This is a genomic window from Burkholderia arboris, from assembly GCF_038723655.1.
Lineage (GTDB): Bacteria > Pseudomonadota > Gammaproteobacteria > Burkholderiales > Burkholderiaceae > Burkholderia > Burkholderia arboris.
The window spans coordinates 2,898,086-3,123,378 of the sequence record NZ_CP109822.1 but is presented as its reverse complement, the minus strand read 5'-3'; the positions used below and the strand labels follow the sequence as shown (position 1 = coordinate 3,123,378).

The 225,293-nt window shown below is 68.2% G+C and carries 201 protein-coding genes, 1 tRNA gene and 2 pseudogenes (2 of these 204 running past the window's edge); 108 read left to right on the top strand and 96 right to left on the bottom strand.

Annotated elements, in window-relative coordinates; all coding sequences use genetic code 11:
• Positions 1 to 507 carry the 5' portion of an oxidoreductase gene (locus OHZ10_RS31470; RefSeq protein WP_342705315.1) on the bottom strand. 480 nt of this gene lie to the left of the window's left edge, so only the first 507 of its 987 coding nucleotides appear in the window; its start codon is at positions 505 to 507; the stop codon falls past the left edge of the window.
• A 166-nt stretch (positions 508 to 673) separates the two neighbouring features.
• The gene (locus OHZ10_RS31465) at positions 674 to 964 is read right to left on the bottom strand and encodes a DUF3331 domain-containing protein (protein WP_006484717.1); all 291 of its coding nucleotides are present in this window, start codon (positions 962 to 964) and stop codon (positions 674 to 676) included.
• Positions 965 to 1,629: 665 nt separating this feature from the next.
• Here OHZ10_RS31465 and OHZ10_RS31460 point away from each other — a divergent pair.
• From OHZ10_RS31460 to OHZ10_RS31415, 10 genes are all read left to right on the top strand, one after another.
• On the top strand, positions 1,630 to 2,394 hold the full coding sequence (locus OHZ10_RS31460; protein ID WP_059239314.1) for an SDR family oxidoreductase: 765 nt from the start codon (positions 1,630 to 1,632) through the stop codon (positions 2,392 to 2,394).
• A 43-nt stretch (positions 2,395 to 2,437) separates the two neighbouring features.
• A complete protein-coding gene (locus tag OHZ10_RS31455) occupies positions 2,438 to 3,280 on the top strand; it encodes an ureidoglycolate lyase (RefSeq protein WP_174992503.1) in 843 nt (280 codons plus the stop codon).
• A 23-nt stretch (positions 3,281 to 3,303) separates the two neighbouring features.
• Entirely contained in the window at positions 3,304 to 4,581 is a 1,278-nt protein-coding gene (locus OHZ10_RS31450) for an L-fuconate dehydratase (RefSeq protein ID WP_342705314.1), read from the top strand.
• A gap of 43 nt (positions 4,582 to 4,624) precedes the next feature.
• Positions 4,625 to 5,401, top strand: coding sequence for an SDR family oxidoreductase (locus OHZ10_RS31445; RefSeq protein ID WP_059239320.1), 777 nt, complete (start codon positions 4,625 to 4,627; stop codon positions 5,399 to 5,401).
• Positions 5,402 to 5,413: 12 nt separating this feature from the next.
• A complete protein-coding gene (locus OHZ10_RS31440; protein ID WP_059239322.1) occupies positions 5,414 to 6,952 on the top strand; it encodes a sugar ABC transporter ATP-binding protein in 1,539 nt (512 codons plus the stop codon).
• 27 nt (positions 6,953 to 6,979) lie between these two features.
• Positions 6,980 to 8,017: an ABC transporter permease gene (locus OHZ10_RS31435; protein ID WP_059239323.1), complete on the top strand. Its 1,038-nt coding sequence runs from the start codon at positions 6,980 to 6,982 to the stop codon at positions 8,015 to 8,017.
• A 77-nt stretch (positions 8,018 to 8,094) separates the two neighbouring features.
• The gene (locus OHZ10_RS31430) at positions 8,095 to 9,036 is read left to right on the top strand and encodes an ABC transporter substrate-binding protein (RefSeq protein ID WP_059239325.1); all 942 of its coding nucleotides are present in this window, start codon (positions 8,095 to 8,097) and stop codon (positions 9,034 to 9,036) included.
• A gap of 67 nt (positions 9,037 to 9,103) precedes the next feature.
• Positions 9,104 to 9,994 carry an amidohydrolase family protein gene (locus OHZ10_RS31425; protein WP_059239328.1) on the top strand — a complete coding sequence of 297 codons (891 nt, stop codon included), beginning with the start codon at positions 9,104 to 9,106 and terminating at the stop codon, positions 9,992 to 9,994.
• Between the two features lie 68 nt (positions 9,995 to 10,062).
• Positions 10,063 to 10,830 carry a FadR/GntR family transcriptional regulator gene (locus OHZ10_RS31420; protein WP_059239330.1) on the top strand — a complete coding sequence of 256 codons (768 nt, stop codon included), beginning with the start codon at positions 10,063 to 10,065 and terminating at the stop codon, positions 10,828 to 10,830.
• Between the two features lie 179 nt (positions 10,831 to 11,009).
• On the top strand, positions 11,010 to 12,155 hold the full coding sequence (locus OHZ10_RS31415) for an alpha-hydroxy acid oxidase (protein ID WP_059239332.1): 1,146 nt from the start codon (positions 11,010 to 11,012) through the stop codon (positions 12,153 to 12,155).
• A gap of 49 nt (positions 12,156 to 12,204) precedes the next feature.
• On the opposite strand, the gene OHZ10_RS31410 is transcribed toward OHZ10_RS31415, so the two are convergent.
• The 9 genes from OHZ10_RS31410 to OHZ10_RS31370 form a co-directional block, all read right to left on the bottom strand.
• Positions 12,205 to 13,446: an NAD(P)/FAD-dependent oxidoreductase gene (locus OHZ10_RS31410; RefSeq protein ID WP_059239335.1), complete on the bottom strand. Its 1,242-nt coding sequence runs from the start codon at positions 13,444 to 13,446 to the stop codon at positions 12,205 to 12,207.
• Positions 13,447 to 13,552: 106 nt separating this feature from the next.
• Positions 13,553 to 14,278, bottom strand: coding sequence for an Asp/Glu/hydantoin racemase (locus OHZ10_RS31405; protein ID WP_340624655.1), 726 nt, complete (start codon positions 14,276 to 14,278; stop codon positions 13,553 to 13,555).
• A 14-nt stretch (positions 14,279 to 14,292) separates the two neighbouring features.
• Complete coding sequence (locus OHZ10_RS31400) at positions 14,293 to 15,675, bottom strand: amidohydrolase family protein (RefSeq protein WP_342705313.1); 1,383 nt, start codon at positions 15,673 to 15,675, stop codon at positions 14,293 to 14,295.
• Between the two features lie 87 nt (positions 15,676 to 15,762).
• On the bottom strand, positions 15,763 to 17,136 hold the full coding sequence (locus OHZ10_RS31395; RefSeq protein WP_256087233.1) for a nucleobase:cation symporter-2 family protein: 1,374 nt from the start codon (positions 17,134 to 17,136) through the stop codon (positions 15,763 to 15,765).
• A gap of 61 nt (positions 17,137 to 17,197) precedes the next feature.
• Positions 17,198 to 18,319, bottom strand: coding sequence for a GTP-binding protein (locus OHZ10_RS31390; RefSeq protein ID WP_342705312.1), 1,122 nt, complete (start codon positions 18,317 to 18,319; stop codon positions 17,198 to 17,200).
• On the bottom strand, positions 18,316 to 18,930 hold the full coding sequence (locus OHZ10_RS31385) for a UbiX family flavin prenyltransferase (protein WP_174992497.1): 615 nt from the start codon (positions 18,928 to 18,930) through the stop codon (positions 18,316 to 18,318). Before OHZ10_RS31385 ends, OHZ10_RS31390 begins: the two co-directional genes overlap by 4 nt.
• Positions 18,927 to 20,321, bottom strand: coding sequence for a UbiD family decarboxylase (locus OHZ10_RS31380; protein ID WP_342705311.1), 1,395 nt, complete (start codon positions 20,319 to 20,321; stop codon positions 18,927 to 18,929). Before OHZ10_RS31380 ends, OHZ10_RS31385 begins: the two co-directional genes overlap by 4 nt.
• Before the next feature lie 81 nt (positions 20,322 to 20,402).
• On the bottom strand, positions 20,403 to 21,308 hold the full coding sequence (locus OHZ10_RS31375; RefSeq protein ID WP_059239348.1) for an amidohydrolase family protein: 906 nt from the start codon (positions 21,306 to 21,308) through the stop codon (positions 20,403 to 20,405).
• Positions 21,309 to 21,342: 34 nt separating this feature from the next.
• Complete coding sequence (locus OHZ10_RS31370; RefSeq protein WP_011354246.1) at positions 21,343 to 22,245, bottom strand: amidohydrolase family protein; 903 nt, start codon at positions 22,243 to 22,245, stop codon at positions 21,343 to 21,345.
• A 242-nt stretch (positions 22,246 to 22,487) separates the two neighbouring features.
• Here OHZ10_RS31370 and OHZ10_RS31365 point away from each other — a divergent pair, with 242 nt between their 5' ends.
• Complete coding sequence (locus OHZ10_RS31365) at positions 22,488 to 23,378, top strand: LysR substrate-binding domain-containing protein (RefSeq protein ID WP_342705310.1); 891 nt, start codon at positions 22,488 to 22,490, stop codon at positions 23,376 to 23,378.
• Between the two features lie 9 nt (positions 23,379 to 23,387).
• On the opposite strand, the gene OHZ10_RS31360 is transcribed toward OHZ10_RS31365, so the two are convergent.
• The gene (locus OHZ10_RS31360) at positions 23,388 to 24,281 is read right to left on the bottom strand and encodes a LysR substrate-binding domain-containing protein (RefSeq protein ID WP_059239352.1); all 894 of its coding nucleotides are present in this window, start codon (positions 24,279 to 24,281) and stop codon (positions 23,388 to 23,390) included.
• Between the two features lie 129 nt (positions 24,282 to 24,410).
• Between OHZ10_RS31360 and OHZ10_RS31355 the strand changes: the two genes are divergently transcribed.
• The 5 genes from OHZ10_RS31355 (at position 24,411) to OHZ10_RS31335 (ending at position 29,997) form a co-directional block, all read left to right on the top strand.
• Positions 24,411 to 24,905 carry a (2Fe-2S)-binding protein gene (locus OHZ10_RS31355; protein WP_059239354.1) on the top strand — a complete coding sequence of 165 codons (495 nt, stop codon included), beginning with the start codon at positions 24,411 to 24,413 and terminating at the stop codon, positions 24,903 to 24,905.
• A 1-nt stretch (position 24,906) separates the two neighbouring features.
• Positions 24,907 to 27,153 carry a xanthine dehydrogenase family protein molybdopterin-binding subunit gene (locus OHZ10_RS31350; RefSeq protein WP_342705309.1) on the top strand — a complete coding sequence of 749 codons (2,247 nt, stop codon included), beginning with the start codon at positions 24,907 to 24,909 and terminating at the stop codon, positions 27,151 to 27,153.
• 280 nt (positions 27,154 to 27,433) lie between these two features.
• Positions 27,434 to 28,132, top strand: coding sequence for a YfiR family protein (locus OHZ10_RS31345; protein WP_059239358.1), 699 nt, complete (start codon positions 27,434 to 27,436; stop codon positions 28,130 to 28,132).
• Positions 28,129 to 29,397 (top strand): diguanylate cyclase domain-containing protein, encoded by a 1,269-nt coding sequence (locus OHZ10_RS31340; RefSeq protein WP_059239360.1) that lies wholly within the window; start codon positions 28,129 to 28,131, stop codon positions 29,395 to 29,397. Before OHZ10_RS31345 ends, OHZ10_RS31340 begins: the two co-directional genes overlap by 4 nt.
• A gap of 87 nt (positions 29,398 to 29,484) precedes the next feature.
• Positions 29,485 to 29,997 carry an OmpA family protein gene (locus OHZ10_RS31335; RefSeq protein ID WP_256087238.1) on the top strand — a complete coding sequence of 171 codons (513 nt, stop codon included), beginning with the start codon at positions 29,485 to 29,487 and terminating at the stop codon, positions 29,995 to 29,997.
• Positions 29,998 to 30,406: 409 nt separating this feature from the next.
• On the opposite strand, the gene OHZ10_RS31330 is transcribed toward OHZ10_RS31335, so the two are convergent.
• Positions 30,407 to 31,030, bottom strand: a complete 624-nt coding sequence (locus OHZ10_RS31330) for a hypothetical protein (protein ID WP_081051997.1) — start codon at positions 31,028 to 31,030, stop codon at positions 30,407 to 30,409.
• 811 nt (positions 31,031 to 31,841) lie between these two features.
• Between OHZ10_RS31330 and OHZ10_RS31325 the strand changes: the two genes are divergently transcribed.
• From OHZ10_RS31325 to OHZ10_RS31305, 5 genes are all read left to right on the top strand, one after another.
• Positions 31,842 to 32,960, top strand: a complete 1,119-nt coding sequence (locus tag OHZ10_RS31325; protein ID WP_059239366.1) for a branched-chain amino acid ABC transporter substrate-binding protein — start codon at positions 31,842 to 31,844, stop codon at positions 32,958 to 32,960.
• A 183-nt stretch (positions 32,961 to 33,143) separates the two neighbouring features.
• On the top strand, positions 33,144 to 34,070 hold the full coding sequence (gene livH, locus OHZ10_RS31320) for a high-affinity branched-chain amino acid ABC transporter permease LivH (RefSeq protein WP_041493199.1): 927 nt from the start codon (positions 33,144 to 33,146) through the stop codon (positions 34,068 to 34,070).
• Between the two features lie 11 nt (positions 34,071 to 34,081).
• On the top strand, positions 34,082 to 35,353 hold the full coding sequence (locus OHZ10_RS31315; RefSeq protein WP_059239368.1) for a high-affinity branched-chain amino acid ABC transporter permease LivM: 1,272 nt from the start codon (positions 34,082 to 34,084) through the stop codon (positions 35,351 to 35,353).
• On the top strand, positions 35,350 to 36,123 hold the full coding sequence (gene livG / locus OHZ10_RS31310) for a high-affinity branched-chain amino acid ABC transporter ATP-binding protein LivG (protein WP_059239370.1): 774 nt from the start codon (positions 35,350 to 35,352) through the stop codon (positions 36,121 to 36,123). Before OHZ10_RS31315 ends, livG begins: the two co-directional genes overlap by 4 nt.
• Positions 36,123 to 36,824: an ABC transporter ATP-binding protein gene (locus OHZ10_RS31305; protein WP_059239372.1), complete on the top strand. Its 702-nt coding sequence runs from the start codon at positions 36,123 to 36,125 to the stop codon at positions 36,822 to 36,824. The genes livG and OHZ10_RS31305 overlap by 1 nt, the downstream gene beginning before the upstream one ends.
• Before the next feature lie 87 nt (positions 36,825 to 36,911).
• Here OHZ10_RS31305 and OHZ10_RS31300 read toward each other — a convergent pair whose 3' ends face one another.
• Positions 36,912 to 37,763, bottom strand: coding sequence for a LysR substrate-binding domain-containing protein (locus OHZ10_RS31300; RefSeq protein WP_059239374.1), 852 nt, complete (start codon positions 37,761 to 37,763; stop codon positions 36,912 to 36,914).
• Between the two features lie 133 nt (positions 37,764 to 37,896).
• Between OHZ10_RS31300 and OHZ10_RS31295 the strand changes: the two genes are divergently transcribed.
• The 4 genes from OHZ10_RS31295 (at position 37,897) to OHZ10_RS31280 (ending at position 41,249) form a co-directional block, all read left to right on the top strand.
• Positions 37,897 to 38,877, top strand: a complete 981-nt coding sequence (locus OHZ10_RS31295) for a hypothetical protein (protein WP_059239376.1) — start codon at positions 37,897 to 37,899, stop codon at positions 38,875 to 38,877.
• Between the two features lie 29 nt (positions 38,878 to 38,906).
• On the top strand, positions 38,907 to 39,896 hold the full coding sequence (locus tag OHZ10_RS31290) for a 2OG-Fe(II) oxygenase (RefSeq protein ID WP_342705308.1): 990 nt from the start codon (positions 38,907 to 38,909) through the stop codon (positions 39,894 to 39,896).
• 13 nt (positions 39,897 to 39,909) lie between these two features.
• On the top strand, positions 39,910 to 40,833 hold the full coding sequence (locus tag OHZ10_RS31285) for a DMT family transporter (RefSeq protein WP_059239380.1): 924 nt from the start codon (positions 39,910 to 39,912) through the stop codon (positions 40,831 to 40,833).
• Between the two features lie 65 nt (positions 40,834 to 40,898).
• Positions 40,899 to 41,249 carry a VOC family protein gene (locus OHZ10_RS31280; protein ID WP_059239382.1) on the top strand — a complete coding sequence of 117 codons (351 nt, stop codon included), beginning with the start codon at positions 40,899 to 40,901 and terminating at the stop codon, positions 41,247 to 41,249.
• A gap of 35 nt (positions 41,250 to 41,284) precedes the next feature.
• Here OHZ10_RS31280 and OHZ10_RS31275 read toward each other — a convergent pair whose 3' ends face one another.
• From OHZ10_RS31275 to OHZ10_RS31265, 3 genes are all read right to left on the bottom strand, one after another.
• Positions 41,285 to 41,692, bottom strand: coding sequence for a DUF2000 domain-containing protein (locus OHZ10_RS31275; RefSeq protein WP_174992488.1), 408 nt, complete (start codon positions 41,690 to 41,692; stop codon positions 41,285 to 41,287).
• Positions 41,693 to 41,736: 44 nt separating this feature from the next.
• Positions 41,737 to 42,594, bottom strand: a complete 858-nt coding sequence (locus OHZ10_RS31270) for an AraC family transcriptional regulator (protein WP_342705307.1) — start codon at positions 42,592 to 42,594, stop codon at positions 41,737 to 41,739.
• A gap of 73 nt (positions 42,595 to 42,667) precedes the next feature.
• Positions 42,668 to 43,645, bottom strand: coding sequence for an AraC family transcriptional regulator (locus tag OHZ10_RS31265; RefSeq protein ID WP_342705306.1), 978 nt, complete (start codon positions 43,643 to 43,645; stop codon positions 42,668 to 42,670).
• 40 nt (positions 43,646 to 43,685) lie between these two features.
• Between OHZ10_RS31265 and OHZ10_RS31260 the strand changes: the two genes are divergently transcribed.
• Entirely contained in the window at positions 43,686 to 44,435 is a 750-nt protein-coding gene (locus OHZ10_RS31260; RefSeq protein WP_342705305.1) for an SDR family oxidoreductase, read from the top strand.
• Positions 44,436 to 44,504: 69 nt separating this feature from the next.
• On the opposite strand, the gene OHZ10_RS31255 is transcribed toward OHZ10_RS31260, so the two are convergent.
• Positions 44,505 to 45,806 (bottom strand): aspartate aminotransferase family protein, encoded by a 1,302-nt coding sequence (locus OHZ10_RS31255; RefSeq protein ID WP_059239392.1) that lies wholly within the window; start codon positions 45,804 to 45,806, stop codon positions 44,505 to 44,507.
• A 78-nt stretch (positions 45,807 to 45,884) separates the two neighbouring features.
• Here OHZ10_RS31255 and OHZ10_RS31250 point away from each other — a divergent pair, with 78 nt between their 5' ends.
• Complete coding sequence (locus OHZ10_RS31250; protein WP_059239394.1) at positions 45,885 to 46,769, top strand: LysR family transcriptional regulator; 885 nt, start codon at positions 45,885 to 45,887, stop codon at positions 46,767 to 46,769.
• Between the two features lie 13 nt (positions 46,770 to 46,782).
• Here the strand turns inward: OHZ10_RS31250 and OHZ10_RS31245 are convergent, their stop codons facing one another.
• From OHZ10_RS31245 to OHZ10_RS31230, 4 genes are read right to left on the bottom strand one after another with little or no spacing between them, the layout of a single operon-like run.
• Positions 46,783 to 48,216, bottom strand: a complete 1,434-nt coding sequence (locus OHZ10_RS31245; protein WP_174992486.1) for an isochorismate synthase — start codon at positions 48,214 to 48,216, stop codon at positions 46,783 to 46,785.
• Positions 48,213 to 48,518 carry an isochorismate lyase gene (locus OHZ10_RS31240; RefSeq protein WP_342705304.1) on the bottom strand — a complete coding sequence of 102 codons (306 nt, stop codon included), beginning with the start codon at positions 48,516 to 48,518 and terminating at the stop codon, positions 48,213 to 48,215. Before OHZ10_RS31240 ends, OHZ10_RS31245 begins: the two co-directional genes overlap by 4 nt.
• Positions 48,515 to 49,288, bottom strand: coding sequence for a thioesterase II family protein (locus OHZ10_RS31235; RefSeq protein ID WP_059239398.1), 774 nt, complete (start codon positions 49,286 to 49,288; stop codon positions 48,515 to 48,517). Before OHZ10_RS31235 ends, OHZ10_RS31240 begins: the two co-directional genes overlap by 4 nt.
• Entirely contained in the window at positions 49,285 to 50,937 is a 1,653-nt protein-coding gene (locus OHZ10_RS31230) for a (2,3-dihydroxybenzoyl)adenylate synthase (RefSeq protein WP_340624667.1), read from the bottom strand. The genes OHZ10_RS31235 and OHZ10_RS31230 overlap by 4 nt, the downstream gene beginning before the upstream one ends.
• 218 nt (positions 50,938 to 51,155) lie before the next feature.
• Between OHZ10_RS31230 and OHZ10_RS31225 the strand changes: the two genes are divergently transcribed.
• The 11 genes from OHZ10_RS31225 to OHZ10_RS31175 all read left to right on the top strand — a co-directional run bounded on the left by OHZ10_RS31225 (position 51,156) and on the right by OHZ10_RS31175 (position 73,285).
• Positions 51,156 to 52,097, top strand: coding sequence for a helix-turn-helix transcriptional regulator (locus OHZ10_RS31225; RefSeq protein ID WP_059239402.1), 942 nt, complete (start codon positions 51,156 to 51,158; stop codon positions 52,095 to 52,097).
• 123 nt (positions 52,098 to 52,220) lie between these two features.
• Positions 52,221 to 56,591, top strand: coding sequence for an amino acid adenylation domain-containing protein (locus OHZ10_RS31220; protein WP_342705303.1), 4,371 nt, complete (start codon positions 52,221 to 52,223; stop codon positions 56,589 to 56,591).
• Positions 56,588 to 62,065, top strand: a complete 5,478-nt coding sequence (locus OHZ10_RS31215; RefSeq protein WP_342705302.1) for an amino acid adenylation domain-containing protein — start codon at positions 56,588 to 56,590, stop codon at positions 62,063 to 62,065. The genes OHZ10_RS31220 and OHZ10_RS31215 overlap by 4 nt, the downstream gene beginning before the upstream one ends.
• Positions 62,062 to 63,114, top strand: a complete 1,053-nt coding sequence (locus OHZ10_RS31210) for a Gfo/Idh/MocA family oxidoreductase (RefSeq protein WP_059239408.1) — start codon at positions 62,062 to 62,064, stop codon at positions 63,112 to 63,114. The genes OHZ10_RS31215 and OHZ10_RS31210 overlap by 4 nt, the downstream gene beginning before the upstream one ends.
• Positions 63,111 to 64,832 (top strand): ABC transporter ATP-binding protein, encoded by a 1,722-nt coding sequence (locus OHZ10_RS31205; protein WP_342705301.1) that lies wholly within the window; start codon positions 63,111 to 63,113, stop codon positions 64,830 to 64,832. The genes OHZ10_RS31210 and OHZ10_RS31205 overlap by 4 nt, the downstream gene beginning before the upstream one ends.
• The gene (locus OHZ10_RS31200; protein ID WP_342706007.1) at positions 64,832 to 66,601 is read left to right on the top strand and encodes an ABC transporter ATP-binding protein; all 1,770 of its coding nucleotides are present in this window, start codon (positions 64,832 to 64,834) and stop codon (positions 66,599 to 66,601) included. The genes OHZ10_RS31205 and OHZ10_RS31200 overlap by 1 nt, the downstream gene beginning before the upstream one ends.
• 113 nt (positions 66,602 to 66,714) lie before the next feature.
• Positions 66,715 to 68,931, top strand: a complete 2,217-nt coding sequence (locus OHZ10_RS31195) for a TonB-dependent siderophore receptor (protein ID WP_155627263.1) — start codon at positions 66,715 to 66,717, stop codon at positions 68,929 to 68,931.
• Positions 68,931 to 69,194, top strand: a complete 264-nt coding sequence (locus tag OHZ10_RS31190; RefSeq protein WP_059239414.1) for a hypothetical protein — start codon at positions 68,931 to 68,933, stop codon at positions 69,192 to 69,194. The genes OHZ10_RS31195 and OHZ10_RS31190 overlap by 1 nt, the downstream gene beginning before the upstream one ends.
• A 1-nt stretch (position 69,195) precedes the next feature.
• A complete protein-coding gene (locus OHZ10_RS31185; RefSeq protein WP_342705300.1) occupies positions 69,196 to 70,707 on the top strand; it encodes a PepSY-associated TM helix domain-containing protein in 1,512 nt (503 codons plus the stop codon).
• Positions 70,708 to 70,729: 22 nt separating this feature from the next.
• The gene (locus OHZ10_RS31180) at positions 70,730 to 71,977 is read left to right on the top strand and encodes a RhtX/FptX family siderophore transporter (protein ID WP_256087256.1); all 1,248 of its coding nucleotides are present in this window, start codon (positions 70,730 to 70,732) and stop codon (positions 71,975 to 71,977) included.
• Positions 71,978 to 72,211: 234 nt separating this feature from the next.
• Entirely contained in the window at positions 72,212 to 73,285 is a 1,074-nt protein-coding gene (locus tag OHZ10_RS31175) for a helix-turn-helix transcriptional regulator (protein WP_059239419.1), read from the top strand.
• Between the two features lie 17 nt (positions 73,286 to 73,302).
• On the opposite strand, the gene OHZ10_RS31170 is transcribed toward OHZ10_RS31175, so the two are convergent.
• Positions 73,303 to 74,481, bottom strand: a complete 1,179-nt coding sequence (locus OHZ10_RS31170) for an alpha/beta hydrolase (RefSeq protein WP_342705299.1) — start codon at positions 74,479 to 74,481, stop codon at positions 73,303 to 73,305.
• Positions 74,482 to 74,798: 317 nt separating this feature from the next.
• On the opposite strand from OHZ10_RS31170, the gene OHZ10_RS31165 reads away from it, so the two are divergent.
• The 8 genes from OHZ10_RS31165 to OHZ10_RS31130 all read left to right on the top strand — a co-directional run bounded on the left by OHZ10_RS31165 (position 74,799) and on the right by OHZ10_RS31130 (position 84,595).
• Positions 74,799 to 76,244, top strand: a complete 1,446-nt coding sequence (locus OHZ10_RS31165) for a serine hydrolase domain-containing protein (RefSeq protein ID WP_342705298.1) — start codon at positions 74,799 to 74,801, stop codon at positions 76,242 to 76,244.
• Positions 76,245 to 76,433: 189 nt separating this feature from the next.
• A complete protein-coding gene (locus OHZ10_RS31160) occupies positions 76,434 to 77,921 on the top strand; it encodes a M81 family metallopeptidase (RefSeq protein WP_342705297.1) in 1,488 nt (495 codons plus the stop codon).
• A 130-nt stretch (positions 77,922 to 78,051) separates the two neighbouring features.
• Entirely contained in the window at positions 78,052 to 79,368 is a 1,317-nt protein-coding gene (locus tag OHZ10_RS31155; protein WP_155627264.1) for an MFS transporter, read from the top strand.
• Between the two features lie 360 nt (positions 79,369 to 79,728).
• Entirely contained in the window at positions 79,729 to 82,059 is a 2,331-nt protein-coding gene (locus OHZ10_RS31150; protein ID WP_342705296.1) for a TonB-dependent receptor, read from the top strand.
• 25 nt (positions 82,060 to 82,084) lie between these two features.
• Positions 82,085 to 82,762 carry an energy transducer TonB gene (locus OHZ10_RS31145; protein ID WP_342705295.1) on the top strand — a complete coding sequence of 226 codons (678 nt, stop codon included), beginning with the start codon at positions 82,085 to 82,087 and terminating at the stop codon, positions 82,760 to 82,762.
• 69 nt (positions 82,763 to 82,831) lie between these two features.
• Complete coding sequence (locus OHZ10_RS31140) at positions 82,832 to 83,731, top strand: MotA/TolQ/ExbB proton channel family protein (protein WP_342705294.1); 900 nt, start codon at positions 82,832 to 82,834, stop codon at positions 83,729 to 83,731.
• Positions 83,732 to 83,743: 12 nt separating this feature from the next.
• Entirely contained in the window at positions 83,744 to 84,166 is a 423-nt protein-coding gene (locus OHZ10_RS31135) for an ExbD/TolR family protein (protein ID WP_059239434.1), read from the top strand.
• Between the two features lie 9 nt (positions 84,167 to 84,175).
• The gene (locus tag OHZ10_RS31130; protein WP_059239436.1) at positions 84,176 to 84,595 is read left to right on the top strand and encodes an ExbD/TolR family protein; all 420 of its coding nucleotides are present in this window, start codon (positions 84,176 to 84,178) and stop codon (positions 84,593 to 84,595) included.
• 237 nt (positions 84,596 to 84,832) lie between these two features.
• On the opposite strand, the gene OHZ10_RS31125 is transcribed toward OHZ10_RS31130, so the two are convergent.
• Positions 84,833 to 84,917: transfer RNA gene (locus OHZ10_RS31125), tRNA-Leu, on the bottom strand.
• Between the two features lie 142 nt (positions 84,918 to 85,059).
• Between OHZ10_RS31125 and OHZ10_RS31120 the strand changes: the two genes are divergently transcribed.
• A complete protein-coding gene (locus OHZ10_RS31120) occupies positions 85,060 to 86,373 on the top strand; it encodes a leucine-rich repeat-containing protein kinase family protein (protein ID WP_342705293.1) in 1,314 nt (437 codons plus the stop codon).
• Between the two features lie 15 nt (positions 86,374 to 86,388).
• On the opposite strand, the gene OHZ10_RS31115 is transcribed toward OHZ10_RS31120, so the two are convergent.
• The 8 genes from OHZ10_RS31115 to OHZ10_RS31080 all read right to left on the bottom strand — a co-directional run bounded on the left by OHZ10_RS31115 (position 86,389) and on the right by OHZ10_RS31080 (position 91,780).
• Positions 86,389 to 87,018: a LysE family translocator gene (locus tag OHZ10_RS31115; protein WP_174992472.1), complete on the bottom strand. Its 630-nt coding sequence runs from the start codon at positions 87,016 to 87,018 to the stop codon at positions 86,389 to 86,391.
• A 93-nt stretch (positions 87,019 to 87,111) separates the two neighbouring features.
• Entirely contained in the window at positions 87,112 to 87,285 is a 174-nt protein-coding gene (locus OHZ10_RS31110) for a hypothetical protein (RefSeq protein ID WP_006486739.1), read from the bottom strand.
• Between the two features lie 32 nt (positions 87,286 to 87,317).
• On the bottom strand, positions 87,318 to 87,764 hold the full coding sequence (locus tag OHZ10_RS31105; RefSeq protein ID WP_059239439.1) for a copper chaperone PCu(A)C: 447 nt from the start codon (positions 87,762 to 87,764) through the stop codon (positions 87,318 to 87,320).
• Between the two features lie 43 nt (positions 87,765 to 87,807).
• Positions 87,808 to 88,173 (bottom strand): copper homeostasis periplasmic binding protein CopC, encoded by a 366-nt coding sequence (gene copC / locus OHZ10_RS31100; protein ID WP_059239442.1) that lies wholly within the window; start codon positions 88,171 to 88,173, stop codon positions 87,808 to 87,810.
• Between the two features lie 296 nt (positions 88,174 to 88,469).
• A complete protein-coding gene (locus tag OHZ10_RS31095; RefSeq protein ID WP_342705292.1) occupies positions 88,470 to 88,847 on the bottom strand; it encodes a DUF2946 domain-containing protein in 378 nt (125 codons plus the stop codon).
• Between the two features lie 92 nt (positions 88,848 to 88,939).
• A complete protein-coding gene (locus OHZ10_RS31090; protein ID WP_174992470.1) occupies positions 88,940 to 89,434 on the bottom strand; it encodes an SRPBCC family protein in 495 nt (164 codons plus the stop codon).
• Between the two features lie 56 nt (positions 89,435 to 89,490).
• Positions 89,491 to 89,793 (bottom strand): 2Fe-2S iron-sulfur cluster-binding protein, encoded by a 303-nt coding sequence (locus tag OHZ10_RS31085; RefSeq protein WP_059239446.1) that lies wholly within the window; start codon positions 89,791 to 89,793, stop codon positions 89,491 to 89,493.
• Positions 89,794 to 89,875: 82 nt separating this feature from the next.
• Positions 89,876 to 91,780, bottom strand: coding sequence for a sigma-54-dependent Fis family transcriptional regulator (locus OHZ10_RS31080; protein WP_059239448.1), 1,905 nt, complete (start codon positions 91,778 to 91,780; stop codon positions 89,876 to 89,878).
• A 185-nt stretch (positions 91,781 to 91,965) separates the two neighbouring features.
• On the opposite strand from OHZ10_RS31080, the gene OHZ10_RS31075 reads away from it, so the two are divergent.
• Positions 91,966 to 92,241, top strand: a complete 276-nt coding sequence (locus tag OHZ10_RS31075; protein WP_319002356.1) for a DUF2964 family protein — start codon at positions 91,966 to 91,968, stop codon at positions 92,239 to 92,241.
• Positions 92,242 to 92,483: 242 nt separating this feature from the next.
• Positions 92,484 to 92,771 carry a DUF1488 domain-containing protein gene (locus tag OHZ10_RS31070; protein WP_011354308.1) on the top strand — a complete coding sequence of 96 codons (288 nt, stop codon included), beginning with the start codon at positions 92,484 to 92,486 and terminating at the stop codon, positions 92,769 to 92,771.
• 236 nt (positions 92,772 to 93,007) lie between these two features.
• Here the strand turns inward: OHZ10_RS31070 and OHZ10_RS31065 are convergent, their stop codons facing one another.
• Both OHZ10_RS31065 and OHZ10_RS31060 read right to left on the bottom strand, forming a co-directional pair.
• Complete coding sequence (locus tag OHZ10_RS31065; RefSeq protein ID WP_059239450.1) at positions 93,008 to 94,309, bottom strand: NCS2 family permease; 1,302 nt, start codon at positions 94,307 to 94,309, stop codon at positions 93,008 to 93,010.
• Positions 94,310 to 94,398: 89 nt separating this feature from the next.
• Positions 94,399 to 94,767, bottom strand: a complete 369-nt coding sequence (locus tag OHZ10_RS31060; RefSeq protein ID WP_059239452.1) for a hypothetical protein — start codon at positions 94,765 to 94,767, stop codon at positions 94,399 to 94,401.
• 313 nt (positions 94,768 to 95,080) lie between these two features.
• Between OHZ10_RS31060 and OHZ10_RS31055 the strand changes: the two genes are divergently transcribed.
• Positions 95,081 to 95,359 (top strand): hypothetical protein, encoded by a 279-nt coding sequence (locus tag OHZ10_RS31055; protein ID WP_011354312.1) that lies wholly within the window; start codon positions 95,081 to 95,083, stop codon positions 95,357 to 95,359.
• 160 nt (positions 95,360 to 95,519) lie between these two features.
• Here OHZ10_RS31055 and OHZ10_RS31050 read toward each other — a convergent pair whose 3' ends face one another.
• From OHZ10_RS31050 to OHZ10_RS31025, 6 genes are all read right to left on the bottom strand, one after another.
• A complete protein-coding gene (locus OHZ10_RS31050; protein ID WP_256087266.1) occupies positions 95,520 to 95,894 on the bottom strand; it encodes a DUF2917 domain-containing protein in 375 nt (124 codons plus the stop codon).
• 329 nt (positions 95,895 to 96,223) lie between these two features.
• Complete coding sequence (locus OHZ10_RS31045; RefSeq protein ID WP_174992468.1) at positions 96,224 to 96,604, bottom strand: DUF2917 domain-containing protein; 381 nt, start codon at positions 96,602 to 96,604, stop codon at positions 96,224 to 96,226.
• Between the two features lie 251 nt (positions 96,605 to 96,855).
• Positions 96,856 to 97,143 (bottom strand): hypothetical protein, encoded by a 288-nt coding sequence (locus tag OHZ10_RS31040; RefSeq protein ID WP_059239455.1) that lies wholly within the window; start codon positions 97,141 to 97,143, stop codon positions 96,856 to 96,858.
• 79 nt (positions 97,144 to 97,222) lie between these two features.
• Positions 97,223 to 98,128 (bottom strand): metal-dependent hydrolase, encoded by a 906-nt coding sequence (locus tag OHZ10_RS31035; protein ID WP_059239457.1) that lies wholly within the window; start codon positions 98,126 to 98,128, stop codon positions 97,223 to 97,225.
• A 29-nt stretch (positions 98,129 to 98,157) separates the two neighbouring features.
• On the bottom strand, positions 98,158 to 99,945 hold the full coding sequence (locus OHZ10_RS31030; RefSeq protein ID WP_059239459.1) for an SDR family oxidoreductase: 1,788 nt from the start codon (positions 99,943 to 99,945) through the stop codon (positions 98,158 to 98,160).
• Between the two features lie 43 nt (positions 99,946 to 99,988).
• The gene (locus OHZ10_RS31025) at positions 99,989 to 100,888 is read right to left on the bottom strand and encodes a M24 family metallopeptidase (RefSeq protein WP_059239461.1); all 900 of its coding nucleotides are present in this window, start codon (positions 100,886 to 100,888) and stop codon (positions 99,989 to 99,991) included.
• A 430-nt stretch (positions 100,889 to 101,318) separates the two neighbouring features.
• Between OHZ10_RS31025 and OHZ10_RS31020 the strand changes: the two genes are divergently transcribed.
• Positions 101,319 to 102,596 (top strand): haloacid dehalogenase-like hydrolase, encoded by a 1,278-nt coding sequence (locus OHZ10_RS31020; protein ID WP_059239463.1) that lies wholly within the window; start codon positions 101,319 to 101,321, stop codon positions 102,594 to 102,596.
• An 81-nt stretch (positions 102,597 to 102,677) separates the two neighbouring features.
• Here OHZ10_RS31020 and OHZ10_RS31015 read toward each other — a convergent pair.
• Together OHZ10_RS31015 and OHZ10_RS31010 are read right to left on the bottom strand one after the other, a co-directional pair.
• Positions 102,678 to 102,909: pseudogene (locus tag OHZ10_RS31015) on the bottom strand (slipin family protein); the annotation flags it as partial.
• Positions 102,910 to 103,302: 393 nt separating this feature from the next.
• Positions 103,303 to 103,590, bottom strand: coding sequence for a hypothetical protein (locus OHZ10_RS31010; protein WP_174992467.1), 288 nt, complete (start codon positions 103,588 to 103,590; stop codon positions 103,303 to 103,305).
• A gap of 20 nt (positions 103,591 to 103,610) precedes the next feature.
• On the opposite strand from OHZ10_RS31010, the gene OHZ10_RS31005 reads away from it, so the two are divergent.
• Positions 103,611 to 106,055 (top strand): sulfotransferase family 2 domain-containing protein, encoded by a 2,445-nt coding sequence (locus tag OHZ10_RS31005; protein ID WP_342705291.1) that lies wholly within the window; start codon positions 103,611 to 103,613, stop codon positions 106,053 to 106,055.
• A 133-nt stretch (positions 106,056 to 106,188) separates the two neighbouring features.
• Here the strand turns inward: OHZ10_RS31005 and OHZ10_RS31000 are convergent, their stop codons facing one another.
• The 3 genes from OHZ10_RS31000 to OHZ10_RS30990 all read right to left on the bottom strand — a co-directional run bounded on the left by OHZ10_RS31000 (position 106,189) and on the right by OHZ10_RS30990 (position 109,674).
• A complete protein-coding gene (locus tag OHZ10_RS31000) occupies positions 106,189 to 106,962 on the bottom strand; it encodes a slipin family protein (protein ID WP_059239474.1) in 774 nt (257 codons plus the stop codon).
• Positions 106,959 to 108,518 carry an NfeD family protein gene (locus OHZ10_RS30995; RefSeq protein ID WP_256087268.1) on the bottom strand — a complete coding sequence of 520 codons (1,560 nt, stop codon included), beginning with the start codon at positions 108,516 to 108,518 and terminating at the stop codon, positions 106,959 to 106,961. The genes OHZ10_RS31000 and OHZ10_RS30995 overlap by 4 nt, the downstream gene beginning before the upstream one ends.
• Before the next feature lie 121 nt (positions 108,519 to 108,639).
• Positions 108,640 to 109,674 carry an AraC family transcriptional regulator gene (locus OHZ10_RS30990; protein ID WP_342705290.1) on the bottom strand — a complete coding sequence of 345 codons (1,035 nt, stop codon included), beginning with the start codon at positions 109,672 to 109,674 and terminating at the stop codon, positions 108,640 to 108,642.
• 137 nt (positions 109,675 to 109,811) lie between these two features.
• On the opposite strand from OHZ10_RS30990, the gene OHZ10_RS30985 reads away from it, so the two are divergent.
• From OHZ10_RS30985 to OHZ10_RS30960, 6 genes are all read left to right on the top strand, one after another.
• Positions 109,812 to 110,945 carry an acyl-CoA dehydrogenase family protein gene (locus OHZ10_RS30985; RefSeq protein WP_059240929.1) on the top strand — a complete coding sequence of 378 codons (1,134 nt, stop codon included), beginning with the start codon at positions 109,812 to 109,814 and terminating at the stop codon, positions 110,943 to 110,945.
• A gap of 160 nt (positions 110,946 to 111,105) precedes the next feature.
• The gene (locus OHZ10_RS30980; RefSeq protein WP_059239480.1) at positions 111,106 to 112,812 is read left to right on the top strand and encodes an AMP-binding protein; all 1,707 of its coding nucleotides are present in this window, start codon (positions 111,106 to 111,108) and stop codon (positions 112,810 to 112,812) included.
• A gap of 109 nt (positions 112,813 to 112,921) precedes the next feature.
• Positions 112,922 to 114,451: a CoA-acylating methylmalonate-semialdehyde dehydrogenase gene (locus OHZ10_RS30975; protein WP_059239482.1), complete on the top strand. Its 1,530-nt coding sequence runs from the start codon at positions 112,922 to 112,924 to the stop codon at positions 114,449 to 114,451.
• 18 nt (positions 114,452 to 114,469) lie between these two features.
• Complete coding sequence (gene mmsB / locus OHZ10_RS30970) at positions 114,470 to 115,369, top strand: 3-hydroxyisobutyrate dehydrogenase (RefSeq protein ID WP_069252269.1); 900 nt, start codon at positions 114,470 to 114,472, stop codon at positions 115,367 to 115,369.
• A complete protein-coding gene (locus tag OHZ10_RS30965; RefSeq protein ID WP_256087290.1) occupies positions 115,369 to 116,160 on the top strand; it encodes an enoyl-CoA hydratase in 792 nt (263 codons plus the stop codon). Before mmsB ends, OHZ10_RS30965 begins: the two co-directional genes overlap by 1 nt.
• A complete protein-coding gene (locus OHZ10_RS30960) occupies positions 116,157 to 117,296 on the top strand; it encodes an enoyl-CoA hydratase/isomerase family protein (protein WP_059239488.1) in 1,140 nt (379 codons plus the stop codon). Before OHZ10_RS30965 ends, OHZ10_RS30960 begins: the two co-directional genes overlap by 4 nt.
• A gap of 46 nt (positions 117,297 to 117,342) precedes the next feature.
• Here the strand turns inward: OHZ10_RS30960 and OHZ10_RS30955 are convergent, their stop codons facing one another.
• Complete coding sequence (locus OHZ10_RS30955; protein ID WP_342705289.1) at positions 117,343 to 118,260, bottom strand: LysR family transcriptional regulator; 918 nt, start codon at positions 118,258 to 118,260, stop codon at positions 117,343 to 117,345.
• 178 nt (positions 118,261 to 118,438) lie between these two features.
• Between OHZ10_RS30955 and OHZ10_RS30950 the strand changes: the two genes are divergently transcribed.
• Positions 118,439 to 119,977 (top strand): MFS transporter, encoded by a 1,539-nt coding sequence (locus tag OHZ10_RS30950; protein ID WP_059239493.1) that lies wholly within the window; start codon positions 118,439 to 118,441, stop codon positions 119,975 to 119,977.
• 30 nt (positions 119,978 to 120,007) lie between these two features.
• Here OHZ10_RS30950 and OHZ10_RS30945 read toward each other — a convergent pair whose 3' ends face one another.
• The 8 genes from OHZ10_RS30945 to OHZ10_RS30910 form a co-directional block, all read right to left on the bottom strand.
• Positions 120,008 to 121,381, bottom strand: coding sequence for an efflux transporter outer membrane subunit (locus OHZ10_RS30945; protein ID WP_256086063.1), 1,374 nt, complete (start codon positions 121,379 to 121,381; stop codon positions 120,008 to 120,010).
• A 13-nt stretch (positions 121,382 to 121,394) separates the two neighbouring features.
• Complete coding sequence (locus tag OHZ10_RS30940) at positions 121,395 to 123,428, bottom strand: MacB family efflux pump subunit (protein ID WP_059239495.1); 2,034 nt, start codon at positions 123,426 to 123,428, stop codon at positions 121,395 to 121,397.
• Positions 123,429 to 123,430: 2 nt separating this feature from the next.
• A complete protein-coding gene (locus tag OHZ10_RS30935) occupies positions 123,431 to 124,624 on the bottom strand; it encodes an efflux RND transporter periplasmic adaptor subunit (RefSeq protein WP_342705288.1) in 1,194 nt (397 codons plus the stop codon).
• A 264-nt stretch (positions 124,625 to 124,888) separates the two neighbouring features.
• Entirely contained in the window at positions 124,889 to 125,617 is a 729-nt protein-coding gene (locus tag OHZ10_RS30930) for a class I SAM-dependent methyltransferase (protein ID WP_174992459.1), read from the bottom strand.
• A 55-nt stretch (positions 125,618 to 125,672) separates the two neighbouring features.
• Positions 125,673 to 126,254: an HD domain-containing protein gene (locus tag OHZ10_RS30925; protein WP_342705287.1), complete on the bottom strand. Its 582-nt coding sequence runs from the start codon at positions 126,252 to 126,254 to the stop codon at positions 125,673 to 125,675.
• A 122-nt stretch (positions 126,255 to 126,376) separates the two neighbouring features.
• Positions 126,377 to 126,586, bottom strand: coding sequence for a hypothetical protein (locus tag OHZ10_RS30920; protein WP_342705286.1), 210 nt, complete (start codon positions 126,584 to 126,586; stop codon positions 126,377 to 126,379).
• A gap of 94 nt (positions 126,587 to 126,680) precedes the next feature.
• Complete coding sequence (locus OHZ10_RS30915) at positions 126,681 to 127,247, bottom strand: helix-turn-helix domain-containing protein (protein ID WP_174992457.1); 567 nt, start codon at positions 127,245 to 127,247, stop codon at positions 126,681 to 126,683.
• Between the two features lie 52 nt (positions 127,248 to 127,299).
• Positions 127,300 to 127,941: a hypothetical protein gene (locus tag OHZ10_RS30910; protein WP_342705285.1), complete on the bottom strand. Its 642-nt coding sequence runs from the start codon at positions 127,939 to 127,941 to the stop codon at positions 127,300 to 127,302.
• Positions 127,942 to 128,287: 346 nt separating this feature from the next.
• Here OHZ10_RS30910 and OHZ10_RS30905 point away from each other — a divergent pair, with 346 nt between their 5' ends.
• Both OHZ10_RS30905 and OHZ10_RS30900 read left to right on the top strand, forming a co-directional pair.
• Positions 128,288 to 129,691: an HdeD family acid-resistance protein gene (locus OHZ10_RS30905; protein ID WP_256086066.1), complete on the top strand. Its 1,404-nt coding sequence runs from the start codon at positions 128,288 to 128,290 to the stop codon at positions 129,689 to 129,691.
• A 93-nt stretch (positions 129,692 to 129,784) separates the two neighbouring features.
• Positions 129,785 to 130,363, top strand: coding sequence for a hypothetical protein (locus OHZ10_RS30900; RefSeq protein ID WP_342705284.1), 579 nt, complete (start codon positions 129,785 to 129,787; stop codon positions 130,361 to 130,363).
• A gap of 72 nt (positions 130,364 to 130,435) precedes the next feature.
• Here OHZ10_RS30900 and OHZ10_RS30895 read toward each other — a convergent pair whose 3' ends face one another.
• Positions 130,436 to 130,825: an OsmC family protein gene (locus tag OHZ10_RS30895; protein ID WP_174992455.1), complete on the bottom strand. Its 390-nt coding sequence runs from the start codon at positions 130,823 to 130,825 to the stop codon at positions 130,436 to 130,438.
• Positions 130,826 to 131,054: 229 nt separating this feature from the next.
• On the opposite strand from OHZ10_RS30895, the gene OHZ10_RS30890 reads away from it, so the two are divergent.
• The gene (locus OHZ10_RS30890; RefSeq protein WP_059239516.1) at positions 131,055 to 131,786 is read left to right on the top strand and encodes a ribonuclease T2; all 732 of its coding nucleotides are present in this window, start codon (positions 131,055 to 131,057) and stop codon (positions 131,784 to 131,786) included.
• A gap of 45 nt (positions 131,787 to 131,831) precedes the next feature.
• On the opposite strand, the gene OHZ10_RS30885 is transcribed toward OHZ10_RS30890, so the two are convergent.
• The gene (locus OHZ10_RS30885; RefSeq protein WP_342705283.1) at positions 131,832 to 133,292 is read right to left on the bottom strand and encodes a fatty acid desaturase family protein; all 1,461 of its coding nucleotides are present in this window, start codon (positions 133,290 to 133,292) and stop codon (positions 131,832 to 131,834) included.
• Positions 133,293 to 133,353: 61 nt separating this feature from the next.
• Here OHZ10_RS30885 and OHZ10_RS30880 point away from each other — a divergent pair, with 61 nt between their 5' ends.
• Both OHZ10_RS30880 and OHZ10_RS30875 read left to right on the top strand, forming a co-directional pair.
• Entirely contained in the window at positions 133,354 to 134,064 is a 711-nt protein-coding gene (locus OHZ10_RS30880; protein WP_059239519.1) for a hypothetical protein, read from the top strand.
• 9 nt (positions 134,065 to 134,073) lie between these two features.
• Complete coding sequence (locus tag OHZ10_RS30875; protein ID WP_342705282.1) at positions 134,074 to 135,189, top strand: hypothetical protein; 1,116 nt, start codon at positions 134,074 to 134,076, stop codon at positions 135,187 to 135,189.
• Here OHZ10_RS30875 and OHZ10_RS30870 read toward each other — a convergent pair.
• Entirely contained in the window at positions 135,177 to 136,076 is a 900-nt protein-coding gene (locus OHZ10_RS30870) for a hypothetical protein (RefSeq protein WP_256086070.1), read from the bottom strand. The genes OHZ10_RS30875 and OHZ10_RS30870 overlap by 13 nt on opposite strands.
• Positions 136,073 to 136,960, bottom strand: coding sequence for a metal-dependent hydrolase (locus OHZ10_RS30865; RefSeq protein WP_342705281.1), 888 nt, complete (start codon positions 136,958 to 136,960; stop codon positions 136,073 to 136,075). Before OHZ10_RS30865 ends, OHZ10_RS30870 begins: the two co-directional genes overlap by 4 nt.
• Before the next feature lie 104 nt (positions 136,961 to 137,064).
• Between OHZ10_RS30865 and OHZ10_RS30860 the strand changes: the two genes are divergently transcribed.
• The 3 genes from OHZ10_RS30860 to OHZ10_RS30850 are packed head-to-tail and all read left to right on the top strand — an operon-like array spanning position 137,065 to position 140,742.
• Positions 137,065 to 138,003, top strand: coding sequence for a fatty acid desaturase (locus tag OHZ10_RS30860; protein ID WP_340624696.1), 939 nt, complete (start codon positions 137,065 to 137,067; stop codon positions 138,001 to 138,003).
• Positions 138,003 to 139,601 (top strand): GH3 family domain-containing protein, encoded by a 1,599-nt coding sequence (locus tag OHZ10_RS30855; protein ID WP_342705280.1) that lies wholly within the window; start codon positions 138,003 to 138,005, stop codon positions 139,599 to 139,601. The genes OHZ10_RS30860 and OHZ10_RS30855 overlap by 1 nt, the downstream gene beginning before the upstream one ends.
• 4 nt (positions 139,602 to 139,605) lie before the next feature.
• On the top strand, positions 139,606 to 140,742 hold the full coding sequence (locus OHZ10_RS30850; protein ID WP_342705279.1) for an aromatic ring-hydroxylating dioxygenase subunit alpha: 1,137 nt from the start codon (positions 139,606 to 139,608) through the stop codon (positions 140,740 to 140,742).
• A gap of 33 nt (positions 140,743 to 140,775) precedes the next feature.
• On the opposite strand, the gene OHZ10_RS30845 is transcribed toward OHZ10_RS30850, so the two are convergent.
• Positions 140,776 to 141,720, bottom strand: a complete 945-nt coding sequence (locus tag OHZ10_RS30845; RefSeq protein ID WP_059239530.1) for a fatty acid desaturase family protein — start codon at positions 141,718 to 141,720, stop codon at positions 140,776 to 140,778.
• 89 nt (positions 141,721 to 141,809) lie between these two features.
• Positions 141,810 to 143,333 carry an FAD-dependent monooxygenase gene (locus OHZ10_RS30840; RefSeq protein WP_342705278.1) on the bottom strand — a complete coding sequence of 508 codons (1,524 nt, stop codon included), beginning with the start codon at positions 143,331 to 143,333 and terminating at the stop codon, positions 141,810 to 141,812.
• 86 nt (positions 143,334 to 143,419) lie between these two features.
• Between OHZ10_RS30840 and OHZ10_RS30835 the strand changes: the two genes are divergently transcribed.
• Positions 143,420 to 144,157, top strand: coding sequence for a TetR/AcrR family transcriptional regulator (locus OHZ10_RS30835; protein WP_342705277.1), 738 nt, complete (start codon positions 143,420 to 143,422; stop codon positions 144,155 to 144,157).
• Positions 144,158 to 144,181: 24 nt separating this feature from the next.
• On the opposite strand, the gene OHZ10_RS30830 is transcribed toward OHZ10_RS30835, so the two are convergent.
• From OHZ10_RS30830 to OHZ10_RS30815, 4 genes are all read right to left on the bottom strand, one after another.
• Positions 144,182 to 144,817: an isochorismatase family cysteine hydrolase gene (locus OHZ10_RS30830; protein WP_342705276.1), complete on the bottom strand. Its 636-nt coding sequence runs from the start codon at positions 144,815 to 144,817 to the stop codon at positions 144,182 to 144,184.
• 119 nt (positions 144,818 to 144,936) lie between these two features.
• Positions 144,937 to 145,452 carry a hypothetical protein gene (locus tag OHZ10_RS30825; protein ID WP_256086075.1) on the bottom strand — a complete coding sequence of 172 codons (516 nt, stop codon included), beginning with the start codon at positions 145,450 to 145,452 and terminating at the stop codon, positions 144,937 to 144,939.
• 41 nt (positions 145,453 to 145,493) lie between these two features.
• Positions 145,494 to 145,868: a cytochrome c gene (locus tag OHZ10_RS30820; protein ID WP_081052003.1), complete on the bottom strand. Its 375-nt coding sequence runs from the start codon at positions 145,866 to 145,868 to the stop codon at positions 145,494 to 145,496.
• A gap of 134 nt (positions 145,869 to 146,002) precedes the next feature.
• Positions 146,003 to 146,917, bottom strand: coding sequence for a glutaminase (locus OHZ10_RS30815; protein WP_174992536.1), 915 nt, complete (start codon positions 146,915 to 146,917; stop codon positions 146,003 to 146,005).
• Positions 146,918 to 147,136: 219 nt separating this feature from the next.
• Here OHZ10_RS30815 and OHZ10_RS30810 point away from each other — a divergent pair, with 219 nt between their 5' ends.
• The 3 genes from OHZ10_RS30810 (at position 147,137) to OHZ10_RS30800 (ending at position 149,955) form a co-directional block, all read left to right on the top strand.
• Positions 147,137 to 147,847 (top strand): response regulator, encoded by a 711-nt coding sequence (locus OHZ10_RS30810; protein ID WP_059239539.1) that lies wholly within the window; start codon positions 147,137 to 147,139, stop codon positions 147,845 to 147,847.
• Positions 147,848 to 147,911: 64 nt separating this feature from the next.
• Entirely contained in the window at positions 147,912 to 149,042 is a 1,131-nt protein-coding gene (locus tag OHZ10_RS30805) for an ATP-binding protein (RefSeq protein ID WP_059239541.1), read from the top strand.
• 286 nt (positions 149,043 to 149,328) lie between these two features.
• Positions 149,329 to 149,955, top strand: coding sequence for an FMN-dependent NADH-azoreductase (locus OHZ10_RS30800; protein ID WP_059239543.1), 627 nt, complete (start codon positions 149,329 to 149,331; stop codon positions 149,953 to 149,955).
• A gap of 60 nt (positions 149,956 to 150,015) precedes the next feature.
• Here OHZ10_RS30800 and OHZ10_RS30795 read toward each other — a convergent pair whose 3' ends face one another.
• Positions 150,016 to 152,421 (bottom strand): patatin-like phospholipase family protein, encoded by a 2,406-nt coding sequence (locus tag OHZ10_RS30795; RefSeq protein WP_059239545.1) that lies wholly within the window; start codon positions 152,419 to 152,421, stop codon positions 150,016 to 150,018.
• Positions 152,422 to 152,691: 270 nt separating this feature from the next.
• Here OHZ10_RS30795 and OHZ10_RS30790 point away from each other — a divergent pair, with 270 nt between their 5' ends.
• Positions 152,692 to 153,726 carry a rod shape-determining protein gene (locus tag OHZ10_RS30790; protein ID WP_342705275.1) on the top strand — a complete coding sequence of 345 codons (1,035 nt, stop codon included), beginning with the start codon at positions 152,692 to 152,694 and terminating at the stop codon, positions 153,724 to 153,726.
• A gap of 241 nt (positions 153,727 to 153,967) precedes the next feature.
• Positions 153,968 to 154,627, top strand: coding sequence for a YdcF family protein (locus tag OHZ10_RS30785; protein ID WP_226196273.1), 660 nt, complete (start codon positions 153,968 to 153,970; stop codon positions 154,625 to 154,627).
• A 588-nt stretch (positions 154,628 to 155,215) separates the two neighbouring features.
• Here the strand turns inward: OHZ10_RS30785 and OHZ10_RS30780 are convergent.
• Positions 155,216 to 155,401 carry a hypothetical protein gene (locus OHZ10_RS30780; protein ID WP_081052065.1) on the bottom strand — a complete coding sequence of 62 codons (186 nt, stop codon included), beginning with the start codon at positions 155,399 to 155,401 and terminating at the stop codon, positions 155,216 to 155,218.
• On the opposite strand from OHZ10_RS30780, the gene OHZ10_RS30775 reads away from it, so the two are divergent.
• The 3 genes from OHZ10_RS30775 (at position 155,343) to OHZ10_RS30765 (ending at position 166,676) form a co-directional block, all read left to right on the top strand.
• Complete coding sequence (locus OHZ10_RS30775; RefSeq protein WP_342705274.1) at positions 155,343 to 163,943, top strand: autotransporter-associated beta strand repeat-containing protein; 8,601 nt, start codon at positions 155,343 to 155,345, stop codon at positions 163,941 to 163,943. The two genes, OHZ10_RS30780 and OHZ10_RS30775, sit on opposite strands and share 59 nt — an antisense overlap.
• A gap of 156 nt (positions 163,944 to 164,099) precedes the next feature.
• A complete protein-coding gene (locus tag OHZ10_RS30770; RefSeq protein WP_340624705.1) occupies positions 164,100 to 166,328 on the top strand; it encodes an amylo-alpha-1,6-glucosidase in 2,229 nt (742 codons plus the stop codon).
• A gap of 96 nt (positions 166,329 to 166,424) precedes the next feature.
• Positions 166,425 to 166,676, top strand: a complete 252-nt coding sequence (locus tag OHZ10_RS30765) for a hypothetical protein (protein ID WP_034180596.1) — start codon at positions 166,425 to 166,427, stop codon at positions 166,674 to 166,676.
• Between the two features lie 506 nt (positions 166,677 to 167,182).
• Here the strand turns inward: OHZ10_RS30765 and penR are convergent.
• Positions 167,183 to 168,073, bottom strand: coding sequence for a beta-lactamase transcriptional regulator PenR (penR, locus tag OHZ10_RS30760; protein WP_059239554.1), 891 nt, complete (start codon positions 168,071 to 168,073; stop codon positions 167,183 to 167,185).
• 128 nt (positions 168,074 to 168,201) lie between these two features.
• Here penR and blaPEN-bcc point away from each other — a divergent pair, with 128 nt between their 5' ends.
• The gene (gene blaPEN-bcc, locus OHZ10_RS30755; RefSeq protein WP_342705273.1) at positions 168,202 to 169,122 is read left to right on the top strand and encodes a PEN family class A beta-lactamase, Bcc-type; all 921 of its coding nucleotides are present in this window, start codon (positions 168,202 to 168,204) and stop codon (positions 169,120 to 169,122) included.
• 473 nt (positions 169,123 to 169,595) lie between these two features.
• Here blaPEN-bcc and OHZ10_RS30750 read toward each other — a convergent pair whose 3' ends face one another.
• From OHZ10_RS30750 to OHZ10_RS30740, 3 genes are all read right to left on the bottom strand, one after another.
• Entirely contained in the window at positions 169,596 to 169,796 is a 201-nt protein-coding gene (locus OHZ10_RS30750) for a hypothetical protein (RefSeq protein ID WP_059239558.1), read from the bottom strand.
• Between the two features lie 567 nt (positions 169,797 to 170,363).
• On the bottom strand, positions 170,364 to 170,732 hold the full coding sequence (locus tag OHZ10_RS30745) for an antibiotic biosynthesis monooxygenase family protein (RefSeq protein ID WP_059239560.1): 369 nt from the start codon (positions 170,730 to 170,732) through the stop codon (positions 170,364 to 170,366).
• 37 nt (positions 170,733 to 170,769) lie between these two features.
• Positions 170,770 to 171,216 carry a MarR family winged helix-turn-helix transcriptional regulator gene (locus OHZ10_RS30740; protein WP_059239562.1) on the bottom strand — a complete coding sequence of 149 codons (447 nt, stop codon included), beginning with the start codon at positions 171,214 to 171,216 and terminating at the stop codon, positions 170,770 to 170,772.
• Between the two features lie 65 nt (positions 171,217 to 171,281).
• Here OHZ10_RS30740 and OHZ10_RS30735 point away from each other — a divergent pair, with 65 nt between their 5' ends.
• Entirely contained in the window at positions 171,282 to 171,896 is a 615-nt protein-coding gene (locus OHZ10_RS30735; protein WP_342705272.1) for a hypothetical protein, read from the top strand.
• 173 nt (positions 171,897 to 172,069) lie between these two features.
• On the opposite strand, the gene OHZ10_RS30730 is transcribed toward OHZ10_RS30735, so the two are convergent.
• Entirely contained in the window at positions 172,070 to 173,437 is a 1,368-nt protein-coding gene (locus OHZ10_RS30730; protein WP_420874379.1) for a sensor histidine kinase, read from the bottom strand.
• A 5-nt stretch (positions 173,438 to 173,442) separates the two neighbouring features.
• Positions 173,443 to 174,105, bottom strand: a complete 663-nt coding sequence (locus OHZ10_RS30725) for a response regulator (protein WP_059239568.1) — start codon at positions 174,103 to 174,105, stop codon at positions 173,443 to 173,445.
• A 232-nt stretch (positions 174,106 to 174,337) separates the two neighbouring features.
• On the opposite strand from OHZ10_RS30725, the gene OHZ10_RS30720 reads away from it, so the two are divergent.
• From OHZ10_RS30720 to OHZ10_RS30690, 7 genes are all read left to right on the top strand, one after another.
• Positions 174,338 to 174,691, top strand: coding sequence for a YgiW/YdeI family stress tolerance OB fold protein (locus tag OHZ10_RS30720; RefSeq protein ID WP_059239570.1), 354 nt, complete (start codon positions 174,338 to 174,340; stop codon positions 174,689 to 174,691).
• 55 nt (positions 174,692 to 174,746) lie between these two features.
• Positions 174,747 to 175,607, top strand: coding sequence for a MurR/RpiR family transcriptional regulator (locus OHZ10_RS30715; protein ID WP_059239572.1), 861 nt, complete (start codon positions 174,747 to 174,749; stop codon positions 175,605 to 175,607).
• A 47-nt stretch (positions 175,608 to 175,654) separates the two neighbouring features.
• Positions 175,655 to 176,080, top strand: coding sequence for a GNAT family N-acetyltransferase (locus OHZ10_RS30710; protein ID WP_059239573.1), 426 nt, complete (start codon positions 175,655 to 175,657; stop codon positions 176,078 to 176,080).
• Between the two features lie 185 nt (positions 176,081 to 176,265).
• Positions 176,266 to 177,933, top strand: a complete 1,668-nt coding sequence (locus tag OHZ10_RS30705; RefSeq protein ID WP_342705271.1) for a hypothetical protein — start codon at positions 176,266 to 176,268, stop codon at positions 177,931 to 177,933.
• A gap of 156 nt (positions 177,934 to 178,089) precedes the next feature.
• Complete coding sequence (locus OHZ10_RS30700; protein WP_342705270.1) at positions 178,090 to 178,950, top strand: isocitrate lyase/phosphoenolpyruvate mutase family protein; 861 nt, start codon at positions 178,090 to 178,092, stop codon at positions 178,948 to 178,950.
• 336 nt (positions 178,951 to 179,286) lie between these two features.
• Positions 179,287 to 179,553 (top strand): YodC family protein, encoded by a 267-nt coding sequence (locus OHZ10_RS30695; RefSeq protein WP_174992436.1) that lies wholly within the window; start codon positions 179,287 to 179,289, stop codon positions 179,551 to 179,553.
• A 101-nt stretch (positions 179,554 to 179,654) separates the two neighbouring features.
• Positions 179,655 to 180,815 carry a cytochrome P450 gene (locus OHZ10_RS30690; RefSeq protein ID WP_342705269.1) on the top strand — a complete coding sequence of 387 codons (1,161 nt, stop codon included), beginning with the start codon at positions 179,655 to 179,657 and terminating at the stop codon, positions 180,813 to 180,815.
• A 15-nt stretch (positions 180,816 to 180,830) separates the two neighbouring features.
• Here OHZ10_RS30690 and OHZ10_RS30685 read toward each other — a convergent pair whose 3' ends face one another.
• Positions 180,831 to 181,157, bottom strand: coding sequence for a superinfection immunity protein (locus OHZ10_RS30685; protein ID WP_059239584.1), 327 nt, complete (start codon positions 181,155 to 181,157; stop codon positions 180,831 to 180,833).
• 90 nt (positions 181,158 to 181,247) lie between these two features.
• Positions 181,248 to 181,667, bottom strand: coding sequence for a rhodanese-like domain-containing protein (locus OHZ10_RS30680; RefSeq protein WP_059239586.1), 420 nt, complete (start codon positions 181,665 to 181,667; stop codon positions 181,248 to 181,250).
• A 114-nt stretch (positions 181,668 to 181,781) separates the two neighbouring features.
• On the opposite strand from OHZ10_RS30680, the gene ftrA reads away from it, so the two are divergent.
• The 6 genes from ftrA to OHZ10_RS30650 all read left to right on the top strand — a co-directional run bounded on the left by ftrA (position 181,782) and on the right by OHZ10_RS30650 (position 188,175).
• Positions 181,782 to 182,744: a transcriptional regulator FtrA gene (gene ftrA / locus OHZ10_RS30675; protein ID WP_059239588.1), complete on the top strand. Its 963-nt coding sequence runs from the start codon at positions 181,782 to 181,784 to the stop codon at positions 182,742 to 182,744.
• Between the two features lie 85 nt (positions 182,745 to 182,829).
• Positions 182,830 to 183,900: a nitronate monooxygenase gene (locus OHZ10_RS30670; RefSeq protein WP_342705268.1), complete on the top strand. Its 1,071-nt coding sequence runs from the start codon at positions 182,830 to 182,832 to the stop codon at positions 183,898 to 183,900.
• 79 nt (positions 183,901 to 183,979) lie between these two features.
• Positions 183,980 to 185,434: a M20 family metallopeptidase gene (locus OHZ10_RS30665; protein WP_342705267.1), complete on the top strand. Its 1,455-nt coding sequence runs from the start codon at positions 183,980 to 183,982 to the stop codon at positions 185,432 to 185,434.
• Between the two features lie 60 nt (positions 185,435 to 185,494).
• Positions 185,495 to 186,604, top strand: coding sequence for a malate/lactate/ureidoglycolate dehydrogenase (locus tag OHZ10_RS30660; RefSeq protein WP_174992432.1), 1,110 nt, complete (start codon positions 185,495 to 185,497; stop codon positions 186,602 to 186,604).
• Positions 186,601 to 187,296, top strand: coding sequence for a TfoX/Sxy family protein (locus OHZ10_RS30655; RefSeq protein WP_342705266.1), 696 nt, complete (start codon positions 186,601 to 186,603; stop codon positions 187,294 to 187,296). Before OHZ10_RS30660 ends, OHZ10_RS30655 begins: the two co-directional genes overlap by 4 nt.
• A 300-nt stretch (positions 187,297 to 187,596) precedes the next feature.
• On the top strand, positions 187,597 to 188,175 hold the full coding sequence (locus tag OHZ10_RS30650; RefSeq protein ID WP_059239595.1) for an NnrU family protein: 579 nt from the start codon (positions 187,597 to 187,599) through the stop codon (positions 188,173 to 188,175).
• A gap of 28 nt (positions 188,176 to 188,203) precedes the next feature.
• Here the strand turns inward: OHZ10_RS30650 and OHZ10_RS30645 are convergent, their stop codons facing one another.
• Complete coding sequence (locus OHZ10_RS30645) at positions 188,204 to 189,583, bottom strand: amino acid permease (RefSeq protein ID WP_340624714.1); 1,380 nt, start codon at positions 189,581 to 189,583, stop codon at positions 188,204 to 188,206.
• A 411-nt stretch (positions 189,584 to 189,994) separates the two neighbouring features.
• On the opposite strand from OHZ10_RS30645, the gene OHZ10_RS30640 reads away from it, so the two are divergent.
• The 3 genes from OHZ10_RS30640 to OHZ10_RS30630 are packed head-to-tail and all read left to right on the top strand — an operon-like array spanning position 189,995 to position 192,427.
• Positions 189,995 to 191,050 (top strand): aromatic ring-hydroxylating dioxygenase subunit alpha, encoded by a 1,056-nt coding sequence (locus tag OHZ10_RS30640; protein ID WP_342705265.1) that lies wholly within the window; start codon positions 189,995 to 189,997, stop codon positions 191,048 to 191,050.
• Positions 191,051 to 191,069: 19 nt separating this feature from the next.
• Complete coding sequence (locus tag OHZ10_RS30635; protein ID WP_059239601.1) at positions 191,070 to 191,240, top strand: rubredoxin; 171 nt, start codon at positions 191,070 to 191,072, stop codon at positions 191,238 to 191,240.
• Positions 191,237 to 192,427, top strand: a complete 1,191-nt coding sequence (locus OHZ10_RS30630) for an FAD-dependent oxidoreductase (RefSeq protein WP_342705264.1) — start codon at positions 191,237 to 191,239, stop codon at positions 192,425 to 192,427. The genes OHZ10_RS30635 and OHZ10_RS30630 overlap by 4 nt, the downstream gene beginning before the upstream one ends.
• A gap of 159 nt (positions 192,428 to 192,586) precedes the next feature.
• Here the strand turns inward: OHZ10_RS30630 and OHZ10_RS30625 are convergent, their stop codons facing one another.
• Both OHZ10_RS30625 and OHZ10_RS30620 read right to left on the bottom strand, forming a co-directional pair.
• Positions 192,587 to 193,528, bottom strand: coding sequence for a LysR substrate-binding domain-containing protein (locus OHZ10_RS30625; protein ID WP_059239606.1), 942 nt, complete (start codon positions 193,526 to 193,528; stop codon positions 192,587 to 192,589).
• Between the two features lie 191 nt (positions 193,529 to 193,719).
• Positions 193,720 to 194,457: a sulfite exporter TauE/SafE family protein gene (locus OHZ10_RS30620; RefSeq protein WP_059239608.1), complete on the bottom strand. Its 738-nt coding sequence runs from the start codon at positions 194,455 to 194,457 to the stop codon at positions 193,720 to 193,722.
• An 847-nt stretch (positions 194,458 to 195,304) separates the two neighbouring features.
• Here OHZ10_RS30620 and OHZ10_RS30615 point away from each other — a divergent pair.
• Positions 195,305 to 196,219, top strand: a complete 915-nt coding sequence (locus OHZ10_RS30615) for a LysR family transcriptional regulator (protein ID WP_059239610.1) — start codon at positions 195,305 to 195,307, stop codon at positions 196,217 to 196,219.
• Between the two features lie 318 nt (positions 196,220 to 196,537).
• Positions 196,538 to 196,747 (top strand): annotated as a pseudogene (locus OHZ10_RS30610) (LuxR C-terminal-related transcriptional regulator); the annotation flags it as partial.
• Between the two features lie 42 nt (positions 196,748 to 196,789).
• On the opposite strand, the gene OHZ10_RS30605 reads toward OHZ10_RS30610, so the two are convergent.
• A complete protein-coding gene (locus tag OHZ10_RS30605) occupies positions 196,790 to 197,230 on the bottom strand; it encodes an acyl-CoA thioesterase (RefSeq protein ID WP_059239613.1) in 441 nt (146 codons plus the stop codon).
• 206 nt (positions 197,231 to 197,436) lie between these two features.
• Here OHZ10_RS30605 and OHZ10_RS30600 point away from each other — a divergent pair, with 206 nt between their 5' ends.
• From OHZ10_RS30600 to OHZ10_RS30580, 5 genes are read left to right on the top strand one after another with little or no spacing between them, the layout of a single operon-like run.
• Positions 197,437 to 198,543, top strand: coding sequence for a 3-deoxy-7-phosphoheptulonate synthase (locus OHZ10_RS30600; RefSeq protein WP_174992428.1), 1,107 nt, complete (start codon positions 197,437 to 197,439; stop codon positions 198,541 to 198,543).
• Between the two features lie 11 nt (positions 198,544 to 198,554).
• Positions 198,555 to 199,814, top strand: coding sequence for an aromatic ring-hydroxylating oxygenase subunit alpha (locus OHZ10_RS30595; RefSeq protein WP_059239615.1), 1,260 nt, complete (start codon positions 198,555 to 198,557; stop codon positions 199,812 to 199,814).
• Positions 199,815 to 200,333 carry an aromatic-ring-hydroxylating dioxygenase subunit beta gene (locus tag OHZ10_RS30590; RefSeq protein WP_059239617.1) on the top strand — a complete coding sequence of 173 codons (519 nt, stop codon included), beginning with the start codon at positions 199,815 to 199,817 and terminating at the stop codon, positions 200,331 to 200,333.
• A 14-nt stretch (positions 200,334 to 200,347) separates the two neighbouring features.
• Positions 200,348 to 200,698 carry a non-heme iron oxygenase ferredoxin subunit gene (locus tag OHZ10_RS30585; RefSeq protein ID WP_059239619.1) on the top strand — a complete coding sequence of 117 codons (351 nt, stop codon included), beginning with the start codon at positions 200,348 to 200,350 and terminating at the stop codon, positions 200,696 to 200,698.
• Positions 200,695 to 201,006, top strand: coding sequence for a DUF1330 domain-containing protein (locus OHZ10_RS30580; RefSeq protein WP_059239621.1), 312 nt, complete (start codon positions 200,695 to 200,697; stop codon positions 201,004 to 201,006). The genes OHZ10_RS30585 and OHZ10_RS30580 overlap by 4 nt, the downstream gene beginning before the upstream one ends.
• Positions 201,007 to 201,419: 413 nt before the next feature.
• Here OHZ10_RS30580 and OHZ10_RS30575 read toward each other — a convergent pair whose 3' ends face one another.
• From OHZ10_RS30575 to OHZ10_RS30525, 11 genes are all read right to left on the bottom strand, one after another.
• Positions 201,420 to 202,958: a DHA2 family efflux MFS transporter permease subunit gene (locus OHZ10_RS30575; RefSeq protein ID WP_342705263.1), complete on the bottom strand. Its 1,539-nt coding sequence runs from the start codon at positions 202,956 to 202,958 to the stop codon at positions 201,420 to 201,422.
• 2 nt (positions 202,959 to 202,960) lie between these two features.
• Positions 202,961 to 204,160: an efflux RND transporter periplasmic adaptor subunit gene (locus tag OHZ10_RS30570; RefSeq protein ID WP_174992426.1), complete on the bottom strand. Its 1,200-nt coding sequence runs from the start codon at positions 204,158 to 204,160 to the stop codon at positions 202,961 to 202,963.
• Positions 204,157 to 205,602: an efflux transporter outer membrane subunit gene (locus OHZ10_RS30565; RefSeq protein WP_342705262.1), complete on the bottom strand. Its 1,446-nt coding sequence runs from the start codon at positions 205,600 to 205,602 to the stop codon at positions 204,157 to 204,159. The genes OHZ10_RS30570 and OHZ10_RS30565 overlap by 4 nt, the downstream gene beginning before the upstream one ends.
• A gap of 154 nt (positions 205,603 to 205,756) precedes the next feature.
• Positions 205,757 to 206,281 carry a shikimate kinase gene (locus OHZ10_RS30560; protein ID WP_342705261.1) on the bottom strand — a complete coding sequence of 175 codons (525 nt, stop codon included), beginning with the start codon at positions 206,279 to 206,281 and terminating at the stop codon, positions 205,757 to 205,759.
• A complete protein-coding gene (locus tag OHZ10_RS30555; protein ID WP_340624717.1) occupies positions 206,278 to 206,952 on the bottom strand; it encodes a hypothetical protein in 675 nt (224 codons plus the stop codon). Before OHZ10_RS30555 ends, OHZ10_RS30560 begins: the two co-directional genes overlap by 4 nt.
• On the bottom strand, positions 206,949 to 208,088 hold the full coding sequence (gene pheA, locus OHZ10_RS30550; RefSeq protein ID WP_174994445.1) for a prephenate dehydratase: 1,140 nt from the start codon (positions 208,086 to 208,088) through the stop codon (positions 206,949 to 206,951). The genes OHZ10_RS30555 and pheA overlap by 4 nt, the downstream gene beginning before the upstream one ends.
• The gene (locus OHZ10_RS30545; protein WP_342705260.1) at positions 208,085 to 209,104 is read right to left on the bottom strand and encodes a nitronate monooxygenase family protein; all 1,020 of its coding nucleotides are present in this window, start codon (positions 209,102 to 209,104) and stop codon (positions 208,085 to 208,087) included. Before OHZ10_RS30545 ends, pheA begins: the two co-directional genes overlap by 4 nt.
• A 17-nt stretch (positions 209,105 to 209,121) precedes the next feature.
• Positions 209,122 to 209,526, bottom strand: a complete 405-nt coding sequence (locus tag OHZ10_RS30540; RefSeq protein WP_034180561.1) for a thioesterase family protein — start codon at positions 209,524 to 209,526, stop codon at positions 209,122 to 209,124.
• Positions 209,527 to 209,563: 37 nt separating this feature from the next.
• Positions 209,564 to 210,712, bottom strand: a complete 1,149-nt coding sequence (locus tag OHZ10_RS30535; RefSeq protein ID WP_342705259.1) for an acyl-CoA dehydrogenase family protein — start codon at positions 210,710 to 210,712, stop codon at positions 209,564 to 209,566.
• A gap of 67 nt (positions 210,713 to 210,779) precedes the next feature.
• Positions 210,780 to 211,343, bottom strand: coding sequence for a DUF488 domain-containing protein (locus tag OHZ10_RS30530; RefSeq protein ID WP_342705258.1), 564 nt, complete (start codon positions 211,341 to 211,343; stop codon positions 210,780 to 210,782).
• The gene (locus tag OHZ10_RS30525) at positions 211,340 to 211,567 is read right to left on the bottom strand and encodes a DUF2945 domain-containing protein (RefSeq protein WP_340624719.1); all 228 of its coding nucleotides are present in this window, start codon (positions 211,565 to 211,567) and stop codon (positions 211,340 to 211,342) included. The genes OHZ10_RS30530 and OHZ10_RS30525 overlap by 4 nt, the downstream gene beginning before the upstream one ends.
• Before the next feature lie 283 nt (positions 211,568 to 211,850).
• On the opposite strand from OHZ10_RS30525, the gene OHZ10_RS30520 reads away from it, so the two are divergent.
• The 3 genes from OHZ10_RS30520 to OHZ10_RS30510 all read left to right on the top strand — a co-directional run bounded on the left by OHZ10_RS30520 (position 211,851) and on the right by OHZ10_RS30510 (position 215,213).
• Complete coding sequence (locus tag OHZ10_RS30520) at positions 211,851 to 213,140, top strand: FAD-binding oxidoreductase (RefSeq protein WP_342705257.1); 1,290 nt, start codon at positions 211,851 to 211,853, stop codon at positions 213,138 to 213,140.
• 16 nt (positions 213,141 to 213,156) lie between these two features.
• Complete coding sequence (locus tag OHZ10_RS30515; protein WP_059239644.1) at positions 213,157 to 213,714, top strand: helix-turn-helix domain-containing protein; 558 nt, start codon at positions 213,157 to 213,159, stop codon at positions 213,712 to 213,714.
• 152 nt (positions 213,715 to 213,866) lie between these two features.
• Entirely contained in the window at positions 213,867 to 215,213 is a 1,347-nt protein-coding gene (locus OHZ10_RS30510) for a glutamine synthetase family protein (RefSeq protein WP_342705256.1), read from the top strand.
• A 23-nt stretch (positions 215,214 to 215,236) separates the two neighbouring features.
• On the opposite strand, the gene OHZ10_RS30505 is transcribed toward OHZ10_RS30510, so the two are convergent.
• Entirely contained in the window at positions 215,237 to 216,415 is a 1,179-nt protein-coding gene (locus OHZ10_RS30505; RefSeq protein WP_342705255.1) for an FAD-dependent oxidoreductase, read from the bottom strand.
• Positions 216,416 to 216,554: 139 nt separating this feature from the next.
• On the opposite strand from OHZ10_RS30505, the gene OHZ10_RS30500 reads away from it, so the two are divergent.
• Positions 216,555 to 217,490 carry a LysR family transcriptional regulator gene (locus OHZ10_RS30500; RefSeq protein WP_342706006.1) on the top strand — a complete coding sequence of 312 codons (936 nt, stop codon included), beginning with the start codon at positions 216,555 to 216,557 and terminating at the stop codon, positions 217,488 to 217,490.
• On the opposite strand, the gene OHZ10_RS30495 is transcribed toward OHZ10_RS30500, so the two are convergent.
• The 6 genes from OHZ10_RS30495 to OHZ10_RS30470 all read right to left on the bottom strand — a co-directional run bounded on the left by OHZ10_RS30495 (position 217,479) and on the right by OHZ10_RS30470 (position 223,190).
• On the bottom strand, positions 217,479 to 218,009 hold the full coding sequence (locus OHZ10_RS30495; RefSeq protein WP_059239651.1) for a GNAT family N-acetyltransferase: 531 nt from the start codon (positions 218,007 to 218,009) through the stop codon (positions 217,479 to 217,481). The genes OHZ10_RS30500 and OHZ10_RS30495 overlap by 12 nt on opposite strands.
• A 49-nt stretch (positions 218,010 to 218,058) precedes the next feature.
• Positions 218,059 to 218,637, bottom strand: a complete 579-nt coding sequence (locus OHZ10_RS30490) for a hypothetical protein (RefSeq protein WP_059239653.1) — start codon at positions 218,635 to 218,637, stop codon at positions 218,059 to 218,061.
• Positions 218,638 to 218,699: 62 nt separating this feature from the next.
• Positions 218,700 to 219,089, bottom strand: coding sequence for a lysozyme inhibitor LprI family protein (locus OHZ10_RS30485; RefSeq protein WP_342705254.1), 390 nt, complete (start codon positions 219,087 to 219,089; stop codon positions 218,700 to 218,702).
• 54 nt (positions 219,090 to 219,143) lie between these two features.
• On the bottom strand, positions 219,144 to 219,908 hold the full coding sequence (locus OHZ10_RS30480; protein WP_059239657.1) for an N-acetylmuramoyl-L-alanine amidase family protein: 765 nt from the start codon (positions 219,906 to 219,908) through the stop codon (positions 219,144 to 219,146).
• A gap of 148 nt (positions 219,909 to 220,056) precedes the next feature.
• Entirely contained in the window at positions 220,057 to 221,676 is a 1,620-nt protein-coding gene (locus OHZ10_RS30475; RefSeq protein WP_342705253.1) for an NAD(P)-binding protein, read from the bottom strand.
• Positions 221,676 to 223,190 (bottom strand): polyamine aminopropyltransferase, encoded by a 1,515-nt coding sequence (locus tag OHZ10_RS30470; RefSeq protein ID WP_059239661.1) that lies wholly within the window; start codon positions 223,188 to 223,190, stop codon positions 221,676 to 221,678. Before OHZ10_RS30470 ends, OHZ10_RS30475 begins: the two co-directional genes overlap by 1 nt.
• 136 nt (positions 223,191 to 223,326) lie before the next feature.
• Here OHZ10_RS30470 and OHZ10_RS30465 point away from each other — a divergent pair, with 136 nt between their 5' ends.
• The 3 genes in view from OHZ10_RS30465 to OHZ10_RS30455 are tightly spaced (at most 27 nt apart) and all read left to right on the top strand, a layout consistent with a single transcriptional unit that may run on beyond the window.
• Positions 223,327 to 223,713 (top strand): DUF350 domain-containing protein, encoded by a 387-nt coding sequence (locus OHZ10_RS30465; protein ID WP_059239663.1) that lies wholly within the window; start codon positions 223,327 to 223,329, stop codon positions 223,711 to 223,713.
• A gap of 27 nt (positions 223,714 to 223,740) precedes the next feature.
• Positions 223,741 to 224,781: an SPFH domain-containing protein gene (locus OHZ10_RS30460; protein WP_059239665.1), complete on the top strand. Its 1,041-nt coding sequence runs from the start codon at positions 223,741 to 223,743 to the stop codon at positions 224,779 to 224,781.
• A gap of 9 nt (positions 224,782 to 224,790) precedes the next feature.
• Positions 224,791 to 225,293: the beginning of a DUF4178 domain-containing protein gene (locus OHZ10_RS30455; protein ID WP_340624723.1), read on the top strand. It continues 1,015 nt past the right edge of the window; only the first 503 of its 1,518 coding nucleotides appear in the window; its start codon is at positions 224,791 to 224,793; the stop codon falls past the right edge of the window.

The following is a 225,293-nucleotide window of genomic DNA, read 5'->3' as shown; positions in this document are numbered from 1 at the left end:
GTAGCGTCGCCCGGCGCGCAGGTCGTCGACGCGAATCCGGCCGCCGCGGTTGAAGCCGCTCGACATCGTCACGACGCGCGCCCGCCGCGCGGCGCGCAACGCCGGCAGCAACTGGCCGGTCAGCGCGAAATGGCCGAGGTGGTTGGTGCCGAACTGCATTTCGAAGCCGTCGTGCGTATGCCGTAGCGGCAGGAACATCACGCCGGCGTTGTTGCAGAGGATGTCGACGCGGCCGTGGCGTTCGGAGAGGTCGCCCGCGAAGCGGGCGATCGACGCGAGATCCGCGAGGTCGAGCGGATCGACTTCGACGCGTGCGTCGGGATGAAGCTGGCGGATCGCATCGGCCGCATGGGTGGCGCGCGCCGCGTCGCGGCAGCCCATCACGACCGTCGCGCCTTTCGCGGCCAGCGTTTCCGCGAGCTGCCAGCCGAGACCGCTGTTGGCGCCGGTCACGACCGCGACCTTGCCGCCCTGCGCCGGGACGTGGCGCGCACTCCATGCATGCATGTCTGTCTCCATCGGCACGGCCGATCGGCCGCGGCACGTAATCGTTACATTGAGTGGTGTAACGATAGTGCGGGCGGACGTGACAGACAAGCGGGGGAATTAGACCGGCGCTTCTAGGGCGGGCGCAGGGCGTGGCGCGGCGAGCCCGGACGCGGGCCGGCAGGTTTTACCTGCTTCCGGCCAGTGCGAGTACCTCGGCGGCGGAGATCATCGCGGCCGCATTCGCGGGGGCCGGGCGTTCGGCCGGGCGGAATACTTCGTCGCCGCGATGGATGACCTGGCGCGACAGCGCGCAGGTGCCGGTGCGTTGCGCGAAGCGGCGGCGCCAGCGCTGTTCACCGTAGTGACAGCGGCCGGGCTCGACCCAGCGGACGACGAGCAGCGTATCGGAACGTTCGAGAATTTCGACGTGGACGTCGGCGGGATCGAGCGCAGGCAGGGATTTGGAGGCCTTCATTTTGCCGTTTCCTAAAGCTCGTGCGGTTTCGGCCCTGGCAGTGGATGTCACTACCCGATGGCGAATCCGTAGCGGTTTCCATGAGTGGTGCGCTAAATGTAAGCGTCTGTGACCGGAAAAAACATCCTGTCTGGCTCAAATTACCTTTTGCCGATTTAGAAACAATCCACGCTTATTTTCTTGGAAACCACGGACAAAAACGCCCCGGACGAGAAGTCCGGGGCGGAAAATCGGCCCGCGCACCGTGTCTGCTCGCCCAGTCACGGAGTCCATCGCCGGGGGACGGAGGTGCCCGCAGGGATCGAAAGCGGGCGGGGAGGCGATGGTTGAAAAGCGCGGTCCGGCGATGCCATGATGGCGCGCCCATCCCGTTGAGACCCTGACGTGAACATGACTTTTTTGTCAGGTTGGCGGGGCCGCCGCACCGAACAAGTACGACAAACTGGCTGAGAGGCACGCCAGTATTGGGTTTGTACGAATCCCGGATGGGACTTTCAGGATCTGTCCTGCACCAGATTTTTCCCACCCGCCGGATTTCCCCGCTCGGGTAAATACTGAATCGCGATTTCGTGACAAACGCGCGATCTCTTCCTATGATTGGTTGGACCTTTAGTCCTTTGTGCCAATCGGCCAACTGGTGGCCGGCTTTTTCGGGAGACGTGCTCATGAGATTGCAGGGCAAACGCGCGCTGGTGACGGCGGCCGGGCAGGGCATCGGCCGCGCGACCGCGCTGCGGTTCGCGAGCGAGGGCGCCGACGTGCTGGCGACCGACATCAACGAAGCCGCGCTCGTGCGGCTCGAGGCCGACGCCGAACGCGCGGGCGGCCGGCTGACCACGCGGCGGCTCGACGTCACCGATGCGAACGACATCGCGGCGCTCGCCGCGGGCGAACGCGCATTCGACGTGCTGTTCAACTGCGCGGGCTACGTGCACCACGGCTCGATCCTCGATTGCGACGACGACGCATGGGCGTTCTCGCTGAACCTGAACGTCACGTCGATGTACCGGCTGATCCGCGCGCTGCTGCCCGCGATGCTCGAAGCCGGCGGTGCGTCGATCGTCAACATGGCGTCGGCCGCATCGAGCGTGAAGGGCGTGCCGAACCGCTTCGTCTACGGCACGACCAAGGCGGCCGTGATCGGCCTGACCAAGGCCGTGGCCGCCGATTTCGTCGAGCGCGGCATCCGCTGCAACGCGATCTGCCCGGGCACGATCGAGTCGCCGTCGCTGGAGCAGCGGATCGCGGACCAGGCGCGCACGCGCCACCTGTCGGCCGACGAGGTGCGCCAGGCGTTCGTCGCGCGCCAGCCGATCGGCCGCATCGGCAGCGCGGACGAAGTGGCCGCGCTCGCGCTGTACCTGGCGTCCGACGAAGCGTCGTTCACGACCGGCGCGATCCATCTGATCGACGGCGGCTGGTCGAACTGACCGCGCCTTCCCATTCACTTTCCGTTTCCGTTCCGACGACGCTATGAAACTGCTCAGATTTGGCGACAAACACCATGAAAAACCGGGCCTGCTCGATGCGCAGGGCCACCTTCGCGACCTGTCCGGCGTGATCGACGACATCGCCGGCGACGCACTGACTCCCGCGTCGCTCGCGCGTCTGCGCGACATTCCGCCGTCGTCGCTGCCGCTCGTCGACGGCACGCCGCGGCTCGGCGCGTGCGTCGGCCGCGTCGGCAAGTTCATCTGCATCGGGCTCAACTATTCGGATCACGCAGCCGAATCGGGCATGGAGGTGCCGAAGGAGCCCGTCGTGTTCGGCAAATGGACGAGCGCGATCTCGGGCCCGAACGACGACGTCGAGATTCCGCGCGGCTCGGAGAAGACCGACTGGGAAGTCGAGCTCGGCGTGGTGATCGGCCAGGGCGGCCGCTATATCGCGGAAGCCGACGCGCTGTCGCACGTCGCCGGCTATTGCGTCGTGAACGACGTGTCGGAGCGCGAATTCCAGCTCGAACGCGGCGGTACCTGGGACAAGGGCAAGGGCAACGACACATTCGGCCCGCTCGGCCCGTGGCTCGTGACGGCCGACGAAGTGCCCGATCCGCACGCGCTGCGGCTGTGGCTCGACGTCGACGGCCACCGCTACCAGAACGGCACGACCGCGACGATGGTGTTCCGCGTGCCGCACCTGATCAGCTACCTGAGCCGCTTCATGAGCCTGCAGCCGGGCGACGTGATCTCGACCGGCACGCCGCCGGGCGTCGGCCTCGGGCAGAAGCCGCCCGTCTATCTGCGCGCCGGACAGGTGATCACGCTCGGCATCGACGGGCTCGGCGAGCAACGCCAGCGCACCGTGCAAGCCTGATTTCCTTTAACGGACGGTTCGTCATGCCTATCATTCGATCGATGCGCGTCCTCGACGTGCGCTTCCCGACCTCGCGCCAGCTGGACGGCTCCGACGCGATGAATCCGGACCCCGATTATTCGGCGGCCTACGTCGTGCTCGAAACCGACCAGGACGCGCTCGAGGGTCACGGGCTCACGTTCACCATCGGGCGCGGCAACGAAATCTGCTGTGCGGCGATCGACGCGATGCGTCACCTCGTCGTCGGCCTCGACCTCGACTGGATCCGCGAGGACATGGGCCGCTTCTGGCGGCACGTGACGTCGGACAGCCAGTTGCGCTGGATCGGCCCCGACAAGGGCGCGATCCACCTGGCGACCGGCGCCGTCGTCAACGCGGTGTGGGATTTGTGGGCGAAGGCCGTCGGCAAGCCGCTGTGGCGGCTCGTCGCCGACATGAGCCCCGAGGAGCTGGTCCGCGCGATCGACTTCCGCTACCTGACCGACTGCCTGACGCCGGACGAAGCGCTCGAGCTGCTGCGCCGGCAGGCGCCCGGCAAGGCTGCGCGGATCGCGGCGCTCGAGCGCGACGGCTACCCGTGCTACACGACGTCGGCCGGCTGGCTCGGCTACAGCGACGACAAGCTGCGCCGGCTGTGCCGCGAGGCGGTGGACGCCGGTTTCGACTACGTGAAGCTGAAGGTCGGCGCGAACCTCGAGGACGACATCCGCCGCGTGACGATCGCGCGCGAAGTGATCGGCCCCGATCGCAAGCTGATGATCGACGCGAACCAGGTGTGGGAAGTCGACGAAGCGATCGACTGGGTGCGCGAGCTCGCGTTCGCGCGGCCGTGGTTCATCGAGGAGCCGACGAGCCCCGACGACGTCGAAGGGCATCGCAAGATCCGCAAGGCGATCGCGCCCGTGCAGGTCGCGACCGGCGAGATGTGCCAGAACCGCGTGCTGTTCAAGCAGTTCATCGCCCGCGGCGCGATCGACGTCGTGCAGATCGACGCGTGCCGGCTCGGCGGCGTGAACGAGATTCTCGTGGTGATGCTGATGGCCGCGAAGTACGGGTTGCCGGTATGCCCGCATGCGGGCGGCGTCGGGCTGTGCGAGTACGTGCAGCACCTGTCGATGATCGATTACGTGTGCATTTCGGGTACGAAGGAAGGGCGCGTGACCGAATACGTCGATCACCTGCACGAGCATTTCGTCGAACCGTGCGTCGTGCGCGGCGCGGCGTACATGCCGCCGACGGCGCCCGGCTTCTCGATCGAGATGAAGCCCGAATCGCTGGAGCAGTACCGGTTCCGCGGCTGATGCGCGTTGAGCGTGCCGACAACATGAACGACGGAGACGCGAAGTGGATTTGAATCTGCAAGACAAGGTCGTGATCGTGACCGGCGGCGCGTCGGGCATCGGCGCCGCGATCTCGATGCGGCTGGCCGGCGAAGGCGCGATACCGGTGGTGTTCGCGCGCCACGCGCCCGACGGCGCGTTCTGGCGCGAACTCGCGCACAAGCAGCCGCGCGCCGCGTGCATGTCCGTCGAATTGCAGGACGACGCGCAGTGCCGCGACGCGGTTGCGCAGACCCTCGCGCGTTTCGGTCGCATCGACGGCCTCGTCAACAACGCGGGCATCAACGACAGCATCGGGCTCGATGCCGGGCGCGACGCGTTCGTCGCGTCGCTCGAGCGCAATCTGATCCACTACTACGTGATGGCGCATTACTGCGTGCCGCACCTGAAGGCGGCGCGCGGCGCGATCGTCAACATCTCGTCGAAGACGGCCGTGACCGGGCAGGGCAATACGAGCGGCTATTGCGCGTCGAAAGGCGCGCAACTCGCGCTGACGCGTGAATGGGCCGTCGCATTGCGCGACGACGGCGTACGCGTGAACGCGGTGATTCCGGCCGAGGTGATGACGCCGCTGTACCGGAACTGGTTGGCGGGCTTCGACGATCCCGACGCGAAGCTCGCCGGTATCGCGGGCAAGGTGCCGCTCGGCCAACGCTTCACGACCGCCGACGAGATTGCCGATACGACCGTGTTCCTGCTGTCGGACCGGGCATCGCACACGACGGGCCAGTGGTTGTTCGTCGACGGCGGCTATACGCATCTCGACCGTGCGATCAGTTGAGGGCAGCGATCCATGCAACCTGACCTCAACCCCGACACCACGCCGCCGCTGATCGCGCTGACCGGCATCGGCAAGCGTTTTCCGGGTGTGCAGGCGCTCGACGACTGCCGCTTCGACCTGCGCGCCGGCGAAGTGCATGCGCTGATGGGCGAGAACGGCGCCGGCAAGTCGACGCTGATGAAGATCCTGGCGGGCGTGTACCAGCGCGACGACGGCGAGATCCGGATGGACGGCCGCGCGGTGGAGATCGCCGATCCGCGCGCCGCGCAGGCGCTCGGGATCGGCATCATCCATCAGGAGCTGAACCTGATGAACCACCTGAGCGTCGCGCAGAACATCTTCATCGGCCGCGAGCCGCGCGGCCGCTTCGGCGTGTTCGTCGACGAAGACAAGCTGAACCGCGATGCGGCCGTGATTTTCCAGCGGATGCGGCTCGATCTCGATCCGCGCACGCCGGTCGGCCGGCTGACGGTCGCGAAGCAGCAGATGGTCGAGATCGCGAAGGCGCTGTCGTTCGACTCGCGCGTGCTGATCATGGACGAGCCGACCGCCGCGCTGAACAACGCGGAGATCGCCGAGCTGTTCCGCATCATCCGCGATCTGCGCGCGAACGGTGTCGGCATCATCTACATCTCGCACAAGATGGACGAGCTGCGCCAGATCGCCGATCGCGTGACCGTGATGCGCGACGGCAAGTATGTCGCGACGGTGCCGATGGCGGACACGTCGATGGATACGATCATCGCGATGATGGTCGGCCGCCAGCTTGAAACGGAATCCCGCACGCCGCCCGATACGTCGTCGAACGACGTCGCGCTCGAAGTGCGCGGGCTGTCACGCGGCCGTGCGATCCGCGACGTCGGCTTCACGCTGCGGCGCGGCGAGATCCTCGGCTTCGCGGGGTTGATGGGCGCGGGCCGCACCGAGGTCGCGCGCGCGGTGTTCGGCGCGGACCCGGTCGATGCCGGCGAGATCCGCGTGCACGGGAAGACCGTGACGATCCGCACGCCGGCCGATGCCGTGAAGCACGGGATCGGCTACCTGTCCGAGGATCGCAAGCACTTCGGGCTCGCGGTCGGGATGGACGTGCAGAACAACATCGCGCTGTCGAGCATGCGCCGTTTCGTGCGGCGCGGCGTGTTTCTCGATGCGCGCGAGATGCGCGACACCGCGCAGTCATACGTGCGGCAGCTCGCGATCCGCACGCCGTCGGTCACGCAGCCGGCGCGACTCCTGTCGGGCGGCAACCAGCAGAAGATCGTGATCGCGAAATGGCTGCTGCGCGACTGCGACATCCTGTTCTTCGACGAGCCGACGCGCGGCATCGACGTCGGCGCGAAAAGCGAGATCTACAAGCTGCTCGACGCGCTGGCCGCCGACGGCAAGGCGATCGTGATGATCTCGTCGGAGTTGCCCGAGGTGCTGCGCATGAGCCACCGGATTCTCGTGATGTGCGAAGGCCGCGTGACCGGCGAATTGCGCGCGGCCGACGCCACGCAGGAAAAGATCATGCAGCTCGCGACGCAGCGCGAGTCGACCGTATTGTCCTGATGTCCCGATTCAGACGCCTACCCGATCATGTCCAACGATACGCATCCCGTCCCGCCCCTGGCTTCCGGCGACACGCCGGCCGCCGCATCGAGCCTGAAGTCGCGCTTCTTCAACCCGGCCGCGCGGCAGAAGCTGCTCGCATTCGCGAGCCTCGTGTTGCTGATCGTGTTCTTCAGCTTCGCGTCGCCGAACTTCCTCGAAGTCGACAACCTCGTGTCGATCCTGCAGGCCACCGCCGTGAACGGCGTGCTGGCCGTTGCGTGTACGTACGTGATCATCACGTCGGGCATCGACCTGTCGGTCGGCACGCTGATGACGTTCTGCGCGGTGATGGCCGGCGTCGTGCTGACGAAGTGGGGGATGCCGCTGCCGCTCGGGATCCTGGCCGCGCTGCTGTTCGGTGCGCTGTCCGGCTGCGTGTCGGGCTTCGTGATCGCGAAGATGAAGGTGCCGCCGTTCATCGCGACGCTCGGCATGATGATGCTGCTCAAGGGGCTGTCGCTCGTGATCTCGGGCACGCGGCCGATCTACTTCAACGATACGCCGGGCTTCACGTCGATCGCGCAGGATTCGCTGATCGGCAACCTGATCCCCGCGCTGCCGATTCCGAACGCGGTGCTGATCCTGTTCCTCGTCGCGATCGGTGCGTCGATCGTGCTGAACCGGACGATCTTCGGCCGCTACACGTTCGCGCTCGGCAGCAACGAGGAAGCGCTGCGGCTGTCCGGCGTGAACGTCGACGCGTGGAAGATCGCCGTCTACACGTTCAGCGGCGCGGTGTGCGGGATTGCCGGCCTGCTGATCGCGTCGCGGCTGAACTCCGCGCAGCCCGCGCTCGGGCAGGGCTACGAGCTCGATGCGATCGCGGCCGTCGTGATCGGCGGCACGTCGCTGTCGGGCGGCGCGGGCAGCATCGTCGGCACCATCATCGGCGCGTTCATCATGAGCGTGCTGACCAACGGCCTGCGCATCATGTCGGTCGCGCAGGAGTGGCAGACGGTCGTGACGGGCGTGATCATCATCCTCGCCGTGTACGTCGACATCCTGCGCCGGCGCCGCCGCTGACGCCCGCCTGCACGCAGGCATCCGCTTCACCGCCGGCCCGGCCGGCATCCAGAAGAGACCAACCAAGGAGACGCGAAGTGATCAGGAGCAAGGTGTTGAATGCGATCGTCGGGCTGACGTTCGCCGTCGGCGTCACGGCCGGCGCGCAGGCGCAGGAAGCCTATATCCCGCTGATCTCGAAAGGCTTCCAGCATCAGTTCTGGCAGGCCGTGAAATCGGGCGCGATGCAGGCCGCGAAGGACTACAAGGTGAAGGTGACGTTCGAGGGGCCGGAAACCGAGGCGATGGTCGACAAGCAGATCGACATGCTGTCGGCCGCGATCGCGAAGAAGCCGGCCGCGCTCGGCTTCGCGGCGCTCGACAGCAAGGCCGCGCTGCCGCTCCTGAAGAAGGCGCAGGCCGAGAAGATCCCGGTGATCGCGTTCGACTCGGGGGTCGACAGCGACATCCCGGTGACGACGGCCGCGACCAACAACAAGGCGGCTGCGGCGCTCGCCGCCGACAAGCTTGCCGCGCTGATCGGCGACGAAGGCGAGGTGGCCGTGGTCGCGCACGACCAGACGAGCCGCACCGGCATCGACCGCCGCGACGGCTTCCTCGAACGGATGAAGTCGGCGCACCCGAAGGTGCAGGTCGTGACCGTGCAGTACGGCGAAGGCGACCAGCTGAAGTCGACCGAGGTGACGAAGTCGATCCTGCAGGCGTATCCGAAGCTCAAGGGGCTGTTCGGCACCAACGAAGGCTCGGCGATCGGCGTGGTCAACGGCGTGCGCGAGATGAAGCGCAAGGTCGTGATCGTCGGCTACGATTCCGGCAAGCAGCAGAAGGATGCGATCCGCAGCGGGCTGATGGCCGGCGCGATCACGCAGAACCCGATCGGGATCGGCTACAAGACCGTCGAGGCGGCCGTGAAGGCGACCAAGGGCGAGAAGCTGCCGAAGGTCATCGATACCGGTTTCTACTGGTACGACAAGACCAATATCGACGATCCGAAGATCGCGGCGGTGTTGTACGACTGAGCATTGCGGATGAGCGGCGGCGATGGCGCGTGCCGCCGCTGCCGAGGCAATTGAACACGAGGGCACCATGGGCGCAGTGCGTATCGATTCCCATCAGCACTTCTGGCGTTATCGCGCGGCCGACTATCCGTGGATCGGCCCGGGAATGGGCGTGCTCGCGCGCGATTACCTGCCCGATGCGCTGCGGCCGCTGATGCATGCGCAGGCGCTCGGTGCATCGATCGTGGTGCAGGCGCGCGCCGGGCGCGACGAGACGGCGTTCCTGCTCGATCTCGCGCGCGACGACGCACGTATCGCGGCGGTGGTCGGCTGGGAGGATCTCGGCGCGCCGGCGCTTGCCGACCGTGTCGCCGAGTGGGGCAGCCCGAAGCTGCGCGGCTTTCGTCATCAGGTGCAGGACGAAGCCGACGTGGCCGCGTTCGTCGCGGATCCCGGGTTCAATCGGGGCATCGCATGGCTGCAGGCGAACGGCTACGTGTACGACGTGCTCGTGCTCGAACGCCAGTTGCCGGACGTGCGCGCGTTCTGCGCGACGCACGACGCGCACTGGCTCGTGCTCGATCATGCCGGGAAGCCGGCACTTTCGGCATTCGAGCACGACGACACGGCGCTCGCGCGCTGGCGGGCGTCGCTGCGCGAACTGGGCGCGTTGCCGCATGTCGCATGCAAGCTGTCGGGGCTCGTGACCGAAGCCGACTGGCAGCGCGGCCTGCGCGCGCGGGACATCCGGCACATCGAACAGTGTCTCGACGCGGCGCTCGACGCGTTCGGGCCGCAACGGCTGATGTTCGGGTCGGACTGGCCCGTGTGCCTGCTGGCGGCGTCGTATGACGAAGTGACGTCGCTGGTCGAACGCTGGGCCGAGTCGCGGCTGTCGGCGGCCGAGCGCAGCGCGTTGTGGGGCGGCACGGCCGCGCGTTGCTATGCGATACCGGGCGATGTGAAGCGCGGCATATAAAATAGGCGCGAACGGTCTGTTCGATTCGTCAGACCGTCCGGAACGAAACCGATCACCAGCGTCAACGTATGTCCATCCAGCCGATTCAGAACCGCCGTCTCTACCAGCAGATCGCCGACAAGCTCAGTGCGATGATCGAGTCCGGCGATTTTCCGCCGGGCAGCTATCTGCCGCCCGAGCGCGAACTGGCCGAACAGTTCGGCGTGTCGCGTACCTCGGTGCGCGAGGCGCTGATCGCGCTCGAAGTGAGCGGGCTCGTCAGCGTGCGCGTCGGCGACGGCGTGAAGGTGCGCCATCCCGAAGCAGTCGCTGCGCCCGAGCCTGCGCCCGAACCCGATGCGAAAGTCGCCCCGTTCTCGATCGTCGAGATCGACCCGGAACTCGGCATCGCGCTCGACCTCGATACCGAAATCCCGCCGTTCGCGCTGTTGCAGGCGCGCCGGCTGATCGAGCCGGAAGCCGCGTCGCTCGCCGCAAGGCACGGCTCGGACGCGCAGATCGAAGGGATTCACGAAGCGTTCCTGCGCAACCAGGAAGACAACCGCAGCGGCTCGCTCACGCATCCGGGCGACCGGCTGTTCCATATCCGCATCGCGGAAGCGAGCGACAACGCCGCGTATGCGCTGATGATCAAGCAGCTGCTCGCGCACAAGTACGACCTGATGTTCCAGCGGCTGCAGTCGCTGTACATGCCGAACGACATGCCGCACCGGTCGGAGCTTGAACACCGCGCGATCCTCGACGCGATCCGTGCGCGCGACCCGGACGCCGCGCGCCGCGCGATGGCCGAGCATCTCGACGAAGTGATCCGGATTTTCGGCCGCGCGCTCGACTGAGCGGGCGAGTCGATCCCGCGCAGGTTCGGAAACGGTCGGCGCGATGCGGGCCGCGGGTGCCGGTGCGGCTGTCGCGCCGGGTGAGGAGATCGGTCATCGGGACAGGATGAACGCTGCGACGCGAGCGATGCACGCCGGCCGACCGGCATGCCGCTCGTTTGCCGAATGGAGTATGACCCATGCGTGTGAACGATTGCCACAATTTCCACGACTTCCGTGAGCTGGCCAGACGGCGGTTGCCGGGGCCGATCTTCAATTACATCGACGGCGCGGCAGACGACGAAGTCACGTATCGACGCAATACGAGCGCGTTCGAAAGCTGCGACCTGGTGCCGAACGTGTTGCGTGGCGTGCGCGACGTCGACCTGTCGGTGACGGTCATGGGGCAAAAGCTCGGCATGCCGGTTTATTGCTCGCCGACGGCGCTGCAACGCCTGTTTCACCACGACGGCGAGCGCGCCGTCGCAGCCGCGGCCGCAAAATTCGACACGATGTTCGGCGTGTCGTCGCTCGGCACCGTGAGCCTTGAGGAAGCCCGCGCGATCAGCCAGGGCCCGCAGGTGTACCAGTTCTACTTTCACAAGGATCGCGGCCTCAACCGCGAGATGATGAACCGCTCCAGGCAGGCCGGCGTGAACGTGATGATGCTGACGGTGGACAGCATCACCGGCGGCAATCGCGAGCGGGACAAGCGAACCGGCTTCTCGATTCCGTTCAGGTTGAATCTCGCGGGGCTGACCCAGTTCGCGTTGAAGCCGGCCTGGGCGCTCAACTATCTCACCCACGAGCGGTTCCGTTTGCCGCAACTCGACCAGCATGTCGACATGGGGGGCGGCGCGATGTCGATCAGCCGCTACTTCACGGAAATGCTGGATCCGTCGATGACATGGGACGATGTCGCCGCCATGGTGCGGGAATGGAACGGGCAGTTTTGCCTGAAAGGCGTCATTTCGGTCGAGGACGCCCGCAGGGCGGCGGACATCGGCTGTACCGGCATCGTGTTGTCGAACCACGGCGGCCGCCAACTGGACGGCTCGCGCGCCGCGTTCGATCAGCTGGCCGAGGTGGTCGACGCGGTGGGCGACCGGATCGACGTGATGATGGACGGCGGCGTGCAGCGGGGTTCGCACGTGTTGAAGGCGCTGGCGCTGGGCGCGAAGGCAGTCGGGCTGGGGCGCTATTACCTGTTCCCGCTCGCCGCGGCCGGTCAGCCCGGCGTCGAGCGCGCGTTGCAGCTGATGCGCGCGGAAATCGAACGGGACATGCGGCTGATGGGGTGCTCGTCCGTTGCGCAGTTGGGGCGAAATCAGCTCCGCTTTCGCTGACGGCGGGCCCGGCGCCGGTCGTGACGGCGTGCCGGCGGGTATCGCGCGTTCAGAAGCGGTCCGCGCGATACGGCGCCGGATCGGTGAACGGCGCTTCGCCGGTCATCATCTCGGCCAGCAGGCGGCCGGTGACGGGGCCGAGCGTGAGCCCGTGGTGGTTGTGCCCGAACGCGAACCACAGCCCGCGATGGGCGGGCGCGGGGCCGATCACCGGGCGCATGTCCGGCGTGCACGGCCGGAAGCCGAGCCACGGATGCGGGTCGAGCCGCTCGCCGAAGCCGAACACGGGGCGGGCAACGCGTTCCGCGCGCTCGAGCTGCACGCCGGTCGGCGGCACGCGGCGCCGCGCGATCTCGACACCCGTCGTCAATCGCAGCCCGCGCCGCATCGGCGCGATCACGTAGCCGTATTCGCGATCGACGATCGGCGCCGACGGCACGCCGCGCGCGGACGGCGCGTAGTGCATGTGATAGCCGCGCTTCTCGCGCAGCGGGATCTTGTAGCCGAACTTGCCGAACACCGTGTCGGACCACGGGCCGAGCGCGACGACGACGGCCGGTGCGGCGGCCGCGCCATCCTGTGTGTGAACCTGCCAGCCGGGCGACAGCGCGTCGAGGCTAGCGGCGTCGCCGGTGAGCAGCGTGCCGCCGCCTTGTACGAACAGTTGCGCATACGCTTTGACCAGCGCGGAAGGATCGACGACGCTTTTCGGATCGAGCCAGTGCAGCGCGCCGCAGAAGCCGGGCGCGAGGCTCGGTTCGTGCGCGAGCAGCGCGGCCGCGTCGAGCGGCGTGATGCCGAGCCCGTGGCGGCGCGCGGTGAGGCCGGCTTCGGCCACGCCGCGTTCGAATGCGGCCGGCGTGCGGAACGCTTCCAGCCAGCCGTTCGCGCGGATCAGTTCGCCGGCGCCGGCCCGCGCGATCAGCGCGTCGTGTTCGACGATGCAGCGTTCGATCAGCGGCAGCATGTCGCGCGAAGCGGCCGCATGACGCAGCGGCGCCGATTCCCACCAGAACCGCGCGAGCCACGGCGCAAACGCGGGCAGCGACGCGCTGTGCCAGTAAAGATCGGTCGAGCGGTTCAGCGCATAGCGCATCAGCGTGAACGGGCTGCGCGGGAACGGATACGGTTCGACCGACGAGCGCTCGATCAGGCCTGCATTGCCGAAGCTCGTGCCTTCGCCGGGCGCACCGCGATCGACGAGGGCGACCTTGCGCCCGCGATCCTGCAGGTGCAGCGCGGCCGAGACGCCGACAATGCCGGCGCCGAGAACGATGACGTCGAAATCCATCGATGGTGAATGACGGTTGGCGGGGCACCGGTATCGCGTTCGCCGTGCCGCCGCGTGTTGGAGAGCGTTCGAAGCTCAAGCATACTCGCGGCGGCGGCGACGCGCATCAACTCATCTGGAACAGCTTCCCCCACCGCGCCAACCCGCGCGTATCGACCTCCGCGATCCTCAGCGCCTTCCACACCACTGTCGACACCGTGTCGTACGCCGCGATCCCCGTCGCCTGCTCGAACGGACCGGCCAGATGCGCGGCATGCAGGTTCGTGCAGAACGTGACGACCGCATCCGGTCGGGCCTGCGCCGTGTTGCGCATCAATGCCGCGAGCTGCGTATCGGGCACTTCCGCGAAGCTGTAGTTGTCGCGCAGCCCCAGATGCTGTTCGGCTACGCACTCGATGCCGAGTTGCGCGTATTGACGCACGATCCGTTGCTGCACGTCGTCGAGATAGGGCGTGACGAGGCCGAGCCGTCGCACGCCGGTGCGTTCGAGCAGTTCGTTCAGCGCGAGCACCGATGTCGTCGCCGGAATCCCGGTTGCTTTCTCGATACTGCGGCACAGCGCGGCGTCCCGCTCGAAACCGAGCCAGCCGGCCGACGTGCCGCTCCAGCCGATCACGTCGACACGCGCATCGGCAAGCTGTCGCGCCGCGACGAGGATGCGCGCCGCGTCGAACTGGTCGAGCGCGGCCGCATCGAGTGCGATCTCGGTCACCGTGAAGCGCGCGAAATGCACGCTGACGTTCGGCAGGCCGGCGACGATCTCGGTCGTCAGCGGTTCGAGCGCGGTGTTCGACGACGGCGTCAGGATGCCGATGCGGATGCGTGGATTCATCGCGTCGCCTCCCGTCAGTCGAGCAGCTGCCGTACCGCATCGACCGCCTCGCGGCGCAGCGCCGCGAGGTCGAGGCCCCGAATCTCGCCGTTATCCACCACGACGCGGCCGTTCACGATGGTGTACTTCACCGGCGCCGGTTCGCCGGCCGCAACCGGCGCGATCGCATCGTCGTGGAAGCCGTTGAAGCGCGGGCCGCTCACGTCGTATAGCACGAGATCGGCGGCCTGTCCGACGGCGAGCGTGCCGACCGCCTCCAGCCCGAGCACGCGCGCGCCGCCCTGCGTGCCCCAGTGCAGCACGCCCTCGACGGTGGTGGCCGACGCACCATGCGCCGCGCGGTGCACGAGCCACGCGAAATTCGCTTCGTGCGTCATGCTGCCCGATTCGTTCGACGCAACACCGTCGACGCCGAGCGACACCGGCACGCCGGCCGCCGCCATGCGCGGCGCGGGTGCAATGCCGCTGCCGAGTCGCGCGTTGCTGACGGGGCAGTGCGAGCAGCCGGTGCCCGTTTCCGCCAGCATCGCGATCTCGCTTGCTTCGAGATGGACCAGGTGCGCGAACCACACATCCGGGCCGAGCCATTCGTGTTCGGCGACGAATTCGACGGGCAGCTTGCCGAAGCGCTCGCGGCAGAAATCGACGTAGCGCGTCGTCTCCGACAAATGCGAATGCAGCCGCAGGCCCATGCCGCGCGCCGCACGCGCGACTTCGGGCAGCAGGCCGGGCGGCAGCGAGAAGGTCGGCGTCGTCGGTGCGACGACCACGCGGCGCATCGATGCCGCGCCTGCATCGTGATAGCGCGCCTTGAGCCGCTCGATATCCGCGAGCATCTGGTCGAGCGTCTCGGGCTGCAGCGCGGTGCCGGCGAAGCCCGGGTGATCGCCGGCCGCCTGCAGTGCACCGCCGCGGCACAGCACGAAGCGCATTCCGAAGCTGGCCGCTTCGTCGAACAGCAGGTCGCCGGTCTCGGTCGTGCCGTTCGCGTGATACAGATAGTGATGGTCGGCGCAGGTCGTCACGCCGGACAGCAGCAGCTCCGCGAAGCCGAGCCGAGCCGCGATGCGTGCCAGTTCCGGCGTGAAGCGCGCGACGCGCGGATACGGCACGGCCGCGAGCCATTCCTGCAGGTCCGCGTTGATGCCGGCCGGCACGCCCTTCAGCAGGTTCTGGAACAGGTGATGATGCGTGTTGATCCAGCCCGGATAAACGACGCAATGGCTTGCATCGATCACGCGTTCGCCGGGCAGCGGCGCGAGACGGGGCGCGATTGCGTCGATCCTGCCGTCGCGGATGCGCAGGTCGGCCTGGCCGAGCCGCGCGGCGTCGCCGGCGCGGCCGCTCATGACCGCGATCGGGTTGCGGATCAGCAGCGAAGAAGAAGGAACGCTCATGGTCGGGTCTCCTCGGAGTCGGATGGTCGGGTCGTTATGCGTCAGGCGCCGCGCGCAGGCACGATGCCGCGCGCGGCAGGAAGCCGGTCAGTCGCACTCGCGCGCCATCGGGCTGCGGTGCGCGGCGTCGGCATGGGCGTGCGATTCAACGGGCGCCGCCGCCGGCACGCCGTTGAGCAAGGCATTGAGCAGGACCGACACGAGGCACGCGAGCACGACGCCGCTGTGCAGGAACGGCTGCGTCCAGTCGGGCATGTGCGCGAACACCTTCGGCGCCATCACCGGAATCAGCGCGGTGGCGATCGTGAAGCCGACGATCAGCACGTTGTAGCGGTTGTTCTCGAAATCGACTTTCGCGAGCGTCTGCACGCCGGCCGCCACCACCACGCCGAACATCGCGATGCCCGCGCCGCCGAGCGCGGCCGACGGCGTGGACGCGACGATCGCGCCGATCTTCGGTACCAGCGCGACGACGCACATCAGCACGCCGCTGACCGCGACGATCCAGCGGCTGCGCACGCCGGTCAGGATCACGAGCCCGACGTTCTCCATGAACGCGATGAACGGGAACGCGGCGAAGGTGCCGGCGATCGCGCTCGCGACGCCGTTCGCACGCAGCCCGCGCACGACATCCTCCTCGCTCACCTGCTTCTCGACGATGTCGCCGATCGCGACGAACAGGCCCATCGATTCGACCATCTGCACGATCATCACGACGACCATCGTCAGCACCGGCACGATCGCGAACACCGGCGTGCCGAAGTGGAACGGGTAGGGCACGGTGAACCACGGCGCGGCCGCGACGTTGGTGAAGTTGCCCATTCCGAGCGCGATCGCGAGCAGGCTGCCGGCGACGAGCCCGATCAGCACCGACAGGTTGCGCAGGAACGCGTTCGCGAAGCGGTTGACCGCGAGGATCACGACCGCGACGACGAGCGCGACCGCGAGGAACGACAGCTCGCCGAACTGCAGCTTCGCCGCGTCGCCGCCGCCCGCCCATTGATACGCGACCGGAAACAGCTGCAACCCGATCACGGTGACGATGCAGCCCGTCACGACCGGCGGGAACAGGCGGCGCAGCCGGCCGACCAGCGGCGCCGCGAAGGTCGTGATGATGCCCGCGCCGATCACCGCGCCGCACACGCCGGCGAACCCCACGCCCGGCGTCATGCCGATCGCGATCACGGGGCCGACGCTGCTGAACGCGACGCCCTGCAGGATCGGCAGCCGCACGCCGAGCTTCCAGATGCCGACCGTCTGCAGGATCGTCGAGATGCCGGAACAGAACAGCGCGGTGCTGATCAGCACGGTCGTGTCGGCGGGCGACATCTTCAGCGCCGACGCGACGATCAGCGGCACCGCGATCGCGCCGATGTAGGCGACGAGCATGTGCTGCAGGCCGAGCGTCAGCATCTGGCGGCGCGGCAGGACCCGATCGACGGGATGTGAAGCAGAGTTCATGGGCGTGTCTCCTGAGGTTCGTTATCGGGCGGGCGCATGGCGCGCCCGCCTGGCGTGCCCGTCAGGCCGCGACCGGCGCGGCGAGACAGGCATGGAAACGGTCGGTCAGCGCGGCGCGATCGAGATCGCGGCCGATGAAAACGATGCGCGACGAGCGCGGCTCGCACCCCCACGCCTGTGCGGCGCGCAGTTCGATGACGCCGTGCACGCCCTGCAGCACGTAGCGCTGCGCGCGGCCCTGCACGGCGAGGATGCCTTTCATCCGGAACAGGTTTGCGGTGTCGGCACGGCGCAGCTCGCCGAGCCACGCTTCGAGTGCGTCGAGATCGACGTCCGATTCGACTTCGATGCCGACCGACGACACGCTTTCGTCGTGCTCGTGATGGTCGTGGTCTTCGTCGTGTGCGTGCGCGGCGTGACTGTCGTGCGCATGGTCGTCGTGTTCGTCGTGGCCATGCTCGTGCACGTGTTCGTCCGCATGCGGCGCATCGGCGTGCAGCCCGTCGCTCTCGACGAGGATCTGCGCGAATTCGTTCGCGCCGATCCCGAGGATGCGGTCGAGATCGACCTGCGCGTAGCTCGACGTGACGATCTCGGCCGTCGTGTTCAGCTCGCGCAGCCGTGCGGTCAGCGCATCGACGTCCGGTGTGTCGACGAGATCGACCTTGTTGATCACGATCCGGTCTGCGCAAACGATCTGGTCGACGGCCTGGTTGTCGCGGCCGTCGAGCACGAGATCGTCGAGGTGCGCGCGGATATGCTTCGCGTCGACCATCGTGACCACCGCGTCGAGTGCGACCTCCTTCGCGATCGGATCGTCGAGGAAGAAGGTTTGCGCGACCGGGTACGGATCGGCGAGCCCGCTCGTCTCGACGATGATGTGATCGAGCCGGTCGGGCCGTGCGACAAGCATCCGCACGATGCGCACGAGATCCTCGCGCACCGCGCCGACGCAGCACACGCAACCGTTCGTCATCTCGTAGATTTCCTCGGTCGATTCGAGCACGAGGCCGCCGTCGATGCCGATCTCGCCGAACTCGTTCTCGATCACCGCGATCTTGCGGCCGTGCTTCTCGCGCAGGATGTAGTTCAGCAGCGTGGTCTTGCCCGCGCCGAGAAAGCCCGTGAGCACGGTGACCGGAATCTTTTCGACGTCGCTGTGGGTGGTGTGGATGTGGGTCATGATGCGTCTCCGTTGAGTCGGTTGGGCTGCGGATTGGGCAGGGATTCGCTTTCTTTCCAGCGATGGACGGTGCGGGAATCGAGGTCGAACAGGTCGAGCACGCGGCCGAGCGTGTGGTCGATCATCTGGTCGAGCGAAGCAGGGCGCGCGTAGAACGCCGGCACGGGGGGTGCGACGATCGCGCCCATCTCCGTGACGGCGGCCATGTTGCGCAGGTGCGTGAGCGTGTACGGCGTCTCGCGTGCGAGCAGTACGAGCCGGCGGCGCTCCTTCAGCACGACGTCGGCCGCGCGCGAGATCAGGCCGGATGAAAGGCCGCTCGCGATTTCGGCGAGCGTCTTCATCGAGCACGGCGCGACGATCATCCCGAGCGTGCGGAACGAGCCGCTCGAAATCGGCGCGGCGATGTCGTCGCTGCGGTACAGCACACTGGCGAGCGCCGTGATGTCGGACAGCTTGAAGTCGGTCTCGTGCGCCATCGTCAGCGCGGCGGCGCGCGATACGACCACGTGCGTCTCGATGTCGAGATCGCGCAGCAGCGCGAGCAGCCGCATCCCGTACACGAAGCCGGATGCGCCGCTGATGCCGACCACGAGCCGCCGCGCGCTCATCGCGTGGCTCCGCCGAGTTGCGCGATGACTTGCGTGGCACGCTGCACCGCGGCGTCGCCGACGCGTGCGCGTATGCCGTCGAAGCGCGAGCCGCGCGTCGCGTCGATGCCCATCCGCGACGTCGTGCCGTCTGCCGACGACGACGGATCGAGCGGGCTGCCGGGCAGGCCGTCGACGACGAACAGGTCGCGGTGCGGCTGGAAGTGCGTCGCGATCGCCCACAGCACCTGCGCGTCGTCGGCGATGTCGATGTCGCTGTCGACCGCGACGACGTTCTTCAGGTACGGGTCCCAGCCGAGCAGTGCGAGCATGATCTGGCGCGCTTCGCCGTCGCGCGACTGCTTCAGCGCGACGTAACAGTGGAAGTGCGTGCCGGAGTTCGGATAATGGATCGCGGTGACCGACGGAAAGCGCGCTTTCAGCTTCTCGCTCATCTCGGCTTCGCGCGGCAGCCGCGCGAGCGTCAGATGTTCCGCGTACGGGCCGCCGACCACGTCGACGAGCCATGCATCGTTGCGCCGCATCATCGCGTCGATGCGCAGCACGTTGTTGGTCGAACGGTCTGACGAATAGCCGGTGAATTCGCCGAACGGGCCTTCTTCGGCATGCGCGTCGGGATCGATCGTGCCTTCGAGCACGAACTCCGCGGCAGCGGGCACGCCGATACCGTGACGCGGCGTGCGCACGAGTTGCAGCGGCGCGCCGAACAGCCCGCCGGCGATTGCTCGCTCGTCCGCGCCGAACGGCACGCGCGCGGCGGCCGCGAGCATGAACAGCGGATGCGCGCCGATCACCATCGCAACGTTCAGCGTGTCGCCGCGCGCCTTCGCTGTTTGAAGCATCCGCCACAGGTGACCGCGCGAATGCAGGCTCGTCGCCAGCGCGTTGCGAGCATGCGGCATCGAGCGGTGGTAACTGAGGTTCGCGACGCCCGTCGCCGGATCTTCGGCGACGATCACCGCGTTGGTCACGTATGGGCCGCGATCGGTTTCGAAGTGGCGGATCATCGGCAACTGCGCAATGTCGACCGCGTCGCCTTCGACCACTTGATCGAGCACAGGACCGTGCGGCACGACGACCGGCGCGATGGGGGCGTTTGCGCGCTGCTGCCAGGCGTCGAACAACCCGTTCGCATCGACGCCGAACAACCGGCCGATGCGTGTGCGGGAGGCAAATACGTTGGTGACGAGCGGCGTCGACAGCCCGTCGACGCGTTCGCAGACGAGCATGTCATGCCGGCCGCGCGCGGCAAGCGACGCGACGACGGCCGTGACGTCCTGGTCGGCGGACAGCGGCTGCCCGATCGTCAGCACGTCGTCCGGAAAGCGTTCGCGATACGCGTTCGCGAAGTGGTGGAAATCCTGCTGCTCGGTGAAAAGACTGGACGCCATGATGCACTCCGTCGGATGCGGGAGAGGAACGGCCGGACCGCGCGCATGCCGGCGGCGGCACGCGATCCGGCTGCCGGCGCGCTACAGGTAGGTCGACGTCAGGCGCTTCTGCGCTTCGTCGAGATCCTTCGGCGGCTTGGTCGGCTCGATGCCGACGAGGCGGGCGATGTTGTTGCCCATGTAGTCCTCGAGTCCGTCCTCGTCGAGATCCATCCCCTGCGGCGCGGGCCCGCACAGCATCTCCAGTTCGCGCAGCCACATGCCGGGTTCGTTCGGCGGCGAATCGGTGCCGAACACGATCTTGTTGCGCGGCAGCTCGCGCGCGAACTCGACGATGCGCGACTGGTAGCACCAGCCCGATTCGCAGTACACGTTCGGTGTGTCCATCGCCATCCAGAACGCCTCGAACGAGTAGTTGCCGCCCGTCTGGATGCCGAAGTGACCGATGATGAAGTTCACCATCGGAAACTCGCGGATGATCGGGTAGAACTGCGTCGGGATCGTGTACGGCCCGTCGCCGGTGTGGATCAGCACGACGATGTTGTACTTCGCGCAGACCTTCATCGCGGGGCGCAGCCAGTCGAGCGCGCGATCGGGCCGGTAGCCGTGCATGTTCGCGTGCAGCTTCACCATCTTGAAGCCGTATTCCCTGATGTGGAATTCGAGCTCCGCCGCGCCGTTTTCCGGGCCCCAGCGCGGGTTGTACGTGAAGTTGCCGATGAAGCGGTCCGGGTACTTCTGCGTGAGTTCGGCGATATACGCCATGTAGTCGCGGATGCCGTCGCGGCCGCGGCGGTTGCCGTCGCGATAGCCGGTATTGCCCGGCGGCGGCTGGATGAAACCCATGTCGATGCGGCGCGGCTTGCCGTTGATGATGTACGGGCCGTCCATCATCTTCAGCAGGCGTTCGCCGGTGAACGGCTCGCCGGTGTGGCGCCACGCCTCGTCGACGAGGTTGGTCGGGTGCAGGTGCGTATCGATGATCATGCAATGCTCCGGAATCGGGGGAGAGGGGCGCGCGTCACGCGGCGAGCAACGCTTTCGCTTCGTCGACGGTGCGCGGCGCGGGCGTCGGTTCGAGGCCGATCATTCGCGCGGTGTTGTTGCCGAGGTAATCCTCGAGCGTGTCCTCGTCGAGATTCATCCCTTGCGGCGGGTCGAAGCAGAGCACTTCGAGCAGGCGCAGCCACATGCCCGGTTCGTTCGGCGGCGTGTCGGAGCCGAACAGGATCTTGTGTTTCGGCAGCACCTTCGCGAATTCGACGATGCGCGACTGCAGGCACCAGCCCGATTCGCAGTACACGTTCGGCAGATCCATCGCGAGCTGGAACGGCTCGAAGCAGTAGACGCCGCCCGTCTGTACGCCGAAGTGCGCCATGATGAAATTGACGGTCGGGAATTCCTTGATCATCGGCACCCACTCGGTCGGGATGCTGTACGGGCCGTCGCCGGTGTGCAGCTTCACGAGCACGCCGAGTTCCGCGCATTTCTTCAGCGCGGGGCGCAGCCAGTCGAGCGCGCGGTCGGGCCGGTACGCGTGCATGTTGGCCTGGAACTGCACCATCTTGAAGCCGAGCTTGCGCACGTAGTGATCGATCGCGTTGACGCCGTTCTCCACGCCGCAGCGCGGGTTGTACACGAAGCAGCCGATGAAGCGGTCGGGGTGCTTGCGCACCATCTCGACCGTGTACGCCATGTACGCGTCGATCGATTCGGTGCCCGACTTTTCGCCGTCGGTATAGGTATAGATGGTGTTGCCTTGCGGCGGCTGGATGAACGCCTTGTCGACGCGGCGCGGCTTGCCGTTGATGAGGAACGGGCCGTTCATCGTCTCGATCAGGCGTTCGCCGGTGAACGGCGGGCCGTCGTGACGCCACGCGAGGTCGACGAGATTCGTCGGGTAACAGCTGGTGTCGATGATCATCTACTCGATCTCCTTGAGAGGAACCGGAAAAGCCGGTTGCCGGATCGCGGGCAGGCACGTCGATGAAGCGACCCGGTCGGTCGGATTCATGCGGCCCTTTGCAAGGCGCTTTTTTTTCGCGCCTTCCCCTCGCCGGCATCGAGTGACACACTGCGACGTGCACTGCTGCTTGGGACCGAGTGTCACAAGCCGTATGTGCTCTGTACAATATTTTTTACTGACGCTCTTGATACGTTTGCGATATGGACATGCGTGTGTTGCGTTACTTCGCGGTGCTGGCCGACGAACTGCATTTCGGGCGCGCGGCCGCGCGGCTCCATATCTCGCAGCCGCCGCTGAGCCAGCAGATCCGGCTGCTCGAGGAGCAGCTCGGCGCCGCGCTGTTCGTGCGCTCGCAGCATCGCGTCGAGTTGACCGAGGCAGGGAAAACACTGAAGGAGCAGGTGCCGCTGATCGTCGCGCAGTTCGATCGCGCGATCGACCTCACGCGTTGCGCGGGGCGCGGCGAAGTGGGGCGCCTGGCGGTCGGCATCATCAGTTCGGCGATGGTCGCGCCGATCCCGCACGCGTTGCGCGTGTTCGCCGAACGCCATCCGCACGTGCACTGGTCGCTGCACGAGATGACGCCGGCCGCACAGATCGACGCGCTGAAGGAGAAGCGGCTCGACGTGTGTTTCTTCCGGCTGTTCCAGGACGATCCGTCGATCCGCAGCGAGATCGTTGTGCGGGAAACCGCCGTGGCCGTGCTGCCGCCGGGCCATCCGCTCGCTTCACGCGATGCGATCGCGCTCGGCGAGCTGGCCGGAGAGCAGTTCGTGTCGTTCGGCTTGCGGCACTCGCAACTGGCGCGTTTCCTGCAACAGAGTTGCGTCGATGCACGCTTCACGCCGCAAATCGCGCACGAGGTCGTCGAGGTCCATACGCTGCTGTCGCTGGTGCGTGAAGGGCTGGGCGTCGCGCTGCTGCCTGCGTCGTCACGGCAGATTTCGACGGGCGGCGTCACGTTCGTGCCGCTGTTGCCGCCGGAGCTGGAAGTGTCGCTGCAGGCGCGCTACCGCGCGGACGATACGTCGGCGGTGCTCGGTGCGTTTCTTGAAACCGTGCGCGAGGTCGCGGCGGGATTCACGGCCTGACCACGCCGGTCAAGGCGCGAGCGACTGCGCGACCAGCGCACCGATTGCGTCGATCAGCGGCTTCACGCGCGCATGCCGCTCGCGCGGCCAGATCGCATGGAGGTTGTAGTGCGTCGGAATCGCGATCGTGCAGAGTTCGACGAGCCGGCCGTCGCGGCGCGCGTCGGCCGCGAGCAGGCCACGGACCAATCCCGCGCCGAGCCCTGACGCGAGCGTTGCGACGAGTCCCGCCGCGTTGTCGAACACCGCGATCGTCTCGGGTTCGACCGGCTCGAGCCCGGCCGCTTCCAGCCACGGAATCCACGACCGTTTCGTATAGCCGAGCAACGGCAGCTCCAGCACCTGTTCGGGCGCGAGCGGCGCGGTGAGCCCGTAGCGTTCGAGCAGCGCCGGCGCGGCCATCGCGGTCAGCCGGTCGGGGCAGACCAGCGCGCTGTCCACACCTTCCCATTCCCCGTAGCCATAGCGCAGCGCAACATCGACGCGATCGAATGCGTCGCGGTCGTGGCGCGGCGCGGACAGGACCGTCAGCGTCGTGCCGTCGAGCGTGCGCATCAGTTCCGGCAACCGTGCGGGCAGCCAGCCCTGCATCAGTTCCGGATCGACGTCGAGCCGGAGCGACGGCCCGGTCGTGCGGCCTTTCACCGACGACAGCGCGCGATCGATCTGTTCGAGCCCGTCCGACAACTGGTTCGCGAACAGCGTGCCTGCATCGGTCAGGATCACGCGACCGCCGGCGCGGGCGAACAGCGGCTGGCCGATGAATTCCTCGAGCGAGCGGATCTGCTGGCTGATCGCGCTGTGCGTGAGCGCCAGCTGGCGCGCCGCGCTGGAAAAACTGCCGACCCGCGCGGCCTGCAGAAACGCCTGCATCGACTGGATCGAAGGGTATCGCTTGAGCATCTGTTAGTCCGACTGACAGGGATTCGACGAAATGATCGCTGGCGCACCCGCACATCGCGTTTCGATAATGCTCCGAAACCGCGCCACGGACGCGGGCCCACCCCATGAATGCGAATCAGGAGACCGCCCATGATCGACATCGTCGTGAACGATACACGCCATTCGCTCGAGAATGTACCGGAGGATATGCCGTTGCTATGGGTGCTGCGCGACCGGCTCAAGCTCACCGGCACGAAGTTCGGCTGCGGCAAGGGCCTGTGCGGCGCGTGCACCGTGCACCTCGAAGGGCAGGCCGTGCGCGCGTGCCTGATCCCGGCCGCCGCCGCGAACGGGCGGCACGTGACCACGATCGAAGGGCTGTCGCCGGACGGGCGTCATCCGCTGCAGCTCGCGTGGGTGGCCGAGGACGTGCCGCAATGCGGCTATTGCCAGCCGGGGCAGCTGATGCAGGCGGCAGCGTTGCTGAAGGGCGGGCAACCGGTGGACGACGCGGCGATCGTGTCGGCGATGTCGGGCAACATCTGCCGCTGCGGCACGTATGCGCGCATTCATCGCGCGATCAAGCGTGCCGCTTCCGGCGATCCGGCGTCGAAGGCCACCGCCGAACCCGCGAAGGAGGCGTGACATGCGTAACGATCACGCACCGGATACGCCGGGTACCGACGACACGCCGCGCCGGCGTTTTCTCAAACAGAGTTCCGCGTTGCTCGCAGCTGGTATCGCGATCGGCTTCCGGCTGCCCGATGCGATGGCCGCCGGCAAGAACGTGAGCGGCGATCCGCATCCGTCTGCCGGCGAATTCGAGCCGAATGCGTGGGTGCGCGTGTTGCCCGACGACACGATCAAGCTCGTCGTGCACAAGCACGATTCGGGCACCGGTACGCGCACGGCGCTTGCGGCGGTGGTCGCCGAGGAGCTCGACGTCGACCCGTTCCGCGTCGACGTGATCACGCCGGAAGATCCGTTCTTCGCGGACTACATTCACCCGCTGTGGAAGGTGTTCTCGACCGGCGGCAGCACGAGCGTCGCGATGGAGTACGACCGGCTGCGGCGTGCGGGCGCGACTGCGCGCGCGATGCTCGTCGAAGCGGCGGCGCAGCAATGGAGCGTGCCCGCCTCTGCATGTACGACGGCAGACGGTGCCGTGCTGCATGCCGCGAGCGGGCGCCGCGCGACGTACGGCTCGCTCGCGCAAGCGGCCGCGCAGCTGCCGGCGCCGAAGGATGTCGTGCTGAAGGACCCCGCGCAGTTCCGCTACATCGGCAAGCTGCGCAAGAAGCGCGGCGCCGCGCAGAAGGCCGACGGGTCGTTTCCGTACAGCATCGACGTGTCGCTGCCGGGGATGCTGGTCGCGGTCGTCACGCGCGCGCCGATGATCGACGGCCGCGTGCGCAGCGTCGACACGAAGGCCGCGCTCGCGATTCCCGGCGTGCGCGAGGTACTGCAGATTCCGCCGCGCCCCGACGTGCTCGGCGGCAACCAGGCCGGCGTCGCGGTGCTCGCGGACGACTACTGGTCCGCGCATCGCGGGCAGGCCGCGCTGACGATCGAATGGGAGGACAGCCTGTTCGCGACGTTCGACAGCAGCACGCTTGCCGCGCGTCAGGCTGCGTGGGTCGACGATCCCGCCGCGCGCGTCGTGCCGACGATTGCCGACGGCGATCCGGCGAAGGCAAAAGCCGCCGGCGCACGCACGATCGAGGCGTCGTATTCGATGCCGCACAAGGCCGCGAATCCGCTGGAGCCGATCAACATCACCGTGTGGGCGCGCAACGGCGGCATCGAATACTGGGGCGGGTTGCAGGTGCCGTCCACCGCGATGGAAGCGGCCGACGTGATCGGCGGCATTCCCGCGCATCGCGTGACGCTGCACGAACTCGTGTCGGGCGGCAGCTTCGGCGCGCGCGAGTCGAAGTACTGGCTGTTCGAGGCGACCTGGCTCGCGGTGAAGACGGGCAAGCCCGTGAAGCTGATGAACAGCCGCGAGGACGAGATGCGTGCGCTGTTCTATCACGCGGCGAGCTACCACCGCGCACGTGCGGTACTCGACGCGAAGGGCAATCTGGCGTCGCTGTGGCTGCGCGGCGTGATGCCCGCGTCGCCGCAGCAATGGGAGCCCGGCTACCTGGAGCGCACCGACCGGATGGATTTCAGCACGACCGAAGCGATGACCAAGTGGGAGTTCGCGTATTCGGCGCCGCATCGCGACATCGGCTGGATCCGGCTGGAGACGGGCGTGCCGACCGGCTGGTTTCGCGCGGTGAGTTACATCCCCAACGTGTTCGCCGTTGAATCGGTGATGGACGAAGCCGCCCAGGCGGCGAAGCGCGATCCGGTCGAGTTCCGGCTCGCGCACATGCGCGACCGGCCGCGCCATGCGGCCGTGCTGCGCGAAGCCGCGCAGCGCGCAGGATGGGGGCAACCGTTGCCGGATGGCGTTGCGCTCGGCGTGGCGACGAATCAGGCATACGACAGCTATGTCGCGGTGGTCGCGCGAGTCGTGCGCAAGGACGGTGCGGTGACGGTGGAGAAGCTCACGTGCGTGGCCGATTGCGGGATCGCGGTGTCGCCGGCCGGTGTCGACGAGCAACTGTACGGCGGACTGATGTGGGGGCTCGGCCATGCGACGTCCGATCGCATCGATTTCAAGCACGGCCGCGTGCAGCAGTCGAACTTCGATACGTATCGCGTGATGCGGATGAGCGACATGCCCGAGACCGACATACATATCGTTCAGGGCGATCCGGCGAAGCCGGGCGGCGTTGGGGAACTGTCGAGCCCGGCGGTGACGCCTGCGATCGCGAATGCGGTGTTCAGATTGACGGGCAAGCGGTTGCGGGACACGCCGTTCGATCTGTCGGCGATCGCGTAGCGTGCGGGAACGTATGACGTTTGTCGTGCGCGGGCACCCAATCCGCTGATCAATCTGCCGACGTCGACGCCGGATCGACGTCGGCGAACGCATTCGCCGGCATCGTCGTACGGCGGCACCGATTCCGCATACTTTCCGACGTTTTATCGGGTGTTTCCCACTGTTTGGTCATCCGAATTTTTACCTAAGATGAAGAAATCGTGCGCGTTATTCGGTGCCTGCACGCGCACGGAGGGAGACAGGAGGCAGCGCCAGAGCGACGTCAGCGGATGTTGCCATCATGGATGCGAAAGTGTGCGCGTCGACTGTCAGTCTCGCGACTGCAGCGACGCCGGCGAACGCGGCGGCCATCGCCGCGCGTACGGTGTGCGGCCGTCTTGGCCGAACCGCTTCGCTGCGCCACGCGTTGCTCGCAATCGTTTGCGTTCTCGGTGCAGCCCCTGGCGTGCTTGCAGGTGCGCCCGCCAATCCGGACGATCCGGTCGATACCGTGCAGATCGCCGCCGCCGCAAGCCCCGCGAATGCTCCCGTTTCGTCACACGACACGACCGTGCGCCAGGTCGTGCTCGGCATCATCAGCTTCACGCGCTGGCCGGCCACGCCCGTTCGGCTGCATCTGTGCATCACCGGCCGGCCCGACTATGCGCGCGGCCTGACCGACACGCTGGAGGCCGGCTCGACGCTGGTCGACGTGCAGCGCGTGAGCCCCGACGATCCGGCGCTCGGCATCGCGTGCGACGCCGTCTACCTCGGCACGCTGAGCAACGACGAACGCGCGCGGGTGCGAACCGCGGTGGCCGGCCATCCGGTGCTGACGATTTCGGAACACGATCCGTCCTGCACCGCGGGCGGCATGTTCTGCCTGAACGTCGACGGCGAACGCGTGTCGTTCGAAATCAACCTCGACGCCGTCGCGCGCAGCGGCGTGCGCGTGCACCCGAACGTGCTCAACCTCGCCCGACGGCCGGTGACGCCATGACGCGGTCCGCGCTCCCCGTTTCCGCTTCGCGCATGCCGCGCCCGACGCTGCAAAGCGTGTTGCGTCGCGCGCACCTGCGCCTCGCATTCGTCGCGGTGACGATGGCGGCCGTGTCGTTGATCGTCGTCGCCGTGATCGCGTTGCGTGCGTATGCGGGCAACAACCTGAACCTGCTGGCGCGCTCGCTCGGTTATACGGTCGAGGCGGCGCTCGTGTTCGGCGACCGCGTCGCGGCGAGCGAGGCGATCGGGATGATCGCCGGCGACGAGGATGTCGCGCAGGTGGTCGTTACCGACAGCAAGGGGCAACCGTTCGCGACGTGGCAATTGCCTGCCGGAAACGGGATCGCGCGGCTCGAACGCGCCGTCGCCGACGTTGCGCTGCCCGGGCCCGTGACCGTGCCGGTGATGCACGACGGCATCGTCGTCGGACACGTCGTCGTGCAGGGACGCGGACATCAGTTCTTCGGATTCCTGCTTGGCGGCGTCGGCGGCATTCTGGGCTGTCTGGCCGTCAGCGTGTTCGGCGCGTATGTCAGCTCGAAGCGCTTGCTGCGCAACATCGTTTCGCCGCTGCGCGCGCTGGCAGGCGTGGCGCATGCGGTGCGGCGCGAGCGCGCGTTCGCGCGTCGGGTCGAGCCGGCGGCGATCGCCGAACTGAACCAGCTCGGCGACGACTTCAACGCGTTGCTCGACGAATTCGAGGACTGGCAGAACACGCTGCGCGACGAGAACGCGTCGCTCGAACACAAGGCGACGCACGATGCGCTCACGGGGCTGCCCAACCGCGTGCAGTTCGAGTCGCGGCTCTCGCTTGCGCTGTGCGACGCCACCTTGACGGGGCAGCGGGTCGCCGTCCTGTATCTCGACTGCGACCGTTTCAAGGAGATCAACGATTGTCTCGGCCACGATGCCGGGGATGCGGTGCTGATCGGCATCGCGTCGCGGCTGCGCACGCAGGTGCGCGAGGCCGATCTCGTCGCACGCCTCGGCGGCGACGAATTTGCGGTGATGCTGGCGGCGGTGCCTGAAGCGGGCAGCGTGTGCCGGATCGCGGACGAGATTTTGTCCGGCATGGCGCCGTCGATCGAGCTGTCCGACGGCCGCGTGGTGGCCACCATGATGAGTGCCGGCGTTGCGCTGTATCCCGATCACGCATCGGACGCGAGCGGCTTGCTGCGGGCGGCGGATGCTGCGATGTACCGCGCCAAGCGCGCGCGGCCGGGCTCGTGGCAATTGGCGGAGGGCGTGGTCGGGTCGGCTTGAGGTTTAACGTTTCGCGCTGCGGGCGAGGCCGCGGCAGCGAATGACAAGAAGTGCGCCCAACAAGGGCGCACTCGAGGGGGATGCGAAATGAACCACTCGTTTCCTGTGAGCATGGGGCGGCTGTGCGTCGCGAGCGCATTGCTGCTGTGCATGCTGCTGGGGGGCTGCAAGACGCCGCCGCCGCTTCATCGCGGGCTGACGCAGACGCAGGTCACGGCGCTGAAGTCGGCCGGGTTCCAGGAGACTGGACAGGGGTTCGAGTTCGGTTCGACCGGGCCGATCCTGTTTGATTTCGACCGGTACAACCTGAAGCCGGATGTGCGGCGGGTCGTCGAACGGATCGGGCGGACGTTGAGGTCGGCGGGGATCAATGGCGTGCGGGTTTATGGGTACTCGGATGATGACGGGAAGGCGAAATACGATCTCGAGTTGTCGAGGCGGCGGGCGGAGGTCGTGGCGATCGAGCTGGTCGACGTCGGAATGGATGCGAAGCAGATCGCGATTGTCGGGAAAGGGAAACTCGATCCAATAGGGGACAACAAGACGCCGGCGGGGAAGGCGCAGAATCGGCGGGCGGCGATTGTGGTTTCGCCGCGGTGAGGAACGTGCGCTGCGCGCGGGCGCGCCGTGGCGGCAAGCGGAAGCCTCGCGGCCAGCAAGCGGTCTGGCATGTTTGGCCCTGACCCTGGAATGTTCCGATGCGGTCGGTTTTAACTGTGGGTTCGGGTATGGCGCACGTGGTGCGCTTGCGCGTGTGACGGATGCGGCCGGGCAGTCGACCGCCTGCGAAACGGACGCGATGGGGCGGGTCACGGGGATCGGGGCGGCCGATGGTGCGCGTCAGAACAAGTCGGCGGCGAGCGACGCTGACGCGCGGAATGCGGTCTACTACTTCCACGACGATGTGTCGGAATGGCCGGAGGAATTGACTGATGCCGATGGCGATTTGATCCGGCAGGTGCGATATCAAATGTGGGCAGCCGCAATAGCAGCCACCCAACACCTCACCTCACCACCCGATATTGCAAGACGACCGCGACGTCCCCGCACCGCCGGTAGCCGTGCACTTCGTCCCCGAGCCGTTGTCGTAGAACGTCCGCGTCTCGGGCTGCGGCACCGACGGATCGAATGGATTCGGCGCCCCATGCGGGCCACGCGGCGCATCGTACGGCCGCTGCGGCGCATACGATCCACCACTACCCGCCGGGCGCGAGCCGTTAGCTCGCAGGTATTCATTCCAGTTCTGCTCGCGCTGCTCATACCCGGGCACGGCGCGGCCCAGACTATCGTTCCCGCCCGCACCGAGTGCGACGCGGTTCGGGGGCAAGGCAAAATCGGGTTCGTGTTTGAACGAAGGTGGCGATGCGACAAGCGCATCGCTTGTCGCACGCAGTGGTCGTGCATCCTGCGTATCGAACGGGCTACGTTTCACCGGCGCAGCGTACTGCACGCGTCGGCGGTTCACACGCGCCGCATGCCCGTCATCGCGAGCGGCAGCACGCCGCTCCGCGCGAAACACATTGGCCCCGGCCGACCGATCGGTCAGCGTATCGCGCCCGGACGCATCGGCGGCGGAAACGGAAAACGCACACGCAATCGCGGCGGCGGAAGACAAGCAGAAGGAATGATTCATCAGCGATCCAAATCAGGTGATGTGCATTGAACAAAACGGCAGATCACTGGCTGGCGGCTGGGCGACGGAGGGGCGTCGAAGCGGCCCTGAAGCGACTGCGAGGCGCGGCGGGCGCGACTCGCAGGAAGGCTGGCTGGATTGCAGAGGCGAATCCGTATTATTTCATATTAATAACGATCGCCTTTCCGAGCGACGAAAACCGTCGGCAAACAGAAGGCTTGAGCAACTTCACCCAACGCACTGCAATGGTGCCCACCAAACCAGTCATCAGCTGATTGAAGAACGACGATGCGACCCTTTGCCTCCCCGACCCACGCCACGCAAAATCGCCTATCACCCAATCCCAATCCCGGCAAGGCACAGCGCTAAGAAACCTGCACCGATAGCAACCAGATTGCACTCCCAGCCCCCGCCTCACAGCCCTCAAGGTTGCGCCGTCATTGCTACCGACCGTCACAACTTCCCTACGTGTTTTCCCTCGGTCGACCGGCATTTTTGACAGACGATTTAAAAACGCCCATATAATTTCGACTGCCTTGCCAACGGCTGTCGGACCATCCCTCCGATCAAGCGGTTTGGCAAGCGGGGCAGGCGAAACGCTTGCGCAATGCAAGACGCATCACGATGTCTTTCCGAACCAGACGTCCCCTTCGGGGACTGCAAGAGCCGGGCCCCGCTACGCAACATTCCGCCGGAGTTCCGTCTTCTATGTGTCTCGGGCGTGTCCCATGTCCTCGCCCCGGGTGCTGTTCGATTGCGCAAGTCATGCCGCCTTTGCCCGTATGACTAAACAACATCGAGGAGCTCCCAGATGACGCTGTCCCGTCTTACGTCCATTTCCGTCGCCGCCGTGCTGTTCGCCGCCGGCGCCGCCGCCGCGCAAGCGGAAACCGTGAAGATCGCCATCGCTGGTCCGATGAGCGGTTCGGTCGCCCAGTATGGCGACATGGTGAAGGCCGGCGCGCTGACCGCGATCGAACAGATCAACGCAGCGGGCGGTGCGGGCGGCAACAAGTTTGAAGTCGTGATGATGGACGATGCATGCGAGCCGAAGCAGGCCGTTGCCGTCGCCAACAAGATCGTCAGCCAGAAGATCAAGTACGTGATCGGTCACGTGTGCTCGGGTTCGACGATCCCGGCCTCGGACATCTACGAGAACGAAGGCATCGTGATGGTCACGCCGTCGGCCACCGCGCCGCAGCTGACCGAAGGCAAGAAGCGCCACTTCATCTTCCGCACGATCGGCCGTGACGACCAGCAAGGCCCGGCCGCCGCGCACTACATCATCAACAACGTGAAGCCGAAGAAGGTCGCGGTCCTGCACGACAAGCAGTCGTACGGCCAGGGCATCGCGTCGTCGGTGAAGAAGGACCTCGAAGCCGCGAAGATCCCGGTCGTCCTGTTCGAAGGCATCAACGCCGGAGATTCGGATTACTCGGCGATCATCACGAAGCTGAAGTCGCAAGGCGTCGATTTCGTCTACTTCGGCGGCTATCACCCGGAAATGGGCCTGCTGATGCGCCAGGCGCGCGAGCAGGGCGTGAAGGCGACGTTCATGGGGCCTGAAGGCGTGGGCAACAAGGACGTGACGGCTATCGCCGGCCCGGCTTCGGAAGGCATGCTCGTCACGCTGCCGGCCGACTTCTCGGCCGATCCGGCCAACGCGGCGCTCGTGAAGGCGTTCGCGGACAAGAAGCGCGACCCGAACGGCCCGTTCCAGATGCCGGCGTACGCAGCGGTGAAGATCATCGCCGACGCGATCGCGGGAGCGAAGACGACCGACCCGACGAAGGTCGCCGCGTACATGCACAAGACGACGTTCGACACGCCGATCGGCAAGGTCGCGTATGACGCACAGGGCGACCTGAAGGCGTTCAAGTTCGTCGTCTACACGTGGCACAAGGACGCGACGAAGACCGCCGCCAAGTAATACGGAGTACCCGCCCGCGCACCCGCCCTGTCCGAGACCCGGACGGGGCGGGTGCGTATTGGCTGCGCATCGGCCCAGTGCGCAGCCAAGGGGCGGCCCGAGACGACACCGTGCGTTGCGCGCGGCCGAACGCCGTGATCCGGCGACGGCATGCGACACAACGCCAACGGGAGCTTCCCGCACATGACTGACTTCTTTCCTCAATTCGCCCAGCAGCTGGTCAACGGCCTGACGCTGGGTGCGATCTATGCGTTGATCGCCATCGGCTACTCGATGGTCTACGGCATCATCGGCATGATCAACTTCGCCCACGGCGAGATCTACATGATCGGCGCGTACGTGGGCCTCGTGACCCTCACTGCAATCGGCATCTCCGCCGGCTATCCGCTGCCGCTCGTGCTCGGCGCCGCGCTGATCGTGTCGGTGATCGTCACCGGCCTGTACGGCTTCGCGGTCGAGCGCGTCGCGTACCGGCCGCTGCGCGGCGGCCCGCGCCTCGTGCCGCTGATCTCCGCGATCGGCATGTCGATCTTCCTGCAGAACTACGTGCAGATCGGCCAGGGCGCGCGCGACGTGTCGGTGCCGGTGCTGATCTCCGGCGCGTTCGACATTCATCTCGGCGGCGATTTCGACGTGACCATCCCGTATTCGCGCCTGATGATCGTCTGCGTGACGCTCGTGCTGATGATCGCGCTCACGCTGTTCATCTCGCATTCGCGGATGGGCCGCGCGTGCCGCGCCTGCGCCGAGGACATGAAGATGGCGAACCTGCTCGGCATCGACACGAACCGCGTGATCTCGTTCACGTTCGTGCTCGGCGCGATGCTGGCGGCCGTCGGCGGCGTGCTGATCGGGCTGACGATCGGCAAGCTGAATCCGTATATCGGCTTCGTCGCAGGCATCAAGGCGTTCACCGCCGCGGTGCTGGGCGGGATCGGCAGCATCCCGGGCGCGATGCTCGGCGGCGTGCTGCTCGGCCTCGCCGAAACCTTCGCCGCAGGCTACATGCCGGCCGAGTACAAGGACGTCGTCGCGTTCGGCCTGCTCGTGCTGATCCTGCTCTTCCGCCCGACCGGCCTGCTCGGCAAGTCGGACATCGAAAAGGTCTAAGGGAGACGCAGATGAGTCAAGTCATTTCCGTTCGCCGCCCGGCCGCCGACGCTTCGATCGGCCAGGCGCTGAAGAATGCCGTGGCCGCCGCGTTCCTGACGGCGATCCTCACGATTCCGGTGCTCGGTCTGCAGTTGAAGCTCGACGGCTATCAGGTCGTGCTGACGCCGCACTGGCGCCCGGTGTGGATCGCGGTCGCGGCCGTGTTCCTGTTTCAGTTGTTCAAGCCGTGGCTCGTGCGCGCGAAAGCGGCCGTGAAGCTGCCGGCAGTGCCGGCGATGGGCGCGCAGCAGCAGCGCGTGATCATCTGGGTGATGCTCGCGGTCGGGTTCGTGTGGCCGTTCTTCGGTTCGCGCGGTGCGGTGGACGTCGCGACGCTCGCGCTGATCTACGTGATCCTCGGCCTCGGGCTGAACATCGTGGTCGGTTTCGCGGGCCTGCTCGATCTCGGCTATGTCGGGTTCTACGCGGTCGGCGGCTATACGTACGCAATGCTGAACCAGTATTTCGGGCTGTCGTTCTGGGAGTGCCTGCCGATCGCGGCGATCGCCGCGGCGACGTTCGGCTTCCTGCTCGGCTTCCCGGTGCTGCGCCTGCGCGGCGACTACCTCGCGATCGTCACGCTCGGCTTCGGCGAAATCATCCGCCTGCTCGCGAACAACCTGACGAGCCTCACCGGCGGCCCGGACGGCATCTCGAGCATTCCGAAGCCGTCGGTGTTCGGCTTCGAGATGGCGCGCTCGGCGAGCGTCGAAGGCGCGAAGACCTTCCATGAACTGATCGGGCTGGAATACAGCGGCGAGCACATGGTGATCTTCCTGTACCTGATCGCGCTGGTGCTGGTCTGCTTCACGCTGTTCGTGACGAGCCGCCTGATCCGCATGCCGATGGGCCGCGCATGGGAAGCGCTGCGCGACGACGAGATCGCGTGCCGTTCGCTCGGCCTGAACCCGACGCGCATCAAGCTGTCGGCGTTCACGCTCGGTGCCGCGTTCGCGGGTATCGGCGGCGCGTTCTTCGCGGCACGTCAGGGCCTCGTGAATCCTGAATCGTTCACCTTCATCGAATCGGCGCTGATCCTCGCGATCGTCGTGCTCGGCGGGATGGGGTCGCAGCTCGGCGTGATTCTCGCGGCGATCCTGCTGACCGTGCTGCCGGAAGTCGCGCGCGGCTTCGCCGAGTACCGGATGCTGATCTTCGGTCTCGTGATGGTGTTGATGATGATGTGGCGTCCGCAGGGCCTGCTGCCCGCGAGCCGTCCCCACGTGGAGCTGCCGCAATGAGCGCGAACGCAGAACTGTTGAAGGTCGCCGGGCTGCAGATGCGCTTCGGCGGGTTGCTCGCGGTGGACGGCATCGATTTCGACGTGCGCCGCGACGAGGTGTTCGCGATCATCGGGCCGAACGGTGCGGGCAAGACCACGGTGTTCAATTGCGTCGGCGGCTTCTACAAGCCGACCGGCGGCGATGTCGTGCTCGACGGTCACGCGATTGGCGGGCTGCCTAGCCACAAGATCGCGTTGAAGGGTCTCGTGCGGACGTTCCAGAACATCCGCCTGTTCAAGTCGCTGACCGTCGTCGAGAACCTGCTCGTCGCGCAGCATCGCAAGGTGAAGGCGGGGCTGCTGCACGGGCTGTTCGCGACGCCCGCGTATCGTCACGCGGAGAAGGAAGCGCTCGAACGCGCGGCCGTGTGGCTCGACCGGATGGGGCTGACGTCGGTCGCCAACCGCCAGGCCGGCACGCTGTCGTACGGGCACCAGCGGCGTCTGGAGATCGCGCGCTGCATGATCACCGAGCCGCGCCTGCTGATGCTCGACGAGCCGGCCGCCGGCCTCAACCCGCAGGAAAAGATCGAGCTTCAGCACCTGATCGACAAGCTGCGCCGTGAATTCGGCGTATCGGTGCTGCTGATCGAACACGACATGAGCCTCGTGATGGGCGTGTCCGACCGCATCCTCGTGATGGAGCACGGCCGGCCGATCGTGATCGGCACGCCGGAGGCGGTCCGCAACGACCCGCGCGTGATCAAGGCGTATCTGGGGGAAGAGTGATGCTGAAGCTGGAACAGGTCCATACGCACTACGGCGCGGTCGAAGCGCTCGCGGGCGTGTCGATCGAGGTGAACAAGGGCGAGATCGTCACGCTGATCGGCAGCAACGGCGCCGGCAAGACGACGCTGATGATGACCGTGTGCGGCACGCCGCGCGCCTCGTCGGGCCGCGTGCTGTTCGAGGGCAAGGACATCACCGGGATGTCGACGCACCAGATCATGCGGCAGGGGATGGCGATTTCGCCGGAAGGGCGGCGCGTGTTCCCGAGCCTGACGGTGCTCGAAAACCTGAAGATGGGCGGCTTCTTCGCGAGCCGTCACGAGATCGACGACGGCATCGAGCACGTGTTCAAGCTGTTTCCGCGCCTGAAGGAGCGCGCGGCGCAGCGGGCCGGCACGATGTCGGGCGGCGAGCAGCAGATGCTGGCGATCGGCCGTGCGCTGATGAGCAAGCCGCGTTTGCTGCTGCTCGACGAACCGACGCTCGGCCTCGCGCCGCTCGTGATCGCGCAGATCTTCGACATCATCCGCACGATCCGCGACGAAGGCGTCACGGTGTTCCTCGTCGAGCAGAACGCGAACAAGGCGCTCGGCGTGGCCGATCGCGGCTACGTGCTCGAAACGGGGCGCGTGGTGCTCGCCGATACGGGCGCGAACCTGCTCGCGAACGATCGCATCAAGCAGGCCTACCTCGGCGGTTGATGCCGACAGCCGCCGGCCTGCAACGGGCCGGCGGCGTTTTGCTTTCCATGCTTGCGCATGCAAGGCCGGTTCCCGGCCTTGTCTTCCCTATCCGATCCTGAACGTGCTTTTCAGTACGTCGCGCAGATGCAGCGCGGCGCGATTGCTGTCGTCCGTCAGGATCGTGATCAGGTGCGGCGGCAGATCGGGCAGCACGATCCCGGCGACGTGGCTCGTCAGGTTGCCGGACACGCGGTCGTGTTCGATCAGGCCGACCGCGAGGCCGTTCGCGATACAGGCTTCGACTGCCGGTGAACTGGCGCTCTCGAGCAGCATCCGGTGCGCGATCCTTGCCTTCTTCAGCGCGTTCAGCGCTGTGTCGCGGTACGGGCAGCCCTGCAGCTGCACCGCGATCGGCAGCGGCGCATCGGGATTGAATTTGAACGTGCGCGCGGCGACCCACACCGGATGGGTCTTGCTGAGCAGCTCGGCGTGCGGCGGCGCCTTCGGCACGACGGCGATCGTGATGTCGAGCTGGCCGCGCGAGAACAGCAACTGCAATTCCTCGCTGGAGCGCGCTTCAACGGTCAGTTCGAGCAACGGCCGGTCGGCAGCGAAACGCGGCAGGAATTCCGCCATGAAGTGCGCCGCGTAGGAATCGGGGATGCCGAGCCGCAGCTTGCCGGTCAGCATCTGCGGCGACAGCGATTCGACGAGCCGGTCGTGGCTCAGCAGAAACTCGGTGGTGTCGCTCAGCAGCTTGTGGCCGTACTGCGTGAGTTCGACGGCCTGGTTGTTTCGCGTAAACAGGCGCTGCGCGACCATCTCCTCCAGCTTCTGGATCTGCGCGGTGACCGACGACGGGCTGCGGTTCACATGGGCGGCCGCATCCTTGAAGCGGCCGAGCTTCGCGACGGCATGGAAGGTTCGCAGCAGGTCGACGTCCAGGGTGCGCGGCATGATTTTGTTTTTCCGAATCAGTGATTCAGGTAATGTCGATTGACGGAATTATTGAGCATCCCATATTCTCGGGTCAACAGGCAGACAACGGCAGGCAGCCGGTCGGGCGTGGCACGCATCCGGGGAATGATTCATGTCGATCAATGATTTTGTCGTAGATGCATTGGTGCGGGACAGGAAGCTGAAGGCGGAGTCGGTATGGACGGTCGAGAATCACGAGAAGTATTCGACGCTGAAGCGCACTGACGACGATGCGCGGCGGAAGGCGGCGGGGCGCGAAGTCTTTTCGCTGATGCGAAACCTGAACGAGCTGGGCGTACGAAGCCCGGCGCTGTGCGCGGATCGCGACGGCAACGGTTCGTTGCGCGAAGCGATCGGCGCGTTGAGCGAGCGGCTGGCCACGTTGTCGCGCGGCCGCGATGTCCACTACATCGAACTCGGCCCCGAGCCGGTCAAGACCACCGAACTGATGAAGGCCGTCAGCGGCGGCGGGCCCGATCATCTGCGTTACACCGCCGTCGACATCAACGAGTCGTCGGAAGACGCAATGCGGCACGCGATCATGCCGTTCCTGAAAGCGCCCGGCTGTTTCAACTACATCGCCGACGATTACCGGAACGTGCAGTGGAACCATATCGATCTGGGCCAGGACGTGACGTTCATCACGATGCTCGGGTTCCAGGAGGGCAACGAGTTGCCGGTGACGATCGGCCGGCTCATCCGCAATCTCGGCGGGAAGTCGACCTACGTCGTGTCGGAGATGCAGTTGCTCGTGGAGGGGCGTGAAGAGCCGATCTACAACTTCTACCGGAACGAGAACATGGTGCGGTTCTCCGAGATCGTCAGCCGGCAGCAGGGTTTCGAGCCGCTTGGCGAGCATCATGTGTCGATCGTCCGGCTCAATCTGCTCGGCGACCAGTTCCATGTCGCGGTCACGCTGCAACCGGTGTCGAAAGCGGGAGCCGACGGGCATCTGATCACCAACGTCTGCCTGAAATACACGCCGGAGCAATTCCGCCACGTGCGCCTGAGCCACGGCAATTGTCGCGTGATCGACGAGCTGCGCAGCGGGGACGGCAGCGTCGTGTACCAGATTGCGCAGTTCAAGGGCTGAATGCCGAAACGTCGATAGCGAGGCGCGCGATGAACAAGGGAAATGCATTGCCGGTGTTTGCGCGAGGATTCGATCGGGTCAGGCTTGCGTTGCAGACGTCGCTGGCCGCCGGCGTGAACGTCGATGGCGCGATGGACGCAGCGAAGGAGCCGATGCGCTGGACGAGCGCGTGCCTGCGCGACGGTTACCAGGTGCGATATCGCCGCAACCTCGACGATATCGGCTATCGCGATGTGCCGATGCGCGGCACGCGCTCGGATGCGCTGAACGCGGTGTGCCATCTGCGCGGGCTGTTCTCCGACGAAGCGGTGAGTGCATTGCGCGAGATCGGCCGCGCGCTGGAGCACAGCGCGTCGAGCAGCAACTGGATCATCTCGAAGCGGGCGCGCGCGGTGACGAACCGCTCGCGGTTCATCGACGACATGATGCACGACCGCGCGTTCCTGATGAGGGTGTCGCGTCTCGCCGGTGCGCCGCTGATCCCGTATCCGATGGTCAATGCGCGGTCGCAGTTCAACTACTACTATCCGACGGACCACGGTGACGACGGCAAGGCGCAGGTGGGCATGTGGCACACCGACGGCACCAGTTTCGTGCTGAACATCGTGCTGTCGGATCGCTCGGAATACGAGGGCGGCAACTTTCTGTTCTACGAATCGACCGCGGAGACGTTCGACCGCCACGATCGCGCGCGCCGGCATGTGAAGACCGCGAAACTCGACAACGCGGGCGACGCGCTGCTCATCTACGGCAGCAAGCTGTTTCATGGCGTCGAACCGGTCGAGGCCGGGCGCCGCATGTCGCTGGTGTTGTCGTTTCATTGCCCGTACACGCGCGAGGACGACAACGGGTTCTGGCACCTCGCATCGGACGACGGCATTCCGCGCACGATCGTCAACTGGCTGGCGCTGCAGCGCGCGCTCAGGGACGACGCCGAACTGCAGTATCGCCGCCTGGGGCTCGAGCCGATTCGCCCCGGGGAACTGGACGACCAGCGCCTGTCCCCGGCCACTTTCTGAGAGCCGTCGCCCCATGCAGCTATTCCTGCTTCAGCTCGTGTTCGTGTTGTCATGGAGTTCCGGTTTCATCGGCGCGAAGCTCGGCGCGGAAACGGCCGGTGCGTTCAACCTGCTGTTCTGGCGGTTCCTGCTCGTCACGCTGTGCCTCGCGATCGTCCTCAACCGGCAGCTTGGGCGCCTGACGCTCGAAAAAATCCGCTATCACGCGGTGATCGGCTTCCTGTCGCAGTTTCTCTATCTGACCTGCGTCTATATCGCGATTCAGCACGGCCTGCCGCCGGGTATCGCCGCGATCGTCGCGGCGTTGCAGCCGCTCATCACGGCCGCGATGACGTCGCTCGAAGGCAGCGAGCGCAGCGGGGCGCGCCAGTGGGCCGGGCTCGTCGTCGGGTTCGTCGGCGTGGGCATCGTGATCGGCGGGCAGTATGCGCTGCCGGCAGGGTCGGTCGGAATCGTCATGTATCTGCTGCCGCTGGTGTCCGCGCTGGGACTGTCGATCGCGACGATCTATCAGCGGCGGCGCGCACTGACGGCCGCGCGCAGCAACGAGGACGGGCTGTTCCTGCCGCTGTTCGTGCAAGGGTGCGTGAGCCTCGTGCTGTTCGCGGCGTGCGGGATCGCCACGGGCAACCTGCATGTGCCGGCGCAGCCGAACGTGTGGGTGTCGGTCGTGTGGCTGACGGTGTTCTCGACCTTCATCGCGTACCTGTCGTTGTGGGCGCTGCTCAAGCGCATGCCCGCGACACGCGTGGCGACCCTCGTCTATCTCGAGCCGCCGGTGACGCTGATGTGGGCCGCGTGGATGTTCGGCGACCGGATCGAGGTGACGACCTACCTCGGTATCGTTGTCGTCGCGATCGGTGTGTGGCTCGCCGGCAAGCAGGTCGAGCGGCCCGCGCGGGCGCGGCGGCAGGAAATGGAGGCGGCCGGCCGCTGACGCACTGGTTGCGCACGCGAATCCGGTGTAGCTTCGCGGGACAGCCCGGCTCGCGGAGGAACCCGATGAAAGTCAAACGGATCGTCGCCAATATCGACACACGATCAGGCGACGACGCAAAGCGTTTTTACCAGCAGATCTTCGGCCTCGACCTGCTGATGGACCACGGCTGGATCGCGACGTACGGCAATGCCGAGCAGATGGACGTGCAGATCAGCTTCGCATCGCAGGGCGGATCGGGTACGCCGACGCCCGATCTGTCGATCGAGGTCGACGACGTCGACGAAGCGCTCGAACGCGTTCGGGCAGCCGGCATTCCCGTCGAATACGGGCCGGCCGACGAGCCGTGGGGCGTACGGCGGTTCTACGTGCGCGATCCGTTCGGCAAACTCGTCAACGTGCTCGCGCATCGCTGACCTGAAGCGTCGGGCCGAATGCGGCGTTTCAACGTTCAAGCGTGCAACGCCAGCCCCTTCACCGCCTTGTCCACGGCCTTCTTCGGCCCGTGCAACGCCAGGCCGACCAGATCGGGATTCGCCGCATCCCCGGCACGAAACGCTGCGCGGTTGGCCGCGTCGTGCCCGGTCGAGAACATCGCGCGTACGTAAGGCACGATCGTCAGTTCGCGCGATAGCGCCTGCCGGTGCGCGGCCTGCAACCCGTTCAGATCGGCCGCGAACACCAGCATCGGCTGGCCCAGCATCCGGCTGTAGCGGCGGCCGGCCGCATCCTCGTAAGGCTCGCCGAGCGCTTCGGGCGCACCGGCCGCGACGCCCGTCGCGAGAAACGCGACGACATTGAGTTTCTGCCACGCCGCGAGATCGTCGCGCACGATCAGCGCTACTTTCGTATCGAACATGCTTGCTCCTGGTTGGAACATCCATGATCGGATGCCGCGCGCGATCAGTCTGGAACGTTTGTGCAGAGTTGCCGGTAGGCGGCCGGCGTGATCCGGTACGCGCGGCGGAACCAGCGGCCGAGATGGCTCTGGTCGGCAAAGCCGACGTCCGCGGCCGTCTGCGCGGGCGTGCGGCCGGCCGCCAGCAGCCTGCGCGCGGCGCGCAGCCGCAAGCGCACCAGGTACGCATGCGGCGACGTGCCGAATGCGCGCTGGAACATCCGCGTCAGCCGGAACCGGTCGATGCCGGCGACGCTGGCGAGCTCGTCGAGGCCGATGTTGCCGTCCATGTGTGCGTGCAGCAGATCGCGCACGCGCGCGATCGCGGGCGGCACGACGCCGCTCTCCAGCGCGAGCGGGCCGCGCAGTTCGCCGCCGAGCCGTGTCAGCAGGCGGTCGAGCGTCTGGTCCCGTGCGAGCCGGCCTTCGTCGTCGTGGATCGCGAAGAATGCGTTCCGGATCGCATCGACGAGGCTGCGGTCGTCGACGAGCGTGTGGCCGAACGTGGCTTCGACGCCGCCGAGGCCCGGCAGGTCCAGCCGGCGCGCGGCGCGCTCGACCCACGCTTGCGGCAGGTACAGCATGCCGTAGGTGAAGCCGCCGGCTTCGGGCGCGTGGCCGTCGTGCATCGCACCCGGCTCGATCAGGATCGCGCGGCCCGGCACGCTCGTATGCAGCGAACGGTGGCACTGGAAGCGCTGCACGCCCTGTTCGGTGAAGCCGACCAGCATGTCGTCGTGGTCGTGCGCGTCGTAGGCATGGCCGTTGAAATGCGCGTGGAGGCTTTCGATGCCGGTTTCCGCATCGCGCCGCGCGACGAGCCAGTGGTCGGTCGTGGCGGGGGCCTTTGCCGCTGTCGTCATCGGATGCCTCGCGCGTCGTCGTTGCGTGACGGGTAGTGTACGCAGGTCGCGGATTGGCGGTGGCGGGCGCGGCTCATGCTGCGTTGGTCGCGGCCTGTTCTTCACGTGCATATTGCGCGGGCGGCCGGCCGACGTGGCGCGTGAACGCGACGCTGAACGTGCTGGCCGAGCCATAGCCGACGCGCCCCGCGATCTCCGCGATGCGGCCGTCGTGACGGCGGAGCAGGTCTTTCGCGAGCGCCATGCGCCACGTGAGCAGGTATTCCATCGGCGCGACACCAACCGCGCGGCTGAAGCGTTCGAAGAACGTCGAGCGCGACAATGCGGCCTCCTTCGCCAACGCGACGATCGTCCACGGATGCGCGGGGCTTTCGTGCATCCGGCGGATCGCGGCGGCGAGACGGCTGTCGGCGAGCCCGCGCACGAGGCCGGGCGACGCGTGCGTGCCGGACGTGAAGCGCAACGCCTCGATCAGCAGCACTTCCAGCAGGCGTGCCAGCACGATCTCGCGGGCAGGCCGTTGCGCGCGCGATTCGTCGCGCACCAGTTGCACGAGCGTGGTCAGCCGCGGTTCCCCGCGCACGTGCACGAACCGGGGCAGCAGCGACACCAGCAGCGATGCGTCGGGAGAACCGAAGCTGCAGTTGCCGGCCATCATCCGCGTGTCGACCGGGTTGGCCGGATCGCCGATCCGGTATTCGCCGTGGTCGAGCGCGACCGGCGGCGCGGTTTCGACGCCCGGCGCCGGCGGTTCGAGGCTGGACATCGCGACGCCGTAGGCCGCCGGAATCAGCATGAAATCGCCCGGCAGCAGTTCGATCGGCGCATGCCCGTCGATCGCGATCCGGCACCCGCCGTCGAGGATCGCGCAGTAGAACGGCTCGCCGGCGACCGTGCGGTTGATCGCCCACGGGCTCGCACCGCGCACGTACTTCGAGTACCGCGCGCCCGGTTGCAGCAGTGTCACGACTTCGGTCAGCGGGTCGATCATTGCCGGACTCTCGCAAAAGAAAAGCGGATTTTCGATTGTAGCGAATACGGATCCGGCCATCTATCGTACGAACACCTGCTCACACATCACAGGAGTTCGCATGAAGACCGTACTGATTACCGGCTGTTCCTCCGGCTTCGGCCTCGAGATCGCGCGCCATTTCCTGGCCCGCGACTGGCGGGTCGTCGCGACGATGCGCACGCCGCGCGAGGACGTGCTGCCGCCGTCGGCGCATTTGCGCGTACTGCCGCTGGACGTGACGAACGCGGACAGCATCCGCGCCGCGATCGACGCGGCCGGCCCGATCGACGTGCTCGTCAACAACGCAGGCTTCGGCGCGGCCGCACCGGCCGAGCTGACGCCGCTCGATACGGTACGCGCGCTGTTCGAGACCAACACGATCGGCACGATCGCGCTCACGCAGGCCGTGCTGCCGCAGTTTCGCGAGCGCGGCGCCGGCGTGGTCGTGAACGTCACGTCGAGCGTCACGCTGAAGGCGCTGCCGCTGGTCAGCGCGTACCGCGCGAGCAAGGCGGCGGTCAATGCGTTCACCGAGTCGATGGCGGCCGAACTCGCGCCGTTCGGCGTGCGCACGCATCTCGTGCTGCCGGGCCGGGCGCCCGACACGCGTTTCGGCGACAACGCGCGCGCGAACATGCACGGCTTCGAGCACGAAGCGTATGCGGACTTCGTCGGGAAGGCGATCGCGCGGATGCTCGACGCGTCTGCGCCGATCACCCATGCGGAGGATGTCGCCGACGCCGTATGGCGTGCGGCGACCGATCCGTCGAGCCCGATGCGCATGCCGGCCGGCGCCGATGCGCTAGCGTGGGCGGCGGAAGCAGGCTGATCGATCGGGCATCCGTCGCGCTGATCCGTTGAACCGGCGCGATGGTATCGCGTGATGCGGGGCAGGGCGTTACAGCGCGCGCGTGATCGCCTGTTCCAGCAGCGACAGGCCGAGGTCGATTTCTTCGTCGCTGACGGTCAGCGGCGGCGCGATCCGGAACACGCCGCCCATGCCGGGCAACTGCACGATGTTCATGCTGAGCCCGAGGTTCATGCACTCGCGCGTGATCTTCGCGCCGAGCCCGTCCGCCGGCTCCTTCGTGCGGCGATCCTTGACGATCTCGACGCCGAGCAGCAGCCCGCGCCCGCGCACGTCGCCGATGCAGTCGAACCGCTCCATCAGGTCGAGCAGGCCGCGCCGGAGCCGGTCGCCCATCACGTTGGCCCGCTCGACGAGCCCGTCGCGCTGCACCACGTCGAGCACGCGCAGGCCGACCGCAGCCGGCAGCGGATCGGACACGTGCGTCGTGTAGAACAGGTAGCCGAGCGCGTGCGCACGTTCCTCGATGGCCGCGGACGTCACGATCGCCGCGAGCGGCAGCCCGGCGCCGAGCGTCTTCGACAGCGTCAGGATGTCGGGCGTCACGCCGTCGCGCTGGCACGCGAACATCGTGCCGGTGCGGCCGATGCCCGTCTGCGCTTCGTCGAGGATCAGCAGCATCCCGCGCTCCTCGCACTTGCGCTTGAGCGCCGCCATATAGCCTTCCGGCAGCTCGATGATTCCGCCCGAACTGAGGATCGGTTCCGCGATGAACGCGGCGAGGTTGCCGCTCGACTGCCGGTCGATCAGATCGAATGCGTAGTCGAGTTCGGCGAGAGAGTCATAGGCGCCGTTGCGCTCGAAACGCGGCCGGTACGTGAACGGCGCGGGAATCGCGAACGAACCGACCGACGCCGGGCCGACGCCCTTGCGGCCGGCGCTGTAGGTGGCCGATGCGGCCGCGCCCGTCATTCCATGCCACGACTGCGCGAAGCCGACGATCTCGTACTTGCCGGTGACGAGCTTGGCCATCCGGATCGCCGCCTCGTTCGACTCCGCGCCGGTGCTCAGCAGCAGCGCGCGATCGAGCCCGGGCGGCGTGACGTCGGCGAGGCGCGTCGCGAGATCGACGACCGGCCGCGACAGCATGCCGCTGAACAGGTGGTCGAGCTTGCCCGCGTATTCGCTGATCACGGACACGATTTCCGGATGGCTGTGGCCGAGCACCGCGCTCATCTGGCCCGACGTGAAATCGAGGATCGCGCGGCCGTCGGCGTCGTAGACGAAGCTGCCTTTCGCGCGCTCGATGATCATCGGCTCGAACGTGCCGCCGTAGCGGACCAGGTGCTGCCTGGCGTTGCGCCAGAAGGTTGCGTCGTCGTTCAGGGACATCGGGCGTCTCCGGGCAAAAGGGCAGGGATCGCTTGCAGTCTAGGCGCGCGTCTGGTTTGATGGAAACGAATAGTTCTTATGCAAGGTAGAAAAGGAGCTAATACCTTGGGGCTTTCGCTTGAAATCGACCTGCTGCGTTCGTTTGTCGTGATCGCCGAGGTGCGCGCGCTCAGCCGCGCGGCCGCGCGCGTCGGCCGCACGCAGTCGGCGCTCAGCCAGCAGATGAAGCGGCTCGAGGAAGTGGTCGACCAGCCGCTGTTCCAGCGCACCGGCCGGGGCGTGGTGCTGACGCATCCGGGCGAGCGGCTGCTCGTGCACGCGCAGCGCATCCTGCGGCTGCACGACGAGGCGATGGCCGACCTGTGCGGCACGGGGCTGTCGGGCACGATCCGGTTCGGCTGCCCGGACGATTACGCGGAGGTCTGGCTGCCGTCGCTGCTGCGGCAGTTTTCGAGCCAGCATCCGCAGGCGATCGTCGAGGTCGTATGCGGGCCGACGCCGCGGCTGATCGAACAGCTGGAGAAGCGTGCGGTCGATCTGGCGATGATTTCATTGCCGGACGACGGCGCGAACGACGACATCATTCGCCGCGAGCAACTCGTGTGGATCGGCTATCCGGGGCTGGAGCCCGCACATTTCGATCCGCTGCCGCTCGCGCTGTCCGATCGCGATACGCTCGATCACCTCGCGGCCTGCGAGGCGCTGGATCGCGCCGGTCGCGATTACCGCGTCGCCTATGCGAGCAGCAGCCTCGCGGGGTTGATCGCGCTGGTGCGCTCGGGGCAGGCGTTCGCGGTGATGACGCAGACGGCCGTGCCGGCCGACCTCGCGATCGTGAACGGCGATCCGCGATTGCCGCCGTTGCCGGCCGTGGGCATCGCGCTGAAGTTCGACCGGAAGCGGCCGTCGCACCTGACAACGGCGTTTGCCGAACATATCCGGCAAACGCTGCCGTTGCTTTGATGGCCGGCATGAATCAGTCGACCATCGACGAAGCCGACACCTGCGTGCGGCCTTGCGTATCCGCCACCGCATCGCGCATGCGGATCGCCGCCTGCATCCCGGACAGCTTCAGTTCGGTTTCCTGATATTCGTTGACCGGCTCGGAATCGCCGACGATGCCGCAGCCCGCGAACAGCCTGCACGCGCCACCCTCGACCAGCGCCGAGCGCAGCGCGACGATGAAGTCGCCGTTGCCGTGCGCGTCGATCCAGCCGATCGGTGCCGCATACCAGCCGCGGTCGAAGCCTTCATGCTTGCGGATGTGCTCGAGCGCCGGTGCGCGCGGATGGCCGGCCACGGCAGGCGTCGGATGCAGCGCCGCGACGACCTGCAGCAGCGTCGCGTCGGCATTCAGCGTCGCGCGGATCGGCGTGCTCAGGTGCTGAAGCTTCGGCAGCCGGTGCAGCGACGGCTGCCTGGGCACGTCGAGCGTGCGCGACAGCGGCGCCAGCGCGGCCCGGATCGCGTCGACGACGAGCGCGTGTTCGAGCCGCTCCTTCGCGGAATCCATCAGCGCCGCGCCGAGTGCGCGATCGTCGTCGGGCGTGGCGCCGCGCCGGATCGTTCCGGCGAGCGCATGCGTGCGCACGTCGCCGGCCGCGACACGCGCGAGCCGTTCCGGCGTGGCACCGATGAAACACGCGCCTTCGCGACGAACCGCGAACAGGTGGGCATGTGCGTCGCGCCGCCGGAGCCGGCGCAGCAGCGGTGCGATCGCGACGGGCCGCGCGTACTGTTCGAGCACGTCGCGCGCGAGTACGACCTTGCCGAACGCGCCGCTGTGGATCGTGTCCACCGCGCGCCGGACTTCGTGCTGCCATTCGCTCGCCTGGAGCGCCTGCGTGTGCAGCAGGTGCGGCGCGTCGTCTTCCGCGACAGGCGCAAGCGCGCCGAGCGACTCGATGCGCGCCAGGCACGCATGCGCGAGCGCGGCCGGATCGTCGTGAGCGGCGACGACGTGCTGGCAGACGGCCCAGTGTGCGTCGCCTTCGCGCACGATCAGCAGCCGGGCCAGCGTCATGGCGGCATCGGGAAACGGCGCCCAGTGCGCGCTGCGCGGGCCGTGCGAATCGAACCGGAAGCCGCCGACGAGGCGCGGCGGCTGCGGGCCGGCCGTGATCGCGTCGCGAACGAGCGTGCGCCAGCGCGCATCGATTTGCGCGAAGCGCGTGCCGCCCGTGGCGCTCAGTTCGAGTGCGCGGTCCCAGCCGAACAGCGTGACGGACGCATCGCCGGCCTCGTGGAAGAACCACGGCGTGACGCCGTCGTCCCAGGCGGCGATCAGGTCGAAGAAATCGAGCGGCCGCAGCGGCACCGATACCGATGCGAGCGTCGGCTCGCCGGTGGCGGCCGCGCGGCCGGCCGCCCGCGCAAAGGTGTCGTGCAGCAGCGGAAGGCCGGCGTTCATGCGAGCCCCCGCTGCTGCCGCCAGTATTGCGTCTGCTGCGCGATGTACCACGCGATGAGCTGGGCGAACAGCGTTTCGACGTAATCGCCGTCGAGGCCGGCCTGCTCGGCCCAGCGGCGCCGGTCGGGCAGCATCGCGGCCACCCGCTCGGGCGCGGCGATGCTCGCTTCGTCGGGCTTGAAGCGCGACGCGGCCTTCACGTACTGCATGCGCCGGCCGAGCGCGTCGATGATGTCGGCGTCCAGGCGATCGATGGCTTCGCGAATGTCGGGAAGCCCCGTGCAGGCGTCCGGTGTTTTCATGTGTACTCCTTTCCGTAACGAAGGGATTGGTCGATCCGTTCGACCAGATGCGCGATCACCGCCGGGTATTGGTGTCGCAGGTAGAAGTGGTCGCCGTTGAACGTCTCGATGCGGATCCGGCGCGACGCGACGTCCTGCCACGCGTGCGCCTCGTCGTTGTCGAGCTCGGTGTCGGCGAGCGGCAGCATCACGCCGAGCGGCGCGTCGATGCGCGGCGGCCGGTCGCGTCGATACGTTTCGATCGCGCGGTAGTCGTGGCGGATCATCGGCAGGTAGATCGCGCGCATTTCCGGGTCGGCGAGCAGCGCGGCGTGTTCGCCGGACAGCCGGGCGACATCGCCGACGAGCGCGTCGTCGGATTGCAGGTGCAGGTCCGACAGGCGCTGGCGATGCGGCGGCGGCAGCGCGGACACGGCCACGTAGAGCGGCGCGGCGCCGCGCGCTTCGAGCCGCACCGCGACTTCGTACGCGAGCGCCGCGCCGAGGCTGTGCCCGAACAGCACGAGCGGCGCGTGCGCATAGCGTTGCAGCGCGTCGGCGGCGGGGCCGGCGAGCGCTTCGATCGATTGCAGGCACGGCTCGCCGAAGCGCTCCTCGCGGCCCGGATACTGCAGTGCGAGCAGATCGACATCCCACGGCAGCGCCCGGCTCCAGTTGCGAAAGAAATTCGCGGTGCCGCCCGCGTGCGGAAAGCACACGAGCTGCGCACGCGCGCACGGCGACAGCCGCAATTCGCGGATCCAGTTCGAATCGGTCGGGTGTACGGTCATGCGGCTGCCGCCTCCAACTGGCGGCGCAGCAGGTCGCGCAGCGATTTCTTGCTGGTCTTGCCGATGCCGGTTTCCGGGAAGCGCGGCATGAACTCGATGCGATCGGGAATCTTGAAGGCCGCGAGCCCGCAGTCGCGCAGGTAGCGTTTCAGCGTCAGCCTGGTCGGTGCGGGCGCGCGTGCCACGACGAAGGCGCAGGTCCGCTCGCCGAGCATCGGGTCGGGCATCGCGACGACCGCCGCGTCGTGCACCTGCGGATGCGCGAGCAACAGGTTCTCCACTTCCTCGGCCGACACCTTCTCGCCGCCGCGGTTGATCTGGTCCTTGTCGCGGCCTTCGACGACGAGATCGCCGTCCGCGGTGCGCCGCACGCGGTCGCCGCTGCGGTAGAAACCGTCGGCCGTGAACGCGGCCGCATTGTGGTCGGCGAGCCGGTAGTAGCCGCGTATCGTGTACGGGCCGCGCACCTGCAGTTCGCCGATTTCGCCGGGCGCAACCGGTGCGCCCGCGTCGTCGACGATGCGCACTTCGTCACCGTCCGAGACGGGGCGGCCCTGCGTGTGCGCGATGCGCTCGGGCGTATCGTCGAGCCGCGTGCAGCAGATGAGCCCTTCGGCCATGCCGAACACCTGCTGCAGCCGGCAGCCGAGCACGGGCGTCACGCGTTCCGCCGCATGGTCCATCAGCCGTGCGCCGCCGACCTGCAGCACGCGCAGGCTCGACAGGTCGGCCTGCCGTTGCGGCTGCTCGTCGAGCCACAGCAGCGCGAGCGGCGGCACGAGCGCGGTATGCGTGACGCGCTCCTGCGCAATCAGCGCGAAGCTCTGGTCGGGCTCCGGCCGCGCGGTCGTGACGACCCGGCCGCCCGCGAGCAACGCGCCGATCGTGCCGGGGCAGCACAGCGTGAAGTTGTGCGCCATCGGCAGCGCGGCGAGATACACGGTGCCGGCATCGAAACCGCTCGCGGCGCTGCATGCGCGCACGTTGTACAGGTATTCGCGATGGCGGCGCGGAATCAGCTTCGGCGTGCCGGTCGTGCCGCCCGACAGCTGGAAGCACGCGATGTCGTCGGCGTGCGCCGCGCATTCGTGCACGGGCGGCGCGTCGTACAGCGCGTCGAACGGCGTGAACGGATGATCGTCGCCGGCCATCACGATGTGCTCGAGCGCCGGGCAGTCGGCCTGCAATGCGGCCGCGAGCGGCCGGCAGTCGAAATCGCCGAGCTGCGACGCGCACAGGTACGCACGTGCGCCGGCGAAGCGGCAGAACGCGCCGATCTCGTAGTGCCGGTGCGCGGGCAGCGCGAGCACCGGCCGCACGCCGAGCTGGAACAGCGCGAAGCACGTTTCGATGAAGCGCGCGCCGTTGGGCAACTGGACGACGACCGCGTCGCCGCGCGCGAGGCCGAGGCGCGCGAGGCCGCCCGCAAGACGGCGAATGCGGTCCAGCAGGTCGCGATAGCCGAGCCGGCAGGCGCCGTCGACGATGGCGAGCGCGTCGGGATGGCGCCGCGCGCATGCATCGAGCGCGTCGAAGAACGTCGTGTCCTGCCAGTAGCCGGCGTCGCGATAGCGGCGCGCGAAGTCGTCCGGCCAGTCGGGCGCGTCGGCCGGCACGGCCGCCGCCAGGGAGGAAGGGGAGGATTGCATGCGCTGACCTTGGGTTCCGGCAAGTTGTCAAAAAATGTAAATGAGAGGTATTATCATTTGGAGCAGGTGCTGCGATAGCGCCGTTTCTTTTGATATCGCGGCAATTTCATTCGATCGGGGCGCCGTCGCGCGGCGCCCGCCCGGTCCGGCCGGACAATCGGCCGGTTGCCGCCGGCGCGCGCCGGTCCGCGCGTGCCGCCTAACCCACGGACCCACCGATGAGATCGACCACCTTCGCTTCGTCACGACGTCACCCGCCGGTGCTCGTGCCCGGCAACCACCCGGGCGTGGTGCACATCGACGCGGGCATGAAACTCATGAGCGGCACGCTGTGCTCGGACAGCCGCGACTGGTACGAGGAGCCGCTCGAAAAAGGGCTGAAGCTCGTCCTCGTGCAGAGCGGGCAGCTGCGCTGCCGCGTGCCGGGCCAGCCCGAGCAGTGCATCAAGGGGCCGGGCCTGTGCGTGATCGCCAACGACGGCGAATTCACGACGCACCAGATCTACGACCGCGACGTGCCGCTGCGCTACACGATCGTGCAGCTCGGCCTCGACGCGCTCGACCGCAACCTGAGCCTGCTGCCGGAGAAGATGCTTGCGCCGACGGGCGGCGATCCGCGCATCGTCAGTTGCCCGGCGTCGAAGGCGCTGCAGGCGCTCGCCGTGCAGATCGCCACCTGCCCGTTCGAGGGCGCGGTGCGCGAGTACTACCTGAAGGCGAAGGCATTCGAGCTGACCGCGCTGAGCGCGCAGTTGCTGGCGACGCAGCGGCAGTTCGCGCCGGCCGACGTGCGCGTCACGTCGTCGGACGTCGAGCGCGTGTATGCGGCGAGCGACATCCTGACGCGCGAGCTCCAGCAGCCGCCGACGCTCGATGCGCTCGCGGGCCGGGTCGGGATGAATTCGCGCAAGCTGACGGCCGGGTTCCGCAAGGTGTTCGGCACGAGCGTGTATGCATACCTGCAGGAATACCGGCTGCGGACCGCGCACGCGATGCTGTGCGCGGAGGACGCGAACGTGTCGACCGTCGCGTACCGCGTCGGCTACAGCCCCGCGCATTTTTCGATCGCATTCCGCAAGCGCTACGGTATTTCGCCGAGCGATATCCGCGTGTCGCCCAACGCGATCGACAACGAGGAATGGGCGGACGCGGCGATCTAAAACAACTGACCGGCAGCCTAAAGGAATCGACCGGGCTCATGGATGTGAATGAGATAGATTCTCATTTGCAGGTGGCCGCCACTGTGCGGACCCGCCGTCGAACGACCCATACAAGGCGTGCCCATGAGCCAGACCGCTGTCGATTCCAGTACCGACCATTCCGATCCTTCCTGTTGTTCTCCCACTGACTTTCGCTCGCAGCTCGTCGCGTTGATCGCGGCGCTGCTCGACGAATCCGTCGATGAAATCGCGTCGCTCGACGATGACGAGGACCTGCTGAGCTGCGGCCTCGATTCGATCCGGCTGATGTATCTGCAGACGCGCGTGAGCCGGCTCGGCTACGCGCTGACGTTCGATGCGCTCGCGCGCAAGCCGACGCTCGGCGCGTGGGTCGCGTTGCTGGCGAGCGCGCCGCGTATCGCGCACGCGGCCCCCGACGCCACGGCTGCGGATGTCGACGTGCATGCGCCGTTCGATCTGTCCGCGGTGCAGCAGGCGTACTGGCTCGGCCGCGGTGATGGCGAAGTGCTCGGTAACGTGAGCTGTCACGCATTTCTCGAATTCCGCAGCCACGCAATCGATCCCGTTCGTCTCGACGCGGCATGCCGGCAAGTGCGCGAGCGTCATCCGATGCTGCGCGCACGTTTCGACGGCGGCCGTCAGCAGATCCTCGCCGAACCGGATGCGCCGGTGTTCGCGCATGCGGACTGGCGTGGCAAGACTGCCGCCGATGCGGAAACCGAATGGGCGTCGCTGCGCGCGTTCCGGTCGCACGAATGTCTCGACGTCGAGCACGCGCAAGTCTTCATGATGGGGCTCGCGCAGATGCCTGGCGGCGAGGATCGCGTGTGGCTGAGCGTCGACCTGCTCGCGGCCGACGTGGACAGCGTCCGGCTGCTGATGCAGGAGATCGGCGTCGCGTATGCCGAGCCGTCGACGTTGCCCGATGCGCCGTCGACGTGGTTCCCGGCCTGGCTCGCGCGTCGCGCGGCCGATACGCGCGATGCGCGGGCCGCGGCGCGCGATGCCTGGCAGGCACGGCTCGCGACGCTACCGGAAGGGCCGGCGCTGCCGCTTGCCCGTGCGCCGGAAACGCTTCGCGCGCCGCGTTTCAGCCGCGTCACGCATACGCTGGGCACGGACGAGCTGGCACGTCTGCAGGCGCGGGCCGCGCAGCATGGCGTCACGCTGTCGTCGGTGTTCGGTGCGGCGTTCGCGGCGGTGCTCGCGCGCTGGAGTGGCCGGCACGCATTCCTGCTCAACGTGCCGCTGTTCGACCGGCACGGCGACGCGCCCGATCTGGGCCGCGTGATCGCCGATTTCACGACACTGCTGCTCGTCGAATGCGACGTGCAAGCCGACGCGAGCGCGGCCGACGCGGTGCGCGCATTCCAGCAGCGGCTGCACGGCGCGATCGCGCACGCCGCGTATCCGGCGCTCGACGTGCTGCGCGACGCGCGTCGGCAGGGCACGCCGCGCGCGGCGCCCGTCGTGTTCTCGTGCAATCTCGGCGACGCGCCGTTCGTGCCCGATGCGTTCGCGAACGTGTTCGGCGGGCTGCACGACATGATTTCGCAGACGCCCCAAGTGTGGCTCGATCATCAGCTCTATCGCGTGCCGGACGGCGCGCTGCTCGCATGGGACAGCGTGGACGGCCTGTTTCCGGACGGGATGGTCGATGCGATGTTCGGCGCGTATGTCGCGCTCGTGCAGGCGCTGTGCGATCGCGACTGGCGGCTGCCGGTCGCGGTCGAGCTGCCGTCCGCGCAGCGTCGTGTCCGCGACACGCTCAACGCATTGCCCGCGCCGGGCCGCGCACGCACGCTGCAGCGCGACTTCTTCGCGTTGGCCGCACGCGAGCCGGCCGCTGTCGCGTTGCGATGCGGCGAGCATGTCGTGACGCGCGGCGAACTGGCCACGCGGGCGCTCGCGATCGCCGGCGGCTTGCGCGCGGCGGGGATCGGGCACGGCGATGCCGTCGAGATCAGTCTGCCGCGCGGGCCTGCACAGGTCGCCGCCGTGTTCGGCGTACTGGCTGCGGGCGCGTGCTACGTGCCGCTCGACATCGCGCAACCGGTCGCGCGCAAGGCGTTGATCGAGCGTGCGGCGGGCGTGAAGGTCGCGATCGGCGACACGGCGCGCGCGGATGCGCCGGTGCCGCATCTCGGCATTGCGGCGCTGATGCGGCATGCGCCGCTGGCCGCGCCGCTTGCGGTCGCGCCGCAGGCGACGGCCTACGTGATCTACACGTCCGGTTCGACGGGCGTGCCGAAGGGCGTCGAGATGACGCACGCGGCGGCGATCAACACGATCGATGCGATCGATGCGCTGCTCCGCGTGAACGCGGACGACCGGCTGCTCGCGGTGTCGGCGCTCGACTTCGACCTGTCGGTCTACGACCTGTTCGGCGCACTGGGCGCAGGCGCCGAACTCGTGCTGCCGACGCAGGACGAAGCGCGCGACGCCGCGCGCTGGATCGAACTGATCGAGCAGCACCGCGTGACGCTGTGGAATTCGGCGCCCGCGTTGCTGGAAATGGCGCTGGCCGTGCCGGCTATGCGCGACACGTGTCGCAGCGTGCGCGCGGCGCTGCTGTCCGGCGACTGGATCGCACTCGACCTGCCGGCGCGCCTGCGCGAACGCTGTGGCGATGCGTGCGCGTTCCATGCGCTCGGCGGCGCGACCGAGGCCGGCATCTGGTCGAACGTGCAGACGGTGCGCGACGTGCCGTCGCACTGGCGTTCGATTCCGTATGGCCGGCCGTTGCCGGGGCAGGCGTATCGCGTCGTCGATGCCGACGGCCGCGATGTGCCCGACTACGTGCCGGGTGAACTGCTGATCGGCGGCGACAGTCTCGCGCGCGGCTACCGGAACGATCCCGAACTGACCGCGCAGCGCTTCGTGCAGCACGCGTCGGGCCGCTGGTACCGTACCGGCGATCGCGGCCGCTACTGGCCGGACGGGACCCTCGAATTCCTGGGGCGCGAGGATCGGCAGGTGAAGGTGCGGGGGCACCGGATCGAACTCGGCGAGATCGAGGCGGCGCTGGCCGCGCATCCGCAGATCGACGGTGCGTGCGCGGGCGTCGTCAATGGCGACGCCGCGCGCATCGTCGCGGCGTTCGTGTCGGCCGATCGCGCAGCGGACACGGTGCCGTCATCGCTCGCGGATGCCGGCATGGCCGATACGATGCCCGCGGAAGCGGCCGTTGCGCGTGCCGTCGCCGACCGGCTGCTCGACGGCGACGCGGGCCTGCCGCCTTCGCTGCGCGCGTATTGGCGCGGCAAGGGCGACGTATCGATCGCCATCGACGGCGCGCTCGACCTGCTCGACTGGTATGCGACCGAGCTCGACGATCTGACGGCATCGCTGCGCGCGCTTGCCGTCGATCCGGACACCGCCGCGCAGCGCGTGTCGCTCGATCCGCACGTGGCGCCCCTTGCGTTCGCGACGCGCTTGCCGGACGGCGCCCGGGCGCTGCGCGAGATTGCCGGTGCGCTGGAGGCGCAGGCCGCTGCGCGCACGGGCGTGTTGCGGGTCGCGGTGCTCGACGCCCGCGCCGGGCAATGGTTCGACGCGGGCCTCGACGTGCTTGACGATCCGCGCTTCGACGTGACGCTGTTCGACGTGTCGCCGGGTCTGCTGCACACCGCCCAGGCACGCTTCACGCGAACGAGGCCCGCGCTCCAGACGATGCAGGACGGCTTGCTGCCCGCGCGTCATCTCGGCGAATTCGATTGCGTGATCAGTTTCGCGGCCGCGCACCTGCGCGACGATCCGCGCGATACGTTCAGGATCGCGGCCGCGCTGCTGGCGCAGGATGGCCGCCTGCTGCTCGCCGACGTGCTGCGCGATTCGCCGCTGCGCGAACTCGTCGCGAGCGTGACGGCCGACGCGTCGCTGCCGAGGCCGTTCGCGGACGAAGCGATCGCCGCGGCGGCACATGCGTGCGGCTTTGCGCTCGACGCGCGGAGCTGGCGCTCGACCGCATTCGCGTGCATCGATGCGCGTCGCACCGGCGAGCCGGTCGTACAGGCGGCGCTGGCCGGGTGGCTGCGCGACCGGTTGCCCGACGCGATGCGTCCCGATGCGCTGTGGTGCGTGCCGCGCTGGCCGCTCAACGCGAACGGCAAGATCGATCGCCGGGCAGTCGGGGATGCGCTGGCGCGAGCGCTCGGCGATGCGCCGGCCGCGCACGACGCGTTCGTACCGGCTGACGAACGGCAAGCGACGCTGCTCGCGTGCTGGGAGCACGCACTCGGCCGCCCGGCAAACGCGCGTGACGCGACGTTCTTCGCGCTCGGTGGCGACAGCCTGCTCGCGACGCGCCTGCTCGCGCAGCTGCGCGAGCGGCTCGGCGTGCGGATCGGGATGGCCGCGTTCTACCGGCAGCCGACGCTCGCCGGTCTGGCCGCGCAGATTGACGACCTGGCGTCGGCCACGCAAGCCGCTGGCGATGCATCGGTCGCGACGATCGAGGAGGGTGTGCTGTGAGCTTCGACGACGTGCTCGATCTCTGTCGCGAACGACAGATCGAACTGTGGTGCGACGACGGCGGCCAGTTGCGCTATCGCGCACCGGCCGGCGCGCTCGATGCGGATCTCGCCGCGCGCATCAAGGCCGAACGCGATGCGTTCGTCCGCTTCCTGCAGGAAGGCGCGTGGCGCAGCGATCCGGCACGCCAGCATGAACGGTTCGCGCTGACGCCGGTACAGGCCGCATACGTGCTCGGCCGGCACGAATCGTTCGAGTTCGGCGGCAGCGCATGCCATCTGTACGTCGAATACGACGAACGGAAGGATCTCGACTGCGTGCGCTTCGAAGCCGCGTGGAATGCGTGCGTGGCGCGCCATCCGATGCTGCGCGCGATCGTCGAGGACAACGCATGGCAACGCGTGCTGCCCGACGTGCCGTGGCAGCGGCTCACCGTGCACGACCTGCGCGAGGCCGGTGCGAATGCATTCGACGCCCACGTGAGCCGCGTGCGCGAGCGGCTCGACCATGCGGTGCACGCGCTCGATCGCTGGCCGGTGCTGCAGCCGGAAGTGAGCCTCGGGCCGGATGGCGCGGTGTTGCACCTGTCCGTCGATTTCACGCTGATCGACTACGCGAGCCTGCAATTGCTGCTCGCCGAATGGCGGCGCCGCTACGACGATCCGCAGTGGCGGCCCGCGCCGCTCGACGCGACGTTTCGCGACTATGTCGTTCATGAAGCACAGGCCGGCATGCGTGCCGACCATGCACGCGACAAGGCGTGGTGGCTTGCCCGTATCGACGATCTGCCCGCGCGTCCCGATCTGCCGGTGCTGCCCGCGCTGCGAACCGGCGCGCGGTCGCGCTTCACGCATCGGCATGCACGGCTCGATCGCGCGCAATGGACTTCGCTGAGCGGGCAAGCGAGCCGCTTCGGCCTGAGTGCGGCGAGCGTTGCGCTGGCCGCGTTCGCCGAGATCGTCGGCCGCTGGAGCCAGTCGCCGGCCTTCTGCCTGAACCTGACCGTGCTGAACCGGCCGCCCGTGCATCCGCGCATCGACGCGGTGCTCGGCGATTTCACCGCGCTGAGCCTGCTCGCCGTCGACGCGACGCACGGGCGCGATTTCGTCGAGCGTGCCCGCACGATCGGCGCGCGGATGTTCGACGATCTCGACCATCGCGCGTTCACCGGCGTCGACGTGATGCGCGAACTCGCGCGGCGGCGCGGCAAGGATGCGGCGTTGATGCCGGTGGTGTTCACGAGCGGCATCGGCAGCGTCGGCCGCCTGCTCGGCGAGCAGGCGGTGCGCGCGGAACCGCCGCGCTACATGATCAGCCAGACGCCGCAGGTGTGGCTCGACTGCCAGGTGACCGACCAGTTCGACGGGCTGGAAATCGGCTGGGACGTGCGCGACGACCTGTTTCCGGACGGCATGCCGTCCGCGATGTTCGACGCGTACGTCGCGCTGCTGGGCCGGCTTGCCGACGATGCCGAATGGTGGTCGCACGCAGGCGATCTCGTGCTGCCGTCCGCCGCGCCGGCCGCCGGCGTGCATCCCGAAGCGGACACGCATATCGCGGCCGGGTTTGCCGCGCAGGCGTTGCGTACGCCCGATGCGCCGGTCGTGATCGATGCGCAGGGCGCACGCACGTTCCGGGATGTCGCGCAACACGCGGCGGCGCTGCGTACCGCACTCGAACTGGCCGGCGTCGGCGTGGGCGATACGGTTGCGGTGCTGATGCCGAAGTGCGCGCACCAGCTCGCGGCCGTGCTCGCGATCGTCCAGGCGGGCGCCGCCTACGTGCCGGTCGACAGCCGCCAGCCGGCGCTGCGGCAACACGCGATCCTGCGCAATGCGCGGGTGCGTGCGGTCGTGAGCGTCCAGGCGCTGGACTTCGAACATGAAGGGTGCGCACGCATCGATATCGATGCGTTGCCGCCCGATCCGCAATGGCCGCCGCGCGCCGCGCGCGATATCGACGGCGACGCGCTGGCTTACGTGATCTACACGTCGGGCTCCACCGGCGAACCGAAGGGCGTGATGCTGAGCCACGCGGCCGTGTGCAACACGCTCGCCGACATCAGCGCGCGTCATGCGGTCGGCGCGGGCGACGTGGTGCTGGGCCTTGCCGAGCTGAGCTTCGACCTGTCGGTCTACGATTTCTTCGGCGCGACCGCGCGCGGCGCATGCATCGTGCTGCCCGATCCGGCGCGCGGCAACGATCCGTCGCACTGGGCCGAGCTGATGGTGCGCCATGTCGTGACGCTGTGGAACTCGGTGCCCGCACAGGGGCAAATGCTGATCGACTACCTCGAAGGCGAACCGGCGCTCGACGTGCCGGCCCCGCGCCGCGTGCTGTGGTCGGGCGACTGGATTCCGGTGACGCTGCCGGCCCGCTGGTGGCGCCGCTGGCCCGACTGCGCGCTGTTCAGCCTCGGTGGCGCGACCGAGGCGTCGATCTGGTCGATCGAGCATCCGATCCGGGTGGAGGACACACGGCTCGCGAGCATTCCGTACGGCCGCGCGCTGACCGGGCAGACGATGGAAGTGCTCGACGCACTCGGCCGGCCGTGCCCGCCCGGCGTGCGCGGCGAGATCCATATCGGCGGCGTCGGGCTCGCGACGGGCTACGCGAACGATCCCGCGCGAACGGCCGAACGCTTCATTCGTCATGCAGACGGACGGCGGCTGTACCGCACCGGCGATCTGGGGCGCGTGCGGTCCGACGGCGCGCTCGAATTCCTCGGGCGGCAGGACGATCAGGTGAAGATCCGCGGCTACCGGATCGAGCTGGCCGAGATCGATGCGGCGCTGACCGCGCATCCGGTCGTCGGCGCGGCCGCGACGATCGTGCTCGGCGAAGGCGCAGAGCGCCGTCTCGCGAGCTTCGTGGCGCTGCACGGCGGGGAGCCGGTTGTGTCCGCGCAGGACGATGCGCTGCACGAAGTCACGACGCACGTGCGTGCCGGGTTCGACGCCGTGCGCTGGCCCGCACAGGCGGACGTGTCGCGCTCGGTCGCGCAGCTCGAAACGGCCTGCGTTGCATCGTTGGCCGCGTGGATCGTGCCGGCGGGGGGCTTGACGGCCGACGACGCGACCGGTTTCGCGACGCTGTGCGAGCGGCTGCGTGTGCCGCCCGCCCGCCAGCATCTGCTGCGCCACTGGCTCGCGATGCTCGATGCGCACGGCGTGCTGAACGCGGACGCCGAAGGCGGCTGGCGCATGCGGCCTGACGCCAGCCTCGCCGACGCGTCCGCATGCTGGGACGCATTCGCGCAGCATGCGTCGCCCGATCTGTGGCCGGCCGTGCTCGTCGATTATTTCCGCGACAGCGCGGGATGCCTCGAGGCGCAGGTGGACGGCAGCGTATCGCCGGCCGGCCTGATGTTCCCGGAAGGCGCGTCGCATATCGCCGAGGCGATGTACAGCGACGGCGAACACGCCCGCGCGCTGCATCGCGGGATGGCGCAGGCCGTACGTGCAGTCGTCGCGCGCGAGCCGCAGCGTACGTGGCGCATCCTCGAAATCGGCGCGGGAACCGCCGCCGCGACGCGTGCGATCGTCGCTGCGCTCGCGCCGCTGGTCGAAGCCGGTACGCGCATCGACTATCTGTTCAGCGACGTGTCGAGCTACTTCCTCGCGGCTGCGCGTGAACGCTTTGCCGGGTATCCGTGGATGCGGTTCGTGCGCTTCGACATGAATGCGCCGTTCGACGCGCAGGGCATTGCGCCGCATTCGGTCGACATGGCGATCAGCTCCGGCGCGCTGAACAACGCGCGCGACACGGTCGCGCTGATCGCCGGCATGCGTGCGCTCTCGGCGGCCGATGCGTGGTGGGTGATCCAGGAACTGACGGCCGAGCATCCGGAGATCAGCATCAGCCAGGGGCTGATGATGGAGACGCCGGACGACGCGCGGGCCACGGCGGCGCGACTGTTCGTGCCGCACGCGCAATGGCTCGAATGGCTGCAGGCGGAGGCGGGCGATCTGGCGCTCGGCTGCGTCGCGCCCGGCACGCCGCTCGCCGCGCTCGGCTACGACATCCTGCTCGCGCACGTGAAGCGCGGCGCGGCACGCATCGCGCCCGATACGCTGCTGTCGTTCGTGGCCGAGCGCGTGCCGGGCTACATGGTGCCGACGCAACTGCGCGTGCTCGAACGCCTGCCCGTGACCGCGAACGGCAAGATCGACCGCCGTACGCTGGCCGGCATCGCCGATATCCGCGAACCGGAGCCGGCGGTGGCCCGGCCGGTGCCGACACAGGCTGCCGATCCGCTGCTGGCACGTCTGACCGGATTGTGGGAAACCGTGCTCGATACGCGCAACGTCACGCCGGATCAGGACTTCTTCGCCGCGGGCGGCGATTCGCTGCTGATCGCACAGCTCGTGTCGCGGCTGCGCGGCGAGGAGCCGCTCGCACAGGCGCATCCGTTCGACCGGCTGCTGCGCTGGGTGCTCGCGCAGCCGACGCCGGCCGCGTTCGCGCAGTGCCTGCGCGATGCGGGCGAACCGCCGCTGGGCGCGACGTCGGCGGCCGCACCTGCCACGCCGCGCGCGATGCATGCATCGACGGTCGTCCATGCGCCGGCGCCGCGCATGCGCGCCGACGTGCGGCCGATTCCGCTCGCGCCGGGCGCCGGCGTGCCGCGCGTGATCGTGCACGAAGGGCTCGGCACCGTGCATGCCTATCGTCCGGTGATGCCCGCGCTTGCGCGGCTCGGCCCGGTGCTCGGCTTCGCGGTGCGCGATGCGCAGGACTATCTCGACCTGCCGGCGCGCCACCTGAACGCGACGCTTGGCCGGCGCTACGCGGATGCGCTGTGGCGCAGCGGCGTGCGCGAGGTCGACGTGCTCGGCTACTGCTCGGGCGGGCTGGTCGCGCTGGAAATGGCGAAGTCGCTGGTGCAGCTCGGCGTCGCGGTGCGCACGCTCGACATCGTATCGAGCTACCGGATTCCCTACCTGATCGAGGATGAACGGCTCGTGCTGTTCAACTTCGCGGCGACGCTCGGGTTGCCGCTCGACGCGCTCGGTTTTCCGGAAACGTATGTGCTGGCCGACGCGCTTGCCGATGCACTGAAGGCCGATTCCGCGCGGCTCGCGCCCGGCAGCCTGCAGGCGCAGCTGGAAATCTTCGGCGATCGCTGCGAACCGCTCGACGGGCTGCGCCGCCGCGTGTTGCGCGCCGCGGCCGGCCTGTCGATGCAGGACGAGGTCGCGCATCCGCTGCTCGACGAGCGCGAACGGCTGTACCGGCTCTTCATGCATTCGGTGCAGGCATGCCATTGGGCCGGCGATGCGCCGTATGCGGGCGCGCTGCGGCTGTTCGTGCCGGAGCGTTGCAATCCGCTGATTCCGCAGCAGCGCGCGGCGCTCACCGAGTACTGGGCGGCGCAGGCGCTCGGCGGCATCACGGCCGTCGATATCCCCGGCGGTCATTTCGACTGCCTGAACGCCGCGTTTGTCGACACCCGCCTGAAGGAGGCACGATGAAGGTCCATCCGCTGCCGGTCGTCGTGGCCGGTTCCCGTTTCGGTCAGTTCTATGCGGCGGGCCTCGCGGCGTCCGGTTCATATCACGTCGCCGGCATTCTCGGTCGGGGCAGCGCGCGCACGGCCGCACTGGCGGCGCGTGTCGGTGCGCCCGTATTCGAGCGCGTCGATGCGTTGCCGGACGACGTGCGCGTGGCATGCGTTGCAGTCGGCGGCGCGGCGCGCGGGGCGGAAGGCGCTGCGCTCGCGTGCCGGCTGCTCGAACGCGGGATCGACGTCGTGATCGAGCATCCGTTGCTGCCCGACGAATGGGACACCGTGCTGCGCACCGCATCGCGTCACGGCCGCCGTTGCCTGCTGAACAGCTTCTACCCGAACCTGCCGGTCGTCGCGCGCTTCATCGCGGTCGCACGCCGGTTGTGCGAGACGAGCGCGCCCGTGCATGCGGATGTCGTGTGCTCGGTGCAGGCGAGCTACGCAGCGCTCGACGTGCTCGCGGCGGCCTTGCAGGGCGTCGGGCCGTGGTCGGTCGAGCCGGTCGGGCCGGCGCTGTCGTCGATGCGCGAATGCGCGATGGTGCTGGCCGAAACGCCGGTGTCGCTGCGCGTGCACAACGAGATGGCGGCGGCCGACGACGGCCGGATGAGCGTGCTGTTCGGCATCACGCTGACGACGGACTCGGGTACGTGGACGCTCGCGTCGCCGCATGGTCCGCTATGGTGGGCGCCCGCGCTGCGCGAGCCGGCGACGGACGAGGACGGGCTGTTCCCGATTTTCGGCAATCCGGCGGGCGACGACCTGCCGAGCATCCAGATCTGCGACGACGCACAGGACACGTGGGGCGAGATTCATGCGCGCTGCTGGCCGCAGGCGGCCGTGCGCGCGGTCGACCGGCTCGTGTCCGGCGAGGGGCTGCACGCGAGCAACCAGCGCAGCATCGACGTGACGCGCGTCTGGCAGCAACTGACCGCGCAACTCGGTTTTCCGGCACAGCCGCCGGGCGACGCGTGCGCCGCGACGCTCGGCATGCTGCTGGAGCGTGCCGCATGAAAGGACCGTTGCTTTCGATGTTGCGGCCGTTCGCGGGTCTGCTCGCCACGGCGGTGGTGCTGCAGGCGCTGGCAGGCATCGCGTCGCTCGTGCCGTGGCTCGCGCTTGCTCGGCTCGCCGATGCATGGCGCGTGTCGCCTCGGCTCGACGCAGCGTCGCTCGGCTGGCTCGTCGCGGCCGTGGCGGCCGGCGTGTGCTGGCTGGGCGGCCAGACGACCGCGCTGCACCTGACGCACCGCGTCGACGCCGATCTCTGCGATCGCCTGCGCAAGCGCCTCGCCGATCATCTGCAGCGTTTGCCGCTCGGCTGGTTCGCCCGCGCGGGCAGCGACCGCGTCGCACGTCATGTCGACCAGGACGTGCGCGCGCTGCACCAGCTCGTCGCGCATGCGCCGGCCGATATCACGCAGCTCGTCGTCGTGCCGTGCGCGGCGCTGGCGTGCCTGCTCGACCTGAATCCCGCGCTGTTCGCGTTCGCGCTCGTGCCGCTCGCCGGCGGTGCCGCGCTGTTCCGCTGGATGCGCTCGGCTCGGTTCGCGCCGGCCGTCGCGTCACGCAACGCAGCGCTCGAACAATTGATGGGCGACTACGCGCAGCTCGCGCAGAACCCGGCGCTCGTGCGGCAGTATCCGGGCGCGGGCATCGAGGCGGCCGCGCTGGCGTCGACCGGGCGCTTCGAACAGGCGTTTTCGGCGTGGGTCGGCCGCGTCGGCGGCCCCGGCGCATGCACGCAAGTGCTGCTCGGCACGCCGTTGCTGCTCGCGTGGGTCGTGTTCGGCGCGACGTGGCTCACGGCCGGGCAGTTGCCGGTCGGCGAACTGTGCGCGTTTGCACTGCTGATCTGGGCGGTCGCGGCGCCGGTGCGCGCGCTCGGCCACGGTGCCGATGCGTTGCGCGAGGCACGCGCCGCTGCTGCACGCCTAGATGCGTTGCTCGCGCAGCCGGGCCTGCCCGAGCCTGTCGAAGGCGCGGCACAGGTGCCGCGCGATGCGTCGGTCGAGCTGCGCGGCGTGCATGTCGACATCGACGGCACGCCGATCCTGCACGACATCGACGCGACGATCGCGGCCGGCTCGACCACCGCGATCGTCGGACCGTCGGGCGCGGGCAAGAGCACGCTGCTGATGCTGCTCGCGCGCTTCATGGATCCGGACCGCGGCACGGTGCGGATCGGCGGCGCCGATCTGCGGCTGCTCGCGGCGGAGCGGCGGCGTGAACAGGTCGCGATGGTATTCCAGCAAGCCACCGCGCTCGACGTGTCGATCGCGGCGAACATCGCGCTTTACCGGCCCGATGCCGATCGCGATGCGATTCGCGCCGCTGCGCGCGCGGCCTGCCTCGACGAACGCATCGACGCGTTGCCAGGCGGCTACGACTGCCTATGCGGGCGCGACGTGCGCCTGTCCGGCGGAGAACTGCAGCGGCTGTCGATTGCTCGCGCGCTGCTGTCGCCTGCACCGTTGCTGCTGCTCGACGAACCGGCATCGGCGCTCGATCCGCAAACCGGGCGGGCATTGCGCCACGCGCTGCGCAGCGACGCGCGCACGCGCGTGATCGTCAGCCACGAGCTCGACGCGATCCGGCACGCCGACCAGATTCTCGTGATGGAGCGCGGCCGGATCGTCGAGCGCGGCACGCATGCGGCGCTGCTGGCCGCACGCGGGCTGTATGCGCGGCTATGGCGCGAACGCGGTGCCGCAGGCGGGGAGGCCGCATGATGACGAAATCGCTCAAACGTTTGCAGTGCCTGCCGCGCGACACGCGCCGCGCGCTGTGGCGCGGTGCCGGCTGGGCGGTGGCCGCTGCGTTGCTCGACGGCGCCTGCGGGCTGCTGCTCGTGCCGCTGATCCGCGCATGGTTCGCCGGCGCGCACGCGGCTGCGTTGCACTGGACCGTCGCGCTCGGCGCGCTGACGCTGTGCCACGCGGTCGTGCTGTACGTCGCGCAACGCGGCGGCTATCGCGCGGGCGGCGCACTGGCGACCGGTCTCGTCGATCGCCTCGTGCGGCACCTGCCGCGCCTCGCGTCGTGGCAGACCGTGCGCGACAGTCATCCGTCCGGGCTGCTGCGCGGGCCCGTCATGCAGGCGATGGGCATTCCCGCCCACCTGCTCGGGCCGCTGATCGGCGCGGTGGTGACGCCGCTCGCGGTCGTCGCGGGGCTCGCGTGGCTCGACTGGCGCATCGCGCTGTGCCTCGCGGCCGCAGCCGTGCTGCTGTTTGCGCTGCTGGAGCGCGGCGGCGCGCGCACGCTCGCGTCCGAACAGGCGCGTGCGGCCGGCGATCGCGACATGGCCGTGCAGCTTCAGACGTTCGCCGCGCATCAGGGGCTGCTGCGCTTCGCGGGCCGGGAAGGCGACGCGCGCGCGGCGCTGCAGCGCGCGTTCGACGAACAGCATCGCCGCACGCGTGCGCTGATGCGGCGCTCGCTGCCGATCGAGCTGGGTTTCGCGGGCGCGGTGCAAGCTGTGTTCGTCGCGATGCTGGCCTGCGGCACGTGGGCCGTCGCGGCCGGCCGGCTCGATGCGGCGACGGCCGTTGCGGTGCTCGTGCTGCTCGTGCGCTTCATCGAGCCGCTCGCCCAGCTCACGCAGCTCGACCAGGCGCTGCGCGGCGGCTGGCGCGCGCTCGACACGGTGCTCGCGGTGCTGCACGCGCCGCGCTTCGACAGCCCCGAGCGCGGCACGCCGGTGCACGATGCGAGCGTCGACGCGGTGCGCGTCGGCTATCGCTCGGCCGGCGGAACGACGCTGCTCGACGGGATCGACCTGCACTGCCCGGCGGGCGGCTTCGTCGCGATCGTCGGCCCCACGGGGGCGGGCAAGAGCACACTGCTCGGCCTGCTCGCGCGGCTCGACGATCCGAGTACCGGACGCGTGCTGCTCGGCCGCTCCGACGTGCGGCACCTGAGCGAAGCGACGCTCGCCGCGACGCGCAACCTCGTGTTCCAGGACAACGGGCTGTTTCGCGGCAGCCTGGCGTGGAACGTGCGGATGGGGCGACCGGACGCAACCGATGCCGAGCTGCGTGCTGCGCTGGATGCGGTCGGCCTGCTGCGCGACGCCGAGCGGCTGCCGGACGGCCTCGACACCGACGTGGGGCCGGGCGGCCAGTTGCTGTCGGGCGGGCAGCGGCAGCGGGCCTGCCTCGCGCGTGCGCTGCTGGCGCGGGCGCCGGTGCTGATGTTCGACGAGCCGACCGCGAGCCTCGACGAACTGAGCGCGCGGCGTGTGCGCGACAGTCTCGTCGCGCTGCGCGGGCAGCGCACGCGCATCGTCGTCACGCACCAGCCGGCGCTCGCGGCGGCGGCCGACACGATCGTCGTGCTCGATGGGGGCCGCGTGCGGGCGACCGGCACGCATGCACAGCTCTTGGAAGCGGATGGGTGGTACGCGGCCTTCGCCCGCGCGGGACACCCGCATGACGCGGCGTCACCGGCTGGCGCCGGTGCGGACGAAGCAACCCGCCCGGCCGAATCCGAACACTGACGTGAACAATGCGGGCCGGCGTGCCCGGAATCGATAGGAAAAGCCCCTCGATCGAAAAATCGCCCGCCGGTTCTAATTGATAATGAGAATGATTATCAAATACGGGGGCGTGAATGCGGTACGAGGTACGGGAACCTGGGAGATCGATGATGAAGGGCGCACGAGCCGCCCGTTTCGGGCGCTGGCGCCCGTCGCTGTATCTCGGCCTGCTGATCGCCGCGCATCCGGCGGCGGCATTCGCCGATGCGGCGCCGGCAGCCGGCGCGGAGGTCAAGCAGGAAGCGGCGGCCGCGGCGCCCGCCGCGGGCGAGCTGAAGGCGATTGCGGTGAACGCCTCGCGCGGCGTGGGCGACGATCCGTCGGTGGCGACTGTCGGCAAGATGCCGCTCGCGTTGCGGGAGATTCCGCAGTCGGTCAGCGTGACGACGCGCGAGCGGATCGACCAGCAGAACCTGTTCTCGCTCGACGAGGTGATGCAGCAGTCGGCCGGCGTGACCGTTCAGCCGTACGTGCTGCTCACCACCGCGTACTTCGTGCGCGGCTTCAAGGTCGATTCATTCGAATTCGACGGCGTGCCGGTCGTGATCGGCGACATGGCGAGCGCGCCGCAGGACATCTCGGTGTACGAACGCGTGGAAATCCTGCGCGGCGCGAACGGGCTGCTGCACGGCTCGGGCAATCCGGCCGCGACGGTCAACCTGGTGCGCAAGCGCCCGCAATACCAGTTCTCCGCGCACGCGAGCGTGAGCGTCGGCAGCTGGGACCGCTATCGCGCGGAAGCCGACATCGGCGGGCCGCTCAACGCGGCCGGCACCGTGCGCAGCCGGCTCGTCGCCGCGTACGAGGATCGCCATTTCTTCTACGACCACGCGAAGCAGGACACGCGCTCCATCTACGGCGTCACGGAAGTCGACGTGACGCGCGACACGTTGCTCACGTTCGGTGCGCAGTACCAGACGACGTCGTCGGTGCCTGACATGTCCGGCGTGCCGATGGCGCGCGACGGGTCGAGCCTCGGCCTGTCGCGCTCGACGTTCCTCGATACCGCGTGGGGCCGTTTCAACTGGGACACGACGCGCGCGTTCGCGTCGGTGGAGCAGAAGCTCGGTGCCGGCTGGAAGGCGAAAGTGAGCGGCGAATACCAGAGCGTGCGCTCGGACCTGAAGTACGCGGGTTCGTTCGGCGCGATCGATCCGGCGACCGGCAACGGCGGCCGGCTGACCGGTGCGGCGTACCAGTTCAGCAGCTACAGCCGCAGCCTCGATGCGAACGTGCAGGGCCCCGTGCATGCGTTCGGGCTCACGCACGACCTGCTGTTCGGGCTCACCTACGCGAACAGCAGCAGCGGGCAGATGACGGCGCCGCTGCTCGGCGACGTGTCCGGCACGCCGGTGAACGTGTACCGCTGGAACCCGAGCAGCGTGCCCGAGCCTGGCATCGGGCCGTACCAGCAGTCGCAGCAGAACGACATTTCGCAGAAGGGCGTGTACGGGCTCGGCCGCATCAAGCTTGCGGAGCCCGTCACGCTCGTGCTCGGCGGCCGGATGAGCTGGTGGAACCAGGACAGCCTCGGCGCGCACTACAACACCGGCCACCAGTTCACGCCGTACGGCGGGCTGATCTGGGATTTCGCGCGCGACTGGTCGTGGTACGCGAGCTATGCGGAAGTGTTCCAGCCGCAGACCAAGTCGATGTGGGGCGGCGGCATCCTGACGCCGGTGAAGGGGCGCACCTACGAGACGGGGGTGAAGGGCGAACTGGCGGGCGGCAAGCTCAACGTGTCGCTCGCGGCGTTCCGCATCGATCTCGACAACAACCCGCAGGTCGACAACGCGCATCCGTGCGCGGGGCCGAGCTGCTACTACGTGAACGGCGGCAGCGTGCGCAGCCAGGGCTTCGAGTTCGAGGCGAACGGCCGCATCACCCCGTGGTGGAGCGTGTGGGCGAGCTACACGTACGACACGATGCGTTACGCGAACAATCTCGCGAACGCGGGGGCGTCGTTTTCGCCGCTGCTGAACCCGCGCCACCTGTTCCGGCTGTGGACCAACTACGACCTGCCGTGGCAGGAGCGGCGCTGGAGCATCGGCGGCGGCGTGCAGGTGCAGAGCAACTACTCGGCGCAGTCGAACGGCGTGACGATGACCCAGGGCGGCTACGCGCTCGCGAGCGTGCGGCTCGGCTACCGCTACGACAAGCACTGGAGCGCCGCGCTCAACGTCAACAACCTGTTCGACCGCAACTACTACCTGAGCCTGAGCCAGCCGGGCTGGAACAACCGTTACGGGGAACCGCGCAACGTGATGCTGACCGTGCGCGGGCAATTCTGATGGCGCTCGGCTGGGGCGCGCGGGCGGCAATCGCGATCGGTGGCGTGCTGCCGGGCGCAGTTGCGCTCGCGGTCACGCTGGCCCGTCATTACCCGGCCGACGGCCTGAACCGGCTCTACGCGGCCGTGCTGCTGACGCTCGTCGCGAGCGTCGCCGCGCTGCTGTGGGTGCTCGTCGCACCCGGAGCGCGGCAGGCCGCCTGGCGCGCGGGCGCGTGGCTCGCGGTGCTCGTGCCGTGCGCGGTGTGCTGGGGAGGGCACTGACATGGACGCTTCGTCGCGTTCGCGCTGGCGCGCGCTGCATCGCGGCGCCGGTGCGCTGTTCGGCGTGGTGCTGTTCGTCGTGCTGTTCAGCGGCACCTGGAGTCTCGCCTTCGATTCGATGCAGGGCTGGTGGCGGCCGCCGCCGGTCGCCGTCGCGCGGCCGACGCTGCCGCTCGATGCACTCGTCGCGCGCGCGGCGGCGCGCGGGGTCGCGTTGCGCGATGCGCGCATCGTGCTGCCGCAGCCGGCCGATCCGGCCATCCGTTTCTGCGACGCACGCCAGGCATGCACGCTCGCGCTCGATCCGGCCACGGGCGAGCCGCTGCCCGACGCGGGACGAGGGGCATTGATCGTCACGCTGCACAAGACGCTGTTCGCCGGGTTTCCCGGCCGCATCTTCGTCAGCCTGTGGGGCATCGTGCTGCTCGTGCTCATCGTCGCGGGCCTGGTCGTCCATCACCGGCGCTGGCCCGACGCGGCGCGCATCCGGCGCGGCCGCGGGTTGCGTGTCGCGCTGTTCGACCTGCACGCGTGGATCGGCCTGTGGGGGACGCCGTGGCTCGTGTTGTTCGCGTTCACCGGCGCGTTGTCGGGGCTCGGCGCGCTCGGCACGGTGTCGCTGGCAGGTGTTGCGTATCCGGGGCAGCCGCAGCGCGCATTCGCCGCACTGCTCGGCGGGCCGCCGCCCGTCGAGGCGGGCGGCCCGTGGCGGCACGCGCCCGAGCTCGACGCGCTGCTGCGGCGCGATGCGACGCGCGTGCCCGGGTTCCGGCAAGAGGCCGTCGTGCTGCATCGCTGGGGCGACGCGAACGCGCGCATCGAGATTGCGGGTACGACTGCGGGCCTGCCGAGCACGGCCGTGTTCGAGCGTCACCTGTATCGCGCGGCGGACGGGCAATGGCTCGCGGACGCCACGTCGCGCGGCCGCGGCTTCTGGCTGCGCGCGTTTATCGCGGTGCAGCCGCTGCATTTCGCGCAATACGGCTGGGTCGGCGCGACGGGCGGCGTGTTGCGCGTGCTGCATTTCCTGATGGGACTCGCCGCATGCGCGCTGTGCGCAACGGGGCTGCATCTGTGGATCGAGCGGCGGCGTGCACAGCGCGATCGTTCGGCCGACGCGCTGGCCGCCGTTGCGGTTGGCGCATGCGGCGGCCTCGTGCTGGCGGGCGGCGTGCTGCTGTTTGCCGGGCGCGCATTGCCCGACGGCGTGCATGTCGATCATGCGCTCGCGATGCTGTTCTGGGCCGTGTGGGGCGGCGCGATTGCGCTCGCGGCCTGTGTGGCCGAGCGCGCGGCATGGCTGCGCGTCCTGATGCGGGCGGCCGGCGCGGCATACGGGCTGGCCGGCGCGACGCATTGCGCGATTGCGCTGCTTGGTGCCGCCCACCCGGTTTACTGGCCGATCGACGCGGCACTCGTCGCATTCGGCGCATTGCTGCTGCGGTCGGCTCGCCGTCCGCGGCGCGACGCCATGCAGGCCGCGCGCGTGCCGGCCGGCGCCGATTCTTTTTAACCTCATGCAACTGGAGACTTCGATGCGCGATCTGCTCGAACATCGCCGCCTGGTCATCACGATCACGCTGCTTTACCTGTCACAGGGAATTCCAATCGGTATTGCGATGGACGCGATGCCGACACTGCTGCGCCATGACGGCGCGCCGCTTCACGCACTTGCGTTCTTGCCGCTCGTCGGGCTGCCGTGGGTCGTGAAATTCCTGTGGGCGCCCGTCGTCGACAACCGCTGGTCGTCACGCATCGGCCGGCGGCGCAGCTGGATGCTGCCGATGCAGGCCGTGGTCGTGCTGTGCCTCGCCAGCCTCGCGCAGATCGGCATGACGGTCGCGACGGCCGGGTGGGCGGTCGGTCTGCTGGCCATCGCGTCGCTCGCGAGCGCGACGCAGGACATCGCGAACGACGGAATGGCCGCCGAGCACTTCAGCGGCGACACACTCGCGAAGATCAACGCGATCCAGATCGCGGGCGTCATGATCGGCTTCTTCGGCGGCGGCGCCGGCACGTTGACGCTGATCGGCCTGTTCGGCCAGCAAGCCGCGTTTCTCGCGCTGGCGGCCGTCCCGCTCGCGAGCCTGGTCTGCGTGCTGTGGGTATTGCCGCGCGACGCGGATCGCGCGCGCGCCCGGTCCGAGCACACCGCGAGCCTCGTGCGCTTCGCGAAGCGGCCGCGTTCGTGGTCGCTGCTGTCGCTCGCGCTGCTGTCGGCGATGACGGCCGTATCGGGCTTCGGCCTGTCGAAGCTGTTCCTCAACGATGCGGGCTGGACGCTCGACGCGATCGGGAAACTCGGGATGGCCGGTGGCGTCGTGACGGTCGTGCTCGGTTGCGGCGGCGGCGCGTGGCTCGTGCGGGGGCTCGGTTTGTGGCGGGCGTTTACGGCAGGCGTGAGCTGTGCGGGGGCCGCGGCATTGCTGTGGTTCGCGCAGGCGAGCGGATGGCTGCCGGTGTCCGCGTCGTGGGCGTGGCTGTGCACGGTGCTCGGCTCGCTGGCGACGGGGATCACGTCCGTATCGATCATGACGGCCGGCATGCGCTTCGCGGGCGGCAGCGATCAGGCAGGCACCGACGTGACGGCCGTGCAGAGCACCCGCGATCTCGGCGAGCTGATCGCATCGTCGACGATCCTGTCGCTGACCGCGAAGGTCGGTTACACGGGCGGGTTTCTCACGGGCGCCGGGCTGGCGGTGCTGGCGGCGTTGATCGCGATGAAGCTGCGGCGGCGGGAGGCCGCGTATGCGGTGAAGGGGGACGACGTGCTGGTGTCGTGACGGGCGCGGCGCGGCCGGTGTCGCGCCGCGCCGGACGGGTTGCGGCAGGGCGGGGGCGTGGAGCGTGAGGTGGCCGGTCGGGACCGTTGCTGCTTGCCGGTAGCGGGCCGATTCGGGGGTAAACATGTTCTTTGCGTCGTATTTCCGGCTTGATATAAAGAAGCGTTGCCGCGATCGCAAGAATCGCGCCTCGCTTCCGGCAGGACGCGGGGCGGCCACCGGAGTCCCGCGCCGATGTTGCAGAACCTGTATTCCCCGTACCTTGACTACGATTCGCTGAGTCGCGATCTGGCCGTGCCGGCCACGAACCTGTCGGTGCCGGATTTTCCGTCGACGGAGATCCGGCAGATCGGCAACGGACATCACTATCGCGTCGACTATGCGAACGCGTACGCGGAAGGCCGGACCGAATTTCACGCACAATCGCCGGCATTCTGGATGACGTCCGTCGACGTCAGCTTCGCGGGCGTCGTGCGGCGGCGCACGCGTGGACAGAACACGCTGCGCATCCGCATCGCTCGCTGCGGAACCGGGTCGTATTCGGTGGCCGGGCGCGAGATCGACCTCGACGGTCCTTCGATGATGCTGGTCGCGGAACCCGACGGCATGCCGGCGGGCGACGTGATCGAGCGTGGCCACCATCAGGTGACGAGCATCTACCTGCACCGCAGTGCGCTGAGCGCGCTCTACGCCGGTGCGGAGGACGCGCTGCCGACCCCGCTGCGGCATTTCGTCGAAGGTACGCTGAGGGAGTCGTTCATGCACGCGGCGCCGATTTCACCGGTGCTGTTCGACTGCTTGCAGAGCATTGGCGACTGCCCGCTCGACGGCCGCAGCCGGTCGATCTACCTGCATGGGCGCAGCCTCGAGATCGTCGCGCATGCGATTGATTCGGTCTCCGACGCCGTGCAGCATGCCGATGACGACGCCGGGCGCGGCGAGGTGACCCGCATGACGCGGCGCGCGGTATCGAAGGCGCAACTGGTGTTGCAGGAGCATTTCGCTGCACCGCCTTCGCTCGACGCGCTGTCGCGTCAGGTCGGGCTGAGCCGCAGCAGCCTGTGTGCCGGGTTTCGCACGCTGCTTGGCAAGAGCGTACACGAATATGCGCACGAACTGCGCATGCAGCAGGCGCTGCGGCTCCTGCGCGAGCCCGGCGTGCCGGTCACCGATGTTGCATACGCGGTAGGCTACAACCATCCGAGCAGCTTCTCCGTCGCGATCCAGAAGCGGTTCGGCATGTCGCCGCGCGAGTTGCGCGCGCGCGGCGGTTCGGTGGCGGCCGAACGCCCGTCAACCTTCGATTGAGCGGCAGGGCGCGTGCGTCAGGCGACGCACGCGTGCATGCGCAGCATGCGGTCGACCACCTGCACCACGAACGCCGGCGATTCGTACGGGAAATTGTGACCGTTGCCGGCCGGCGCGTGGATCAGCTCGCTGTGCGACGACGTCGACAGATAGCGGCCGCGCAATGCGGTCATCAGCGCGAGATAGCGCGCGAAGCCGGCTTCGTCGACACCCATGCGGCGATACAGCTTGTGCCTGTCGGCGGCGTTCTCCGGCCGCATCTCCAACGCGTCGCGCGGGGTGACGACGAACACCGGCAGATCGCCGAGCTCGCCATCGTGAACCAGCGTGTCGAAGCCTGCCCGCGCGCTGCCCGCGATGCTCAGCTCCGACAGCGCGGATGCGGCGCTGAAACCGGCGCGCGCATGCATCTCGATGCGCGCGGCGCCGAGCGCCATCGCGTCCGCAAGGCAGGTCCTGACGAGGTCGAGCAAATGCCTGACGGCGGGCTGGCGCCGGCCCAGCACGTCGAACAGATCGAGGTGGATGCCGAACAGGTGCAGCAGCCCGCCGAGGTTGCCGCCCAGCACCATCGCGGTGGGGCGCAGGCACGGCGGCGCATAGTTGAAGAAGTCGGGATGCGTCGCATCGAGCAGCACGAGGCCGCGGACGAGATTCGGATGGCGGCGCGCGAGGTTGGCGACGAGCAGGCCGCCGAACGAATGGCCGACGAACACGAACGGCCCGTGTTCGCCCGCGCGCTGCAGCGCCTCTACCACTTCTTCGACCTCGCGTGCGGTCGAGCGAGGATACGGGCCGGCTTCGCTCCAGCCGCTGCCGGGCCGGTCGATCAGGATCGAGCGCGTCGTGTCGCGAAACGCCAGATGCAGATGATGCAGCACGAGGCCGCCCATGTGGGCACCCGACATCCACACGATCGGCGGCAGATCGTTCGCGCGGCCTTCCGCAAGGACGTGGATGCGATGGCCGCCGGCATCCACGAGTTTCCCGGGAGGCGGGCAGGTCTTGCGCAAGCGCGCCAGGAACGCGAGGTGATGGAGCGCGCCGGCCGCGAGCGCGATGCCGACGACGAGTACGATGCCGCCCGTCACGCGCAGGCCGGTGCACGCGAGCACGCCGCCCGCGCTGCCGATGGCGAACGCGATGGGCAGGCCCGCCCAGTCGCGACTCAGGAAGGCCGGAAGCCATGTGCGCATTGGAATTCCCCGATTCCGCAAGAACTTGAAGGGGCGGCGGCGAGCGATCGCATGCCTGCCCGTGGACCTCACACCATAACCGACGCATCGGTCGCGCGCTTTCGCTGTCCGCCACGGAATTGTCGGGTGCGTCCATCTGCCTGCGCGTGCGGGGGTGATGCTTGCCGGCCCTGCCCGCGGCAGTCGCGCGCAAAAGCATTCCGGCCGCTGGCAAAAGGACGCGGTGCGGAACGCCCTTACATTGGCGACATGCGTGCCTGCCACGATCGATGTCGCGGCGCGGGGCGACGCACATTTTCTTACCATGGAATCCGGCTATGCAAATCCTGAGGCACCAGCTTGACGACCTGCTTGCGAACGCCGTGACCGGTCGGGCGACGGCCGGTTATGTCGCCGGCGTCTGGCACCGGGGCGAACAGATCGAACTGGCGCACGGCGTCGCGAACCTGAACACCGGCGCGGAGATGACCGTCGATACGCGCTTCCAGATCGGTTCGGTTACCAAAGTGATGACGACGCACCTGTTGATGCGTTACGTCGAGTCGGGCCGGATCGGCCTCGATGATCCGGTCGTCGCGCACCTGCCGTCGTTCGCGCTGGCCGAGCCGGCGCGCGCGCAAGGTCTGTGTATCCGGCATCTGCTCAATCACACGAACGGCATCGATGCCGACGGCTTCAGCCCGATGGCCGAAACCGGCGCGGGCGCGACGCGCGACTTCGTGGATCGCCTGTCCGGCTTCGGCACGCTGTTCGAGCCGGGCGAGACGATCCACTATTCGAACCCCGGCTTCGTGGTGGCCGCGCGGCTGATCGAGGTGTTGTCCGGCAAGCCGTACAACCAGGTGCTCGAAGAAGCGCTGTTCCGTCCGTGCGGGATGAACGAATCGTGCACGTCGGCCGAGCAGGCGATCCTCCATCGGCATGCGGTGGGGGTGTTTGCGAACGCGACGAGCGGCGCGTTGCAGGCCACGCATGCGTACCTGTTGCCGCCGTCGCTGGCAGGTGCCGGTTCGACGCCCATTTCAACGGTGCGGGACATGCTCGCCTACGGGCGCATGCATCTGGCCGGCGGTTCGATCGACGGCACGCGGATCCTCGCGCCGGAGACGATCGCGGCCATGCAGGCCGTGACCTTCGATTCGGGGCGCCCGTGCGTGCCGCCGATCTGCCTCGGGTGGTGGAAGGTACCGGTGAGCGGCGTGACCGTGTACTGGCACGGCGGCACGACGTACGGCACCACGTCGAGCTTCGCGATCTGTCCCGAGCTGGATCTCGTGGTGTTCACCGCCGGGACGGGCCCCGGCGCCAGCCCGCTGCACGACCAGGTGCTGCTCGCGACGCTCGCGCATCTCGGGCACGACGCCGCGATGCCGTTCGAGCGGCGCGCATCGACCCGTGCGCTGTCCCGTTACGCGGGCCGATACCGGCATTACCCGATGCGCCTCGCGTCGGTGGCGGGAAGCGAGCGGCTGTCGGTCGAAGCGTACTGGACCGAGATGGATGCCGACAGCCGCCGGGCCACGCAGTGGCCGAGCAGTGGCGTGGAAGCGGGTGATGGCGAGACGCGCTTCGCGTTCGACGGCGGCTCGACTTACGTTCTCGAACTGGCTCAGCTGGCCGATGACCTGTTCGCGCCGCCGGGGACGTCCGATGCGCAGCTCTGCGGGATCAACGGGCGGCTGGCGCTGGTGTCCTTCCGCGGCGACGGCGACCGGCCGCTGGGCGTGCATACACGCTTGCGCTATCTGAAACGCGAGGACTGACGCGCCCCGGGCGGGCGCCTGTCCGCTGCATCCGATGGATGTCGCCAGGCCGGACGGCAGTCGAAATTATTTCGTCATGCAGATTATTAGGGGAGGCACGGATTCGTGATGCCGATGCAGATCATGACGTCTGCATGACCGCCTGGCCGTGTTTCACCGACCGATACTCAACACCGAGCAGGAGTGACCATGCGTATCTTCGTTGCCGCGCTAGCGCACGAGACCAATTCCTTTTCCCCGATTCCGACCAGCCTGCACTCGTTCGAGGAGCGCACGCTGTACCGGCCGGCCGGCGGCGTGCCCGACGAGCGGGCGGACGAACTCGTCGGCTACGGCACATTCGTGCGCGAGGCGCGTGCGCGCGGCCATGAGGTGAGTGCGTCGATTTTCGCGTTCGCCGAACCCGGCGCACCGTGCTCGCAGCAGGATTACGAAACGCTGCGCGACGAGATCCTGGACGGGCTGCGCGGCGCGCAGCCGGTCGACATCGTGCTGTATCTGCTGCACGGCGCGCAGATGGCGCAGGGGTACGACGATTGCGAGGGGGACCTGCTGGCGAAGACGCGCGCGCTCGTCGGCCCCGACGTCGTGATCGGCGTCGAGCTGGACCTGCATGCCAACGTCACGGCGGCGATGCTCGACCATTGCGACATCCTGCTCGCGTGCAAGCACTATCCGCATACCGACTTCGACGAACGGGCGGTCGACCTGATCAACCTCGCCGAACGAGCCGCGCGCGGCGAGATCCGGCCGACGATGCACTTCGAACGCGTGCCGATGCTCGGCATGTTCTTCACGACCGAGCCGCGCATGGCGAGACTGAACCAGGACGCGGCGGACCGGGAGGGGCGCGACGGCATCCTGTCGGTGTCGCTGATTCATGGATTTCCGTGGTCCGATTTCCCGGATACGGGCGCCGGCGTGCTGGTGGTGAGCGACGGCAATCGCGCTGCGGCAAGCGCACAGGGCCGCACGCTGGCACGCGAACTGGCGCACGGCTTCGTGGCCGTGCGTGACGAGACGCACGCGCTGCGCCTGCCGATCGAGCGCATTCTCGACGAGATCGAAGCCGCATCGCCCGACGCGCCCGGCCGGCCGTTCGTGATTGCCGACACGGCCGACAATCCGGGCGGCGGCGCCGGCTCCGACTCCACGTTCATCCTCGACGCCATCCTCGAGCGCGGTCTGCGCAACGTGGCGATCGGCATGATCTGGGATCCCGTCGCGGCGGTGTTCGCGCGCGACGCCGGCGTGGGCGCGACGATCGCGCTGCGCCTCGGCGGCAAGAGCGGTCCGCGCGCGGGACGCCCGCTCGACGTGGTCGCCCGGGTCCTGGCCGTCGATGCGGGGTTGGCGCAACGCGACGAGACGTTCAAGTTTCCGGGGCCCGGCCTCGGCCTTTCCGCGGTACTGGACATCGACGGCGTGCGCGTGGTGGTCAACTCCGTGCGGCAGCAAACCTACAGTCCGAGCTGCTTTTTCGATCTCGGCATCGACCTGCGGCGTTGCCGCATCGTCGTGGTGAAGTCGACGCAGCATTTCCAGGCACTGTTTGGCCCGCTGGCACGTGCCATCTACTACTGCGATACGCCGGGATCGCTGAGTCTCGACTTCAGGGCCGACGACTACGCACGCCTGGCGCGCCCGATGTGGCCTTTCGACGAAATCACGGCATGACCCTACCCTGACCGTCAGGCAGTCGAGGTCCCGCGGACGCCGGCAAAACACTGCCGGCCGTTCGCGAAAGTTTTGCCGCAGTCAAGCGGCTATTGTCTATGGGCAGGATCGTCAGCGGAGGAGACGCAGCGTGTTAAACGAAACAACCGGTCGATCGCCGTCATTGTCGCGCGCATGGTTTGCGCTGGCCGTGCTCGCGCTGGCCGCGATACTGGGCATTACCGACCGTCAGATGCTGACGCTCGCCGTCGAGCCGCTCAAGCGCGACCTGCAGCTCAGCGACACCAGCCTGGGGGCGATCGTCGGCTTCGGCCCCATCCTGTTTGGCGCGCTGGCGTCGCCGCTGCTCGGCTGGCTCACGGACCGGGTCGACCGGCGCTGGCTGCTGGTCGGCTGCGTGCTCGTGTGGAGTGCAGGCACGGCGCTTTGCGGCCTCGTGACGCAAGGCTGGATGCTGTTCCTCTGCACGCTGACACTCGCGGTGGGCGAGGCGGGGCTCGGGCCGGTCGTCTACAGCTTGTTGCCCGACCTGTTTCCGCCCGCGCTGCGCACGGCGGCGAACACGATCTTTTTCGCGGTCGCGCTGTTCGGCGCCGGGCTCGGCATCGCCGGTGCCGGTGCGATCTTCAGCCTGGCCGCGCCGCTCGCGCACGCGCTGTCGATCGAACCGTGGCGGCTGGCGTTCCTGCTCGTCTCGATACCGGGGCCCGTCGTCGCGTGCCTGTTCGCGCTGGTCGGCCATCCGCCGCGCGGCGGCACGGCCGGCGTGCGCGAACGCGTGCAGGAGACGCTCGTGCACTATTGGCGGCGCTCGGGCACGATGCTGACGTGCCTGATCGTCGGCTATGCGATGGCGGCATTCTATGTCGGCGCGATCCTGGGCTGGGCGCCGGTTGCACTGATTCGCGACTTTCACGTCGACGTCGCGCAGTCGGGGCTGTACAGCGGCATCGCGGTGGGCGGCGGGTCGGCGCTCGGCCTGCTGGCGAGCGTGCTGGCCGTGCGATGTCTGCGGGCGCGCTGGGGCCGGCTGTTGCCGGTCGTGATCGGTTGCGCGATGGCGCTGCTCGCCGCACTGCTGCTGTTGAGCCTGTCGTTCGCGACGAGCGCGCCAATGCTGCTCGCGTGCATGATAGGCATCATCGCGGTCTATATCTGCGGGGCCGCGCTGACACCGACGCTGTTGCAGGACATCGCGCCGCCGCATTTGCGCGGGCGCGTCGTCGGTACGTCGTCGCTCGTCACCTATGCGTTCCAGGCGGTGTCCGTGCCCTCGGTGGGAGCGATCTCCGATGCACTGAACGGCGCACCGTACGCGTTGCTCAAGGGCATCGCGTGGCTCGGCGTGCCGGCCGCCGTCGGCAGCGTGATCCTGCTGGGTCTCGTGTTGCGTGCCTTCCGTACCCGTTTCGAACCGCGCTGCGAAGTCGGCGCGCAGGCGCTTTAACGTCGTCATCCGCGCGGCCGTCCGGCCGCCGCATCGCCGCACGCGGGCCAGCCGTGCGTGATGTGTCTTTCGTGCGCGCCTGCGCGCGAAAGGCACGCTTCATCTTCTTCCTTTCCCGCATTCCACCCCGGTTGCCCGATTGCCGCACTGCACGCCGCGTCCGCTTGCGTGCGTGCTTTTTGCGCGATCGGCAGGACGCGATCGGCCGAGGACGGTAGCCAATGTTTTTCGGCGTTGCGCAAAAGCAGCGGCCGATTTGGCTGCTTACCTTGGAGTCATTCGGACGGGCGGTCCGCACGCCGGACGGCTCGGGAAGTCGGACACGTCCGCTTACGTTCAGACAGACAGGAGGAGATGCAGATGGCAAGCAAGAAGGGCGGGGGCGCAGTGGAGTCGACGATATTCAGGCGTACGCTGGTTGCCGTTTCCGTCATGCAGATGTTTCTTGCCGCATCGGGCGCGTGCGCACAGACCGAACCCGCGCAGACCGGCACGCAGCCGCCCGCGTCGGCTGCCACGCAGAACGCGGCGCCCGCCGCGAGCCGCGATGCGCACGGCAGCGCCAGGGGCAGCGCCGGCAGCGCGGCAATCACGCTCAATTCCGTCGAGGTGACGGCCAACCGGCGCCGTGAGCCCGCGCGCGAAGTGCCGATGAAGATCGACACGCTGTCGAGCGACGCGCTGCAGAAGTCGGGCGCCACGAAGCTGAGCGACTACCTGTCGACGCAGCCGGGCGTCGGTTTCAACAGCGGGGGCGGCCCCGGCCAGGGAACGATCTCGATGCGCGGTGTGACGGCCGGCAAGGACGTCGGACCGACCGTGGGTGTATACGTCGACGATACGCCGCTCGGCTCGAATACCGTGTCGGGCGGCGGGGCCGCGCTGGCCCTCGACATGGGGCTGCTCGACCTGAACCACATCGAGATCCTGTTCGGGCCGCAAGGAACGCTGTACGGCGCGGGCGCGATGGGCGGCCTGTTGAAATACGTCACCAACCAGCCCGATACCGAGAGCTTCTTCGGCACGGTCGGGACGACGTTCTCGTCGACCTGGCACGGCGGTCTCAACAACACGACCAACGTGGTACTGAACCTGCCGCTGAAACAGGACGTCGCCGCGCTGCGCATCGCCGCGTTCAACAATCACGACGGCGGTTACGTCGACGCGACGGGCGCGGCAGCCGGCACGCGCATCAACCGGAGCGACACCACCGGTATGCGTGCGTCGCTGCTCGTGACGCCGACGCGCAAGCTCACGTTCCGATTCACGGCCACGATCCAGAACATCAACAGCAGCGGGCAGAACTACGTCGACTACGGGATGGACGGCCGGCCCGCGTACGGCGCGTTGACCAAACTGCAGGATGCACCCGAGCCGTATCACCAGAGCAACCAGTTCTACACCGCGAATGCCGAATACGATTTCGGCTGGGCGCGCCTCAATGCAATTTCCGCGTACCAGTCGCTGCGTACGTCGACGACGCTCGACTTCACGCCGTTCTATGCGCCGATCCTCGCGGCGGGCGGACTCGACGTCAGCACGGTCACGCCCAGTTCCACCGTCGGCACCAACAAGGTGACGCAGGAACTGCGGCTGACCTCGCCCGGCAACCGGACGCTCGAGTGGGTCGCGGGGCTTTATTACGATCATGAGCACAGCACCACCGTGCAAGCCTATCGTGCGACCGCGGGCGGCCAACCGCTCGGCGATCTGGAGAAGCTCGGCTATTCCGGCAGCTACCAGGAATTCGCGGCCTACGGCGACGTCACCTACAACGCCACGTCGCGCATCGCGCTGACGGCCGGCATGCGCATTGCCCACAACAGTCAGGACTACCGGCAGGAGACGTCCGGCATGCTCGTGCCGACGCCGTTGTCCGCGCCGGGCGCGTCATCGGATACGAGCAAGACGTACATGTTCACGGCCAGCTACAAGCTCACGCCGACCAGCAACGTCTATGCGCGCGTCGCGAGCGGCTATCGCCCGGGTGGCCCCAACAGCATGGCGGTCAGTGCGGTGACGGGGCAACTGATCGCCGGCAATCCGACCTACAGGCCCGACACGCTGTGGAACTACGAAGTCGGTTACAAGGCGGACCTGCTCGACAACCGCGTGTCGGTCGCGCTGTCGGCCTATGACATCGAGTGGCACGACATCCAGCAGTACGGGGCGGTGGACGGCGTCGCGCAGCTCGTCAACGCGGGCAATGCGCGGATCAAGGGGCTGGAGGCATCGGGCGTGGTGCGGCCGACGTCGGCCCTGTCGTTCAACGCGTCGCTTGCCGCAATCGACGCGTACCTGACCAAGGGGTCGCCGAGCGTCGGCGCGCGCACGGGCGACCGTCTGCCGAACACCGCGAAGTTCGCGGCATCGCTGGGTGCGAGCTACCGCTTTCCGCTCGGCCCGTGGTCGGCTGTCGCCGGTGCGACCGAACGCTTCGTGGGCGAGCGCCATGCGAGCTTCGCGGGCGCCACGGGCTCGCCCGATTTCGTGCTGCCCGCCTATGCGGTCACGGATCTGCAACTGGGCGTCGACCTGCGCTACGCGAGCCTGTCGTTCTTCGTCAGGAACCTGTTCAACCGCGAGGGCCTGCTGTCCGCCAACACGAGTTATGTGCCGCTCGGCGGCAACGTGTGGGCGTCGGTGATCCAGCCGCGCACGATCGGCGTGCAACTGAGCGCGCCGTTCTGACGCGCAGACGATTCGAGGAGGTTCCATGTTTGCGCAACCCGCCCCGGCCCGCCGGCCCGCCGGACAACCGCGCCCGTACGGGCAGGCGAGCGGCCATCCCGTGCGCCGCTACGGCGGCATCGCGGCTGTCCTGCTGCTGCACGCGGCGCTGATCTATGCGTTGCTGAACGGTCTCGCCAATCGCGTGACGGAGATCGTCCAGCACCCGGTCGACGTACGGATCATCGAGCCGGTCAAACCGCCTCCGCCGCCCCCGCCGCCGAAACCGGTCGTGAAGGCGCAGCCGTCGAAGGTGGTGCCCTCGCCGCGAATGTTCGTGCCGCCGCCCGAGGTGCCGGTCCACGCGCAGGCGCAGTCGACGCTGGCGCACACGGCGACCCCCGTGGTCTCCGCCCCTGCGCTGCCGGCTGCCCCCGCGGCACCCGTTGCGCCGAGCCACGAAGTGGGCGTCGTGTGCCCGAATTCGGAGCAGGTGCGCGCATCGCTGCGCTATCCGCGAGAAGCGCTGGAAAACAACATCACCGGCAACGTGCTGGTGGAGTTTGTCGTCGATGCGGACGGCCGCGTGTCCGGCGAGCGCGTCGCGCAGTCCGCCGACCCGATCCTCGATCGGGCGGCGCTGGCGGCGGTGAGGCGCTTCAGCTGTATCGCGCAAGGGCAGGCGATACGTGTGCAGGTGCCGTTCTCGTTCAACCTGAACTGACCGGTGCGTTTCGCGAAAACCGGCAGCCTGGGTGCCGGATGCATATTCAGATCGATCAATGGAGCAGACATGAAGAAGCAATTGATTGCCGCTTTCGCGGCCAGCCTGATGATTGCCGGTGGTATGGCAGGCGTGCTCGTCGCGCCGCATGATGCGCGGGCCGAGACGCGTGCCGCGGCGGCACCGGCCACCGCCACCGTCGCCGCGCTGCCGGCCGTTCCGGCCGTCGCCGGTCCCGCGCCGCAGGCAGCGCCTGCCGTGCCGGCCGCTGCGGCCAATCCGTACGGACTCGACGCGTTGTGGCGCGGCGGCGACTTCGTCGCGCGTTTCGTACTGATCCTGCTGGTCGTGATGTCGATGGGCAGCTGGTACATCATGGTCACGAAGTTCTTCGAGCAGACCCGTGCGAACCGCCGCGCGAAACGGGCCGACGCGCAGCTGTGGGCTGCGCCGTCGCTCGCGGAAGGCGTGCAGTTGCTCGACCCGGCGTCGCCGTTTCGTTTCATTGCGGAGACGGCGATCGAGGCCGGCGAGCATCACGACGAGGTGTTGCTCGAAGCCGTCGACCGCAATACGTGGGTCGACACGTCGGTCGAGCGGGCGATGGCCAGCGTGTCGAACCGTTTGCAGGACGGCCTTGCGTTTCTCGGTACGGTGGGATCGACCGCGCCGTTCGTCGGCCTGTTCGGCACGGTGTGGGGCATCTATCACGCGCTGACCGCGATCGGCGTCGCGGGCCAGGCGTCGATCGACAAGGTCGCGGGGCCGGTGGGCGAGGCGCTCATCATGACCGCGATCGGCCTGGCGGTGGCGGTGCCCGCCGTGCTCGGCTACAACTTCCTCGTGCGCCGCAACAAGTCGGTGATGGAACGCGTGCGTGCATTCGGCGCGCAGCTTCACGTCGTGGTGCTGGCGAGCGGGAAACGGCCCGTGCGCGACGACGCGCGCACGCCTGCGCTGATCGACTGAGCGGAGCCGGTCATGGGCATGAGTATCCGTCAGGACGATGACGACGAGGTCATCGCACAGATCAACACAACGCCGCTCGTCGACGTGATGTTGGTACTGCTCATCATTTTTCTGATCACGATTCCGGTGGTGACGCACACGATTCCGGTGGAATTGCCGAAGGAAACCGTGCAGCCGTTGCAGAGCCGGCCGGAGAGTGTCGAAATCGCGGTCGATCGTCAGGGTGAATTCTTCTGGAACGCGGCGCCGGTCGACGCGCCGACGCTGCTCGCGCGCCTGAAGGGCGTCGCGGTGCAGTCGCCGCAACCGGACGTCCACGTGCGCGGCGACGAGAGCACGCGTTACGAGTTCGTCGGTCGCGTGATCGCGGCATGCGAACGGGCGGGCATCGAGAAGGTGTCGTTCATCACGGAGCCGCCCGCGCGCGGCAGCTAGGAGGCAGTCATGGGCATGAACGTATCGTCGGGCAGCGAACCGGACGTGATGGTGGACATCAACACGACGCCGCTGATCGACGTGATGCTGGTCCTGCTGATCATGTTGATCATCACCATTCCGATCCAGATGCATGCGGTCCGGATGAACCTGCCGGTGGGCGCCGCGCCGCCGGCCGCGGAACCGGAGGTCGTGCAGATCGACGTCGCGGCCGACGGCGCGACGGCATGGAACGGCACGCGCTTGCCCGATCGCGCGGCGCTCGAGGCGAAGCTGGCGCAGGTCGCGGCCGAACCGGTGCAGGCCGAACTCAGGCTCCGGCCGGATCGGCAGGCGCCGTATCGTGATGTCGCCGCGGTGCTGGCGTCGGCGCAACGGGTGGGCGCGACGAAGATCGGGCTGATGGGGAACGAGCAGTACGTGCAGTAGGTGAAGACGGCGGGCGGAGCGATGTACGTGACGATCGATGTCATCGCGTGAAGGCGGTGAGTGCTTCTGCGCAAGTCGGCTTCCGTGGCGAACGATCGTTACGTCCGCTGCGCGCGGTCTTGATGCGGATGGGCTGCCGCAAGGCGGGCGAACCGGGGGGCGGAGCAGATTGCTGCGGAGGAATCGGGTGCGGGCGACCCGTGGCGTGGCGCTGGCAAGCAGCGCATTGCATTAACCTGGTGCCGACGGCGAGACTCGAACTCGCACAGCTTTCGCCACTACCCCCTCAAGATAGCGTGTCTACCAATTTCACCACGTCGGCACTGCAAGGGCCGCAATTCTAACGTCACATTGCGCATTTGTGAAGGGGGTGTGACAAGGTCGTGCAGGTACACGAAAGCGATCCCGGTAGAATTCGTCCGATCGGTCCAACGATCATCGCAACCGCCACCCGTTTTCTCACCGTGACCCACACCCTCGAACAACTGCAGGCCGGACAACTGTCGGGCGCGCGGCAACTCAAGCTCGCATGCGGGTTGACCGAATTTCCGCGCGAGATCTTCGATCTTGCCGACACGCTCGAAGTGCTCGACCTGACCGGCAATGCGCTGTCCGCGCTGCCGGACGACCTGCCGCGGCTGCATCGCCTGCGCATCCTGTTCGCGTCGGGCAATCGCTTCACCGCCTTTCCCGACGTACTCGGCGCGTGCGGGCAACTCGACATGATCGGCTTCAAGGCTAACCGGATCGGCGCGGTGCCGCGCGGCGCGCTGCCGCGTGCGCTGCGCTGGCTGATCCTGACCGACAACGACATCGGCGAACTGCCTGGCGACATCGGCGACTGTTCGCGGTTGCAGAAACTCATGCTCGCCGGCAACCGGCTGCGGGCGCTGCCGGCTGAAATGGCTGCCTGCCGCGCGCTGGAACTGGTGCGGCTGTCGGCGAACCGGCTGGATGCGTTGCCCGACTGGCTGCTGCACCTGCCGCGTCTCGCGTGGCTTGCCGTTGCCGGCAATCCGTTCGGCGCGGTGCCGGAGGCCGCGGCGTCGGCCGGGCCGGACGTCGTCGCGATCGACTGGGCGTCGCTTGCATGTGAACAGAAGCTGGGCGAGGGCGCATCGGGCGTCATTTATCGCGCGCAGTGGCGGGCGGACGGCCAGCCGCCGCGGACGGTCGCGGTCAAGCTCTTCAAGGGGGCGGTAACGAGCGACGGCCTGCCCGATTGCGAAATGGCCGCGTGCCTGCATGCCGGCCGTCATCCGAACGTGATCCCGGTGATCGGCAAGGTGTACGGGCATCCCGACGGCGCGCACGGTCTCGTGATGGAGCGGGTCGATCCCGCGCTCACGAATCTCGCCGGGCCGCCGAGCTTCGCGTCCTGCACGCGCGACGTCTATGCGGCCGGCACGCAATTCGATCCGGCGGAAGCGGTGCGGATCGCGCACGGCATCGCGTCGGTCGCCGGCCATCTGCATGCGCGCGGCATCATGCATGGCGACCTGTATGCGCACAACATCCTGCACGACGGGGAGGGCGGTGCGTTGCTCGGCGATTTCGGCGCGGCGTCGCTTTACGACGTGAACGACCGTACACGCGGCGCCCGGTTCGAACGGCTCGAGGTGCGGGCATTCGGCCATCTGCTCGGCGAATTGCTCGCGCGATGCGAACCGCACGCCGGCGCGCTCGATGCGCTGGCGGCGGCGTGCCTGAACGAGGACGTCGATGCGCGTCCGTCGTTCGACGCAATCACGGCCGCGCTGGCCGCGCACCTGCGCTGACGGGATTGCGCCGGCTTAGGCCTGCCGCGCAGTCAGCAGCTTGATTCCGAGCCCGACGAACAGCAGCCCGCTGGCGCGCTTGAGCGCGCGCACCGCGCGGCTCATGCCGAAGCCGCGATGAAACCGGCGCACGCCGGCCGAATAGACGCTGTGAACGATCACGACCGTGCAGGCGATCGTCGCGTACATCACGACGAACTGCAGCGCGAGCGGGCGGTCGTGCACGACGAACTGCGGCATGAACGCCGACAGGAAGATCATCGTCTTCGGATTGCTGCCCGACACGAACAGCGCTTCGCGGAACAGCTTGCGGCGGTCGGGCACGGCGATCTCCGCGGCGCCGCCCGACGCGGCGGCCTTGCGGTCGCCGCGCAACTGCCGGACGCCCAGGAACATCAGGTAAGCGGCGCCGACCACCTTCATCGCGACGAACAACGGCGGCATCGCGGCCAGTACCGCGCCGACGCCGAGCGCGACGAGCACCACGACCACGCCCTGCGCGACGAGGTTGCCCGCGATCGTCGCGGCGGTGCCGCGCGTGCCGTAGCGCACCGTATTGCGGATCACGAGCAGCACGTTGGGCCCCGGCGACAGCGTCGTGGCGAGATAGGCTGCGGCGAACAGCATCCAGGTCTGAAGGGCCATGCGTTGCTCCGAGAGGCGGTTCCGGCGGTCGGGATGCATCGATGATGCCACGCCAATAATGGCACGCGCCGCCGCCGGAACCGTGCGGGCGCGTCAGCGCGCGTCGCGCATGCAGTACGCGGGAATCGACGGCGGCGTGTCGATGGCGGCAGGCCGCGTCATCCACGCGATCCACGCTGCCCATAACCCGCAGACGATCAGTACGGCAACATTCAGCGGCGTCCGGTAGCGGACGATCAGGTCGGCCAGCGGCAGGCGGTCTTTCATGTGCGTCTCCTTCGATCGGGGTACGGGGTGCGTTACTGGCCGGCGTAGGTCGGCGGCTTCGCGTCGCAGGTCACGGACACCGTCGAGCCGTCTGCGAAGTGCAGCCGGAACGGCACCTTCGCGCCGGGCGCGACGGCCTGGCGCGGTTCCTCCAGCATCACGTGATAGCTCTTCGGCTTGAACGTCACCGTGCCGTGTGCGGGGACGACGACCGAGTCGACGTGAACCATCTTCGCGGTGCTGCCGTTCGTCTGCGTTTCATGCACCATCGCCATCCCGTATGCGGGGGTGTCGATGCCCGTCAGCGTCGCGGGCGCGTCGCCGTCGTTCTTCAGCGTGAAGTAGCCGGACGACGGCACCGTCGCGGGCATCGCGCGGATCCAGCATGCATCGGCCTGCACGGCCGGCGCGGCGAACGTGGTGGAAGCGTGCAGCGCCAGCAGCGCGAAGAGCAGGCCGGTCGGAATCGAGCGTTTCATCGTGGGTTCTCCTTATCGGGTGGAGGCGGTGGGCAGTGCGGTGTTATTTCAGCGTGAAGGCGTAGTGGCCTTGCGTGCGATGGCCGTCGCTGGCCACCGCGACCCACGCGACCGTGTACGTGCCGGCCGTCAGGCTGGCCAGCGCGACGTGCATCCGCTTCCGGTTGCCGGCGTCGACGGCCGATTTCCCGGCGGCGACCGATTGCCCGTGGCTGTCGGTGACGGCGATCGAGCTGAACGCCGGTTCGAGCGCTTCGCTGAAGCCGATCGTGACCGCGTGCGGCGCGGCCGACAGCGTGGCGTCGGCGGCCGGGTCCTGCGTCTTCGGAATGGCGTGCGCATGCGCGGCCTGGATGGCGGCGAAGCCGAGTGCGGCGAGTGCGCCGCGAACGAAATGGAGGGTTTTCATGGCTGGATGAACGAGTGGCGAATCGGATGTGAAAGACGGATTCGACGGACGGATGCGCGAGCGGCATCGATGCCGGCGGCGGTCGGCACGGACGTGCGCGGCCGGGCATTCGCATGCGGGCGAATGGCGGCGCGGCAATGGCGGTGCGAGCCGGAAGCGGCCAGCCGTGCGCACGGCACGAGGCCGCGCGCAGCATGGTGAGACATGAACGTCCTTCGAAACGTGACACGTCGCGCACGCGGGCGGCGTGCGCGGACTGCGCGATGCGCTACGGCATCACGCGCAATGACGACGGATCAGGACGCGAACGGCGGGGCGCGCGGTTGCGCGGCCGTGAGCGGCAGCGCGCGGCGCAGGCTTTCGAAGCGGGTGGCCGCGCGGTGCTGGATCACGTGCACGTTGACCGCGAACGTCAGTTCGGGGGCGGGCAGCGCGGGGGTATGGGCAAGCAGGCTGCAGTAGCCGCATGCCTGGAGATGGGCCTGCAGGCGCTTCGTCGACGCATCGGCGGCGCGGTCGCCGGTGGCGGGCGCGGCCGAACAGTAGCCGGCCAGCAGGGCGTCGACGCGCCCTTGCGTGGTCAGGGCCTGCGAGATCGTCGGCGCGAGCGCCGTCATCAGGATGGCGAGCATCCCGATCAGACTGCCGATCTTCCGGAGGCGACGACTCAGCATGCGATGCGCGGCGGCGGGTGGGCGACGATGGAGCGGATTATGCCACGCACGTCGGTTCGCAGGTCGGTAGGCACGTGCGGCGTAGCGGCGCGCTACGCGTGCTTCGCCAGGTACTTCGTGATCAGCGTCATCTGCGCGGCCCAGCCGTGATCGTTCATCTCGCGGGCCTTCGCGCGGCGCGCTTCGATCAACTGATCGAAACCCGTTTCGGTGACCGTCAGCAGCGTGCCGCCGGCCTGGGCGGCGAGCGTGAACGTGACGAGCGTCATCGGCTCGGACGTGTAATCGAAATTCGGGTCGATCGCGAACGGATGCCAGCGAAACGAGAACAGTTGCTTCGGTTCGATGCGATCGACGACGATTTCGAACACAGTGCCGGCATAGGGCTCCTGCGCCTTGGCGACATCGTCGTCGACGCGTGTCGGCGTGATGCGGCCGAACAGCGGCTGGTCGGCCGCGAACGGCCCGTCGAACGTGACGCCGAACCAGTGGCCGAATTCGCCGGAATTGCTGACGGCTTCCCAGACGCGGTCGGGCGATGCCGCGAGCTGGGTCTGTTGTTCGATGCGATCGGTTGGCTGGGTCATCACGTTCTCCATGCGGGATCGAGCATTGCAGGACGACGCGCGACCGCGCGCCGCGTCTAGTCGAGCATGACCGCGTCGGGCACATCGAGCACGAGGTCCGACGTCGCGACGGCCACGCACGGCAGCGTATAGCCGTCTGACTTTTCCTCGCGGCTCAGCCCCGGCCATTCGATCGTGTAGCGTACGCTGCCGCTGACGATTCGGCAAAGGCAGCTTCGGCACGTGCCGTTGCGGCACGAGCGCGGCAGCGACACGCGTGCGAACGCGGCGGCTTCGAGCAGCGTCAGCGAATCGGGTGCGTCGAAGGTCACGCCGAGCGGCTCGATGCGCACGAGGGGCGAGTGGTCTGGATCGGTCATGACTGAAGCGGGCGGCGGTTCGGCGGCAACGCGCCAAGCATACCCGAACCGGCCGGCGGCCGCGGGCCGCCGGTCATCGGGGTCAGTGCCGCCGCAGGTACCGGTACACGGTGTTGCGCGCGAGACCGAGTTCGCGCGCGGCCGCCGATACGTTGCCGCCGTGCCGCGCGAGCACGGCGTCGATCACCGCGGCCTGATGGCTGTGCAGCGTCGTGCCTTCGCGCATGCCGGCCGGTGCGGGCGGCGTGGCTGCCGCCGCGGCAGCCGGTGGGTCGTCGCAGTCGAGCCAGAAATCGTCGGGCAGATGCGCGAGCGTGATTTCGGCTTCGTCTTCGGCGAGCATGCCGGCGGTGCGCAGCACGTTGGTCATCTGCCGCAGGTTGCCGGGCCAGCGGTGGCGCGCGAACGCGTCGAGCACATCGGCCGCGAGACGGCGCGGCATCGGTTCGCTGCGCGCGAGCCGCGCGAGAATCCGGTCGACGAGCGCGTGCAGGTCGGTGCGCGCGGCGAGCGCCGGCAGCGTGACCGCGAGCCCGTTGATCCGGTAGAACAGGTCTTCGCGGAACGTGCCGTCCGCGATCATCGCGCGCAGGTCGCGATGGGTCGCGCAGACCACCCGCACGTCGACCGGCACCGCGCGTGCGCCGCCGAGCGGCATCACCGCGCGCTCCTGCAGCACGCGCATCAGCCGGACCTGCTGCGCGAGCGGCATGTCGCCGATCTCGTCGAGAAACAGCGTGCCGCCGTCGGCCTGCGCGATCTTGCCGGGGCTGCCGCGCTTGCGCGCGCCCGTGAACGCGCCGTCCTCATAGCCGAACAACTCGGCCTCGATCAGCGAATCGGGCAGCGCGGCGCAGTTGACCGCGACGAACGGGCCGTCCGCGCGCGGCGACGCCTGGTGCAGCGCGCGGGCGAGCCATTCCTTGCCGGTGCCGGTCTGGCCGAGGATCAGCAGCGGCAGGTCGCGCCCACGGATCTTCGCGACACGCTCGAGCACGGCGGCCATGCGTGCATCGCCGGTGTCGAGCGTCGCGAACGTGATCGCGTCGGGGTCCGGCGCGCGTACCCGCACGGCCGGCGCGGGTGGCGTGACGGCAATGGCCGTTTTCTGCGCTTCCGGGAATTCGCAGCGGGCGAGCACGCGTACGCCGGTCGACAGCGTGAGCCGGAACGTGGCGCCCGGCGCGCGGGCGGCCTGCTGCGCGAGCTGGCCGAAGCGCATGCCGAACAACGCATCGCTGGCCTGATGCTGCAGTGCGTCGAACGACGCGCCGAGCTGGAATTGCGCGCTGCGGTTCGCGGCGATCAGCCCGCCATCGGGGCCGAATGCGACGAGCCCGGCGAACAGCGAATCGACGCAATCCTCGTGCGCATGAAAACGCAGCCGCAGCGCTTCGCCACACTGGTTCGCGAACAGGTGGTTCTCGATCAGCTGCGCGGACATCCGCACGAGCGCGAGCGTATGCGGGCTGGAGCCGCGCGGGTCGCCGCTGACGTCGAGCGCGCCGAGCATGCGGCCGAACGGATCGGCGATCGGGGCGCACGAGCACGTGAGGATGTGGTTCGCGCGCAGGAAGTGTTCGGAACCGTGCACCACGACGGCCTGGCCCGACGCGAGCGCGGTGCCGATCGCATTGGTGCCGCGTGCGCCTTCGGCCCACGACACGCCGTTGCATAGCGCGACGCGGTTGGCTTTCTCGATGAAATCCGCGTCGCCGATGCTGTGCAGGATCACGCCGTCGGCGTCGGTCAGCAGCACGAGGCTTTGCGTATCGGCGATCTGTGCGTGGAGATCCTCCATCACCGGGCGCGCGTGCGAGAACAGCGCGTGATTCGTGTCGAGCAGTTCGCGCAGCGCGAGGTGCGACAGCGGCGAAAAATCGGGGCGTTCGTGCGCGCGCAGGCCGACCGCGGTCGAGCGCGCATGCGCCTGCGCGAGCAGGTCGGTGCGAACCGCTGCGGCGGGCAGCACGAAGGGTTGCGGCATGACTTGTCTCCTGTTCCCGGGGCCGCCTGGGCCGACCGAACCGGAATCGGCGGCGGAGTGCATCTCCGCTCGCGGTGCACCATCCGGCGCGACAGCCGACCGTCCGGGTACGCATCATCATACAAGCGCCACGTGCGATGTGCGACCGCGAACAAAATCCCCTTGCTTTTAAGCGCCCGCCTGCAATGATGGAAATGGAGCACGCACGCGCCGTGTTCCGCATTGCAACATGCATGCGACGCGACATGCATCCGTTCGGGAGACGCATCATGGTTCGGACGGAACTGAGAGTCGTGCTGGCGGCCATCGCCACGTTCATCATGCTGGGCGGCATTGCCGTGGCGATCCACGGATTGCTGTTCGATCTGACCGATGCGGTGAAGTACGGAGCGGCTGCGATTGCGGTGGGCGTCACGACCGCCGCGATCGCGCTCAACATCTGGCCTACCGATCCTCACTGACGCCCGTTGCCGAAACGGTGCCGGATGCCCCGCGCAGATCAGACGAAATGCGCGTCGGAACGACGCACACCGGAAAATTTGTCTCCTGCGCGAAACCGTCTAAAGTGGAAATCAACCGGCATGCATTGACCGCGCCAAACCCCGTGGTCAGGGCCTCCGCCGGCGAGCCCGCGTACATTTCGCCCGGCCGGTAGCGGACGACGGACGCGGTCATTCGTTTTCTACCGGTCGAGGCGGCTCTCATGCAGATCCATTTCACGAACGAGAAGCCTGAGTATTCGGGGCGTGACCTGATGCTTGCGTTCACGGCACTGGTCAATGGCGAGCGTGTTCAATGTCAGATTACCGCCGAGGCGCTGGAAGACCACTTCGGCGCGGCATCGCCGCGCTTCGAGGACATGGTCGGCGCATTCGACCAGCATCGCGACCGCATCGAAGCGGCTGCGCGGCGCCTGCTGTCGGAGACGCGTGCGCAGTGCGTGACGCTGCGCAGCGGCTACGTGCGCTTTTACGAGGCCAACTGGCGCTGACAACACGACGCTCGTCTTGCGGCGCGCGCGCCTGAGCGCGGCGCACGCGAAGACCGTGCCTTTCGCGCAATGCCGTTCGGCGGGCCGGGCGGCATTTTCGTATGCGGGCCGCGCCGGGTTGCCCGAGCGCCGGCCTGGCCGTGCGCGTCGATTCGTCAGGATCGCAGAAGAATCGCGCGAAAACAGAAACGCCACCCGAAGGTGGCGTTTTTTCATTTCATCGTGCAGTGCTGCGCTTACTCGCTGCCGAGATAGAAGAAGCGGAACAGGAACACGGCCGCGATGATCCACACGATCGGCTTGACCGTGCGCGCCTGGCCCGTCAGCAGCTTGAGGCCGCCGTACGCGATGAAGCCGAATGCGACGCCGTTCGCGATCGAGTACGTGAACGGCATCAGCAGCGCGGTCAGCGCGGCCGGCACGGCTTCCGTCGCATCGTCCCAGGGCACGTCGACCATCTCGCGCAGCATCAGGCACGACACGTACAGCAGCGCGGGCGCCGTTGCGTAGGCCGGCACGACGCCGGCGAGCGGCGCGATGAACAGGCACGCGAGGAACAGCACCGCGACGGTGATGGCCGTCACGCCGGTGCGGCCGCCGGCCTGCACGCCCGAGGCGCTTTCGATATACGCGGTGGTCGACGACGTGCCGAGCACCGAGCCCGCGACGATCGCCGTGCTGTCGGCGAGCAGCGCCTTGTTCAGGCGGTTCATCTTGCCTTCGACGAGCAGGCCCGCGCGGTTCGCGACGCCCATCAGCGTGCCCGTCGCGTCGAACAGCTCGACGAGGAAGAACACGAGGATCACGTTGATGATGCCGGTCGACAGCGCGGCGCGGATGTCGAGCTTGAACAGCGTCGCATCGATCGACGGCGGCGCGGAGAACACGCCGTGGAACTGGTTGTCGCCGAAGAAGAACGACAGGATCGTGACGCCGATGATGCCGATCAGGATCGCGCCGCGCACGCGCAGGTGGTCGAGCGTGACGATCGTGAAGAAGCCGACGATCGCGAGGATGGTGTCGTGCTTGTGCAGATCGCCGAGCGTCACGAGCGTGGCCGGGTTGCCGACGATCACGCCCGACGTCTTCAGCGAGATGATGCCGAGGAACAGGCCGATACCGGCCGTGATCGAGATCCGCAGCGATTTCGGAATGCCGTTGACGATCGCCTCGCGCACGCGGAACAGCGTGACCAGCAGGAACAGGCAGCCGGAGATGAACACCGCGCCGAGCGCGGCCTGCCACGTGAAGCCCATCCCCTTGACGACCGTGTACGCGAAATACGCGTTCAGGCCCATGCCGGGCGCGCATGCGATCGGGTAGTTCGCGTACAGCCCCATGATGATCGACGCCAGCGCCGCGACGAGGCAGGTCGCGACGAACACGGATTCCTTCGGCATGCCGGCGTCGCCGAGGATCGCGGGGTTGACGAAGATGATGTAGGCCATCGTCAGGAACGTGGTGACGCCCGCGAGTATTTCAGTGCGGAAGTCGGTGCCGGCTTCAGCGAAGCCGAAATACCGCTTGATGGATTCCATGAAGGCGTTTCTCCGGTCGGGTTGTCGTGTTGATTGTTGTGCCGAATTGTTGTAAAGGCAGCGCGCGGCCGGCTTACTGTAACCAGCCACTATTGCCCGGCTATCGGCGGATTGTAATAGCGCGGATAGCTCGGACGATATAGTTGGAGGGCACGATCGGTTGCCTGCGCGCGGACGGTCTGGCAGCCCGGCCGCGCGACGAAGGCGCGCATTTTACCGGTTCGCGCGGCACGGACCGGCAGAAATGGCTGAAACGGCGGAACGGGGAGGAACGGCGGGCGAAACCGGCCGATGCGCGCGCAACGGCATGCCGGCTGCGCCGCGCATGGCGGGTGCGCGATGACATGCGACTGAAACGGAGCGCCCGCATGCTGCACGAGCGCGGTGCAGGCGGCGCGTGCGGGCACGAACACGTGCGCGGCCGGTGCGGATGCGCGGCAGCGGCGTGCAGCGGCCATTCGTCAGTCCAGGCGGTGGCAGATATCGGGCTATCCTGCGCCGAAGCCATCCCGTCCGCAACTGTCATTTCGCGATGCGGGGGCGACTGTGGTTTCTGTGTAAAAGATTGCAAGACCCCATCGCATAAACCGGCAAGTCTTTCTAGGATAGATACACCGCGCATGCACACGCCGGCCGGTAATTGCCGACGCGGGGGAGTCGCAGTCCGTGCAGGCCAGGCGGTGAATGGCGGTCAAGGCCGTTGCGTGTTCGGGCAGGCACGGCCGATTGCGATTGCCCGATGCGGGTTCGTCCGTAATCACGGAGGTCAGCATGTTGAACTGGATCAGCCGTTGGGCGATGCGACACGCCCCCACGCCGGAAAAAACCGCTGCGTCGATGCTCGTGACGGCGCGCATGGAACTGTTCGCAGCCGAACAGCGCGTCATCGATGCGAAATTACAGGCCGATTACTGGCGTACACGTGTGTCATTCCTCGAAGAGGTGCAGAAGCAGGGCATCGATCCGTGGGTGACCTCGCAGGCAGCGCAACGTCCCGACCTCGAGTCCACTCCCCGGAGCACGGGCCCGCGTCTCGCCGCCAGTACCTGATGCACGTGCTGCATCCGGTTGCTGCGCACGGCGCGCGATCGCTCGCGGCATGCACTGGCGTGCCGCGTCATTCGATGCGCACCTGCGGCGCGTTGCGCCGCAGGTGCGTCCGTTTCCGGTCGCGGCCGTTCCGCGTCGCGCGTGCGTAACCGCACGTCGCTCATCCGCTTCTTCTCCCTACCCCGACGAGCAAACGTTGCACGTGCGCGAGCATGCGCCTGAAGCGCTCGCCGCGCCGCACGTATGCGGTCGTGATCGTCGCTTCGGCCGACCGGTCGGCATCGGTGCCGAGCCAGATGCGCTCGCCGCGTGCGATGCGCAGCACGTCGCCGGGCCGCACCCAGTAATCGTCGACGCACGGCGGGCGCGTGACCCACAGCGCCGCGCCATGCGTGCGAAGCTCCGCGTCCTGCTGCGCGCGCCAGGTCATCGTCGTGCGCGGCGCGACCGCGAAACGGATCACGACAGTCGGTAACGCGATCGTGCCGGCGTGGCGCCGATCGGGGCGGTCAAACAACTGGCTTGCCTGGTCCATCGTCTTCTCCATTCAGTGAGCCGGACGGATGACGCGCACCAGAACAAAAAGGCCTCATCCGTTTCCGGTGAGGCCTTGTGTGACATGCGGTACTGCTCGATTGCTAACGCACAAGCGCCTCCCGTGAATCATTCTTTCGAATGTTCATCGGGCGATGAATCGCGACGGCGATGAGCTTGAACGTAGGCATGCGAACGATTTTGTTGTCGGGCTGCGGTGTTGTCAACGACTATTTTCGGGATATGCGCGGGCGATCCGTTGCCGCGCGCGTGCTGCGTTTCACGAGGCCGCTGCGCACGCGGCTCGAGCGCGCAGCGATGCATGATGCGTCACGCGCGACTTCTTCGACATCGCCCGCCCAGCATGGCGCGCATCCCTGCGAGCGCACGCGCAAGCCACGCGTCGCGTTGCATCACGTACACGGTCGTGATCGACGCTTCGGCGGGCGCGTCGTCGTCGGTGCTGATCCAGATGCGATCGCCGCGCGGCACGCGCAGCACGTCGCCGGTCCGGATCCAGTAATCGTCGACGCTGCCCAGCCGCGTGATCCACAGCGTCGCATCGTGCACGCGGATCTCGGCGTCGTGCTGCGCGCGCCACGTCAGCGTCTTGTGCGGCGCGACCGTGAAATGCAGTTCGACTCTCGGTAAGGCGATTGCGTCGGTGCGGCACCGATCGCGACAAACAACCAGCCGGCTTGCTTGGTCCATCGTCATCTCCATCCGTTGAGCCGGGCGGGATGACGCGCACCAAAACAAAAAGGCCTCATCCGTTTCCGGCGAGGCCTTGTGACATGCGTAACTGAATCTCGATGCTAACGCACAAGCGCCCCCGGTGATCGCCGCGTACGGGCGTTCACTGGTGTTTTATGCGCGATGGCGTTGGGCTTGAGCATAGGCATGCGAACGAGTGTGTCGTGGCAGTGCAGCAATGTCAACGGAAATTTCGAGATACGTGGCGGTTACGCGTCGCGTTGCGCGAGCCCGTTCACGAGCAGTTCGGACAGCAGGCCCGTCATCCCCTCCGGGTGCGTGGCCGCACGTGCCTTCAGCTGTTCGACGAGTTCGGCGTTGAGCTTGCACGCGAACGGCACGAGGCCCTGTTCCTGGTCGAGCTTGCGCTGCGCGCGGCGGTCGAGCTTGGCGGCTTCGTCGGCGCCCTTGCCGAAACGTGCGGAGCTCGACTGCTTCATCGAGTGCGTCAGTTTGAGCGCCTTGTTCTTTTCGAGATCGGTTTTCTTCATGGCCATCGCGGCACCTCCGGGAAATTGAAGCCGCGATTGTACGCATTTCGGCGGGCGCCGCCCGCCGAACCGGCCGGAAACGCGGTCAGGCGCCCTTCGTCGTGCCCCAGTTGCCGCCGTGCGCGGCGGCCTGCGCGGCCGGCGAGCGCGCGAGGTAGGCGAGCGCCTGCTCGGTCGAGCCTTCGTGGTGCGGCGTGTAGCTCGGCTTGAAATAACGCAGCGCCGCGCCGATCACCTTCCAGAACGACGGCAGGTGACCGCGCCGCGAACCTTGCCACCACGCGAGCACGAAGCCCGGGTAGCGGCCGGCGTCCGGGTCGCGCTGGTACATGAACTTCGCGCCGGTCGTGATGTAGTAGAGCAGCAGCAGGATCACGAACGCCATGTGCACGCAGCGCTCCGGATAGCTGCCGCCCAGGTGCCGGTAGATGTCGAACGCGACGGTGCGGTGCTCGACTTCCTCGGCGCCGTGCCAGCGCAGCAGGTCGACCATCGTCGGGTCGGCACGGCCTTCGTCGAGCCCGTGCGCGTTGAGCACCCAGTTGCCGAGATAGCCGAAGAAGTGCTCGAGCGATGCGATCACGGCCAGCTGTTGCCGCAGCCAGAAGCGCGTATGGCCGATCTTCAGCCCGAACGGCTGTTCGCCGAGCACGCGCGTGAACAGCCGGTTGAGCTTCTGCGTGAACGGCTTCGTGTCGATCCCGTGCCGGTCGTAGTAGTGCTTCAGTACGCCGCCGTGCGAGCGCGAGTGCACGGCTTCCTGGCGCAGGAAGCCTTCGGCCTCGTCGCGCAGGCGCGCATCGGTGATCAGCGGCAGCGCCTTGTTGTACACGCGGCAGAACCACAGCTCGCCTTCCGGGAACAGCAGGTTCAGCGTGTTGATGATGTGCGTGCTGCCCGGATCGTTCGGCACCCACGTGATCGGCGTGTCGCTGAAGTCGAACTTCACGTGCCGGGCCTTGATCTTGTGATAGTCGGCGGTATCGGTCATGTTGTCTCCCTGTGCGGCGTCATGCGCCGTCAATGCGATGCCATGCTGACGCGGGCAATCATCCGGCCGAGCCACGGCATGAAGCGGCCGACGAAGCGCATCGCGTGCGCCTCGCCGCCGACCGCGACGACGGGGCGGTTGCGCAGCACGCCGTCGACCATCGCCTGCGCGACGGTTTCCGGCTTCAGGCCGCGCATCTGGTACAGCTTGGTCGCGCGCTTGCGCAGCCGCGCTTCGTCCTGCGCGTTGGCGCCCGCGTATTGCGTCGACGCCATGATTCCGGTCTCCGCGAAACCCGGGCACACGGCCGTCACGCCGATGCCTTTCTCCGCGAGCTCCGCGCGCATGCATTCGCTGAGCATCAGCACGGCGGCCTTCGTCGTCGCGTAGGCGGGCAGGTCGCGCGACGGCCCGAACGCGGCGGCCGATGCCGTGTTGACGATGTGCCCGCCGGTGCCGCGCGCGGCCATCTGCTGCGCGAACAGCCGCGAGCCGTGGATCACGCCCCACAGGTTCACGTGCAGGATGCGCTCCCAGTGCCGCGCGCTCGTGTCGAGGATGCCGCCGGCCATGCCGATGCCCGCGTTGTTGACCACGATGTCCGCGCCGCCGAGTTCGCTGCCGACCCACGTCGCGAGCGCTTCCATCTCGTCGGCGGACCCGACGTCGACGCGTTTCGCATGCGCCTGCGCGCCGGTCAGCCCGAGCAGCAGCGCGGTGCGTTCGGCGCTCGCGAGATCGATGTCGCAGGCGACGACCGTCGCGCCTTCGCGGGCAAACGCGAGCGCCGCGCTGCGGCCGATGCCGCTGCCCGCGCCGGTGACGACCGCGACCTTGCCGCTGAAGCGGCCGCTCGTGGCGCGGCGGCGCGCGTTCGCGAGCGCGGGCGGTTCGTTGCCCGACTCGATCGCGTCGATCAGTTGTCCGGCGAGATCGGCGAAGCGCGAGGGATCGGCGAGCGGCAGCCAGTGGCCGGCCGCGACTTCGCGACGGTAGTACTGCGGCACCCAGCGCGACAGGTTCTCGGACAGCGCGGGGCTCACGTACTTGTCGCCGAGCGGCACGATCGTCTGCACCGGTGCGTGCGCGTAGCGTTCGCGCGGCGCGAACAGGCAGCGGATGAAGTTCGCGCGATACAGGCGCACGCCGCGCGCGCCGTCGTCGGCCTGCGTCGGGCGCGGTGTGGCGGGCGTCTTCTCGAGCCGGCGCAGCAGGCGCGGCCACGCACGGCCGAGCCACAGCCGCCAGCCGAGCTCGGGAATGAACGGCAGGTGGAACAGGTACACGTACCACGAGCGCACGAGCTGGCCGCCGAGCTTGGCGAGCGATGCGGGCGTCGGGCGCAGCACGCGTTCGCGCAGCCAGAAGCCGACGTGGTCGAGGCACGGCCCCGAGCACGACGTGTACGACGCGATGCGGCCGGCGAGGCGCGGATCGGTGACGAATTCCCAGCCCTGGATCGAGCCCCAGTCGTGCGCGATCAGATGGACCGCGCGGCCGGGGCAGAGCGCGTCGATCACCGCGACGAAGTCGTCGGTGAGTTTCGCCAGGTGATAGTCGGCCGTGCGTTTCGGCACGCCGGACAGGCCCGCGCCGCGCACGTCGTACGCGATCACGTAGTGCTTGCGCGCGAGCAGCGGCGCGACGTGCTGCCAGACGCTGCTGTCGTCGGGATAGCCGTGCACGAGCACGACCGGCGAGCGGGCCGGGTCGCCCCAGGTCTTGACCGCGAGCGTCAGGTCGCCGGAGGTGACCGCCGTCTCGCTGTGAACCGATTCGAACAGGGCCAGCGGCGCTTCGTCGGAAAGAGGCTGCATCGTGAGTCCGTCGTTCAGGGAGTCGGGGGAAGGCGCGGATGCGTCAGGCCGCGGCTTGCACGGTCGCGACGGCCTGCGTGCGTTCGGCCTGGCGGCGCTGCCAGCGGCGCACGTGCGGCAGGTCTTCGTCGAGCCAGTACGCGTCGTCGTCGGTGATCACGAGCAGTTCCTCGAATTTCGCGCCGACGCCGGCGAAGCCGAGATGCGGCTCGACGGCCCACAGGCCCGGCACGGGCGCATGCTCGGAACGCCGGTCGATCGACCACAGCGGCGACCAGCCCTGCTGCTTCGCCGCGCGACCCTGGTCGAGCAGCAGGTTGCGCGTCGCGTTCAGCCCGAAGCGCGCGACGAAGCGCGGTTTCGACAGCTTGTGGATCTTCGCGACGCGATGCGCGAGCACCTTGAACGGATAGGCCTTGTGACGCGGCTCGACGCCCTGGCGGCGGCACAGTGCGTCGACTTCCTGTGCGACCTCGGCCATCGACCGGCGCTCCTTCACGAGCCGCACGATCATGTCGCGATGGTCCATCAGGTCGTCCTGCAATTGCTCGAGGATCGGGTTGTGGCCGAGGCAGTGTGCGTAGCCGACGTCGGCCACGATGCCGTCGAGCACCGGCGCGACGTCGAGGATCACCGGCATGTCGGTTTCGAGCTGGCGGTTGCTCGGGAAGAACGCGAGATTGAAGCCGCCCATGTGCTTGAGCCCCGAGAAGCCTTCGAACGCGGTGCGGTCGCCGAACCACGCGAACGGCTTGTGCAGCCAGTCGTGCACGCCGTTGTCCTGCAGCCATTCGGTCAGCAGCCGCGCGGCCTCCTTTTCGGTGATGCCGGGGTAGAGCATCGCGCCGACGGTTTCGACGCAGCGGTACGCCAGCTGCTGGACCGCGCGGAATTGCGGCAGCTCGTCGAGGTGGACTTCCGGCAGCGGGTGGTGATCGGCCATGGTGCGTCTCCGTTGGGGGCGCTGATCCGGAACGCGCCCGTCGGCGTCACCGTCGCGGGTTATTCAGTCAGCATTTAATGTGTCATTGAGCGATGTAATGATCATAGACGGTTCTGCGCGCCGGGAAGTGAGGATTTGTCCCAATGGAAGGGGGGAATGGAGGGGAGCCTCTAGGTTTCGGGACGATGTCGGGCGCGGGCCCGTTGCCGGGCCGGATCGCCGTGCCCGGCCATCTTGCGGCGCCCGGCATGTCGCGCCGGATCAACTTGGCGTCGCGTCGCGGCGTGACGCTGTCAAATTGCCGAAATAATTTCGTCACATCATTCGCCCCCAATTCGAGGCCGCCCCGGCTTCGCAGCGGCGATGAGCCGCCAGTGCGCCGCACGGGGTAGTGACCGAAACCGATTCGACATTTCCACGGAGAGAGACCATGCAACGCCGCCAGTTCATGAACACCCTTGCCGCGGCGACCGCTGCGACGTCGCTGATGCTCAAGGCCGGCACCGCCGACGCGAAGAGCGCAATCGCGCCGGATGCGCTGGACCCGGGCCGCTGGTCGCCGTTCAACGCTGCGCGCCTGCAGGCGGTGCTCGACCAGCATGGCGTCGCGAGCGCGCGCTACGATGAAAAGCGCCGCCCGTACGCGGTGTTCGACTGGGACAACACGTGCATCATGAACGACTGCGAAGAGGCGTTGCTGATGTACCAGATCAACCATCTTCAGTACAAGCTGACGCCGGACGAATTCGTCGGCGTGATGTGGAAGGACGTGCCGAAGGGCGCGTTCATGAAGGACTACACGACCGTCGACGGCAAGCCGGTGACGATGGAGGATCTCGCCGCCGACGTTGAATCCGACTACCGCTGGCTCTACGCGAACTACCAGGGTTTCGGCGGCGGCAAGAGCCTCGACGAGATTCGCGAGACCGACCAGTTCAAGGATTTCCGCGCGAAGCTGTACTTCATGTACGACGCGATCTGCGACACGCACCCGCTGGAAGTCGGCTACAAGTGGATCATCTACTTCTACAAGAACATGACGACCGCCGAGCTGCAGGCGATGGCGGAAGCGTCGGATAACTACGGGATCGGCGACGCGCTGCGCAAGGTCCGCTACGAAAGCCCGAAGACGCTGCCGGGCAAGGCCGGCGTGGTGGCCGACACGCATTTCCACGGCATTCGCATCCATGAGGAAATCCGCGCGGTGATGCACACGCTGCGCGCGAACGGCATCGACGTGTACGTGAGCACCGCGTCGCTCGACGATGTCGTGCGCGTGTTCGCCGGCAATCCGAACTACGGCTACGGCGTGCCGCCGGAGAACGTGATCGGCCTGCGCCTCGACATGCAGGACGGCAAGTACACGAGCACTTATCCGGCCGGCTGGCATTTCAACTGGGGGCCCGGCAAGACGGTGGGCATCCGCAACGTGCTCGAATCGAAGAAGGGCTACGGCCCGCTGCTGGTGTTCGGCGACAGCGACGGCGACGCGTGGATGCTGCGCGACTTCAAGGACACCGCGGCCGGCGTGATCGTCAACCGGATGAAGAAGGGCGAGATCGGCGCGGACAGCAAGCTCGCGGCCGAGCAGGTCGGCAAGCCGGACGCGCGTTTCCTGCTGCAGGGCCGCGACGAGCACACGGGCCTGATGATCCCGGACGAGAAGTCAATCAAGTACGGCAAGACCGAGCGCAAGCTGCTCGCTTGACGTGTGGCGGGTGCCGGGCCGCTGCGGCCCGGCGTCCGGCGGGCGCGACGGCGGTGTTGCGCGGGCCGGAACACGCGCGTCTCAGCGCTCGCGCGGCATGCCCAACCGCTCCAGCAACGCCCCCAGCAGATCGACCGGCAGCGGAAACACGATCGTCGAATTCTTGTCCGCGGCGATCGTCGTCAGCGTCTGCAGGTAGCGCAGCTGCATCGCCTGCGGCTGCAGCGCGCGCCGTTGCGCGGCCTGCAGCAGCTTCTCCGACGCCTGCTTTGCCTTTCGCATGAATCACCTTCGCGCGCCGCTCGCGTTCGGCCCCTCCCCCCGCCGAGCGCCAGGCGTGATTCGCGCGAAGCCTTTCCCGACACGCGAGTGCCGGTGGCATGGCGTACCGAAACCGGTTGCCGGATAGCCTGCGCGAATCCGGTGGAGCGGAGTATTTTTTGATAAGATACGCGCGATTTCGCTCTCCCGGAAACGGGGCGGCGCTTTGAGCCCGGCGCAATGGCTCGAACGACTACGCCCCGGCGAAACCCGGGGAGGGCGCGCCAGGCTGTCGTTCGATGCTGTGTGCCGGACCGAGACGTACGTTGCAGATTGCGTTGTCCGACATCGGGGGTGGTGATGAGAGTCCGGTAGCGAGCCGGAAGCGGGATCGCCGGAACCGGCGACGAAAAGCATATACGAGACTTCCCTCGACTTCATGTCATTACCCGCGCATCTCCTCGTCACCCCCCGTCAATCGCTGCTGCTCGTGAATCCCGTCGACGGTACGGCCTGCCGGCTCGATACCGGGCGCGAGCCTTACTCCGGTATTACTCGCGACGTCCTTGGCTATTGCATCAGTGTGCGGTGCCGCGCCAACACGTCGCCGGTGCCGAACGCCGAAGAGCGCGGAAAGATCCAGTGTTTCGACAAATCGATGCGGGCAGGCGATATGCCGGAACCCGATCTCGCATGCCATGAACGGCGCTGCGGTTGCGGTGTAGGCCGTCATCACAAACGATCCCGGACGTCATGACGCATTCGACAGACGAATCCCGCATCCATTTCCTGCACATCGGAAAAACCGGTGGCACGGCGCTCGTTCACGCGATCAAGTCCCTCGGAGCGAACGGTCGTGACATCCGCGATGTCCATCTCCATGGACACGCGGTACGACTGCCGGATATTCCTGTCGGTGAAAAAGTCTTCTTTTGCTTGCGCAACCCGATCACACGATACGTGAGCGGGTTCTACAGTCGCTTGAGAAAGGGCCGACCGCGTTATCAGGGCGAGTGGACGGAAGGCGAAGCGGCGGCTTTCGCCCGGTTCGGGACGGCCGATGCGCTTGCGCGTGCCATTGTCTCGCAGGATCAGGCGGTTTCTGCCGCGGCGCATCACGCCATGCGGCAAATCGATCACGTCAAGACGTCGGTTTGGGACTGGTTGATTTCGCCGGCGTACCTGCGTTCGCGCGCGGCGGACATCGCGTTCATCGCGCAGCAGGAATGGCTGACCGACGACGCATCGGTGCTGTCGGAGATTCTTGGGCTGGGGCCATTGCATTTGCCCGATGACGATGTGGACGCGCACCGCAATCCCGCGCACTTCGACAAGACGCTGTGCATGCAAGGCGAAGACAATATTCGCCGGTGGTATCGCAACGACTTTGACGCGATCGAAGTCTGTCGCGAGATTGCGAGAGGCAACGGGATGGTGTGCTCATTGACTCGGCAATACCCGGCTGCTTCGCAAAGGAAAAAGGAGTGTATGGAAAGCCGTCGAAAGTTGATTGTGGTGCTGGGATCGCCGCGTAGCGGCACGAGTGCGACAACGCGGGGCCTGAAGGCGCTCGGCGTCGAGTTGGGCGAGCGCCTGATGGAGGCCAATGCCCACGTCAATGCCAAAGGTTACTGGGAAGACGTCGATCTGCATGCGGTCAATCTCGAGCTCGAGCGCGAAGTCGGCGGCGATTGGGACACGCTTGGCCCGATGCGCGTGAACGAAGTCGCTCAGGGCAAGCGCGACGAACTCCATGCCCGTGCGGTCGTGCTGTTGCGCGAACGCCTCGCGGGCGGCATGCCGTTCGGCTTCAAGGATCCACGCACGACGCGTGTGCTGCCGTTCTGGCAACCCGTGTTCGAGCAAATCGATGCGGACGTCCGGTATGTGATCGCGTTGCGCAATCCGTTGAGCGTGGCGTTTTCGATGGCGCGCGCCGTGCAGATGCCGCAGGAGAAGGCACACGTCCTGTGGCTCGAATACATGGTGGATGCCGTGCTGGACAGCCGCGGTTGCCGGCGCGTCCTGATCGATTTCGACGTGCTGATGACGGATCCGCTGACGCAGCTCGGCCGCATGGCAACGGGCGTCGGCTTGCCCGCACCGCAACCGGGCGACGCGCTGTACGAGGACTACGCAGGCGAGTTCCTGGACAACAGCCTGAGGCACGCCGAATTCACCGTCGACGATCTCGACCGGCATGCGTCGATGTTGCCCGAGGTCGTTCAGGCTTATGCGATGCTGCGACGGGTCGCCTGCGACGAGATCGCGCTCGACGACGATGACGTCACGGCGTTGTTCACGCGGCTGCGAACCCGTCTGACGTCGCTCGCGCCGCTGCTGCTGGGATACCGGTCCCGCGAAAACCGGGAGCGCCAACTGGTCCGGGATATCTGTGCGCGGGATGCCAGCCTGGCGGAAAGCGCACGCCTGTCCGAGCAGGTACAGAGCCAGGTCGCGGGTGTGGTGGAGGCCGTCAAGACACAGCTCGAAAATTACGTGAGCTGGTCGGTCGCCGAAACGCGCCTCGTCGATGCGAAAGTGGCCGAGCTCAAACAGGGGCTCGAAGGTCGATCGGGAGCGTCGGATGTCGAGCACGCGGTACGGAGTCTTGCCGATGAACTGGCTGCATTGCGCGACCGGCAGGCCGATGCCATCGGCGCATTGTCGGGCGAAATCCGTGCCGAATTCAGCGCTCAGGCGTCGCGTGTCGCGGAAAGGGAAGCGGTCCTCCGCACGACGCTGACGGAGACGGAGGCCGCGCTTCGCAGGACGCTGCTCGACAACGAGGCCGCGCTCGGCGAGACGAGGCTCGCCAACGCGCGCGAAGTCGCGGAGTGGCGCGCCGCGGCGTCTGCCGCAGAGGGGCAACGCGTCGCATTGCAGCACGCCGTGGATACCCTGGATGCGCGTATCGCGCAGTTGACGGAGACCGTCGCCGTCACGGCTTCGCAACGCGATGTCGCCGTGGCGCGGTACGAGGCCGAAGTCGCGCGGCATGCGCTCGAGACGGCCCGGCACGTCGACGAACGGCTGGCTGACGAGCGCCGGATCGTCGATATGCAGGCCACGATCCATCGGCTGTCCGAAACGCTCGGTATCCGGGAGGCCGAACTGTCGGGCGTCGAGCGTTCGGCGTTCGGACGATTTGCGCTCACGGGCGTGCGCAAACGGCTGACGCCCGCGACCAACGGCTGACATCGCAGTGCTGACACGATGTTGAAGGCGGCGCGAACCGATTGAGTCGATCCCGGCGCGGGTCAATCAGGCCGCGCGCCGGTCGGCTCCGGCGTGACGCGACCGTCCCCGGCACCGGTTCGAGCCGCTGCCGTTACGCCTCGCGCTTCCCGCCCAGCCGGTCCAGCAACGCCCCCAGCAGATCGATCGGCAGCGGAAACACGATCGTCGAATTCTTGTCCGCCGCGATCGTCGTCAGCGTCTGCAGGTAGCGCAGCTGCATCGCCTGCGGCTCCTGCGCGAGCCGTTGCGCGGCCTGCAGCAGCTTCTCGGACGCCTGCAGCTCGCCTTCCGCATGAATCACCTTCGCGCGCCGTTCGCGCTCGGCCTCGGCCTGCCGCGCGATCGCGCGCACCATCGTTTCATTCAGGTCGACGTGCTTGATCTCGACCGTCGACACCTTGATCCCCCATGCGTCGGTCTGCGCGTCGAGCGTCTTCTGGATGTCGGCGTTCAGCTGTTCGCGCTCGGCCAGCAGCGCATCGAGCTCGTGCTTGCCGAGTACCGACCGCAGCGTCGTCTGCGACAGCTGGCTCGTCGCGTCGAAGAAGCGCGCGACCTGGATCACCGCCTTCTCCGGATCGACGACGCGGAAATACACGACCGCATTGACCTTCACCGACACGTTGTCGCGCGTGATCACGTCCTGCGGCGGCACGTCGAACACGACGGTGCGCAGGTCGATCCGCACGACCTGCTGGACGATCGGGATGATCAGCACGAGCCCCGGGCCCTTCACTTTCCAGAACCGGCCGAGCATGAACACGACGCCGCGCTCGTACTCGCGGAAGATACGGATCGACGACGCGACGAGCACCACGACGAAGACGATCAGGACGCTGCTGAAGCCGAAGGTGTAGCCAATCATGTTGATGCTCCCTGGTGTTGTTGTTGTGGCGCGGGCGCGTCGTAGAGCGGTGCGACGGTGAGCAGCAGGCCGTGGCGGCCGGTGACGCGCACGCGGCAGCCGGCGGCCAGCGGTGCGCTGCTCGCCACGCGCCAGCGCTCGCCGTGCACGAGCGCCCAGCCGGCGGCCGACGGCGCGGCGCCGGCCGCACCGTGCGGCTGGTCCGGATGGAGGCCGTCGTCGAGCACTTCGCCGATGCTGCCGAGCATCGCCTCGGCGCCCGTCACGACCGGCCGGCGCCGCGCGCGCAGCGCGACGCTCGACACGCCCGCGACGAGCAGCCCGCCGCCGAGCGCAAGGCTCGCGATCACGGGCCACGGAATCCCGTAACCGGGCACGTCGGTGTCGATCAGCATCAGCGCGCCGATCGTGAACGACACGATCCCGCCGAACCCGAGCACGCCGAAGGTCGGCAGGAACGCCTCGGCGACAAGGCAGCCGAGCCCGAGCAGCACGAGGCCAAGGCCCGCATAGCTGATCGGCAGCAACTGCATCGCGAACAGCCCGACCAGCAGGCAGATCGTGCCGACGACACCCGGCAGCACGAAGCCCGGGTTCGCGAACTCGAAGAACAGGCCGTAGATGCCGATCGTCAGCAGGATCAGCGCGACGTTCGGATCGGCGATGATCGCGAGAAAACGGCTGCGCCAGTCGGGTTCGACGACGACGAGCGGCGCGTGCGCGGTCGCGAGCCGCACCGTGCCAGCGGTGGTCGTCGCGCTATGGCCGTCGAGCTGGCGTGCGAGGTCGGCAGGATCCAGCGCGATCAGGTCGACCACATGCTGCGCGCGCGCCTCGTTCGCCGACAGGCTCACAGCCTCGCGCACCGCGCGCTCGGCCCATTCGGCGTTGCGCCCGCGCAATTGCGCGAGGCCGCGGATATACGCGGAGGCGTCCTGCATCGCCTTGCGGATCTCGGTCGACTGCGTATCGGTCGGCAGCGCGGCCGTGGCGGATGCATCCGATGCGCCGGATGCGCCCGCCGCACCGGTCGGACGCGGTGCCGCCGGGTTTCCGCCCGGCGGCGCGGCGCCGCCGATGCCGAACTGCACGGGCGACGCCGCGCCGAGATTGGTGCCGGGCGCCATCGCCGCGAAGTGGCTTGCATAGACGATGTAGGTGCCCGCGCTCGCGGCCCGTGCGCCGCCCGGTGCGACGAACGCGGCGACCGGCACCGGCGAGCCGAGGATCGCCTTGATGATCTGCCGCATCGACGTATCGAGGCCGCCGGGCGTGTCGAGCTGCAGGATCGCGAGCGGCGCGCGCTCGCGGGCGGCACGGTCGAGCGAACGCACGATGAAATCGGCGCTGGCCGGGCCGATCGCGCCGTTGACGGGGATCACGACGACCGGGCGTGCCGCGGGCGTGTCGACGGATGGTGGCGCGGCGACGGCAGCGCACACGACGAGCAGCGCCGCGAACAGCGCGGCGCGCGCGACCCGCGCGGACAGCGGGTGACGGGGGCGGCCGTCGGGCGCGGCAGGCGCCGGCGGCGGCTCATGACGGTGAACGTGCATCGGGACGTCCGGGCGGCGCGCGGCCGCGTGCCGTCCGGCTTGCGGAAAGGGCGTGGGCCCGATGCTTAAAGATTAGGCGGTTTCGGCGGAAAGCGCGAAGCCGCGGCCGCGTAGCGCGGATTCAGACCGCGTCGCCACCGCGCGCGAGCACTTCGTCGCGATAGTCGGCCGGGCTGCGCCCGCTCCATTTGCGGAACGCGCGGTAGAACGCGCTCGGTTCGGCGAAACCGGTGGCGGCAGCGACGTCGGCGATCGTGCGTGCGGGGTCGGCCAGCGCCTCGAACGCGAGATCGCGCCGCAGCGTGTCCTTGATCGACTGGTACGCCTGGCCTTCCTGGTGCAGCTTGCGGCGCAGCGTGGCCTCGGCCACGTGCAGCCGCGCGGCCATCCCGCCCGCGCCGGGCCACGCGGCGGGCGGCATCCCGCGCAGCACCGCGCGCACGCGCTGCGCGAGCGCATTCGGGTTGCGATACTTGACGATGAAGCTGGCCGGCGCGTTGCGCAGGAAGGTTTTCAGCGTCTTCGCGTTCTGCACGACCGGCAGCGTCGCGAATTCGGGATCGAAATCGACATACGAATCGGGTTCGTTGAACCGCATGTCGTCGCAGAACATCGACGGATACTCGTGGTCGGCAGGCGGCGTGTCGCAGCGGAAGCTCGCATGCAGCAGCGGAATGCGGCGCCCGATCAGCCAGCAGGTCAGCCCGTACACGATGATGAAATAGGTCGCGTACGTGAACATCGCGGGCGTCGCGCCATTGTTGCGGTGCACGAAACGCAGCCGCACGCGCTGCGGGTTCGCGTCGAGCTCCGCGTGCAGGTCGTCGAGCACGCAGTGCATGAAATTCACCGCGCGCGCCATCGCGTGCAGCCCGTCGCGCGCGGACAGCGCGGACTGGCTCATCGCGATGAAGCTGCCGCTGCGCATCGGGTGGCGATCCTGCCCGAAAAACTCGTCGTCCATCGTGCGTGCGATTGCGTTCCACAGCGCGCCGTACTGCTGCGCGGACACGCGTGCGCGCGGCTGTGCGAGCAGCGCGGGCGCGATGCCGGCCTGCGCGAGCAGCGGCTCGGCCGCGACGCCGCGCCGCGTGGCGAGCGCGACGCTGTAAGCGACGAGGCTGATCGCGACGGTTCCCTTGTCTTCCTGCTTCATCGGTGTCGCCGGTGTGGCAAAAACGCTCAGTGTAAATGAGCGACGCGAGCATCGAACAGTCGCGTGTGCTTGCCTACACTTGTTGCATCGAAACGCAAGGACGGTCGCGCCCGGCGGCCGCGGGAGACAGCAGCACCATGGACGAGCTTTACACCGAAGACCAGCGGATGATCCGCGATGCCGCGCGCGCCTTTGCGACCGAGATGCTGGCGCCGAACGCGGCGCAGTGGGACCACGACGCGCACCTGCCGGACGCGATCGTCGCGCAGCTCGGCGAACTCGGCCTGCTCGGGATGATCGTGCCGCAGGAGCTGGGCGGCGCGTATACGGACTACGTGGCCTACGCGCTGGCGATGGAAGAGATCGCGGCCGGCGACGCCGCGTGCGCGACGATGATGAGCGTGCACAACTCGGTCGGCTGCGGGCCGATCCTCGGCTTCGGCACGCCGGCGCAGAAGGACCGCTGGCTGGCCGACATGGCGGCGGGCCGCGTGATCGGCGCGTTCTGCCTGACCGAGCCGCATGCCGGTTCCGAGGCCAACAACCTGCGCACGCGTGCGGAGCTGCGCGACGGTAAATGGGTGCTGAACGGCGCGAAGCAGTTCGTGACCAACGGCCAGCGCGCCGGTGTGGCGATCGTTTTTGCCATGACCGACCCGGAAGCCGGCAAGCGCGGCATTTCCGCGTTCCTGGTGCCGGCCGATACGCCGGGCTTCATCGTCGGCAAGCCCGAGAAGAAGATGGGCATCCGCGCGTCGGATACGTGCCCGATCACGTTCGAGAATTGCGCGATTCCGGAAGAGAACCTGCTCGGCAATCGCGGCGAAGGGCTGAAGATCGCCTTGTCGAACCTCGAGGGCGGCCGCATCGGCATCGCCGCGCAGGCGCTCGGCATCGCGCGCGCCGCGTTCGACAAGGCGCGCCGCTATGCGGGCGAGCGCGTGCAGTTCGGCAAGCCGATCGCCGAGCATCAGGCGATCCAGCAGAAGCTCGCCGACATGGCCGTACAGATCAACGCCGCGCGCCTGCTCGTGCATCACGCGGCGAAGCTGCGCACGGCCGGTTTGCCGTGCCTGTCGGAAGCGTCGCAGGCGAAGCTGTTCGCGTCCGAGATGGCCGAGCGCGTGTGTTCGGATGCGATCCAGATCCACGGCGGCTACGGCTACCTGGTCGATTACGAAGTCGAGCGTCACTATCGCGACGCGCGCATCACGCAGATTTACGAAGGCACCAGCGAAGTGCAGCGGATGGTGATCGCACGGCAGCTTTGAGCCGCGGCGGTTGCACCGGTCGAAACATCACGCAGGGCACGAGGGCAGCGCGGTGAACGCGGCACGCAACGACGTGACCGTGCGCCGCAACAGAGGCAGGCGGGCACGCGCTGCAGCACGTGCGCCGCTTGACCGCGAGACATGGAGACTGGAGGAAACGATGACGGTACAGGCATTCCTGAACGCACGCGACTTTCTGCTGCGCCATCGCACCGACTACGAAACCGCGTACCGCGATTTCGAATGGCCGGTGCTCGATGCATTCAACTGGGCGCTCGACTATTTCGACCCGATGGCGCGCGGCAACGACCAGCCCGCGCTGTGGATCGTCGACGCGGCAACCGGTACGGGCGATCCGTATTCGTTCGCGCAGATGTCCGAGCGTTCGTCGCGGATCGCGAACTGGCTGCGCTCGATCGGCGTCGTGCGCGGCGATCGCATCCTGCTGATGCTGCCGAACCGTGTCGAGCTGTGGGACGCGATGCTCGCCGCGATGAAGCTCGGCGCGATCGTGCTGCCTGCCACCACGCAACTGTCGCCCGACGACGTGCGCGACCGCGTGCAGATCGGCGGTGCGAAATACGCGATCGTCGACGAGAACGAAACCGCCAAATTCGAACAGGCCGATCTCGGCCTCGCGCGGAAGATCGTTGCCGGCGCGCCGCGCGCGGGCTGGCTCGCGATGAACGACGGCTATGCGGCGAGCGCCGAATTCGAGCCGGACGCCGTCACGCACGCGAACGATCCGATGCTGCTGTACTTCACGTCGGGCACGACGTCGAAGCCGAAGCTCGTCGAGCATACGCACCGCACCTATCCGGTCGGCCATCTGTCGACGATGTACTGGGTCGGCCTGCAGCCGGGCGACATCCACTGGAACATCAGCTCGCCGGGCTGGGCGAAGCACGCGTGGAGCTGCTTCTTCGCGCCGTGGAATGCGCAGGCCTGCGTGTTCGCATTCAACTACGCGCGTTTCGAGCCGAAGGTCGTGCTCGATGCGCTCGTCAAATACCAGGTGACGACGCTGTGCGCACCGCCGACCGTGTGGCGCATGCTGGTCCAGCAGCCGCTCGCGTCGTTCGACGTGAAGCTGCGCGAGATCGTCGGCGCGGGCGAGCCGCTGAACCCCGAGATCATCGAGCGCGTGAAGAAGGCGTGGAACATCTCGATCCGCGACGGCTACGGCCAGACCGAGACGACCTGCCTGATCGGCAATTCGCCGGGCCAGCCGGTCGTCGCGGGCTCGATGGGCCGGCCGCTGCCCGGCTACCGGATCGCGCTGCTCGACCCGGACGGCGTGCCGGTGACCGAAGGCGAGGTCGCGCTGCCGATCGGCGCCGACGTCACGCGCCCGGTCGGGCTGATGAAAGGCTATGCGAACAACCCGGACGCGACGGCCCATGCGATGCGCGACGGTCACTACCGTACGTCGGACATCGCGATGCGCGGCGACGACGGCTATTACGTGTACATCGGCCGCGCGGACGACGTGTTCAAGTCGTCCGACTACCGGTTGAGCCCGTTCGAACTCGAGAGCGTGCTGATCGAGCATCCGGCGATCGCCGAGGCGGCCGTCGTACCGAGCCCCGATCCCGTGCGGCTGTCGGTGCCGAAGACTTTCATCACGCTGCGGCAGGGCTACGAGGAAAGCCCCGAACTCGCGCTGGAGATCTTCCGCTTCTCGCGCGAGAAGCTCGCGCCGTACAAGCGGATCCGCCGCCTGCAGTTCGCGGAGCTGCCGAAGACGATCTCGGGGAAGATCCGCCGTGTCGAGCTGCGTCGTCGCGAGATCGAGCGCGGCGACGACGCGAGCGCGCGGATGCCAGGCGAATACTGGGAAGAAGATTTTGCTGCTGAATTGAAATGACGTGACCGCGGGCCGCGCGCGCCGCATGTCGCGGCCGCCGCCCGCAGCCGAACCGAACCGGCCGCGCGATGCATGACGCTACGCGGCCCACTGCAAGGAGAATGCATCGATGAACGCGAATCCGACGCCCCGTACCGGGCAAGACGTGCCGACGGTCAAGCTGCTGATCGACGGCGCCTTCGTCGAGTCCGCCACCCATGAGTGGCGCGACATCGTCAACCCGGCGACGCAGCAGGTGCTCGCGCGCGTGCCGTTCGCGACCGTCGCCGAAGTCGACGCGGCCGTGCAGGCCGCGCACGCCGCGTACGCGACGTGGAAGAACACGCCGATCGCCGCGCGCATGCGCATCATGCTGAAGTTCCAGGATCTCGTGCGCACGAACCTGCAACGCATCGCGAAGACGCTGACGGCCGAGCAGGGCAAGACGATTCCCGACGCCGAAGGCGACATCTTCCGCGGCCTCGAAGTGGTCGAGCACGCATGTTCGATCGGCACGCTGCAGCTCGGCGAATTCGCGGAGAACGTCGCGGGCGGCGTCGATACCTACACGCTGCGCCAGCCGCTCGGCGTATGCGCGGGGATCACGCCGTTCAACTTCCCCGCGATGATTCCGCTGTGGATGTTCCCGATGGCGATCGTGTGCGGCAACACGTTCGTGCTGAAGCCGTCCGAGCAGGATCCGATGTCGACGATGGAACTCGTCGAGCTCGCGGTCGAAGCCGGTGTACCGAAAGGCGTACTGAACGTCGTGCACGGCGGCAAGGAAGTCGTCGATGCGATCTGCACGCATCCGCTCGTGAAGGCGATCTCGTTCGTCGGCTCGACGGCGGTCGGCACGCACGTGTACAACCTCGGCAGCGCGCACGGCAAGCGCGTGCAGTCGATGATGGGCGCGAAGAACCACGCGATCGTCCTGCCCGACGCGAACCGCGAGCAGGCGATCAACGCACTCGTCGGCGCGGGTTTCGGCGCCGCCGGCCAGCGCTGCATGGCGACGTCGGTCGCGGTGCTCGTCGGCAAGGCGCGCGACTGGCTGCCGGATCTCGTCGCGAAGGCGAAGGCACTGAAAGTCAATGCGGGCGCGGAAGCCGGCACGGACGTCGGGCCGGTCGTGTCGAAGACCGCGAAGGAACGCATCCTGTCGCTGGTCGACGCGGGCGTGAAGGAAGGCGCGAAGCTCGAACTCGACGGCCGCGGCGTGAAGGTGGACGGCTACGAGCACGGCAACTTCATCGGCCCGACGATCTTCTCGGGCGTGACGACCGGCATGTCGGTCTACACGCATGAAATCTTCGGCCCGGTGCTGGTCGTCATGGAAGTCGACACGCTCGACGAAGCGATCGCGCTCGTCAACGCGAACCCGTTCGGCAACGGCGTCGGCCTGTTCACGCAGAGCGGCGCGGCCGCGCGCAAGTTCCAGAGCGAGATCGACATCGGCCAGGTCGGCATCAACATCCCGATCCCGGTGCCCGTGCCGTTCTTCAGCTTCACCGGTTCGCGCGGCTCGAAGCTCGGCGATCTCGGCCCGTACGGCAAGCAGGTCGTGCAGTTCTACACGCAGACCAAGACGGTCACCGCCCGCTGGTTCGACGACGACACGACGGCCGGCCCGGTGAACACGACGATCCGGCTGCATTGAGCGGCGGAGGAGACCACCATGAAAATCGGATTTATCGGCCTCGGCCACATGGGCGCGCCGATGGCGCTGAACCTGCTGAAAGCCGGCCATGAAGTGCACGCGTTCGACCTGAGCGCCGACGCGTTGCGCGCGCTGCAGGACGCCGGCGCGCAGGTGGCCGCGTCGCCGCGCGATGCGGCGTCGGGCGCGACGTTCGTGATCACGATGCTGCCGGCCGCGCCGCACGTGCGCTCGGTGCTGTCCGGCGAGAACGGCGTGCTGGCCGGCCTCGGCGCGGGCGCGACCGTGATCGATTCGAGCACGATCGACCCGGCGAGCGCACAGGCATTCGGCGCGCTGGTGCGCGAGCACGGCGGCGCGTTCGTCGATGCGCCGGTGTCGGGCGGCACCGGCGGCGCGGCGGCCGGCACGCTGACCTTCATGGTCGGCGGCAGCGACGCGGATTTCGAGCGCGTGAAGCCGGTGCTCGCGGGCATGGGCAAGAACATCGTCCACTGCGGCGCGACGGGCATGGGGCAGGTCGCGAAGGTCTGCAACAACCTCGTGCTCGGCATCTCGATGGCGGCCGTGTCGGAGGCGATGTCGCTCGGCGTCGCGCTCGGCATCGACCCGAAGGTGCTGGCCGGCATCGTCAACACGTCGACGGGCCGTTGCTGGAGCTCGGATACCTACAACCCGTATCCGGGCGTGATCGAGACCGCGCCGTCGTCGCGCGGCTACTCGGGCGGCTTCGGCACCGACCTGATGCTGAAGGATCTCGGCCTCGCGAACGACGCGGCGAAGCAGGCACGCCAGCCCGTCTATCTCGGCGCGCTCGCGCAGCAGCTGTACCAGACGATGAGCAGCCGCGGCGACGGCCAGCTCGATTTCTCGGCGGTGATCCGCCTGTACCAACCGGCAACGAAGAAGGACGCGTGATGATCGAACTGGACTACGTCGACGACGGCGCAATCGCGTGCGCGACGCTCAAGCGTCCGCCCGCGAACGCCTTTACCGCCGACGGGCTGCTGGAACTGCAGGCGACCGTCGCCGAACTGAACGCCAACCCGCGCGTGCGGGCACTCGTGATCACCGGCGACGGCCCGAAGTTCTTCAGCGCGGGCGCCGACCTCAACACGTTCGCCGATGGCGACCGTGCGGTCGCGCGCTCGATGGCGTCGCGCTTCGGCGCGGCGTTCGAGGCGCTGCATGACGCACGCGTCGTGACGATCGCGGCGATCAACGGCTATGCGATGGGCGGCGGGCTCGAATGCGCGCTCGCGTGCGACCTGCGGATTGCCGAGACGCATGCGCAGATGGCGCTGCCGGAGCCGTCGGTCGGCCTGCTGCCGTGCGGCCTCGGCACGCAGACGCTGCCCTGGCTCGTCGGCGAGGGCTGGGCGAAGAAGATCATCCTGACCGGCGCGCGCGTCGATGCGGCGACGGCGCTGCGGATCGGCCTCGTCGAGGACGTGGTGGAAAGCGGGGCCGCGCGCGATGCGGCGCTGGCGCTCGCGCGCAACGTCGCGCGGCAGAGCCCGCATGCGGTCGCGTACAGCAAGGAACTGATCGGCCTCGCGCGTCGCGGCGTGCCGCGCAGTGCGGCGCTCGCGGTCGAGCGCGAACGTTTCGTCGACCTGTTCGACACGAACGATCCGCGCGAAGGCGTGGCCGCGTTCCTCGGCAAGCGCGCGCCGCAATGGCACACCGATGGAGAGCCGCAACGATGAGCACGCCGGTGACGAAACACGACGCGTTCGCGGAGCACGCGCCCGAGGTGCTGTTCCGCGTGGTGAACCGCGTGGCGCTGATCACGCTGAACCGGCCGGCCGCGCTCAACGCGCTGTCGTACGCGATGATCGGCGAGCTGGCCGCGCTGTTCGAGCGCTGCCGCACCGACGACCAGATTGTCGCGGTCGTGCTGCGCGGCGCGGGCGAGAAGGGCTTCTGCGCGGGCGGCGACGTGCGCGCGCTGCACCGGATGGTCGCGCAGCGCGAAACCTGGCTGCCGTTCTTCGTCGACGAATACCGGCTCGACTACGCGATCCACACGTTCCCGAAGCCGGTGGTCGCGCTGATGGACGGCGTGACGATGGGCGGCGGCATGGGGCTTGCGCAAGGCGCGGCGCTGCGCGTCGCGACCGAGCGCAGCAAGATCGCGATGCCGGAAACGCGCATCGGCCTCGTGCCCGATGTCGGCGCGACGCATTTCCTGTCGCGCATGCCGGTCGAACTCGAGCTGTACACGGGGCTGACGGGCGCGATGCTGTCGGGCGCCGACGCGCTGAGCGCGAAGCTCGCGGATCTGTGCGTGCCGTCCGCGTGGCTCGACACGTTCGAGACACGCATCGAAAGCGTCAGGTGGGACGGCGATGCGCTGCCGTTGCTGCGCAAGGTGTTCGAGCCGCCGTGCAACGTGGTGCCGCACGCGGCGCTCGACAGCCAGATGCCGTGGATCGTCCGCCACTTCGACAAACGCTCGACCGTCGAGCGGATCGTCGCGACGCTCACGCAGGATCTCGCGCGTGAAGAGCTGTCGCGCGAGCACCGTCAATGGTTGCAGGCGACGCTCGATGCGCTCGCGAGCCATTCGCCGACGATGCTCTCGGTGACGCGCGAGGCGCTGTTGCGCGGCCGGCAGATGACGCTCGCCGAATCGTTCCGGATGGAGCTCGGCATCGTCGCGCGTGCGATCGAGGAAGGCGACTTCTGCGAAGGCGTGCGCGCGCATCTCGTCGACAAGGATCGCAAGCCGCGCTGGGCGCCCGCGTCGCTGGTCGAAGTGCGCGCCGAACGCGTGCGGCATTTCCTGACGTCGCCGTGGAAGCTGTTCGCACATCCGCTCGCCGATCTCGGCGCGGCGTGATCTCCCGACGCGCCGCGCGGCGGCGCGTCGGTTTCAACCCATCTCATCACGCTTCGTCGGGGCGCTCGATCATCGGCGGAATCGCCTGCGCGAGCGCGTCGATCACGCAGCGCGTCTTGCGCGGCAGGTAGCGCGTCTTCGGCCAGATCGCGTGGATGTCGCCTTCGCACACGAAGCAGCGATCCAGCACGACCACCATCTCGCCGCGCTTCACGTAATGGTCGAGCAGCCAGCTCGGCACCCACGCGATCCCGAACCCCGACGCGCCGGCCGCCGCGATCGCCTGCACGTCGTCGAAACTCAGTTGATGCGGCATGTCGATCCGCACCGTCGAGCCGTCCGGCGCGCGCAAGTCCCACGGTTGAATGACGCCCGAGCGTGAATACGCGATCGTCCGGTGGTGCTTCAGGTCGTCGAGCGTCTTCGGCATTCCGTAGCGCGCGAGATACGACGGCGCGGCGCCGAGGCTGCCGTATTGCGTGCCGAGCCGCCGCACCGCGAGGCTCGTGCTGTCCGCGAGCGTGCCGATCCGCACGGCGAGGTCGATGCCTTCCTCGACGAGATCGACGAAACGGTCGGTGATCGACACGTCGATCCGCAAGTGCGGGTAATTGCGTGCGAGATCGAGCACGATCGGCGTCACGCAGTGGTGCCCGAACGCGAGCGGCACGCTCAGCCGCAGTTTGCCGCGCGCCTCGTTGCGGCCGCAATCGAGATCGGCTTCCGCCGCTTCCAGCTCCGACAGCGCGCGCACGCAGCGGTCGTAGTACGCCTGGCCGTCGTCGGTCAGGCTCTGGCTGCGCGTCGTGCGTTGCAGCAGCCGCGCGCCGAGCCGCTTCTCGAGCCGCGCGATCGCCTTGCCGACCGCCGAGCGCGTCATGTCGAGCCGCTCGGCGGCGAGCGCGAAGCTGCCCGATTCCACTACCTGGACGAAGGTCGTCACGCCGTCGAGTCTGTCGGTCATCGCGAGTTGCCGTGATTGAGTCCTGAGATTCCCCAGTTCGTGGAAATATACGCGTCAATGGGGAGGGAAATTCTCACTATAGTACCGATTCCCGTCCAGCGTGCGTCGCCGGCCGCACGCGGCGAATCCTACTCACCTGGAGGCGCGCGGCCTGTCGCCGGGTCGCCGCGCAATACGCATGACGCTATCCGATTCCCGCAGGAATGCGGTCGCACTCGCGGCCGTCTGTCTCACGTCGCTGATGTTCGGCCTCGAAATCTCGAGCGTGCCGGTGATCCTGCCGACGCTCGAACGCGTGCTGCATGGCGATTTCAACGGCATGCAGTGGATCATGAATGCGTACACGATCGCGTGCACGACGGTGCTGATGGCGGCCGGCACGCTCGCCGACCGGTTCGGCCGCAAGCGCGTGTACGTGATCGGCACCGTGCTGTTCGGCGCGACGTCGCTGCTGTGCGGGCTCGCGCCGAACGTGCCGGTGCTCGTCGCGGGTCGGCTGCTGCAGGGCGCGAGCGGCGGCGCGATGCTGATCTGCCAGATTGCGGTGCTGTCGCACCAGTTCCGCGAGGGCCGCGAACGCGGCCGCGCCTTCGGGATCTGGGGAATCGTGTTCGGCATCGGGCTCGGCTTCGGGCCGATCGCCGGCGGCGCGATCGTCGCGCTGGCGAGCTGGCCGTGGGTGTTCCTCGTCCATGCGCCGCTCGCGGCCGTCGCGCTCGTGCTGATCGGCGGCGCGGTGCAGGAATCGCGCGATCCGCATGCGGGTACGCTCGACGTCGCGGGCATCGTCACGCTGTCGCTCGCGGTGCTCGGTCTCGCGTTCTACATCACGCAAAGCGCCGAGCTGGGGCTGACGAGCGCGGCGGGCCTCGGCGTGCTCGGCGCAACCGTGCTCGCGGTGATCGGCTTCGTCATCGCGGAGCGCGCCAGCGCGCGGCCGATGTTCGACTTCTCGGTGTTCCGGATCCGCGCGTTCACCGGCGCGATCTTCGGCTCGATGGGGATGAACTTCAGCTTCTGGCCGTTCATGATCTACCTGCCGATCTGGTTCCAGGTCGCGCTCGGCTACGACAGCGTGACGGCCGGCCTCGCATTGCTCGCGTACACGCTGCCGACGCTGGTCGCACCGCCGTTCGGCGAGCGGCTCGCGTTGCGCTACGGGCCGGGCGTCGTGATTCCGGGCGGCCTGTTCACGATCGCGGCCGGCTTCGCGCTGATGCGGCTCGGCAGCGCGGCCGAGCATGCGAGCTGGCTGACGATGCTGCCCGGCTGCGTGATCGCCGGCATCGGGCTCGGGTTGACGAACACGCCCGTTACCAACACGACGACGGGCGCGGTACCGAGTTCGCGGGCCGGGATGGCGTCGGGGATCGACATGAGCGCGCGGATGATCTCGCTCGCGCTGAACATCGCGGCGATGGGCTTCGTGCTGGTCGCGGGGATCGTTGCGAGCCTGAAGGGCGGGGCGGCGGGCGCGATCGGCGCTGCCGCGTTGCGCCGGCTCGCGCAGGAGATCGCGTCGGGCCGCACCGACGGGCTGCACGCGATCGCGCCGGCGCTCGCGCAGGCCGACCCGACCGGCGCGGCGCTGCATGCGGCGCTCGTGCACGGCTTCGGCTGGGTGATGGTGTACGGCGCGGCCGGCGTGGCCGTGCTCGCAACGGCAAGCGCGGTGGCGTTCGCGCCTGCACGGCGCGGGGCGGCCGTGTGCGAATGACGCGGCCTGCGCGTCGCGCCGGCCTGCCGGTCAGGACGTGCCGCCGCCGAGCGCGCGGTAGAGCTTCATCTGGTTGTTGAGCCGGTTCAGGCGCGTCAGCTCGTCGGCGCTTTGCGCGCTCCTCAGTACCTGCTGCTGGTCGAGCCACGGTTGCACGGCGGTTGCGCCGGCCGCGAAGCGCGCGGCGGCCAGCCGCTCGGCACGCTGCGCCTGGGCCAGCGACAACGCGCGCTGTTCGGCCTCGCGTTCGAGCTGCACGCGTGCCGACAACGCATTCTCGACTTCCGCGAGCGCCGTATGGAGGCGCTGGCGGAATCCGACCACTGCTTCCTCGTACTGCGACTTCGACACCTTGATCTGCAGCTGCATCGTGTTCCACTGGATGAACGGCAGTGCGAGGCCGAGCCCGAGCGTGCCGACCGGATTCATCAGCACGCGCTCGAGGCTCGTGCTCGTGGTGCCGGCGCTGCCGGTCAGCGTGAAGGTCGGGTAGAAGCTCGTGCGCGTCGCGTCGACCTGCGCGAGCGACTCGCGCAGCCGGAATTCCGCCGCACGCAGGTCGGGGCGCCGGCCGAGCAGGCTCGCGGGCAGGCCGGCTGCCACTTCCGGTGGCGCCGCGGCGGGCAGCGCCGACGGTTCGGCCGCGCGCTCCTGCGGCGGCCGGTCGAACAGGATGGCGAGCGCGTGGCGGTTCTCGGTGCGCTGCTGGATCAGCTGCGTCTGCGTGGCGCGTTGCGCGGCGAGGCTCTGTTCGGCCTGCGCGAGGTCGAGCCCCGACACGGCGCCGGCCGTGTGCCGCGACCGGACGACCGCGAGCGTGCGCACCGCATACGCGATGTTCGCGTCGCCGAGCGCGATCTGCCGGTTCAGATAACCGATCTGCCAGTACAGCGACGCGGTCGTGCCGATCAGCGACAGCCGGGCGGCTTCGAGATCGGCGGCCGTTGCATCGGCTTCCCAGTGCGCGGCATCGCGCAGCGCGGCCAGCCGGCCCCACAGGTCGATTTCGTAGCTGAGCGAACCGTTGATGCCGCTCGACCGGCTCGTCCGGTGCGTATCGAGCGTGCGCGACACGGCGCCGTTCCCGCCGGCCGTCACGTTGGGCGTCAGGTTCGTATCGGCGAGCCCGGCCTGCAGTTGCGCGCGATACACGCGGATCGCCGCGATCGCGAGGTCGTTGTTGGCGCGCAGCGCGTCGTCGATCAGCGCGTCGAGTTGCGGATCGCCGAAGCTGCGCCACCAGTCGTGCGCGGTGGCCGGCGCGTCGGCCGCGATGGGGGCGGCCCAGTTCGCGGGCATCGCGACCGCCGGCAGCGGGTCGTGGCGCGCGCCCGCGCAGCCGGCGAGCAGCGCGGCCGCGCACGCGATTGCGCCGAAGCGGTGAAGCGGTGAGGAATGCGTCATGGCAGGTCTTTCGTCAGTCGCGCGCGAGCGCATCGATCGGATCGAGCCGCGACGCATTGCGCGCGGGCATGAAACCGAATATCACACCGGTGAGCGTCGAGCACACGAACGCCGTCACGATCGCACCGGCGGAGAACACCATCTTCCACTGCGCGACGAACATCGAGAACAGTGCGCCGAGCCCGAACGACAGCGCGATGCCGATCGTGCCGCCGAGCAGGCAGACGAGCACGGCCTCGACGAGGAACTGCTGCAGGATGTCGGACTGGCGCGCGCCGACGGCCATCCGGATACCGATCTCGCGCGTGCGCTCGGTGACCGACACCAGCATGATGTTCATCACGCCGATCCCGCCGACGACGAGCGAGATCACGGCGATCAGCGACAGCAGCAGCGTCAGCGACTGGCCGGTCTTCTCGACGGTCTTGACCACGCTGTCCATGTTGTACGTGAAGAAATCCTTGCGGCCGTGGCGCTGGATCATCAGCTTCTCGAGGCTTTTCTCGGCAGCGGCGCTCGGCTGCCCGTCGCGCACGCGCACGGTGATGCTGTCGAGATAGCGCTGGCCGAACAGGTGCCCGCTCGCGGTGGTGTACGGCACCCACACGTTCAGGCTTTTCACGCTGCCGAACGCGCTCTTCTTGTCGGCCGTCACGCCGATCACGACGCACGGCACGTTGTCGACCAGGATCACGTCGCCGACCGGGTTGCGCGTCGCGCCGAACAGCTTGCGGCGCGTGTTCTGGTCGATCACGGCCACCTGCGCCTGGCGGCGCACCGCGTCGTCGTCGAACCCGGCGCCGAGCGCGAAGCGCATCCCGCGTGCCTGGAAGTAGCGGTCGCCGACGCCGCTCACGAGCGCGTTGACGTCGACGTTGCGGTAGCGCAGCAGCAGCGTGCGCGACGTTTCGGGTGTCGCGCTGTCGACGTACGGCTGCTCGGCGAGCGCGGCGACGTCGGCCGGCACGAGCGTCTGGATCGTGTCGGCGCGGCTGTCGCCCCAGTCGGTGCCCGGATAGACGTTGATCGTGTTGGTGCCGATGCTGCCGATCTCGTCGAGCATGTAGCGCTTCGCGCCTTCGCCGACCGCGACGATCGACACGACCGACGTGATGCCGATGATGATGCCGAGCATCGTCAGCAGCGTGCGCAGCCGGTGCGACACGAGCGCGATCCACGCCATCCGGCATGCCTCGGCGAAGCGGCCGGTGCCGGCCGCGAAGCGGCGCGCGCGCGGGCCGGGTTCGGCGTCAGAGGGCGGCGGCGCATCGTGAGCGGCGGGTGCGGAGGGCGCGTCCGTTGCCGGGCCGGACGCTGCGGCGGCAGCGATGCCGGCTTCCGCCAGCGCTTCCGCGTAGTGGCGGTTCGGCCGGTCGGCGACGATCTCGCCATCGCTGATTTCGATGATGCGTCGCGCATGGCGCGCGACGGCCTTGTCGTGCGTGACGATGACGATCGTATGGCCGAGCGCGTTCAGCTCGTGCAGGATCCGGATCACGTCCTGGCCGCTTTTCGTGTCGAGCGCGCCGGTCGGTTCGTCGGCGAGGATCACCTGGCCGCCGTTCATCAGCGCACGCGCGATGCTCACGCGCTGCTGCTGGCCGCCGGACAGTTGCCCGGGCCGATGATGCGCGCGATCCGCGAGCCCGAGGCGCGCGAGCAGTTCGCGTGCGCGTGCGTGCCGCGCCGCTCGCGTGGTGCCCGCGTAGATCGCCGGCATTTCGAGGTTCGCGACCGCGTCGACGTGCGGCAGCAGGTGATAGCGCTGGAACACGAAGCCGAAGTGCTCGCGACGCAGCTGCGCCAGCTCGTCGCTGTCGAGCATGTGCGTATCGCGTCCGCCGACCGTGTAGATGCCTTCGCTCGGGTGATCGAGGCAGCCGAGGATGTTCATCAGTGTCGACTTGCCGGAGCCCGACGCGCCGACGATCGCGACGATCTCGCCCGCATCGATCGACAGGTTCACGTTGTTCAGGACGACGACGTCCTTGTCGCCGGCCGGAAAGCGTCGCGTGACGGCCGCGAGTTTCAGCAGGGGCTGGCTCATCGTCACACCACGTCCGATAGCGGCGCGTGCTCGTCCGCCGAGGCTTCGCCGATCACGACGCGCTCGCCGTCCTTCAGGCCGGCCAGCACTTCGACGCGCACGTTGTTGTTGATGCCGATGCGGATGTTGCGCGTTTCCGTGCTGCCGTCGGCGCGCAGCACGCGCACCGCATAGGTGCCGTCCTTGCGTTTCTCGCCGAGCGCCGCGGCCGGAATGCTGAGCGCGTTGCGTGCGTTGCCGAGCACGATGCTGACTTGCGCGGTCATCGAGATGCGCAGCCGGTGCTCGGGATTCGGCACGTCGAACAGCGCGTTGTAGAACACCGCGGCGTTCGGTTTCGCGCTGCCGCCCGCGCCGCCGCCGAGCGCGCTTTGCGCGTCGGCGTAGTTCTGCGGCGCCGGCTCGATCGCGCGCAGCTTGCCGTAGTGACGCTTGTCCGGCTCGCCGAGGATCGTGAAATACGCGGCCTGGCCGGCGCTCACGCGGATCACGTCGGCTTCCGACACCTGTGCCTTCACGGTCATCGTGTCGAGATTCGCGAGCTTCAGGATCACCGGCGCCTGCTGCTGCGCGATCACGGTCTGGCCTTCCTGCGTGACGATCGCGACGACCTCGCCGTCGATCGGCGCGACGATGCGCGTATAGCCGAGGTTGGCCTGCGCGGTCTCGATCTGGATGCGGGCCGAGCGGATCTGCGCGGCGAGCGACGCGAGTGTCGCGCGCTGCACGTCGAGCGTCGCGCGCGCGGCCTCGAACGATTCGCGCGACGTCGCATCGTCGGGCAGCATCGCCTGCTGGCGCTGGAACGCGAGTTCGGCCTGCGTCAGTTGCGCGGCGGTCGACTGATGTTGTGCACGCAGGCTTTCTTCGCTCGCGCGCGCCTGGCGCAGCGTGTTTTCCGAAATCACGGGGTCGATCTCGGCGAGCCACTGGCCCTTCGTGACCTTGTCGCCGAGCTTGACCTTCAGCGTCTTCAATTGCCCCGACACCTGCGCACCGACGTCGACCTGCCTGAATGCCTGCAGCGCGCCGGTCGCGAGTACCGCGTTCTCGAGATCGCCGCGCGTGACGGGCGCGGACAGGTACTGCGGATGCTTGTCGGGCGCGCAGGCCTTCAGCGTGACGCCGGCCGCGATCGCGACGACGGCAAGGGTAGCCAGCACGATGCGCCGGCGGCGATGGGTCTTCTGGGTCATGAGAGCGCAGCGAGGATGAAGCGGGCGCCGGCGATGCGTGCGGCCGAGCAGGGCGATCCGGTTGGTGTCGCATGCCGGGCGTGTTGCCCGCGACGGAATCCGCGTACGCATCGCGCGGGCGTGCCGAATCGAATCAGACGCTCATGGTAAGCGAGGAATTCGCGCCAAATCGTGTGGAAATTGTGCTGAATTGTGCGAGAGCCGTGCCGCAGCGGCGGGCGGGCGGCGCGATTGTGGCGATCCGTGAATGGGCGGCCGCCCGCGCTACCGCTGCGCGGCGACGATCGCGAGCATCGGCCGGTCGCGCTCCTCGTCGAGCGCGGGCATCGCGTCGACCTGCTCGGGCGTCGGCCCCCATTCGTCCAGGTGCGTGAGCGTGAAGCCGCTGCCGATCAGCAGGTTCACGAGCGTGCCGAGCGTGCGGTGCTGCTTGACGACGCCCGGCGCGAGCCAGTCGGTCACGCGTTCGCCTTCGCGCTGGTAGCCGTCGAGCGGCCACGAACGGTTGCCCTGCGCATCGACGACGAAGCCGGGCCGGCGCGGCGCCGTGTAGACCGGATGCTCGATCGAGAACACGAGCCGCCCGCCCGGCGCGAGCGCGCGGTGGATCGACCGCAGCAACGTGTCGAGATGCGCGATGTAGTGGAACGCGAGCGAGCTGTATGCGAGATCGAACGCGGCATCCGGCAGCGCGAGCGTTTCGAGGTCGGCGCGGCGGTACGTGATCGCCGGATGCGCGGCGGTCGATGCCGCGCGTGCGAGCATGCGTTCGGACACGTCGACGCCGAGCACGCTGGCCGCCCCCTGATCGGCCGCCCAGCGGCTGAACCAGCCGTAGCCGCAGCCGAGGTCGAGCACGTGGCGGCCCCGCAGATCCGGCAGCAGCGCCCGCAGCGCGGGCCATTCGGGCGCGCCGTCGAGCCCGTGAACCGAGCGGCTCAGGCGGCTGTAGCCTTCGAAGAAGGCCGGGTCGTCGTAAATGTTCTGCGTCATGCGTCGGGCCTCGTGCGAGCGGGGCACGCGGTGCGGCGCGCCCGATCCCGCGAGCTTACGCGTGCTGCCCGCCCGCGTCGATCCTGCGCCGTGTATCGGCATCGACGATCTCGCGGATCGCGCTGAACAGCGGCGCGGCGTCGGTATAGCGCCGGCCATAGCCGAGATTGAATGCGTAGTCGAAATCGGGCGGGTTGCTGCCCTGGTTGTGCTGCAGGATCGTTTCGAGCTTGTCGAGCGCCTTCGCCGCGCGCGCCTCCGGCGACGCGGCGGCCTCGTATTCGTCCCACAGCGTGACGATTTCGTCGCGCAGCGTGCGGTCGAGCGAGGCGGTCAGCGTCAGCAGGTCGTCGCGTTCGTGCGCGCTCTTGTCGGGGTGCGCGGCCTGCTCGATCGCGGGGATGTCGTCGTGCAGCGCCTCGCCGAGATCGTGGACGACGCACAGCTTCAACAGCTTCAGCGTGTCGATGCCGGGCAGCGCATCGGCGAACACGAGCGCCATCAGGCACAGCCGCCAGCTGTGCTCGGCCGTGCTTTCCGGGCGGCCGGCCGACGTGTAGCCGCTGCGCAGCACGTCCTTCAGGCGTTCGGCTTCGCGCAGGAAATCGAGCCGCGCGCGGATCGTATCGGGATTCATGATCGGCGTCCTTGCGATGAGCCGTCAAGCGTACGCCGGCCGCGCGCGGTTGGTCCACGCATGAAATATGCGTGGCGGAGGCGGGATCGGGCGTGACGGGCCGGCCCCGCCGACGGATGCGCCTAGATCAGCGAAAAGCCGGCCCAGCAGAACAGCGCGAAGAAGCCGGTCTGGATCAGGACGACGAAGCCGAATGCGTAGGGGTGGCTGCGGCGCGCCACGCGCCGGCCGCCGGCGTTGGCGACGCCGGAGCGAAGCGCGCCCAGTACCGCGATGCCCGTATAGAGCATGAACGCGACGATCACGAGCGCGCGTACGGCGAACATCGACATAGGGCAATCCTCCGGGCCGCGCCGTCAGTCAAGATGAATTCCTGTGCGTTGCGTGCGACTGCGCCGACGCGCGCAGCGCGTTGCAATGCCGCGCTTACGCATCGTGCAGCGTTTCCACGAGGCGCGCGGCCGAGCCGTCCGACAGCGTCATCCGTGTCCACCGGCACCGGCTGCCGCGAATCGGCACGACGCGCGACGCATTCGCGCCGGTGTCGAATTCGACGCTCGGCGGCCCCGCGCGGTCGTGCCAGCCGAGCGGGTCGAGCGCGGCTTCCATGCGGGCGATTTCCGGCGTCGCGTAGCGCCACAGCGACGCGCCGAGCAGTGTCGACAGCGGTTGCGAGAATTCGGCCGCACGCGCCGGCGAGCTGGCGAGCAGGCGGTGCGTGAGGTCGCACACGAGATGCATGCGACCCGCGCTGCCCGCGACGAGCCGCGCGAGCGCGTGGTCGCCCGCGGAATCGAGGCGCGCGGCGAGCAACTGCTCGGCCGTCGCGCGCTCGTCGGGCGACATCTGCTGGAGGCCGGCCTCCCAGCGCGAGATCGTCGATTGCGCGACGCCGAACAGTTCGGCCGCGTGGCTTTGCTTGATGCGGCGCAGCGCGCGCCAGCGCCTGAGCTGCGGGCCGAGCGAGGACGGATGTGGCGAAGGGTCACGCATGTCGATGCTCCTCTTTCAGGCGTCGGCCGGGCGCGTTGCCGGGGCGGTCGCGCTAGAACCCGGCGAGCGGCCGGTCCCTGAGTGAAAAAATCGCGACCGGCAGCAGCAGGATGCCGCCCAGCACGAGCACGCCGTCGGCCGCCACGGTGACAGGCGTGGCCAGGATCCGGAGTCCCTTCGCAAAGGCCGACGGCGATTCGTCGATGCCGACCGTATAGCGTTCGTTGAACGCCTGCGCGGCGCCGTCCGGCTTCAGCGTGAAGCCCTCGGTGGAGTAGCGCTTGCCGACGATGTTGCCGTCGAGTTCGAGCTGGTTGCGCCGGGCGCTGAAGCCATCGGCGGCTGCCGCCAGGCGCTCGTCGGCCGACGCGTCCTTCGACAGAACGGTGTCGTAGTTGCCGGTCACGTCGCTGCCGTCGGCATGGAAGCTGCTGAACGACGTATGCAGCGATTTGCGGTAGCTCGCCGCCAGCACCGGGCGCAGCTTGTCCGGCAGATCGAAGATGTAGTGATAGCGCTCGCCCAGCACCACCAGTTTTTTGCCGTCTTTCGTGATCAGGAAGGCGGAAACGTGCTCGATGTAGGTTTCGTCGTGGTTTTCGTAGAGCGCCGGCGTAAAACAACCCGACAGCGCGAGGCTGCTGGCGGCCATGCCTGCGGCCAGCAGGCGCCGGCGCGTGATCGATGTGCTCATTTCTTGTTGTCCCGTCTGTGCGGTTCGGTTCAGTTCAGTGGCTTTCGCCCTCGGAAGCCGGATTCTCGCGTATCAGCCGCATGTTGTCGAACGGGAAATCTGCCAGGGCAGCGGCCGGCAGGACCGGCTCGCGCCCCGCCGAAAACGTTTTCGTCAGGCTTTCAACCCACTCCGCCATATCTTATTATTCGGCCAGAGCGGTGCGTGCCGGCCGCCATCGATCATGCCGAAGGCATGACGCGCCGGCAACGATTACCGCCTTCCGGCCGGCGCGTCGCACGACGCGTGGTCGAAATGACAGGGAACGCGAGGCCGCGCGTATCCCGAAAAATGACACGAGGGCGCGATGGTACGACTGGTGTTGCTGCTGCTGGGCATCGAATATCTGCGAACCCGCTGGCGCGGGCTGACCGTGCTGGGCTGGCTGTGGGTGGCCGCGGGCGTCGGCATCTTCGTCGACGCGCTCGACGGCGCGCTGCATTTCCCGATCGAGCTGTTCGCGTGGCTGTTCCTGATCGAGGGGCTCGCGACGCTCGCGGTGGCCGGCAGCGGTGTCGGCGGGCAGCGCATCCTGCGCTACGTGAAGGGCATCGTCGTCGTGGTCGCCGCGGGGCTCGTGTTTGCCGGCCATCACCACGGCCACTTCCTGCTGTCGATGATCTTCGGCACGCTGTTCCTCGTCGACGGGCTGCTGCAGTGCACGTCCGCGTGGATGGTGCGCTACCGCCGCTGGAACGTGGCGTTCGCCTGGGGCGTCGTCGAGATCCTGCTCGCGATCTTCTTCTTCCAGCCGTACCCGACCCACTATGTCGGCACCGTACCGTACTGCCTCGGCCTGCTGCTGATGTTCGGCGGGATGCACATGCTGAGCCTTGCCGCGCGCGTGCGGCGGCTGACGCGCAATCCCGCGTTCGCGACGTCGCCCGCGCCGGCGTTCGTACCCGACCTCGACGAGGCGCGCGACCGGCCGCGGTTCGCGCAATCCGAATGGGACGGCCCGCCGGCCGACGGCGAGCATGCGCTCACCGTGCATGTGTGGACGCCGACCGGCACGTCGAAGGCCGAAGCGCAGCGCTATCCGGTGATCGACCGCTATATCGCGGCGGTGGACGTCAACGGCGTGATCTCGACCGGGCATGCGGCGCTGGAATCGCCGGAGGGCATCTACATCAGCCTGTATCCGGGTGTCGAAATCGATCGTTCTCCGGACGAATTCACGCGCATCCTGCGTGCGACGCGCGAAAACGACGTGCCGGGCCTGTTCCAGCCCGACTACGCGACCGAGTCGAAGGCGTGGTGCCCGTCGACGGTGCGCGTGCGTATCCGCAACTACGATCCGGCCAAGCTCGACGCGTTCTGGTTGTCGTACCGGCAGAACGTGACCTACAACCTCACGCACCGCAACTGCTCGAGCACCGTGTCGCATGCGCTCGAAGCCGCGCTCGACGGCGCGGTGTGGCGGCTGAAGGGCGCGCGGGCCGGGTGGGGCGCGTTCGTGCGGCTGCTGCTCACGCCCGAGCTGTGGGTGGCCGCGCAGATCCGCAAGCGCGCGGTGACGATGGCGTGGACGCCCGGGCTCACGCTCGACTATGCGCGCGCGCTCAGCATGCTCGCCGATCCGCGCCCGTTCGCATGGTGGAAGGTCGCGCGCTCGGCGGTGAGCGCGATCATGGCATCGCGCCGCGCATGGCGCGAGCAGGACAACGCGGCGCTGTCGCCCGGCGGATCGGAGGCTGCGTCGATGAAGTGATCGCGCGATGCCGGACGAGGGCCCGGCATCGCAGGGCGCGCCGCCGCGCGGCCCGTCGAGTTTGCCCGCCATCACACCCCACAGACGACAACAATGAACAAGACGAGAGATTTCCGTTTCCTGATTCCCGCTGCGCTCGCGCTGGCCAGCGCCGGCCTTGCGCAGGCGGGCACCGACGAAGTGCCGCGCATGAGCAACGACGTGTACCGGACGTCGGTATCGTTCTGCTCGAACGTCGCGGCCGCCGAGAAGATCGAGTGCCAGGGCGACATGATCGCCGCGGGCAGCCGGATCGTCGCGGCGATCGGCGGCCTGCCGCCGGCCTCCGCCACGGCGATCGACGAAGGCGCGCGCAACAGGCTGCCGCCGGCGGAGCGCAAGGGGCTCGCCCCCGTCGAGCCGGGCGCGATCGACAAGGACGACGACCTGGCCGGCCTCGCCGGCATGGTGCGTCTGTGCGACGTGTACGAATCCGAGCCGGCGTCGCGCGCGCGGCATCACGCGGCGCTGCAACAGAAGGCGCCCGATGCCGCGCCGCGCGTCGAGGCGTTGCTGGCCGATGCGTCGACGGTGGCGCGCCAGCGCGTCAGTATCGGCGTGTGGCAGATTCTCGCGCTCGAAGGCCCCGAAGCGTCTGCGCGCGCGTGCACGCAGCTCGGCAGCGGGTCGTGAGCGCGCGCGTGCCGCAAGCGCAGGCCGATCGACCGTCGGTGCGCCGGCAGCGCGGCGCCCGCGACGAACGGGTCAGCGGTGCACGATCGTCGCCGGCCTGATCCGTACCGGCCGGCCCAGCGTGCGGGCGACCGGAGACGCCCGTACGGCGTTGCGCACGAGTGCTTGCTGCGTGTGCGACAGCGGCGCCGCGAAGCGCAGCGCGATATCGAAACCGGTTTCGTGCTCGAGGCGGTCGATGGCCACCTCCGCCGTACAGGCGGGCAGCGTCACGCCCGCGCGCTCTGCGGCGAGGTCGATCGACATGCAGACGCAGGCCGCGAGCGCGCTTTCGAGCAGTTCGTGCGGCCGCATGCCTGCGTCGCCGCCTTTGCCTGCCTTGTGCGTGTCCGCGCGCACGACGCTGCGCCCGTTGCCGATCTCGACGCAATAGGGCTTGCCCAGCCGTGCGGCCGTCACCATGGGGATGCTCCGTTGCAGGATGAGGATGCCGGCACGGTACGCCGGCGTCGCGTGCGGGGGAAGGCAACGGTTGGTACCGGTACCGCTTGTAACCGCTTCGGCGGCGCGCGCGAATTCTTTCGTCCACCTTCACATTCGTGCCACGTTGCGACAGCAACAATCGCGGGCAGACATTCGACAACCTTGCGGCGCATCCCGCGACCGCAAGCCTTTTCCGAGGAAACACGCCATGCTCAAGACGCTCGCCCGCGCCGCTGCCGCACTCGCTGTCGCTTCCGCTTCACTGCACGCCACCGCGCAGACCAGCTACGACTACCTGTTGCTCGCCGCATCGTGGGAGCCCGGCTTCTGCGCGTCGCACGATACGCCGGAATGCACGAACCTCGCCGGCTCGTATGCGGCGACGAGCCTGTCGCTGCATGGCCTGTGGCCGAACCGCTATGACGGCAACCAGCCGTTCTATTGCGGCGTGCCGCAGAACGACATCGACCTCGACAACGCGCACCAGTGGTGCAGCATGGACGCGTACCCGATCAGCAGCGCGACGCGCAACACGCTGTCGACATACATGCCGGGCGTTGCGTCGTGCCTCGACAAGCACGAGTGGTTCAAGCACGGCACCTGCTCGAACTCGACGACGCCCGATGCGTACTGGAACCAGGCGTCGGGCATGATCAGCCGGCTCGGCAACACGTCGTTCAACACATTCCTGCAGGCGAACGCGGGCAAGACGGTCACGCGTAACCAGTTGCTGTCGGCGTTCGAAGGCGCGTTCGGCAGCAACACGCGCAGCGCGGTGTCGCTGAAGTGCACGAAGACGAATGGCGTGAGCTACTTCACCGAAGCCTGGATCGCGGTGAAGACGAATGCGGCTGCGCAGTTCCCGAGCGCGGCGTCGCTCGTGACGGACGGCAACACGCAGGGCACGTGCCCGACGTCGGGCGTGTATATCGCGAAGTAACGGGGCGGGGCGCGACGTGTGCGACATCGCGCACGTCGTCGCCCGTCATGACTTCGGCGGGACGCCTGACCACAGCAGCCCGGCCAGTTCCGGCCCGCCGAGCTGGTGCTCGTCACGCTCGACCGTGCCGGGCAACGCATGCCACGGCACCGCCGGATTGCGATGATGCTGCAGATGCAGATTGATGTGATACGGCCACACGAACACGCGGCCGATCCAGCCGGTTCGCCACGAATACGTCCAGTCGGCCCAGCCCGGCGTCGCATCCGGCCCGCCGCTGTGCTCGGCCATGCTGCGGATCTTCTGTAGCAGCACCGACAGCGTGAGCAGCGGCACGAACCAGAGCGCCGCGACCCGCACGAGCGTGTGCGCGGAACCGGCCCACACGAGCAGCGCGACGATCGTCATCCATACCGCCACAGCGGCCTGGAACGGCCGGCCGAGTCGCGTGTTCTGCCCGCCCGCGCGCCGGAATGCCGCCATGTTGCGCACCATGTTCAGCACGAACAGGTCGCCGAGGCATTGCCGCGCGAGCGGCCACGCATCGAGCGGACGGAACCGCCACGGCTGGTCGTGATAGAGGAACTGGCGCTCGGGATCCTGCGCGGTGCCGAGATGGCGATGATGCGCGAGGTGCAGTGGCCGATAGAACTCGACGGGCACGAGACCCGGCACGCCGATCGCCACGTTGATCAGGAAGTCGTTGAGGCCGCGCCGGCGCGTGACGTGATAGTGGGCCGCATCGTGATACAGGATGAACAGCGCATGCTGGCGCGTCGCGACGACGACCACGGCGAGCGCATGCAGGTACCACGCGCCGAGCGCAACGGCGACGCGGATCGCCACGATGATGCACGCCCATTCGAACAGTGCGGCTGCGATGGTGCGCAGGTCGACCCGTGCACGCAGCAGCGCGAGCGTGACCATGCCGGCAACGATGCCCGTCACGCCGCCCCATGCGGCATCTGCGGCACGATGCTGGCCGGTGGTCAGCACCGTCGCCATCAGCAGCGCGCTCCACGCGACGAACAGCCCGGCCGGCCGCTGCCGCAGCGCCAGCAGCACGATCGCGATGGCGACCGGCAGCGCGACGTGCCCGCTCGGTGATGCGGCGAGCGGCGAGTCGATCCGCTGCAGCCATGCGATCCAGCCGCGCTCGGCAGGCGGCCACGCCACCGCGGTCGGATGCAGCAGATGAGCGGCCAGGCAAACGCCGGCCGCGAGCGCGCCGGCGAAGAACGCCGGCAGCAGCCAGGCGCGCCCGCGCCCGAGCCAGACGAGCGCGGGCATCGCGCACAGGTAGCTGAGGTAAAGCGGCACGGTGCCGGGCAGCACCGGAATCGCGCGATCGAGCGCGCTCGCCGGAATCGCGGTGACGGGGCCGAGTGGCACGTGCGTGACGAAGCAGTAGAGTGCACCCGTCACGACGAGATAGGCGACGAGCAGCAGCCATGGCCGGGCGATCGGCGTGTCGTTCGCATCCTGGCGGGAAAGGACCTGGGACATGGCTTGAGCGGGCGGGTAACGGGCTATCATAGCAAGCTGTTCAGCCTTGCAGGAGTACCCGATGGAGTTGCGCGCCACCGCCGTCGAACGTGCGGCCCTGGGCCCCGGCGACATCGAGCGGATGTTCTCGTTGTATGCGGCGTCGTATTGCGATACGGGGCGCGCACGGTTCGACCACGACCTCGGCGACAAGACGCACTGCATCGTGCTGCGCGACGCCGGCGGCGCGATCCAGGGCTTCTCGACGCTCAAGCAGTACGACGCGCACTGGCGCGACGCGCCGATCCGCGTGATCTTTTCCGGTGACACCATCATCGATCCTGCGCACTGGGGCACGCAGCATCTCGCGTTTGCGTGGATCCGCCATGCGGGCGACGTATGGCGGCAGGCGCCGGCCGTGCCGCTGTACTGGTTCCTGATCTGCAAGGGGCATCGCACCTATCGCTACCTGCGCGCGTTCGCGCGCGACTACGCGCCGCGTGCCGGCAACCTGACTTCACCGGCGACGCAGGACCTGATGGATTACCTGGCCGCCAGCCGTTACGGGCACGCATACGATCCGGCCACCGGCATCCTGTCGTTCGACACGCCGATGGGCCGGCTCGCGCCCACGCTCGCCGAGGTGCCGGCCGCGCACCGGCGGCTGGCCGACGTCGACTACTTCCTCGCACGCAATCCCGGCTACGCACGCGGCGACGAACTCGTGTGCCTGTGCGAGCTGTCGGCGTCGAACCTGCGGCCGCTCGCGCGCCGGTTGTTCGACGGCACGTGAGCCGCGCCCATGCGGATCCGTCTCGCGCAACCGGCCGACAACGCGCACATCCTCGAATTCCAGGCCCGCCATGCGATGCAGGGCAGCCTGCCGCTGCGCTTCGACCGCGCGCCCGACTATTTCGCCCTGCATCGCTGCCACGCGCCGCATCACGAGGTGTGGCTCGCAGAGGGCAAGCCCGCTTCGCTGAAGGGGCTGGCGAGCCTCGTCGTGCGCGACGGCTATCTCGGCGAACGCGTGCAGCCGGTCGCCTATCTCGGCGACCTGCGCCTGATGCCCGACCGGCGTCTGTCGCGCGAATGGACCGACTCGGTGCGCGAACGCTTCGCGGCGCTGCGCGCCGACGCAGGCGTGCAGTACGCCTACTGCTGCATGATCCGCGACAACCGGCTCGCGGTGCAGTCGCTGGCGCGGTCGCGGCGCGCGAACCGGCTGCGCTTCTCGCACTGGCATGGCTACGAGAACGTGTCGATCTACGCGCAGCGCGGGCTGTCGTCGGCACCGCGCAGTGTGCCCGGCATCCGGATCGTCGGAGCGCAGCCGCATCACGCGGACGCACTGCGCACGTTTCTCGATGCCGAGTCGCGCCGCCAGCCGTTCGGCGGCGTGTTTTCCGCGGGGGAGTTCGCGCGCCGGCTCGATACGTGGCCGGCATTCGGCCTCGATGCATTCCTGCTGGCGCTCGACGCGCACGGCAACCTGCGAGGTTGCGTCGCGCCGTGGGACGCCGGCGACATCAAGCGGATCGTGCTCGAACGATTGCCGCTGCCGCTGCAGGCGATCCGCGTCGCATTCAACACGCTCGCGCCCGCGTTGCGCCGCCCGCGTATCGCGGCGCCCGGCGAGCCGCTGCGCGACGTCTACCTGACGCACCTGCAGGTGCGCGACCGCGATCCTGCCGTGTTTGCGGCGCTGCTCGACGCCGCATGGCTGCGCATGCGCAACCGCTATGCGCTGATGCAGCTGTGCCTGTACGACGGCGATCCGCTCTGGCCCGCGCTCGCGCGGTATTACGCGGCGCGTACGCCGATGGATCTCTATACGCTGCCGACCGGCGAGCCGTCCGAGCCGATCGACGGCCTGCTGGCCGGCCGTGTGCCGGGGTTCGAGATTTACCTGGTCTGACCGCGCGTGACGTGCAGCAGGTCGGCGAGCGCGAGCCAGAAGCGGCCGGCGTCGAAGCCGAGCCCGCCGAGCACGGGCTGGCCGTGATCGAGACGCGGCAGGCAGATTTGCGGTACGCCGGGCAACACCTGGTGATCGAGATAAAACTGCCCGTCGTGCGCGCAGCCCGGGCGAAGACCGTTCAACCGCGCATGATGCGAATCGAAGCGCGTGGACGCTTCGACCGACCAGCTCACCCCATGCACGAGATGCAGGTCGCGCGGCAGCGCTGCGAGCATCGCGCCGACACCGGGATCGCGCCGGCTGCTGATGTCGCGCGTGCCGGCGTTCGTCCAGCGCGTGCGCAGCATGCGGCGGGCAATGCGGTCGGGCCACGGCGCGGCCACGTGCGGCGGCATGCCGTGACGGAAGATCGTGTCGACGATCGCGGACGGGCCGACCGGTGGCTGCACGAGCGCGATGCCCGCGCAACGCGCTGACAGCACCGGGTCGCCGACGAGCGCCGCGAGCGTATCGATGCCGCCCTTGCTGTGTGCGAGCACGACGAATTCGCTGCCGGCCGGCACGTGCGCACGCAGGTGTCGGCCGATATGTGCGCCCTGGTCGAACACGCCGCGCGCGGAGCGCACGGGCACCGTCAGTACGCGATAGCCGGCCGCGCCGAGCGTTTGCCGCGCGCCGCGATTGCAGCCCGGCAGCCATTCGGAGTAGAGCCCCGCGATGAGCACGACCGTTGTCGTCAGCGGCAGGCGGGCCGTGCGTGCTGTCCAGCTGTCGATGAACGCGCCGGTCCGGTCGAGGTTCGCCGCGACCCGTGCGAACGGTGTCGCCGGATAGCAGCGGCGCCAGTCATCGAACCCGTCCGGTGTCCACGGTGCGCGCGTCATGCGTGCGGCTCCGGCTTGCGTTCGGCCGTCGCCAGATACGGTTCGAGCGCGGCGCGCGCCGCGCGCAGCGTCGCGTCGCTGTCGAGGCGATCGGGATGGAAACGCGGCGAAAACCAGCACAGCCACATCGGCATCACGTGCGTGAAGATCCCCGGCGCGACGAACAGCCAGCGCAGCAGTTGCAGCCAGCCGCGCACGTTCCGTGTCTGCCCGTCGACCGCGACGAGGCGGTGCACGAAATAGATCAGGTCGATCACGAAGTAGACGGAGATCCCGAGCATCGCCGCGCAGCGCACGGCATAGCGCCGCACCGCGCCCGGCATGGCGGCCGCGAGCACGTCGAACGCGACGGTCTTGTGTTCGGTTTCCTCGATCGCGTGCCAGCGCCACACGGCCGCCATCGTCGGCTCGGCGCCGTCGAGGATCGCCGGGTCGCTCAGCAGGCGGTGCGACAGGATCGTCGTGTAGTGTTCGAGGCAGGCCGTCAGCGCAAGCCGGATGACCGGCGACACCTGTCGTGCCGCGTTGCGCTGGCGTTTTTCGAGCAGCGCTTCGAGCGCGTCGACCGGCACATGCTGCGACGCGAGACGCGCGTTGTAGAGCCGGTGTACGCGGATATGCGACGCTTCCTGCCGCACGAACGCATCGACATCGGTCGCGAGCGATGCATCGCCGCCGACGCGGTCGCGAAACGGCCGCACGCTTTCGACGAAGAAGCGCTCGCCGAGCGGAAACATCACGGAAAACGCGTCGAAGAAACGCGTCACATGGCAGGTGCCGCGATACCAGAAGCGCGGAATGCGCTCGTCGATCGTGAAGCGCACGTCGCGCGGCGGCATGCGCGACGCGGTGCTGGCGGCGGGCGGGCGGCGAAATGGCCGCATGCTAGCGCGCCCCCTTCGCGGACGGGGCGCGAGCCGTTACCGGCAGTTGACGCATCTGTTGTATCCTCCCGTGCAAACAACCGCCATTCCGAGCCTGCCGAGCCATGAACCGACCGAGCGCGCAAGCCGCTGCGGCGCAAGCCCGACGTTACGATCGCGTCAACCTGCTGGTGCTCGCGCTGCAGAGCCTCGTGTGGGCCGGCACGCTCACCTGGCTTTCGCATACGGATGCCGGCGCGATCAAGTGGCTCGTGCTCGTGCCGTTCTGCCTCGTGATGCAAGGCGTGTTCTCGATGATGCACGAAACCTTCCACGGGTTCGGACATCGCCGGCCGACCGCGAATTATATGATGATGTGGTGGGCGTCCACGATGTTCGGCGCGGCCGCGACGCTCATTCACGTCAACCATCTCGGCCATCACGTGCGCAACCGCACGCCTGCCGAGCGCGCGGATTTCGCGACCGCGAACGAATCGCTGCTGCGCAAGCGCATCGAGTACTACGCGGCGATCCTCGGCGGCATCTGGCTCGGCGGTCTCGTCGGCAGCTTCGTGCTCGCGCTGGTGCCCGGCCGCACGATGCAGCGGCTCGCCGCACGCGGCGACGACAACACCTACGCGGCCGCCTTCAAGGAATTCACGACGGCCGACTTCCGCCGCATCCGCTACGAAACGCTCGCCGCCGTCGGTGCATGGCTGCTGGCCGGCTGGCTGCTCGACTGGTCGGTGCCGGCCGTATTGATCGCGTATGTCGCGTTCGCGTTCTCGTGGTCGTCGCTGCAATGGGTGTACCACATGCGCACGCCGCTCGACGTCGTCGAAGGCACGTACAACATGCGCGCGCCGGCCCCGGTGCGCTGGTTGCTGCTGAACTTCAACTACAACCTGACGCATCATCGCCGCCCGGCGCTGCGCTGGCAGGACATGCACGCGGCGTCGGACCTGCGCGAGACGCGGCCGCTGTGGTACGGCTGGCTCACGATCTTCGCGCCGCCGCGCCGGCTGCCCGACGATCTCGCGCAACTCGACAAGACCTATTTCTGATGGACGCTTCCGCCCGCAGTCCCGCCGACGCTTGGCGTGCATTCGCACGCGCCGCGCAGCCGGACGTCGATCGCTGGCAGGCCGGCTTCGACGCGCCGGGCGACGTGCAGGCGCAGCGGTTGATGGCGCTGCTCGCCGCCAACCGCGACACGGCGTTTGGCCGCCGCTTCGGCTTCGACCGGATCGACAGCCCCGCACAGTTCCGCGAGCGCGTGCCCGTGCACGCGGCCGCCGATTTCCTGCCGTGGCTCGAGCGCGTGTCGAACGAGACGGAACCGGTGCTGACCGCCGAACGCCCGCTGTTCCTCGAACGTACGAGCGGCAGCACGGCGCGCCGGAAGCTGATTCCGTACACGCCCGCGTTCCTGCGCGAACTGCAGGCCGCGATGATCGTGTGGCTGGCCGACATGCATCGCGCCTGTCCGGCACTCGGCGAAGGGCATGCGTACTGGTCGATGTCGCCGCCGCTGCAGGCGCCCGGCGTTGCGCCGAGCGGAATTCCGGTCGGCTCGGCGAGCGATCTCGATTATCTGGGAGACAGCAGCGCCGCCGCACTTGTGCCGACGCTGCTCGTGCCGCCGCTGACCGGCGACGCGTCGACGTGGCGGCGCGAGACCCTGCGCGCGCTCGTCGCCGATGCATCGCTCGCGTTTATCAGCGTGTGGAGCCCGACGTTCCTGACGAGCGTGCTGCGTCCGCTGTTCGATCGCAACGATGCCGATGGCGTGCGCGATCTCGCATGGGTCGAAGCGTCGCTGCCGGCCGATCGTCGCACTGCGTTGCGTCGTGCGAGCGCGAACGGCGACTGCCATGCACTGTGGCCGCGCCTGGCGGCCGTGAGCTGCTGGCTGGACGGCCCGAGCCGGTATTACGCCGACGCGTTGCGCGTGCGGTTCCCGGATGTGCAATGGCTGCCGAAGGGGCTGTTCGCGACCGAAGGCGTTGCCAGCATTCCCTTCGGCGCGGGCGACGGCTGCCCGCTCGCGATCGGCAGCCACTACCTCGAATTCGTGCGCGACGACGGCAGCGTGTGCGATGTCGACGCGCTGCAACCGGGTGACGACGCACAGGTGTTGCTGACCACCGGCGGCGGGCTGTATCGCTATGCGCTCGGCGATCGCGTGCGCGTGGTCGGCATGACCGGACGCACGCCGCGCATTGCGTTCGTCGGCCGTGCGGCGGCGAGCGTCGATCTCGTCGGCGAGAAGCTCGACGAACGCATCGTGGCCGATGCGCTGAATCCTGCGCTCGGGCAACACGGGGAAGTCGGTGCGTGCATCGTGCCGTGCGCGGCGCGAGAAGGGCTGCCGCACTACGTGCTGTGCGTCGCCGGCGACCTCGGCGCAGACGCGGCCGATACGATGCGCGCAGCCGTCGAAACCGGGCTGGCGCAGGCATTTCATTACGCGCACGCACGCCGCCTCGGCCAGCTCGGCCCGCTGCGCATGCGCTGGCTGGGCCGATCGCCGGCGCGGCTCGGCGATTGGCTGCAGCACGCGGCCGAACGGGCCGGCATGCGCGCGGGCGACGTGAAGCCGTGCCTGCTCGTGACGCGGCTGCCGATGGCCGAGGCGCTGCTTGCGATGACGGATGAGTGATGCCATGAACGACATGAACGAACCACGCGGATGCGGGCACGAGTGCTCGTCGCGCGATGCGGCGCACGCGCATGCATCCGCACCGCAGATCGACGGCCTGCACGAGCAATGGTTCGTTGCGTGCACCGAACGCGAACTCCCGCGCGACAAGCCGCTCGGCGTGCGCATTCTCGACACCGGCATCGTGCTGTTTCGCCAGCGCGATGGCCGGATTGCCGCGCTGGTCGACCAGTGCGTGCATCGCGGTACGCGACTGTCGGCCGGCAAGGTCGACAGCGACACGCTCGTCTGTCCGTATCACGGCTGGCGTTACGACGGCGAGGGGCAGGTCGTTCATGTGCCGAGCATCGACGGCACGCGGCCGACGGGCACGCCCGGCCGCTATCCGTTCCGGCAGCGCATACTGCCCGTACAACTGCTCGACGGGCTCGTGTGGGTGTATCCCGGCACCGGCGATCCGTCCGCGCGCACGATTTTCCGGATGCCGTTCCGCGACGTCGCTGCATGGCAGTCGTACTACATGGTCAACACGTTCGACGGCGACATCGCGATGCTCGCGCAGAACTTCATGGACGTGCCGCACACGGTGTTCGTCCACGACGGGATCTTCCGCAGCAGCCGTGGCCAGGCGATGGAGGCCACGGTCGCGGCGACGCCGGACAGCGTCGCCGTCACTTATCACGACGGCGACGACAAGATCGGCTTCTGCCTCGACTGGCTCACGAATCCCGATCGCGTGCCGCTTGCGCACGTCGACCGCTTCATCGCGCCGAATGTGACGCGGTGCGACTACCTGTGGGGCGAGCGTTCCGGGTTCCTGATCGTCAGCCAGATCACGCCGATCGATGCGCGCCGTTCGCGCGTCTACACGTACATCGCGTATCGCTTCCGGCTGCCGCGCTGGGTGCTGCGCGCGCTGCGGCCGTTGCTGAACCTGTACACGCACCTCGTGATCCAGCAGGACGTGCGGATCATGCGCGCGCACCGGCAAGGGCTCGACAACGCACCGGGCTTCCGGCCGCACAACGTGCGCGCCGACATCGTGCATGTCGCGATCGACCGGCTGCTCGACGCGGTGAAACGCGGCGAACCGCTGCCGGCCGGGCAGTGCGGCGAGAAGGTGATGCGGTTCGAGCTGTAGGCGCGGCGTGCGGCGCTGCGCGGGGACGCGCGTTTAGCGCGTGGGGCCGGTCTGGCCGGACGCGAGCGCGACGCCGTCCGTCAGGTAGCGGTGCACGGCCGGCAGATGCTCGAGCGCGAGCGCCGGATACGCGTGATGCACCTGGTGATAGCCGATGTTGCGCGGATACAGCACGAGCTTGCCGATCCAGCCGAACGTCATCGTGCGCGTCATCTTCCAGATCGATTCCGGCGAGCGTTCGCCCATCTCCACGTGATCGTGTTCGAGCAGCACGCGGTTCGCATTCATGATGCCGCCGATGATCCACGGCAGTCCGTAGTAAGTGAAGAACGGCAGATCCCAGTGCACGACGGCCGCGATCGCGAGCAGATAGCCCGCGCAATGCGGCAGGTCGGCGCGCGCACACGCAATGACTTCGGGGTGACGGCGCAGGTCCTGGCCCGAACGGTCCTGCATGAAGCCGCGTGCGTACCACGGCCGGAACGCGGGCCAGGCGAGCGCGAGCGGCGCCATCAGCGCGCGTAACGGCCACCAGACCGGCAGCAGCGCGCCGCGCAGCATCATCGCGCGCCGCACCCAGCCGCCGCGTGCGGCGAGCCGGTGCAGGTACGGATCCTGGGCGGTGCCGACCGCGCGATGATGGCGCAGGTGGTGATAGCGCATCGCCGCGATGGACGAGCCGATAGTCCAGCCGGCGAGCGCGTCGACGAGCGCGAGCGGCAGCGTCATGCGTCGTACGGGGAGATGGCATGCGTCGTGCAGGATCACGCCGAATGCCTGCAGCCGCCCCGCAATCAGCAACACGGCCGCGACATGGACGATCGGATTCGGCACGAAGCGGATCGCGGCCCAGCACAGCAGGATGCCGAACCAGTCGACGCACGCATAGCGCACGAGCCGCCACGGCCGCGCGCCGGCCACGAACGGCAGCGTGCGGTTCAGTTCGGCGGGTGTCGGCAGCGTGGCGGGCGTGGGCATTCGGCGGTGTCGGGCGCGCCGTCGACGGCGCGTGTGCAGGTTTTGTCGCTGGGCAATATACACCGGTTTCCGGCGCCCGGCGGCCGCGATCAATGCGCGGCGCAGGGCGCGCCGAACCATCGCGCTGCCGCGTGCGCCGCTGCGTCGGCATCCACATCGTCGCGACCGGCCCATGCGACGATCCCGTCGGGACGCACGAGCACCGCGCGCACTCCGAGCCGGTCTTTTGCATCGCTCGCGACGTACGTGATCCGGTCGCGCCAGCGGCTTGCCAGTGCCTGAAGCGGCCGGGCTGCATCGAAATCCAGCAGCACGCCCTTGCCGTGCCGGACGCGCTCGCCGAGCCGTGTGCCGTCGGCCAGTTCGAAATCCGGAGCGCTGCGGCCGACGAGCGGGTGATGGCCGCCGAGATCGTACGCAACGGACACGCCCCACACGCGCTCGGCGAAGTACGTCGCGCCGTCGCGCGTGTCGACGAGATCGCGCATGATCGCTTCGAGCGCGCGCGAACTCGGAGACGGCCGCATCAGCGCGACCTGCGCGCGCGACCAGTCGAGCACCCGTGCGCCTACCGGATGCCGTTCGGCCGTGTAACTGTCGAGCAGCCCGTCCGGCGCGTCGCCGCGGATCGTCGCGGCCAGCTTCCAGCCGAGATTCATCGCGTCGCCGAGCCCGAGATTGAGCCCCTGGCCGCCGAGCGGCGAGTGGATGTGCGCGGCATCGCCCGCGAGCAGCACGCGTCCGTTGCGGTAGGTCGCGGCCTGGTACGCGCGGTCGGTCCACGTGGTGGCGAGCCGGAGGGCCGTCAGCGTGACGCCGGTGCCGGACACGCGGCGCAATACGGCTTGCGCATGCTCGAGCGTGACGGGCCCGCTCCGGTGGAACGCGCCGCCGTCGAACTCGACCAGCGCGATGGTTCCGGGCGGCGTGTATGTGTACATGCCGCCCGTCGTGTAACGACGGCCCGGCAGCAGCGCGCCCGGATCGGCGAATTCGGCTTCGATCGAGTAGCCGGTGAATTCGGGATCGGTGCCGGCGAACGCGAAGTCGCCGGCCTTGCGGACCGTGCTGCGGCCACCGTCGCAGCCGACGAGCCAGCGGGCGCGGAACGTCTCGCCGCCCGCGTGAAGCGTGACCGTGTCGCTCGACTGATCGACGTCCGCGACGGCCAGGCCGCGCCGGATCTCGACGCCCGTTGCTTGAGCACGAGCGGCCAGCGCGGATTCGACGCGCGCCATGTCGGTCGCCATGTGCGTGCCGGCCGGGCCGGGCAGGTGGTACGGCCACTGCGACGCATCGATGTTGTCGTGGAAGAACGGGATGCCGGCGAAATGGCCGCCCGGACGGCGCGATTGCTGCATCCAGTGCGCGGTGTCGTTCGCGCGGGGCGGCAGTGCGATGTCGTCGAGCAGGCCGCGACGGTCGAACGCGTCGATGGTGGGCGCCGACAGGCCGCGCATGCCGAAAGGAAGACGCTTCAGCGGGGAATCCGGATCGTTCGCCTGCTCGACCACCAGCACGGACAGGCCGCCAAGGCGAAGCTCGCATGCGAGGAACAGGCCGACCGGGCCGGCTCCGGCAATCACGACATCATGGGTGACGGGAAGATTCATCGGGTGGCTCGGTGTCAGGCCGGGGCAGGCCGTGGGCGGTCGATAGCGCGATACCTGACCGGCATCGCGCCCCGTTTGGGTTGACAATGGAACGTTGTTCCAATGGCGAGATATTGGAACGTTGTTCCATGTGTGTCAAGCTAGCGCGCATGAAAACCAGCAACCGGACCGAACGGCGCGCGGATGCGCTGTCGAAAGAGCGGATCGTCGAGGCCGCGATCGAGATACTCGACAAGGACGGCGAGCGCGCGCTGACGTTTCGCGCGCTCGCTGCGTACCTGGCGACGGGAAGCGGGGCGATTTACTGGCACGTCGCCGACAAGCACGACCTGCTTGCGGCGGCTGCGGACCAGGTGATCGCGGGCGCGATGGCGGACGTGCCGGGCGCGGACGATGGCGATGCGGCGGAAGCGCTCCGGCGCGTCGCGCTGCGTTTGTTCGACGCGTTCAGCGCGCATCCGTGGGTGGGGGCGCAGTTGTTCCGGGAACCGTGGCAGCATGCGGTGCTGCGCATCCTGGAGCGCGTCGGCGGGCAGCTTCAGGCGCTGGGCGTGCCCGAACCGGAGCAATTCAACGCGGCGTCGGCGCTGATGCACTACCTCTTCGGGCTGGCCGGCCAGTATGCGGCCGGCGCGCGGCTTCATTCGCGCGAGACGGGGCAGGCGGAGATCGTCGCGACCGTGGCGGAGCGGTGGGCGCAACTCGAGCCGGCGCAGTATCCGTTCGTGCGCAAGGTGGCGGCGCAACTGGCCACGCACGACGAGCGCGCGCAGTTCCTGGCCGGCATCGACCTCATTCTGGCGGGGATCGGAACGGCTCGATAAGCCGTCGTACGGCGGGTCGACTCGTCAGGCGAGCAGTTGCAGCGCCTCCGCGAGCGACAGCACCGTCGTGCGCGATTCGAACGCGGTGGCGAACAGATGCTCGTGGACCACCGGGTCCGGGTCGTAACAGCAATCCTTGACCGTATAGAGGCGGAAATCCGCATCGCTTGCGTGGGCGATCGACGAAAACATCACGCCCGTCGACGCGATACCGACCATGATCAGCGAATCGACGCCTTGCGCGACCAGCCTGGCCTGCAGATCGGTGCCGAAGAACACGCTCGCGCGGTGCGCGACGATCAGCGGCTCGTCGGGCTGCTTGCCCAGCTCAGGCGACGGGCCGTCGTTGATGAACAGGCCAAGCCGTTTGATGCCCTGGCCGTTCTTGTTGAGCGGGCTGACTTCCGGGTAGCCGGGGCTGAAGCGGAGATTCGCGAACCAGACGCCGACGCCTGCGGCTCGTGCCGCATCGCAGAGACGGCGCGTATTGGCGAGCAGTTCGGGTGCGACCGACGGGAAGAGGTCGAGGATGTCGGTCTGGTAATGCATGACGACCAGCGCGGTTTTTGATGGCGCGATGGCGGGAATCGGCGCGCAGGCGCCGTCGCTGGCGTTCGTGTGGGCTGTCGTTGCGACTTCTGATGCGTTGTCCGGATGCATGCGTGATGTTCTCCAGTAACCGCTGCGGGGTGTCGGAAAATCGGTCGTTCGCGTACGTCGTCAACCATGGCGCCTTCGCCGGCCGGGTTGGCTCGACATTGGACGAAGGCGAATCTCCGCTAATGCACGAGATCGCAATGAATCTGCAGCCTTTCCGTGGCGTTGCGGTGAATCTGAAACCCTTGCCGTACCAGTGCGGACTGGATCTGCGCCAGGCTGGAATCGCATCGCCGCATGCGATGCCGCTGCCAGAATGGCGGCGTGAATACGCCCAGCGGCAATAACCGCACGCGACGACCCTTCAACCCGAACGAAACGTCGATATGTGTTCCATCGACGTCGTGTCCGTTGCTTCCGAAAATATCGACAAGCTCGTTGCCTCGGGTGGGGTAGAGCAAGCGGAACAGGCCCATTCCCAGTGCGCGAAACCCGCGACGCGCAACACCCAGACCGGATGCTCGCGGCTCGTAGCCTCGCGTCAGGATCAGGTCGATCTCCGCGGGCAACTCGGCCTGGATCGCCTGCAGCTTCCCCAGCACTCGCGCCTCCACGCGCACGTATCGTGCGGGCCAGCGCGGCCGGATCTGCACGCCGGCTTGAACACCACGCGTCAGCGTCAGCAAATTCGAATGCATCGTGAGGATATCCGTGAGTGTGGCGGGCAACAAGCAAGAATTCAATTTCTTAAAATCAGGCTGCTCATGTATTGATTCAAATCGCGAAAATCCTTAACCGTCCACGGGTGGGGCGGTAGTTTTACGCCGTTTTCTCGCAACGTTTTTGGAATCAGGTCTCCGTTTGGGCGAAGTATGACTGACGAGACAATAACGCCCGGATAGTCTTTGAGTCGCTTTTTGAACGCGGGTGTCGTAAGGTCGGGTGTGGGTGGGCTGCTTTTATTGGCCAGCGGCCCTGTTCCTCTGGCATCTGCTCCGTGGCACATCGCGCATCTCGCCAGGAAGATCTTTTTCCCGTTATCACTATCCGCGAAGGTTGGTGATGTTGGGGCAAGCAATGAAATTCCTAACGAGGCGATGAGGATTTTTTTCATTTTTTTGATTTATTGTGAAAGCCGGTGAATGTCTCTTTAGGGGCGATTGCTGCCGAATGACGGGTTTTGTATTGAGTGTGCCGATCGTCACCTGCCGCAGTCGCGCCGGGTGGCGCACGCCCGGCTTCGCCCCCTCAAAAAATCGACCTTCCCGTATAAGTCGTCAACCACTCCAGCGCCAGTGTCCCCGCCAGCGAGTTCCCGTTCGCATCGAGCCCCGGCGCCCACACGCACACGGCCATATCCCCCGGCAGCACCGCAACAATCCCGCCGCCCACGCCGCTCTTCGCCGGCAGCCCGACGCGATACACGAAATCCCCGGCTGCATCGTAGGTGCCGCAGGTCAGCATCAGCGCCGACAGCCGCTTCGCCGAACTCGAATCGACGATCCGCTCGCCGGTCGCCGGTGCGACGCCGCCGTTCGCGAGGAACAGCGCGGCGCTCGCGAGCTCGACGCAATTCATCGTGATCGCGCACTGCCGGCAATACGCATCGATCACCGTGTCGGGCGGCATCTGCATGTTGCCGAAGCTCGCCATGAAGTGCGCCATCGCGCGGTTGCGCTCCGCATGCTGCAGCTCCGACTGCGCGACGCGCGAATCGTAGTCGATGTCGTTCGTGCCGATCATCCGCCGCACGAATTCGACCAGCGCCGTCTCGGCCTTGACGAAGCGGCGGCACAGCACGTCGGTGACGACCAGCGCGCCTGCGTTGATGAACGGATTGCGCGGCTTGCCGCGCTCGCTTTCGAGCTGGACCAGCGAATTGAACGCGTTGCCGGACGGTTCGCGACCGACCCGTTCCCACAGTTCGTCGCCCAGCAGCTGGAATGCGAGCGTGCACGCGAACAGCTTCGAGATACTCTGGATCGAGAAGCGCTCGTGTGCATCGCCGACCGTGTAAACGTTACCGTCGAGCGTCACGACGGCCATCCCGAACTTGTCGGCGGGCACTTTCGCGAGTTCGGGAATGTAGTCGGCAACCCGTCCCTGGCCTATCCAGGGGGCGAGTTCGGTGTGGATGCGTTCGAGGATCGTCTGGTAATTCATCACGTCAGGCGGGTAGGTGAGCGGCCCGGATTCCGGCGAGCCCGTATGGAACCGTCCCGGCGCCGATTCGTCAAGCATGGCCAGCATCGAACCCTGATTTTCAAGACCGTCAAACGGGCAGGCGGCGGTCGCAGTATCATGCGGTACGTTTCGGCCGATGGCCGGCGTCCGGCACCTGCCGGCGTCGCCGCGGCCCCCTCGATGATCCGACCGCTGCCCATGTCTTTCCGCATCCTGCTCGTCGAAGACGACACCCGCCTGTCCACGCTGATCGCCGGCTACCTGCGCAAGAACGACTATGAAGTCGACACTGTGCTGCATGGCGACGCCGCGGTGCCGGCGATCCTGTCCATTCGTCCCGATCTCGTCATCCTCGACGTGAACCTGCCGGGCAAGGACGGTTTCGAAATCTGCCGCGAGGCGCGCAAGCAGTACGACGGCGTGATCATCATGGTGACGGCGCGCGACGAGCCGTTCGACGAACTGCTTGGCCTCGAATTCGGCGCGGACGACTACGTGCACAAGCCGGTCGAGCCGCGCATCCTGCTCGCGCGGATCAAGGCCCAGCTGCGCCGCGCGCCCGCACGCGTGACCGAGAGCACCGCGCCGCAGCCCGAGCGCTACGCGTTCGGCAAGTTCTCGATCGACCGTACCGACCGTACCGTCGTGCTGCCCGACGGCAGCACGCCCGACCTGACGTCGGCCGAATTCGACCTGCTGTGGGCGCTCGTATGCCATGCGGGCGAGGTCGTCAGTCGCGACGACCTGATGCTGCAGCTGCGCGGCGTCGAATTCGACGGCCTCGACCGCACGATCGACGGACGCATCTCGAAGCTGCGCCGCAAGCTGCGCGACGACGCAAGCAACCCGCAGCGGATCAAGACGATCCGCAGCAAGGGTTATCAATTCAGCAAGCACGCGTGGGAATGACGCCGCCTGCGCGCGACGCCGTCACGTTCCGCGCGGGCATTCCACCCGCCGGCCGGGAGCCGCGATGATCCGACGAACCCGTTCGCACCCCGATGCGCCGCCGTTGCCGACGCTGCGCTACGTCAAGTGGCGCTGGCTGCATTTCCGCCGCGCGTGGACCGACACGCGCGCCGACCGCATTCCGAGCTGGTCGCGCCTGTACGTGCGCACCTACCTGCATCTGCTCGGCCTCGTGTTGCTGACCGCGCTCGTGCCGGCGCTCGCGCTATGCGTCGAATTGTCGCCGCAGGTCGTGTGGCATGCATTCGATTCGCTGCCGGGCGATATCTGGATCGTGCTCGCGTTCGTGTTCGCCGCGCCCGCACTCGCCGCGTACCGGTGGATGCGGCCGGTCTGGTCGGATCTCGTGATGGTGCGTGAACGCGCGATCGACTTCACGGGCGGGCGCTTCAACACGCGCGCCCGCGAATCGCACAGCGTGATCATCGGGCCGCTCGCCCGCACGCTGAACGCGCTCGCGATGCGCATGGAGCGGCTGATCGCCGCGCAGCGCGATCTGACGAACGGCATTTCGCACGAACTGCGCACACCGCTCGCGCGTGTGCGCTTCGCGCTCGAAATGCTGCGCGAACCGGGTTCCGCGGCCGAGTACCAGGGCGCGCTCGAGAGCATCGCGCAGGACGTGACCGAGCTCGAAGAGTTGATCGACATGAGCCTCACGTATGCGCGGCTCGAATACAGCTCGCTGCAGTCGAACCTCGAGATGACCGCGCCCGTCGCGTGGTTCGAGCACCAGGTGAACGACGCGCAATTGCTGTATCCGGAGCGTGCGATCGAGGCGCGCATCGCGATCGCATCGGATCTGCGCGTGAAGATGGACCGCCGGCTGATGTCGTACGCGATGCGCAATCTGCTGCGCAACGCGAGCAAGTACGCGAAATCGCAGATCGTCGTCGGCATCTCGCTCGTGCACGGCAACATCGGGATCTTCGTCGAGGACGACGGCCCCGGCGTGCCCGAGAGCGAGCGCGAACGGATCTTCGACGCGTTCGTGCGCCTCGACCGCCGCACCGGCGGCTACGGGCTCGGCCTGTCGATCACGCGGCAGGTGCTCCATGCGCACAATGGCCGGATCGCGGTCGTCGATCCGGTCGCACTCGGCGGCGCGCGGTTCGAGATCAGCTGGCCGGTCTAGCGAGACGCCGCGCGAGGTCCCGCCCTCGGCCGCCACGATGGCGACGCGCGCCGGTTGCGTGCGCGTTGCCGGCATTCCCCGCCGTCCTTCCCCGTCGCCTCTCCGTATTGCAATCGCATGAAGATTCGTTTGCAGCGCATACGCGCCGTGCATTACGATTGCAATTGCAACTACTTGGGCCGGCGGTCTGCAGCAGCGCAAGCAGGCGGCCTGCGACGCAGTAGCGAAGCCGGGGCGGCCCTGCCTGCCGCCCTTCGTTCATGCATTCCTGTCCGGGTCACGCCTCATGCGGCTACTGAATATCGTGTCTTCTCCCCGTGGCGCCAGGTCGGCGTCGATCGCGGTTGCGAATGCGTTCGTCGACGCGTACTGCAACGCGGAGGCGTCGGTCGACGTCGATACGCTGAATGTCTGGGAAGAGGACCTGCCGGACTTCGACGGCGACGCGATCGGCGCAAAGTACAAAGGCGTCGCGAACGAACCGATGAATGCCGCCGAGCAGTCGGTCTGGCTGCGGATCCAGTCGCTCGTGAAGCGGTTTCAGCAGGCGGACCGGATCGTCGTCGGCGTGCCGATGTGGAATTTCGGGTATCCGTACAAGCTCAAGCAACTGATCGATCTCGTCAGCCAGCGGAACATGCTGTTCACGTTCGATGGCGCCGCCTACGGCCCGCTGCTGACGATTCCGCGCGCGCTGGTTGTCCATGTGCGCGGGCAGAGCGGGGAAACCGGGGCGGGACGTCTCGACACCCCCGGGTTCGGGCATCAGGCCGATTACATCGAATTCTGGCTGAAGTTCATCGGCGTGAACGAGGTCAGGAGCCTGACCGTCGAACACACGTGGAATGCGAAGGCGCACGACAGCATCGAACGGGCGCAAGCGCGGGCGATCGCGATGGCTGCGGATTTCTGATCGGGGAGTACGGCGGCGCGACGGCGGCGCGGATGCCGCCGAAGCGGCATCCGCGCATGCTCAGTAGGTGCGGCCGAGCTGCAGGTAGAAGTTGCGGCGGCCGCCCGGCGCGAGCGCCACGCCGATATAGACGGGCCCGAACGCGGTCGACAGGCTCGTGAAGAACGTATAGCTCTGCTTGAGCGCGCCGCCGCCGATCTGCTGCCCGCTCGACCACACGTTGCCGACTTCCGCGCTGGCGCCCACCGACAGCGCCTTGATCGGCGACGCGTTGAACGTCATCAGCTGGTTCATGTAGGTGATCTGACCGTACGCGAGCTCGTTGCCGTTCAGCTGGTCGGCCGCATACGCGGACAGATGCTGGAAGCCGCCGAGCGTGAAGTTGAACGCGTTGATCAGGTTGGTGCCGCCGATGCTCTTGCCGCCTTCGATCGTCGCGCTGATGCTGTGCCGGCCGAACTGCTGCGCAACCATCGCCTTGCCGTAGATCTCGGTGTAAGGCGCGTTGTTGATCCCGTCGTCGAATTCCTGTGCCGAGCCGCCGTTGCGCGACACCAGCGAGCGCTCGACACGCAATTCGCCGAAGTAGCCCTTGCGCGGGAACATCGGATCGTCGAGCTGGTCGATGACGAGCCGCGCGCGCGCGGTCAGCGCCTGGGACGTGAAGCTCGGCCACAGCAGGTTCTGGCCGCTGCCGTCGTCGAACGGCAGGTTGTAGGTCGGCGAGCCGTGCCCGGTCACGTAGCCGATGCCGACCCGGAAATCGCCGAGCCGAGCGATCGGCAGGCCGAAGTCGATCCCGGCGCGCGCCGTCTGCATCAGGTACTGCGTGATCTTCACGTTACCGGTGTCGTCGTACAGGTTCGCGTAGCGGCGCTGGTATTCCGCGTACGGCGACAGGTAGACGCCGTAGGCCATCGACAGCGGCTGGCGGAATTCGACGCGCGCCGACTGCAGGTCGCTGCCGATCGTCGTGTCCGCGCGGAACTCGAGCCCCGATTCGGTGAGCCACGGCCGCCGGTAGCCGACGTGCAGGCGGAAGCCGCCCTCGTCGGTCGAACTGCTCGACATGCCGAGCCCGAACAGCAGGAAATTCGGCCCCCAGTACTTCTCGCGCGCGTTGATCTCGAGCACGTTGTCGTCGCCGTGGCTCACGATCTGCTGCGTGACGCTCTCGAAATTGCCGCCCGTCGTGAGTCCGAGCAGATCCTGGCTGACGGTCTGCGGATCGTAGGTGTCGCCGGGCTTCACGTGCAGCGCGTTGCTGACGACCCGCTTCGGCACGCCGCCGCTGGTCTTGATGTCGATGCGCGTGATCCGGATCGGCGGTGGCAGCGGCTGCGCGTGCGCGGACCGGTAGGCCGCGTACTGTTCAGGCGTGAGCGCGAAACGGCGCAGCTTCGGCAGCGCCGCGGTCGCCGCGGCCGCGCCGGCGGCGATCGCCTGCTTCGCGTTCTGGAAATCGGTGAACGCGAGCGAGCCGAGGTCCGGCGTGAGCAGCACATCCTGCGCGTCGAGCTGCTTGCGCTGCGCGGTCACGTTCTGGCGGATCAGGATGCCGACCATCTGCTGCATCACGTCGGCGGGCGACGCGAGCGCATCGAGCGGGCGCAGTTGCGAGCCGATGTCGACGGCGATCACGACGTTCGCGCCCATCTGCCGCGCGGTGTCGACGGGCAGGTTGCTGACGAGCCCGCCGTCCACGAGCGCGCGCCCGTTGATCTCGGCCGGCGCGAACAGGCCCGGCATCGCCATGCTCGCGCGGATCGCGAGCGGCAGCGAGCCGTGGTCGAGCACGACCATCTGGCCCGTTTGCAGGTCGGTCGCGACCGCGCGGTACGGGATCGGCAGGCGGTCGAACGGCTGGTTGGTCGGCACGGCGGCCGTCCAGTTCGCCAGCAGCGCCTGCAGCCGGTTGCCCTGCACGAGGCCGACCGGCGCCTTCACGCCTTTCTTGCCGAAGCCGAGCGTCAGCCCGTTGATGTACAGGCGTTCGTCTTCCCGGCTGCTTTGCGGCAGGTCCGCGCGGTCCGTCACGTCGAACGCGATATCCGCGAGGTTGACCTCCGACAGCCGTTTCTGCATCTCGTCGGCCGCCATCCCGCTCGCGTACAGGCCGCCGACCACCGCGCCCATGCTGGTGCCCGCGACGCAGTCGATCGGGATCCGGTTGTCTTCCAGGACCTTCAGGACACCGAGGTGTGCGTAACCGCGCGCGCCGCCGCCGGACAGCACGAGGCCGATCGACGGGCGGCCGGCCGGGCCGCCGTCGGCCGTGCAGTCATGCGCAGGCGCGGCGGGGGCGGCAGGCGTGGCCGCGGGCGCGCCGGCGGCAGCGGTCACGGCCTGGGCGGCGGATTCGGCGGCCGGCAGCGGCTGCGCGGCGACCGTGCAGCACCAGAAGGCGACGAGCGTCGTGCAGAGCGGGCGCACCCGCGCCCAGCGGAAGGAAACGGTCGCTGTCATGGTGGAAATACCTGGCGTGATCGGGCGTCTGAGGCCTGCCGGGAGCAGGCAAGACCGAGAGATTACCGTGTTTTACAGGCGCAATGCGAGAGGCCGTTGCGTAGCCCGAAGCATCCGGCACGGTATTTTCGGCAATTTCGTCGCGAAAAAATCATCGGAATTATCTAAAGTATCGGAACGATTTGCCGCTAAGCTTGTGATGGGGCGGCATGGCCGCGCCGCGAAAATCCGGCGTGGCCGTCCCGGCCTGTTCGTTCTCAAAGGTTTGATATGTCGACACCGCTGTTCGGAAAGTTGTTTGCGCAACCCGTTGCGATCGACCCTGGAACGGCGAGTACGCGGATTTATACGCACGAACGCGGCGTGGTGCTGAACCAGCCGTCGGTCGTCTGCTTCCGCAAGGCCGGCGCGACCGATGCGCGGCCGACGCTCGAGGCCGTCGGCGAGCTCGCGAAGGCGCTGCTCGGCCGCGAACCGGCACATCTCGAAGCCGTGCGGCCCATGCGGCACGGCGTGATCGCGGACGCGCACGCGGCCGAGCAGATGATCCGCAGCTTCATCGACATGTCGCGCACGCGCTCGCGCTTCGGACGCCGCGTCGAGGTCACGCTGTGCGTGCCGTCCGATGCGACCGCCGTCGAACGCCGCGCGCTCCGCGAGGCCGCGTTCGCAGCCGGCGTATCGGAGGTCGAACTGATCGAGGAGTCGCTGGCAGCCGGGCTCGGCGCGGGTTTGCCGGTGACCGAGCCGGTCGGCTCGATGGTCATCGACATCGGCGGCGGGACGACCGAAGTCGCGGTCATCGCGCTCGGCGGCATCGTCTACCGCGAGGCGATCCGCGTCGGCGGCAGCCAGTTCGACGCGGCGATCGTCAACCATGTCCGCAACCTGTACGGCGTGCTGCTCGGCGAACAGACGGCCGAGCACGTCAAGCAGGCGATCGGCTCGGCCACCAGCGCGGTGCCGCGCAGGTCGACGCGCGCGGTCGGCCGCGGCATCGGCGACGGGCTGCCGCGCTCGGTGGAACTGTCCAACCACGACGTGGCGGATGCGCTGGCCGCGCCGCTCAAGCAGGTGATCGGCGCGGTGAAGTCGGTGCTCGAGAACGCGCCGGCCGAACTCGTGACCGACATCGCGCATCGCGGCGTGGTGCTGACGGGCGGCGGCGCGCTGCTCGCCGATCTTGAGCGCCTGCTGTACGACGAGACGGGGCTGGTCGCGCGGGTCGCCGACGAGCCGTCCACCTGCGCGGTGCGCGGCGCCGGCGAGGCGATGGGGCGGCTCGCGATGTGCCCGGTCGACTGATTCGGGCACGTACCGGGCCGTGCATCGCGGCGCGGCCATTCACATTCTTTCGATCCCCGTTGCGCTCCAAATTGCCTGCCCGTGTCGCCGCGGGCACGCTGCTCCGGTCGACTGGCCGCAAGGCCGGCGCCGTCCGGCATCGGTTAGTCGCGTGGACACCCGAACGCGCACCGTGCTAGCGTTACGCGCCCGTACGAGGCCGGGCAAGCCGATGCGCCCGACGACCTGAGAGATGACATCCTTGAAAAACCACGCCAAACGGGGCTTGTTTGCCCGAACGGGCCGCCTGCTGGCCGCCGTTGCCTGCCTCTGGATCGTTGCAGCCGTTGCGCTCGTCGCGTACGGGATGCGGATGCCGAACGAGCCGGCCGACGTTGCCGTGATCTTCGGCAACGCGCTGGACGACACCGGCGCACCGAAGCCCGTGCTCGCCGCCCGGCTCGATGTCGGCGTGCGCTGCTACCGCACGGGGCAGTGCCCGGCGTTCCTCGTCAGCGGCGCGATCGACGGCCCGGGGTTGAACGAGGCGACGGCCATGCGCGACTATCTCGTGGCGCGCGGCGTGCCGGCCGAGCGGATCGCCGTCGACGACCAGGGCGACAACACGCTCGCGACCGCGCAGCACACGCTCGCCTATCTGCAGGCACACGGCCTGTCGCGCGTGCTGATCGTCAGCCAGTATTACCACCTCGCGCGGGCACGCCTTGCATTCGAACGCGTCGGCATCGCGCGGGCGAGCATCTCCGCCGCCTATCCGCGCCGCTTCCAGTGGCGCGATGTCTATTCGAGCTGGCGCGAAGTGCCGGCCTATGCGGTGTATGCGGTCCGTCTGTGGATGAATCCCGATGCGCGGCCCGTTTCGTTCCGGCCGATGCTGTATTTGATGAGCCTGTTTTCGTAATGCGGTGCGCCGGGGGCGAACGCCCCCGGGGTGCGCGGATTGCTTCCTCCTGCCGGTGTCCTGCCGTCCGGCGCAGCCTGCCCGAATGTCATCGGCGCAGTCCAAACGACAACGTTTCGCATTTTCGATCCGATGCGAAGCGAAAATGGAAGCAATTTCCCGGATTGTTCAAGAATTCGAACTCGTTCGGCTATTAAGCAGGCGCTGATTATTCGTATTGACGATTCGCGGCAGTAAATGCCCGTGCCGCAGGGGCCATATACGTTGAATCGAAATCGTATATCGGCGTTTTCACGGATGCGGCGTGTTCGATATTTTTGCCAAAAATCAAAATAAGCAGGCGAAAAACATGCGGCATGCCGTTTTCAAGAATTCCGTGTCGGGTAAAAAATACATACCCGTCGGCCCTTGATCCGATGAGTGAATATCGACTGGAAAACGGTTTGAGTTTGATATAGCCTTGTCTGATAAAAGCGGAACGGTAATCAAATCAACCAGAAAGTCGCTGCAGAAGAACAGGGGCCGCCATCATGTCACTTGACTAGCCTTGCGTCTGAAATCCCGATTCCGGGGTGATTAAGAGTTCATTCATGAATTAACCGACGTCGCACTGCGACCGCCGGGGCGGATGCTTTTGTCCGTGATTTTCTGCTGCGTGCCGTGCGTGGCGGTCGCAATGCCAATACCAAAGCCGAAACCAAAAACGAGGGAAAGCATGAACCTTGCGCGTTCGAAAAAAGCCGGTGAGCCGTTTCCGAGACTGCTGTTGCCCACGGGCGTTTTCCTGGCGCTGTCCGGCGCGGGTATCGTGCCTGCTCAAGCGACCTGCAGCACGGCAGGCACGACGGTGACCTGCTCCGGGATCGCGAACCCGTTGCAGCCGAGCTATGCGAACAGCGCGAACAACATCAACGCCACCGTCAATCCCGGTGCGAGCGTTGGCGTGTTGCTCGGCGTGGGCGGCACCGCGATGTCGCTGACCGGCAACAATGTCCAGCTGACCAACAACGGCACGATCGACCCGTCAGCGCTCGGCACCGGGCTCGGCGTGCTGTCGAGCGGCACGGTCGTCGGCAATGCATCGGCGAGCGCGAACACCACCGTCGTCAACAACGGCACGATGAACGGCTCGACCGGCGTGGCGATCAGCGGCGTGACGGGCATGGCGCTGTCGGTCCAGAACGGCACGGGCGGCACGTCGAACATCACGAACACCGGTTCGATCGGCTCGAACCCGCTGGTCGGCGCGACCCTCGTCGGCGCGGATGCGCCCGTGGTGGCCGCATACGGCGGCGGCCAGGTCAACATGTCGAACAGCGGGACGATCACCGGCCGCGTGTCGTTCGGCTCGAACGGCACGCCCGGGCAGGGCAATACGTTGACCAACTCGGGCACGATCAACGGCAGCGTGTCGATGGGCGCGAACAGCAACAACACGTTCAACGCCGTGACGGGCTCGTCGGTCAACGCGGCGGGCGGCACCGGCGGCGCGTTCAACATCACGGTCGGCCCGGTCACGATCGGCGTCGCGGCGACGGGCGTCGTGGATGGCGGCGCGGGCGGCGACAACACCCTCAACCTGAAGCAGGGCGGCACCGCGAACGGCACGATCGCGGCCAACAATTACATCAACTTCAATCACCTGAACGTCCAGAACGGCAACTGGACGATCAACGGCGCGTCGACCGCGCAGGACGCGACGCTGAGCGGTGGCGTGGCGATCATCAACAACAACGGGTCGCTCGGCACGGGCAACGTCACGGGCAACGGCGGCGCGCTGCAGGCGGGCACGGCGGGGCTCAACGTTTCCAACAGCGTGACGCTGGGCGTGGGTGGGCTGACGGTGCAGGGCGCAACCGGGCTCGCGCTGTCGGGCACGGTGTCGGGTGGCGGCGCGCTGACGAAGAACGATGGCGGCACGCTGACGCTGACCGGCGCGAACACGTATACGGGCGGCACGAACCTGAACGCCGGCGGCGTGGTGGTCGGCAACAATGCGGCGCTCGGCAGTGGTGCGCTGAATGTCAACGCGTCGGCGTCGCTCGACACGAGCACGAACGTGACGCTCAACAATGCGGTCAATCTCGCCACCGGTACGGCGCTGACGATCGGCGGCAGCAACAATCTCGGGCTGACCGGCGCGATCACCGGAAACGGCGGCCTCGTGAAGAACGGCGCCGCGACCACGACGCTGAGCGGCGCGAACACATATACCGGCGATACGACCATCAACGGCGGCACGCTTGCGCTGAGCGGCGCCGGCAGTCTGGCGTCGACCGGCACGGTCAATCTGGCCGCTGCAGGCGCGGCGCTCGACGTGAGCGGAGCCTCGGGCGCGCGGACGATCGGCTCGCTGGCGGGGGCGGCCGGTACGAGCGTGAACCTCGGCGGCAATTCGCTGACCCTCAACGGCAGCGGCAATGCAACCTATGCCGGCACGATCGGCGGGGCTGGCGGCGTGACGCTGTCGGGCAGCGGCACGCAGGCGCTGACGGGCACGAACACGTACTCGGGCGGCACCAACCTGAACGGCGGCAACGTCGTCGTCGGCAGCAATGCGGCGCTCGGCACCGGCGCGGTGAACGTGAACGGTTCGTCGTCGCTCGATGCGACCACCAGCGTGTCGCTCGCGAACGGCGTCAACATCGCGACCGGGACCACGTTGACGCTCGGCGGCAGCACCGGTCTCGGCCTGAGCGGCCAGATCTCCGGCGGCGGCGGTCTCGTGAAGAACGGCGCGGCGGCGGTCACGCTGTCCGGCGCGAACAACTACACGGGCGGTACGACGCTGAATGCCGGCGGCCTGGTGCTCGGCAACGCGTCGGCGCTCGGCACCGGCGCGCTGACCGTCGGCGGCGCGGCGACGCTCGACACGAACGCGAACCTGACGGTCGGCAATGCGATCACTCTCGGCACGGGCGCCGCGCTGACGCTGGGCGGCAGCAACAGCCTCGGGTTGAGCGGCGCGATTTCCGGCGCGGGCAGCCTCGTGAAGAATGGCGCGGCGACCACGACGCTGACGGGTGCGAACACGTACACGGGCGGCACGACGATCAATGCCGGCACGCTGGCGATCGGTGCGGGCGGTAGCCTGTCGTCCACGGGCACGGTGAACCTGGTCAATCCGGGTGCCACGCTCGACATCAGCGCCGGCGGTGCGCAGTCGATCGGCGCGCTGTCGGGCGCCGCCGGCACGAGCGTGAGTCTCGGCGCCGGCGCACTGACGCTGGGCGGCACCGCCAGCGGCACGTTCAGCGGGACGATCGGCGGCACGGGCAGCCTGACGCTGGCGGGCACCGGTACGCAGACGCTGAACGGCGCAAACGCCTATACCGGCGGCACGAACCTGAACAGCGGCAGCCTTGTGCTCGGCAACAACGGGGCGCTCGGTAGCGGCGCACTGAACGTCGGCGGCGCGGCGACACTCGATACGAATACGAGCCTGTCGGTCGGCAACGCGGTCAACCTCGGCACGGGCGCTGCACTGACGCTGGGCGGCAGCAACAACCTCGCGCTGGGCGGCGCGATTTCCGGCGCGGGCAGTCTCGTGAAGAACGGCGCGGCGACCACGACGCTGACCGGCACGAATACCTACACGGGCGGCACGACGATCAACGCCGGCACGCTGGCGGTGGGCGCGGGCGGCAGCCTCGCCTCGACCGGCGCGATGAACCTCGCGGGTGCCGGCGCGACACTGGACCTGAGCGCGGCGACGGGCGGGCAAACACTCGGCGCCCTGTCGGGTGTCACGGGAACGAACATCAATCTGGGCGGCAACGCACTGACGCTGGGCGGCACCGCCAGCGGCACCTTCAGCGGCGCGATCGGCGGCACCGGCAGCCTGACGCTCGCCGGCACCGGCACGCAGACGCTGAACGGCGCGAGCACCTATACGGGCGGCACGAACCTCAACAGCGGCGGCCTCGTGCTCGGCAACAACGGGGCGCTCGGTAGCGGCGCACTGAACGTCGGCGGTTCGGCGACGCTCGATACGAATACGAGCCTGACGGTCGGCAACGCGGTGACGGTCGGCACGGGCGCAACGCTGACGCTGGGCGGCAGCAACGCGCTCGGGCTGGGGGGGGCGATTTCCGGCGCGGGTGCGCTCGTGAAGAACGGTGCGGCGACGACCACCTTAACCGGCGCGAACACTTACACGGGCGGCACGACGATCAACGCCGGCACGCTGGCGGTGGGCGCGGGCGGCAGCCTCGCCTCGACCGGCGCGATGAATCTCGCGGGTGCCGGCGCGACACTCGATCTGAGCGCTGCGACCGGCGCGCAAACGCTCGGCGCGCTGTCCGGGGTGGCCGGCACGAACGTGAGTCTCGGCGGCAACGCGCTGACGCTCGGCGGCACGGCCAGCGGCACGTTCAGCGGCGCGATCGGCGGCACGGGCAGCCTGACGCTGTCGGGCACCGGTACGCAGACGTTGTCCGGCGCGAACACCTATACGGGCGGCACGACGATCGGCGGCGGCAGCACGCTGGCGCTGGGCGCGGGCGGCAGTCTTGCGTCGACCGGCACGGTGAATCTGGCGGCCGCCGGTGCGACGTTCAACCTGGGCGGGGCATCGGGCGCGCAGACGATCGGCGCACTGACCGGCGCGGCCGGCACCAACGTGAATCTGGGCGGCAACGGGCTGACGCTGAGCGCCGCCGGCAACCACGCGTTCGGCGGGGTGATCGGCGGCACCGGTGGTCTGACGGTGGCTGGCGCGGGCACGCAAACGCTGACGGGCGCGAACACGTACACCGGCGGCACGACGATCGGCGGCGGCAGCACGCTTGCGCTCGGCGCGGGCGGCAGCCTCGCGGCGACGGGTGCCGTGAACCTCGCGAGCGCCGGTGCGACGTTCAACCTGAGCGGGGCCTCGGGCGCGCAGACGATCGGTGCGCTGACCGGCGCGACCGGCACGAACGTGATCCTCGGCGCGAACGGGCTGATGCTGAACGGCAGCGGCAACAACACGTTCGGCGGTGCGATTGGCGGGACGGCCGGGGTGACGTTTGCCGGCACGGGCACGCAAACGCTGACGGGTGCGAACACCTACACCGGCGGCACGACGATCGACGGCGGCAGCACGCTCGCGCTGGGTGCAGGCGGCAGCCTCGCATCGGGCAGCGCGGTGAATCTCGCGGGCACGGGTGCGACGTTCGACGTGAGTGGCGCAACGGGCGCGCAAACGCTCGGCGCGTTGACCGGCGCGGCCGGCACGAACGTGAGCCTGGGGGCGAACACGCTGACGCTGAACGGCAGCGGCAACAACACGTTCGGCGGCGCGATTGGCGGCACGGGCGGCGTGACGCTCGCGGGCACCGGCACGCAGACGCTGACGGGCGCGAATACGTACACGGGCGGCACGACGATCAACGGAGGCAGCACGCTCGCACTCGTTGCAGGTGGCAGCCTCGCATCGACGGGCGCGGTGAATCTCGCGGGCGCGGCTGCGACGTTCGACGTGAGCGGCGCGACGGGCGCGCAGACGGTCGGCGCGCTCACCGGTGTGGCCGGGTCCGTCGTGAGCCTCGGCGCGAATGCGTTGACGCTGAACGGTAGCGGCAACAACACGTTCGGCGGCACGATCGGCGGGACGGGCAATGTGACGTTCGCCGGTACCGGCACGCAGACGCTGACGGGTGCGAACACGTATACTGGCGGCACGACGATCGACAGCGGCAGCACGCTTGCGCTCGGCGCGGGCGGCAGTCTCGCGTCGGGCAGTGCGGTGAATCTCGCGGGCACGGGTGCGACGTTCGACGTGAGTGGCGCAACGGGCGCGCAAACGCTCGGCGCGTTGACCGGCGCGGCCGGCACGAACGTGAGCCTGGGGGCGAACACGCTGACGCTGAACGGCAGCGGCAACAACACGTTCGGCGGCGCGATTGGCGGCACGGGCGGGGTGACGCTCGCGGGCACCGGCACGCAGACGCTGACGGGCGCGAATACGTACACGGGCGGCACGACGATCAACGGAGGCAACACGCTCGCACTCGTTGCAGGTGGCAGCCTCGCATCGACGGGCGCGGTGAACCTCGCCGGCACGGGTGCGACGTTCAACCTGAGCGGTGCGACGGGCGCCCAGACGATCGGCTCGCTGGCCGGTGCAGCCGGCACGAACGTGAATCTCGGCAGCAACACGCTGACGCTGAGCAGCAACGGCAACAGCACGTTCGGTGGCGCGATCGGCGGCACGGGTGGCGTGACGCTGGCCGGTACGGGTACGCAGACCCTGACGGGCGCAAACACCTATACGGGCGGCACAACGATCAGCGGCGGTGGCACGCTCGCGCTCGGCGCGGGCGGCAGCCTCGCATCGGCCGGCTCGGTGAATCTGACCGGCGCAGGCGCGACGTTCAACCTGAGCGGTGCGACGGGCGCGCAGACGATCGGTACGCTGACGGGCGCGAGCGGTACGAACGTGACCCTCGGCGCGAATGCGCTGACGTTGAGCGGCAGCGGTGCCGGTGCATTCGGCGGGACGATCGGCGGTACGGGTGCCGTGACGGTTGCGGGTACGGGCACGCAGACGCTGACGGGCGCGAACACGTACACCGGTGGCACGACGATCAACGGCGGCAGCACGCTCGCACTCGGCGCGGGCGGCAGCCTCGCGTCGGGCAGCACGGTGAATCTCGCGGGCACGGGGGCGACGTTTGACGTGAGCGGTGCGACGGGCACGCAGACGATCGGCGCGCTGACCGGCGCGGCCGGCTCGAACGTGAGCCTGGGGGCGAACGCGCTGACGCTGAACGGCAGCGGCAACAACACGTTCGGCGGCGCGATTGGCGGCACGGGCGGCGTGACGCTCGCGGGCACCGGCACGCAGACGCTGACGGGCGCGAATACGTACACGGGCGGCACGACGATTAACGGAGGCAGCACGCTCGCACTCGTTGCAGGTGGCAGTCTCGCGTCGACCGGCGCGGTGAACCTCGCGGGTGCAGGTGCGACGTTCAATCTGAGCGGCGCAACGGGCGCGCAGACGATCGGCACGCTGACCGGCGCGGCCGGCACGAACGTGAACCTCGGCACGAATGCGCTGACGCTGAACGGCAGCGGGGCCGGCACGTTCGGCGGGACCATCGGCGGTGCGGGCGGGGTGACGGTCGCGGGCACCGGCACGCAGACGCTGACGGGCGCGAATACGTACACCGGCGGCACGACGGTCAACGGCGGCAGCACGCTCGCACTCGGCGCGGGCGGTAGCCTCGCGTCGACGGGTGCAGTGAACCTCGCCGGTACGGGTGCGACGTTCGACGTGAGCGGTGCGACCGGCACGCAAACGGTCGGCGCGCTGTCCGGTGCGGCCGGTACGAACGTCAACCTCGGCAGCAACGCGCTGACGCTGAACGGCAACGGCGGCAGCACGTTCGGCGGCACGATCGGCGGTTCCGGCGGCGTGACGGTGGCAAGCGGCACGCAGGTGCTGACCGGCGGCAACACGTACACCGGCGGGACCACGATCGCGACCGGCGGCACGCTGCAGCTCGGCAACGGCGGCACGTCGGGCAGCGTGGCCGGCAATGTCGTCGACAACGGCGCACTGGTCGTCAATCAATCCGGCAACGTGACGATCGCGAGCGTGCTGTCCGGCACCGGCTCGCTGACCCAGGCCGGCACCGGACAACTGACGCTGACGGGCACGAACACGCTGAGCGGCCCGACCACGGTCGGCGCGGGTACGCTCGCCGTCAACGGTTCGCTCGGCCAGTCGACCGTCACCGTGCAGAGCGGCGCGACGCTGACGGGTACCGGCACGGTCGGCGGCCTCGTGGTGCTGGGCGGCGCGACGGCGACTGCCGCGCAGCCGGGCGCGGCGCTGAACGTGGGGGGCAACGTCACGTTCCAGCCGGGTTCGACGTTCCAGGTCGCGGCGACGCCGCAGCAGAGCGGCAGCCTCGCCGCGAGCGGCACGGCGACGCTGAACGGGGGCACCGTGCAAGTGCTCGCGAACCAGAGCAGCTACCAGCCGAGCACGACGTACACGATCCTCACCGCGTCGTCGGGCGTGCAGGGCGCGTTCACCCAGGTGAACGCGAACTACGCGTTCCTGACGCCGACGCTCAGCTACGATCCGGATCACGTGTACCTGCGGCTCGTCGCGAACGGCACGTCGCTGCCCGACGTCGCGACGACGCCGAATCAGCGCTCGGTCGCGACCGCGCTCGGCGGGCTCGGCGCCGGCAACCCGCTGTACGACGCGGTGCTGACGACCGATGCGCCCACCGCGCGCCGCGCCTACGGGCTGCTCGACGGCGAACTGCAGGCGAGCCTGAAGAGCATGCTGCTGCTCGACAGCCGTTACGTGCGTGAAGCGGTGACCGATCGTGTCCGCCAGGGCCTCGCGCCCGGATCGGGCCCGCTCGCGGCGCTGTCGTCGGGCGGCGCCGCGCTGTGCGGCGACAACACGGCCGGCGCGGTCGATCCGACGCTGCCGCCGGAACGCCGGATCGGTTCGCGCGAAGGGTGCTACGGCGGCACGCCGTATCAACCGGTGGTCTGGGGCCAGGCGTTCGGCGGCCGCAGCCGGCTCGCCGGCGACGGCAACGCATCGTCGATCAACCGCAGCATGACGGGCTTCATCGCCGGTGCCGACATGGCGCTCAACGACAAGTGGCGTGCGGGTCTGGCGGCAGGCGTCACGCACAGCTCGCTCGACAACGACCAGAGCTCGTCGGCGGCGGTGAACAGCTACTACCTGTCGCTGTACGGCGGCGCGCAGTACGGCGCGCTCGGCGTGCGCGGCGGCGCGTCGTACACGTGGTACCGGATCAACAGCGACCGGTATCCGGGTTTCGCGGGCTTCTCCGATCATGACTCGGCCGGCTACAACGCGAATTCGGCGCAGGTGTTCGGCGAAGTCGGCTATGCGCTGCCGGTCGGGCCGGTCGCGATCGAACCGTTCGCGGGCCTCGCGTATGTGAACGTGCATACCGACGGCTATACGGAAAACGGCGGCGCGGCGGCACTGCGCGCCGGCGGCGAGACGACCCACGTCGGCTTCTCCACGCTCGGCCTGCGCGCGGCGTCGCAACTCGGCTCGATCGGGAGCGGTACGTTCACCGCGCGCGGGACGGTCGGCTGGCGCCACGCATTCGGCAACGTGCGGCCGTCGTCGTCATTCACGTTCGCGAACGGCGGCACGTCGTTCCAGGTGTCGGGCGTGCCGATTGCGCGCGACAGCGCGGTGCTCGAAGCCGGTATCGACGCGAACATCACGAAGCGCCTGACGCTCGGCCTCACGTACAGCGGCCAGTACGGCAGCGGCGTGCGTGACAACGCGATTCTCGGCAACATCCTGTGGAAGTTCTGAGCTGCACCTGACGTGCCTGTGCGCGACGCCTGGCTGCGACGGTAACGTCGCAGGGCGTCGCGTCTTTTTCGTCGCTGCGCACGTCCCCCGTTCTGGCCTATCCTGTGCGAAATACGCGACGCGCGCCGCGCGTTGCGCCTCGACACAGGAGCATCGATGCCGAATCACGCCGAAGCCGCCACGACGCAGGCGCCGCAAGTCGCGCCTGCTGCCCCGACCGCCGCGTCGGGCCCCGCCTTCATCGCGCCAGAAGCCGATCCGCAGATCCTCGCGCGCAACAACCAGTACGTGCTGAAATCCGGCGATGCGTTCGTGGTCAGCGACGCGCTCGGCGACATCGGCGGTCATGACGACGGCCTGTTCGTCGACGACATGCGCGTGCTGTCGAAGTGGCGCCTGACGTTCGGCGGCCGTGCGCCGTCCCTGCTGTCGGGCGCGACGAGCGCCGACAACGCGTCGTTCACCGCACACCTGACGAACCGTCCGCTGCCGCCGCTCGGCGGCCACGAGACGCCCGAGGGCGTGATCCATATCGAGCGGATGCGCGTGCTCGCGGGCGACGTGCTGTACGAAGCGCTGACGCTGACGAACTACGGGGCGAGCGAAGCCGAGGTGCCGCTGTCGCTGTCGTTCGCGGCCGATTTCAAGGACATGTTCGAGGTGCGCGGCACGCAGCGCCCGACGCGCGGCACGGTCGTTGCTCCGCGCGTCGATGCAGGCGCGGTGCGGCTGCGTTACGACGGCCTCGACAGTGTCGAGCGCAACGTGACCGTGCATTTCTCGCCGGCGCCCGATGCGCTGTCGGCCGATCGTGCCGACTACACGCTGACGATCGCCGCGCAGGCGTGCGTGTCGATCTACCTGACCGTCGACGCGACGCTCGGCCCGGCGCACGGCGAAGGGCCCGGGCCCGGATGCGGCCGCGTCGCGCTGCGCACCGCGCTCGTCGGCGTGCATCGCGAGATGCGTGCGCGGCGCGAGTCGATGGCGCGCGTGAACACCGGCAACCCGCTGTTCGACGCATGGCTCGACCGTTCGCTCGCGGATCTCGGGCTGCTCACGACGCAGCTCGACACGGGGCCATACCCGTATGCGGGCATTCCGTGGTTCTCGACGCCATTCGGCCGCGATGCGGTGATCACGTCGTTGCAGATGCTGTGGCTGCAGCCGTCGCTTGCGCGCGGCGTGCTGCGTTTTCTTGCCGAGCACCAGGCGCGCGAAACCTCCGCATTCCGCGATGCGGAGCCCGGCAAGATCATGCACGAGTTCCGCCGCAGCGAGATGGCCGCGACGGGCGAGGTGCCGTTCGCGCTGTACTACGGCGGCGTCGATACGACTCCGCTGTTCATCGTGCTCGCGGGCGCCTATGTCGAACGCACCGGCGACGATGCGCTGATCGACGAGCTGTGGCCCGCGCTCGAGCGCGCCGCGCAATGGGTGATCGACAAGTGCGACCGCAATCCGTACGGACTGCTCGATTACCAGCGCACGTCGGAGCGCGGCCTTGCGAACCAGGGCTGGAAGGACAGCCACGATTCGGTGTTCCATGCGGACGGCCGTTTCCCCGACGGGCCGATCGCGCTCGTCGAAGTGCAGGCCTATGCGTGCGCGGCGCTCGACGCGATGTCGGTATGTTCGCACCGGCGCGGCCACGCAGCCGACGCGACGCGCTACGCGCTGCGTGCGAAGACGCTGCGCGACCAGGTCGACGCGCTGTTCTGGATGCCGGAAGGCGATTTCTACGGGATCGCGCTCGACGGGCATGGCGACCTGTGCCGCGTGTTCGCGTCGAACGCGGGCCACCTGCTCGCGTTCGGGCTGCCCGACGCCGAACGCGGCGCGGCCGTCGCCGGCGTGCTGGGCTCCGCGCTGTTCCAGACGGGGTGGGGTATCCGCACGCTTGCGGCCGGCCAGCCGCGCTTCAACCCGATGGCCTATCACAACGGCTCGGTGTGGCCGCACGACAATGCGCTCATCGCGCGCGGCCTGGCGCGCTACGGCGACAAGACGGCCGCGGTGAACCTGCTGCGGGCGCTGTTCGAGGCGGCGGTGAGCTTCGAGATGCGTTTGCCGGAACTGTTCTGCGGGTTCCCGCGCCGGCGCGGCGAACCGCCGACCGCTTACCCGGTGGCCTGCCTGCCGCAGGCGTGGGCGGCCGGCGCGCCGTTCATGATGTTGCAGGCGTGTCTCGGCGTGAGCATCGACGCGTCGCGCCACGAGGTGCGCGTCGAGCGTCCGGCGTTGCCGGAAGGCGTCGACTGGCTGCGGATCGATGCGCTGCGCGTTGGCGACGAAACCGTGTCGCTGACGTTCCGCCGCGTCGACGGCCAGGTCGTCGCGGCGGCGGAGCAGCCGGGCCGCGTGAAGGTGGTCGCGGTGCTGTAGCGCCGTGCTGCGCGAACGTTGCGCGATGTCGCGCCACGTTCGCGCGCAGCGGCATAGAATCGTGACATGACCCTTGAACGATGGCGGAGGTAGACGATGACGACCGACAACCGGCCCGACGACGGCGAGCAGAAGCTCGAGAATCTGGAAGCGGCGGTCGACCACCTGCACAAGTCGATCGAATCGCAGAGCATTGCGGTCGGCGCGGCGAAGGGCATCCTGTTCAGCCTGATCGAAACGCTCGGCGCACTGATCGGCGATCCCGACCTGCCCGAGCATGCGCGTTCGGGTTACGAAGCGCTGCGCGACAAGGCGAGCGAATTGCGCGGCGGGCTCGACCGGCATTGATGTCCGGCTGGCGCCGGTGTCGGCCGCACGGGCCGCACCGGCGCTGCCCGATTCTGCAGATGAAGCACAAAACCCCGTGCGCTCAATGAGTTAGGCGGCTGGTGCGCAGGATATCCACAAGCTTGCCAACACAATCTGTGGAGAACCTGCCGGCCTTCGGTCAGCGTGCGGTGGGGGCCCGGTGCACGGTTCGAAAGCCGTTCGGGTGCCACACCGTTGACCGGTCAAGGTCCGTATACCGAATCCCCTTGTGTATCAAGATGTTACGCGTCCGATCTGAAGGATATCCACAGGCTTGCCAACAAAATCTGTGGACAACTCGCAATCGATTGCGTCGCATTGGTTGAGGATCGGGCCTGAATGGGGCCGGCGCGCGAAGCCCGTGCACCAAGGCTGCCCGATGTCTGGATCGGCGCGCTAATTCGTGCGCGATCAAGGGCTTAGGTCCCGGGTACCCAGGATATCCACATCCTTGCCAACACTTTCTGTGGACAAGCGCGATCGCGTTACTCGATCGGCGCTGCGCCGGCCGCTTCGGTCACGATCCAGTCGCGAAAGAGTGCCATCGCGGGCGTCAGCGGTTTCGATTTCAGCGACGTGAGCCAGTAGCCGCCGGTGCGCACGTCGATGTCGAGCGGACGCGCGAGCAGGCCGAGCTGCAGTTCGCGCGCGAACATGCAGGCCGGCGCGAGCGCGACACCCGCGCCCTGCATCGCGGCCTCGACCATCAGCCGGGACGAATCGAATACCGGCCCGTTGACCGCCCACGGCTCGAGTTGCGCGGCGTCGAACCAGCCGAGCCATTCGTCAGTGCGGTACGAGCGCAGCAGCGTTTCGTTCGCGAGATCGGCCGGCTGTGCGAGGCGCCGCGCGATCTCCGGCGCGCACAGCGCGGTGAGCGGTGCATCGAGCAACCGTTCGTTGCGCGTCGCCGGCCAATTGCCTTCGCCGAAGCGGATCGCGAAGTCGAGGCCTTCGGCCGCGAGGTCGACGACGTTGTTGTTGGTCCGCAGCCGAAGCTCGACGAACGGGTGCGTGTCGCCGAACTGCTTCAGCCGCGGCATTAGCCAGCCTATGGCAAAGGTGCCGACGACTCCCAGCGTCAGCACCTCGCGGAAGCGCCCGCCGTCGAACTGCTTGAGCACCGTCTCGATGCGGCTGAACGCATCGCTCAGCACCGGCAGCAGCGCGCGCCCTTCGTCGGTGAGCCCGAGACCGCGCGGCAGCCGGGTGAACAGCGTACAGCCGAGCCGTTCCTCGAGCGAGCGCACCTGCTGGCTGACCGCGGCCTGGGTCACGCTGAGTTCGAGGCCGGCGCGCGTGAAGTTCAGGTGGCGCGCCGACGATTCGAAGGCGCGCAGGGCATTGAGCGGAAGATGAGGGCGGAGCTTCGTCATAAGAATTTCTTTCGTCAGCGCTCAATTATCGTTGCTTGTCAGGCAACCGTAAAGTCACGATAGTGCTGTCTCGGCGGCCGGCCGTTTTCAACATCGATTCGCCTCCATTCCACCACGAGACAACCGACATGACCTACTCATCGAAACGTCGAACCCTGTTGCTGGCCGCCGCGACGGCGCCGCTCGTCCTTACCGTCACCGCTTGCGTGTCGCCGCAGGGCGCGGCGCCGGGTGCGGCCCATCCGGCAGCGGCGGATGCGGCTGCCGCCGAGGCGGCGTTTGCCGATCTCGAACGCAACGCGGGCGGCCGCCTCGGCGTCTGTGCGATCGATACCGCGAGCGGCCGCCGCATCGAACATCGTTCGGGCGAGCGCTTCCCGTTCTGCAGTACGTTCAAGGCGATGCTGAGCGCGGCGGTGCTCGCGCAGAGCGTCGATCGCCCGGGCCTGCTGCAACAGCGCGTCACGTACACCAGGGCCGACCTCGTCAACTATTCGCCGGTGTCGGAGAAGCATGTCGGCGCGGGCATGACGGTCGCCGCGCTGTGCGAGGCGACGATCCAGTACAGCGACAACTCGGCCGCGAACCTGCTGATGAAGCTGATCGGCGGCCCGTCGGCGGTGACCGCGTACGCGCGCTCGATCGGCGACGACACGTTCCGCCTCGATCGATGGGAGACCGAACTGAACACCGCGTTGCCGGGCGATCCGCGCGACACGACGACGCCTGCCGCGATGGCCGCGAGCATGCGCGTGCTGACGCTCGGCGAGGCGCTACCGGCCGCGCAGCGTGCGCAACTCGTCACATGGCTGCGCGGCAACAAGGTCGGCGACAAGCGGATTCGCGCAGGTGTGCCGGCCGGGTGGGCGGTGGGCGACAAGACCGGTACCGGCGACTACGGGACGACGAACGATGCGGGCGTCATCTGGCCGGCGTCGCGCGCGCCGATCGTGCTGGTCGTGTACTACACGCAGACGCAAGCCGATGCGCGTGCGAAGGACGACGTGATCGCGTCGGTCGCGCGCATCGTGGCGCAGACGTTCGGTTGAGCATGGCGGCGCGGCGGGCGCCGCAGGCACGCCGTGCCGCAGTCGTGATCCGCGTGATCAAACGTTGTGCGATCAACGACTTAGGTCACGCATGCTCAGGATATCCACATGCTTGCCAACAAAAATTGTGGACAAGCCTGCGAGCGGCCGCGTCCGGCGCGGCGCGCACCGTCGTGCCGCATTTGAAGCAGCACGGGCAAAGTCTTTCGGATCAAGCGCTTGGCCGCGGTATGCGCAGGCTATCCACATGCTTGCCAACACAATCTGTGGACAAGCGGGCGAACCGTCGCGGCGATCGCCGCGCCATGCGACGGAGCGGCATGCAACCGGCGCTTTGCCGGCCGCGTGCCGCATTCGAAGCAGCACGGACAAAGCCTTTCGGATCAAGCGCTTGGTCGCGGTATGCGCAGGCTATCCACATGCTTGCCAACACAATCTGTGGACAAGCCTGGGTGCCGCCGCAACGGTAGCGCTCAGGGCTGCCGATCGTCGACGGCAGGCCAGCGCGCGAACGCGAACACCCACAACATCACGAAGTTCAGGACCGGGACGAACATCGCCAGGATCCACCAGCCCGAATGCCCGGTGCGCCGGACGATGCGGACGTACGGATAGACGACGATGGCGACGAGCACGAGCGAGACGAGCAACTGCCACGCGGTGAAGTGTTCCATGGCCTTCCTCGGAGTGAGTGTCGTAATGCGGTGCCGGCGGAACGGCCGGCCCGTGGCGCCGACGCGCGAAGCCGGCGATGCGCGGCCGCGTGCGGCTCGCATGATCTTGCTGCGTGACGTGCACGGGCGTCAAGGCATCGGCAGTGCGTTGCGATTGCACCGGATCGTCCGTGTCCGCGCACCGGCCCACCGCGCATTGCCGAAATGGTGACGCGCGGCATGAACCGTAGGCCGATCAACGGCTTAGCGCATGCTTGCGCAGGATATCCACAAGCTTGCCAACACAATCTGTGGGTAACTCGCGCAATGCGAGGCCGGACCATGTGCGACGGGTGCGGCGTGCATCGGGCGTGCATCGTCGTGGCGTCGTGATGCGAAGTGCGGCGAAGCGGTGTGTGCGACGGCCATGCCCAGGGCTTCGTCTGCATCACGCGTGCCAAAGTCCATCGGATCAAGGGTTTAGCGTTGCGGTGCGCAGGATATCCACAAGCTTGCCAACATTTTCTGTGGAGAAGTCCGGGTTCGCGATCGGCCGATGCCACGCGCTGCCACGCGTCGCATGCGCACTCAGGCCGTGCAGATTCCGGGGACGCCGACTTTCTGGAACAGATGCGGGCTGGCGACCGCGGACGACGGATAGGCCGACAGCTTGGCGACGAACTCCGGGTGCGTGAAGGCCGCGCGAAAAGCTTCCGTCGATTCCCAGATCGCGTAGTTCAGGTAAGTCGGGCTGTCGCCGAGCGCGCGATGAAGCTGCGTCGAGATGAATCCCGGCTGCTGCTTCATGAATTCCGCGTCGTCTTTCCATACGGCGAGGAAGTCGGCTTCATCGGCGGGCGACAGCGTGAACAGGTTGACGAGAACGACCGGCTCCGCAGCGATCGAGATCTGTTGCTGGATCGGAAAGGCCGGATCCATCGGCTTGAAGTGGGGCATGGGAACTCCGGGTGGGGTAGAGGGGGCTGGCGGGTGGTTACGCGTGGCCGTCCTGGTCATGCGCGCTGGACATCGCCGACAGCACGCGAATCGCCGCATCGAGGTCGGCCGAGCTGAAGTCGCCGGCGATGTCGCGGACATGCTGTTGCCACTGCCCGACCACGGCCTGATAGGCCGCTTCGCCGCGCGGCGTCAGCGCATACAAAGGGGAGCGCTTGTGCGCCGGGTTGGGTAACGACAGCACCAGCCCTTCTTCGGTCAGGACGTTGATCTGCTTCAGCACCGCTTGCCGCGTGATGCCCATCGCATCGGCAATCTGCGGGATGTTCGGGGCTTCCGATGCCAACGAGATCGCGCCCAGCACCTGCCAGCGCGCGCTGGTCAGGCCGTGCGGCCCGGAAAAGGCGTTGCCCCATTCGATCAGCAATCCGTTCAACCGGAATACGGACAGCGCGACGGCGGTCAACTTCTCGGATTTCGTCATATCGAACTCGCGCCATGAATTGACAACTACTTTACGTAATGGACAACTGGTTGTCAAGTTGGGGAGTGAGTGTCGACGAACGATGGCGGGTCGGTACACTGGCAACGCGGTCCGGCGCCGATGGCACCGGCTGCAGCCGGTCGCTGGCCGACAATAAGGAACCTGGAGAGAAATTCGTGAGAACGATCTGGAAGAGGATCGCCGTGCCGTTGCTGGCGGCGTGCGGCACGATGGCGCATGCCTGTCAGCCGCCCTACCATCACACCGAGTATTTCGGCGACAGCACCTACATGAGTGACGAACTCCGCGGCAAGGTGCTCGACGACATCCGCGCCCATCGCTACACGATCATCGAACCGCAAATCGGCCTGCTGTATTTCCCGATCGTCAGGAAGGGCGACGCGATCTATCTCGGCAACAAGCCGATCGCCACCGGGAAGGATTCGTTCTGGTATCTCGGGCAGGGCTATTACCAGTTGAACGGTCAGCTCTATTACATGGACGAACATGTCGGTGCCTTTCCGGGCGGCGGGACCGTCGTCGTTCATGTCGAGGATCGCACGCGCCCGATGCCGGACGACTATCCGAAAGGACGTCTGTATTGCCGGGTGCGGCATCACGCCAGCATTCTCGAAACCTCGACCGGCCTGCGGGTCGAGCGGATCGTTGACGACAATTGAGCGGGGCGCGCGGCTGACGGGCCGCGGTGCATCGCATACCGGTCTGCGCCCGTCCGGCGCGTTTGCCGCGCATGCCCGACAAACCCTTTCCGATCAAGGGCTTGGTGCCGTTAACGGACGGTTGTCCACAAGCTTGCCAACATAATCTGTGGAAAAGCCGCCTGTCGCGTGCATCAGGCCGGTAGCGGAAACCGCACCGTGACGGTCAGCCCGTGCCCGCCGTGGGTCGTGCCGAGGGCGACCGTCGCGCGATGCTGTTCGGCGATCCGCTTGACGATCGACAATCCGAGCCCGCTGCCCGACGACGTGACGGCCTGCGCGCCCTCGCCGCGATAGAAGCGCTCCCACACATCCGTGCGTTCCGCCTCCGGAATGCCGGGGCCGTCGTCGGCGACTTCGAGCACGGGCGTCGTGCCGTCGAGACGCGCGGACACGTCGATGCGCGCGCCTTCGCCCGCATAGCGGATCGCGTTGTCGACGAGGTTGTTCAGCAGCACGCGCAGCGTATCGGCATTGCCCGCAGCCATCACGGGCGCGGAGACGATCGCGCCGAGATCGATCCGGTGCGCGTCGGCGACGCGCGCGCGGTCCGACACCACCGACCGGCACAGCGCCGCGAGATCGACGGGCGCCGATGCGGAGGCGGCCGCCTGCGCATCGGGTTCGAGGCGCGCGAGGGTCAGCAACTGTTCGGCGAGGTGGCCGAGGCGCGTCGTACCGGCATGGATCTGCGCGAGGATGTGCTCGCGCTCGTCGGCCGTCGCCGCGCGCCGCAGCAGTTGCGACTGGATCGACAATCCCATGATTGGCGTGCGCAGCTCGTGTGCGGCATCGGCGATGAAGTGACGTTGCAGCGTGAACGAGCGGTCGAGGCGCGTGAGCAGGTCGTTGATCGCTTCGGCGAGCGGGCGGACCTCGTTCGGCATCGACGCGACGTCGACCGGTTCGAGGTTGTTCGCATTCCTGCGCTTCAAGCCGGACGCGATCGTGCGCAGCGGCCGCAGCCCCGCGCCGATGCCGAACCACAGGCCGATCGCGAGCAGCGGCAGCATCGAGAACACCGGCCACAGCAGGTGGACGGCGATGCCCGCGATGGCTTCCCACCGAGCATGCCGCGCCTGCGCGAGCCGGATCGTCGTGCCGCCGCGTTCGGTCACATAGGTGCGCCACGGCTGGCCGCCGACGTCGACGCTCGCGATGCCTTTCTGTTCGGGCGGCGGCAGCTTCGAGTCGCGGTCGGTCGAATACACCAGCGTGCCGTTGCGCCAGACCTGCAGCAGCACGGCATCGGGGTCGCTCGCTTCGAAACCGTGCTTGCCGTTGGCATGGTCGCTGAACGACAGCTCGCCGTTCGGGCCGACGACGATTTGCTTCGACATGCTGCGCATCTGGTCGTCGAGCAGGTCGTCGAGTTCGCGCAGTGCGCCCCAGTACGTGCCCGCGCTCGCGACCAGGCCGATCACGCACGCGGCCGGCAGCAGCCACGTCAGCAGGCGCCGCCGCAGCGACGCGTTGCGCCAGCGCGCGATCGCGCGTTGCATGCGGGTCACGTGCCGTCACCGATCCGGTAGCCGACGCCGCGCACCGTGCGGATCATGTCGTGGCCGAGTTTCTTGCGCAGGTTGTGGATATGCACCTGCACCGCGTTGCTCTCGATTTCCTCGCCCCAGCTGTACAGCCGTTCCTCGAATTGCTCGCGCGAAATCACCGCGCCGGGCTCGCGCATCAGCTCGTGCAGCAGCACGAATTCCTTCGGCGACAGCGGCACTTCGTCATCGTCGAGCCAGACGAGGTGTTTCACGGGGTCGAGCCGCAGCGGGCCGATCGCGAGCGTCGTCTGCGCGCGGCCCGCATGGCGGCGGTTGACCGCGCGGATGCGGGCGAGCAGTTCGTCGAGCTCGAACGGCTTGACGAGATAGTCGTCCGCGCCGCTGTCGAGGCCTGCGATGCGGTCGGGCACGCCGTCGCGCGCGGTGATGATGATCGCGGGCAGGGTTTCGTCGCGGCGGCGCAGCGCGGCGAGCACCGACAGGCCGTCGCGGTTCGGCAGCCCGAGATCGAGCAGCAGCAGGCCGTAGCCGGTCGAGCGCAGCGCGAGCGACGCGGCATCGCCGTCCTTCACCCAGTCGACCGCGAAGCCTTCCTGTTTGAGGCCCTGTTCGAGCCCGCTGCCGATCAGCGGATCGTCCTCGACGAGCAGTACGCGCATGAATTCGTGTCTCTTCAACGGGGCGCCGCGGCGCCCGGAGTCCCCATGATAAGCGCACGTGTCTTAGGCAGAGCTTAAATGCGCGCGGCGCGTGGCTGGCTTTAGTACTCGTCCAATGCGGCACCGTGTCGCCTCGGCGCACCCTTCAGGTTTGCTTAATCTTACGGTCCGTAATCTGGCGCCGTCGCGTCCAACGGGGCGCGGCGTCACATCGAAGAAGAGGACCGACATCATGAAACACCTGGCCAGAATCCTGGCGGTCGCGCTTGCCACGCTGCCCGCCGCTGTCTACGCGCAATACACGGGGCCGTCCGCGCTGACCACGACGACCGTCAAGGAGCTGCTCGCCAACGGCAAGGACGACCAGCACGTGCAGCTGCAGGGGCGCATCGTCAAGCACATCGGCGGCGAGGATTTCGAGTTCGCCGACGCCACCGGCACGATCCGCGTCGAGATCGACGCCAAGCTGTGGGCGGCCGGCCAGCCTGTCAGCGACAAGAACGAAGTGAAGGTGACCGGCGAATTCGAGCGGAAATGGTCGGGCCGGGTGAAGGTCGATGCCGACCACGTCGAAGTGCTGCGCTGACCGGTGCGTGCGGGGCCGGTGATACCATGAACGACCGGTTTCCGTTCCCACCAAGATGGCCGCCAATTTCGACGAACTCGCGTCCCGGATCCGGACGCAATTTTCAGAGCTGAGCCCGCAGTTCCAGGCGGGCGCCGCTTTCCTGCTCGATCATCCCGACGAAGTCGCTACATCGTCGATGCGCAAGGTCGCGCAGCGCGCGCAGGTGCAGCCTGCATCGCTCGTGCGGCTCGCGCAGCAATTCGGCTTCCCCGGCTGGAACGAGCTGCGCGACCTGTGCGTCGCGCGCGTGCGCACGCGTCCCGAGCCGCTCACGCAGCGTGCGCGCTCGCTCGTGCGGCCCGATGCGAAGGCATCGCTCGCACACGACCTGCTCGCCGCGCAGCAGCACAACCTGTCGGCGACCGCCGCGCAGAACGAGCACGCGCTCGCGGATGCGGCCAAACTGATCCGCAAGGCATCGCATGTGCACGTGGCGGGGTTTCGCTCGTGCTATCCGGTCGCGTTCGGTTTCGTCTACGGCTACCGGCTGTTCCGTCCGACCGTGTCGCTGCTCAACGGCGTCGCCGGTTCGCTCGAAATGGAACTGCGGACGATCGCGAAGCAGAGCGTGACCGTGATCGTCAGTTTCGCGCCGTATTCGGCCGAAGCGACGCGCGTCGCGCAGGCCGCGAAGGCGCAGGGAAGCAAGATCGTCGCGATCACCGACAGCGCCGTGTCGCCGATCGCGTTGCACGCGGACGCGCAACTGATCTTCACGCACGACAGCCCGTCGTTCTTCCCGTCGCTGGTGGCCGCGCATGCGATGGCCGAGGCGCTGGTCGCGCAGTTGCTGGCGCTCGAAGGCAGCGACGCGATCGCGGCGCTCGAGCGTACCGAAGCGGAGCTGCACGCGAAAGGCGCGTACGTCGTTTGACGTGCGCGGCACGTCACGCCTGTTCACGATTCAACCCGACCCGACCGATGACGTTCATCTACGAAGTGACCGATGCGGGCGCCGCGGACGTGCGCAAGCAGATCGTCGCGCCGCTCGTCCGATTCAACGAAAGCCAGGCCGGCCCGGCCGAGTTCCGGCCGCTGGCCGTGGTCGTGACCGACGAGTCGGGCGCGGTGGTCGGCGGCCTGTGGGGCGGCACGGCGTTCGGCTGGCTGCATGTCGACCTGCTCGTGGTGCCCGAAGCCGCGCGCGGTCAGGGCGCCGGCACGCGCATCATGGATCTCGCCGAGGCGGAGGCCGTCGCGCGCGGTTGCCACAGCGCGTGGCTCGACACGTTCGACTTCCAGGCGCGGCCGTTCTATGAGAAACGCGGCTACGTCCGTTTCGGCGAGCTGCCGGATTATCCGGTCGGGCACACACGCATTTTCCTGACGAAGAAACTCGCGGGTTGAGCGGCGGCGCCGGCGGCGCGGTTGACGATGCGGCCGGCCGTCGCCTACGATACCGGGCAGCGATGCAGGTCGCTTCCGGGTCCGCGGAAAGGGTTGAACCCACCTGTCGCAGCAAATCCAGTCTTTCCCCATCCTTTGTGCTGGCGGTATTGCGGACCTTCGGCCATCCATGCACGAGGATCCGCATGAAAAAGCTGCCTCCCGGGGCCCATCCCGATCATCTGAAAAAGCAGGCCAAGGCCTTGTTGCGCCTGTACCGGCAGGGCGACGCCGGTGCCGTCGCGCGTTTTGTCCAGTCTCTCCCCGCCGCCGCGAACCGCACGCACGATGAAACGCGGGCGCTCGGGCTCCGCCTGCACGACGCGCAGTCCTGCATCGCGCGCGAGTACGGCTTTGCGTCGTGGGCCGATCTCGGCGCGTTCGTCGAAATGCAGTCGCTCGCGCGGCAACCGCGGTCGCTGCTGATCCGGCGCTGGCTCGACCTCGCCTACGGTGCCGACGTGACCGGCGGCTTCGACGCCCCCCGGCCGCACGTCGCCGCGCAATGGCTAATCGATCATCCCGATCTCGTTTCGGCCGACCCGGCCATCGCGTGCGCGGCGGGCGATCTCGACGCGATGAGGGCGGCACAGGCCGCCGATCCCGGCTGGATCGCGCGTGCCGGCGGTCCGCTGAAGCTGCCGCCGCTCGTCGCCGTCACGCATTCGCGGCTCGGGCAGATTCCCGCGTTCGCCGTCAGGCTGCGCGCATGCGCGCGTCATCTGCTCGATGCCGGCGCCGATCCGAACCAGCGGATCGGCAACCGTTTCCCGCCCGCCTCGCTTGCCGAGCCCGACGAGTCGGGGCCGCTGTCGGCGCTGTATGGCGCGGCCGGCGTCAATCGCGATCCGGCGCTCACCGCGATGCTGCTGGCGGCTGGCGCCGATCCGAACGACGGCGAATCGCTGTATCACTCGGTGGAGAATCCGGCGTGTACGCGCGTGCTGCTCGAGCACGGCGCACGGGTGGACGGAACGAATGCGCTGCGGCGGGCACTCGACGTGCCGGACGCCGCCGCGCTCGAACTGCTGCTCGCGCATGGCGGCGACCCGAACGAGCCGGCCGGAGAAGGGCCGACGAAGATGTGGGGCGCGCCTTTGTTGCGCGCGATCGCCGTGCGTTGCCCGGCACGCCATGTCGCCGCGCTGCTGGCGGCCGGCGCTGATCCCGCTGCGCGGACCGCGGCCGGCGTCAGTGCGTACCGGCTTGCGATGCAGGCCGGATTGTCGGAGGTCGCGGCGCTGTTGCGCGCGGCCGGCGCGCAAGAGGTGCTCGGCGCGGACGATGCGTTCGTGGCGGCCTGCGCGCGTGCCGACGCGTCCGGCGCGCGGCGCATCCAGGCGCAGCATCCCGAACTGCCTGGCGCGCTGACCGAAGACCGGTTGCGCCAGTTGCCCGACGCCGCCGCATGGGGCTCGCGCGACGCGGTGAAGGTCATGGTCGAGCTGGGCTGGCCGGTCGCTGCGCGTGGCGGCGACTGGGACGCGAGCGCGCTGAATCACGCGGTGTTCCGCGGCGATGCCGACCTGCTGGCGTTCCTGCTCGCGCACGGTGCCAACTGGCGCGACATGCACGGGTTCGGCAGCGACGCGCTCGGCACGTTGTCCTGGGCGTCCGTCAACGAACCGGAAGGCGTCGGCGATCCCGACTGGGAAGCGTGCGCGCGCGTGCTGATCGCGCACGGCGTGCCGCAAGCGGCGCGCGACCTGTCGAATCCGGATGGCGTGCTGATCGACGGCCGCGCGATGCGGTTCTCGGAGGCCGTCACCGACGTGCTGCTCGGCATCGACGGCACGCAGCCTGCCTTGACCTGAAAGCGGGCGGGCGGGCCTTGGGCGAACCCGGCGCCGGTCCGCTCACCCGTACCGTCACCGGTTTTTCGTGTCGTGCGACGACATTTCGGCGGTCGCTGAAACGTCGCGCGCACGACCGGCGTAAGCTCACCCGTCAACACCTTCCGGGAGTCCGCGATGACCCGTTTTGACCAGCAAGCCCGCCACGCCGAAGCTTTCCGCGCGCTGCACACGCGCCCCGGCGCCTTCATCATCCCGAACCCGTGGGACGCCGGCACCGCGCGCCTGCTGGCGATGGCCGGCTTCGAGGCGCTCGCCACCACGAGCGCCGGCTATGCATTTTCGAAAGGGCAGCCTGACAACGCGATCGACCGCGACGCGATGCTCGACCACATCGCCGATCTCGTCGCCGCGGGCGGCCTGCCCGTGAGCGCCGATCTCGAGAACGGTTTCGGCGATGCGCCCGGCACGGTGGCCGAAACGATCCGGCTGGCGGCCGAGGCCGGCGCGGTCGGCGGCTCGATCGAGGATGCGACGGGCCGCGCCGATACGCCGATCTATGCGCGCGACGCGTCGGTCGAGCGCATCGCGGCGGCCGTCGAAGCGGCGCGTGCGCTGCCGTTTCCGTTCACGCTGACCGCGCGCTGCGAAAACTACCTGCACGGCCGCCGCGACCTCGACGACACGATCGCGCGGCTCGTCGCCTATCGCGACGCCGGCGCCGACGTGCTGTATGCGCCGGGCATCACCGACGCCGCCGAAATCGCGGCGGTGACGCGGGCGGTCGGCGCGTCCGTCAATGTCGTCATGGGCTTGCAGGGCGGGTTGCTGAGCCTCGATGAACTGGCGGCGCTCGGCGTGAAGCGCGTCAGCGTCGGCGGTGCACTGGCGCGGGCCGCACTCGGGGCGTTCCTGCGCGCTGCGACGGAGATGATGCGCGACGGCACGTTTACATTTACGCAGGCGGCCGTGCCGGGGCGCGATATCAACCGCTGGTTTGCCGCCCCCGATAATTCGCCGGTTTTGTTCGGCGAATGATCCCTAATAAAAAGTGGGATCGTTTCCAGTCGAAACGTTGATTGACAATAATCAACCGATTTCACGTCCGAATTAATCGTCGATGACGGCGTGAAAATCATCGTTTATTCTCCGCATTCCGCCCGCTCGACCGCTGCCGGCACGTAACCCGCGCCGGATCTGGCGGCCGGCGGGACGCGATGCGTGCCAATCCGGCGCATTGTTGCCAGTTTCCGTTCAAAGCATTTATGTACGCGGGAGTTGCCGGCTGTTTTTTTGATTGATAATCTGCGGCACGTTGTAATGACCGGTCGATGGACTGCCGGGAATATCAATATATAAAAAGCTGAGAGAGCGATGACGATTCGAGAAAATCACCGCGTCGGGTTTCGCGTCGGCGATGTCGTAACGCTGAAAACCGGCGGGCCCCGCATGACCGTCACCTATGCGGGGCCGGTCGTGTTCGACGACGGCGACTGGTTGATCTGCCAGTGGTTCGACGAAAGCGGCGAGTTCCGGCAGGAAATGTTCCATCACGACACGGTGGTGCCCGAACCGCGTGCGATTTCGGCCGGGCGCGTCCGGCTGCGCATGCAGTCGCACCGCTACCGCTCGGCTGCCTGACATCGGGCTGTCGTTGCGATGCCGCGACGGGCGGCGCCCGTGCAGCGACATTTCATGCAACCCCGAAACATGCGGCGGCGCACTGCGCCGATACTGAACGCATGAACCCGACCGATCCCATTGCCGCGGTCACGCACCGCGATCCCTATCCCTACTATGCGACGCTCGTCGACGGGCCGCCGCTCGCATTCGATGCCACGCTCGGCCTGTGGGTCGCGAGCCGCGCGGCGGCCGTGACGGCCGTGCTCAGCCATCCGGCCTGCCGGGTGCGCCCGCTGGACGCGCCGGTGCCGCCCGCGTTGCGTGGCACGACGGCCGGCGCGCTGTTCGGCGAGCTGGTGCGCATGAACGATGGCGCGTCGCGGCACGACGTGCCGAAGCAGGCGTTGCGCGCGGCGTTCGCGCCGGTCGACACGGAGGCGCTGCGCGATCGCGCCGGGCAGCTTGCCGCGCGGCGGTTGCCGGCGGCGGGCGACGCCGACGCGCTGAACGGGTGGTGCATGACGGTGCCGGTGTGCGCGGTCGCCGATCTGCTCGGCTTCGACGAAACGCAGCTCGACGAGATCGCGGCGCAGGTGGTCGATTTCGTGGCCGCGCTGTCACCGTTGTCGGATGCCGCGGCGCTGGCCCGCGCGAGCGACGGTGCGCGGCAACTGCTCGACCGGATGACGGCGCGCGTTGCGCAGTCGCACGCCCATGACGGCACGCTGGTCGCTGCGGTGCAACAGGCAGCGCGCGCGTCGGGCTGGCAGGCGAGCGGCGCGCTGGTCGCGAATCTGGTCGGTTTGCTGTCGCAGACGTGCGAGGCGACGGCCGCATGGCTCGGCAATGCGCTGGTCGCCTGGCACGGGGAAGCGGGCATGGCGCCGGACGCCGCCGCGCTCGGCGCGTTCGTCGCCGAAGTCGGGCGTTTCGATTCGCCGGTGCAGAACACGCGCCGCTTCGTCGCGGCCCGCACGACGATCGAAGGCGTGCGTGTCGAAGCCGGTGACGCGATCCTCGTCGTGCTCGCCGCGGCGAACCGCGACCCGGCTGTGTATCGCGACCCGCACCGGTTGATGCCCGGCCGCACGGCGGGGCCGAATTTCGGCTTCGGCACGGGGCCGCATGGCTGCCCGGGCGAGCGGATCGCGCAGGCGGTGACGGCGGGGGCGTTCGGGGCGTGGTTGCGTGCGGGCGGCTGGCCGCCGCGCGACCGACTCGACTGGAATTACCGCGCGTCGACCAACGTCAGGATGCCGAAGTTCGGCGCAGCACGGTAAAGGGAAAAGAGGGGCTTAACGGCAGCCTTGCTTTTCCGCCCATTGCTCCTGGGCGGCGACGCGGCGTTGCACGCGTTCGACGAGGCCAGTCGAGAAGGTCCGCATGCTGATGCCGCGGCGCTTGGCGAGGATCGTCTGCGCGACGTCGGTGCGCGGGTTCGGCTGGCACGCCCAGTACAGCGTCATCAGCCAGCCGATGCCGGTCCATGCGAACAACGCGTTGAACATCGCGATCGTCAGCTTGTCGTGCCGGCCGCGCCTGTCGGCAATGACGGCCGGCAGAAAATAGATCGCGATCGCGGCGACTGAACCGGCCACTTGAATCAGGACTTCATCATGCATGGTGCTGCTCCGTCCGAACTGCAATGAGGCTGATTGTCGCGCTTTTTCCGTTCGTGTGCAGGCAATTGATTGTTGCGTTTTTAAAGACGATCAGCCGGCTTCGGCGTCTGCCGGCTGGACTTCGTTGCTCAGCGCGAAACCTTCGTCGAGCCAGCCCGTCACGCCGCCGATCATCAGCTTGACCGGGCGGCCGAGGCGCGCGAGCTGGATCGCCGCGCGCGCGGCGCCGTTGCAGTGCGGGCCCGCGCAGTACACGACGAACAGCGTGCCGGCCGGGTAACCGGCGAGCTTGCTCTCGATGATCTTGCGGCGCGGCAGGTTGCGTGCGCCGGGCACGTGGCCGGCGGCGAACGGCTCGGGACCGCGCACGTCGAGCAGCACGAAATCGGGTGCGCCCGATGCGAGCGCATCGTGCACGTCCCAGCAATCGGTCTCGAAGCGCAGCGAAGCCTCGAAATGCGCGAGGGCGGCGGGGCTGTCGGCGGCGGGCACGTCGGTGACGTAGGACATGGGCAGGTTCTCCGGGTCGAAGGGGCGCGGAACGCGCCGGGATGAAGGGCAGTATCGCGGTTCGGCCCGTTTCGCGGCAGTGGCGTGATCGACAAGTTCCGGTAACATTGCGCCATGCACAATCATCTCGTCGTTGCGCTCGCCTACGATCGCCTCTGCACGTTCGAATTCGGCTGCGTGGTCGAATTGTTCGCGCTCGAGCGCCCGGAACTCGGCGTCGACTGGTATCGCTTCGCGGTATGCGCGAGCGAGCCGGGGCCGGTGCGCGCGGCGGGCGGTATCACGGTCGCCGCGCCGTATCGGCTCGCGACGCTCGATCGCGCGGACACCATCGTGATTCCCGGCTGGCGCGATCCGGACGAACTGCCACCCGAACCGTTGCTGAAGAAACTGCGGGCCGCGCATCGGCGCGGCGCGCGGCTCTGCTCGATCTGTTCGGGCGTGTTCGTGCTCGCGGCGGCCGGCGTGCTCGACGGCCTCACCGTGACGACCCACTGGCGTTACGCGGAACGTCTGCAGGCGCGCTATCCGGCGCTGCGCGTGAATCCCGATGCGCTTTACGTCGACGAAGGGCAGATCATTACGTCGGCCGGCTCGGCGGCGGGGCTCGACATGCTGCTGCATCTGGTGCGCCGCGACCACGGCGGCGCGATCGCGAACCGTGTCGCGCAGCGCCTCGTGCTGCCGCCGCATCGCGACGGCGGCCAGGCGCAATTCGTGCCGCGCCCGGTCGCACCGGGCGGCACCGACCGGCTCGCGAAGCTGATCGACTGGATGCGCGCGCATGCGGCCGAGCCGCACACGCTGGCGTCGCTCGCCGCGCGGGCGGCGATGAGCACGCGCACGCTACAGCGGCAGTTCGCGGATGCGACGGGGATGTCGCCGCTCACGTGGCTGATCCGCGAGCGCGTGAACGTCGCGAAGGACATGCTCGAGGCGCAGCCCGCGCTGCCGCTCGCTCAGGTCGCGGCGCGCGCGGGGTTCGGCTCGGAGGAATCGTTGCGCCGGCATTTCCGGCGTATCGCGGCGACCAGCCCGGCCGCATACCGGCGCGGGATGGATCGCGGCGGAAGCTAGCGCGCACCGGACGGAGCGGTTGGTGCGCGACGACGGCAAGGACAACCAACGTGGCGATGGCCACGCATTCCGAACAGGGATTCAGATGACCACACTGCCTTCCCGTTTGCCGCTGATCCAGGCTCCGATGGTCGGCTCGCTGAGCCCGCTCGCGATTGCCGTGTGCGAAGCCGGCGGGCTCGGCTCGCTCGCCTGTGCGGCGCTCGGCCCGCAGCAGTTGCGCGACGAGATCGCGGCGATCCGCGCGCGCACATCCGCGCCGTTCAACGTGAACTTCTTCTGCCACACACCGCCCGCGCCCGATGCGGAGGTCGACGCACGCTGGCGCGCAGCGCTCGCCGGCTACTACGCGGAAGCGGGAGTTGATCCGGCCGGCGTGAAGGGCGTCCCCGGCCGCGCGCCGTTCGACGATGCGATGTGCGCGGTCGTCGAGGAATTGCGCCCGGCCGTCGTGAGCTTCCATTTCGGGTTGCCGGATGACACGCTGCTCGATCGCGTGCGCCGCACGGGGGCCTGCGTGGTTTCGTCTGCAACAACCGTCGAGGAAGCGCGCTGGCTCGATGCGCGCGGCGTCGACGCGATCGTTGCGCAGGGCGCGGAGGCGGGCGGCCATCGCGGCATGTTCCTGACCGACGATATCCACGCGCAACCCGGCCTGTTCGCGTTGCTGCCGCAGATCGTCGATGCGGTGCGCGTGCCGGTGATCGCAGCCGGTGCGATCGCCGACGGGCGCGGCATCGCGGCCGCGTTCGCGCTCGGTGCGCGCGCGGTGCAGATCGGCACCGGCTACCTGCTGACGCCGCAGGCCGGCCGCTCGGCGCAGCATCGTGCGGCCGTGCGCGCCGCACGCGACGACGGCACGCGGATGACCAACCTGTACACGGGCCGTCCCGCGCGCGGGCTGCTGACGCGTTTCATGCGCGAGCAGGGACCGATGAGTGCGCTCGCGCCTGCGTTCCCGCTCGCGACGGCCGCGGTCGATCCGCTGCGCGGCGCGTTCGAGCGGCAGGGGCGTGACGATTTCTCGCTGCTGTGGTCGGGCGAGGCCGCGGCGCTCGCGCGCGAAGCGGATGCCGGCGAACTGACGCGGCGGTTGTGGGACGATGCGCTGGCCTGCGCCGCGGGGCTGCGCGACGCGTTCCCGAAGGTCGTCTGAACGGCCAGGAGGGGGCGCCGGCGGGGGAGCATCGGCGTATGATCTGGGTTTTCGTCAGCCCGATCCAGGCACCCCCACCATGACTTCCGTCGACACTACCCCCGTCCTCGACCATGACAAGCTCGTTACCTTCATCGAGCGCAAGTGGAACGATGAAATCCTCCATGCGCTGACCGACTACATCGCGATCCCCGCGAAGAGTCCTGCATTCGACCCCGACTGGGCGAAGCGCGGCTATCTCGAGCGCGTCGTCACCGATGCCGCGCAGTGGGCCGAGCGGCAGCCCGTGAAGGGCCTGAAGCTCGAGATCGTGCGCCTGCCGGGCCGCACGCCGGTGATCTTCTTCGAATCGCCGGCCACGCGCTCGGGCAGCACCGACACGATCCTGCTGTACGGCCACCTCGACAAGCAGCCCGAATTCGACGGCTGGCGCGCGGACCTCGGCCCGTGGACGCCCAAGTTCGAGAACGGCAAGCTGTACGGCCGCGGCGGCGCGGACGACGGCTATGCGATCTACGCGAGCCTCGCGGCGCTCGGCGCGCTCGACGAGCAGGGCATCGAGCGGCCGCGCTGCGTCGGCCTGATCGAGACCTGCGAAGAGTCGGGCAGCTACGATCTGCTGCCGTACGTCGACGCATTGCGCGACCGGCTTGGCCAGGTGTCGCTCGTCGTCTGCCTCGATTCGGGCGCCGGCAACTACGACCAGATGTGGCTCACCACGTCGCTGCGCGGGCTCGTGTCCGGCGACCTGCAGGTCGAGGTGCTGGAAGAAGGCATTCACTCGGGTGTGTACGGCGGCATCGCGCCGTCGAGCTTCCGCGTGATGCGCCAGCTGTTCGAGCGTCTCGAAGATGCGAAGAACGGCAACCTGCTGCCGGGCGTGTTCCATTGCGAGATTCCGTCGAGCCGCGTGCGCGAAGCCGAAGCGGCTGCCGCGATTCTCGGCGACATGGTGTGGAAGGGGCTGCCGTGGGCGTGCGGCGCGGACGGCAAGCCGGTGCTGCCGACCACGACCGATCCGCGCGAGGCGCTGCTGAATTCGACGTGGCGTCCGTCGCTGTCCGTGACGGGCGCGGCCGGCATGCCGGCGCTCGCCGATGCGGGCAACGTGCTGCGTCCGCGTACCGCGTTCAAGCTGTCGCTGCGCCTGCCGCCGCTCGTCGACGCCGCGCAGGCCGTGCAGCAGCTGAAGGACCTGCTCGAACTCGATCCGCCGTACAACGCGAAGGTCACGTTCAAGCCGGACGCGGGCGCCGCGACGGGCTGGAGGGCGCCGGATCTCGCACCGTGGCTCGCGTCGTCGCTCGACGCCGCGTCGCGCCGCCACTTTGGCGCCGATTGCGCGTACATGGGCCTCGGCGGCACGATCCCGCTGATGAACGTGCTGCAGGAAGGCTTCCCGTCCGCGCAGTTCATGGTGTGCGGCGTGCTCGGGCCGAAGTCGAACGCGCACGGCCCGAACGAGTTCCTGCATGTGCCGTACGCGAAGAAGCTTACCGCGGCCGTTGCGGACGTGATCGCGACCGCGCGCTGACCGTCGCATCGCCCGACGTGCCGATTTCCCGACCCGATCCGACTTGATGGAGTGTTGCCGATGACCGCACTGCCGACGCCCGATACCGATCCGCCGCGCATGCGCGCCGAACCGCTGCATGCATTCGTCGCGGCGCTCTGGGAACGGGCCGGCAGTAGCGAGCGTGAGGCACGGCTCGTCGCCGATCATCTGGTCGGCGCGAATCTCGCGGGCCACGATTCGCATGGCATCGGGATGATCCCGAACTACGTCGCGTCGTGGCGGGAAGGGCAATTGCAACTGAACGGGCACGCGTCGATCGTCCGCGACGGCGGCGCGGTGCTGTCGATCGACGGCGGGCGCGGTTTCGGCCAGGTGATCGCGTTCGAGGCGATGGTCGAAGGGATCGAGCGCGCGCGGCGCATGGGTATCTGCGCGGTCGGGCTGCGCGACGTCCACCACCTCGGCCGTATCGGGCATTGGGCGGAGCAGTGCGCGCGCTCGGGGCTCGTGTCGTTCCATTTCGTCAACGTGCCGGGCGACCTGCTGGTCGCGCCGCTGCACGGTACCGATCCGCGTTTCGGCACGAATCCGTTCTGCGCCGCGTATCCGCGGGCGGGCAAGCCGCCGCTGCTGCTCGATTTCGCGACGAGCGCGATCGCGTACGGCAAGACGCGCGTCGCCTACAACCAGGGCAAGCGCGTGCCGGCCGGGTCGCTGATCGACCATCGCGGCCAGCCGACCGACGATCCGGCCGTGATGCACGAGCAGCCGTTCGGCGCGCTGCTGCCGTTCGGGTTGCACAAGGGGTATGCGCTCGCGGCGATGTGCGAGATCTTCGGCGGCGCGCTCGTGGGCGGGCATACGACGTACGGCGATACGCTGCAGAAGACGAGTGCGATCGTCAACGGGATGCTGTCGGTGCTGATCGACCCGAGCGCGTTCGACGCGGCTGATGCCGAGCGCGAAGCCGATGCGTTCGTCGCATGGGCGAAGGCGTCGCCGCAGGCCGGCGATGCGCCGGTACTGGTGCCCGGCGAGCCGGAGGAAGCGAGCCGCGCCGCCCGCGGGGCCGCCGGCATTCCGGTCGACCGTGCGACGTGGCGGCAGATTCGCGAGAGCGCTGCGGCCGTCGGATTCGACGGCGCCGAGCTTGACGCGTGGACGCAGCGCTGCGAGGCATCCGCATGAGCTGGCAGTCGGAGAAGGCGCACGGCGAAGAGATCGCATATCAGCTTGCGCCGCTCGGCGCGGTGACGGTCGCGCGGTTCTTCAGCGGCGCGGCGATGCGGCTCGACGGCGTGATGTTCGGCTTCATGTCGCGCGGGTCGCTGTTCCTGCGCGTCGACGACGTGAACCGCCCGGCGTTCGTCGCGGCGGGGATGGGGCCGTTCTCGTATGCGCGGCCCACGCGTACCGTCGCGCTCGAGGGCTACTACGAAACGCCGGCCGACGTGCTCGAGGATGCGGGCGCGTTGTTCGACTGGTGCCGCAGCGCGTATCGCGCGGCTTTGCTGGCGGGGCCGCCGAAGCGCAAGGCGAGGGCCGTGCCGAAACCGGCGTCGAAGGCGGGTGCGGGGACGACACCGAAATCCGCGTCGAAAGCTGCACCGAAGGCAGCACCGAAGGCAGTACCGAAGGCAGCACCGAAGGCAGCACCGAAGGCAGCACCGAAATCCGCGCCCAAACCTGCGCCCAAACCTGCGGCCAAACCTGCGGCCAAATCCGCGCCGAAACCGTCGCCGAAGCCCGAGCCGAACCCTGCATCCAGAGCGGCGGCGAAATCCCCGCCGAAACCGGCCTCCGTGCCGAAAGCGAAACCGGCATCGAAATCGTCGCCTGTACCGGCGTCCACCCCCCCGGCGAAGCGCAAGCAGACGTAGTCCCGGTCGCACGACGCGACAGCCTCGCGATTTTCGTTTTCCTTTCTTTCAGGCGTGCCCATCATCGGGCGATCGGTGTGCTGTATGGCTGCGCGCCCTTACGATCACGCGTACGAACGCGTCAGGCTTGATGCGCTGCACATCCTGCATGCTTCACAACGGCGGCCCCGGCGTTTATGATCGCGCGGGTTGCGCCCGTGCCTGGCGTGACCCGCCGGCCTCGCCGCCGGCACCGCGAACGGCGCATCGTACGCCGCGCGGGAGACGTTCCCCACTCATCATTCCAGACGGAGACAGTCGATGCTCGTCCTGATTCTCGGTTTAGCGATCTTCCTCGGTGTGCACTCGATCCGGATCGTCGCCGACGGCTGGCGGTCCGCGACGATCGAACGGATCGGCGAGAAGGGCTGGAAGGGCGGTTATGCGATCGCGTCGATCGTCGGCTTCGCGCTGATCATCTGGGGATACGGGATGGCCCGTGCAGGCGCGACGCTGCTGTGGGTGTCGCCGGTCGGCGTGCGCCATCTGACGGGCATGTTGACCGCGGTCGCGTTCGTGCTGATCGCCGCGTCGTACGTGCCGCGCAACCGGATCAAGACGCTCGTCGGACACCCGATGCTCGCCGGCGTGATGGTCTGGGCCGTTGCGCACCTGCTCGTGAACGGCACCGTGCACGCGGTCGTGCTGTTCGGCGCATTCTTCGTGTGGTCGATCGTCGATTTCGTCGTGTCGCGCGCGCGCGATCGCCGCGACGGCGTCCGCTACCCGGCCGGCGGGCTGTCGGGCGACATCGTCGCGGTGCTGGGCGGGCTCGTCGTCTGGGCCGTGTTCGCGCTGTTCCTGCATGGCCCGCTGATCGGCGTGCGGCCGTTCGGCTGAACGCGCACGCCGGGCAGCCGGCCGCCGGTCAACGCACCTTTGCGCCGGGCGCCTGCCCGAACGACGGCTGCCTGCGCCGCAGAAAGTACGCCGCGACGATCGCGAGCGCCGTCGACACCGTGAACCAGAACTGGAAGCGCGAATCCGGGTTGAACGCCTGCGACCCGAGCACGGCGACGAGCGCCAGCAGCGCGACCCAGTTCGACACCGGATAGAACCACGCGCGGAACGCGGTCGGGTCACGTTGCTCGTGCTTCATCTGCCGGCGCATCGCGAAGTGCGCGACGATGATGAAGATCCACACGATCATCACGAACGCGCCGCTGCTCTTCGCGAGCATCAGGAACAGGTCGCCGCCGCTCACGAAGTGAATCCCGAGGATCGACACGCAGATCGCGAGGCACAGCACGAGCGCGTTCATCGGCACGCCTTTCGCGTTGGTGCGGCCGAACATCGCCGGTGCGTGACCACGCTGGCTCAGCGAGAACAGCATGCGCGAGTTCGAGAACAGGAACGAGTTCATCACCGACATGAACGACACGAACAGCACGACCTTCATCGCGACGGCCGCGCCCGTGAAGCCCGCCATGCTGAACAGCGACACGTAGGGCGATTTCAGGTTGGCCTTGTCGGTCCACGGCATGCACAGGATCAGGATCGACACCGAGCCGACGTAGAACACCATCACGCGCACGATCACGCTCTTGATCGCGCGGATCACGTTCTTGCTTGGATTTTCCGATTCGCCCGCGGCTACGGCCGCGATCTCGCTGCCGCCGAGCGAGAAGATCACGACCATCACGCCGGCGAGCACGGGCGAGATGCCGTTCGGCATGAAGCCGCCGTGATCCGTCAGGTTCAGGAGCCCCGGTGCGGGAATGCGCGGCTGGAAGCCGAGCAGGATCGATGCGCCGAGCGCCATGAACACGATGATCGTCGCGACCTTCGCGAACGACAGCCAGTATTCGGCCTCACCGAACGAGCGCACCGAGTACGCGTTGCTCGCGATCAGCGTGACGAGCATGAACAGCGCGCCGCCCCAGATCGGCAGCCACGGCAGGAAATCGTGGAGGATCGCGCCGAGCAGGATCGCCTCGACGGTGATCGTCATCATCGACTTGAACCAGTACAGCCAGCCGACTGCGAAGCCGGCCCATTCACCGAGATAGCTGCTCGCATAGGTGGAGAACGACCCGCTGTCGGGATTGCGCGAGGCCATTTCGCCGAGCATGAACATGACCAGCGTGACGATCACGCCGCCGATCAGGTATGACAGGATCGCCGCGGGGCCGGCCGTTGCGATGATGGCGCCGGAGCCGACGAACAGGCCCGCGCCGATCACGCCGCCAAGCGCGATCATCGTGATGTGCCGTTGCTTGAGGCTTTGCCTCAAAGAATTGTCCTGCATCTCCTACCTCTAGTTATTGTTGGCCGGGAACGCATCGGGCGGCGCGGCGGCAACGTTCTGCCGCCGCAGGGGCGCCGATGTCGGGGGAGCGTGTGTGACGCGATGTGCGCGGCCGCCGGCGGTGAATCGGAATGACGGCCACGGTGCGCCGGTCGGTGCCCGCGAGAGGGCGATGACGACGGCAACACCGGATTGTGGGCGGACACCGCCGCGACGGCAAACGAGATATGCGAAAGACATCTTGCGGTTTGCTCATCAATTGCCGGTTCGTCCATGCCCGCGTCGACATGAACTACATGAAGGCGCGGCGATGGGAGCAGCGGCGGTCTCTGGATATCGTTGCATTCACGCGGTGACGTCGGCAGGTTCGACGGTGGCCGCGTCGACGACAACGCATCGATGGAGACACGTATGACGCCTACCCAGGTCGTGCCGCTGACGCGGTCACGCGCGCCGGTTCCGCCCCGCCATTGCACGTTCGACGTGCGCGATTGGGAAATCCTGAGCCGCTACTGGCATCCGGTCGCATTCGCGAGCGACGTGACCGACCGTCCGCTCGCCGTGACGCTGCTCGACGAGCGCGTCGTGCTGTTCCGTTCCGGCGGCGCGATCGTCGCCGCACGCGACGTATGCCCGCACCGCGGCGCGCCGCTGAGCCGCGGCTGGGTGGTCGACGACCGGCTCGTGTGCCCGTATCACGGCCTCGAATACGCGGCGGACGGCAAGTGCGTGCGCATTCCGTCGCAGCCCGACGGCCCGATTCCGGAGCGTCTGTGCCTGACGACCTACGCCGCGCAGCAGGCGTACGGACTGGTGTGGGTGTCGCTGGGCGGCGGCGAACTGCCGCTGCCGGATTTTCCCGCGTGGGACACGGCGGGCTTCCAGCAGATCCTGCCGCCGTCGATCGATATCCAGGCATCGGCCGGCCGGCAGACCGAAGGCTTCATCGACGTCGCGCATTTCGCGTGGATTCACCACGAGAGCTTTGCCGACCGCCGCAATCCGGTCGTGCCGCAGTACTCGGTGGAACGGCGCGACAATGGCCTGCACGCCGAATACGTCAGCACGGTCAGCAACTTCCCGAAGTCGATGCAGCATCGCGCGCCCGCCGGTTTTCTGTGGCGGCGCGTGTTCGAGGTCGACGTGCCGTTCTTCGCGCGCCTCACCGTGCATTTTCCGGAAGGCGGCCGGCTCGCGATCCTGAATGCGGCCAGCCCCGTTTCCGCGCGTCTCACGCGCCTGTTCGTGCCGATCGCGCGCAATTTCGATCACGACCTGCCGCTCGATGACGTCTATGCGTTCAATCGCCAGGTCTTCGAGGAAGATCGCGAGATCGTCGAGCAACAGTGCCCGGAAGATCTGCCGATCGACCGCGCGCACGAAGCGCCGATCCTCGCCGATCGGTCGTCGGGCGCGTATCGGCGCGCGCTCGGCGAACTCGGGCTCGGCCAGGCTTATGCGCGCTGAACCGCCCACGGGAGAGACGATGAAGATCTGGGAATGCGTGATTTGCGGGTTTCGATACGACGAGGCGGAAGGCTTGCCGCAGCACGGAATCGCGCCCGGTACGCGCTGGGAAGACGTGCCGGACGACTGGATGTGTCCGGACTGCGCGACCGGCAAGCACGATTTCGATATGCAGGTGGTGCCGGCATGAATGCAAACGCAACCTCAGGGAACCCGCGCGACCCGGTCGTCATCGTCGGCACGGGCCTCGCCGGCTATACGGTGGCGCGCGAGTGGCGCAAGCTCGACGGCGACACGCCGCTCGTGATGATCAGCCGCGACGACGGGCGTTTCTATTCGAAACCGGCGCTGTCGAACGCGCTTGCGCAACGCAAGACGCCCGACCAGCTGGCGATGGCCGATGCGCGGACGATGGCGGACCAGTTGCGCGCCACGATCCGGACGCAATGCGCCGTGCGGCGGATCGATTCGACGAAGCACGAGATCGTGCTCGACGACGGGGACGTGCAGCGTTATCGCGCGCTCGTTCTCGCAACCGGCGCGGACGCGCGGCGGGTGCGCTGCGAAGGCGAGGGTGCGGACGATGTCCTGTCGATCAACGACCTGGCCGACTACGCGCGTTTTCGCGGCGGGCTGCGCGACTGCCGCTCGGTCGCGATGCTCGGCGCGGGGCTCATCGGCTGCGAATTCGCGAACGACCTGGTGGCGGCAGGGCTGACGGTCACCGTGATCGACCCGGCGGACGCGCCGCTGTCGCGGCTGCTGCCGGCGGAGGCCGGGCGCGTGTTCGGGCAGGCGCTGAGCGACGCGGGCGTGCAGTGGCGACTCGGCACGGGCGTGCAGTCGATTGCGCGTCTTGCACGCGGGTACCGGCTTGCGCTGACGGACGGCGGGCAGGTCGAAGCCGATCTCGTGATCTCGGCGGTCGGACTCGCGCCGAGAATCGCGCTGGCGCGGGACGCGGGGCTCGACGTCGCGGACGGGATCGTGACCGACGCATGGTGTCGTACCAGCGCACCGGACATTTTTGCGCTCGGCGACTGCGCCGCGATCGACGGGCGTGTCCGGCCCTATGTGCTGCCGATCATGCACGCGGCCCGCGCGCTCGCGCAGTGTCTGCACGGCACGCCGACGCGCGTGGCCTTTCCGGTGATGCCGATCGTCGTCAAGACACCGGCGATTCCGGCGGTGGTCGTCGCGGCGGACGGTGGCGGCCGCTGGACCACGGAGGTCGGGATCGGCGATGCGCCGCACGCGACGCGTGCGCTTTGTGCGGATCCGGATTCCGGGCGCATCACGGGCTTTGCGCTGCTCGACGCGGCCACGGCGGAAAAAGCCGCGCTGCTGAAGACGATGGCCGGCGACGCGGCGAACTAGCCCGCGCGTCGCGCCGGACCTGACAGGGCGCTTCTCCAGATGCGCCTTCGACAGGCAGCCTCTTCGCTGACCGACCCCTGTCGCGGACGCGACCCGCACGATGATGCGCGGATCCGTTCGTTGTTCGCCGCGAGCGTTTGCTCGCGGCTTTTTTGTCTGTCAATGCGGATGGCGGGCGCTTTCGGGCACCAGCTTTTTCGCGACGCCGGACACGAGGCGCCGCAACCAGACTGCGGCGGCGCTGCGATGCGTGCGGTCGTGCCAGAGCTGGTAGTAGGTCAACGCCTGCGGCGCGCACGGAATCGGCTCGATGCGCAGCGGCAGCAGGCTGCAGGAGTGCATCGCGAGCGTGCGCGTCGTCGTGAACAGCAGGTTCGAGCGCATCAGCACGTACGGCGCCATGCCGAAATAGGGCATCGTCGTCGTGACGTTTCTCGACAGGCCGCCGCGCGCGAGTTCGCGGTCGATCGTACCGAGCCCGGTCGCATGATGGGTGGTCACGCCGAGATGATCGGCTTCGCGGTAGACATCCGCGGTGAGCCGGCCGGGCCGGATCGGGTGATCGTCCCGCAGCACGCACACGAGATCGTCGCGGCACAGCGGCTGCAGATGCAGTTGCTGCGGTGGCGTGCTCCAGTTGCCGACCGCCAGGTCGAGCGTGCCGCTTTCGAGCGCGTGTTCGTATCCGCCGTCCACGGTCATCAGGTGCTGGAACTCGATGCGCGCGCCCGGCGCCTCGTGCTTGAACGCATCGACGATCGCGGGCAGGAAGAACACGTCGAGATAGTCGGGGGAGCCGATGCGGAACGTGCGGCGCGTTGTGGCAGGATCGAACGTGCTCGCGGGATTCAGCACGGCCGCGATGCCGGCGAGCGCCTGGTCGAGCGGCTCGACGAGCGTGAGCGCATGACTGGTCGGCACCATCCGGCTGCCGCTGCGTACCAGCAGCGGATCGCCGGTGATCGCGCGCAGCCGTCGCAATGCGACGCTGATGGTCGGTTGCGATTGCCCGAGCAGGACCGCGGTTCGCGAGACGCTCGATTCGGTGATGAGCGTATGAAGAATCTTCAGAAGATGTGCGTCGATGACGTATCGGGACATGCCGGCTGCCGTGGGGTATCGTTCACCGATGTATACGCAGCGATATTTCGACCGTCAATCGAGCGAATCGCCGAGGCCGTTCGGGAGGCCCTTGCGCGGCGGGCCTCATAACGGATCGGATATCGCGTCTATGTTCGCGAAGCCATGGCAGCGGAGCGGATGCCGGTGCGCCGGCGCCGGCCGTTTCAGCGTCAGATCGGCTTGACGAACAACCCGACGGTCAGCACGACACCGATGCAGACGATCCCGATCCGCAGGACGCGTTCGTTCACGCGATGCAGCGCCCACGTGCCGAGCAGCCCGCCGACGATCGCGCCGCCGCCGAGCGCGAGCGCCGAGCCCCAGTGCAGGTGCGGCGAGGTCACGAACAGCACGACGGCCGATGCGTTCATCACGCCGGCGAGCGCGTTCTTCGTCGACATCGCGTGACGCGGAGACAGGCCGGCCATCGTCAGCACGGCCATCATCAGGAAACCGAGCCCGCCGCCGAAGTAGCCGCCGTAGATCGCGATCATGAACTGCGAGATCGCGGCGGGGACGGTGCCGAGGTGCGCCGCGCCTTCGCGCGGCTTGCGGAAGAAGCTGCCCCACGCGAACACGATCGTCGCGAACAGCACGAGCCACGGCACGAGGCGCGAGAAGATCGACGACGGCGTCTTCAGCAACAGCAGGCCGCCCAGCGCACCGCCGATCACGCTGATCACGAACAGCGCGCGAAACGACAGCTTGCCCGCGCCGCGCACCATTTTCCGGCTCGCCCAGCCCGTCGTGACCTGCGCGGGAAACAGCGCGACCGTCGACGTGATGTTCGCCGCGAGCGGCGACATGCCCGACACGATCAGCGCGGGCAGCGTGACGAACGAGCCGCCGCCGGCGAGGGTGTTCTGCAGGCCGGCCCAGAGGCCGGCAAGGATGACGAGAGCGAGCATCGGTGCGCAACGGGAAAGGTGGCGGGCTCGCTTGCCGTAAACGGGCAAACGCGGCGGACGCACGATGGTAATGCAGGATCGCGGTTGCGGGAAACGGTTGCCGGGACGATGCAGCGGCCACCGTGCGTCGGATCGGCGCGCAACACGAACGTGCGGAGCGGTGTCGGGGTTCATGCCTACACGCACGCAGGCGCGCGCGGGCAGGCCGGATGCGTCGCGCCGGCCGTATTGTCGTGCAATGGCGATCGAGTCGAAAAGGGGGCTGGACGGGCAATCAAACGGATTTTCCCGGATCGCAGGGACGCGCGCGCAAATTGGCCGATCGGGATTTGTTTTGTGAAACGGGCGAGTGATAAATCGGAATGCCGGTGTCAATGTCAATAGAGGAGTTTAAAAGTTCTGTCATTCGGTCGCGATGCGCAGAATGTGCGGTACCGCACCCGGAATCGGCGCGGGCGGGCCGCGCCTGGCGTGCCTGGCGCAGGCTTTGCTTCGCCGGCCTGCGCGAGGGATTCGTGGGTCGGCGCAATTGAATCGGTTAGTTTTATTGTTCATTCGTGCGCATCATTTCATTTAAATCGAATGTGCATCGCATCGGGTTGCGATTTATTGCAGCGCGGTGCACAATCGTTCACAAGTGCAATAAATCCGCAGCGGATTTTCTCAGCGGCACAAATCCTCCCCGCCATTCACCGCACGCCTCTTCGGCGGACGCACGGTCGTGCGTCAAGCTCGGCGGCGCGACTGCCGATTTCCGGTCTAGCGCGATCACGGAGCACATACGCCCGAGGCACGATGCCGTTGGCCCATCGGCCGGCCAGTTCCGACAGCACAGCATGGGCGCAACATGGCGACTTCCATTGACCTCAATCTTCTTGTCGTTCTGGACGCATTGCTGTCCGAGAACAGTGTGGTGGGCGCGGCCAACGCGCTCGGCCTCAGTCCGTCCGCACTCAGCCGCTCGCTCGCGCGGCTGCGGGTGATGACGGGCGATCCGTTGCTGGTGCGGGCAGGGCGCGATCTGGTCCCGACCCCGCGTGCGCTCGAGTTGCGCGACCGGGTGCATGCGCTCGTCGTGGAAGCGCACTCGGTCATGTGTCCGTGCGAGCGGGTCGACATGAGCACGCTCAAGCGCACGTTCTCGATCCGCGCGAACGAGGCGTTCGTCGAAACGTTTGCGCCGGCGCTGCTCGAGCATGCGTCGCGCACGGCGCCCGACGTGCGGCTGCGCTTCGCACCCAAACCCAACAAGCATGTCGATGCGCTGCGCAACGGCGACATCGATCTCGAAGTCGGCGTGATCGGGCAGGCCGGACCGGAGTTGCGCGTGCAGGCGCTGTTTCGCGACCGTTTCATCGGCGTGGTCCGCATGGATCATCCGCTCGCGACCGGCGAAGTCACGCCGGAGCGCTTCGCGTCGTTTCCGCAGGTGAGCGTGTCGCGCCGCGGGCAATTCCACGGCCCGATCGACGCACTGCTCGAATCGCTCGGTGTCGCGCGCTCGGTGACCACCGTCGTGTCGAGCTTCCCGACCGCGCTGTCGCTCGCGCGCAGCTCGGATTTCGTTGCCAACGTGCCGGAGCGGCAAACCGAGCGGTCCCGCGCCGGCATGCACAGCTTTACGTTGCCGCTGGCGATCGCGGACCTGACGGTCTCGCAGATCTGGCACCCGCGTTTCGATCGCGACCCCGCGCATCGATGGCTGCGCGATTGCGTGCGCAATATCTGCGCGCCACGTGTTGCCGACACGATCGCCCGCTAGCGGCGCGCCGCTTCGATGTGACGCGTCGTGCAATGCTGGTGGCGTGCGTCAACGTCATTGATATATTGCGTGTCGTGCATCTTCCGAACCGTAAATCGATTAGGTATGCTCGATTCCGTTCGAACAACACCGGAGATAATAGGTAGGGCAGCCTTTGCTTTTGAATTCGCCGAACATTCGTGGAGCCTTTAAATAATAAATATCCAATCCGAGGGGTATGTGAATTGAGGTGAACATTGGAAATCGTGAATCTGAAATATTGGCGTCTTATTTTGGATGGGGAAACGAATGGTTCAGTTTGCGGCGAATATAGCGACTCCCGAGGATGTCACCCTCAGCATGCGTGAATGCGAAGTGTTGCGCTGGGCGGCGGAGGGGAAGACCGCGTATGAGATCGGCATCATTCTCGGCTTGACCGAGCGGACGATCAATTTCCATATTTCGAGATCGATCGTGAAGCTCAATGCGTCGAACAAGACCAACGCGGTCGTGAAAGCCGTGTTGATGGGTCTGATCGTGTTTGCATGAACGGCACCGGGGCGCCCGTCCGCGGCCTCCCCGGTTGCGCCATCAGATCGCGCCCTGAAACGACAGCACGCGCGTCCTGAACTCTTCCGGCACCGGCACGGTGGTCTTGCTGCCGTAGTCGAACATCACGTGGGTGGACACGGCCCGCGCGACCACGGCCTGATCGTCGGCCGAATCCTCGTCGGCCGTCTGCCCGTCGCGCACCATCAGGTATTCCAGTTCGAAGCTCTTCGAGCCGAAGCGCGTGACGCTGCTGCGCACCGTGATCGTATCGCCGTACTGAGCGGGCTTCAGATACTCACACGAGGTCTTGACCATGATGTGCGGCAGCTTTTCCGAATACGGCAGATCGAGCAGATCGTGCATGTAGGTCAGGTAGGCGTGCTGCAGATAATCGTAATAGACCGGGCTGCTCACATGGCCCATCGCGTCCGTCTCCCGATACTTCACGTCGATTCGGGTCTCGAAATATTTTCTTGTCATTACAGGCTCCTTGGCAGAACAGCAGGTGTGAACGTGTTTGTTCAGGAGTTAAGTTAGACGCGATCCGCATATCGGAATACTGTCGGAAATCACAGATATTCACTATGCGAAATGCCTCTGAGATAAATGACAGTATCACCATGGATTTGACCGCGCTCTAATTGCCTCCGTAAATCGGCATCCGATCAGCGAGAGTGGAGTGTTAAATGGAAAAATCCGTTGAGGCAGCGTTGACGCAAGGCGTGGCGGTGATCAGTGCGCAGCGGTTGCGCGCCGAATTGCCATGCGATCCCGGCCTGGCGCGCTCGATCGCCGATGCGCGGCGTGCATTGGCGCAGATCATCGCGGGCGAGGACGACCGGCTTGCGCTGATCGTCGGGCCGTGTTCGATCCACGACGCGGAGGCTGCGCTGGCGTTCGCGCGCCGGCTCGCGCCGCTGCGCGAGCGGTACGCCGATGCGCTCGAGATCGTGATGCGCGTCTATTTCGAAAAGCCGCGCACCACGGTCGGTTGGAAAGGACTGTTGAACGATCCGTATCTCGACGGCAGTTTCCGGATCGAGGACGGCCTGCGCGTCGCGCGCCAGGTGCTGCTCGGCATCAATGCGCTGGGCCTGCCGGCCGCGACGGAGTTTCTCGATCCGATGACCGCGCCGTATCTCGACGATCTCGTGTCCTGGGGCGCGATCGGCGCCCGGACGACCGAATCGCAGATCCATCGCCAGGCGGCATCGGGGCTCGACCTGCCGGTCGGCTTCAAGAACGGCACCGACGGCAACGTGAAGGTCGCGATCGACGCGATCCGTGCGTCGCGTGCGTCGCACAGCTATCTGAGGCCGTCCGTGGCCGGCGGCGTGGAAATCGCGACCACGCCCGGCAATCCCGACACGCACGTCGTCCTGCGCGGCGGCAAGACGCCGAACTACGACGCCGCGAGCGTCGCGGCGGCCTGCGCCGCGCTGCGCGACGCGCATCTCCCCCCGTATGTCGTGATCGACGCGAGCCATGGCAACAGCGGCAAGCAGACGCGCGCGCAGATCGACGTCTGCGGCAACCTCGCCGAGCAGCTGCATCGCGGTGAGCGCGCCATCGTGGGCGTGATGATCGAGTCGTTCCTCGTCGAGGGGCGGCAGGACGTGGTGCCGGGCACGCCGCCGGTGTTCGGGCAAAGCATTACCGACGCATGTCTCGGCTGGGAGCACACGGCCGAACTCGTCGAGCAGTTGGCTGCCGCGGTGGTTGCGCGGCGGCGTTCGCCAGCCGGCTTCATCGCGCACGGCGCCGCCGTCGCGATGCAGGCCGTTTCTTACTGAAAGGAGCTCTCTTGAACTCACCCATCGACATCGCCCGCGCGCTCGACTGGAAAGGCGACGGCGCCAGCCGCACGCCGTACGAGGCGTACACGAGTGAAGCGCTGTATCAGCGCGAACTCGAGCGCCTGTTTTACGCGAATCACTGGTGCTACATCGGCCTCGAAGCCGAAGTGCCGTCTCCCGGCGATTTCCAGCGCACGGAAGTCGGCGAGCGATCCGTCGTGATGACGCGCACGGAGGACGGCGAGATCGTCGTTTTCGAAAACGCGTGCGCGCACCGCGGCATGCAGTTTTGCCGCGAGCGCGCCGGTAACGCGAAGGATTTCCACTGCCCGTATCACCAGTGGAACTACGACCTGAAGGGCAACCTGATCGGCGTGCCGTTCCGGCGCGGCGTGCGTCAGGGCGGCAAGATCAACGGCGGCATGCCGGCGGATTTCGAGCCCGGCAAGCATGCGTTGCGGCGCCTGCGCGTGTCGACGCGCGGCGGCGCCGTGTTCGCGTCGTTCGACGAGAACGTCGAATCGTTCGAGGATTACCTCGGCCCGAACATCCTGCCTTACTACGATCGCCTGTTCCACGGCCCGAAGCTGACCGTGCTCGGCTACACGCGCCAGCGCGTGCCGAGCAACTGGAAGCTGATGGTCGAGAACATCAAGGATCCGTATCACGCGGGGCTGCTGCACACCTGGTTCGTCAACTTCGGCCTGTGGCGGGCGGACAATCCCGCCAAGCTCGTGACCGATGCGCATCACCGGCACGGCGCGATGGTGTCGATCCGCAGCGGCGGCGGCGGCGGCGAGGTGACGCACAACGTGACGAGCTTCAAGGAGCGCATGACGCTGAACGACGACCGCTTCCTCGATGTCGTGCACGAACCGTGGTGGGGCGATCCGACCGTCGTGATGCTCACGCTGATGCCGAGCGTCATCATCCAGCAGCAGGTCAATGCGCTGTCGACGCGCCGCATCCGGCCGGTCAGCCCGGGCGTGTTCGACTACGTGTGGACCCATTTCGGCTTCGAGACCGACACCGAGGAGATGACGCGCCGCCGCCTGCGCCAGGCCAATCTGTTCGGGCCGGCCGGCTTCGTGTCGGCGGACGACGGCGAGGTCATCGAGTGCGTGCAGCAGAGCTTCGAGCAAATCCAGCGCGGCAACGTCTACAACGAACTCGGCGGCCGGCAGGTCGACGATCAAACCGATCATATGGTTAGCGAAACACTGGTGCGCGGCATGTACCAGTACTGGCGCCAAGTGATGGAGGCCTGAATGAGCACGATCACGACACGAACCGACCGGCCGGCCGCCGGGCTGCACGCGGGCTTCGAGGATTTCTACGCGCTCGTCCAGCTCAATGCGCGCTATGCGGCCGTGCTCGACGGCGGCGACTGGGACGCGTGGCCGGAATTCTTCGTCGAGCAATGCCGGTACACGGTGGTGCCGCGCGAGAACCACGAGCGCAACCTGCCGCTCGCGGTGATGGATTTCGAGAGCAAGGGCATGCTGAAGGACCGCGTCTACGGCATCAAGGAGACGCTGTTCTTCGATCCGTACTACCAGCGCCACGTGATCGGACTGCCGCTCGTCACGTATCTCGACGACACGGTGATCGAGGCCGAGACGAACTACGCGGTGCTGCGCACGAAGACGGAGCAGATGAGCGACGTCTACAACACCGGGCGCTACCTCGACCGGATCGTGCGGACGCCGCAGGGGCTGCGGTTCGAATCGCGCATCTGCGTCTACGACAGCGAGATGATTCCGAACTCGCTGATTTTCCCGATCTGAACGAGGGGCAGACAGTGACTACGAACTGGATCGACGCGGTCGCGCCGGAAGCGGTGCGCACCGACGGAATACTCGGCGTCTGGGTGGGCGGGCGCGACATCGCGCTCTATGCGGTCGGCGACGAGATCTTCGCGACCGAGAATCAGTGCACGCATGGCGAAGCGCGGCTGAGCGACGGTTTCCTGCTCGACGACGAGATCGAATGCCCGCTGCATCAGGGGCGCTTCAGCGTGCGGACCGGCATCGCGCTGTGCGCGCCGCTGACGACGTGCGTGCGCACCTATCCGGTGAAGATCGAGAACGGCCGCGTGTTCGTGCAACTCGCACAGGCCGATGCGGCGGCGCCGGCGGAGGTGCGGTCATGAGCGCTTACGTGGTGTTCGATATCGACGTGCACGACGCCGACGCATACCAGGCGTACCGCCGGCTGGGTGCACCGACGGTGGCCGCGTACGGCGGGCGCTTCCTGGTGCGCGGCGTCGAAGTCGAGACGCTGGAAGGGGACTGGACGCCGAAGCGCGTCGTCGTGCTCGAATTCGAGTCGGCGGAGCGCGCCCGCGAGTGGTATCAGTCCGACGGCTATCAGGCGGCGAAGCGGCTGCGCGAGCCGGCCGCGCGGACGATCGGCATTCTCGCCGACGGCTACGTGCCGGTTGCCAGCGATCCGCGTTAAGCGGTACAGGTGAAGGGGCTCCGCGCCGGGTTGACCGGCGCGGAGCTTTTTTCATTTCGGGATGCAGAACAGTCAGGCCGGCGGCATCGATTCGTCGGCAATGGCGGAGGGCGATACGCGCCGGCGGATGCCCGCGCTGCCTGCCGGCGGGCCGGCTACCCGGCCGGTCGATCCCGCCGGGCGAGACGGGTGCCCGATAGTTCCGCGCGCACGATCTCGCCCATGCCGTTGCCCGGCGCATGCAGTGGCTGCACCTGCGCGGGCGTGTCATGCCATCCGGGAAGCGAGTCGAAGGGCCGTCGCGACCGGACGGCGTTGCGGTTGCGGCGCCCGTCGGGCGACGCTGCCGGCGCTGGCCGCGTCTCGCAAGCCGTGCGCGCAGCGGCCGCGAGCCGCGCACCGCGGCTCATGCGTCACGCATGGCGGTAGCGGATCGACCAGACCGTCAGCAGCGTCGCGCCGAACAGCAGCAGGCAGCCGAACGAGAAGTCGTTCAGCGCGAGCATGTGCGCTTCGACGTCGATCGCATGCGCAACCGACGCGAGCGCGCCGGACGGCGACAGACCCGCGTGATCGAGCCGCGCGAACCAGTCGCCGGCCGCGAAGTCGTACGGCGTGATGTGGTCGACGAGATAGGTGTTGTGCACGCGGGAGCGGCGCTCGAAGTAGGTCGGCGCGACCGACGTCGCGACGCTGGTGCCGATCCGGCGCAACGCGTTCTGCAGCCCGGATGCCGCCGGTAGCCGTTCGCGCGGCAGCCCGGCGAGCGACAGCGACACGAGCGGCGTGATGAAGAACGCGGTGGCGGCGCCCATCAGCAGCGAATTGGCGGCGATGTCGCCGAGGGTCACGTCGCTGTTGAAGTGCAGGCGCCAGAACGATGCGGCGCCCCAGCCGACGAGCGCGACGGTCGCGAGCAGGCGCGGGTCGGTGCGGCCCTGGAAGCGGCCGAGCAGCGGTGCGATCACGATCCCCGCGACGCCGAGCGGCGCGGTGGCGATGCCGGCCCAGGTGGCCGTGTATCCCTGCTGGGTTTGCAGCCACAGCGGCACGAGCACCAGCGCGCCGAAATAGAGCCCGAAGCCGACCGTGATCGCGAGCGTGCTCGTCGTGAAGTTGCGGTCCGCGAACAGCCGCAGGTCGACGATCGGATGGCTGTCGGTCAGCTCCCAGAGGATCAGCGCGATGAACGACGCGGCGCCCACGACTGCCAGCACGCGAATTTCGTTGGACGCGAACCAGTCGAGATTCTGGCCGCGATCGAGCAGCAGCTGGAACGAACCGAACGCGGCGGTGAGCAGCAGCAGCCCGACGAAGTCGACCGGCAGGCGCCGCGTCGCGTTGTCGCGTCCCGCCAGCAGCCGCCCGAGCACGCCCAGCACGAGCACGCCCGGCGGCACGTTCACATAGAAGATGTACGGCCAGCTCAGGTTGTCGGTGATCCAGCCGCCGGCGATCGGTCCGAGCACCGGCGCGACGAACGTCGTGGTTTGCCACACGGCGAGCGCGACGTGGCGGCGCGTCGACGGGAACACCGCCATCAGCAGCGCCTGGGACAGCGCGGTGATCGGGCCCGACGCGGCGCCCTGAAGCGCGCGAAACAGCAGCAGCGACTCGAAGTTCGGCGCCATCCCGCACAGGATCGACGTGAGCACGAAGAGCAGCACCGACAGGCGAAACAGCCGCACCTGGCCGAAGCGCTGCGTGAGCCAGCCGGTCAGCGGCAAAGTGATCGCGAGCGGCGTCGCGAACGAGGTCAGCATCCAGGTGCCCATGTCCGGCGCGACGCCGAGATCACCCGCGATGGTCGGGACGGCGACGTTCGCGATCGTCAGGTCGAGCGTCTGCATGAAGTTCGCGACGCTGACCGCGATCGCGACGAGCGCCAGCGGCATGCCGGCGAGGGGCTCCAGCGGCAGTTTCGGCGCCGCGTTCCGGGCGAAAAAGCGCATCGTCAGGCTCCCGGGGCGAGCGGGCGGGCGCCGCTGTTCGCGCGGATCGTCTCGGCGACGAGCGCGTCGCCCGCTTCGTCGTCGTCGCGATAGATCGACGTGGCGTCGATCGACCGGCGCACCTCGGGGGGGCGGGCCGGCGTCGACGCCGATGCGGTGCCGCGGCCCTGACCGACCGGCACCGATGCCGTCATCGACAGGCCGATGCGCAGCGGATGCGCGCGCAGCTCGTCGGGATCGAGCGCGATCCGGACCGGCACGCGCTGGACGACCTTGATCCAGTTGCCGGTTGCGTTCTGCGCGGGCACGGCTGCGAACGCGGCCCCGGTGCCGGCTTCGAGCCCGACGACGCGCCCGTGGAACACCACGTTGCTGCCGTACAGGTCCGAGAACAGCTCGACCGGCTGCCCGGCTTGCACGCCGCGCAGTTGCGATTCCTTGAAGTTGGCTTCGACCCACACGTGATCGAGCGGCACGAGCGCCAGCGACGGCGTGCCGGGCGCGACGTGCTGGCCGACCTGCACGCTCCGGCGCGTGACGAGCCCGCCGAGCGGCGCGCGTACTTCGGTGCGACGCAACGCGAGCGCCGCGCTGCGGACCCTGGATGCCGCCGCGCGCACGAGCGGGTTCGTGTCGATCGACGTGCCGTCGGTGTGCGCGAGCGTCGCGTCGTAGGCGGCCTGCTGCGCGTTCAGCGCGGCCGCCGCGCCGTCCATCGCATCCCGCGCATGACGAAGATCCTCGCGCGACACGCCGCCGTCCTGCGCGAGGCTCAGCCGGCGCTGCAGATCGTCGTTCGCCTTGGACAATTCGGAGCGCCGCAGCCGGATCTGCGCTTCCTCGCGGGTCGCGTCGGCATGCGCGGTGCGGTATTCGCGCACCGCGTGGGCGAGCTGGGCGACCGCTTCGTCCAGCGCGAGCCGGGCATCGGTCTTGTCGACGCTGAAGAGCAGGTCGCCCGGACGAACCCAGTCGGCGTTCTGCACGCGCACGGCGTCGACGGTGCCGCCGATCTGCGGCGAGATCTGCACGACGTCGCCGGACACGTACGCATCGTCGGTCGTTTCGGTGCCGCGCGTGGTGGCCCACGCGGCGGCGGCGATGCCGGCAACGCCGGCGAGTCCGATGAAGAACCAGCGGAAGTAGCGACGGCGCGCGCGTTGCAGCGAGGGCTCGGCGGCGGGAGATTCGGGACGGTTCATTGCGTGGCTCCAGTGGAAGAGGTGCCGCCGAGCGCGGCGATCAGGCGGGCGTGCTCGATCGCGAACGACGCGTCCGCACGGGCGACCGACGCGCGATCCTCGAGCAGCCGGCCTTCCGCGAGCAGGACGTCGAGGTAGCCGGAAATGCCTTTGCGGTAGCGCTGCGTCTCGACGGCGTAGGTCTGTTGCGCGCGCGACAGCGCCTCGCGCTGAAGCGCGCGCTGCCGGCCGAGCGTGTCGATCTGGACGAGCGTGTCGCTGACCTGTGCGAGCGCGTTGACGACGGTGTCGTCGTACGCCGCGACGGCGGCGTTGTAGGCGGCGGTTTGCGCCCGCAGGCCGGCGCGCAGGCGGCCGCCCTCGAAAATCGGCAGCGTGATCGCGGGGCCTGCGCCGAACGTGCCGCTGTTGCCGTGGAACAGCGCGCGGAAGCCGAAGCTCTGCACGCCGGCGAAGGCCAGCAGGTTGACGTCCGGATAGAACGCGGCGCGCGCCGCGTCGATGTTCGCTGCTTCGGCTTCGACCTGGTAGCGCGCGGCCAGCACGTCCGGACGGCGGCCGATCAGCGCCGCGGGCAGGACGGCCGGCATCGGCAGTTCGGCCGCGGGCGCCGCGGCGGGTGTCAGCGCATCGGCGTAACCGGGGCCGCGGCCGACGAGCGCGGCGAGCCGGTGGCGCAGCCGGGCCGAGGCGGCCGCATGCGTGTTGATGTCGGCCTGCGCATGCGGAATCGGTTCGCTCGCCCTGAGCACGGCGACCTGCATGTCGAGACCGGCGTCGGCGCGTTGCGACGTGAGGCGCAGCAGATAGCTGTGCTGCTGCAGCGTATCGCGCGCGATCGCGAGCAGTTGCTGTTCGAGCGCGAGCTGCAGGTAGGTTTCGACGATCGCCGCCTGCAGCGACACGGTGGCCGCGTGTTCGAGCGCGCGCTGCTGGTCCGCGCGCAGCGCGGCGGCGCGCGCCAGCGCGTGCTGTCGGCCGGCGATGTCGAGATTCCACGACGCGCCGAGGAGCGCCTGCGCGTCGACCTGCCAGTGTCCGGCCGCGGGCGGCGGCGTCCGGTAGCTGCCGGGCAGGCGTGTCGGCACCGCGCTCACGGTCGCGCCGAGTTGCGGCAGCAGCGCGGCGCTTTCGACGTTGGCGTCGGCCAGCGCCTGCGCGACGCGTTCACGCTGCGCTTGCAGCGTCGGCGCGCCGGCCAGCGCGTCGTCGACGAGGCGATCCAGCTGCGCATCGCCGAACGCGCTCCACCAGCGTTCGGCGATCGCCGGCGAGCCGGCGCCGGCGGAACGGATCGCGGTGCCCGCATCGAGTTGCTCGACGGGGGTGATGCGGGCCGCCGGGCGTTGCGGGCCGAACGGCGCGCAGCCGGCGATCGCGAGCGCGGCGAGCGCGGGAACCAGGCGGCGCGAGCCGCGCGCTCGGTCGATAAGGAAGGGCATGATCGGTTTCCTGTCGTGCGATGGCGAACGATTCATATCTAAAAATATATCTTTAGATATTATTCGACGATCGGCAACTGGCAGAAATGGCAGTTCGCCGCAGCAGCCGGCGTCGTTGCAACAGTTGAAAAGGGGGGCGGATCGAGGGGGCGGATTACGCGACGGCAAGCGCGTCGAGCGCTGCCGCGAGCGTTTGTGCGACGGACTGGCCCGACGTATCGATGCGGCAGTGCGCGCATGCGCGGTACAGCGATTCGCGCGCGTCGTGCAGCGTGGCGAGCGCCGCGCGCGGATCGGCGACGTTCAGCAGCGGGCGGGAGGCGTCGTCGCGCGTGCGGTGCCACAGGGTGTCGAGATCGCTCGCGAGATGGATCACGAAACAGCGCTGGCCAAGCCGGGCGCGCGTGTCGTCGCGCAGCACGGCGCCGCCGCCGGTCGCGAGCACGAGCGCGGGCCCGCGCGTCAGCATGTCGATGACGTCGGCTTCACGGGCGCGGAAGTCGCCCGCATGGAATTGCGCCGCGACGGGCGCGCCGAAGCGGCGTTCGAGTTCGCGGTCGGCGTCGACGAACGGCAACGCGAGCGTGCGGGCCAGTGCGCTGCCGAGGGTCGTCTTGCCGGCGCCGGGCATGCCGACGAGCGCGATGCGCGTCGGGCCTGCCTGCGGGCGCGCGCTCACAGGCGGCTCCGCAGCGACGGGGCGCGGCGGGTCACCGCGGCGATCCGCTGGATCCGGACGAAATTCGCGAGCGGGTCCAGCGCATCGGTGATGAAGGTGTGAGGCGCGCCGGGGGGCATGTCCAGCGCGATGCCGGCGACCACGAGCGTGCCGTCGTACAGCGCGTCGGCCAGCGCGCCGATGCGGGCGCCAAGCGCCGGCGTCGCCGCGCCGAGATCCGCGACGACGCGGCGCGAGCGCGGCCAGTCGACCGGCTCGGCCGGGCGTGCCGGCCAGCGTGCCAGCAGGCCGCCGGGTAGCGGCGCCGCGGGCCGCGCCGCGCCGGTTTCGAGCACCTGCCAGGTCAGCGGCGCCGCGGGCAGGCACGCGCGCCAGCGGCCATAGGCGGTCGCCGCGGTGTCGCCGATCGCCACCGCCGGAAGCCTGAGACGCGCGCAGCGCCGCAGCAGGCACGCGGTGCCGGCGGCATCCGGCGTGCCGCGCACGAACGGCAGCAGCTCCAGTTCGCCGTCGTATTCGGCGCGCAGCGCGCGCAGCCATCGTCCGGCGGCGAGCGGCACGCATCCCGCCGCGGCGATGCCGCACAGCACGAGCAGGCGATCGTCGCGGCCGTCGCGAATCGCGAGCAGCCGGGCGGCGACGGAGGACGACGCGGGCGCCGGGGTCATCATGCGTCCGTGCCGTCGGCGTGCCCGTCCGTGCCGCCCGCGGCACGCGGATAGGCGCCGAGCACGCGCAGTTCGGACGCGACGAGCGCGATCTCGTCGAGCGCCGCGCGCACGTTCGGATCGAGCGGATGTCCGCCGAAATCGATGCAGTACCGGTACGCCTGGCCAGCCGCGCGTGCCGGCCGCACGTCGACCCACAGCAGCGGGGCGCGGTGATGGGCGAGCGCATCGAAGATGCGCGCGAGCGCGTCGGGCGCATCGGTCGGCCGCAATACGATGCTCGTGCGGTCGTGGCCGGTCGGGGCCGGCGCCTGGCCGCCGACGATCACGAAGCGCGTGCGGTTGTCCGAGTGATCCTGGATCGCGCGGGATACGATTCGCAGTCCGTAAAGTGCGGCTGCAGGTTCGCCGGCGATCGCCGCGCAGTCGTACAGATGCGCGGCCTCGCGCGCGGCCACCGCGTTGCTGGATACCGGGATGCGGCGCAGGTCGGGTGCATGCGTGTCGAGCCACGCGCGGCATTGCGCGAGCGCCTGCGGATGGCCGACCACGCTGTCGACGCCGTCGAGCGATCCGCTTGCGCTCAGCAGGCAGTGCGCGACGGGCAGTTCGATTTCGCCCGTGACGGGCGCCGCCTGCGCGATCAGCAGATCGAGCGTGCGCGTCACGCTGCCTTCGGAGGAGTTCTCGACCGGTACGACCGCGCATTCCGCGTCGCCGCGCGCGAGCGCTTCGAATACCGCGTCGATCGTCTCGTGTGCCTGCCCGCGTGCGAATTCGCCGAAGTGACGCAGCATCGCGGCTTCGGTGTAAGTGCCCGAGGGGCCGAGGAACGCGACCGACGGCAGCGATTGCGCGTCGCGGCTCGCGCGGAACAGCGTCTGCCAGATGGCTCTCAGGTCGCGGTCGCGCAGCCCCCACGGCGCGCGCGCGCACAGTTCGGCGACGATCGAAGCTTCGCGGGAAGGCTGCCGTACCGCGAGCCCCGCATGCCGCTTGAGATGACCGATCTCGGTGGCGTGAACGATGCGCTGGCCGATCAGCGCGAGCAGTTCGTCGTCGATCACGTCGATCTGCGCGCGGCGGCGCGCGATCGCATCGTCGACGGACGACGGGGCGGCCAGTTCGGACGTCGTCATCGCGTTTCGATCCGTGAAGTCGGGGAGGCGACCGGCCGGCGTGCGGCGTCGTGCGCGGCTGCGCCCGGCTGCACGCGCGCGACGGCGCGTTCGTATTCGTCCGCGAGCCGCTCGACGATCTCGGCGACGCTGAGTACCGCGTCCATCGCGCCGACGCCCTGGCCGGCGCCCCAGATGTCGCGCCATTGCTTCGCGCCGCCTTCCGGCGAGAAATCGAGTTGCGCGCCGTCGACCCGCGCGAGCCGGCGCGCATCGAGCCCGGCTGCCTCGATGCTTTGGCGCAGGTAGTTGCCGTGGACGCCGGTGAACGCATCGGTGTAGATGATGTCGGCAGCGTTGGCTTCGACGATCGTGTCCTTGTACCGCTGCACCACGTTTGCTTCGTGCGACGCCAGGAAGCGTGTTCCGATGTACGCGAAGTCGGCGCCGAGCGCGCGCGCGGCGGCGATCGCGTCGCCGGTCGCGATCGCGCCGGACAGCGCGATGAAGCCGTCGTAGAAGCGCCGTACTTCCGTGACCAGCGCGAACGGCGACAGCGTGCCCGCATGGCCGCCCGCGCCCGCCGCGACGAGGACGAGGCCGTCGACGCCGGCTTCCAGCGCCTTCTGCGCATGCCGTACCGTCGTGACGTCGTGCAGCACGATCCCGCCGTAGGCGTGGATCGCATCGACGACGTCGCGCGACGGTGCGCGCAGGCTCGTGATCATCAACGGCACGCGCCGTTCGATGCAGATGCGCAGATCCTGTTCGACGCGCGGATTCGACGGATGGCAGATGTGGTTGACCGCGAACGGTCCGACCGGCGCGTCGGGATGGGCGTCGCGGTAGGCGCGCAGCGTACCGTCGATCGTGTCGATCCAGTTGCCGAGCTGCGTGCTGAGCCGCGCGTTGAGCGCCGGAAATGCGCCGACGATCCCGCTCTTGCACTGGGCGAGCACCATCTCGGGATAGCTCGCGATCAGCATCGGAGACGCAATCACCGGCAGCCGGAGACCCTGCAGCGGAAGCGGAATCATGGTCGGGCTCCGGCTCGTTAGCGTGCGAGCGCCGCGCTGTCGCGCCGCTCGTCGAGACGGCGATGGAAGCCGTCGCGGCTGACGGCGCAGCGCGTATGCACGCCTTCGCCGACGACACCCACCGCATCGCGCACTTCGACCCGGTACGTCATCATGCGGCCGTCGACCTCGATCAGTTCGGCATCGATCGTCACGTCCCATTCGGGCGGCGTCGGTGCGAGATGCTTGATCTCGAAGTTGTAGCCGACCGTCATCTGTCCGGCAGGCAGCAGGTGGTCGGTCGCCTGCATGCAGGTCTGTTCGATGAAGATGATCATGATCGGGCTCGCGAGCGCGTGCGCTTCGCCGCCCCATTGATCGGCGAGCGAAATCGTGTCGACGCGGTGGGTGGCGCGGGCGCGCAGGCCAGTCTGGATAGTCAAGGGAAGCTCCTCGAGGGGGGATGAAAAGGGTGAGCGGTCACGCCGCGCGCGCCGTGGCGGCCGCGCGTCGTTGCAACTGGCTGAAGATGTTCCGGTAATGCATTTCCTCGGTGCCGCCGGCCGAGCCCATCGCGAGCGCGTCGGCGACGAAGGTGGCGAGCGGGCCGCGCCGGTAGCCATCGCTACCGTGAATCGCGAGGAGGTGCAGCGCGGCCTGTGCGAGATCGCGTGCGCCTGCGAGCTTCGCGATCGAGCAGTTCGCGAGCGCTTCGGGGTGCTGATCGATGAGCAGGTCGAGCGCGGCGCGCGCCGTCCAGCGCGTGCGTTCGATGCCGACGTGAACGTCGACCAGCCGGCGCTGGACGTGCTGATGCGCGTCCAGCGCGACGCCGAGCGTCTTGCGGCCGCCGGCGTGCGCGAGTGCGTCGGCAAGGAACGGCTGCGTGACGTTCGCGCACAGCAGGCCGAACAGCGCGCGATTCATCGACGCGATGTCCATCAGCAGGCGCAATCCGTCGCCGGGCGCGCCGAGCAGTTCGTCGGCGTCGACGTGCACGCCGGACAACGTGAGGTCGCCGATCGGCAGATCCGCGACGCCGAACGTCGCTTGCGGCGCACTGCGCTGAACGCCTTCACGTTCGGGATCGATCAGCACCAGCGCGGTGGTCGGCTTGCCGTCACCGGTCAGGGTCGCGACGATCATCATCAGGCGCGCTTCGGGCGCGTGGCTGATGTTGTACTTGTGGCCGTCGAGCCGGTAGTGGTCGCCGTCGCGAACGACGCATGTTTCGAGCGCGCGCACCTCGGTGCCGGTGCCTTTCTCCGAGATCGCCGTGGCGCCGATGGCGCCGGACAGCAGCTGCGGCAGATGCCGTGCACGCTGCGCGTCGGAACCGTAGGCGACGATTGCGCGAATCAGCGTCGCCTGATTGGCGAGCGCCATCGCGAAGCCGACCGAGCGCAGCGCTGCGGCGATCGCCTCGAACGCATCGATGAAGTCGTGCCACGTGCCGCCCGCGCCGCCGAGTTCGCGCGGTACCGGCAGGCGCCACAGTCCCGCATCGGACAATGCATCCCAGGCAGCGCGATGGAAAGCGCCGGAAGGGGCGGACCGCGCATGGCGTTCAGCGATGTCGCGATACGTGGCGGTCGTCGTGTGCTGTGCTTCGCTGGCAGTGAGAGTCATGTCGGGGAGCGAGACGTTGCATGGATCGTGTCGCCAATCTAATGAAAAGCCCCCGGACGAGAAACTGTCAGTTATCGCACTCCGGTGCAGCGCCGCCTTCGACGTCCGGATACACGATCGTGCCGTCCGGCCGGACGACTGCGCCGGCCGTGAGGCGCGCAGGCTCCACGCGATTGCGGCCCATGATGTGCAGTACCGTCTCGCCGCGCGCGATCAGGTAGTCGGACACGATGCGCCGGTGACAGCGCCACCACACGGCTTCCGAACACATGATCGCGCAGCGCTGCTCGTGCCCCCGTGCGATCAGTTGGTCGAGGCCTGAACGAAATTCCGGCGACAGCGCGTAATCGGCGTAGCGGTGGAAGCTGCGGTTCGTCCAGAAATCGTTGACGTCGTCGGGCACGTCGCGCGATTTGCCGCGCAGGCCGCCGAGTGTCGCGATGTGTTCGTACGCAATATCGTCGGCAGCCAGTGCCTCCGGCAGCGTCGCTTCGTTGAACTGAGGATGGGTGCGCGAGCGCGTCATCTTGCGGATATCCGCGAGCAGCGCGATCCCGGCCGCATCGAGCAGGCCGACGAATTCGTCGAGCGTGCGGTTCGAATGGCCGATCGTGTAGAACGGGTAGGTCATGCGAGATCCTTGCCGGTGATGCGTTCGAGCACGCGGCCGCGATGCGCGGCGATGTGGTCGGTCCGGTCGCTCTTGATCTCGTACTGCGGATCGCCGGGCGACGCGCGATGGCAATGGCCCTTGTAGTCGAAGTCGGCGGTGTGGATCGCGACGATCGTGCCGGTCACGTAGCCGGCCTCGGAATTCCAGCGGACGCGGTCGCCCAGCCTGAATGGTGTGCTCATGCCGGTGCCTCCTGGTGTCGGTGCGCGGTTCGGCGGTCTTCGCGGTGCGAGTGGCCGGGCCGCGAGGGCGGGGCTGTCTGCACGCATTATCGGCCGCACCCGCTCCGCGAAAAAGATACAGGCGGCAGCACAGTGCTGTGCTGCCTGCGCAAGCGGCGCGCCGGCGCGTGGGCAATCTTTCATTATTCCGACGATACGAGCGCTTATTGACACGCTTGCCTGCGTGAAATTGCCGTGCTAATTTTTCATGAAATTTATCGGCGTAATTTTCACGGGAGTCCGCATGTTCGTGCAGTCCGACCGTCACGTCGCAAGCTACTACGCCGGCACCTACCCGGCGCCGATCCCGCATCGTCCGGAACTGGACGACCGCATCGACGCCGATGTGCTCGTCGTCGGCGCGGGCTTCAGCGGGCTGCATACGGCGTTGCGCCTGGCACTCGCCGGCAAGCGCGTGGTCGTGCTCGAAGCGAGCCGCGTCGCATGGGCTGCGTCGGGCCGCAACGGCGGACAGGCGCTGCTCGGCTGGTCGTGCGACATGCAGCCGCTCGAGGATTCGCTCGGCCGCGACGGCGCGCGCCTGCTGTGGGACAGCATGCGCTGGGCGGCGGCCGAGGTGCGCGAACTGCCGGTGCGGCATGGTTTCGACATCGATTACCGGCCCGGCAGCCTGTGGGCCGCGCTACGGCCGCGGCGCGTCGCGATGCTCGAACAGGCCCGCGACGAGGCCGCCGAGCGCTGGGGCTATGACCGGCTGCGCGTGATCGGCCGTGACGAGATGCCCGAATGGATCGGCGGTACGCGCTATCTTGCGGCGCTGCACGATCCGGAGGCCGGCCACCTGAACCCGCTGAAGCTCGCGCTCGGCCTCGCGCAGACGATCGAGCGTGCGGGCGGGCGCATCTTCGAGCAGAGCCGCGTGCTCGACTGCCGCGAGACGGCCGGTGGCCATATTGCCCGCACGGCGCGCGGCGAAGTGCGCGCGGACGTGCTCGTGCTGGCGTGCAACGCATACGTCGACCGGCTCGATCGCGATCTCGCGCGCCGGCTGCTGCCGGTCGGCACCTATCAGGTCGCGACCGCGCCGCTTGCGCCCGACGTCGCGCGTGCGCTGCTGCCGCAGAACAGCTGCGTGATCGACAACCAGTTCGTGCCCGACTACTTCCGCCTGAGCCCCGACAACCGGCTGCTGTTCGGCGGCGGCTGCACGTACCTCGGCGGCATTCCCGCCGACATCGCAGCGGCGACGCGCCCGCACCTCGAACGCGTGTTCCCGCAACTGGCCGGCGTGACGCTCGACTACGCATGGGGCGGCCACATCGACATCAGCATGCGCCGCACGCCGGACATCGGCCGCCACGGGCAGCGCTTCTGGTTGCAGGGCTTCTCGGGGCACGGCGTGCTGCCGACGCTCGCCGGCGCGCGCGCGGTGGCCGACGCCGTGCTCGGCGACGAACGCCTGCTCGCGCAGTACCAGCGCATCCGCAACCCGCGTTTCCCCGGCGGCGACCGGCTCGCCGCGCCGCTGGAAGCGATCGGCAAGGCCTGGTACCGTCTGCGCGATACCGTCTGACTCACCGGAACCCGTCATGAACGAACAGGAAGAGATAGAAAGTCTGGCGATCCTGATCCGCGACCTGCGCAAGCATCGCAAGGTCACGCTCAACGATCTCGCCGAACGGATCGGCCGCTCGGTCGGCTTTCTGTCGCAGGTCGAGCGCGGGCTGTCGCGCCCGACGGTCGCGGATCTCACTGCGATCGGCGAGGCACTCGGCGTGCCGACCACGTATTTCTACAGCCTGAGCAAGCCGCGCAGCGTGCCGTGGGTCACGCGGCCCGACGAGCGGCGCACCGTGTATTACGCGGCCGGCATCACCGACATCCTCGTGTCGCCGAACATGCGCTCGCGCTTCTCGATTCTCGAAAGCCATCTGGCGCCGGGCGCGAGCAGCGGCGAGCGACCGGTCGACGACAGCGACGAGCAGGGCGGCTTCGTGCTGGAAGGCGCGCTGACGATCTGGATCGACGATGACGACACGCCCGTCACGCTCGGCCCGAACGATGCGTTCCAGCTTCCCGCGCACAAGCGCTTCCGTTACGCCAACCTGACCGATGCGCCGACGCGCGTGATCTGGGTATTCACCTGAGTTGTCGGCGGGGCGGTCGGTGCTGCATGCCGGCGCGCCCCGCAGCCTGTTCGCAGTACTGATTGACATGCGGCGTGCGTCGTTCGGCATGCCGCATGAATCCGGTTCGCCGCGCTGCGGCACCGTCATACAAGACATGGAAAGGATGAGACATGGCTGACGTCGTTCCCGCGCTGGTCAGTGAAGTCCGCGCATTCCGGCAGGCACACCCCGAGATCCGTTATGTCGACCTGATCTGCCTCGACCTGCCCGGGCATTTCTACGGCAAGCGCTATCCGATCGATGCACTCGAGAAGGTCGCGTCGGGTTCGCTGTTGAAGCTGCCGCAGAACTGCGTGCTGCTCGGCACGCAAGGCGGCCTCTACAAGATCGGCGATTACTGCTTCAACGACGGCGATCCCGATGCACCGCGCCGCCTGATTCCCGGTACGCTGAAGCCCGTGCGCTGGGAGCGGCAGCCGCTTGCGCAGATGCTGATCAGCTCCGACGGCACCGATGCACCGATCGAGTTCGAGCCGCGCGAGGTGCTCGCGCGCGTGTTGAGGCGGTTTGCGGCGCGCGGCATCCGGCCGGTCGTCGCGTTCGAGCTCGAGTTCTACCTGTTCGCCGCACAGCTCGCGGACGGGATGCCGCAGTATCCGCGCGACCGCCTGAGCGACGACCGCGACGATCAGCCCAACATGCACATCGAGCGCCTGTCACGCTTCTCCGACGTGCTGCACGAGATGGTCGACGCCGCGTGCGAGCAGGGCGTCGATGCGACGGTGATGACCGCCGAGCTCGGGCCCGGCCAGTTCGAGATCAATTTCGGGCACACCGACGACGCGCTGCGCGCGGCCGACTGGTCGGCGCTGTTCTGCCGCAGCACGCGCGGCGTCGCGTTGCAACACGGCTATCGCGCGAGCTTCATGGGCAAGCCGTACCTGCATGCGCCGGGCAGCGGGATGCACGTGCACGTGAGCCTGTACGACGACGCGGGGCGCAACCTGCTCGCCGCGGACGGCCAGCGGCCGCTGCGGCACGCAGTGGCCGGGTGTCTCGCGCTGTTGCCGCACTGCATGCCGGTGTTCGCGCCGAACCACAATGCGTTCCGGCGCTACGGATCGATGGTGAACGCGGCGAGCCGTGCGAGCTGGGGCTTCGAGGATCGCGATGCGTGCATCCGGATTCCGGAGTCGGATGCACGCAACCTGCGGATCGAGCACCGTCTCGCGAGCGCGGATGCGAACCCGTATCTGGTGCTCGCGGCGATCCTGTCGGGAATGGAGCATGGGCTCGATGCGAAGATCGAACCGATTGCGCCGCTCAACGAGGATCGCGGCAGCGGCATCGATTTCCCGAAGGAGATGCTGTCGTCGGTTGCCGCGATGCAGGATCACCCGGCCGTGCGCGAAGGGCTCGGCAGCGAGTTCGTGATGGTCTATTGCGAGAACAAGCGCCAGGAGGAGCTGGATTTTCGCAACGAGATCGGGGCGCGGGAGTACCGGTGGTTTTTGTGACCGGATGCGGCTCCTCGCGGGCCTTATCGTCCGCGCGCCTGCGTCATCGGCAGGTGCGCGCCCCAGGCACTCGTCAGGGCTTCGATTTCGGCGACCGGATCGATCTGTTGTCGCGCGCGTTCGTTCACGTCCTCGCTGAATAACAGGTGCGCGAAATCACGCGCACGCGCGATGATCGCCGCGGTTTTCGGGCTGCGCCGCATCGTGAACGATGTGAGCGCGGCATCGAGGCCGCCGCCGTTGCCTGCACCGTATTCGTCGAGACACCGGGCCAGATGCCACGCATCCTCGAACGCCTGGCATGCGCCTTGTCCGGAGGTCGGTAGCGACGCGTGCGCGGCGTCGCCGATCAGCAGAACATTGCCGCGGTGCCACACGTCGACGGGGTCGAGATCGTGCACGCGGATCTTCGCGATCGTGTCCGCCGGCGTCGCGCGTAGCACGTTCGCGATGGTCGCCGGCCACGCCCGGAAGCGCCGTTCCAGCATCGCGCCCGGATCGCCTTCCGTTGCATCGTCCGGACCGGCTTCGGGCCATGCCGCTGCCCAGTACAGGCGATGCCGGTCCACCGCGACGATGCCGAACCGCTCGCGCGTGCCCCAGTAGTCGGATATCGACACCTCGTCGACGAGCGGCGCATCGCTTTGCGCGATGCCGATCCAGTTGACGAATCCCTGATAGACGGGCGTGTTGTCGCCGATCACATGACGCCGCGCGACGGAGTTCATGCGGCCGTCCGCGCCGATGACGAGATCGGGGGCGATCGTCGTTCCATTGTCGAAGCGAACGACAGCACGGCCGTCCGTCCCGGCGTCGATGGACGTTGCGCCGTGGCCGAAGTGGACGTCGATGCCGCGCGCCGCGAGGTGCCGTGCCAGCACGGCCTGGAGATCGCGCCGCAGGATCGAATAGGTCGGGAAACCCATGCGGCGATCGAGTGCGCGGATATCCGTGACCTTGAGCGGGTTGCCGTGCCGGTCGATGCGCTGCATCGCGTTCATGCGGCCGCCTGCCTCGACGATGTCCGGCAGCAGGCCGAGCTGCGAGAGGACGAAGCCGGCATTCGGCCACAGCACCACGCCCGCGCCCATCGTCGATTCCGACGGCATGCGTTCATACAGCCTGATCTCGTGACCACGCCCGGCGAGCGCGAGTGCAGTGCTCATGCCGGCCACGCCGGCGCCCAGGATTGCAATGTTCATGACGCTCCTTCCTTGTGTCGTGCGAGCGTTCGCGTGGCCGCGGGAGCGTCGCATTGACGGGATGAGCATCGTAAATTATGGTATGTGGCGGGATAAGCCGTGAAAAACGGCACACTTTGATACCTGAAATGGGCTAATGATGCGTAGCAAGCTGGATCTGAATGCGGTGCGTGTATTCGTGTCGGTCGTCGACGAAGGCAGCTTCGCCGGCGCCGCGCGCGTGCTGGCGATGCCGGGTTCCAACGTCAGCCGCCACGTCGCGCAGCTGGAGTCGAGGCTCGGCGCGCGTCTGCTGGAGCGCAGCACGCGACACCTGCGCATGACGGAGGCCGGGCGTTTGCTGCACGAGCGCGCACGGCCGATGCTCGATGCGCTGACGCAGGCCGAATTCGAACTGACGTCGCAGCAGACGGAGCTGCGCGGCGTGCTGAAGCTCTGCGTACCGGGTGAAATCGGGCCCCGCATGCTCGGGCCGATCGTCGCGGAATTCGCGAGCCGCCACCCGCGCGTCGAAATCGACTGCGATACGAGCCTCGCGGGCGTGTCGACGCTGCGCGACGATATCGACCTGTCGATCATCGTCAATCGCGGGCAGCTGGACGACAGTGCGTTCGTCGTCAGGCCGCTCGTGCGTTTGCCGAGTGTCGTCGTGGCCGCGCCATCGCTCGTCGAACGCACGGGATTGCCGACCCGGACGGAACAGCTCCGGCAACTGCCGTGCATCACGACCTTGAGCACGCTGAAAGGGCAGCCGTGGCAGTTCGCCGACCGCGACGGGCGGATTCACAAGATTCCGGTTGCGAGCCGGTATCGCGTCAACAGCGGCGAGATGGCCGGTCTGGCTGCGGTGAGCGGGATCGGCTTCGCGATTCTCGTCGAGCGCGCGTGCGCGGCGGCGCTGGCGGAGGGGCAGCTGGTGCGCGTGCCGCTGGAGATGACGCCTGCGCCGCTGGAGCTGCACGCCGCTTATGCGAGCCGGAATTCGGTCAATGCGAAGATTCGCGAGTTGCTGCAGATGATGCAGGAGCGGCTGGCGGTGGACGAAGCGATGCCGTCGTCGCGGTCACTTCGGTAGTGCGCGCCAGTAGCGCACTTCCTCGATCGGCGTCCCGCCGATCTCGAACGTCTTGATGTCGTCTTCGGCGACGAAGCCTTCGCGTTCGTAGAATGCCCTGGCCCGGCGGTTCTTGATCAGTACCCACAGCGACACCCAGGCATGGCCGGCATCATGCAGCGACCGGCACGCATGATCGACCAGCGCCGCGCCGATGCCTTGTCCGCAATACGACGGATGCAGGTAGATCGCTTCGATTTCGGCCCAGCCGCGATCCTTGTCGGTGTCGCGCGTCGGACCGTAGGCGATCCAGCCGGCTGGCACGTCGTTCGTGATCGCAAGCGCGACCCGTGGCCGTCCGGCGCCGAGCGCATAGCGCCACGCGGCCGTGCGCTTTTCGACCGACAGGCCGGCGAGGAACGGCGCCGGCATGATGTCCGTGTAGGTCGCTTGCCACGACGCAACGTGAATATCGGCGATGGCCGGTGCGTCGACGGATGTGGCGGCGCGGATGTCGATCGTCGTCGTGTTCGGTGCCATGCGTACCTCGCCTGATCGTGTGCCATGCGCCGCGGTGCTGCGCGCGGGTTCATTCCGCCGGATCGAGACTGCTGTCGATGGCGAAACTGTAGCCGAGATCCACTTTCGACGCGTCGCCGCGCGCATCGGCCTTCTTCAGCACGAATTCGAACGCGGGCTCGAACCAGCCGTTGCGCGGCACCTCGCCGCCGAGGACTTCGACGTCGTACCAGCCGTTGTCGAGTTCGACGACAGGCCTGCCCGGTTCGCGATAACGCGCAAGCAGCGCGTTCACCGTTTCGTCGGTGAAGCGTTCGAGAATGCGCCACGTGTAAAGCATCGCCGAACGATGCTCGACGCGCAGCACATAACCGCCGCGCCGGTGCTGCAGCCGGCTGCCGGCCTTCAGCAGCTCGGGTGTCGCGTCGTCCAGCGTGAAGATGATCGTGTACGGATGATTCTCGATACCGGCCAGCGGAATGACGATGCCGTCGAGCACGGCGTTGTCGCCGCGGTCGCCGGTCGTGAATTCGGCCGCGACGTTGTCCGACAGCCGATGGGTTTCCTGGTAGCGCTTCAGCAGCAGAAGATCGCCGACGAGGAAACAGTCGATCAGGTCGTTGAGGACTTCAGAGAATTCATGCCGCATCGCCGCTCCTTTCGAGGGGGCGGTGCCGCTCGACGCCGCGCGGCACCGCATGCGCGACGAGCTTACTCGCCGAGCTTCGACGTCACGCACCCCGTGCTCGAGCATTCGCGCTCACGTTCGCGCAGGAACGACAGCCGCGACTGCGTCATGTCGTTCGCGCACTGGATATCCACGAGGTAGCTGTTGTTGCGCGTCTCGCTGCACTGCGCGTCGCGCTGCTTCAGCCACGCGAGCTGGCCGGCCTTCAGCGTCGCCTGCTGGTCGCCGCTCAGTTGCTTGCGCAGGCGGCCGTATTCGTCGTTGAGATCGCGGTCGGACTGCGAGAATTGCGTGCTGGTGCAGTACACCTGGTCGAACGCGCTACGGGGCTTGCCGCAGCCGGCCGCCTGTGCGGCGAACGGAACGGCGAGCGCAAGCAGCGCGCAGGATGCGAACAGCGTCTTCCTTTTCATTGTGATGCTCCTGACTGGGTGAAAACCGTTGAGCCCGACGGGTGATGTCGTCATTTACTGCGGTGCCGTGCACGCATCGATCCCGCCCGCGATCGCGGTGGACAGGCGCTGGATCGTCTCGCGCCGCGCGAGCCGTGCTTCTTCGTCCGGATTGACGATCACGCCGGCCTCGACGAGCACGGCCGGAATCGGCGCCGTGCGCAGCACGACGAGATCGTCGAAGCGGTGGATGCCGAGTTGCGGATCGATCAGCGGGCGGTTTTCGCCGCGGATCGGCTGCGCGTGATACAGCGATGGCCGTTCGCCGGCCGCGACGAGCCGCTCGGCGATCGCCTTCGCGCAACGCAGGCTTTCCGCATAGTGCGGATTGCGTTCCGACACGAACACCGAGAAGCCGCGGAATTCGCGCTGCCGGCCCGCGTCGATGAACTGCTGCTGCATCGAGTCGTGATGGATCGACACGAACAGGTTTGCGTCGGGCGCCTGCGTCGAACGCTGGTCGAGCTTGATCTCGCGGCCGTCGGCCGACGTGCGCAGCACGCGGTCGCCGTGCGCGGCGAGCTTGTCGGCGACGGCGCCGGACAGGTCGAGGTTGTACAGGTATTCGACGCGACCGCTTGCGCCCGTAGAACCGGGATGCGCCGGCGTATGGCCGGTATCGACGACGATGTAGCGCCCGGAGGCGGGCTCGGAGCCGGTGGTGCCGGCCGTGCCGGCCGCATGCAGCGCCAGCGGCGCGCCGAGCAGCGGGGCGCATGCGAGCACGCGCGCGGCGGCGCGCGCGAGCGGGCGAAGGCGTCGGAGGATTCGGTTCGTCATTGTTGTTGTCGGGAAGGGCATACGGCGCGTCGAACGGCGCGGCACCGTCGGCCTGCTCCATGCAGTCGGAATGTCGCGCGATTATAGCGGTTGGCGGTGGCGCCGCAATGACGAAACGGCCGCCCCGGCACCGGCCGGAAGCCGGCGCTCAGGCCAGCACGCGCCGGGCCGCCAGCATGCCCCAGTACGATGCTTCCTCGAACAGCGACAGCCCGGACAGGTCGGCGTGCGCGAATACGACGGGGCCGTCGGCGTCGCGCAGCGCGAGCAGGCCGGGGCGGCTCAGGAAGCCGACGTCGGGCGTCGCCATGGCATGGCCGCGCACGGTGATCTCGAGCGCCGTCGCGTGTTTCCACAGCGCGCGCCCGTAGACGGCCTGCAGGTCGATCGCGGCCTGTTCGCGCAACGCGTCGGGCTTCGCCTGCGCCAGCCAGCGGCGCGTATCGTCCGGCGTTCGCGTACTCAGCGCCTGATAGGCAGAGAACACCGAGCGCGTCGGCGGCGACATCCGGATCAGCTGATGGGTCGACACGACGTAGCCGAGCGCCGCGCCGTCGTAGACGACGTTGTCCCACGCCAGCGGCACGCCGGCTTCTTCGGGCGGCATCCCGTCGAGCAGGAAGTTGGACACGAGCCACGGCGCGCGCGGCGGCAGGTCGCGCGCGGGGTCGAAGCCGTACGCGGCAAGCTGCGGAAACACGCGCGCCGCGACGAACAGCGGCATCGCGCTCACGACGCGACGGGCTTTCAGCGTGAACGTCGACAGCGTGCCGTCGTCGCCGAGGCGCGCACACAGCACGTCGACGCCGCCCGCGCGTTCGGCTGCGCGCACCGCGAAGCCGTCCCGCGACCACGCGTTCGAGCCGCTGCGCGCTGTGATCGAATCGCTCAGCCTGGTCACCATCGTGTGCAGCCCGTCGGGCCAGGTCAGCACCGCGCCGTCGCTCGCATCGCCGGCATGGCCGCCGCGCGACGAGAAATAGTGCAGGCCGGCCCAGGCCGAAACATGCTCGTAGCCCGCGCCGTAATCGTCGCGGCAGCAGTAGTTCAGGTACCAGTGCAGCGCCTTCGCGGTGTAGCCCTCGTCGAGCAGCCACTGGCGGAACGAGCGCCGGTCGAGTGCGCGCCAGCGCGGGTCGCGCGACGATTCCGCGATCGGGATGCAGAACACCTTGCGACCGTCGGCGCCGCGCGCGGTGCGCAGCCCGTCCGTGTACGCGAAGAACTTCGCCTGCTGCGCGAGTTCGTCGGCGCCGAGGCCGGCGGTCGGCACGATGCCGTCCTGCCACTGCCCGCCGATGAAGAGCCGTTCGTCGGGCGCGTGGACGAGCGCGCGCTCGTCGTAGACAGGGCGCGCGGAGAACGGGGCGGATTCGATCACGCCGAGATCGGCGAGCATGTCGCGCAGATGGGCGGATTCGAGCGACGGCAGCGGCAGGTAGTGCGCGCCTTTCGGGTAGCCCAGATCGCCGAAGCGCCCGCCGGCCGCATTGCCGCCGAATTCGGGCCCTGCAAGCACCGTGAAGCGCTGGTGGCCGGCGCGCGCGAGCTGCCATGCGCACGACAGTCCGGCCGCGCCGGCGCCGAGGATCGCGATATCGGTTTCGATCGTGCCGGAAGGCGCCGGCAGCGCCGCATGGTCGCGCAACGCGTGGCCTTCGCGCATGCCGGGGTAGCCGACGCGCGGCGTCGTCTCGATCCAGCCGGTGCGGCCGCATGCGGCGAGCGACGCGGCCGCCGACGCGACGAGGAACGTGCGGCGGTCCATCAGCGCAGCACGTGCTTCCAGTCGTCGTCGAAGCGGCGCACGAGCGGCTGGTCGTTGAGTTCGTTCGGCGACATCGGCAGCGCCGGCATGTCGGCCGGGAAGTGGAACATCTCGGTGGCCGTCTGCGCATCGAGCCAGCGAGTCGGCACCCCGTAATGCGTCGGCACCGTGAAGTCGCGGCGCTTGCCGGCGATCACGAACCCCCAGTCGCCGAACGACGGCACGTAGCAGTGGTACGGCCACGTGTTGAGCCCGGCTTCGTGCAGCGTCGCGATGATGGTCCAGTATGCGTGCGGCGCGAAATACGGCGACGTCGACTGGATCACCGCATAGCCGTTCTCCGACAGGTGGCGTGCAAGCAGGCGGAACACCGGCACCGAATACAGGCGGCCGAGCCCGAAGTTGGTCGGATCGGGGAAGTCGACGACGATCGCGTCGTACACGTCGGCATTCGATTCGAGCCAGCGCACCGCGTCGTCGTTGATCACGTGCACGCGCGGGTCCTTCAGCGAGCCCTGGTTCAGCTTGACGAGGGGTGCGGAGGTCGAGAACAGCTTCGTCATCGCGGGATCGAGATCGACGAGCGTGATCTGTTCGAGGTTGCGGTGCTTGAGCAGTTCGCGCACGGCGAGCCCGTCGCCGCCGCCGAGCACGAGCACGCGCTTCGCCCACGGCAGCGCTTCGATCGTCGGATGGATCAGCGCCTCGTGATAACGATGCTCGTCGCGCGACGAGAACTGCAGGTTGCCGTTCAGGTACAGCCGCATGTCGTCGTGCCACTGCGTGAGCACGATGCGCTGGTACGGCGTCGTTTCCGAATAGATCGTCTCGTCGCCATACACGCCGTGTTCGGCCCAGTGCGTGATGCGATCCGACAGCGCGAACCCGGCGATCAGGAGCCCGATCACGAGCGACGCGCGCATCAGCTTGCCGCGCACGTTGCGGATCTCGTCGCGGAACAGGTGTGTCGTCCACAGCGCGACGAACGCGTTCAGGAGGCCGAACAGGAAGCTCGTGCGCAGCAGGCCGAGACGCGGCGCGAGCACGAGCGGGAAGATCAGCGACACGGCGAGCGAGCCGAGATAGTCGAAGGTCAGCACTTCGCTGACGGTGTGGCGGAATGCCTGGCGCCGTTGCTGGAACGCGCGCATCACGAGCGGGATCTCCATCCCGATCAGCAGGCCGAGCGCGAGCACGAGCGCGTAGAGCGCCGCGCGGAACGGCGCGGCGAGCCACGCGAACACCGCGAACAGCAGCGCGGCCGACACACCGCCGAGCAGGCCGACGAGCAGCTCGATATCGACGAAGCGATCGAGCACGTCGTCGTCCTCGACGAACTTCGCGAGCCACGAGCCGATCCCCATCGCGAACAGGTAGCTGCCGATCACCGACGAGAATTGCAGGATCGAATCGCCGAGCAGGTAGCTCGACAGCGCGCTGCTGATCAGTTCGTAGCCGAGCCCGCACGACGCGAGCACGAGGATCGACAGGACGAGCGCACGCCTATGCAGCATGGCGCATCCGTTGTGCAGTGTTCGGCAATGTGGATATACTGGCGCGGATTTTTGTGGGGCGGCCATCCGTCTGCGGGCCCCGCATAGTCCGGCCGGCGACGGGGCGGCGAACCGAGCACAAAATCCGAGGGAAAGAATGAATAGTGCCTATCTCTATGCGGTTCATTTACTGTCGGCGTTCGTGCTGCTTCTTGTGTTCGCGGCAGTGTACCTGAAGGTCACCCCGTTCGACGAACTGGCGCTGATCCGCGACGGCAACGCCGCCGCGACGCTGTCGTTCGGCGGCGCGCTGATCGGTTTCTGCCTGACGCTCGCGTCCAGCATCGCGCACAACTCGACGCTCGGTGAAGTCGTGATCTGGGCCGTTGGCGCGATGATCGTCCAGCTGATCACCTATGCGGCGCTGACGCGCCTGATGCCCGGCATGAATCATGCGATCGAGGATCGCAACGTTGCGATGGGCGGCCTGATGGGCACTGCGTCGCTCGTCGTCGGCATCATCAATGCCGCCTGCCTGACCTGACGCGCCACGCGTTTCGAGGAGACCGACATGAGTCTGGGTTCATTCATCCGCAAGCAGTTCATCGACGTCCTGCAATGGACGGAAGACACCGACGGCGTGCTGGCCTGGCGCTATCCGATGGAAGACCAGGAGATCCAGTACGGCGGCAAGCTGACCGTGCGCGAAACGCAGGCCGCGATCTTCGTCAATGAAGGCAAGGTCGCCGACGTATTCCAGCCGGGGCTGTACACGCTGGAAACGAATACGCTGCCGGTGCTCACGTACCTGAAGAACTGGGACAAACTCTTTCAATCGCCTTTCAAGTCGGACGTCTACTTCTTCAGCACGCGGCTGCAGCTCGGCCGGCGCTGGGGCACCGCGCAGCCGGTGACGATCCGCGACCGCGAATTCGGCTTCGTGCAGTTGCGCGCGTTCGGCATCTACTCGTACCGGATCGTCGACGCGGCCGCGTTCCACCGCGAGGTCAGCGGCACGCGTGCGCAGTACACGGTCGACGATCTGGAACAGCAGCTGCGCAACCTGGTCGTCACCGCGATGAGCACGACGTTCGGTTCGGCCGACGTGCCGTTCGTCGACATGGCCGCGAACCAGTCGCTGCTGTCGCAGCGCGTGGCCGAGGCGCTGGTGCCGGTATTCACGCGCTACGGGCTCGCGCTCGACGCGTTCGCGGTCGAGAGCGTGTCGCTGCCGGCCGAGCTGCAGAAGGCGCTCGACCTGCGGATCGGCGCGGGGATGGCCGGCGATCTCGCGCGTGCCACGCAGTACCAGACCGCGCAGGCGATTCCGCTCGCCGCGCAGAACCCGGGCGGCATCGCCGGGGTCGGCGCGGGCCTCGCTGCCGGTGCGGCGATCGGGCAGGCGATGGCCGGCCAGATCGCGGGCGCCGCGCAACCGGCGCCGGCCGCCCCGCCCGCACCCGCTGCGGCGCCGGTGGCCGCAGCGCCGGCGGAGGGCACCGATTACGTGCAGCGGCTCGAGCAGCTGAAGGCGCTGTTCGACAAGGGCCTCGTGACCGAAGACGAATATTCGCGCGCGAAGGCCGAGATCCTCGCGAAGCTCACCCGGTAAGCATCGCGCATGTTCAGTACCTCGTGCCCCCAGTGCGGCGCGCCGGTCGAGTTTCGCTCGGCGGCGGCCGTGATGGCCGTCTGCGCGTTCTGCCGCAGCACGCTGCTCAAGCGCGGCGCCGACGTCGAGCGGATCGGCGAGCTGGCCAGCGTGCTCGACGATGCGTCGCCGATCCAGATCGGGACGGCCGGTCGCTACGGCAAGCGTGCGTTCACGGTGCTCGGCCGCATCCAGATGACCTACGACGCCGGCGCGTGGAGCGAGTGGTATGTCGTGTTCGACGACGGCGCGTTCGGCTGGCTGTCGGATGCGTCGGGCCAGTACGCGGTCACGGTGCGCGAGCCCGACGACGCGTCCGGCGGCGCGTGGCCCGGGTTCGGCACGCTCGAACCGGGCATGCGGATCGACCACGGCGGCCGCGCGTATCTGGTTTCAGACGTACGCACCGCGCGGTGCACGGGCGGCGACGGCGAGCTGCCGTTCCGCGTCGATGCGGGCTGGGAGGCGCGCGT

Excerpts from the sequence above, each read along its gene's own strand:
- OHZ10_RS31465 (WP_006484717.1), bottom strand. The coding sequence starts at position 964 with ATGAAGGCCTCCAAATCCCTGCCTGCGCTCGATCCCGCCGACGTCCAC.
- OHZ10_RS31460 (WP_059239314.1), top strand. The coding sequence starts at position 1,630 with ATGAGATTGCAGGGCAAACGCGCGCTGGTGACGGCGGCCGGGCAGGGC.
- OHZ10_RS31455 (WP_174992503.1), top strand. The coding sequence starts at position 2,438 with ATGAAACTGCTCAGATTTGGCGACAAACACCATGAAAAACCGGGCCTG.
- OHZ10_RS31450 (WP_342705314.1), top strand. The coding sequence starts at position 3,304 with ATGCCTATCATTCGATCGATGCGCGTCCTCGACGTGCGCTTCCCGACC.
- OHZ10_RS31440 (WP_059239322.1), top strand. The coding sequence starts at position 5,414 with ATGCAACCTGACCTCAACCCCGACACCACGCCGCCGCTGATCGCGCTG.
- OHZ10_RS31435 (WP_059239323.1), top strand. The coding sequence starts at position 6,980 with ATGTCCAACGATACGCATCCCGTCCCGCCCCTGGCTTCCGGCGACACG.
- OHZ10_RS31425 (WP_059239328.1), top strand. The coding sequence starts at position 9,104 with ATGGGCGCAGTGCGTATCGATTCCCATCAGCACTTCTGGCGTTATCGC.
- OHZ10_RS31420 (WP_059239330.1), top strand. The coding sequence starts at position 10,063 with ATGTCCATCCAGCCGATTCAGAACCGCCGTCTCTACCAGCAGATCGCC.
- OHZ10_RS31415 (WP_059239332.1), top strand. The coding sequence starts at position 11,010 with ATGCGTGTGAACGATTGCCACAATTTCCACGACTTCCGTGAGCTGGCC.
- OHZ10_RS31410 (WP_059239335.1), bottom strand. The coding sequence starts at position 13,446 with ATGGATTTCGACGTCATCGTTCTCGGCGCCGGCATTGTCGGCGTCTCG.
- OHZ10_RS31405 (WP_340624655.1), bottom strand. The coding sequence starts at position 14,278 with ATGAATCCACGCATCCGCATCGGCATCCTGACGCCGTCGTCGAACACC.
- OHZ10_RS31400 (WP_342705313.1), bottom strand. The coding sequence starts at position 15,675 with ATGAGCGTTCCTTCTTCTTCGCTGCTGATCCGCAACCCGATCGCGGTC.
- OHZ10_RS31395 (WP_256087233.1), bottom strand. The coding sequence starts at position 17,136 with ATGAACTCTGCTTCACATCCCGTCGATCGGGTCCTGCCGCGCCGCCAG.
- OHZ10_RS31390 (WP_342705312.1), bottom strand. The coding sequence starts at position 18,319 with ATGACCCACATCCACACCACCCACAGCGACGTCGAAAAGATTCCGGTC.
- OHZ10_RS31385 (WP_174992497.1), bottom strand. The coding sequence starts at position 18,930 with ATGAGCGCGCGGCGGCTCGTGGTCGGCATCAGCGGCGCATCCGGCTTC.
- OHZ10_RS31380 (WP_342705311.1), bottom strand. The coding sequence starts at position 20,321 with ATGGCGTCCAGTCTTTTCACCGAGCAGCAGGATTTCCACCACTTCGCG.
- OHZ10_RS31375 (WP_059239348.1), bottom strand. The coding sequence starts at position 21,308 with ATGATCATCGATACGCACCTGCACCCGACCAACCTCGTCGACGAGGCG.
- OHZ10_RS31370 (WP_011354246.1), bottom strand. The coding sequence starts at position 22,245 with ATGATCATCGACACCAGCTGTTACCCGACGAATCTCGTCGACCTCGCG.
- OHZ10_RS31365 (WP_342705310.1), top strand. The coding sequence starts at position 22,488 with ATGGACATGCGTGTGTTGCGTTACTTCGCGGTGCTGGCCGACGAACTG.
- OHZ10_RS31360 (WP_059239352.1), bottom strand. The coding sequence starts at position 24,281 with ATGCTCAAGCGATACCCTTCGATCCAGTCGATGCAGGCGTTTCTGCAG.
- OHZ10_RS31355 (WP_059239354.1), top strand. The coding sequence starts at position 24,411 with ATGATCGACATCGTCGTGAACGATACACGCCATTCGCTCGAGAATGTA.
- OHZ10_RS31350 (WP_342705309.1), top strand. The coding sequence starts at position 24,907 with ATGCGTAACGATCACGCACCGGATACGCCGGGTACCGACGACACGCCG.
- OHZ10_RS31345 (WP_059239358.1), top strand. The coding sequence starts at position 27,434 with ATGGATGCGAAAGTGTGCGCGTCGACTGTCAGTCTCGCGACTGCAGCG.
- OHZ10_RS31340 (WP_059239360.1), top strand. The coding sequence starts at position 28,129 with ATGACGCGGTCCGCGCTCCCCGTTTCCGCTTCGCGCATGCCGCGCCCG.
- OHZ10_RS31335 (WP_256087238.1), top strand. The coding sequence starts at position 29,485 with ATGAACCACTCGTTTCCTGTGAGCATGGGGCGGCTGTGCGTCGCGAGC.
- OHZ10_RS31330 (WP_081051997.1), bottom strand. The coding sequence starts at position 31,030 with ATGAATCATTCCTTCTGCTTGTCTTCCGCCGCCGCGATTGCGTGTGCG.
- OHZ10_RS31325 (WP_059239366.1), top strand. The coding sequence starts at position 31,842 with ATGACGCTGTCCCGTCTTACGTCCATTTCCGTCGCCGCCGTGCTGTTC.
- livH (WP_041493199.1), top strand. The coding sequence starts at position 33,144 with ATGACTGACTTCTTTCCTCAATTCGCCCAGCAGCTGGTCAACGGCCTG.
- OHZ10_RS31315 (WP_059239368.1), top strand. The coding sequence starts at position 34,082 with ATGAGTCAAGTCATTTCCGTTCGCCGCCCGGCCGCCGACGCTTCGATC.
- livG (WP_059239370.1), top strand. The coding sequence starts at position 35,350 with ATGAGCGCGAACGCAGAACTGTTGAAGGTCGCCGGGCTGCAGATGCGC.
- OHZ10_RS31305 (WP_059239372.1), top strand. The coding sequence starts at position 36,123 with ATGCTGAAGCTGGAACAGGTCCATACGCACTACGGCGCGGTCGAAGCG.
- OHZ10_RS31300 (WP_059239374.1), bottom strand. The coding sequence starts at position 37,763 with ATGCCGCGCACCCTGGACGTCGACCTGCTGCGAACCTTCCATGCCGTC.
- OHZ10_RS31295 (WP_059239376.1), top strand. The coding sequence starts at position 37,897 with ATGTCGATCAATGATTTTGTCGTAGATGCATTGGTGCGGGACAGGAAG.
- OHZ10_RS31290 (WP_342705308.1), top strand. The coding sequence starts at position 38,907 with ATGAACAAGGGAAATGCATTGCCGGTGTTTGCGCGAGGATTCGATCGG.
- OHZ10_RS31285 (WP_059239380.1), top strand. The coding sequence starts at position 39,910 with ATGCAGCTATTCCTGCTTCAGCTCGTGTTCGTGTTGTCATGGAGTTCC.
- OHZ10_RS31280 (WP_059239382.1), top strand. The coding sequence starts at position 40,899 with ATGAAAGTCAAACGGATCGTCGCCAATATCGACACACGATCAGGCGAC.
- OHZ10_RS31275 (WP_174992488.1), bottom strand. The coding sequence starts at position 41,692 with ATGTTCGATACGAAAGTAGCGCTGATCGTGCGCGACGATCTCGCGGCG.
- OHZ10_RS31270 (WP_342705307.1), bottom strand. The coding sequence starts at position 42,594 with ATGACGACAGCGGCAAAGGCCCCCGCCACGACCGACCACTGGCTCGTC.
- OHZ10_RS31265 (WP_342705306.1), bottom strand. The coding sequence starts at position 43,645 with ATGGCCGGATCCGTATTCGCTACAATCGAAAATCCGCTTTTCTTTTGC.
- OHZ10_RS31260 (WP_342705305.1), top strand. The coding sequence starts at position 43,686 with ATGAAGACCGTACTGATTACCGGCTGTTCCTCCGGCTTCGGCCTCGAG.
- OHZ10_RS31255 (WP_059239392.1), bottom strand. The coding sequence starts at position 45,806 with ATGTCCCTGAACGACGACGCAACCTTCTGGCGCAACGCCAGGCAGCAC.
- OHZ10_RS31250 (WP_059239394.1), top strand. The coding sequence starts at position 45,885 with ATGCAAGGTAGAAAAGGAGCTAATACCTTGGGGCTTTCGCTTGAAATC.
- OHZ10_RS31245 (WP_174992486.1), bottom strand. The coding sequence starts at position 48,216 with ATGAACGCCGGCCTTCCGCTGCTGCACGACACCTTTGCGCGGGCGGCC.
- OHZ10_RS31240 (WP_342705304.1), bottom strand. The coding sequence starts at position 48,518 with ATGAAAACACCGGACGCCTGCACGGGGCTTCCCGACATTCGCGAAGCC.
- OHZ10_RS31235 (WP_059239398.1), bottom strand. The coding sequence starts at position 49,288 with ATGACCGTACACCCGACCGATTCGAACTGGATCCGCGAATTGCGGCTG.
- OHZ10_RS31230 (WP_340624667.1), bottom strand. The coding sequence starts at position 50,937 with ATGCAATCCTCCCCTTCCTCCCTGGCGGCGGCCGTGCCGGCCGACGCG.
- OHZ10_RS31225 (WP_059239402.1), top strand. The coding sequence starts at position 51,156 with ATGAGATCGACCACCTTCGCTTCGTCACGACGTCACCCGCCGGTGCTC.
- OHZ10_RS31220 (WP_342705303.1), top strand. The coding sequence starts at position 52,221 with ATGAGCCAGACCGCTGTCGATTCCAGTACCGACCATTCCGATCCTTCC.
- OHZ10_RS31210 (WP_059239408.1), top strand. The coding sequence starts at position 62,062 with ATGAAGGTCCATCCGCTGCCGGTCGTCGTGGCCGGTTCCCGTTTCGGT.
- OHZ10_RS31205 (WP_342705301.1), top strand. The coding sequence starts at position 63,111 with ATGAAAGGACCGTTGCTTTCGATGTTGCGGCCGTTCGCGGGTCTGCTC.
- OHZ10_RS31200 (WP_342706007.1), top strand. The coding sequence starts at position 64,832 with ATGACGAAATCGCTCAAACGTTTGCAGTGCCTGCCGCGCGACACGCGC.
- OHZ10_RS31195 (WP_155627263.1), top strand. The coding sequence starts at position 66,715 with ATGCGGTACGAGGTACGGGAACCTGGGAGATCGATGATGAAGGGCGCA.
- OHZ10_RS31190 (WP_059239414.1), top strand. The coding sequence starts at position 68,931 with ATGGCGCTCGGCTGGGGCGCGCGGGCGGCAATCGCGATCGGTGGCGTG.
- OHZ10_RS31185 (WP_342705300.1), top strand. The coding sequence starts at position 69,196 with ATGGACGCTTCGTCGCGTTCGCGCTGGCGCGCGCTGCATCGCGGCGCC.
- OHZ10_RS31180 (WP_256087256.1), top strand. The coding sequence starts at position 70,730 with ATGCGCGATCTGCTCGAACATCGCCGCCTGGTCATCACGATCACGCTG.
- OHZ10_RS31175 (WP_059239419.1), top strand. The coding sequence starts at position 72,212 with ATGTTGCAGAACCTGTATTCCCCGTACCTTGACTACGATTCGCTGAGT.
- OHZ10_RS31170 (WP_342705299.1), bottom strand. The coding sequence starts at position 74,481 with ATGCGCACATGGCTTCCGGCCTTCCTGAGTCGCGACTGGGCGGGCCTG.
- OHZ10_RS31165 (WP_342705298.1), top strand. The coding sequence starts at position 74,799 with ATGCAAATCCTGAGGCACCAGCTTGACGACCTGCTTGCGAACGCCGTG.
- OHZ10_RS31160 (WP_342705297.1), top strand. The coding sequence starts at position 76,434 with ATGCGTATCTTCGTTGCCGCGCTAGCGCACGAGACCAATTCCTTTTCC.
- OHZ10_RS31150 (WP_342705296.1), top strand. The coding sequence starts at position 79,729 with ATGGCAAGCAAGAAGGGCGGGGGCGCAGTGGAGTCGACGATATTCAGG.
- OHZ10_RS31145 (WP_342705295.1), top strand. The coding sequence starts at position 82,085 with ATGTTTGCGCAACCCGCCCCGGCCCGCCGGCCCGCCGGACAACCGCGC.
- OHZ10_RS31140 (WP_342705294.1), top strand. The coding sequence starts at position 82,832 with ATGAAGAAGCAATTGATTGCCGCTTTCGCGGCCAGCCTGATGATTGCC.
- OHZ10_RS31135 (WP_059239434.1), top strand. The coding sequence starts at position 83,744 with ATGGGCATGAGTATCCGTCAGGACGATGACGACGAGGTCATCGCACAG.
- OHZ10_RS31130 (WP_059239436.1), top strand. The coding sequence starts at position 84,176 with ATGGGCATGAACGTATCGTCGGGCAGCGAACCGGACGTGATGGTGGAC.
- OHZ10_RS31115 (WP_174992472.1), bottom strand. The coding sequence starts at position 87,018 with ATGGCCCTTCAGACCTGGATGCTGTTCGCCGCAGCCTATCTCGCCACG.
- OHZ10_RS31110 (WP_006486739.1), bottom strand. The coding sequence starts at position 87,285 with ATGAAAGACCGCCTGCCGCTGGCCGACCTGATCGTCCGCTACCGGACG.
- OHZ10_RS31105 (WP_059239439.1), bottom strand. The coding sequence starts at position 87,764 with ATGAAACGCTCGATTCCGACCGGCCTGCTCTTCGCGCTGCTGGCGCTG.
- copC (WP_059239442.1), bottom strand. The coding sequence starts at position 88,173 with ATGAAAACCCTCCATTTCGTTCGCGGCGCACTCGCCGCACTCGGCTTC.
- OHZ10_RS31095 (WP_342705292.1), bottom strand. The coding sequence starts at position 88,847 with ATGCTGAGTCGTCGCCTCCGGAAGATCGGCAGTCTGATCGGGATGCTC.
- OHZ10_RS31090 (WP_174992470.1), bottom strand. The coding sequence starts at position 89,434 with ATGACCCAGCCAACCGATCGCATCGAACAACAGACCCAGCTCGCGGCA.
- OHZ10_RS31085 (WP_059239446.1), bottom strand. The coding sequence starts at position 89,793 with ATGACCGATCCAGACCACTCGCCCCTCGTGCGCATCGAGCCGCTCGGC.
- OHZ10_RS31080 (WP_059239448.1), bottom strand. The coding sequence starts at position 91,780 with ATGCCGCAACCCTTCGTGCTGCCCGCCGCAGCGGTTCGCACCGACCTG.
- OHZ10_RS31075 (WP_319002356.1), top strand. The coding sequence starts at position 91,966 with ATGATGGAAATGGAGCACGCACGCGCCGTGTTCCGCATTGCAACATGC.
- OHZ10_RS31070 (WP_011354308.1), top strand. The coding sequence starts at position 92,484 with ATGCAGATCCATTTCACGAACGAGAAGCCTGAGTATTCGGGGCGTGAC.
- OHZ10_RS31065 (WP_059239450.1), bottom strand. The coding sequence starts at position 94,309 with ATGGAATCCATCAAGCGGTATTTCGGCTTCGCTGAAGCCGGCACCGAC.
- OHZ10_RS31060 (WP_059239452.1), bottom strand. The coding sequence starts at position 94,767 with ATGGCCGCTGCACGCCGCTGCCGCGCATCCGCACCGGCCGCGCACGTG.
- OHZ10_RS31055 (WP_011354312.1), top strand. The coding sequence starts at position 95,081 with ATGTTGAACTGGATCAGCCGTTGGGCGATGCGACACGCCCCCACGCCG.
- OHZ10_RS31050 (WP_256087266.1), bottom strand. The coding sequence starts at position 95,894 with ATGGACCAGGCAAGCCAGTTGTTTGACCGCCCCGATCGGCGCCACGCC.
- OHZ10_RS31045 (WP_174992468.1), bottom strand. The coding sequence starts at position 96,604 with ATGGACCAAGCAAGCCGGCTGGTTGTTTGTCGCGATCGGTGCCGCACC.
- OHZ10_RS31040 (WP_059239455.1), bottom strand. The coding sequence starts at position 97,143 with ATGGCCATGAAGAAAACCGATCTCGAAAAGAACAAGGCGCTCAAACTG.
- OHZ10_RS31035 (WP_059239457.1), bottom strand. The coding sequence starts at position 98,128 with ATGACCGATACCGCCGACTATCACAAGATCAAGGCCCGGCACGTGAAG.
- OHZ10_RS31030 (WP_059239459.1), bottom strand. The coding sequence starts at position 99,945 with ATGCAGCCTCTTTCCGACGAAGCGCCGCTGGCCCTGTTCGAATCGGTT.
- OHZ10_RS31025 (WP_059239461.1), bottom strand. The coding sequence starts at position 100,888 with ATGGCCGATCACCACCCGCTGCCGGAAGTCCACCTCGACGAGCTGCCG.
- OHZ10_RS31020 (WP_059239463.1), top strand. The coding sequence starts at position 101,319 with ATGCAACGCCGCCAGTTCATGAACACCCTTGCCGCGGCGACCGCTGCG.
- OHZ10_RS31010 (WP_174992467.1), bottom strand. The coding sequence starts at position 103,590 with ATGACGGCCTACACCGCAACCGCAGCGCCGTTCATGGCATGCGAGATC.
- OHZ10_RS31005 (WP_342705291.1), top strand. The coding sequence starts at position 103,611 with ATGACGCATTCGACAGACGAATCCCGCATCCATTTCCTGCACATCGGA.
- OHZ10_RS31000 (WP_059239474.1), bottom strand. The coding sequence starts at position 106,962 with ATGATTGGCTACACCTTCGGCTTCAGCAGCGTCCTGATCGTCTTCGTC.
- OHZ10_RS30995 (WP_256087268.1), bottom strand. The coding sequence starts at position 108,518 with ATGCACGTTCACCGTCATGAGCCGCCGCCGGCGCCTGCCGCGCCCGAC.
- OHZ10_RS30990 (WP_342705290.1), bottom strand. The coding sequence starts at position 109,674 with ATGAAGCAGGAAGACAAGGGAACCGTCGCGATCAGCCTCGTCGCTTAC.
- OHZ10_RS30985 (WP_059240929.1), top strand. The coding sequence starts at position 109,812 with ATGGACGAGCTTTACACCGAAGACCAGCGGATGATCCGCGATGCCGCG.
- OHZ10_RS30980 (WP_059239480.1), top strand. The coding sequence starts at position 111,106 with ATGACGGTACAGGCATTCCTGAACGCACGCGACTTTCTGCTGCGCCAT.
- OHZ10_RS30975 (WP_059239482.1), top strand. The coding sequence starts at position 112,922 with ATGAACGCGAATCCGACGCCCCGTACCGGGCAAGACGTGCCGACGGTC.
- mmsB (WP_069252269.1), top strand. The coding sequence starts at position 114,470 with ATGAAAATCGGATTTATCGGCCTCGGCCACATGGGCGCGCCGATGGCG.
- OHZ10_RS30965 (WP_256087290.1), top strand. The coding sequence starts at position 115,369 with ATGATCGAACTGGACTACGTCGACGACGGCGCAATCGCGTGCGCGACG.
- OHZ10_RS30960 (WP_059239488.1), top strand. The coding sequence starts at position 116,157 with ATGAGCACGCCGGTGACGAAACACGACGCGTTCGCGGAGCACGCGCCC.
- OHZ10_RS30955 (WP_342705289.1), bottom strand. The coding sequence starts at position 118,260 with ATGACCGACAGACTCGACGGCGTGACGACCTTCGTCCAGGTAGTGGAA.
- OHZ10_RS30950 (WP_059239493.1), top strand. The coding sequence starts at position 118,439 with ATGACGCTATCCGATTCCCGCAGGAATGCGGTCGCACTCGCGGCCGTC.
- OHZ10_RS30945 (WP_256086063.1), bottom strand. The coding sequence starts at position 121,381 with ATGACGCATTCCTCACCGCTTCACCGCTTCGGCGCAATCGCGTGCGCG.
- OHZ10_RS30940 (WP_059239495.1), bottom strand. The coding sequence starts at position 123,428 with ATGAGCCAGCCCCTGCTGAAACTCGCGGCCGTCACGCGACGCTTTCCG.
- OHZ10_RS30935 (WP_342705288.1), bottom strand. The coding sequence starts at position 124,624 with ATGACCCAGAAGACCCATCGCCGCCGGCGCATCGTGCTGGCTACCCTT.
- OHZ10_RS30930 (WP_174992459.1), bottom strand. The coding sequence starts at position 125,617 with ATGACGCAGAACATTTACGACGACCCGGCCTTCTTCGAAGGCTACAGC.
- OHZ10_RS30925 (WP_342705287.1), bottom strand. The coding sequence starts at position 126,254 with ATGAATCCCGATACGATCCGCGCGCGGCTCGATTTCCTGCGCGAAGCC.
- OHZ10_RS30920 (WP_342705286.1), bottom strand. The coding sequence starts at position 126,586 with ATGTCGATGTTCGCCGTACGCGCGCTCGTGATCGTCGCGTTCATGCTC.
- OHZ10_RS30915 (WP_174992457.1), bottom strand. The coding sequence starts at position 127,247 with ATGCGTGACCCTTCGCCACATCCGTCCTCGCTCGGCCCGCAGCTCAGG.
- OHZ10_RS30910 (WP_342705285.1), bottom strand. The coding sequence starts at position 127,941 with ATGAGCACATCGATCACGCGCCGGCGCCTGCTGGCCGCAGGCATGGCC.
- OHZ10_RS30905 (WP_256086066.1), top strand. The coding sequence starts at position 128,288 with ATGGTACGACTGGTGTTGCTGCTGCTGGGCATCGAATATCTGCGAACC.
- OHZ10_RS30900 (WP_342705284.1), top strand. The coding sequence starts at position 129,785 with ATGAACAAGACGAGAGATTTCCGTTTCCTGATTCCCGCTGCGCTCGCG.
- OHZ10_RS30895 (WP_174992455.1), bottom strand. The coding sequence starts at position 130,825 with ATGGTGACGGCCGCACGGCTGGGCAAGCCCTATTGCGTCGAGATCGGC.
- OHZ10_RS30890 (WP_059239516.1), top strand. The coding sequence starts at position 131,055 with ATGCTCAAGACGCTCGCCCGCGCCGCTGCCGCACTCGCTGTCGCTTCC.
- OHZ10_RS30885 (WP_342705283.1), bottom strand. The coding sequence starts at position 133,292 with ATGTCCCAGGTCCTTTCCCGCCAGGATGCGAACGACACGCCGATCGCC.
- OHZ10_RS30880 (WP_059239519.1), top strand. The coding sequence starts at position 133,354 with ATGGAGTTGCGCGCCACCGCCGTCGAACGTGCGGCCCTGGGCCCCGGC.
- OHZ10_RS30875 (WP_342705282.1), top strand. The coding sequence starts at position 134,074 with ATGCGGATCCGTCTCGCGCAACCGGCCGACAACGCGCACATCCTCGAA.
- OHZ10_RS30870 (WP_256086070.1), bottom strand. The coding sequence starts at position 136,076 with ATGACGCGCGCACCGTGGACACCGGACGGGTTCGATGACTGGCGCCGC.
- OHZ10_RS30865 (WP_342705281.1), bottom strand. The coding sequence starts at position 136,960 with ATGCGGCCATTTCGCCGCCCGCCCGCCGCCAGCACCGCGTCGCGCATG.
- OHZ10_RS30860 (WP_340624696.1), top strand. The coding sequence starts at position 137,065 with ATGAACCGACCGAGCGCGCAAGCCGCTGCGGCGCAAGCCCGACGTTAC.
- OHZ10_RS30855 (WP_342705280.1), top strand. The coding sequence starts at position 138,003 with ATGGACGCTTCCGCCCGCAGTCCCGCCGACGCTTGGCGTGCATTCGCA.
- OHZ10_RS30850 (WP_342705279.1), top strand. The coding sequence starts at position 139,606 with ATGAACGACATGAACGAACCACGCGGATGCGGGCACGAGTGCTCGTCG.
- OHZ10_RS30845 (WP_059239530.1), bottom strand. The coding sequence starts at position 141,720 with ATGCCCACGCCCGCCACGCTGCCGACACCCGCCGAACTGAACCGCACG.
- OHZ10_RS30840 (WP_342705278.1), bottom strand. The coding sequence starts at position 143,333 with ATGAATCTTCCCGTCACCCATGATGTCGTGATTGCCGGAGCCGGCCCG.
- OHZ10_RS30835 (WP_342705277.1), top strand. The coding sequence starts at position 143,420 with ATGGAACGTTGTTCCAATGGCGAGATATTGGAACGTTGTTCCATGTGT.
- OHZ10_RS30830 (WP_342705276.1), bottom strand. The coding sequence starts at position 144,817 with ATGCATCCGGACAACGCATCAGAAGTCGCAACGACAGCCCACACGAAC.
- OHZ10_RS30825 (WP_256086075.1), bottom strand. The coding sequence starts at position 145,452 with ATGCATTCGAATTTGCTGACGCTGACGCGTGGTGTTCAAGCCGGCGTG.
- OHZ10_RS30820 (WP_081052003.1), bottom strand. The coding sequence starts at position 145,868 with ATGAAAAAAATCCTCATCGCCTCGTTAGGAATTTCATTGCTTGCCCCA.
- OHZ10_RS30815 (WP_174992536.1), bottom strand. The coding sequence starts at position 146,917 with ATGAATTACCAGACGATCCTCGAACGCATCCACACCGAACTCGCCCCC.
- OHZ10_RS30810 (WP_059239539.1), top strand. The coding sequence starts at position 147,137 with ATGTCTTTCCGCATCCTGCTCGTCGAAGACGACACCCGCCTGTCCACG.
- OHZ10_RS30805 (WP_059239541.1), top strand. The coding sequence starts at position 147,912 with ATGATCCGACGAACCCGTTCGCACCCCGATGCGCCGCCGTTGCCGACG.
- OHZ10_RS30800 (WP_059239543.1), top strand. The coding sequence starts at position 149,329 with ATGCGGCTACTGAATATCGTGTCTTCTCCCCGTGGCGCCAGGTCGGCG.
- OHZ10_RS30795 (WP_059239545.1), bottom strand. The coding sequence starts at position 152,421 with ATGACAGCGACCGTTTCCTTCCGCTGGGCGCGGGTGCGCCCGCTCTGC.
- OHZ10_RS30790 (WP_342705275.1), top strand. The coding sequence starts at position 152,692 with ATGTCGACACCGCTGTTCGGAAAGTTGTTTGCGCAACCCGTTGCGATC.
- OHZ10_RS30775 (WP_342705274.1), top strand. The coding sequence starts at position 155,343 with ATGAACCTTGCGCGTTCGAAAAAAGCCGGTGAGCCGTTTCCGAGACTG.
- OHZ10_RS30770 (WP_340624705.1), top strand. The coding sequence starts at position 164,100 with ATGCCGAATCACGCCGAAGCCGCCACGACGCAGGCGCCGCAAGTCGCG.
- OHZ10_RS30765 (WP_034180596.1), top strand. The coding sequence starts at position 166,425 with ATGACGACCGACAACCGGCCCGACGACGGCGAGCAGAAGCTCGAGAAT.
- penR (WP_059239554.1), bottom strand. The coding sequence starts at position 168,073 with ATGACGAAGCTCCGCCCTCATCTTCCGCTCAATGCCCTGCGCGCCTTC.
- blaPEN-bcc (WP_342705273.1), top strand. The coding sequence starts at position 168,202 with ATGACCTACTCATCGAAACGTCGAACCCTGTTGCTGGCCGCCGCGACG.
- OHZ10_RS30750 (WP_059239558.1), bottom strand. The coding sequence starts at position 169,796 with ATGGAACACTTCACCGCGTGGCAGTTGCTCGTCTCGCTCGTGCTCGTC.
- OHZ10_RS30745 (WP_059239560.1), bottom strand. The coding sequence starts at position 170,732 with ATGCCCCACTTCAAGCCGATGGATCCGGCCTTTCCGATCCAGCAACAG.
- OHZ10_RS30740 (WP_059239562.1), bottom strand. The coding sequence starts at position 171,216 with ATGACGAAATCCGAGAAGTTGACCGCCGTCGCGCTGTCCGTATTCCGG.
- OHZ10_RS30730 (WP_420874379.1), bottom strand. The coding sequence starts at position 173,437 with ATGCAACGCGCGATCGCGCGCTGGCGCAACGCGTCGCTGCGGCGGCGC.
- OHZ10_RS30725 (WP_059239568.1), bottom strand. The coding sequence starts at position 174,105 with ATGCGCGTACTGCTCGTCGAGGACGATCCGCTGATCGGCAGCGGGCTC.
- OHZ10_RS30720 (WP_059239570.1), top strand. The coding sequence starts at position 174,338 with ATGAAACACCTGGCCAGAATCCTGGCGGTCGCGCTTGCCACGCTGCCC.
- OHZ10_RS30715 (WP_059239572.1), top strand. The coding sequence starts at position 174,747 with ATGGCCGCCAATTTCGACGAACTCGCGTCCCGGATCCGGACGCAATTT.
- OHZ10_RS30710 (WP_059239573.1), top strand. The coding sequence starts at position 175,655 with ATGACGTTCATCTACGAAGTGACCGATGCGGGCGCCGCGGACGTGCGC.
- OHZ10_RS30705 (WP_342705271.1), top strand. The coding sequence starts at position 176,266 with ATGAAAAAGCTGCCTCCCGGGGCCCATCCCGATCATCTGAAAAAGCAG.
- OHZ10_RS30700 (WP_342705270.1), top strand. The coding sequence starts at position 178,090 with ATGACCCGTTTTGACCAGCAAGCCCGCCACGCCGAAGCTTTCCGCGCG.
- OHZ10_RS30695 (WP_174992436.1), top strand. The coding sequence starts at position 179,287 with ATGACGATTCGAGAAAATCACCGCGTCGGGTTTCGCGTCGGCGATGTC.
- OHZ10_RS30690 (WP_342705269.1), top strand. The coding sequence starts at position 179,655 with ATGAACCCGACCGATCCCATTGCCGCGGTCACGCACCGCGATCCCTAT.
- OHZ10_RS30685 (WP_059239584.1), bottom strand. The coding sequence starts at position 181,157 with ATGCATGATGAAGTCCTGATTCAAGTGGCCGGTTCAGTCGCCGCGATC.
- OHZ10_RS30680 (WP_059239586.1), bottom strand. The coding sequence starts at position 181,667 with ATGTCCTACGTCACCGACGTGCCCGCCGCCGACAGCCCCGCCGCCCTC.
- ftrA (WP_059239588.1), top strand. The coding sequence starts at position 181,782 with ATGCACAATCATCTCGTCGTTGCGCTCGCCTACGATCGCCTCTGCACG.
- OHZ10_RS30670 (WP_342705268.1), top strand. The coding sequence starts at position 182,830 with ATGACCACACTGCCTTCCCGTTTGCCGCTGATCCAGGCTCCGATGGTC.
- OHZ10_RS30665 (WP_342705267.1), top strand. The coding sequence starts at position 183,980 with ATGACTTCCGTCGACACTACCCCCGTCCTCGACCATGACAAGCTCGTT.
- OHZ10_RS30660 (WP_174992432.1), top strand. The coding sequence starts at position 185,495 with ATGACCGCACTGCCGACGCCCGATACCGATCCGCCGCGCATGCGCGCC.
- OHZ10_RS30655 (WP_342705266.1), top strand. The coding sequence starts at position 186,601 with ATGAGCTGGCAGTCGGAGAAGGCGCACGGCGAAGAGATCGCATATCAG.
- OHZ10_RS30650 (WP_059239595.1), top strand. The coding sequence starts at position 187,597 with ATGCTCGTCCTGATTCTCGGTTTAGCGATCTTCCTCGGTGTGCACTCG.
- OHZ10_RS30645 (WP_340624714.1), bottom strand. The coding sequence starts at position 189,583 with ATGCAGGACAATTCTTTGAGGCAAAGCCTCAAGCAACGGCACATCACG.
- OHZ10_RS30640 (WP_342705265.1), top strand. The coding sequence starts at position 189,995 with ATGACGCCTACCCAGGTCGTGCCGCTGACGCGGTCACGCGCGCCGGTT.
- OHZ10_RS30635 (WP_059239601.1), top strand. The coding sequence starts at position 191,070 with ATGAAGATCTGGGAATGCGTGATTTGCGGGTTTCGATACGACGAGGCG.
- OHZ10_RS30630 (WP_342705264.1), top strand. The coding sequence starts at position 191,237 with ATGAATGCAAACGCAACCTCAGGGAACCCGCGCGACCCGGTCGTCATC.
- OHZ10_RS30625 (WP_059239606.1), bottom strand. The coding sequence starts at position 193,528 with ATGTCCCGATACGTCATCGACGCACATCTTCTGAAGATTCTTCATACG.
- OHZ10_RS30620 (WP_059239608.1), bottom strand. The coding sequence starts at position 194,457 with ATGCTCGCTCTCGTCATCCTTGCCGGCCTCTGGGCCGGCCTGCAGAAC.
- OHZ10_RS30615 (WP_059239610.1), top strand. The coding sequence starts at position 195,305 with ATGGCGACTTCCATTGACCTCAATCTTCTTGTCGTTCTGGACGCATTG.
- OHZ10_RS30605 (WP_059239613.1), bottom strand. The coding sequence starts at position 197,230 with ATGACAAGAAAATATTTCGAGACCCGAATCGACGTGAAGTATCGGGAG.
- OHZ10_RS30600 (WP_174992428.1), top strand. The coding sequence starts at position 197,437 with ATGGAAAAATCCGTTGAGGCAGCGTTGACGCAAGGCGTGGCGGTGATC.
- OHZ10_RS30590 (WP_059239617.1), top strand. The coding sequence starts at position 199,815 with ATGAGCACGATCACGACACGAACCGACCGGCCGGCCGCCGGGCTGCAC.
- OHZ10_RS30580 (WP_059239621.1), top strand. The coding sequence starts at position 200,695 with ATGAGCGCTTACGTGGTGTTCGATATCGACGTGCACGACGCCGACGCA.
- OHZ10_RS30575 (WP_342705263.1), bottom strand. The coding sequence starts at position 202,958 with ATGCGCTTTTTCGCCCGGAACGCGGCGCCGAAACTGCCGCTGGAGCCC.
- OHZ10_RS30570 (WP_174992426.1), bottom strand. The coding sequence starts at position 204,160 with ATGAACCGTCCCGAATCTCCCGCCGCCGAGCCCTCGCTGCAACGCGCG.
- OHZ10_RS30565 (WP_342705262.1), bottom strand. The coding sequence starts at position 205,602 with ATGCCCTTCCTTATCGACCGAGCGCGCGGCTCGCGCCGCCTGGTTCCC.
- OHZ10_RS30555 (WP_340624717.1), bottom strand. The coding sequence starts at position 206,952 with ATGATGACCCCGGCGCCCGCGTCGTCCTCCGTCGCCGCCCGGCTGCTC.
- pheA (WP_174994445.1), bottom strand. The coding sequence starts at position 208,088 with ATGACGACGTCCGAACTGGCCGCCCCGTCGTCCGTCGACGATGCGATC.
- OHZ10_RS30545 (WP_342705260.1), bottom strand. The coding sequence starts at position 209,104 with ATGATTCCGCTTCCGCTGCAGGGTCTCCGGCTGCCGGTGATTGCGTCT.
- OHZ10_RS30535 (WP_342705259.1), bottom strand. The coding sequence starts at position 210,712 with ATGACTCTCACTGCCAGCGAAGCACAGCACACGACGACCGCCACGTAT.
- OHZ10_RS30530 (WP_342705258.1), bottom strand. The coding sequence starts at position 211,343 with ATGACCTACCCGTTCTACACGATCGGCCATTCGAACCGCACGCTCGAC.
- OHZ10_RS30525 (WP_340624719.1), bottom strand. The coding sequence starts at position 211,567 with ATGAGCACACCATTCAGGCTGGGCGACCGCGTCCGCTGGAATTCCGAG.
- OHZ10_RS30520 (WP_342705257.1), top strand. The coding sequence starts at position 211,851 with ATGTTCGTGCAGTCCGACCGTCACGTCGCAAGCTACTACGCCGGCACC.
- OHZ10_RS30515 (WP_059239644.1), top strand. The coding sequence starts at position 213,157 with ATGAACGAACAGGAAGAGATAGAAAGTCTGGCGATCCTGATCCGCGAC.
- OHZ10_RS30510 (WP_342705256.1), top strand. The coding sequence starts at position 213,867 with ATGGCTGACGTCGTTCCCGCGCTGGTCAGTGAAGTCCGCGCATTCCGG.
- OHZ10_RS30505 (WP_342705255.1), bottom strand. The coding sequence starts at position 216,415 with ATGAACATTGCAATCCTGGGCGCCGGCGTGGCCGGCATGAGCACTGCA.
- OHZ10_RS30500 (WP_342706006.1), top strand. The coding sequence starts at position 216,555 with ATGCGTAGCAAGCTGGATCTGAATGCGGTGCGTGTATTCGTGTCGGTC.
- OHZ10_RS30495 (WP_059239651.1), bottom strand. The coding sequence starts at position 218,009 with ATGGCACCGAACACGACGACGATCGACATCCGCGCCGCCACATCCGTC.
- OHZ10_RS30490 (WP_059239653.1), bottom strand. The coding sequence starts at position 218,637 with ATGCGGCATGAATTCTCTGAAGTCCTCAACGACCTGATCGACTGTTTC.
- OHZ10_RS30485 (WP_342705254.1), bottom strand. The coding sequence starts at position 219,089 with ATGAAAAGGAAGACGCTGTTCGCATCCTGCGCGCTGCTTGCGCTCGCC.
- OHZ10_RS30480 (WP_059239657.1), bottom strand. The coding sequence starts at position 219,908 with ATGACGAACCGAATCCTCCGACGCCTTCGCCCGCTCGCGCGCGCCGCC.
- OHZ10_RS30475 (WP_342705253.1), bottom strand. The coding sequence starts at position 221,676 with ATGGACCGCCGCACGTTCCTCGTCGCGTCGGCGGCCGCGTCGCTCGCC.
- OHZ10_RS30470 (WP_059239661.1), bottom strand. The coding sequence starts at position 223,190 with ATGCTGCATAGGCGTGCGCTCGTCCTGTCGATCCTCGTGCTCGCGTCG.
- OHZ10_RS30465 (WP_059239663.1), top strand. The coding sequence starts at position 223,327 with ATGAATAGTGCCTATCTCTATGCGGTTCATTTACTGTCGGCGTTCGTG.
- OHZ10_RS30460 (WP_059239665.1), top strand. The coding sequence starts at position 223,741 with ATGAGTCTGGGTTCATTCATCCGCAAGCAGTTCATCGACGTCCTGCAA.